Source organism: Vibrio sp. 10N.286.48.F5, assembly GCF_041469785.1.
Taxonomy (GTDB): Bacteria; Pseudomonadota; Gammaproteobacteria; order Enterobacterales; family Vibrionaceae; genus Vibrio; species Vibrio crassostreae_C.
This window is the reverse complement of sequence record NZ_JBFRLG010000004.1, coordinates 173,015-403,700: the sequence shown is the minus strand read 5'-3', so window position 1 is coordinate 403,700 and position 230,686 is coordinate 173,015. Positions and strand designations below refer to the sequence as shown.

Sequence of the window (230,686 nt, the reverse complement as noted above, 5' to 3'; positions counted from 1 at the left end):
GCCGCATCATAAACACTTTGATAATGCTGTTTGATTGCATCGCCGAGTTGCTTCTGACGCTCAACGCCAGTGACACCCGCCTGGCTCATCAACACATCGCGAGGGCGAATAAAAGGAATGGCACAAACCAGCGCTTCTACATCGCCGTTCTTGCCTTTTAGTTCGACAACCTGAGTCGCATGATCTTCATTGGTATTAGGAATCACGTCTGCGCCCATGTATTTGAGCAGCTGTTGTGTCTCTTTAAGCACAGAGACTGAATCGTGATTTCCACCTAATAACACCAATTGGCAACCGATCTTGTTCGAATCGACCACAAACTTGTTATACATCTCACGAGCGTAACTCGGCGGTGTACTGGTATCGAAAATGTCGCCAGCAACAATGATCGCGTCGATGTCGTGCTCTGTAACTTGCTCAAGTAACCATTGTAAAAACCGTTCATGTTCATTCTTACGGCTTTTATTGTAGAAGTTTTGGCCAAGGTGCCAATCGGACGTGTGAAGAATCTTCATTGCTGCTCACTGGAAGTCGGTAATACCTTTAATCTACCAAAATAGTCGAGATAATTCCCTTTTATAAGCTTGTGAAAACCAACTAATTTCAGGCTTTGGACCAACTCCGCCCATAGCGTGACCAATCGTTATTTTTGACATAAAAAAACCGCTCAACGTTAGAGCGGTTTTAGGTGTCCATAGCTTTAGCTTTAAGCTATTTCACAGAGGTCGTCAAAAATTGTACGAAGCGCCCAGAGTTACTGTGCTAAACGCTACATCACGGCTTGCCAGTCTATTACCATTCGGGCCGAAGAATTCGAGATTTACTGCATCTGCTTGTGAGATTAAACGTAAGGTTAGGCTTTCTACTGGCGTGTATTCAACACCTATACCAAAATGGAAGCCTAATTACGCGCAGCTAGACAATCAAAGATATTGCAATAGATGCCATGATCACGCCAACGACAAATTCCAACACCTTCCACGCTCTCGGGTTCTTAAACATTGGAGCCAAGAAGCGAGCGCCATATCCAAGTGAAAAGAAGAACACGAATGACGCCGATACCGCCCCAGCGCCAAACAACATTTGATCCGGTTGATATTGAGTTGAGATAGACCCCAGCAATACCACAGTATCCAAATACACATGCGGGTTAAGCCAAGTGAACGCCAAACACATCGCAATCGCTTTGGTTAATGAGTCTTTAGTTTCTGCCGTGGCTTCTAAGGCGTGGTTTTCGGTAAATGCTGATCGGAAGCTTAAGAATGAATAGACACCCAAAAAGATAGCGCCACCATAACGGGCGAACTGCTCAATTTGTGGGAACTGCTTAACGATTGCGCCAAAGCCCGTCACGCCAAAGCTAATCAGTAAGGCGTCGGAAATGGCACATACAGCACAAATTGCCAATACGTGTTGGTTCTTAAGCCCTTGCTTTAAAACAAACGCATTTTGAGAGCCAATCGCAAGAATCAGCGAAAGGCCAAGGGAGAAACCTGCAAAGTAAGTCGACATCTAAGGCTAGCCTCTTAACGCAACTCAATACGCATAAACTGGCTGTGCGGATCCAACACATAATCAGCAAAGGGTTCACAGTATCCAAAGCCAAACTTTTCATACAGGTTACGTGCGGCCTTAAAGTAGTCTTCTGAGCCGGTCTCTAAACTGATTGTTTGATACTGGCGGGCGGTTGCTGTATCCAATACGTGCTGTAAAAGTTGGCTCGCAACACCTGACTTTCGAGCAAACTGTGAGGTTCTCATCGATTTGAGTTCAGCGTGTTGGGTATTTAGCTCTTTAATGGCAACACACCCAAGTAGTTGGCTGTCTTTCCAAGCACTGAAAAAAGTAATCTCTGGTGACTTGAGCCCATCTAGATCCAGTGCATGAACGCTTTCGGCTGGCGAAGTGGCGTACATATCAGCGAGGTGCTCTTCAAGTAATTCAATGACTTCCCCACCCGACAAGTCATCCACCTTAATTTCTATTGAAGCACTGCTTTCCAATGCTGTTCTATTTTCCATTGAACCCTGTGCATTTATTGCTGATGTCATTGTTTCAACTCTCCTTGTTTAGTTCGCTTATTTAGCTTGAGTGATTTGGTTTTTATCAACAGCCCACTTTCCTGAATTGTTTCCTTTTCAAGAACTCGGTTTGAATCAATAAAATTACTGATTAATCATAAAATTATAAATGTCACACTGGGTTTACCTAGATACCATATTTTTCCTATCTCGTCTCGTGATAAAAGCGTTCCGCAAAGCCCGTATGGTCGCTGCATTGAGGGAGCAACACCTGTTTTAGTTAACGAATAAGTAGTCAGGGCAAAGTGAATAGCGATGACACGCGTACTGATGTTGTTGGCAGCTTAAACATCCCTTTAAACGGTCTCATTTAAAACGACCATAAGTTAGAAAATAAAACGCTTTCATTGATCGAATATTTGATTGCGATTTTCCAATTTCGGTATATGATGCGCCACCCTAATTTTTCAGCTTATGCTGCAGGCAAATATGTCCGCCAACGCACTCTATACCGACCTATCCGGTTACTATGATTTAATGTGTGTAGATATTGACTACCAAGCGCAAAGTAACTGCGTACGTAGACTCCATCAAATCTTTGGAAATGAAGGAAAAACACACCTCGACTTAGCTTGTGGCACTGGCCCACACGTTCGTCATTTTATTGATTTCGGTTACCAAAGCGGTGGCCTAGATCTTAACAAGCCGATGTTAGATATCGCAGAAGTTCGCTGCCCGGAAGCCAAGTTCTCAGTACAAAACATGAGTAACTTTGAGGTCACGGAACCACTCGATCTTATCACTTGCTTCCTGTATTCCATCCATTACAACGATGGCCTTGAGAAGCTTAAAGAGTGTATTGAAAGTGTGCATCGTGCGTTAAAGCCAGAAGGTATTTTCTGTTTTAACGTGGTTGATAAAGACAAGATCAGCAACGACCTGTTTGTTAGACACACAACAAACCAAGACAAAGACGATTTCACGTTCCGTTCTGGTTGGTATTACTCTGGTCAGGGTGATAAGCAAGCGCTAAAGCTTAGCATCGAAAAGACGACTGCTGGTGAAACTCAAGTGTGGAATGATGAACACCCAATGGTGGCATTCTCGTTTAAAGAGTTAATCGAGATATTGAAGCCCTACTTCGAGGTTAATATCTTCGAGCACGATTACGACAAGCTGATTCCTTGGGATACTCAGTCCGGTAATGCGCTGATCACATGTGTCAAAATCTAGATTAATAGATAAACGGCAAATTAAACCAAATCTATAGATCAAAAAAGAACCCACACTCGCCATTCTCCTTTTAGAGCATCAGCCAGTGTGGGTTCTTTTGTATCAAGCTATCAGTTACTGAACTCTAAATTAGAAGTCCGCTGTCATACCTACGTAGTAAGTACGTGGCTCTTCAACATAGCCCATGCTCTCTAGCTCTTGTGATACAGCTTCGTCAGTTAAGTTCGTGATACCTGCACGTAGTCGTACTGAAGCATTCACGTTGTAGACAGCACCTAGGTTCAGCGTTGTGTAAGCGTCTTGAGTTAGATCGCTTTCGATCTGACGTTCACCACGGTAACGCGCACTCACGAAAGTACTTAGATCGTAAGTTGGGCTCCAGTTCAGTTTAACTAAACCCGAATGCTTGTAACGCTCAAGTAATTCGTCACCAGTAGACTTATCTTCAGTGTCTAAGAATGTGTAATTACCAGACACACCCCATTCATCAGTAATTTGGAATTGGCCTGTAAGCTCAGCACCTTGAACTACAGCCTCTGATACGTTTGTATAAGTACGCTTACCATTCACATAGCCAGTTGAGCTTGAACTATCAGCGCAACCTTTACCCGATTCAAACACTCCGCCGTTCTCACAATAGGTTTCATCACGATCAATTAGGTCGTTGATTTCATTTCGGAATAAGGCACCTTCAAGATTCCAACGAGGTTGGCTATAAATCGCAGCGATCTCATAGTTCAAGCTGGTTTCGGGCTTAAGATCTTCATTACCATGTAAATCACATACGCCTTTACAGCTATTAACTGTGTAGTCTGTCTGATTTTGAGTCAATGTTGGTGCTTTAAATGCTTTACCCACACCACCCTTGATGATCAGGTCATTCGTTGTTTGATGAACCAAGTACACACGTGGGCTGAACTCTTCACCGTACAGTTCATGCTTATCTAAACGACCACCAATGGTTGCCGTTAGTTGATCCGTCATTAACCATTGGTCTTGAACAAATAACGCACCTTGATAAGCTTCAGATGTACCATTGACTAAGTTTTCTTTGTTGGTTAATTCACTCAACTGGTAGTCCATACCAAACGTTACGGTGTGACTATCACCAAGATACGTGGTCGCCGAAGCTTCAACAATTTGAGTCAGCTCTTCGATGTCACTGCTATAGTTAGTATCTGAGTCCGCAGCATCATTATCTGTCACATTTTCACGTGAATAACGTACTTGCGTGTCACCCCAGCTCCAAAAACCACTATGTGTGATCGCTTGGCTCTGACGTACAACACGTGTGTCAGACTCAATCACAGATGATACGTTTTCCGCAGATGACTCACGTTCGTCGTCACTGTAACCAAAATCGAAATCAATGGTTTGGTTGTCTGTTGCATTCCATGTCAGGCTCGCGAGTAAGCTTAATGTCTCTCTTTCTTCTAACGCAGTAATGTCTGAACGATCGTAACCAGAGCTATGCGTACCAGAATAGGGTTGCCAAGCATCACGGCTAGTTTGGTTAACAGATAGGCGAGCAAACAACTCGTCTTCAATCAACGCACCAGATGTCGTGAAGCCCATCGAATACTCTTCCCCTCCATCACCATCAAGTGGAGATGAAGTGTCCATGCTCAGTGTAGAGCTCCAATCGTTTTCTGGAGCCTTAGTGATGATGTTGATTGTACCGCCCATACCATCTGAACCGTAAAGTGCAGACATTGGGCCACGGATTATTTCAACACGTTCGATCGAATCAGCAGGAATCGTTGATAGGTCAAAGTCGTTACCACGGATGATGGCACTTGCAGAGCTTAAACGACGACCGTTCACCATGATAAGAGTGTAATCTGAATCCATACCACGAATAGAGATCATCTGACGGCCAGCACGTGTGCTATCAAAATCAGACTCAACACTCGTTGATTCGGCAACGATGTCTGCCAAGGTAATACCAGGGCTTTCTTCAATGTCTTGCGCGGTGATAACCGACATTGAAGCTGGCGCTTGTTTTAGTGCCATCTCGGTACGAGTTGCCGTAACAACCATTTGCTCATCTGTTGCTTGCGCTTCTTCTTGCGCCAACACGTTAGCTGAAAGTGAGGTACAAATAACAGCGACTGCGATCGAAAGGGGTTTACGAACCAAAAGAGGTTTGCGAATCAAAAGAGATCTCTCAGACATGATATTCATTCTTATATGTGATTGGTAATGATAATGGTTTGCATTAAACAACCAACTACCACGCTTATCAACGAAAGTTTCATACCAAAAATCGATTCTCGTTATTCACCATTCAAATAATGAAAGAGATCTATATCCAACTCGATAGGTATTCGTAATTTTCATTCACCCTGCAGATGGATTATGTATAAAGCTCTTTGAATATATTGCGAACCCAGCGACACATCGGGTCGTTATGAAAGCGCTTATGCCAGTATAAGTAGACGTCTTCTGATGGGTGGCGCAACGCTTTAGGCACGCGTTTACAAACAAGATCTCTTTGCTTAGCGGCTTGTTGAGCAAAAGGTGTCGGTAAATGAAAGATGATGTCGGTTGCTTCTGCCATATCCGGCGCGACGTTAAAATTGGAAAGCTGAATTGGAATGGACAGCTGGCGCTGCTTATCAATCAAGCCAAGATCTTTAAATCGACTTTCGATCGAGAGCTTCTTATCCCCTTGCAGTGAGATTTGACCAAGTTGGCTATTCAACAAGTCATCAACCGTGATCTCTTTGTCCGCCAAAGGATGTTTTTTACTCATCAGCAAACGGTAATCGCGGCTAATCACGAACATTCGATACAAATTTTGCTCTGAACTTAACGGCTCGTGGGTCGACAACACAAAGTGCGCATCACCGGATAACAGAGGCTCAAAGTGTCGTTTAGGAATCGAGTCGATATCAACAGTCATGTTTGGCGCTTGTTGACGTATCTCCGCAACTACCTTGGGCAGCAAGTGCGCGACATTAGGCACTAAACCAAAGAAGCGAACCGTACTGTCACTGCTTTGCGGTTCGAATACATCGCCATGTACCAGCTTTTCTAAACGTGTCAGTACCGAATTGAGATCTTGCTTAATGGCTTCTGCTTTTGGCGTTAACTCATAGCCATAAGCCGCTCGCACCAATAGATCATCATTGAAAACGGTACGCAGTTTTTGCAGAGATCGGCTCACCGTAGGTTGGCTCATATCCAGCGCCAATGCCGTGTTGGAAACGTGCTTCTCTTCAAGAAGGTGTTTAAGAATAACGAGTAGATTGAGGTCGACTTGAGCAAGATTCATTATGCAAATATTAACAATATATAAAATTCAATGTGCGCATAGTGCTATTTCTTAACATGTAATACAATTGATAATCACTCCTATTTTGATCTAGAGCAATATGCAGAGCAGAGTTTAAGGTTAAGTGGGTTTTAAAGCTCTAAGTCAGAACTGTTTAAACATAAAAAAGAGAGGCACAATGGCCTCTCTTTGATCGTCTACTTTATATTGCTAGCGTTGAGCTATCAGACTACAGCTTTGTCCAAGCATCTTGCCAGTATTGGCTATCTGCTGGAGCGTAAGACGCGCTTGCACACCATGCCGTGTATGGCCAAGGCTTACATTCGTACAAGCCATTATCGCTGCCGACCACAATGTCACCCGCTGCGTAGTTTGTGCCCGCTTCATATGGAGGGTAATCACCTGGAGGAGGTGTTGTTCCGCCACCGTCTTTAACAGCGAACGAATCGTTTACCATCACCATTTCACCGTCAGATGCTTTACCGACTACTTCAAGTTTATACTGACCTTCAGCAACATCGTACAGGTCCATTGTAACGGTACGGCTATCAGTTAGGCTCACTTTAGTCTGTTCAACAACAGTGCCTGCACTATTGATTACCATTGCAGTTACGTCAAGCGCTTCATTTGACGCTAGTGTGAACTCTAAATGTATGTTGCCATTATCTAGAATGTATTCAGACTGAAGACCAGATACGTTTAGCTCGAGATCATCACCTGGATCTGGGTTACCACCACATGAAGAGTCTGAAACTTTTCTCCAAACGCCCCACTCACCTGTTGTTCCTGGCTCTTCGCCGCGAGTGTACCAACCTGCTCCCCACGTTGAACCGTCATGAGATACTTGGTCACCTTCAACATAAACGGTGTCGGCATCCCATGCAGCAGCACAGTTAGAACCATCAGTTACAGACACTTTACGGTCAACGGTTACGGTTTGGTTCGCGCTGTCTGTCACGCTATACACAAGTGTGTAGTTGCCGATTTCATTTACATCGACACTGCCAGTGTGTGTAATAGTGCTTGTCAGGTCGCCATCTTCAGCATCATTCGCCGTCACGCCTGCCATAGCATCAAATGCAGTACCCAACACAACTGTTGTGTCAGATACGCCATTAAATACTGGCTTCTGGCTGTAAACCTCTACCGTTCTCGCTTTAGTGGTTTCGTTGTTATCGCTGTCTTTCACTCGGTAAGTCAAAACGTAAGTGCCAATAACACTGGTTTCAACGTAACCTTCAACATCGATTGATGACGTTAGATCGCCGTCTTCTTTGTCTGTTGCCGTCACGCCATCCATAGGATCAAACGTTGTGCCGTGAAGAACACGCGTATTTTCGACACCTTTAAGAACGGGCTCGCCCTCGACTGGTGGTGGCGTTACCTGACCGTGTACAAACGGGCCGTAGTCTTTAATGAACTGCTCGTTGTATTGTTGGCCGTTTTTGTTGGTGCCCATGTCCCAGTTGATAGACCAAGTCATCACACCACGTAGCGGTTGACCTTGCGCCGTTAGGCTATCAAATGCGTCGTATAAATCTTGTGGCTCTTGTACAAAACCGGTTGCTGCAGCATCGATGCTTGAAGGAATACCAAACACGAGCTTGTCATGTGGGATCTTGTGGAAACCACGCGTTCCGTTGATAAGAGAATCAGAAATGTAGTAGATGAACTCTTCTTTTAACGCATCGTTGTTTTGAGCAATCCAACCCACGCCTTCAACCCAGATACCATCGCCACCTTGGTTGTAGAATTGTGGGTTAATCCAGTCGTAATAGCCTTCTAGATTATCGATATAAGGAACGTACTTACCGCCTGTCGTGAGATACGGGAACTCAGGCGCCATAGTAATAAGGAAGTTTTTACCTTCAGCACGGTAGTGGTCTTTTACCAACTTAAGAGCATCAGGAATCACGGTTTGATTGTTTGCTGCGGTTACGGCTGCTTGTTCAAGGTCAATATCTAGGCCATCGAAACCGTAACGCTCAGTTAGACGGATAATCTCATCAGCAAAGGCTCTTTCATCACCGGTTTCTAGCTCTACGTGTGCATCCGCACCACCTAAAGCCAACAGCACAGAGCGACCTTGCTTGTTGAGTTCCGAGATTTGGTCAATAAATTGTTGTTCTGAAAGCCCAATGGTTGGGTCCAGTTTAAAAGTTGGGATTCGACCATCAGCCACATCGTAGACCTTCATGAATGACACATTCACGATGTTGTACATTGGGTTCACTTCATCCAGCGTCACACATGGCGCATTACCACCTTGGTAGCCGCCACCGTCACACCAGTTATGCCAATAGCCAACCACCACGCCAGAGTCTGGATTCGTCATATCTGAACCATTCGCATAAACAGCGCCAGACATTGCCGCCATGCCGAGCGATACTGCTAATTGTAGAGCTTTACGTTTCAACATTAGTCCCACTTCCTTACTTAACAGCTGTGCCAATCACAACCGAACCAATTCATTGTAATCATGAATATTTATAGAAAAGTAATGGAATTTTTAGGAAAAGATGACCTTTGATTTAACTTGTGATTTTAAGTCACAGATTGAATATCAGAATCAATATGACTTTGACTTTTCATTCAAATTGAAATGCTAAAAACTGTTATTTTCGGTCGAATGCATTGACCATATAAATATTTAATCAACCTTAATTCACTAAGATAATTAACCAAAAGCATAAAAAGTCACCGATAGGAAAAAATGAACTTTAAATCGGCAAAAATCACCCCAAACACGCCGTAATTACTGACCTCAGACCAGATGCCATTGCGAGTGATATCACTAAAACAGCCTGGATATAGCCATCATACATGTGCTAGCAATACACACGTATAACGGAATATAGGAGCAAGAATTTGTAGAATTTTGAATGTATACGTCGGGAGTTTTTCAGTTAACCTTCAGTGCCAGATGAATAATATGCATCCAATAGTGAAATAAAATTCACCTTATCAAGTTCATTAAGTTGATTAATTCCAGCCGCTGCTTTTCTTCCTCCGCCAGTCGCAAAACTTGAGCAAATTTCGTCTGCACCCGTTCTATTTGATAATGGCGCACGTAAGCTCACCGTGTAAGACTCGCCGTCTTGGTTTTTCGTTAATACTGCTTGCGCTCGGTTTGGATCTTGATTAACGATTTCATTACCAAATACGCCACTGATGCGCCTTGCCCAAGTCTCGCCTGGTAGTTCAAACACACGTGCGACTTCACTTTCATAAACAGGAGCAAGGTTTGATAACTGCTGGCAATCATTTTGATAAGCAGCTCGCAGTCGATAAAACACAGAGTCTTTATCATCCAAAAGATCAAACGGATTCGGGTATTGATAAAGGGTTTTGTAGAGCTCAGCTGGCGTGAAATGCAAATCACTCAGTGACGAACCGTAACCGTTGTAGTTAACCAAGGTACCTAGCTCTTCTAGAAACTCTTTTTGAGATTGAGCGAATCCATTTTCATCCGCTAGCCGCGCCGCCACCGTTTTTAGATTGTCGCCAAAGGCAGCTGCGATTGCCCAAGCCACATGCGCACCATTCAGCTTCTGGTTAATCAGCAAGCTCGTGCAGCTCTCTGGCGCGGTATCAATCAGAGTATCTAAATGACTAGAAGTTGGGACATCCCCTGTTCGGTGGTGATCGCAATAAAATACATTGATGTTTGCGTCTAGCAGTGAGTGCAGTGCAGGCAGGTTTTTCTCCATCGATACATCTAAAACGGTAACGGAAGAAACATCACCTTGCTTACCCGGCTCCATAGTTTGAGTAACAACTTGAGAGACCAACTTAATATCACGCTTAACACCAGTAATGAGCACGCTCTCTCTTGGCTCACTTAATCGCAGCTGTAACAACGCGATTATGCCATCTGCGTCTCCGTTGAATACGTCGTAGTGCATGTTGTTCCTTTTACTCTCAATCAGATTAGGCTTGAAGTTTATATCTGTATTTTTACAAGCACCGTTGTTTATTATCAATATCAACTTGTTAGGTGATATAACTCTATTGAACATAGCGGTTATTCACGGCTTGTGCTATTGATCAAAAACTCAAGATTATACGAAATACGCTTAATCTCACTTCAAAACTATGAGCGCGTTCCTTGTATGGCTTTTGAAAGTTTAATATCGAAGTTGATAACCTTTTGTTCATGTACATAAAAGTGACCACAACGAACCGTTACGCTTTGATACAATTAGAGTTGGATTAGTTAGGTTTTTACTCGAATTGACATTTATAAGCGTTTAAAATGACTTTCGAGTTAGCGAAAACTTTCAATTCAAACCACAGATCCAAAGGTACACTGCATTTCCATGATCAACTTCGAACCCAAACGCCCTTATCAAACCCTCGGTCTTATCTTGAGAAAAGAACTATCTGATGGTCTTTACCCGATTGGAAGTCGTTTACCGCCCGAGCGAGATATTGCTGAGCGTCTATCCGTGAGCAGAGCTGTGGTTAGAGAAGCAATCATCATGCTGGAACTTGAGGGACTCGTTGAAGTAAAGAAAGGCTCGGGAGTGTACATCGTTAACTTACCGACTACATCAACAGTGGCACAAAATGAAGATGTAGGTCCTTTTGAAATGCTTCAAGCAAGACAGTTATTGGAAAGCAGTATTGCTGAGTTTGCTGCAACACAAGCAACCCCTGCTGATATCGAAAAAATGCGTGAAGCTCTAGAAATTGAGCGCCGCGAAATTGAAAACAATGTCCAAAATCCGGTTGGTGACAGAATGTTCCATCAGTGTATTGCCGAAGCGACACAGAATTCTGTGCTGGTCGATATTCTAAAGGAATCGTGGGAACGTCGTGAGTCTAGCCCTATGTGGAAGATACTGCATACACATATCGAGATCCAAGACTATAGGAAAGAGTGGCTAGATGATCATGCTGCTATTTTGCTAGCAATGAGACGCAAGAACCCAATCGAAGCCAAGCAAGCGATGTGGCAACATCTAGAACATGTGAAGATTAGGCTTTTAGAGCTTTCTGATTTTACCGACCCTAATTTTGATGGTTATCTGTTTAACTCCATTCCCGCTATCGCGACATCAAAAGACAATCTTTAGAAAATTGGTGACATAAAATACTTATGTCACCTGATTTTTACGGAGTGATCTCCTCACCAGTTTCTACATTGAGCTTAAAAGACTGGCCCGCATGGGCAAGTATCAAAGTATTTTCGTCAGTTAACACGTAATCTATTGGTTGTTTTAAGCAACTCATAACCACTTGATGTTGCTGCTGTTCTTCTATGAACCATTCTAGATGTTTAATATCTTTCTGAGCGTCAGATTCAACATTCCCTTTGAAACCATCACCGTCATCAATTTCACTTGTTAACTTAACTACACAAGAAGGATCACTCATCATTCCAAGATAATAAGTTTCTTGTTCATGGTACAAATCAACACTCCCCCCCTTAATAACAACTTCGAGCGGGGTATGGGCTCGCCATTGCATCGATTTGGGTTCAGATAGCCTAATGTTGTCGACAATAACGACCCCGTTATCTGCAACTTGTATTATTGTTCGCACAAACGACTCACAACTCTCATAAGCATTCGCGAGATCTAGAACGACACATTGAAACTCATTGCTATCAATTCGAGTGATTACTGTTGCTTGAGCTGTTGCGCAATCTATCTTCTGACCTTCAGTCGCGTTGGTAACGCTATCGTCTAAATTGACACCACCAAACAAGGGTAAATTATGCGCCTGCGTAGTTCGAGTCCATAAACTATGATGTTTGCTACCAAACCTATAGCCATAACTGCCACTCGGAGTAAGAACATTAACGCCATCATCGACTAGTGCAACATTCCCTTGATCAGCATGGCGATGAGAACTATTACCAAACTTACTTGCTCGGTAGTACACCGACATTTTACTATGGGCAGTTTTACCTAACCCTGCGTATGAATAGTAAATGTTGTTCGACGCAGGGCTCACACACAGAGCAGTCTCGTCAGAAACAAACGCCTCATTTGAAGTCATTAACGTATTAGAAACGGTTGAATGTTGATCCGATTTTTCAAATTGTAACTGCGGATACGTCGGTACTATATCTAATAAATGGAGCTTGTAAGTCTCAATATTGGACTCTAACTTCTTGGACTCTAATATCGACTTCGTACAACCATACCGTGGTGCATATATTCTGAGTGGATTTTGCGCAAAGAAACCAGGCCACTCTTTACCTTCTCTCTTGCACCAGAAGCCATCACCAAAGGGATGAATTCGATCGTTATTCGCCACAAAGTCCAAAGCAAACTTAACGTAATTCTTATAAAACGGGTGATTATAGAAAGAAAAGCCACTTAAACGCTCAACCGACAAGAAAAACGGATGGTGCCACTTGGTATAGGAAGAAGAATAAAAAGGCCCCTCAACCCAACTGCCATCTTTTCCGCCATAGAAAGGCAACACACCTCGGTAAATCATTAAGGCGTAATTAAGCCAACGTTCACAAGTTTTAAGTTCAAACTCTTTGTGTAACACAAGGGCAGCAACGCCTAAGTAAGCAGGCAAACGCGATGTATGTGAATGTCCCGGGTACTGTTTAAACTTATCTTGCTCTAAGCGCTCTTCCATTTGATAGGCATATCGAATTAAGAGCGGCCTGACGAATGAACACTCGTCGGTCGTCAGCAATGGAGACAACCAATGATAGGCAAGATACAAATTTCGCGTCATTGACAGGCCAATTTCATCTCCCCACGTACAAGGCCTTAACAGTGACGCCGGGCCTTCAGGGCTCCACTCGGATAAGCGCAATAAAATTTGGCATGCCTTATGTCCTGCCACCTCATCACCCCACACCTTATATAGTAATGTTAGTGCGATAAGATCGCGATCAATCCAACGTCTTACGTTAGCGATAGCTGTACGCTTCCCTTCTTCATTACCACGGCGATAATGATTAGAATATAAAATGTCATCTATATCAGTTAGTTCAACACTATTGCGTAACTTGTCTCTTGCACTTAATGAAGCATTGCTGACTGCGTCAATATCTTCATCGAGATACATCATAAACTGGTCTTTATTAGTACACAGTGAGAATAGTGACATAGCGTCCGGTGCCAAGTAGTTTTCTGACTCCGTCGTGATTTCAAAAACAATCCAATCAGATTTTGCTAGAGTATTGAGGCAAGTCACTCTCCAGCGATAGCTACCTTGAGGTAACTGAAATGTCGGTTGTAAAGGAGACTGCACCGATTTCCAATCCCATTTTTGCTCACCGTCTTTGTCTTCAAGTTCGATGTTATATGCAGAACCATACTCTCCTTGAGGCCAATTGAAACTTGGGGGATTGACTGAGGAAATTTCGTTACAAGGCGACAAAAAAATTTGGAAATCATGCGTTCTTTCTAGTTGTAGCATGTGTTACTCCTCTATTTCGACCAATGATATTGCCCTGTCTCTGCATCAATATGACCAATTTGCTTCGCTGGGGTCCCTGCAAAAATCGAATATGGGGGCACATCGGATGTCACTACCGAATTAGCACAAATCAATGAACATTTACCGATGCTCACTCCTGGAGTGACAACAACACCAGATGTCAACCAAACACCCTTTGCGATTGTGACCTTTCCGCTTTCCAAATCACTACGACCACTAAAGCTCTCTGAAGTCGGGTCAAATAAATGATTAGACGCAACGACAGAAACATGTGGCCCTACCAAAACGTCTTCACCAACCTCCACATCACCATTAATGTAGCTGTATAGGCCTATATAACTTCGTGTTCCGATTTGGTTTTCACCAATGCGAACGATAGCTCCTGGAGCAACTCGAACATTATTGTTGGTGAAGCCTAAGATTTGAGCTCTCGACTCGTCATCATGTTTATTATTACTTTGTGTTGTATATAGGGTGAATTTTCTAAATTCCTCATCCGAAAGTTCACCGCCAAATTTTTGTTGAACCGACATATCATCACCTATAAATAAAGGGAAGTAACAGTAACGACTTCCCTTATTGATTATCAATATTTTCACTGACACTAAATAAGCTAATCCGATAATATCCCTGGGTTAGCTTAATTTAAAAACCCAATATCGAATTGAAAACACATTAATTAAAATGAGACCGAGTCAATGCATACTCGACACCACGAATCTCAGCTAAGCCTTTTAAACGGCCTATGCAAGAATACCCTGGGTTTGTTTTTTTATTTAAGTCGTCAATAATTTGGTGACCATGATCAGGCCGCATTGGAATTAAATCACTTTGTCCATTATTAGTACGACGATTTTCTTCTTTAAGAAGTGCAAATATCACTTCATACATATCAACATCACCATTGAGATGAGCTGCTTCATGGAAGTTGCCGGGTTCTTCTTCGCGCTTTGTTGAACGCAGATGCGTGAAATAAATTCGATCACCAAAAGTTTCAATCATCTTCACAAGATCGTTATCGTCTCGCACGCCATAAGACCCGGTACACATAGTAATACCGTTCATTTTGCTCGGTACACGATGCGTCAAGAATTCGATATCTTCAATCGTAGATACCACTCGCGGTAAACCAAGAATTGGGCGTGGTGGATCATCAGGGTGAATGGCCAACTTCACGCCGTACTCTTCACACACTGGGGTAATTTCGTTTAGGAAGTAAACTAAATTTTCACGTAACTTATTACCGTCAATGTGTTGGTACTGATCCAGTTGCTCTCTAAACTGCTGAAGAGTATAGCCTTCTTCCGCACCTGGTAGACCAGCGATGATATTCGATGTTAGCTGTGCAATTTTGTCATCAGGCATGTTAGAAAAACGAGTTCGAGCAAGTGCAATGTCTTCTTTTGAATACTCTTCATGTGCACCTTCTCGTTCTAGTATGCATAGCTCAAAAACAGCAAAGTCAATATGGTCAAACCTTAATGCTTTTGAGCCATCTGGGAGTACATACTCTAAATCTGTTCTCGTCCAATCAAGAACTGGCATAAAGTTATAGCAAACTGTATCAACTCCGCATTCAGATAAATTGATAATAGATTGCTTATAGTGCTCTATCCATTGAATGAAATTTCCAGTTTGAGTCTTGATCTCTTCATGAACAGGGATACTTTCGACAACTTCCCATGTAAGTGAATTTTCTTCTATTAACTTTTTACGTTTTAGTATTTCTTCTTTAGACCATATTTCACCATTCTTAATATGATGTAATGCCGTTACGATTCCTGTTGCCCCAGCCTGACGAATATCATTAAGCGTTACAATATCATTTGGACCATACCATCGCCAAGTTTGCTTCATAAGTTATTACCTATTATTAATTTTTTTGATGAAGCCTTATTAAGGCTTCATCTGATATTTTATTTAATTAGACAGTGTAAGCTTTTAGTTTTACATCATTTAACTTACCAGCTCGTAGTAATAGCCAAGATATAAACCCGACAATCGCTGCCATTAATACAAATAACATTCTTCCCCACATAGGGTTTGGTATCAGCGTTAATAGGAGAAGCGCTGCACTTGTCGCCAATAACACTCGACCAAGTAAAATGTACTGTTGTCTATCAGCTTCGAAGCTTTGAGGCGAATCTTCTACAATTACTGGAGTTTCTGCATTACTAAAGAACTCTGCGATTTCTTCAGCACGCTTACCTGTTGGCTCTTTATAGAAAAGTTGAGTCAGCAAGAAGAAACCACCTGTGATAATAATGTGCCCTGTTACGCCCATGGTTATCGATTTCATTTCAGCGAATTCACGACTAGACAATGGTTCAGATAAATTAAACAGGCTTTCGATCATTGGTGCATTTGTTGAAGCAATAACGGCTGAAACACAAGCGCCTACGGCAATGGTTGCCCAACATGACCAATCTGGAGTCTTCTTGATAAAGAAACAAAGCAGTGACGGAATAAGCACAGGGAACGCGACAAGCGTACTCACCATCATAAGTGCATCAAATAGACCAAAATCTTGCAGTTTGCTCATGAACAAGCCACAAACAATAATCAACAAGCCGAATACCACGGTAGAAACTTTACTTGCAAACAAGATCGATTTATCTGATTTGTCTTTTGCCATGTAAGGTTCATAAACGTTTTTAATGAATATGCCGGCATTTCTATTTAATGCAGAGTCCATTGACGACATGGTTGCAGCAAACATAGCTGACATCATCAAGCCAACCATCCCAACGGGCATCTCGTTACGAACGAAGACAAAATAAGTGGCATTAGAAATATCTTTGCCTAGAACATCGAGGCCCCATGTAGACATATCTGGGTAATTTCCGCTTACATACCAAGCAGGAAGGAACCAAATGAAAGGTCCAAACGCCATTAGACAACACGCTAGGATTGCAGCTTTACGTGCATTATTAGTATCTTTTGCTGCAATATAGCGGTAAGAATCAATCATATTGTTTGTACTGAAGAACTGTTTGATGAAAATACAGATAAACCAGCCAACAAATAAGTAGGTATAGCTATACCCTTCTCCAACAAACCCTTGATCAGGCAAACCCGCTTCTAGGATTGGTGCTACACCACCAGATTTGTATATCGCTACGATTGTCGCTATGAAGGTAACAACAGTAATGATGATCATCTGTATAAAGTCTGATGCAACTACAGCCCAACTTCCGCCGACCAGAGACATAAGAAGTACAACCATACCCGCAGCAACTATCGTTGTTTCAATTGGGATATTAAATACCGCACTTGCAAAGATCGCTAATGCATTCAGCCATAGCGCAGCCTGAAGTACACTCGACGGTACCGTCGCCCACGTTACAACTTGCTCGCTAACAGGACCAAAACGTTTGCGAATGCCTTGGATTGGACTGATAACTCGCATCTGTCGAGCTCTTGCAGCAAAGAATAAGTAGTTACAAAAGTAACCAAGAGCATTCGCAAAAAAGATAACAGAGATGGATAAGCCAACATCAAGAGCTTTTCCCATTACGCCAGTAAACGTCATAGCACTCAGTGCTTGAAGAAATGCTGTGGACCCAACCATCCACCACAACATTTTGCCTCCCCCCCTAAAGTAATCACTTGTCGATGACGTTGCTGATCGAAACATCCAACCTACTCCGAGGAGGAAAACGAAGTAGCCTATAACTATAAGTATATCGATATTCATAATGATCCCTAACCGTGATATTTAAAAACTAAACACCTTTCGCTTTCTTTTATATCGCCCCTAGATATTGGCTGTCAAAATTGGTCTACCAATTGGTTGACACTTCTCACAAAAAAATAAATCTCTGATGATATGCCGTTTAAATAATACAAATGAATGTTACTCTCTAATGGTAATTTTTATAGCCGTCTGATTTTAAAAATTGGAGTGAGAGTGCGGAAGTATGAATAAAAATGTTTTAAATCAATACTTAAAAGAAGAACAGAGAATTGTTCACATTGGCTTAGGGGCTTTTCATCGAGCTCATCAAGCTTTATATACAAGCGAATTGTTAGACAATAAAAAGTCTAACTGGACGATCTGTTCCATTAACTTATTTGGTTCACAATCGCTTATTCAGCAGTTAAGAGAGCAAGGTCATTGCTACACTGTTTTGGAGAGAGGTGCGACAAGCGAACAAATAAAAATATCAAAGGCAATCACTCAATCCTTACATCCAGATCTAGACGGTCAGTCGACTATCATCGAAAAAATTGCGAATCCAAACGTTCGTATAGTCTCAATGACTATCACAGAAAAAGGCTATTGCATTGAACCAAGTACTGGCTCTCTTGATGTTAACAATCGTCTCATCCAGCTCGATCTCGACTCACCTTCTCGTCCAGTGTCCGCCATCGGTTATATCGTTGAAGGTTTAAGACTCAGAAAAGAAAGGAATATTAACGCGTTCACCGTATTGTCTTGCGACAATATTCAAAACAATGGAGAAGTAGCGAAGTCGGCTATTCTTAGTTTTGCAAAATTGGTCGACTTGGAGTTGTATTCTTGGATAGAGGCTAATGTCACATTCCCAAACACTATGGTAGACCGTATTGTTCCAGCGGCGAGTAAAGAAAGCTTATCTTATATAGAAACAGCTATCGGCTACTCGGATCCATGTGCCATCGCTTGTGAACCTTTTCGACAATGGGTAATAGAAGATAAGTTTGCAATTGGTCGACCAAATTGGGATGAAGTGGGCGCGCAATTTGTCGATGATGTCATACCTTTTGAAGAGATGAAGCTACGCATGCTAAATGGTAGTCACTCACTTCTTGCGTACTTGGGATACTTGAGTGGTTATAAGTATGTGTCAGAAGCGATTTCAGACCCATATTTTAAGAAGGTGATTCTAGACTTCATGATGAATGAGCAAACGCCTTCATTGTCGTTACCAAAGGAAACTGACATTGCAGCTTACGCAGATTCGCTGATTGAACGTTTCTCTAACCCAAATTTAAAACACCTTACCTCTCAGATAGCAATGGACGGAAGTCAGAAATTACCACCACGATTTTGTGAATCTCTCAAATATAACCGTGAAAATGCTGTTCAAACAACTTGGTTAGAGTTGGGCATTGCAGGGTGGATGGCTTATGTGATTGGCATGGATGACAACGGCGATGCTATCGAGGTTCATGATCCAATGGCTGGCGTGTTCAAGCAAATCAAACAAGAAAGTAAAACGCCTCGTGAAGCTGTCATTTCTTTATTAAGCATTGATGGTATTTTTGAATCTAGCCTTCTTGCAGATGCCGAATTCGTAAATAAGATAGTCGACCTTTTCGAATGTATTCAAGAGGTTGGTGCAATGCAAACTTTACATAACTTAACAAAAACACTGAACTTAAAGGGCTAGGCATGGAATACAAAAATAAGTTGATTCGATTTGGTCAGAACCGCGTTTGGCGCTCTTACAGTGGTGGTAAGGTTTTAGACCAAATTAATAACGAAAGCGTTCCGGTCGACTCTCATTTTCCTGAAGACTGGATTGCATCGGTCACTAAAGCCGTTAACCCAGGTCGAGAAACAATCAGTGAAGGTCAATCAACTGCGATTATCGGCGATCACTCACTCGATTTCGCCGAATTATTAGATCTAGATCCTGAGTATTTTTTAGGTAAAGAGCACTTCAGTAGATTCGGTCCTAACCCTATGGTTTTGATTAAGTTTCTAGACTCTTCAATTCGCTTACATTTCCAAGCACACCCAACCAGAGAGTTTGCCCAAAAGCACCTAGATTCAAATTCAGGCAAGGCTGAAGCCTACTATATTTTACAAGTTCGTGAGGAGATTGATGATCCTTATATTTATCTCGGATTTCAGACGCCTCCGACTAAAGAAACGTTGAAAGAGATCATTGTTGAACAAGACATTAACCGACTGAAAACTTGCTTCGAAAAAATCAAAGTATCTCCTGGTGAGTGTTACTTTATTCCAGGAGGAATGCCTCACGCGATTGGCGAAGGCATTCTAATGATTGAGATAATGGAACCATCGGACTGGGCTGTTCGATTTGAGTTTGAACGAGCTGGTTATACACTTCCTGAAGAAGCTCGCTACATGAAGCGAGATTTGGACTTTTGCCTTGATGTTTTTGACTATTCAGAGAAGTCGGTTGAAGCTGTGGCAACTCAGAACAAAAAGACACCTCAACTATTAACAGCTTATGCTGACGGATCGGTAAAAGAGTCTCTCATTGATGACAAAACAACCGACAGATATCGAGTTTGTCGCACAAAAGTCATTAGCAGCATCACCAAATCTGAGAACGACTTTTATGTCGGTGTTATTGCTGCTGGCAGTTGTACGATTAAATTAGACGAAGAAATTTTAGTACTCAATAAGTACGATAAATTTTTCTGCCCGGCTGGCATTGAAAATATCACGATAGAAACAGACGATGGCGTCGAGATTATTGAATGCTACCCACCATTAACGAATTAATCCTGAGTTAACGTATTGAAATGGAACCAATAAAACTTTATTACGACGCCTTTATCTTTGATATGGATGGAACATTAGTAAACTCCGAGCCGCTCAAAGGCCAAGCATTAGCGCTGACCTGTAAAGACTATGGTTCCATCGTTGACCACCGTATTTATCAAAATGTAATGGGTATGAAATGGGAAAATGTCGTTCAGTATTTTTTCAAAGTTGGAGAAATCGAACCAGAGAGACAAGAGTTTAACGATAAATTTAAGGAACATTATCAATTACTCCTTTCACAAAGATTATCTATCAATAAAGGTGTCGTTGGCCTCCTACAGCAACTAAAATCTTCTGGGAAGCGATGTGCGGTTGTAACTTCTGCGCAACAGTGGATGGCTAACCAAATACTGGAAGCTTGTAAACTTGAGCACTTGTTTGATCTTGTCATCGCTAAAGAGCATGTTTCAATGCACAAGCCAGATCCGGAAGCTTATTTGTTGGCGCTATCTAGATTAAATGTAACCGCAAGTAAAACCATTATCTTTGAAGACTCGGCTCCAGGACTTCAGGCTGGTTTAGCTAGTGGTTGTGAAGTCATTGCATTTCAACATTCTTTCAACATAAACAATGATTTTTCAGGTGCGTTAAAAATCATTGATGATTTCTCACTTGTCAGTTAAGACCAAAATGCTCACCCTAAGTTTATTTGACTTATTGTATGACATATATCACAGCAACTTGTACCCAAATGATATTAAAATAGAAATCCCCCACTCAAAGATAAAGAGACGAATGAACACTACCACCACTCTTGTTTATGACACTTTGAAAAGCCTTGCTGCTCACGCTCCTGAGCAACATGCCGAGATTCGCCAGCGTTTATATGAGCAGTTGAGCCTGCCATTTAACAAGCAGCTCTCGTTATACGCTAATGTGCTTGGTCCTATCAGCTCAGGTAAGTTAGCGGGATGCGACAATATTGATAAAGCGGTTGAACTGGCACTGGATGTGCTGGAAGGCCGAAATAAGTAGTCCCCCCTTTAATACGTAATATAACGGCCCAGATCTTCCCCCAGATCGGGCCGTTTTTTTATTCTCGTCATTTATCTATTTGAATTTCAGGCACAAAAAAGGCGTAGATGAACCACGCCTTTTGTTTTAGTAAGTTCTATGTTGTTTATGAAGTCTTGAACTGCGCGACCGCTTGGTCCATATCGTTCGCTTGCTCTGCTACCTTGTCCACTTCAACTAAGCAATGCTGCGCCGAAGCGTTATTGTCGTTCGAGATAGTGTTCAGCTCAGTAATTGAGTCACTCACTTGCGCCATTACTGCGCCCTGCTCTTCAATCGCTGAAGCAATACGTTCTGAATTACCTTGGATGCTTTCCATGTCGCTCAAGATAAGTTGCAAGCTCGCATCCAGCTCTTCCGAATCTTTCAGCGTTAGTTGACCTTGTTGATTACACTCGCCAATCTCTGCCATCGACGCCTGCATCTGGCTTTGAATTGCACTCACCACTGAAGTTATCTCTGTGGTCGATTGATGCGTTCTGCTTGCTAGTGCGCGTACTTCATCGGCAACTACCGCAAAGCCACGACCTTGTTCACCCGCACGTGCTGCTTCAATTGCTGCGTTCAATGCCAATAGGTTAGTTTGTTCTGCAATGCCTTGGATGATGTTTACTGCATCGCCGATCTGGTCAACATGATGGTTCAGTGAACTGATCGAATCTTGGCTGCTTGAAAGACGTTCAGACAACTGGGTGATGTTGCTGATGGTTTCAACCACCACTTCACGGCCTTTATCGGCATTCACTTTCGCTTGATGTACACCTTCAGCGGCAACCGATGTGCTTTCAGAGATCTCGCCAATGGTGAGTACCATCTCTTGAACTGACGTTGTCATTGTAGATGTGTGATTTGCTTGAACTTCAAACTGTTTGATTACTGACTCTAGCTCATCATGCATGTTCGATGTGCTTTGTGTCAGTTGCAGTGACTTAGATTGAGAGGCAGCGATAAGCCCTTCCAGTTGATCCAACAGTTGGTTGAAGTATTGGCCTAAAGTGCTGAGTTCGTCTTTGCCATCTAGGTGCGAACGAATAGACACGTCGTTAGAATCAACGATGTTACGAATCACCGAAAGCAGTGACTCAATTTTACCAATGATAGAACGGACGATTAACCAGCTGAACAGAATGATCGACACGAGTAGCGTGACGCAAAGGATGTTGTTGATCAGCGATAGCTTGTCCATCTCTTGCTGCGTTTGTTGGTCTAGCACCGCGGAGAACTCTTTAAATTGAGTTTCGATAGCATGAGAACCCGAGCGAGCTTGCCCAAGCAGACCTTCGTTGTGCTTCAAGCCAATCACTCGCTTTTGCTCAACCACTTGGCGAGCAGCGTCAATCAAAGCAGCTGAGCTACTCATATTTGAAGTTATAGAAAGAACACTCGGGTCAAACTCCCCCTTCTCAATTAAGTCATTGAACAGGTAAAGCTCGATTTTTTGTTCCGCACTGGCTGTCGCGCTGATGTTATCGAGCAAAACATGAAACTCGCCTAGCATACCTTTGTCACGTGATAGCCCATAGACTTCGCTCGCTTTAACTAAGTTAACAAAGCTGGTGTGGTAGGTTTCGATGTCTTCACGTAGGTGTGTGCTGTTGGCTAAACCTAAATCACTGAGCACTGTATCTAGCTCAGATTCAGACGCTAAGAATTTTTTGTAGTTTACGTCGAACTTGTCGAGGTATTTCATATCGCTACGCAGTAAAAAATCTTTCTCGTTACGGCGAAGGTTGAGCAAACGCACTTCAAGCTCTTTGGTAATTTGTTTGGCTTCGCTCATTTGAGCGGTGGTGTCTGCAAATTGTGATGTGGTAAACAGCAGTGAAATCATGCCGAAGATGGAGAACATCCCCAACGAATAGAGCTTTTTCTTTATGTTCATATACGTGGCTCGTCTTTACTAAATTAACTATGAGTATCCAAATAAATCGCATCAAAGAATGGATATCCAACTTGCGCGACCTGATTATTGTTATATTTTTTGTATCAGTAATGAGCACTAAATCTAGCGACTGTTCAGCCCACCAGCAGTGACATTCTCAATGGTATTCAAACAGAGAATGAATCTTTTCACTAAAGATAAAAGCATCAATAACACAAATTGAATACATGTACATTAGTTGAATGATAAAAGTGAGAGACAGCTATTTGACGGAACATAAATGGCTTGAATGTCATGGTATACAAAGCATTGAATTAAAAGACTTTGACGCACATTTGGATGCATTATTTATGATGACATTTTTTTGGCTCTCCAGAAGAGCACGAGCGAAGCGCAATATTGGAGGTTTTGACTTGGTTTTTAAACAGTGAATCCGTCTATTGATGATTGTACAGTAGAGCGTAAACGGCGAAAAAAATGGACCTACTCAATTCGAGTCAGGTCCATCTTTTGATTTTCTAGTCAATCGCTTTGCAGCTAAAGAGTTAGGTGCGAATTCAAGGCTGGCTAAAACGCTTTTACCATCTTGGTTAGGCACTTCAATAACACCGCTTTCTCGTCTTCTTCGATATCTTGCGTCAGCTCATTAACCAAATTCAAGTGAAGCTGATTGTGGTGAACGTGTATCTTCTGCCCTTCATCCGTCAAGGCAACCACAATCGCACGACGATCTGTTGGGTGTTCATGGCGCTCAATCAATTCAGCTTTAACCAACTTTTCTATTTGAACAGTAAGTGTACCCGTGGTAATACCCAACTTTTCAGCGAGCTCTTTCATTCTTAACGCACCATGCATACCAAGTACTTCAATGGTGTGTACTTGAGCCAGGGAATAACCCGTCTCTTTGACAACAGACTGCTCCCACGAAGACATTTTATCGTAGAACTCAGTCAGTATTTGGTTAAGCTGTTCTATATTTCGCATGGTCGTTTGAATGCACTTCAAGAGTAAGATGATTAATCTTATCAAACTTGGCGAGCATTTGTTTATATTCAGAGACGGTTTTATCACTGTTTGATTCAAGAGTAATCGCTGCTGAATAGTGATGCCCACTCACCTTCCACATATGGAAATCGGTGACCGACGCATAAGGCGTTAAGGTTTTGGTCACTGAGTCACGATAATCTTGGTCGATATTCTCATCCAGCAGGATTGGGCTGGTTTGTTTCATAAGGTTCATCGTCCACTTAGCAATCACGAATGCGCCAACCATTCCCATTGCTGCATCTAACCAGTTCCAACCGTAAAACTTACCAAATAGCAGCGCAACAATCGCAAGCAGCGAAGTTAGAGTATCCGCCAACACATGCATGTAGGCTGCGCGTAGGTTGTGATCATGATGGTGTCCGTGATGCTCGCCATGTTTATGACCATGGTCGCTGTCGTGCTCATGGCTATGTGAATGACCGTGATTCTTACTATGATTGTGGCCATGCTCGTGTCCGTGATCATGATGGTGATCGCCAAGTAAAAACATACTCACCACATTCACAGTTAAACCAATACAAGCAACGATGATCGCTTCATTGAACTGAATCGCTTGTGGGTTAAACAAACGATGTACTGATTCCACCAGCATCAACAATGCCACAATCCCCAATACAATCGCGCTGGTGTAGCCCCCTAACACGCTGACTTTGCCAGTACCGAAAGAGAAACGTTCGCTCTCGGCATGTTTCTTCGCATAACGGTATGCAAATAAGGTGATACCAAACGCTGCGGCGTGCGTCCCCATGTGCCAACCATCGGCAAGCAATGCCATCGAGCCGTAAATAGTACCTGCAACAATTTCGACAACCATGGTAACGACGGTCAATAACAGGACATAGAACGTGCGTTTCTCACCTTGACTGTTATGTGAAGAAAAGTTGTGTTGGTGACGTGTTGGAAAACTCAAAATGGCGTCCTTAGCTTGTGTTTGTGGTTAGATGATCGTTGCAAATAAAAGCCCTTTGATTGACAAGTAATTTGACAATCAAAGTAATAATTTGAAATTTAGTTTGATTATCAAACTTTGTCAACGATGAATTTTGAAACTCTGATTTGCGGGACGAATAGTTGATGGTGAGCGCTAGTTTGTTCCAAAGATTATTGATTCAGTAAAAACGAGGCTTTCCAGGGACAAAAAAGCCCACTCGAGGTGGGCTGATTGAGTCAAACTCAATGATTGTATTTATTTGTTTTGCAATGAAATAATCTCATCATTCACCCAACCTAACAGCTGCTTGGTTGCTTTCGACAAGACTTGGTTCTGCCGAACAATATAACCAAGACTGGTGCTCGAGAAGTTGGTCAATGGTGTCACTTTCGAATGCAGGTGCTGCTTGGTTGATACCGCAAACTCCGGGACAATAGCCACACCAAATCCCGCTTCTGCCCAGTCGATTTGAGCATCGACACTCCCTACTTCCATCACCCTATAATTAGGTAGATTAAGGCTTGGTAAACCTTCATCAATAAAGTCACGCGTTCTCGTATCATGACCTAGTAGAATCAAAGTGAGCTCTGCATCAGAGTCTCGGATATCAAACCCATCGCCAAGCGCACACCAAGAAAGCTCTTGCAGCTTAGTGAAATACAAAGACTCGTTGTGCTGCTCTTTGGCGATAACAAAACCAATATCCGCTTGAGCATTTTTAACTAAATTCGATGCCTGAGATGACGTGGTATTCAAGAGCGTAAGGTCAATACCGGGATACTGCGCTTTGAACTTCTGGAACGGACGAATTAGCAAAAATCGAGAAATGATGTCACTTACGGCAATGGTTAACGTCCCTATTTTAAGGTCGTTAATGGCATTGAGATCGGCCTGACAAATCTGCAGTTCGAGTAGCGTTCTTTGGCTTGTTTCCAATAGCCGTTCACCCGCTTGAGTCAATTGAAAAGGGCTTCTCTCTATCAACTTTATGCGTGTTTGTTGTTCCAGTTGTTTTAGGTGCAAACTCACATTGGGTTGTGTCATGTGCAGTGCATTGGCCGCTTTCCCAAAATGCTTGTACTCCGCAAGCGTCACAAACGTCTTCAACAAATTAATATCGAGCATCATGTCCTCTCTCTCGTGTCACTAATATCATTCCCTAAAAGTAAAAAATGCCCCATCGTCATTCCCTACAGTGAGGAACGAACGTGATAGGGAATCTCGTTTGTAGCTTAAGACTTTAAGGATATATGAAATCCTTATCAAGATAATAAAGATAATTAATTTCTCTTATCCACCTTGTAGGCCTAACATGATTCCTCAATCAGTTAGGAGAAAAATTATGCCATCTATCGTTGTTGTGGGCGCAAACTGGGGTGATGAAGGCAAAGGCCGCATCGTCGATTTTTTAGCAGACCAAGCTTCTGCTAGCATTCGTTTCCAAGGCGGAAACAATGCAGGTCATACTGTGGTAAATGACTTCGGTACATTCAAACTGCACCAACTACCTAGTGGTATTTTTAATCCTAATTGTACGGCGGTTCTTGGCCCTGGCATGGTGATCAGCCCTGCTGCACTAACTGAAGAGATTGCAGAAGTTCAAGAGGCTGGCATCAAAGTGAAAATGGCGATCTCAGATCGTGCGACACTGTGTCTCCCTTTACATGCTCTTGAAGATACGCTTGAAGAAGAGCGTTTGGGCGATGGCGCTTACGGCTCTACACGTCAAGGCATTGCACCAGCGTACGGCGATCGTGTAATGAAGAAAGGCATTCTTGTCGGTTGGCTGAATCAACCTGAAATTTTAGAGCAGCGTATTCAATTCCTACTTGATTGGAAGATGCCTCAGCTTAAAGCGCTCTACCCTCAATGTGACTTCTCCCAGACTGCTTCTGAAATGACAGAATGGCTACTTGAAGTAACTAAAGCGTGGCGCCCGTTCATCTGCAACGTAACTGAGCCGCTTAAAGCGCTGCAATCACAAGACGCAAACCTACTGTTTGAAGCTCAGTTAGGCGCAGGTCGCGACCTTGTCTACGGTGAATACCCTTGGACAACATCTTCGAATGTAACCGCAGCTTATGCTGGCATTGGTAGCGGTTTACCTGCACTTCGTCCTGAACGTGTTATCGCTGTTGCTAAATCATTCAGCTCGTCTGTTGGTACTGGCACGCTAGTAACTGCAATGGAAGAACAAGACAGCTTCCGCGAAAGCTCTAACGAATACGGCGCAACAACAGGCCGCCCACGTGACATGGGTTACTTCGACGCGGTAGCAACTCGCAACGGTGTTGACCTACAAGCTGCAACGGAAATCGCACTGACTAAGATTGATTGCCTGTCTGGTTTGTCTGAGCTTAAGATCTGTACTGCTTACTCAGGAGAGCACACAGAGAACCCGATTTGGCCACAAACGGCTGAGCTAAAGCCCGTATATGAAGATATGGCTGGCTGGGATGAAGACATCACGGGTTGCCGCACGTTTGAGAGCCTTCCTCAAGCAGCGCAAGATTACGTTACTCGTATCGAAGAGCTGATGGGTGTGCCAATCGTGATGGTATCGGTAGGTCCTGAGCGCGAGCAAATGATCATTCGAGCTTAGCTTAGAAGACGACAAGATCTACATCAAAGCCCACATTCAGTGGACTTTTTTGATTGTTCATAAAGAACGAGATAACACAAGGAATTACAGACACAAAAAAGCCCACACTAGGTGGGCTCTTTCGTATAATTTGGTGCCGCTACTGGACCCTACTATCTAACCTATCCAATTGATTAAAATTAAAAATATAAAAGTAGAGTTTTAAGGTGTTACCTTAGGTGTTACTTCGGAAAAAACTGATTTAAAAGGAGCTGTTCTATCAGAAAGAATCAGATATTTACATCCGGTTGTATCCTGATGGTGATTAGAAACCGACTATAATTCCATAAGAGCTTAATTGCATAAAATATGGAGCATCACATGGACAACATTGAACTAGACAAAAAATTAAAATCCGTTGGCAAGGCCGCTTTCGTATCCAACTATGAGCTTTTCCGAAACTTCACTGCTGGAAGAATTTCACGTGCAGATACCATTGATACTCTTGTAAGGCAAAAAGTCAGCAATGAAGCTGGTGCTGCCATTCGAGTCGGGAACGCAAAGTTAATCTTTGAAAACGACAGAGAGCTCGATGCACGTGATTTAGCTCGAAAGCTCAGGTAGCAACATTTCAATATCCAGTAATTCACATTCATCATTCGTAAGATCATAAGGGATTACCCTTACCGACAGGTTCTCATCAAATCTAAATGGCGGTAAAGATTCATTAAAGTGCTCATAAGCAGGGTAGATAAGATAGATCACGCCTGAACCACCTAAATAATTTTGACCATAGGCGAACATTTGATACATGTCAGACTGGCTAATCCCATACTTATGCTTAGCCGTTGCTAGTTTCTCGTTAATTCGCTTCCACTTAGTATCTGCCACATAGAACGGCTCATGCGAATTTTTCTCGCTAACAACAATATCAGGCTTGAGCTTAAACCACTCTTGAGGTTTTCCTGAACGGGGCGTATGAGTGACTAACGAGCAACTACTCGCTTGAGTTTTCAATTTGAGAGAATGCGACAGTGACTTCCCTAGTTTAATCGCTACATAACGCTCAAAGAGACTCTCCATAGGGAAAAGCATCGAAATTCCATTATGTTGCCCAGAAAGGGATACTGGTGATTGGTAACTTAAAATCAACTCGCACCAAAGCTTCACAGTTCGATAATGAATTAAAGATCGTTCATTGGACCATTGGCGAAAATCTAATGCATGGTTTTCTGAGTGCGGAATATCATCAAGAGCGAATTGTAATTCACTTCCTAAGCGTAAGTTGTCACTATTTTTTGACCACTTCATCACCTGGCTCAGTGCTGAGCGCATCAATCTATTTTCTGCTCTGTCTGAAGAAAATTCATCGTAAACAATGTGAAAGCTATTTAAGCAACCCGGTCGTTGGTTTATTTGCTTTGATGTTTGTAACTGACCTTTTAAGTAAGGTTTACGATCTTGAACTCTTGTGTACTGGCTTCGAATCCCTTTCTTAATGACATCCGAGACATCTTTCAAAAAATAACCAATCAATATTTCAAACAATGGTCTTTTTAACGTTTGTAGCGATGAGTTTTCAAACCTATGCATGTTAAGTTTATGGACCGTTGAAAGCATCTTGAGGAGCACTTTCGTGGCTGTTTGGTTATCTTCCTTCTCTGATATTTTAGGAAGAATTTCAATCCGGGTGCCGCAAGGCGTTTCTAATACCCCAACATAATTGATAACTTGCAGAGCAATTGAACGACCTTGCTTTTTGACCTTGATGAGATCGACTGACTCTTGATTATTACTCTGTCCATTGACCAACAACCACTCAAACGCTTTACTCGGTATTGACTGGCAATCAATACTCGACTTATCACCACCATTGAGTAACAAGCCGAACTCACGGACAGCAATCACGGAGTCATGATTCCTACTAAACATTAAGAATAGATACCAATATATGCAGCCGCAGCGTTAAAGGCTTGATCGTTTCTAACATAAGGCTGTATGCCCGTTTGATCCCAATCATCGCCCATTAACTGAGCGACTTCGTTCGCGTCAAATTGCTCAACAACAAAGCGCAAACTCTCATCGGCTTTAAGGTGGTCACCCAGAACCATTGCTACTCGTTCCCAGTCTTCAAAGAAATACTCTTCCAGCAATGGAAGGATCTGTAATTCAAAAATTTCAGCCAGATGTTCAATCGACGGGGTATCTTTTAGTGATAAAAAGAAGCTGTGACCTATCGTGTGTTCACGGTCATACAGTAACTCAATTCGTTTGTTGATCGTTTCAACCATCTGCTTAATATCAATACCATCGAATAGTGGGATAGTTGCAAGCAGTTCATAGTTCGTCATCATTTCTTCAAACTGAAAACGGCGACGCAGCGCAATGTCTAGCTGAGCCAGCGACTTATCAGCCGTGTTCATCGTGCCAATGATGTGTAAGTTGTCAGGAACTGAAAAAGCCTCTTTTGAATATGGCAACTTAACCGATAGCGCCTCTTTACCACCCGCCCTCTTGCTTGGTTCAATCAAAGTGATTAACTCACCAAAAATATTAGAAATGTTACCTCGGTTGATTTCATCAATAATCAGCACCCTCTTGTCTGAAGGGGCTTGATTTGATACGGATATTCCCTTGCTAACAATTCCTTCCACTAACGGCCCGAGAACATTAGGGTAGCCATTTACTAGGAACTTCTCCATCAAGGTGTCTACTTTATCAAACACCCTTTTATGCTTAATATCGTCAACAGAAACATTACCAGAACGAACCAAATCACACAGCTCGTCAACAATCGATTTAGGCATTGGAAGCTCAGAACCATTCGGCTTTCGAATAGTAATCAGCTCATCAGAAATTGATTCAATTTGATACTTACCTACCGTTCGGCCCGGTGCAACGTTAACTGAATCACCACTACCTTGTAATATAGCTCGAAGTTTTTCTGTATCAATGGTCGTATCATACAATCGATACAAAGTCATTTGAGACAGGTTTTTCTTGAATAATTCATCAACTGGTAATGACGGTTCGTATACTCTATGCCATGTTACTGTCCTTGCTTGAGAATAACTAACATCATCAACCGAAGAGTTATCAAAGTAGTAATCACTGGTAATTTCTGCAATAGCACGAAACTTACGATTCCCGTCCGAGACGACAATCAAATCACCAATGCTCATCTCATTCTTAAACTTATTGACCGATGTGACTTGATAGTCATAGCTCTCGTTCTCAATTTCTACCCCATTACTGCGATAGGTTTGAGCGACTTGTTTACGGTCATTGGCATGGGAGAAGTCGATATCATAGCCATAACCCAACAGAACACAGCTATTATCGATACATTGCTGATAGATAAAGGCATCATCACCTGCGATATCACCTAATGACATCTTCCAGATTTTACGTCCATTAATATCAACATGGTCTTGATCTGCTTTTATCGTCGGTTTCGCACGAGCAGATTCACATAACCGCTTGAAGATACCGTCTTCAATTTCGTAGTTAACCTGATTATTTTCAGTAGTCGCTTTCAGGCCTTCAACAAAATCTTCGTAACTAAAACTTTGGTGAAAAGTAACAAAGCCAATGCGATTACTGTTTAATAGCTCATCGAATCGCTTCTTGATAGCAGCTCGATCATCGTTATTTTGATGGTAAAACTCAGGGTCAACAATCTCTAAAGCTTTATTGATCGTGTTATAGGTTTTACCTGTGCCTGGAGGCCCGTACAGAATTGTATTTAGCGTTTGGTTTACGTCGTTGATCTTCACTTCATACCCCTGTCCAGGTTCTTTTATCTCATTAGGCTCTTCAGAGCTTTCTTGCCCCCACCTTAAGCTTAATGGCTCTACGTAATAATCCAGATCTTTTGTCCCGTACTCTTTCTCAAACTGAGTTCGTATTTCTAACAAACGGTTATCGATATCAAGAGGTGACATTCTTCTATACTGAGATGGCGTAATATTCAAAAACGTCTCAAGCAATGACTGTCTATGTCCGCCACCGAAAATTCGCTCCTGCTCTTCAGGGTAAAATAGATATAAAATCATGTGGCGGAATTGTCGTTTGTCATTTCCAGGAATGTCATTTAACCAGCTTGAAAATTCTGTACGACTCGCTAGCAAAGTTGCTCTTTCATCTTTGCTCAACTTAAATAACTTTTCTAGTAAGCGAATAAAGTAAACCAGCTCTCGCCATCGGCCTGTTTGATATGCAGCTCCAGTTTTGCCTACTCCTGTCAATGCCTCGTCAGATAAGTATTTGTCCCTTACCCCATCCTTAAACTCAAAACCGCTCCAGGAAAAAACACGTTCAATAGTGGCGCGTTTAGAAGCCGGTCCTGTACTACTAGGACATAAAAACATCAACCACAGCATTTCTGCCGCCAGTACCTTTGCTGCGGGTGTGGCTTTACCTAGCTGAGTCTCTAGCTTAGCTAAGAAGTCACCCTCACCTTCTTCTAGGTTTTCAACAAAAAACTCAATGAGTTCACTGCACGCTGCTGAATTCCAGACTGCAAGTTCCGTAAAAAGTGATTTCCCTTGAATAAGACAAATCTCTCTAAATTCAGCCGCATTCTCGAGTAAAAAGAATGAATCATTATCACCACAATAAATAGCCAATTTGTAGTCCTTACTTATAACGCGTTACGTCTGGGTTCATAGATATCTTTAACTGCAAGAAGTAGATCTTCGACAACTTCATCATCTGAACCAGCTAAATGTGAAAAGCTTAAAGCTTTATAATAAACCTCTTTCCTAGTTGTCTTCTTAGCATCAAGTCTATCCGCTTCACGTTGAAGTTTGAGTTTGGCATCTTCAACCTGCTCAACATCAACTAATAAAGGGGCAAGCCATTCCTCAGTGAACGACTCATCTAATAAATGATTTACACGTCCCTGTACCTTAAAGATTCGATTCCAAGTCTTACCTTTTTTTTCTATATCGCACCCTGTGGCTAGAATTCCTACTCTCATTTTATAAAAGTCACCCGTCCTTTTTACATAGGTTGCCCTAAGTTGGACTTGCTCTTGAGAGTAAGGAACAAAAGAAAGCGAACGCTCATCATCATCAGTAAGTGCGTCTTTTTCTTCTTTGAAGTCTTCGTTACAGGTATCACAACAAGGAATGAGGTTATTAAAGTCTACAGCTAAGAACGGATAATGAGCTTTAGGTAAGTAATGGTCATAAGAGGCACGTCTCTGCTTCTCTTCTGGCAGATCAGTTCCATCTTCAGGCTCTATTAGTACTTCAGCAGTCATCGATGATAAGCCGCAGAACGAACATATTGGGGTATTTAATCTTTTAAACTCTTGATAGTGCTCATGCATATCTGAGAATTCGACATCATCGAACTTTTCGACCAGTGCATCACTAAAACACTTCAATCCTAACGTTGTTGAATATAAGTAACCTCCAAGCTTCTTGCACGCGTTCCATAATTCCTTGTGCTCGGTTGTACCCGGAACTTTTACGTTAGGCTTCAATAGCGTGATTCGAGTATCTGAATAGAGCAGTATTATCCCTATCTGCTGATCATATATTTGTCGAAACGACGCCTTATGCGCATCTGATAACTTATTGTATTCAAGATAAACATTCACAAAATATGTATTTGTTTTGGCACTCGCGTCTAGAACTGTTCTAAATTCAGCAGGGAAACAATCCGCAACCTCTTCCCCTTGAAACATCAACAAATAGAAGTTTTTATGAACTTCATCAAGCCAGTACAAACTTGATTGAGGTGGCTTTACTACAGGCCAGAGCATTATTCTTCACCTTCCAGCTCATCCAACTCTCGTCGAATTTTGTTCCGTCTGTAATTTAATTCGAATGACTGGCCAAATTTCTCTAGTTGTTCCAGAGCTGTTGCACTAGTAAGATCACCATTGTCATATTGCGATAGTACTTCTCGTATCTCATCTAGAGGTCTTTTTGAAATAAGAACCTCTAACCCGAAAACAGACGAAAGTAATGAGTCAAAAGAAGAGCCATAGGTTTCTTTGTCACGAATAGGATTAATCGCTACACATCCCTCAGGATTTTTCAGAAAGTGAAGCACGCGCTCAGATTTACATGCAGAAAGGACAAACGGAGAATGTGTTGAGATGATTAGCTCTAACTTTGATAAGCCAACGTACTTGTTAATGATATCGACAAACTCGATACGCCACTCAGGATTGAAATGACTTTCTGGCTCATCAAGGATAAACAAGGATTGTTGGTCACCGAATAATATTAAGGAACCGATAATTTGAATGAGCTGATGCTCGCCATCACTGAGACGGTCATAGAGGGTAACTGCATTTGGATTAATTAACCTAACCTTTGTATTAACGAATCGAATAGGCGCTAAGCCACCAGCTATATTAGGTACATTTCGCTCGTAACAACTCGTTTTCAACGTTCGTTTTTCGTCTCTGCTCCACCGCTTAGCCACCATTTGGCTAATGAACATCAAATTGTCTAGGAACATAGAACGCTCTAGATACAAGCTTTCTATTTTTTCAAAAAAGTCCTGGTTGACTTCAAACTTCAGGACACCGTTGAGAGTATCCTCATTGAACTTCGAACTATTACAGCTAAGTTGCTGCAGTCGTATAGCTTCAGCTTTAATGAAATCTAAATCTCGGTACTCCGACAGTCGCAAATCAATCTCAAATGACTTCAATGTTTCGATATTTGTGTAATCGTTTAGGAATCGCTTAAATTCTTCACTTTCATTGACCATTAGCGAAATGAAGAACAACTGATTGGCGGTATGATCTGTAAATGTACCGATAGGGCTTTCTGCTTTGATTGATGGTAGAGGTACATCAATATCGATTTCGTCATCAAAAACTAATGGTGGTTCAAACAGCGATTTGTTGCGCTCATAACTCGTTTCAATATAGTCACGCAGCTCAATCACTTGATTTTCATCAAACCCATCTTCTCGAGTAATTAAATTGTCGAAACGCTTGGCATATCCTCTATGAAATACGCCCTGTTTCCGAACAACGTTGTAAAAGCTAAGCTGGGCTTTCGCGAAGACTGAACTCAAGCCTTGATTATTCCCTGATGAGTAAGCAATAACATTGATGGGGAGCATTTCGTGAAAGCCGACCGTGACTTCATTGAAAACCTGCAACAGTTCGAGCATCTCATCGACTTGATTATCCTCAAGGCCATTTGCACCATAACTAAGTGGTCTTTCACCCTCAAGATAAAGCATCTTTAAGTTCGAACTAGTACATTTGAGCAGCACCGTCCTTAAAACTGAACCACCGGTAATCTGATACTCGATTTCAAAATCATAAGTGAGGTCTTCTGAACATTCGTACTGCGGGTTGAAGTACCTATCGGCGTAACCAAAGATATCAGCGATCAGTTCAATGAAGTTTGATTTACCGGAACCGTTTAAGCCAACCAAGCATATAGGTGAATAGCCATCACTGTTGGGCTTAAAGGTATAGGTGAAAGGATGTTCTTCTGTTCCAACAATCGATTTGTATTGACCGATTAATTTAAGCCTATTTAGTCTCATCTTTGTTCTTATTTTTAATTATGAAAATGTACTTTATTTGATTGGCTTACCCAGCATACGCCCTAGCACTTCTTTCATCGACTCTTGAAAATCGGTCATCGACTTCATATCTGTGATTTGAGCGAGATCGATTAAGCCATCATCGACAAGTTCATTGAGTTTAACTCGAGTTGCGGGTTCACCTAAATGCGCTTCTAACTCGGCTTTTAAAGAACGAGGTGAATCATCGTTGCCCGAGCGTTCTTCTAAAGCTTCGCAGTTCTGATAGCCGTTTTTCAATGCACAGAGTAGCCAAGCTTCTGACTTTGGTTGAGCGACAAACGGCACACCATTGTCAAAACCTTGAGCTTCAAAGCCGTGTTCAATTGAAAGACGTTTAGTATTGTAATCAGGCCATTTATTGCTGTCTGAATCGTGGAACAAAACCGCTAGGCTTGGCTGAATATCCGCGCTCTGTGCTACATAGGCTAGAGCACGGGCAGCACTATAAAATTCGCGGGTTTCGTGTTGAGTCTTCTTACCGCGTCTTGAAAGCGGTTTGATTATGGCTCTATCGCGCGAGATTTCGGTAATGTGAGTTTCATGAACCACTTCTAGCATTCCTGCTTCTAACAGTGAGAATCCAGAATGTGGCTCAATATACTTATCAATCAGTTTACTGAGTGGCCCTATCGCCTCATTGCTTTTACCGATGTCGGTTTCACCTTCACCGCTGACAACTAAATACATGCGTTCTGCCCTCTTTAGTTGCTAATCAGTTGAACTGTCGCGGCTTCTGGCGCAAGATTTTCAAGTATCGTATCTTCGTAGGCCTCACCTGGCCCCATGAACTTCAGCTTGCGCTGCATTGAAGGAAGGTCAAACAAGCGAATAGCTTGTGTCGCACCTTGAGCATTTTTATAAAGGTAAACCACACCTGCTCTAGCTACATCATCTTCCATGTAGTTAAGAATCATAGGGCTATGAGTGGTAACAATGACTTGGGTGTTTGCCGCCACTAAGCTGTCCACCAGCTTTTCGATCAGCTCTGGGTTCACTCCGTTTTCAATCTCATCAAGTAGTAACGCACTTTGCTTTTTGGTTAGTTGAGCAAAAATCGCCATAAAGCGCAGCAAACCATCGTTAATGTGCCTAGCTTCGGTTTTGATGGACTTCTTGCCGAACTTTTCTTCTATCTCAAGCCTAACTGTGCCTGCCGATTTTTGAACCGTTGCGTCCACCTTAACCAAATTTGGATACAAGCCTTTCAGCTTAGAGACTAAGTTCGCTTTCTCTTCTTTGGTCATGTTGCTGATAAAGCTTGAGAGCATCTTACCACCAGCGCCTAGAGTCTTACCGCTGATGTGTTGATCACGCAGCATATCTGGGGAAAGCATGTCTAGTGCATTGAGTTCATTAAAGAAGGTCTTAAATTGCACTAGTTCGCTAGGCAATTGCTTCTCCCTTAACTGAGACAATATGGAACCTTGGTAATCAAAAGTGATTAATGAATAGATCTCTTCTGTTGGAACTTCAAAACGACCATTTATGACCTGAAGGAGCATTTCTCCATCCCAAGTGATTTTTTCAGATGTACAATTCAACTCTTTTCGGTTAAAGCTACCTTCCCATAATACGGGCTTACCATCGCAAGCAAGCTCGACGCTAAAAGTTATGTTTGACTGTTTAGTCAGCGTTGAATTGAGATCTCTTGCACTCCAGCGACGGCTATTTAACCAAGCGACCATATCGCCACTCACTTGCTGTGAAAGAAAATCAATAAACTGCAATACTGTCGATTTGCCCGAGCCGTTTAAGCCGACTAAACAATTAAACTTACTAAACGGCAGTGAAAAGTCGACCAACGACTTAAAGTTGTTGGCTTTGATGTTGACTAAAGAAAGTGATTGATTCATTTGGTTCATTATTCCTTCTCTGCCGTTTTTGCTTTGATAGTGCGTTTACGAGTGGTCTTTTTCGGCTTACTCTGTTCTTTTTCAGCAACAATACGTTCTAACAGCTTCTCTGCTGGTTCATCATTTGGATCTTGTGGTACCAACTCACCTCGGAAGGCTTTGGCTAGGATCGATTGAGGCAAGCGATCTAAGCGAGCTTTAGCGTCTAGGTATTGTTTTTCTACCTTAGAAGCTTTGCTAAATAGCTGATTGATTTTATCTACGACAACAATTTGCTCTTCTGGACTAGGTAATGAAATTTCAAATGACTTTAAGAATCTTAAGTTCACTCTTGGCCTTGTCGCACCATGCACCTGCTTTTTGATTTTCTCATAAGTATGCTTACACGCTAATGAGTACATTAGGAACTCAGGAGAAATCAGATCTTGATTCGGTCGGATACAAAAACAATCGGCTTTGTTTATATACGTGCCAAAGCGTTCATCGAACAAACAAGTTCTTATCTCTTCATCTACGAATGAAGAAAATAAAACATCATTATGTTCAATAGTATTCTTAATAAGGTCTTGATACTTAACTTCGCTAATAAATGTTTCTTTCGCTGAGTTAAATACTAAATGCCCAATGTTTTCTAGCCTAGCGACTTTGATACCATGATCTGTATAGTCAGCTGTTTTTAGTTTTGAACCAAATGGGCCATCGAACGCCCTATTAGACAAATCATCAATAGTTACTGGTTGCCACGTATCCTTACTTATTCCTTCTACCTCACGCCACTCTTTCGTCAACTCCCCTGACGTTGCGGCAGCCAATACCGATTGGCGGAAACGTTTTAGGATTGCAGGGATTTTGTCTAAACGAGCTTGAGCTTTATCAACCTTGGCAAGGATAGAGTCTAGCTTGTTGGCAATGCGGATTTGTTCGTTGTATGGAGGAACCGGCAATTGTAGATCCGCTAGCTTTTTACGCGTAATTCGTTTGCGAGTTGTGCCAGTAGCTAACATGGCAATCTGACTTCTAATAATTGGCGTGTTGAACCAATATTTGAGCAAATGATTAGTTACACCAGCCTTTGACCCAACTCGAATTAAGCAAATATCTACCACGGTAACTGCTTTCGAATCAATATTTGGAAATATGCAAGCTCGCCCTAATGGGTCTGGCATTCTCGCAATTAAAACATCACCCTCTTCTAAAAATGTACAACGAAGAAGAGATGCTCTTTCTTCATTCATAAACCTCGAAGATTTATTTATAAACTTACCATCACCAATATCAGCTAGCTGAATCAACCTAATATTACCATCTGGGTCTTGATCTTTAGATTCAATCCAGTCGCCATCTGAAATCACACCGTCACAAGAAATCAGTTCTGGTAACTTTGATGTAGCCCAACCCTTCGGTAACTCACTCACGAAGCCACCTCATCACTTTCTTCTGAATCCAAATCCACCAAAATCGCTTTAAGCTCTTCCATTGCCCCTGCCATTTCTAGTAGAGCTTCGTTAATCAACACATCTGGCGCAGGTAACTTTGAAGCGTCTTCGTTGTTTTCATCACGAATCCAACTTAGATCCAGTGATTCATCTTTGGCTTTAATAGCATCACGGCTAAAGCAGCGTAAGCGACAGCCATCAGCGTCATCTTTATGGTTGCTAATGAAATTTTGGCGAGCTTTCTCATCCACTTGGGTTAAATCACTACCCACTGCCTCATAAAACTCTGCAAAATTCTTTTTTGTCAGTACGGTGCGTTTACCAAATTTTGGCATGTTTGAACGCAAGTCATACACCCACACGTTTTTGGTTTGGCCTTTGTCTTGTTTTACATCTTCTGGTTTAGAGAAAAACAATACATTGGTTTTCACCCCTGCCGCGTAAAAGATACCGGTAGGCAAGCGCAAAATGGTGTGTAAATTACACTTCTCCATCAAGTCTTTACGGATAGTTTGCCCGGTAGAGCCTTCAAACAACACGTTGTCAGGAAGAACAACTGCTGCTCGGCCACCTGGTTTAAGCATCTTGTGGTACATCAAGTGTAAGAACGCGAGCTGCTTGTTACTGGTGTAATGCACCAAATCATCGCGGGTTGGAACACCACCACCTTGTTTAGTACCAAATGGCGGGTTAGCTAAAATTAAACTCGCTGGTGGCAGGGCTTTACCTTCGTTAGATAAAGTATCACCAAATAGAATGCCTGAGTTTTCATCATCGACAGCTAGGTCATGCAACATCAGATTCATCATGGCGAGGCGTCGCGTATCTGGCACCAATTCCATACCGAAAAAAGTATCATGTTGATATTTGTCATATGGCATAGTATCCAACGATTCAATATCATTGTTCTCTTTTAGGTAGTTGTGCGCACTGATTAAGAAGCCGCCCGTACCTGCGGTTGGGTCAACAATTACATCATCTAGATTTGGCTTCATTAACTCTACCATCACATCGATGAGTACACGCGGTGTAAAGTACTGGCCTGCGCCTGATTTTTTCTCACCTGCGTTAATTTCTAGCAAGCCTTCGTACATGTCGCCTAACCCTTCGGTTTTGGCGCTGTACCAATCAAGCTTATCAATCTCAACCACCAGCTTGTTTAAGGTGGCTGGTTTACGAATAACGGTATTGGCACTTTTAAAAATTGCTTTGGTGATCAGTGAACCATTTGAGCCCAAATGAAGAAGCAGTTGTTGGTACTCTTCTAAACGAGTGGCTGAATTATACTTTTCTAAATTTTCCCAACGATAACCTTCTGGTAGCAGTTCATCTTGGCCTGTTTCATCGACCATTTTTAAGAAAACCAGATAGGTTAACTCATTAAGGTATTCGTGATAGGTCACGCCGTCGTCACGCAGTAAGTTACATAAATTCCAAAGTTTGGCGACGAGATCTTGAGTGCTCATTAATACAATACCTTTACGGGTTTCACAGCACTAGGCTGTTTTTGCTGGTTGCGGCGCTGACGGTTGAGTTACAGCAGGCCACAGTGCTTTGTTAAATTGGAGTAAAACATCCTCGATAGGCTGTTCAAAAAGTTTGTTTGCGCGTTTAATGCCACCTTGTTGCTGTTTAAAAATGCCTTGGTCTAATGCGGGCAAGTCAACAATGGTGGTGGCCTTCATTTGCTTGGCAATAAGCTCTAACCACTGCTTTTGTGGCGTCTTCCATTGCTGGCTAGCTAACATGGTCGCTAATGCTTTATCGACACGCTGGTCAAATGGAATGAGAGCTTCGCCCAATGCGGCTTGACGAATAAAGCCAATGATTCTGGCGGCAATTTCTTCGTTTTTCACTTCGTTCCACGCAACTTGCAGATCTTGTTCTCTAAAGCGGTTCTTTTCAAGCTCTAGCGCCAATTCTTTCAGGCTTTTTCTTGTTAATTCCCAAGGTTTTTGCACGACTGTTTGAATAGCAATCAATCGGTTGCTGTTGGCTTTAACAAAGTCGCTAAACGCTTGTAGATAATCGGCCGGTTTTTGGCCATCACCGTAACCAGTAGTCACGCCCGTCACTTCATCATCATGATCTGAAATGATCACAGGTGGGCGGTTTCCTCCTCCTGTAACTTTGGCATCAAGCAATTCACCTAAACCTGGGTGATTGGTAAACAATTCGGCCACTTCATTTAACGGTCGTTGTTTTAGATCTTGGATGAAGTCTTCTGGTGATTGACCAACAATAGTTTCAAAGTTATCACGCTGGCTATCGGTTAAGTGACGGCGTTTCACTTGCAGCTTGGCGATGAACTGGTTCTTAGCGAGTGTTTGAAGATCGTCTTCATCCACTTGCTTCATCTCGTTTTCTAGTTCGGTAAAGGTCACGTTCACGTTCGTAACGACAGGCTTCATGCTGTTGACGTCTTCTAACTGAGTATAGATGTCTACGGCATCGTAGATTTTAAACGGCCCTTTACCTATTTCGTCACACAAACGGGTTGCACGGCCAAGCATCTGTTCAAAGAGGATTCGACTATTCACACGGCGTAAAAAGACCAGATTGCAAATCTTAGGAACATCGACACCTGTGGTTAACAGATCAACGGTGACGGCAATGTTAGGCAAGCGATCGTTCTTAAACAGGCGGATTTTTTCTAGTGGTTTATCTGTCGCTCCAGTGATCTTTTGAATGGCATCGTCTTCCACTTCACCATGATAATGTTCACACGCTTCTTTTAATGCCTCGACTACCTGATCGGCATGTTTGTCGGTAACACAAAAGATTAAGGTTTTTGCTTCTGAATAAGGGTTAATGGCATCACTTTCAATCAACCACTTAGTCACTTGTTTGGTAAAACTTGGGCTAATGACCTTGCGGTTAAACTGCGATACGTCGAAATCAAGCTCATCCGGCGTGTTGTACTTCTCTACGGTATTATCTTCAACGTTGTAGGCTTGTACCTCTTCGTTGATATCGTAGTGAATGCCCTGCTCAGCGAGCTTGGTGTGAATGCGAACCGGAGGAAGGTGATCGTTTAAGTAACCATCTAATACGGCTTCGGTATAGCTGTAGCTAAAAATTGGCTCACCGAAGATATCGACAGTGTGCAGCGCTGGTGTCGCGGTTAAGCCTATTTTGAAAGCATCAAAGTATTCTAGAACGGCGCGGTACTTAGATTGATAATCTTTTTGATCACGAAACTCTAATTCGGTATCGCTTAATATTCTGTCAAGCAGATAACCACGGTGGCATTCATCAACCACAATACAGTCGTATTGGCCAACCCCCGGCTTGGTATCACCATCGTTCGGGTACAAAATACGTTTAACTAAGCCTTGTACGGTCGCAACATGAACCTTGGTGTCGTCCTCGGGTTTGGCTATGGGGGATTTGTCTGCTTCCATGCCAATCACATCAAAGGTATCAGCAAAGGTATTGAGATTTTCTAAACGTACTTCACCAAAGTCTGTAGTGGCTTGTACACCAAGGGCTGAGCGGTCTACCAAAAACAAAATACGACGGAAACGTTCAGCCTTTAATAAACGGTAGGCCAAGGCAATACAGGTTTTGGTTTTACCTGTTCCCGTTGCCATTGCTACCAGTGCATTGGTTTTCCCTTGCTTAATGGCTTCTTCAACAGATTTAATCGCTTCTACCTGATAGTCACGTAGCTTCAAATCATAATCAAAACCCATTTGATCAAGCTCTTGTTCAGCCTGTTGTGGCGTTTGTCTTAAGTACGTTTTGATTTCTTGCGGTGTGTACCAACCTTTAAGGGCACGGCGTCGGTTGGTGCTGTCACGTACATCTAAAAACCAGATACCACTTTCTTGTTCTAACTGTTCTAAATAGGGGCGGCCATTAGTAGCAAAAACAATCGGGACTTGAAACTCTCCGTAAGTCGTTTCAATGGTGATCCCACCTTTCTCTGTTAGACCTTTTGCATAACGCTTAGCTTGATCAATTGCGCCATATACGTTCTTCGCGCTCTTTTTAGCTTCCACCACAGCAACAGGCGTTAGACCTGAGAATAACACATAGTCCGCAGGCCCAGATGAAGTTGGCCATTCAGCAATAGCACGGTTTTCGTTAGCTACAGGCCTTGCCCCTTTTGAATACCTTAAGTTAACCGTATCTGTTGTCCATTGTGCATCATTAAGTTGTTCATCGATAAGCACCCGCGTCTCTTGTTCATTTAATTCAAGACGCGACTTTTCAACAAGCTCAATAACTTTGGCTTGAGCTTGTTTGTCTTGTTGGTTGAATTCAGCCAGATAAATTAGATTGGCCTCGTCCATCTTCTTACGATATTGAGTTAACGTATCCTCATGCTCAGTCGCCACTTCCTCCCAAAGCTGGCTTTCTGCCTGCATTTGCTCGGCTCTGCTTTTCAAGGCTGCGGATTTTTCTGCTTCAAGTTGTTTGAGCTGTTCAGCAACTTTCAGACGCTCTGAGGTTCGCTGCTGGGTAACTTCTAACGCTTGCAGTTTTTCTTCTAACTTACGTACATGATCAGATGGGTCTTCAGGTTTTATAAAGGGTTGTGGTTTAAAACCTTTGGCATGAGCCCCACCAAATAGGGTGTGATACCAGGCGCTAAGGGCGTGTCCTAATACTAATGCTTTTAGTGCATCACGGTGACTCGACGAAGTGAAGTCATGATTGGCCGCGTTTCCAAGTTTTCTAATAGTGTGGAAAGAGTCATTGATACGTTGGTCTAGGGTCAACTTATACTCAAGATTACGTAAGAGGTCGACTTGTCTGATATCTCGCCCGTTTTCATCTTTGCCGTATTGGACACCTACGCGCGCAGCGACGTTTTGCGCTAATGCTTCACCCAGTTGGCGTATCTTAACCAGTGTGGTATTTGGATCAGGAACAAAACATTGCTCTGCACGGTTTGCTAACCGAAACAGTAATTCGTCATGATGCTTTAAAAACTCAAAATTACTTTTTTCCACTCAAAAGTTCCTTTCTCGCCAATACTGGTCAATCTTAAATGCAACTAAGTTAGCATCTTACTACTTTTGAGACTGTTAGTTAATTCATAGAGTTAGCTAACAGTCATTAATCTGGCTTGTCATTACCAACGGCGTGAATCATTTTACTCTGACTCTTGTGAGTATTTCTCAACATGTAAATTCAAGAAGTGCATTCCAGCTGAACTTAGAACGTAATGTTTATCGCCACAAGGATAGAGGAAGTTGCGATCCGCAAGATAGTTTAGCGCTTTATCCCAGGTTTCGATTCCAAGCGCCTGACGAATATCGTCATAGATGGTTTGCTCTGTAATCTCCAATAGTGCCGTGCGCCCGAGCCCAATCACTGGCGTGGTTAGATCGTCTAGGTCAAAACCTTTATCCACCCAGTAACGGGCAATAATTAATAACATAGCCTGAATTTTGGTGGCATTGGTGTCTGCGTCTTCTTCTGCTTCACTACGACTGATATAGAAAAACTCCCCTTCTACATTGAAATTGAGCGTGAAACCAATGTGCAGGTAAAGCTGTGTAAAGTGCTCTAGGTTATTATAAAGTTCGGTATAAAGCGGACTCTCAATAAAACGTTGCTGGTAGAGGTCATAAACTTGCTTAGTGATAACCTTACCATTGACGAATGTCGTGTATATCTGCTGGCTTTTCACCATGTTTATTTGAGAAAATGGCGTCATGGATTAGTTACTCGCTCTGTTCGAATTTTACGGTATAGATAAATAGTGTCGCTTTGGGCAATGCGTTGGCGGAAATTAGTCATTTTAAGTATGTGTCCATCAAGCATCGCTTCACTGCGTAATAGGAAGTTAAGCCCTTCCAATAGGTCAACAAAATGATAGTCAACCAGATGTTCTTTGAGGCGCCTATGAAGTGAGAGCGTGAGATCTTGATATTCGGCCATTTTCATCTGTTTCACCAATTCAAAAATCTGCTCTGCGCGAGCGAGCCTTCGTTCGGTTGAATCATCTTTAGTGCTGACTAACTCAACATAACGCCCCTGCTCTAGCAGGCCTTTATCCGCAACTCGCGCATCTATATCACTCACTACATTGTTGAGGTAGGCTTCTGAACTACTGATACGAAGCACTTTGGGTCTTGCTTGCTGCATTAACCCCATAAATGTACCGTTATGACGAGCAAATTGCCCATCTATCTGGCTGCGTTTTAGGTTGTGCTTTGTTGCATCTAACTCTTTGACTAAATCACCAAATGCCGTTTCAATGGCATTAAACTGTTGAAGACGCTTTTTGGAACGGGCCAAAAACTGGTCTACTGAATGCGATACTTTGCTGATCTGTTTGTGAAAACTGTTAAAGCTCACCTCATACCTCAACATTGCGTTCGCCCGTGGGTGGTCTTGATGGCGATCAAACTGACTGCGTAAATTTTGCAGACATTCAAACAAGTTCGGCCCATCTTTCAACCGACTTTTCTCATCCAAAAATTGTCGCGTGGGCAGTATGTGCCTCGATAGCAATAGCGATATTTTTTCTATCGACTCTTGCTGGAGGAGCGAGAACACTTGTGGGTTATCCGATTTGGCGGCAAGTTCACTCGCATCACTGAGCTCCTGATTGATCGTTTGCATTTTTACCAAGTTCAAACGAATACTGTTTAGAAGCTCACTTAATTGATGAAACAACTCGTCAATGAGCTCCTTAAAATCTAAGTTGTCATCGCTATACAGCATTGAGCCCGACTGAAGCTTTTCTAGAAGTAAGCGTATGCCTCCTAACTGGACTTTGAGCGCGACGTCTGTCAAATCTTGAAACAAGCTACGATCAAAGAGACGAAATACCCCGATCACGGCTCGATCAAAGATTAGGCGACTTTCACCACCGAACTCATCTTTGTCGACTAAAATATGGGTCGCTAACAAGTTATCGGCAGAAAAGGCAGTACGTAATTGTTTCTGTTTATCTTTGCTTTGCCCTTGTATGTATCGGTGCAATCTAGAGATGAAGGTCGCTTCTCTTACATAAGGCTCACCACTCTCATCCATTGTCCTGATCACATCCCTCATTACGGTGTGATGTTCAAGCATAATGGCAAACGTGGGGATGGTCAGAAGTCTTTTATCACTCATCTGCCTCTCCAAACATATCGAGTTGCTCTCTATCCAGCGCACTTCCTTTTCTCACAAAGCTTTCTGGTATGCCTGTGTAAGCAATGCTCCGAGCTTCATCGTAGGGTTTTGAAGTGCGCATCGAATCCAAACGAAAATGTTGACCAAACTTAAAGATAATCTCACTGGATGCCGAGTTAGTAGAAGCACTTAAAACTCGAAAGCCTGCTTTTTTCATATTTGGCAACAGCCAATCAAATTGTGAACTATCCACCGAAGCACCTTCATCTATCACTAGTGGAAATTGGGTCGCACAAGCACTATTTCTTAATCGGCTCAACAAAATTTCCACCAGCTTGATGTTGATCAGCATGATAGTAGAGGTGGACTGTGACTTGCTCTCCCAACCATTTTGAGCACGCTTTTTAACTCTATAGCTAATGCCAGAGACGATCTGCTCCATGGTCAGTAGCGCGGCTTTGCCTTCTGGGAAAAACTTTTTACTAAAAGCTTTGAGGCGTTCAATAAACTGCTCCGAGGCTTTTTGATCTGAGTGCGTATCAAAAAACTCGATTTCCCTCACTAGGTCGTCAAATCGCGCCTCAATCTTGATTTTGGCTTCAACCTGTGACAAGTCATTGATCTCTAGTCCTTCAAACGCACGGTTAATACTCTGTTCAAACTGGAAAACCAATTCTCGATTATTTTTTAGCTCATTAATGATGGAGTGAACAGTGTGCTTATGTTCAATAAAGTTTTTGCGCAGAATATCAAACTCATTATCTAGGCCTTGATAGCGAGTTTGGAGTTGGTTAAATGCGTGTTCTAGAAGATCATCATCTAGGTGAGAGAGCATCAGCTTATCGTCATTTTCTAGCACTTGTTCTCTGACAAAACCTTGGATTTTTTCGGTAATCTCGGTCTTTGCTTGACGCTTTTTGTGCAGAGCCTCTATTCGAGCTCGTAGTGTTTCTTCCGAAAGGTCGATTGTTTGATCGGGTAAGACTGAAAAATCGCTTACTGGTAGATGATGCGCCTGAAGTGCCGCTTTGACCCTAACGCTGAATCCGGTTAATTTTTCTAACTGCTCTTTTTTCTCGGTTAGTTGGTTAGTTTGTGCGTCAAACGAGTGCTTCGTTTGAGCCCATAGGTCATATTGTGCATCGAACTGTTTTTCTAACGAATCACGAGTTTGTTCAGCCTCCGCTAGTTCTTTACTAGTCTCTTGAAGCTGCTCTGCATTGTTTGTGTATGCTTTTAGCAAATGGATTTCATTTTCAGTACGTTTGATTTCAGTTTTAAGCGCCGTAATTTCTTTAATTCGCTCAATGCGGGATTGATTACCCATTGCACTGAGTTCTGCGACTCGCTTGCTTTTTTGCTCTAGGGCCTCTTGTACTTTAGATAACCGCGTTTGGTCAGACTCTCGATTAATGCTTGGAATGGACTCTAACGTTAAGTCCCAAAGTGCGTAGTGCTGCTGTTTTTCTTCTAATAAATCGGTAAATGACTCAATTGCCTGCCTCTCAGATGAGGATAACACTCTTGCTGGATTAGACTCCGCTAACTCCTCATTAACCGCTGCTAACTTCATCCAGACACTTTCAGGTAACTGGTTAAACAGCTTGAATTGTTGAGCATTGACCGATGCTTGATAGCGAGCTTCAGTCTCGCTAAGGTTGGAAATTTCTTGCTTGAGGGTTTCTAATTCAGTTTGTAGAGCCTCTGCATCTTCCTTTAATCTTAACGCTTCCTTTCTATCATCCAGGTGTTCACGGTGGCCTGATATAATGTCGTCTATCGTCTCACTTTTATCGTAGATGTTAAGGATAAGCTCAGTCTCTTGCACAATCTCATCGAGCTTCTTCTGCTGGCGAACGAGTACTTTAACCCCACCTTTCAGTGTCTTTTGTTTATCGACAGTGTCATCACACGCTTTTTTGGCCGACCGTACTTTTCCTTGCTGTAACGTTAACTGTATCTCTTCTTGTTCAAGAGTTTGGTTTTCCTGATTGATTCGGCTGTCAAGCATCATAGCGTACTGCATCAACGCATCTTCAGCATTTTTATTGCTCACTAATTGTTGATGACTGACGGCAAGCTTTTCGTATTCAGGTCTTAAGCTTTCAATCTTTTTGAGTATTAGCTCGCGACTTGACAACATGTCGTTATAATTAATAAAGGCATCAATATCAAAATTGAGCTCGTCTTTGCGCTCCTTCTTTCTCGATTCAATGATATTGGCCACAGCCAAACGAACCGTGTCCGACCCCGTTTTCATATCAAATAGCAAGCGGACGAGTGCGCGAAAAGCATCGACATCCGCATCCTTAGTTGAGCTGAGGGGAAATAAACAAAAGCGCATCGCATCAATATCGAGTAGTTGATTCGCATAGATCACTTCCTTAATCGCGGAAGAGCGTACTAATGATTTAAAGTGCTTATCCTCACGCTTTAGAAAAGCCTGCACTTTGCTGGGTGATAAATCATCCACTCGGCCACCAATACCATCATCCCCAACGTTGTCATCCCAAAAAAGATGCCGTATTTGCGCATACCGAAGGGATGTGAACATACGGCGATAATCGAGCTTATCAGAGTTACCACGATAGAGTATCTGACAATGGGGCATTGGCCCGCCGAGGTAGTTGTCACATTCCAAAATCAGGAAGCTAGTGCTGCTAGGGAAGTAATGCTCAAAACACTCATCATTGGAGTAAAAGTTGCCTTCTTTATCTGAAAAGCCAAACTTATTTTTTGAATCTTTAAAGTTCTCTTCTGGCAGCAAAAATAGTCGAATGGCGTTCAGAATGGAAGTTTTACCAATGTTCCCGCCACCAATAAGAATCCCGCCTTCACGCAGGTCAATTTCTGCAATTGCAACGCCAGCACAATCTACTGCAACCAAGCGCGATATACTGATTAGAAGGTTATCTATTGGATTGTTAAACATCGGTGGAATCCTGTCGTATTTCGGGTAATAGAGCCTCTTGCTCTAGGAATAAGCGAGTTTTGTTCATAAGATCGGCTTCAGAGTTTAAGCCAAAATTTCGAGCCAGCTCTATCGCCTTAGCTAAGTGAGCTGCACTTTTGGGTTTGAGTTTGAATTTGTTTTGAAATAAGCCCCAATCTACTGGAGCAAGCCATTCACATTGAGGAAGCGACTTTTTAAGAGTTCCGTACACAGTCAGCCCCCCCAATTCAACGTCTTGAGCACAATAGATTTCATCATAAGTAGATAAAAATGGCCGGTTCAGATAGTGGCATATCTGGTTGCCTGCGCCAAAAATGATGTCTGAACTTTCAGCTAATGATGGATGACCAATTAGCTCTAGGAACTCTCGGTATCGATAGAAATTCTCAATATTCTCTATAAGAACTGCTCGATTACCCATGAGCCTGCCGTGGGTTTTGAAACCATCAATATCGGATACAATAACAAACGGAACCTGTGACTTAGTTGTGCTGTTCAAAACCAAAACGTGAGCAAAATTACTAGGGAAATCATGTGAGCGCCCCAAGTTAGATGCTGCAACTCTATCGCATACTTCTGGCTCATACAGTGCGAGATGCCGTTCTTCATCGAGTATCTCCAATTGATGTCCACTCTTAAGACGAGTTGCACGATAAATTTTCCGCCATTCATTGATGTCTGAGAATGGCAAAGACTTGAGGAAGTGCTCTAAGTTGATCGCATCTCCCTGTGAGATTTTATAGAGGTATCGGTTAAGTTTCATTTCAGTATGTCCAAATCCTTTCATTGACTTAACTACAGCAGATTCAATAATATGACGCCATTAACGACAGGTAAATACTGATTACATACACACGTCGCATAACTAGACAGGAATTTGATAATGAGCAAATGGCCAATTCGGTGGGATCTACTATTCCGCTACAGAATGATAGAAGTCATCGCGCTGTGGGAGGGACGATTAACAACCAATCACCTGATTAAGAGCTTTGGTATTGGCAGGCAGCAAGCATCTAAAGACATCAACACCTACCTAACCGATGTAGCGCCAGGCAACCTTGTCTACGATAAGCAGTTGAAAGGATACAAGCCCAGTGATTGCTTTGCTCAACGCCTAACAAGCGGTCATGCTGATGAATACTTACACATCCTATCTCGAAGTGAAGATATGACTGTGACTTTCAATGAGCTTGATATGGGCTTTGAAAATACGACGATGGTTCGCCCTGTGACACGCAACATTACTCCCGAAGTTTTACGACCATTAGTCCAAGCAATCAGAGAGAAAAAACGTGTCGATTTAAGCTACACATCGTTGAAAAATGGTGAGGAAGTAGAGCGGATCATCTCTCCACATACACTCGTTTGCACACCATTACGCTGGCATGTTCGTGCTTATTGCGAGCACTCAGAAGACTATCGAGATTTCGTGCTGAGCCGAATTCGAGGTGTTCCAGCTCTTGAGACAAAAAAAATAAAAGGGAAAGAACAAGATGAACTTTGGAATACTCATCTCTCTATTAACTTAATCCCCGACTCAAGATTGACCGAAGCCCAGGCTAAAGTAATTGCACACGACTACGGTATGGAAAAAGGCATCCTGGCAATATCGACGAACGCAGCATTGGTTCGCTATGTTCTGGATGCTTATAACATCGATATTAATGTGCTGAATTCGAACCCCAAAGGACAACAGATCATCTTAGGGAACCTTGAGGAGCTGAGACCGTACCTAGTATTCTAATCACAGTATATCTTGGCGAGAGACTGCTTATCCGCTCATAAAGAGAACTTGCTGTGTGGGCAGTCAAAGCCTCCCGTTAATCATCATCACGTACCACTGAAGTAAGCTAAGCCATCACGGATTTGTCAACCTGCGGGATAAATCCTGCGTTGACGATTTCAACCAGACATTTTGGCGTTAGAACCGTAACATTCAAATCACCGTATATATCTGCTCGATCTCTATATCCATCTGGATGCCACTCATGTAGTTCATTCCTCCATATGAGCCAAGGCTTACCTTCTAGCTCTACAAACACCCCATTGGGTAAGTTCTCAAGCCTCTCGTTATAGGTGACTTTTTTACCACCCCTTATCGCTCTATCTTGATGAAGAATTTTATCTATTTCGTCGACTTTCAATTCGCTTAGCTGAGCCGCACCCCATGCTTGTTTAAACTCATCAAACCTTTGCCTTCTGCACGAAGCGCAAGGTCTATGTCCTGCCGACAATGCGGTAGCCTCATCAAGAAAAAACAGTTCAGAGTAACTATTTGGGCTAAAAACCTCACGCTTACGCTCTTTGAAATTTAACTCACAAAGCACCCAATTTTTGTGCTTCCAAGGGCGTATAATTTCTTTCTTTTCATTATGAAGAATCCCTCTATTGCCCAGCCACGAACCTCGAGCATTATCAGCCAGTAGTTCACCACTTGGGCTTACTCTATTTTGTAATGGCATAATCGAACTCCTCGAGTCGTAATTAGTTTGAATCGCTATTTATTATAGATGCTGCTGATCGTTATCGTCTTCATGTACAAACAGCTCATTGATAATCGTAATATAACGTTCAGCTACGGTCCCGACTTCCCTATACGCCATTTTAAGGATCATCTGAACTTGTTCATTGTTCTCTAGTGGTACATAGTTCCGTTTGTCCATATAAGACTCAATAACTGCAATTTTATCGTCACTCCCGTCAAGAAACTCTCGAAAATCTTTACTCGCTTTAGCACTGTTACACTCTTTGCAACTTGGAACCAGATTGCCAAGTTTATGCTCCCCTAAATAGACCTTATTGATCGGGATGGCATGCTCAATGACTAATTCCTTCGCCTCACCACAATAAGCACATTTATGATTAAAGTAGGCTTTAGTTTCTAACCAATCTTCTTCTGAAAACTGCTCTGAGCCCAAGTTGCTAAGGACGTTTCTTACCAGTAAGTTCTGAGCATTGCCTATCGCATTTCCACGGTATCGGCTGTTTGCTTTACGACTTCGAACAGAGGTTCTTTGTTTAGACGTTACCTTCGCGTCTAATAACAAACCCTCAAGCTGTGATTCGTCATAATCAATACCAATCCGTTTAAGGTAATCAATAAAGCATACCGCATCTCTTTCAAACCACTGACTGCAAGCGCGTACTGTTTTACCTCGCACCAAATAGATATTTGTCCAGTATCGTTTTGATCTCTCGGGAGAAAGGTCATTCTTACCAACAAAGAATGAAAAGTTGATATTAAATGTTTGCTTCGAATAATCAGCGTCGCAAAGTCTTTCGAACTCCGTGTGATCATTTTGCTCACAGTACTCGATAACTTTAGGTAGAAGTAACTGTACAAGTTTGCCAACTTTCATGTGCTAGCCCCAATCAAAGTTCATTAACGGTACAGTTAAGTGTATAACCACAATTTTTATCTGCATTTTTTCTATATGTCGAACAACTCCAGAACTGACCGTACTTACCATTTCTTAGCTTCATCTCACTCCCACAAAGCTTGCAGAGCGGTCGAATGTCGCCACATTCTTCGTTGATACATTCCTGAAAGCCAGGCTTAGTTGTACTGCTCATTGGGCTGCCACACTGGCTACATGGGGTTTCCTTGTGTTTGCAGCGAGGATAGAAAGAACAAAACAAGAACTTACCGTAGCGACTAACGCGCTCTTTCAATATTCCTGTTTTACAGCTGCTACAAGAAATCTGTTCAAACAATTTCTGTACAAACGATGCATCAAATTCATCGGTATCTACGAAGTATTTGTTCTTGATGAGTTCGACAACAAAATCACTGACATCCGTCATATCAGCTAATAGGTACGCTCTATGTTTTGCTCTGGTTAAAGCAACATAAAAAAGACGTCTCTCTTCAGCAAACTCGTAATCATCACCTTTAGGTAATAGCGCGTCCACCAGCGGAGGGGTTACTTTTTGTGACGGAAAGCCGTGCTTACCCGTTGTTAATCCCGTAATGATTACATAGTCAGCTTCTTTACCCTTAGAGGCATGGAATGACTGACAGGTAATTTGTAGTGATGGGTATTGTCTATTAATTTCTTGAAGCTGAGTATAATCAGGCATTTGATGCCAAAACCTGGCTAGGAGATACACCTTATTCTGCGCTGGTTTACCTGAGGTATGAACGCAAGTCAAAACAGCATTTAGCGCTTTTTCTAGGGGCGATACACCTTGTTCATTTCTGCCTTGTCTGAGTATCGATACAGCAGGATTGTTAACCTTAACCAGGGACTGAATGTCTTTTTTGATTTGTACTGGGTTTCTGGTGACAAATTGCGTTGCCACATCTCCAATCGCACTGTTAAAACGAAACGTTAAATCCAATTTTGTTTCCGAAGTCGCACCGAAATACTCAACAAAATTAGTAGTCAGCTTTACGTCCGCGCCACTAAAGCGATAGATAGCCTGCCAATCATCCCCAACGCAAAATAGTGACGTACCAGGCAGTGAATCACGCAACGCTTTGACTAGCCTAGCTCTGGGCTCTGAGATGTCTTGAAACTCATCTACTAAGATGTATTTCCAGGATGAAACAAACTGTCCGGTTTGGACATACATCAATGCTTTACTGATCATGTCATTGAAGTCTATCCACTGCTTTTCGCGCAGAAACAGCTCATACCGATTGTATAGTGGATACAACAACTCTAATGCTTTCTCTGTTTGCTTAGGATCGATTGAGTTTCTAATGACGTTCTCTATCGCAATATCATCAAGGCAAGCCGCTTTGTACATATCCACCAAAGCACTAAATAATTTAGCCAATTCTGTTACTTGGCCTAACTGGCGAAGGTTATTAAGTAAATCCTGCGGAGGGATGGGGTTAAATTCGACTTCACGCTCCAACAATTTATTTTCAAGCACCTGAAGAAGCTTTCCAACTTTATGCTGGTGGTAGAACACCTCAACATAACCAGTCTGGTATTGCTTGTGCGTTTGGCGTTTCCATTCAATCGACTCTTGATAGCGAACTTTATCAATCCACGGGGCTGTATTACCGTGCTCATCAGTACCGTAGTATTCAATGTAGATGTCGTGGTCTGGTAAATAAAAGTCTGGGTGATATTGACGATATTGCTCTGTACTTACGTCAAATCGATAGCTCGCCTCATACTCATAATTAATTCCGTTTCTAAATAACCAGTTGGCAATGACAACCTCACCGTAACTCTTTACCTGGTCCCCTTTCAACGAACGGATGTCATTGTCAGTTAAGTACTGTAGATACTCACCTTCACTTTGAAACTCAAAAGGGTTCTTATCAACAAAGTAATACGAGCTGAAGTACTCAAGTAAAGACCCACGGTAGCCATCATCAAGCATGAGTTGCTCTAGGTTATCGTTCATCCATTTTGATTTAGCTTTAATGTCGTCTTCAAATGGGGATAGGTTTAGTTTTGAACCTTCAACTTCAGCGATAATTTTCATACCCAAGCTATGGAAGGTGCTGGCTCTCACGTCATCAAAACCCAGTTTATCTTTGATGCGCTCGTCCATTTCCTTAGCTGCAATACGGCCGTAAGCCAACAGCAAGATATCATTTGCAGTCGCTTGTTCACTATTAATCAGATACCCAGTTCTACCAACCATAACACTCGTTTTACCGGTACCCGCTCCGGCTAAAAGTAGATTGTTGTCGTTATCTGTAATACAAGCGATTCTCTGCTTCTCTGTTAACGGGTTAGATTCAACGTTGTCGAAAAACACTCCGTATTCTGTTAACTGCTTTTGGACGTAGGCATCTCGCATATTCTCAATATCTGACGGCTTCCAGGCACAAATTACATCGAGTGTCTGAGCGACCTTTTGGGCTAGTTCGCTTAACCCTAAAGCTGAGCGCCACCCCTTCCACCTTTTCGCTTCTTTATTTGCGATTGTTTGAAAGCTTTGAGTTTCAGATGTTCTAATAAAACTTGCGGTAGAGGCATTTTCCACTTGGTCCAAAAAGGGAATCAGTTTCTGAGCGTTACTGTTGGCCCAAAAAGGGAAGAAAGTGTGTTTGTGTCGATGTGCGAATAGGTAGCTCAACATCGGAACGGACAAACCGGCGTCATATGTTTCAAACGACAAAACGCCACCTGAAAAGCCTAATTTGGCTACTGGAGGAGCAACTATAGTATCCCACTTGTACAACGTTTTTATATTGTCTTTGAAGATGGTAATACCGTCTTCGTTAACGTTTACCTGTTGTCGCTTGCCAAGAAGGTGTGCCAAAAAATTGGTTTTGAGGAGAAGTTTCGTCATTAAAAATACAATCGCAAAGTTGGGATGATAACGTTATATGCAACTGTAGTTTACATGACAAAGTATGAACTATAGTGATCTACATCGGTATTGGCAGGAATAGAGCTCTGACTTTTACCCAGAGCCCTCTGAAGGTATTGAGCAAGTATTCAATTCGCGTCCTTTAAATAACTCGCCTCGATGATAACGAAGGTATGGTCTGTGGGCCGGCATGATGTTAAATGCCATATCTTCCTTCAAACCGATCACATCAGGTGATTCCAAGTAGCTTGAAATCATTACTTTTCCATAATCATCAAAGGAGATGAAACGCTTTATCTACAACAGTGTTTTCGTTGTAACAGGAGGTATTTTCAGACGTAAACTGACCCATATATCAATCTCATTCGTTGATACATGAGTCGGTTGGATATGATGATTAAGTCTTAATAATTGTGACTTGGGTTGCTGTGCGTCATTACGGTATCAAACCAGGGTTCTGCCTTTGAGCGTAACACCGCATAATCTAATCAAACCTAAGGGGGTAAGCAAACGCCAAATGAGACAGTATCTAGTTCCTGACCTCAGTTCGACTTTGAATCCAATCAGATATATCAGAGCTTAACCATCTGTCCGTCTCGTTTACTCATCTTTATTAATATCCAGCTTTTTATTACACCAAGCCATAATTTTCTCTGCATAGATAGTAACAACACCAACACCTAGCATAAGAAAAATATAGAGCCATCCAAGCCAGTAAAAAGGCTTTGGCACATTCGGAGCTATAATTGCAGCTATGCTACCGAACGACATTAGCGAAAAAACAACTTTCCAGAATAATTCCTGCATAGTGAACCTTTAACTCAGTTAATAGAACACCCAAACTAGCATGTCTTATTTATTTCCAAAATCAGCATGTAGCACCACTCAAACGATCAAAGTAGTTGCATACGAAGGTATGCGTAAAGGAGAAATGGCTTTCCATAACTGTAAATGTTAACTGCTCTAGAATTAGCTTCTTCGCACGTCGGTCACAAGTGCGAAGAAGCTCTCCATTTTACTTGTTACAACCAACACGATGCTGAATCCACTCAGATATATCAGAGCTTAACCACCCTACACTTCTTGGCCCTAGTGAAACACTTTCAGGGAAATGCCCGTCTTTCATCCAACTGTAAATTGTACTTCTGCTAACTCCGACAATTTGCTTAACTTCTTCTAAGCGCAATACTCTTAAATCTTCCATATCAATCACCTGTACACCGTAGTGCTTTCCAATAATTAAGTACTGTTTACAGTATTTAACTGCCGGTATTCTTCGCACAACTGACTTAAGGAAAAAACTAACTGGCGTTTAATCTGTACATTTAGCATCGTGATGGTTTCCTTTTAACTTCCAAATAAAACCAGCATAAAACTATGTGCAAAATTTCCTAAATGCGTGATACACATATCAGGAATACTAAAATCACGATATAACCAATTGTTTTAAAAGAAATTTAAAACTGATTACGGAAAAATGAGATAGAGTTACGGCATTTACCAATGCAATAATTAGTCATAGATGAGACGTAGATCACAAAATAAATCTAAATTTAAACCGAGGAGAACGTTATTAAATGAAGCGTAGGTTCGACGAACCACGAACCGAAGTGTTAAATGAAGTTTTATATTTCCTTTGTCAAAGCCCTAATAAAAATTTAATTATTTACTAAATAAATTAACAATTTTTATTAAACAACGAAATTAATTGTGGCTAGTAAGTCGACCTAGTATTATTCTTGGTAAAAAGTTACCGATGAAACCAACACAAGTATTTACAAATGATTAATACATAATTGACTTCAACTATTCCATTAAATGTTCAGTTAAGACATTGTCGGCATATAGAACTAAACACAGATCGTATATCAAAGAGATAAATATATCGCTCTCGAATGATTTAAATAATAATTTTGGCGATTACCTTGTTGCGGTATCGCGCTGAAGGAAAACAATACATTACTTGAGTAACTATCCAATTGAATGTCGTCAACTCAACCACCTCAGTATAGGTGACTTACTTTCTCACTTAAAGGCAGTCAGAAATTTGGGCAACATCACTCACATCATAGGTGCCACCTTTGTGCTGTGCTACCTAAAGCCGTTAGAAAAGCATTGTCATTTTTGCCTACAAAAAAGCAGTAAAGTTAATTTCATTAAATCTACTACTTAACGAATGTAGTAACAAAAAGACATGTCTTTTTGTACTATATAGATACTAGTACTAAATCGCATGACTTTTTGTACTACGTGATTGTTGCTCCATCTTGATCGGTTTAGAAACTGACTAAAGGGCCAAACAACTGAACGTGGCACATTCTACTGGTTCCTAGCATTCGCTAGAACGAAAGGTATTCCTCCACTAAATTTAAAGCGTTTCCGTCCTGCTACAATGTTTAAAAAAAGATCGAAACCACCATTTAGAGCACGGTTTTGCATCGTTCCCTGTTTGTTTTATCCGTTTTTCAAAGGTTTTTAATATATCTAAAAACTAAGCGGGGATTTTGGAACTACAGTTTTAATGTTATTGTGATTATATTGCTAGGTTAATTAAGGAAAGGGCATGAAGGACATACTTGACGGTTTGAAAGAACTTATTTTATTCACATTAGCTATCGTACTTTTGTTCCTAGGATGGGCTTTTTCTGGTGGTTTTACACCACTTGACATATTAGTACCATTGGCCATTATGATTCATTACATCTGGGCTTTCAAATTTAAAAATAAAAATCAGTGATACTTAACGCACCAATTAAGGAGGTAACATGTGGTTTTCAGTCATTATAATATATTCTTTATTCCTCTACTCTAAATATAGGAAAGGCTATTTCTACTTATCAAAACCTAAAAGGAGTTCACCCAATGGCGACTCCATATACGAAGAGGATCATAGACATTCACTCAATCATACATTATCACTCGGAAATATTTACCACAAAAATGACTAATGGTTGTACTGTTCTCTGGGAGAAATTTTTTGGAAATAAAGTATAAGTATAGTTGTGATAGAAAGAAACTAACTATTGGGGTGTTTCTATGTTAAAAAAATCGTTAGGACCTATATTTCATTATTCATTGTGACCGTTTAAATATGCGAACATTAAACGGGTCAAAAATCATTGATATCAGACACAAATGCATCTACTGCTTGTCGGATATTTAAAGCAAAGACCTCAGCAAGCTTTGACATTGGTTTGTGAGCAGGTGTCAGTATTGCGTGATCATAAGCTATAGCTGGAGCAAAGGGGCGAAATACAACGTTCCCTTGATTTCCTTTATATAGTTTGTAACTAGCTGCACTGATGGGGTCACAGATACAAGCACATAGCTGTTGTTCGACAAACTCAAAACCAGAGATGTAGTTCTGTAGCTCAAATCTAGGTCGATAAGTGACGTTATGTTCTTCAAATAACAGTCTTGTGTGTTCACTTGCTGAATGACGGGTAAACAGCGCTGCTAGTGGAACATTATCTAAGTCTTTTGGAGTAATGAGCGGTTTACTCGCTAAAGGGTGATCCTTGTGTAATGCACACACTCCCTCAAGCTGTATAGGTTCTACATGAAATGAATCTCTGTCCTTAGGCAGCTCTGAATAACCTATATCGTACTGCTGAGATGCAATCCAGTCTTGAACAATAGTAGAACTTCGCATCATCATGGATACTTCTACTTCAGGTCTGTCCTTTACATATTCGGCAATAACGTGCGGCATAAAAAATAATGCTGCAGCAGGCATACAAGCAATACGTAACTTCCCTCTAGTGAGGTTTTTCACTTCTGCCATTAACTGCGTTGAACGCGTTAAACGCTCTAAAATCGCATCAGTTTCTTCTAGCAAAAAATATGCTTCAGGGTTGGGGATTAAACGCCCCTTTTGTCGTTCAAAAAGTGTCAACCCTAGCTCCTTCTCAAGACCTACGATCATAGAGCTCACTGCAGGTTGAGTTCGGCATAAAGTTTTTGCAGCCACAGTCACCGATCCCGAACGCATTACAGCACGGAACGTTTCTAATTGTTTTATCGAAAGATTGCTCATGACACCCTATAAGTAAAATTTATGACTTTAGAGTAATTTTAAATTTGTTTTTATTGATTGTCACCAATAAAATAACCAAATAATTACAAATACAACAATAAGGAAACATACAGTGGAGCAAAAATTTCGATACTTGCTCACGGCCTTAATTGCATCAGTAGCTCTAATGCAATTTGTTCAGGTCGTGACACGATATATTTTTGAGGTCCCAATTATGGGACTCGAAGAATCAATGGTCATTCCTACAATCTGGCTATATATGCTTGGGGCAGTTAATGCTTCAAGAGAAGACTCTCAGATACGAGCAAATGTCTTAGAAATTTTCATCAAAAGTGAACGCGGGCACACAATTTTGGCACTAGTAGGCGAAATTATAAGTTTTATTATTTCGAGCTGGCTTACTTACTGGGCATGGGATTATGTCAAGTACGCTTGGCGCGTATGGAAAGAAAGCCCCACTCTCTATATACCTACTTTTTATCATGAATGTTCCGTATTCATCGGACTTCTTCTGATCACACTTTTTATTGCCATACATATCGTAAAGCTGGTTAACCAACTTAGAACTCCATCGTCTTTCGTAAATAAGGTGAAACAATGATTGAAGTCGCTCTATTAGCCGTCTCAGTTTTAGTCATACTACTGACTCTCGGCGTTCCCCTTCCATTTTGTTTCGGCGGTGCACTGATGGTCATGAGTTTTGCCGGTGACATGTCGATGAAAGGCAACATGATGTGGGGCGCTGGGCAATTAATGAACCCCGTTTTGTTGGCTATTCCCCTATTTGTATTGGCAGGAACCATAATGAGTAGAAGTGGAATCGCTGCTAGTCTATTAGGTTTTGTGAACGTATTTGTCGGTCATATACGCGGTGGTCTAGGTATCGTAGCTTCTGTTAGTTGCGCGATTATCGGTGCCATTTCTGGAAGCGGATTAACTGGTATTGCGGCTATCGGGCCACTTCTTATCCCCGAGATGGAAAAACGAGGCTACCCGCGAGCTTATGCGACAGCACTCATTGCTAACTCGTCAATATTAGGTCTACTCATTCCGCCAAGCGTGACAATGATTGTTTATGGTTGGGTTACTGACACATCAATTCTGGCTTGTTTCCTCGCGACACTTGGTCCTGGATTGTTGGTTACGTTCAACTTTGCCGCAATCAATATGTTTATGGCTCGTAAGTTCCCACTTGTTTTAGATGACAAGCTGAGCTTACCAGAGATGTTTAAGAAAGCTTCTAGCCAAACATTTAACGCGGTGCCTGCTTTATTGATGCCAGTAATTATCCTTGGTGGTATTTATGGCGGCATTATGACTCCAACAGAAGCTGCGGCAGTTGCTGTTATCTATGCTGTTCCAGTCGGCTTTATGATCTATAAAGGATTGAGTTGGAAGACATTATTAGAATCCGGCAAAGAGTCTGCAACAGCGGTTGGATCTATCATGTTTATGATTTTATTCAGTCTAATTCTTAGCCAAATGTTTGTTGTAGAAGGAATCCCCCAACAATTAGTTGAAGCTATCTTCAATATTACTGCTGACAAATTTTTATTACTAATTTTTATTAATCTGTTGTTGTTTGTCGTTGGTATGGTCGTGAACGATTTGACTGCAATCATTCTTATAGCGCCTTTGCTTTTGCCACTAATGACGGCAATTGGCATCAGCCCAATTCAATTTGCTGCAATCATGGGAGTCAATACCGCGATGGGCGGAGTGACCCCACCATATGCGTCAATCCTATACCTTGGTGCTCGCATTGGTAACGTAAAATTCTCTGAAGTTGTTGGGCCGGCAATGCTACTCATTTTATTTGGGTATCTACCTGTCGTAATTCTTACGTCTTTTTGGTCAGAATTATCTCTGTACCTCCCTACTATGTTTGGTTATTAAAAGGAAATTAACAATGTTAAAAACAAGTAAGTTAAAACCATTAAAAACAATAAAAAATGTCACTATGTTGGCATCACTTATGGCCGCCGCCCTAAGTACTTTCCCTGCACATGCTACAACGCTAAAAATCAGTCATGTACGCCCACAAGGTACCGTAGTTGATAATGACATCAAGCAGTTAAGCAACGATCTAAAAGCCTCGACAGATGGCGACCTTAAACTAAGAGTCTATGCTGCTAACGCTTTAGGTGATTACACGTTAGTACAGGAACGAATTTCAATTGGTGCAATTGATATGGCATTGCAACCAGCCTCCACATCTACCGACCGTAGAATGCAAATTGGTTTATTACCTTTCTTAGCAAACGATTGGCAAGAAGCTCAAAATATCTACGGTTCAAATGCACCAGTACGCGAAGCAATGGAAGAGCTATTTGCTAAACAAGATATAACATTGCTCGCAGCCTACCCTGTTTACTTTGGAGGAATTTCGTTAAACCGTAATGCAGTTGGTGCTGGTGATCCCGATATAACCAAAGGTATTAAGCTTCGTGTACCACCGATCAAGAGTTTCCAGTTATTAGCAGATAACGTCGGCTATATTGGTTCACCCCTACCTTTTTCAGAAGCTTTTACGGCAGTACAAACTGGTGTAGTTGATGGTGTTATTGGTTCTGGAGCTGAAGGCTATTACGCTTCATTCCGTGATGTAACAAAAACCTATATTCCTCTCAATACCCACTTCGAAATCTGGTACCTGATGATCAATTCTGAGCGCTTAGAAGATCTCGATGAAGCAGAGAGAGCAGCTCTCAAAACAGCCGCAGCTCAATTTGAAAACCGTCGTTGGGGCGCTGCACAACTAGACCAGAAAGCCAATGAACAAAAACTGGTAGAAGCTGGTGCAACAATCATAGAAATGACTCCAAGTCAGTTGAGCAAAACAGCTAACAAAGTACGCGCTACAGTATGGCCTCAAATTATTGACGATATCGGTTCTGATTGGAGCCAGCCAATCTTAGACAAAGCGCTTAATTAAGAAACACCAACCAAAGGGGGCACCCCTGCCCCCTCAACGAAAGCATAAGAGAATGTTATGAAACCGGAATATATTGTTGTCGGTGGCGGAATTGTGGGTTGCGCACTAGCTTATGGCCTTCTTAAAGCGGGTCATCAGGTAACAGTACTGGATGGCGGCGACCTCGATCATCGTGCATCTCGTGGCAATTTTGGCTTGGTTTGGTTGTCGAGTAAAGGGCTCGACGCACCTCACTATGCAGCATGGACTCGCCGATCTGTAAAGTTATGGAAAGAGCTCGCAGAAGAATTAGAAAACGTTACCGGACATAGGCTTAACCTAGTGCAAGAAGGGGGATACGATTTCCACTTCTGTGAAGAAGAATTAATGGCTAAAGCTAAGCAGTATGAGCACCTACGTAAGCAATTGAATAGCGACCATCCATATGAAATTTGGGATCGCAAACGCCTAATACAGGAGGAGCCCGAAATTGGCCCTGACGTCGTCGGTGCAATTTACGGAGCAGAAGATGGTCATGTCAATCCATTGAAGTTACTCAATGCGTATACTGCAGCGATCCGAAAGCTCGGTGCTAATTTAATTACTGGAACTAATGTGTCTGATATTAACCAAGATAAGTCGGGAACGTTTCAAGTCACATTAGAAGATGGGAGGATTTATTCTAGCGACAAAGTTGTTTTGTCTGCAGGTTTAGGAGCAGCTCAATTAGGCCCAAAACTCAACTTCAAAGCATTAGTCTCTCCTCAAAAAGGACAAGTTTTAATCACTGAAAAGCTCCCCAAAAAGATGAAGCGCCCCTCCGGTATTATTCGCCAGGTAGATGAAGGTGGTATCCAGATAGGAGACTCTAAGGAAAATGCTGGATTTGACAACAATGACACCATCGAAACTACAGCTGCTATAGCTGAGCGAGCGATTGCTGTTTATCCATTTTTAGAGCACACCAGGCTAATTCGAAGTTGGGGTGCGACTCGGATCGTTTCACCTGATGGCCTACCAATATATCAACAATCAAAAACACATCCAGGAGCTTACCTAGTGAGTTGCCACAGCGGTATTACACTAGCCGCAGTCCATAGTTATTTGTTACCGCATTGGCTTGAGCAATCTACTAACGCACCAGATTTGGAGGTATTCAGTGAAGACAGATTCTAGATTCCAACGACTTGCCTCGGATAAAGAGAAAGCATCAATTCAGTTTGAATGGGAAGGTCAATATTACATGGCGAATGACGGAGATACCATAGCTGCAGCATTGCTAGCAGCAACGGTAGATCATACTCGTACAACGCCTCAATCCGGCTCACCAAGAGCACCGTTTTGTATGATGGGTAGTTGCTTTGAGTGCCGCGTTGAAGTCGATGGAGAACCTAACGTTCAAGCTTGCATGAATTTGATTAAAGACGGCATGAAAATTCGCCGACAAACAATGTAATAGGAGGTTTCATGCTAGAACAATCAAACATGAATTTTGATGTGTGTGTGATCGGAGCTGGGCCTGCAGGAATGGCTGCGGCAGTTCAATGCGCTATTGCGGGAGCAAATGTCATGGTTATCGACGAGCAAGCTCAACCAGGAGGCCAAATTTATAGAGCCATACAAGAATCAGGTCACCCACACGGACATATCTTCGGGCCAGATTATTTAAGAGGTGCCGAACTCGTTAAAACTTTTAACCAAGCTAACATCTCTTATTTCTCTGGCGCTACGTTATGGCGAATTGATTCGGACAACGCGGTTTATTGGAGTCGCGATGGGAAAGCTCAAAAAGCGACCGCGAAAAAAATCATCATAGCAACGGGGGCAATTGAGAGACCATTCCCATTCTCAGGTTGGACACTACCAGGGGTGATGACAGCTGGGGCTTGCCAAATCATGATGAAAACATCAGGCATTGTCCCTAAAGATGCAATCTTGGTTGGAACAGGTCCCCTTCTCTACCTACTCGCCGTACAGATGAGCGATGCCGGCGCTACACCGAAGGCCATTGTCGATACTCAGCAAAGCGCAAGTTACTTTAAAGCAGCCGGATATTGGTTGAATGCATGGCAAGGACGCAATTACATAGCCAAAGGCTTAACGCTCCTTTCCAAGATTCATAAGCTTGGGATCAAGCGCTATACATCTTCTACTCACATTGGAGCACTAGGTAGCCAACGTTTAGAAGGCTTAACCTTTCAAAACTCAGGAAGAACCGTCGATCTTAAAGGTGAAACTGTCTTAGCACATATTGGAGTGATTCCTAACGTCCAACTCACTCGCGCTATGGGGTTGGAACATGTTTGGGATTCATTACAAGTTTGCTGGAAGCCTAAGTTAGACAGTAACAACATGAGTTCACGTTACGGTGTCTTTGTTGCTGGCGACAGCGGGGGCATTGGAGGAGCAATCGTTGCAGAATTACAAGGTGAGCTCGTCGCACAAAAAACTCTGCAAGATCTTGAGCTTAACGGTAATCTCATAACTAAAAATAACGATAACCCCATAAAAGCAATAATAAACAAAGAGCTATCAGTACGACCGTTTCTTGATGCGCTGTATACCCCACCTAAGCAAGCCCTCACCCCCAGCGACCAAACGATCGTTTGTCGGTGTGAAGAAGTAACAGCAAAACAAATCCGCGATCACGTAGATCAGGGAGCCTGTGGGATTAATCAAATAAAAACGTTCACTCGCTGTGGCATGGGCCCGTGTCAAGGACGCTATTGCGGATCAACGGTGGCCCATATTATTAGTGACAAAGTCGGCATTTCAATGGAAAAAGTAGGCTACTACCGACTACGCAACCCTATTAAACCATTGAAACTTGGAGAGCTAGCAAGTCTCACCCCCGCAAAGAGTTCATTTATTAAAAAATATAAAAAAGGAAATATTAAATATGAGCAAGATACAGAGACTGCATACTAATCAACGTATGAGCAAAATTGTGACCCATAACGACACAATATATTTATGTGGTCAGGTCGGAGTCCGTGGTACAAGCGTTACAGAGCAAACTAGAGAAGCGCTTACAAGAGTAGAAAGCCTTCTTGTTGAAGCGGGAAGTGATTGTCAGCATGTTTTACAGGTCACAGTATGGCTAGCTGATATGAGCGATTTCAATGAAATGAATACAGTATGGGATGAATGGTTTGATGAAGGGTTCGCACCTGCGCGTGCTTGTGGTGAAGCGAAGCTCGCTAGCCCTGAACTCAAGGTCGAGCTACTTGTGATTGCAGCACGAAAAACCAATATTTAAAATTTGTAGCGATTATCCACCGGTGAAGTCCATGTGTTAACGGTCTAGTTATTGAACTAGACCGTTAACAGAACCATAAATTACATTTTGAAATATATAAGGGCTTGTCTAAAACTCTCCCATTAAGCGTTTGTACTCCACGTCATCTTCATACATCTTGTGGAATACTTTATATTTCGCGTCATAGAACCGCTTAATCTTTTCAGTTTGGGGCATTACGCTCTTACTGATGCGACTCATGGCATTCATAGCGTCTGGGATATCACTGTAGAAGTCAGCGGCGACAGAGCCGAGCATTGCAGAGCCCAACAATACGGCTTCGCTTTCTTCAGGCAACAAAATCATACAGCCAGTGGCGTTAGCATGTTCCTGTAAGAAGACACTATTCTTAGTACCACCGCCGCAAGCCATAATGGTATCAATCTCGTATCCAGCTTCGTTCATCACTTCAATGATATGACGTGTACCTAAAGCAATACCTTGTAACGTTGCAAGATATTGCATCGCCATATCATCAATGGTTTTCGACATTTTAAGGCCAGTAATAGTGCCAGTTAAATGAGGATTAGCACGTGGAGAACGGTTGCCATGGAAGTAAGGCAACACATGGATATCTTTCGTCAAAAAAGCTATATCTTCTTTGCTACCAGCAAGTTCTAACAAACGGTTATTAAGCAATTGATAGATGGTTTGACCCAATTTATCAGCCTGCTCTTTAGCTCTGTCATAGATTGGATGTGAAGTAATAATGTGGTCAATCAAAGCACCAGTTGCTGATTGCCCACCCTCATTAAGCCAGTACCCAGGTATCATTGCACCGTAGTATGCCCCCCAAACTCCATCGATAAAACGTGCCGTTTTTGATGCAGCCATATGGCAAGAAGAGGTTCCACCAATCAAAGCCAAACGTTTATTGAAATCCGCTTTTTCACCCGTCATCCCCGCAGCACCTAATACTCCTATACCACCAGCATGTGCATCGATGATTGAGGTACCAACGGCTGTTCCGGCCACCAGGCCGAGATCATCCGCCGCATGAACCGTTAGTCCATCCCCGACAGGCTGACCCATTGGTAAAATACGATCGCCAATTGATTGCGCGTTATCTTCAAGTAAGTCTTCTAAACCTATCAGTTCAAAGAAACTCTTATCCCACTTACTTTCGTGACCAAGGTAAGTCCATTTACATACAGTTGAACAAAGCGATCGACTAGCATCAAAGGTAGCTTTCCAAGTCAGAAAATCTGGTAAGTCAAAGAAATAGCCTGCTTTAGACCATGTATTGGGCATATTTTGTTTTAGCCATAATAGCTTTGGTGTTTGCATTTCTGGCGAAATACGGTTGCCAACGTATGCCAACACTGGGTGTTCAGTAGTGTTGATACGATCTGCTTGTGTGATAGCACGGTGATCCATCCACATCACAATATTCTGTTCACTACGACCAGTTGGGCTAACTGTTAAAGGTTCTCCTTTGTTGTCCAATACAACAAGCGAGCATGTAGCATCAAAACCAATGCCTTTTACTTGAATAGGATCGATGTTCGCTTGTGAAACGGCGTCTTTTACTGCCAAACACACACACTGCCAAATATTTTCTGAAGATTGCTCAACGAAGTCTGCTTGCGGCTTAAACATTTGGGTATCGCGTTTCGCTTCACCGACTTTACGCCCATGAGCATCGAATACGCCAGCTCTTGCACTACCACTGCCTACGTCAACACCGATAAAATAAATACTCATATCCTTCCCCGTTAAGCCTTATTTTTTTGTAAGAAGATAAATAGGATCAAGATGCCGCCCCACAGCGCCATAGTGAGATAGCTGCTCACTCCCAGTAAATTAAGACCGCTTTCTAACGTTTGCAGTACAATCAATGCTAAGCCAATACCAATAATGCGTCCAAAACCACCATCTGGATTGATGCCACCGAGCACTGAGGCCAAAATCGCAATTAATAGATAAGACTCTCCATAACCAGCTTTAGCTGAGTTGAATTTTGCCATCATTACAATTGCGGCCGCCCAACATAGAATTGAAGAGAGCGCATATACATACAGTGTGGCTTTTTGAGTATTGATGCCTGAGAATCGTGTGGCTTTCTCGTTAGAACCCATCAAGTAAATCGTGCGGCCAAGACTTGTATGCTCAAGTAAAGCCCACAAACCAATCGCAAAACCGACAAACAAGATAAGTGGCATAGGGATGCCCATTAACGAGCCATTACCTAAAACCAACAGTGCTTCAGGGAATCCTGAGATTACGCTGCCACCTGAGATAAGGACATTAAGGCCATTGATCAACGTCATCATGCCCAAAGTAGCAAGAATTGGAGAGACTCCAACGTAAGCGATTAATGCTCCGTTAAGAAGGCCAATTACTACTGCTGTAATCAGACCACCCGCCAGTGCTAATACCAACATTGCAAAGCTATCTGGTGCTTGGGTTATGATGCTCGCCATAACTAAGCCACATGCATTAGTAGTAGCGATGATTGATAGGTTAATACCACCAGTCAACATACATACTGCCATTGCCAATGCGAGTAAACCTAATAGCGGCATTTGCGATGACATCGATTGTAAGTTGCCGATTGAGAAAAATGCTTGACCGCTGGTAAAGCCCATCACCGCCAAAATACCAACTAAAATAACCAACAAGTAACGAATGTTCTTATCCGTTGGCAGCTTTAAACTATTTAGAACCTGTTCCATTATGCCCCCTGCGCTGCTTGTTTTTTCTCATTAATCGCGGTCATGCTGATACTGCAAACAATAATCAAACCCGTCACAACGGTGTGCCAGTAAGAAGGCACGCTCAATAGTGTTAAACCGTTTTTCACCACCGCTAACAAAATCACACCTAAAATCACACCGAATAAGGTTCCTTTGCCTCCCGTCATACTCGTTCCACCAAGTACTACAGCCGCAAGCACAGTAAGCTCAAAACCCATTAAAGAGTTTGGCGCCACCGATTGAGTAATTTGTGTTTGAACTACTGACGCAATACCCGCTAGCGCTCCCATGTAACCATACACAAACAAATTGATGCCAAAGAGGTTTATACCGATACGGCTCGCGGCATCAGCATTACCACCCACAGCGTATATTTGACGGCCTAAACGTGTTTTCGACATTAAAAACGACGTTAGCGCAATCATGGCAATTAAAGTCAGAATTGGCAGTGACAAGCCATAGTCATAACCATCGCTTCCAGTGAAGCTAAATAACTCAACACCGTCCATAAACCAATCAGGGAAACCATATAGCCACTCGCCATTACTAAAATAAATCAGTAGGCCGAAGAACAGGTTCAACGTGGAAATGGTTATGATAATCGCCGGTACTTTGAGCTTATAAACCAATGCTGCGTTAATCATACCCAATAACACACCAACCAATGCGGCAATACCAAAGGCAATCATAAAGTTACCGCCAATACTTAGAATGTATGTGGCCGCAACATATTGGGCAATTGCTGCCGTGGCGGGAAATGAAATATCAATCCCACCAGCAATAAGTACTACAAATAGACCACAAGCCATAATGCCAAGTAACGCCGAGCTTACTGACATATCGAAGATATTACCTAACGTAAGAAAATCTTCTGATGCCGCGGTCAGTACCGCTACAATCAATACGATCATAACGGAGAGATAGAATTCGTGACGTTTGCTAAACGAAGCCAATTGGCGCTTAAATTTATTATGCATTGACGGCCTCCATGATTTGTTGCTCTGAGCAATTAGTCGGTTGGAAGTCATGGGTAAAACGTCCTTCTTTCATCACAATCACTCGGTGACTGTTGTAAAATACTTCAGGGATTTCATCACTCACCATGATGATCGCCATACCACTTGCAGCAAGGTCTTTGGCAATGTTGTAGATGGCTTCTTTGTTAGCAACATCAACACCGACGGTCGGTGAGTCAAGGATCAGAACTTCTGGCTCTGCTGCGATCCACTTGGCAATCGAAATGCGCTGCGCGTTACCACCAGAAAGGCTAGTAACAGGCAATTTTGGATCTGCGACTTTGATTGATAGTGATGAGATAAGCTTTGCCACTAGCTTGTTGGCTTTAAGATGGTCCAGTACACCCGATGGCTTTTGTAGACGCTTTAGCACCGAAGCAGTAATGTTGTCTTGAATCGACTGGTCCATGACTAACCCAGTTGACATGCGGTCTTCTGATACATAACCAATCCCTTGTGCGATCGCATCACGATTGGAGCTAAACGACGTCGGTTGACCGTTAATTAGGATCTCGCCGCTGTCAGGCTTATTCATTCCAAATAATGCCATGCAAAGCTCGGTACGACCCGCTCCAAGTAATCCAGTAATGGAGACGATTTCACCAGCACGAACCGACAGCGATACATCGTGATATTGACCTTGTTTAGTCAGTTTTTTTACTTCTAGCTTCACATCACCTTGTTGTTGGTATGGCGCTAAAGGCGAAAATTCAAAACGTTGACCTGTCATTAAAAATGCCAACTCGTCGCTATCCACTTCATCGGCTTGATAGGTACCAATGGTACGGCCATCACGGATAACGGTAATGCGATCAGAGATCTCCATCACTTCGTCGAGTTTGTGGCTAACAAAAACAACGGTAACACCTTTCGATTTGAGATCCGCAACAACTTCGATCAGGTGATTGACCTCAGTACGAGTTAACGATGCGGTTGGCTCGTCCATGATCATTAGCTTGGCGTCAGACGCCATAGCTCGACAAATTGCAACCAATTGACACTCTGCAATCGAAAGTTGCTCTACACGCTTATCCAATGCTAGCTTCACGCCGACTTTCGCCATTACTTTAATCGCAATCTCTTCGATACGTTTTTGCTGAACTAATCCCTTTGTCCACTCAACATGATCTTGAATAGCTATGTTTTCTGCGACGGTAAGGTTAGGGAAAAGCGACAAGTCTTGATAAATAACTTGAATGCCATGTTCAATTGATTGTTGCGGATTTAAGCGTGGATATTTTTTACCTTCAAGTAGAATTTCAGCACCTTTTTCCGGCGCATGGACACCCGAAATCACTTTGAACAATGTGCTTTTACCACAGCCATTCTTTCCAGCTAAACAGTGTACTTCGCCTTGGTTGAAGGTTAGGTTAATACCATCCAAGGCTTTCACAGAGCCAAAATGTTTTGACACCTTCTTGAGGGTAATGAAAGGAGTACCAGACATATGAATTTCCATAAATCATGGGGTAGAATTGCACTACCCCGAAGTTATTACTTGTTATCAGTAAAACATTAACGAACTTGTCAAAGTTAACGCTTAGAAACCAAGTTGACGTGCGTTTGTTTTATCGACTTCAAGGATCTTATTAAATTTCACTACACGTTTTTCAGTATCGATTTCAGCATCACCCAAACCTTTAACGTTTACGCCATCTGTTACTGCTTTGCCATCAAGCATTTGTTTTGCAACAGCAACCATCGCATAACCAGCATCGGCAGGGTTCCACAAGTATCCTTTATCAATCTCGCCGCGCATCAAGTAAGGTGCAGCTTGGCTTGGCATTAAGATGCCTACAACACTGATCTTATCTTTAGCTCGTTTCTTCTTAATCGCTTCCCCAGCACCAATGCCACCTAGAGAACCATAAGAAACAATACCTGCCATATCAGGGTGAGCCTTCATCAAGTCGTTGGTCGCTGCGTATGATTGATCGATACTTTCAGCAACAGGCATGCGGCTGGTCACTTCATACATTTCTGGGTAAGTTTGCTTTTGGTAATCTATTGCTAAATTTGCCCAGTTGTTATGTAACGGCACAGTAAGTGAACCTACGTAAACAGCGTATCCACCTTTCTCACCCATGTTTTTTGCAAGCTCATCCATGGTCACTTTTGCATAGGATTGGTTATCAATAGTTTCGATATCCCAATCAGCTCCGTGCCCGTCCGGAGATTCGTGAGTTAAAACGATAATGCCCTTCTCACGTGCCTTCTTGAATACCGGCTCAAGAACCGTTACATCATTTGGCACAACAGTAATTGCATCGACACCTTTAGCAATCAAGTCTTCAATAATTTTTACTTGTTGTGCTGGATCTGGTGTAGAAGGACCAAGTTGGCGTGCGTTAACACCAAAGTCAGTTGCTGCTTGTTCAATACCTTTGTTCATTTGGTTAAACCAAGGAATACCAGATACTTTAACGACGTTTACAATTTCATAGTCTTTAGCGTGTGCACCTGCAGCAGCAAGAGCAATAGTTAGTGCAGCAGCTTTTAGTAATACCTTTTTCATGTCCATCAATCCTTTTTTATTATGTGTAGGGTTCAATAAAATTGACGAATACATGTTATCTCACAGTTCAATACAAAAATTACCACGCACAACCAAACCGTGACACAGACACAGTAACGTTAATTTTGACGATCGATAATATTAATAAATAGTTAAAATCAAGCGTCGAGGTATTTAAAGAACGAAAAAATACGAAATAAGAAACAATTTCATAACAAAAACACAACGAAATATCTTCATATTTTGGCATGGAGAATGTCAGATAGAGGGTCAGATTTCAGCGGCGAATATTAATGAGTGTTTTATTGGTAAAAACCAGACAATGGTCACTACGTATGAGGCGGAGATTCAATATATCTTGTATGGAGAGATAACTATTGCGGGAACCGTGTTATTGAGAATTGATAAATACACTTAAGGGGTGTAATTAAATAACGAATGCAACTACTCCTACTTTCTCTACTAGCTTCAGTGCTTCTGCTTTAAATTAAGGGGAACGTTTAATTGTAGTTTTCTTGGTTGTCATTGTTCACCTCTTTCGCGATTGTACTCACTTAACTCGATGTCCAAAAAGTGCTGGGGCGGATCACTGTTTAAAGCGACTTTTAGTTGAGCTTTATTCACTTTAAACTTGCCAAGAAATTGTTGATTACTCATTACAGCTCAAGGTATTCCACTAGAGCTTCTGGTAATTTCATCGATTCCTGTATCCAGAGCTGTATGTAATGAAGCTAACCCAACTCAATGCTTTTAAAGCCATTGTTGAATGTCAAACCGTCACTGCCGCGGCAGAGCGCTTATCGCTTAGTCAATCCGCCGTCAGTCGACTATTAGCCAATTTAGAACAAAGAATTGGCTTTCAACTTTTTACTCGTAAACGAAATCGCTTGGAGCTTAGTAATGAGGGAGAAGCCTTCTATATTGAAGTATCCAAAGTCTTTGATGCTGTATCAAGTCTCGATCACGCTGCGCATTCAATTCGCTCGCGCCATTTCGGGACACTAAATATTGCTGCGATGCCTCTTCTCTCAAACGCCTTTTTGCCAAGAATCTTGGCGGTCTTTTTAAAGCAAGCGCCTAAAGTCAAAGTCGGGTTTAAAACATATCGTTCCGAAGAGGTGATTCAGCGGGTTCAAAGTCAAACAACAGACATTGGCTTTGCGTTTATTGATGATCACCTCGCGGGTGTAAAAGCACAAAAAGTAGAATGCGAATGCGTTTGTCTTATCCCCTCCGATTCGCCACTGGCCAAACGCTCGGTCATAGACATCTACGATATTGCGGGTCAAGTGCTCATCCGCCACGAAAAGGATATTACTCAGAGAAGAGTCGATGCATTGTTACGTCGCTATGACCTATCAACGATTGAGCAAATCGAAGTCTCACTGGCAAGCACCGCTGCAACCTTAGTTCGAGAAGGTGTCGGGATCGCGATCACTGATCCATTTACCGCTTACATGGAAAGCGAGCACCCAAAGGTCGTAATGAAACCACTTGTATTCGGCCTGCCGTTTGAATTTGATATCCTCTACCCTTCGTTAAAGCCCATTCACCGAAATGCGGAACAGTTCATTGAGCAATTCATGTTACAAGCTGACGCGATGAATATTCAGCTCAAAATTGGGCCAATGCGAAACCTCAGTGAATATGATTCTGAGTAAGTTCACAATTACAGAGATGCCAGACTACTTTGGTGAAATCAATTTATACTAATAAAGTCAATACCTTGAGATAACACCAGCCTCTCATCATTCCTTTTTTGCATACTAGTCTCCAGCTTAGTCATTGGCGACGAATATGCCTTCTTCCTTAAGCTCTCAACCAGAAAAACAAAAATCAATAAGGAAGAAATTATGAAAACGCGCGTCTCTGTGATTGGCTCCGGTAATGCTGGATTAACAGCGGCCTATCACTTTACCCTACAAGGTGCTGATGTCTGCCTCTATGGCTCGCCAGGTTTTGACCATCCTCTGGCAGACATAGAACAACGAGGAGGGATCTGTGCACTTGAAAGCTTTAATGACGTTGAACTGACTTACAGTGGCTTTCAGGCGTGTGACAAAATCAGCCGCGATTTGGCAGAGACAGTCTCATATGCCGACTTACTCGTCTTACCGGTCCCATCATTTGCGCAAGAGCCACTCTTTACTCAAATGCTGCCTCATTTACGTGATGGCCAAATCATCATGCTTATGCCAGGGAATTATGGCTCATTAGCGCTAAATCAAATTAAAAATGAACAAGGGTTTGCCCATTTAGATATCACTTTTGTTGACGCAATTTCGATTCCCTGGGCAACTCGAATTGTTGGGCCTGCAGAGATCGCTATTTTAGGTATGAAAGAGCACCTTCCTGTCGCCGCTTATCCTGCAGATCGCACGGAAGAGGCTATTGCAGCCTTACAAGCTGTGATGCCTTTACCTCTAACAAGGCTTCGTAATGTCATTGAAGCCGGATTAGAAAACATCAACTTTGGCGGACATCCATTACTAACAACACTCAATATTGGCTTACTAGAAAACTTCGATGGCCAATTCAATTACTACAAAGATTGCTGCTCAGTTTCAACAGCAAAAGCGGCAGCAGTAATGGAGTCAGAGCGTCAATCCATAGGCAAAGCGCTAGGATTACAACTGTTGCCTGAGCTTCAAGCAATGAATGCCCTTTACGGTATGAAATGTGAAAGTGTTTATGAGGTTAACCGCACTTCAGAAACCCACGGCAAGCTGAACAGCGCACCCAACTCAGCCAGCAACCGATACATCACGGAAGATGCCGCTTACCTTCTCGTCCCTTGTTACGAGCTCGGTAAACTGGTCGGTATTGACACACCTATGGTGACATCTTGTCTGCACATCGACAATGCGTATAACGAGACCAATTATTTCGAATCTGGAAGAACATTAAAAAAAATGGGACTTGGCGATATGTCCGCTCAACAAATCATGGAATTCGTTAGCTAACGTGAAGGAACAGCTTTTGGGCTAAATCCGACCAATGGGGCTTCGGCCCCATAAGAAATAAAAGGACATCGTAATGACAAAATTTAAATTCCCTTCTGCCTACACAATTTTGATGATACTGACCGTACTAATGGCCATTTTAACTTGGGTTATACCGGCCGGTCAGTACCAGATGGAAACCAATGAAACACTAGGCCGTATGGTGCCAATGGTTGGTACGTATCAAACCGTTGATTCAAACCCTCAAGGTATCGTCGATATTTTAATGGCACCAATTCAAGGCTTCTATGACCCAGGTAGTTACGTGGCGCGTGCAGTGGACGTCGCCCTATTTGTATTGGTTATCGGTGGATTTTTGGCTGTAGTAACCCAAACCGGCGCGATTGATGCAGGCATCGCCGGAACCATGAAACGCCTATCAGGTCGCGAGAAATGGATGATCCCTATTCTAATGGGGTTGTTTGCGCTGGGTGGTACCGTTTACGGCATGGCGGAAGAAACTATTCCTTTTTACGCACTGCTGATACCTGTAATGATCGCAGCAGGTTACGACAGTATCGTTGGTGTTGCTATTATCATGGTTGGTGCTGGTATTGGTTGTTTAGGCTCTACTATTAACCCTTTTGCGACTGTCATTGCCTCTAACGCAGCTGAAATCAATTTTATGGAGGGCTTTGCTCTGCGCGCCGTGATCCTTGTTCTTGGTTGGATCGTTTGTGTTATCTATGTAATGCGCTATGCAGAAAAAGTGAAAAACAACCCAGAGCTTTCAATCGTCGCTCACCAGAAAGAGTCAAACTTAGAATATTTCCTACACAGTAAAAAGCAAGAAACACCAGAGCTAAACAACACACGTAAAGCGGTACTGGCTATCTTCGGTTTAACTTTCGCCATTATGATGTGGGGCGTATCCGCGGCAGGATGGTGGATGGCTGAACTCTCCGCTCTATTTCTTGGCTCAAGCATTCTTGTTGGCTTCGTTGGCCGGATGTCAGAAGTTGAAATTACCGACAGTTTTGTAAACGGAGCGCGCGATCTTCTGGGAGTAGCCCTGATCATCGCTATTGCTCGTGGCCTTGTGGTCGTCATGGATAACGGCAACATAACCCACACCATTTTGCATTACGCGGAAGGCTTATTAGGCGGGTTAAACGAAATCGCATTCATCAATGCTATCTACTGGGTAGAAGCCGTTATGTGTTTGGTCGTTCCCTCTTCTTCAGGGCTTGCGGTACTCTCAATGCCAGTTCTTGCCCCACTCGCGGATTTTGCTGGTGTTGGCCGTGAACTGGTTGTCACTGCCTACCAATCTGCCTCTGGTTTACCAAACCTTGTGACACCGACATCGGGCGTGGTGATGGGCGGTCTAGCCATTGGGCGAGTCGCTTACTCATCTTGGCTAAAATTCATTGGTCCATTGCTTGGCGTACTTTGTACCATGGTCATGATTCTTCTAAGTATTGGCGTTGTGATCAGCTAATCTGGCTGAAGTATACACCCAACAGCAACGTCAATTAGCTGTAGATTAAAGTTCATCTCGGGGCTGGCTATCCCCTTTAGAGGTGAACTTTGTTTATTCAGCCATTAATGAATAGTGACAAAATTGCATATTGAGTTGCTGATAGATTGATTTAACGCAGTCTTACGAAAGAGAAACGGCGTTAAGGTGCTCTGCTCCCTCCAGTAGAACTGGACACTTCACTAAGCAATTTTCCGATACCAAAAGTCATTCGAATTTTTCTAGTTTAAGTGATTAATGTAAGAATATTTTGTCCAGTTTTGAGTCACGATGCCAACGGAATTTGTGTACGATTTCATCGTGACTTATCAGCAAAGTTGTCAGAACAAGTATGAGCTAGTGCGCTTAAAATGTGTGAGCTATACGTTGCTTTTTCACTCCCATGCAACTAACCCACAACCTTAAGGCTCTTTTTACCACTCATCGACAAGCTTCCCGTTGCAGCCTCTTCAATATGATCACTCCACCACGCCATGAGAACTTTACGACGTTCAAGGTAATCAGTACGGTTGTATGCGCTTCTTACCTTATCTCTATCGACATGAGAAAGTGCAGCTTCAATAATGTCTGGATCAAAGTTCTGTTCATTTAGAGTGGTACTAGCTAATGCGCGTAAGCCATGAGACGTTTGCCTGCCCTTCATGCCCATTCTTACTAATGCCTTATTTGCTGTCTCTTTATTGATGTGATTTTTGTTACTTTTGTCAGCAGGGAAAAGGTATTCACTTTCACCCGTGATGAAATCAATTGTTTCTAATAGGTCTAAAGTTTGTTTTGTTAAAGGAACAGTGTGTACTCTTCCTTTTTTCATTCGTTCAGCAGGAATGATCCAAAGCATCTTTTCTTTATCAATTTCATCCCAACGTGCCCCGGCCGTTTCAGCAGGTCTTGTCATGGTGTGAAGTTGCCATTCTAGCAAGCAGCGAGTGATAGGTTTAATTGACGCGTAGTTGATTGTTTTGAGGAGTTCAGGAAGTTCATCAGGAGTTAACGAAGCTTGATTGGTCACCTTAGCTGTTTCAAAGGCTTTACCAATACCTGCGAGCTTGTTGTGCTCAATAACACCTGTGTTTACTGCAAAGGTCATTATCTCATTGAGATTGCGACACAAGCGCCCTACTGTTTCTAATTTACCTTGGTTCGCAATAGGTTTAATTGTTTTGATCGCTTGAGGGGCTGTAATATCGCTAAGTGGACACTTACCTAGATCCGGCAAGAGGTACTTTTCTATTCGTTGTTTTAACTTTTTAGCCGTTTGCTCTTTGACGCTTGTTCTCTTCACTTCAATCCAATCATCAAATACCGACTGTAACGTATTCGACAATTCTAACTGTTTTTCTCTAAGAGTAGTGTCACGGTGCTCTTTAGGGTCAATACCATCAGCGAGTAGCTCTCTCGCTTCAATCGCTTTGGTTCTTGCTTTGGCTAGTGAGACGTCAGGGTACTTACCTAAGGCTAGGTTCAAGCGCTTTCGTGAAATGGGATGATAGTAAGAGAAACGCCATAGTTTTGTTCCTATAGGCTTAATCTTCAATGATAATCCATCACCGTCACCTAAATTATATTCTTTCTCTTTAGGCTTTGCTTGTTTGATTTGAGTTGCCGTTAAAGGCTGTACTTTTTTCGCCATCGTAACCCCCTGAAGTAACCTCGAAATTGCTTAGATCTTAAAAGACTACTTCAGAGATTACTTTAAACGGTGGATTTTACAACACATCATGGAATCTCTTGGGACCAAGAAATGGTTAAGAGCCTGATAATGCAAGGAATTACAGGCACAAAAAAGCCCACATTAGGTGGGCTCTTTCGTAAAATGTGGTGCCCGCTACTGGACTCGAACCAGTGACACCTTGCATGTCATGCAAGTACTCTAACCAACTGAGCTAAGCGGGCGATGTTCTAATTTCTTATTACTACCATTGTGACAAACTCAATAGTTATGCAATAAAAACTAAAGAAGGAATGGTGCGTCCGAGTGAACTCGAATCACCGACCCCCGCCATGTCAAGGCGGTACTCTAACCAACTGAGCTACGGACGCATTCCCTTAGAACGCCAACGATGATATCTATGATAAACAGATGGTGCAAGTATTAACTGGCATCTTGCGATTCGTTTGCTCACTTTGCAATCAAAGACATAACAACATGTCGATTTTACACCCAGATTATCGTCAAACCGCTGAAAAACAAAGTTTAGTTAGAAAAAATTCTAATCCTTGATGACAACCAATTAACTAACCTAATGTGTTCAATTTGGGATTTTTGTTATCTATACCGTTTTTCTTGGCCTTTACAGTAACCATACAGGTATAGATCAATGCCTATATTTAGTGTCAAAAATTTTGCTTGCCCACTGGGTTACCGTAGTATTTTGATCATTATAAGTGAAAGGCACGCAGAGGCTTTGTAACTCACTGAAATACATCATTCATAAAAATCACCATGATTTTGTAATCGTCGTCATCGAATTACTAGGCCGCAATGACTAAATTCGGATTTTTCATATAAAGTGGCCGGGTTATTACCAACATACATAAATACGATAGCACTCTATAGTCGAAAAACATCAGCTACAATTAATCTCCCTCAAGAGCAACAATCTATAAGCAATTCAAAACCCAACCCCACACATCATAGCTATTTTGAATACATACAGCACAGTAATACATAATGAAATTTGCATAATGGTAAAGCGCGCCTATATTCATAACCTGTAGGAATCAATAATCTAAATTCAATGCTATACGTGAATCTATGGTTTGCGATAAATACAAGTGTGAAAAATAGGGAATAAATTATGAAAAAATCACATATCGCCATTGCAGTGGTGAGCATACTATCGACATCTGCCGTATCGGCGGCGACCATTTATGAGACAGATGAAACAGTATTCAATATCGGCGGCCGCGCAGAAGTTCGAGGGAATTTCTCTGATGCGAATAAAAGTGCTGGTAATAGTAGCACCTATAGTGATAGATCACGTGTCCGCTTAAGTGTCGATGGCACACAAAAAGCGTCGGACGATATTTCCTTTTTTGGGAAATATGAATTCGAACTAACAGAGTCTGAAGATGGCGCATCAGATGATATCGGCATTAACACTCGATTCTTATATACGGGTGTTCAAACCAATCACGGTAACGTCTATTATGGCCACCAAAATAATGCCGTTACCTACTTAACCGATTGGACGGATATGGCTGAAACCTTCAGCGGCTATATCAACGAATACACGGTGTCGACTGCTGATCGAGCAAAAAATGTTTTACGTTATGAACTGACAAGCGACAACATCACCTTTCAAATTGATGGCAATTTCAATTCAGATAGTGAATCAGCACAAAGTGACGGCTTCGGTGCAGTTGTCGCCGGCAGCACTTCGATTGGGTTAGATATTGGCGTCGGTTATGCGTCAAGTGATGAAACCTATGGCGTTGGGACAGATACAGAAACTTCTGATGCCTATATTGGTGCGGTTAAGTACACCAACGATCAGGGGGTTTGGTTCGCCGCACTCTATCAATTTGGTAGTATTTCAGGTCTAGGCGTAAAAGATTCAGACTACGATTCTGCCGATGCTTACTTGGGATACTCGTTTGGTGTCAACACCGTCAACCTGACCTACAGCTACTTTGAAGCTGACGATATTGCAGATTACGACATTAACTTTATCGGTCTAGAATACGCACGTTATATTGGCGATGTGGCCTTCTTTGGTAGTTATAAGTTTAACATGTTAGACGAGGGCGAAGGTGGGCAAGGCGATAACGACGAAGATGAGCTACAGCTCGGTATGCGTTACGCGTTTTAGTCTAAACCAATCCACTTAATATTAGTAAAGCCGAGCATAATCAATGCTCGGCTTTTTAGTTTGTATAACTTATTCGTATCTAAGCGATTGAATGGAGTCCAACCGGATGCATTACTATCGATACCAACTATTCTTCAACATCGAATACAACGTTGTAGTTTTCGGTATAGGTGCAGTTTGGCTGGCGGCTACAAGTGAAGAAGCGTCGGCCTTTGTAATCGCCTTGGCTTGCCAGTTTGATGATCATTGGGCTACCACACTTCTTACAAAATCGCACTTCTTTTGATGGCTCGATTAAATCGATGTGTGCTGCCAGTAACCTCTTCAAACGGCTCACTTGGTAGCTGTGTTTAATAGATGCACCAATCAGAGGTAAACCTGCCGATTTACACACGTGAATTAGTAGCTTTTCGCGATCGACTTTCCCTTTATTGAGCTCTTTGCCGTTATCAAGTTCGATAATAACGCGGGGCTCTAGCGTTCGCGGGTCGCAAACAACAAAGTCGAAGTAACTACGTGAGATCTTGTTGTTGGCGATAAACCAATTCTTCTTATTGTTCGTCTTAGCAGGAACAAGTACGTTCGACATGCTGACTTTAGCAAACACTTCCCCATGGTTGCCCACAGCTGATTTTAGCGCATTATAGAATGTCGCCTGTTGCGCCGACATCAACGCGCCTTTCTTCTGATAAGCGTGGTCTTTGGTGTCATCGTGTTTCACCACATACTTTTGAATAAAGTAAAAGAACACAACCAGAACAATTACAACGATAAAGATATTAGTCATTTTCCAACACAATCAAGTCTGTATAGGGATTAAGAGAGTAGCTAGCGTATGTAGAAAAGCATCACCTGGCAAGCAAAAGAGCGAGAGTTGCCAACCAGAATCACGACCTTTGAGCGCAGTGCCCAACGAGAGGTCGCTCCTTCGCTAGACACACCTCTCTTATTTTGATAATGAAATCATCAATTACACTCTAGATTGATTTAGATCAATTTACCTAGATTTGTGATCAACTAGTCTGAAAAACGTTAGGCAAATGTTAATAAGGAAATTGATATGGAACTTAAACAAGACCCAAGATGTTATACCGACGTATGTGTAGATGGTAAATGGTTCCACTATGACCACTGTGGAACCCAAGCCTACATGTTAAAGGGAGGAGCTTCGGCTGTGATTGAACTCGCTAGCGAACCAGCGACAGAAGGCGAATTGGTTGAAATGCTTCAAGGTGTCGCTAAGTAACTCATTTAGAAAATGTTGATATAGATAAACTCGACATATCGCTAAGTAAACCCCACTTCTCACTCAAATTTTGATATTAGCGATCTCAGAGTGTTCCAGAAGCCATTCTTATCTCACGAAGATCAGAATGGCTTTTTGTTTCCAGGTTAGCGATTAACTTTCAGCAATGATGACTTGATTCCTACCCGACTCTTTCGCTTGATATAGTGCATCATCCGCGGCTTTGAGGTACTTCTTGTAAGTATCTTGATTGAGTTGCTCATGAACAATACCAATCGACGCTCCTATCGATGTGGTGAGGTCTAAAGAGCCGGAGTGCGTATCAATGGGTGTTTCAGAAATAGCTAAACGGATAACGTTCAACTGTTGCTCAGGATCAATGGAACCAGACAGCAACAAAACAAACTCTTCCCCACCCCATCTTGCCACTACATCGTTTGTTGATAAGATTTTCTCTAAACGCTTAGCGACTTCCACCAGCACTTGGTCACCAATATCATGGCCATAAGTGTCATTAACTTGTTTGAAGCGGTCTAAATCTAGAATAGCGAGCGTATACCCAAACGACGACAAATGATGTGGCATCGGCTGAGTTAACCGTTGCTCTAAGTAACGCCTATTGTATAAGCCTGTCAGTTCGCATCTTGTTGATTGCTTAAGTAGTTCTTTGTTGGTCTTCTGGATCGAGCGTAACCTTATCAATAGTAACGTGGCGCTTATCATCACCATGATACCCAAAGCGACGACGATTCGATTCCGTAATTGCTGCTTATCTAATGTCAGCTCACCCAACTCTTTTTCTGCGTTAAGCAGTTCGTTTTCTTGAGCTAATGATGCCGTAGCGAAATCTTGCTCGAGTAAAAAGATATCACTCTGGCGCTTATCAAATAGCAGCGCTTTATTACCCTTGTAATAGAGCTTGAAGTAGCGAAGTGCGTTCTCGCTGTCGCCTCTTGAATCATAGTATTCAGCAAGTGTTCTTAAGCCGAGGACCTTCCAGCTGCGAGTCCGCACAACATCGAACATTGCAGACGATCGCTTTAGATCAGCAAAAACAAAATTATCTCGGTTCAAACCAATGTTCGCTAAGGCTCTATTTAGGTAACACTGCCCCAATTGAAGTGTGTATTTGTCCACGCCTGGGTATCTAAGACACAAGTTTGCGACTTGTCGTGCTGACTCAAAGTTCTTTTCCGCCAACAACACATCACTCTCTGCTTTTAATAGGATGATTTTGTATCGTTCACTCACGTTATCGCCATTTAGCTTAGCCGCACTTTGATATGCTTCTCGGCCTTTGACTAAATCACCACTGCGCAGATAAGCAAAAGACTCATTCACATGCAGCACGCCGATGGTAGACGCTTCGAGTAGTCCACTCTTGTAATAGAGCTTTTTGGCTCTTTTAATCAGCTTGAGCGCTTTAGGCCAGTCTTCCAAATAGATATAAAGCAGTGCCATATTTGACACTAACTTGCTGTTGTAGATGTGATGAGGGTACTTCTTACCAAGGTCTAAACCTTTATGGAAAAAGTATTGAGCTTCAGGAAAGTCATTGCGGATGTTATTGATGACACCAGCCGTGTTATAGGCCTTAATCAACAACTCTTCATAGTGAAGCGATTCTGCGATATCTATCGCTGCTCTGATTTGGATTTCAGATTCCGCTAGCTCACCCTTACTGATGTATTCAATCGCCAATTCAACGAGAGATTGGGCCTTTAGCCAACCCATATGTTCGTGTTGTGCGAGTGCTTTAATCTGCCTGACGTATTCGGAAACCGCTTCGGTATCCAACTTATGTTGCGCGAGGTTGGACAAAATCATCAATTCGTAAGCACGATAGATGGCTTTATCTTGGTCTGGGAACTTGGCTTGGAGAGCCTCAAGTTGTTGGGAAGCTAAATTAGGGTCACCGCGAGATACATCGAGAATATCGATCAACGCAGATCCATATTGAGAGAGTGATAACTCTTTCTCTGGACTATAAACACTCGGGTTTTCAGGGCGAATATGCTTTAAATCGTCATCATAAGTTGGATAGAGCAAATACAGCCCCAGCACAATACTCATCAGCACCACGAAAAGGAATGAACCTAACACATTGTTTCTATTCATTTATCAGGGCCATTATTGATTGAATTCCAATTTTATTGACGTTTTTTTAAGAGCGGTCAAACATTATACCCGACAGATATACAGATTAAAATCCTGCGCACTGGTGGATCTGAATTGGGTTTTTCTCATTAATTAGAATAATCAGGCAACTTTCTTGATTTAACTCAGACAATCATCTACCTCATTGGCGTTATAGTGATTTTCCTGTTCCTACCTCCGCGGCTTCTTTTTGAACAAGCGGAAGCATAATGAGAATTAACAATGACCCAAATTAATGAACAACGTCTTGTAGAACATTTCTGCGATCTAGTGAAAATTGATAGTGAATCTCGTAACGAAAAAGCGATTGCTGAAGCTTTGGCTGAGCAACTCGGTGAACTAGGTTTTGAAGTTCACAAACTGGCGGTTCCTGAAGAAGTGTCTAATGGTTTCAACATCTACGCTCGTCTAGATGGCACTCTTCCAGGTAGCACAGTGTTCAGCTGCCACATGGACACAGTAACGCCAGGCATCGGCATTGAGCCAATCATCGAAGACGGTATCATCCGTTCAAAAGGCAACACAATTCTAGGTGGTGACGACAAGTCTGGTATCGCAGCTATCATGGAAGCGGTTCGTTGCATTAAAGCTGAAGGACAAGAGCACAAAACTATCGAGATTGCATTTACTGTATTCGAAGAAGGCGGTCTGTTCGGCTCTTTGAACTTCGATATGTCTTACATTCAATCTGAGCACGCAATCGTACTTGATACAGGCGGTCCAATTGGCACTATCGTAAACGCAGCGCCTGGCCAGCAGAAGATTGTTGCTAAAATCAAAGGTCGCCCTGCTCACGCTGGTTTAGCACCAGAAGAAGGCATCAGCGCAATTCAAGTTGCTGCAGACGCTATCACTAAGATGAACCTACTTCGTATCGATGAAGAAACGACAGCAAACGTTGGTATTGTTGAAGGTGGTCAAGCAACTAACATCGTAATGCCAGAGCTTAAAATCGTGGCTGAAGCACGTTCTCTAAACGGCGAAAAGCTAACGGCTCAAGTTGAGCACATGATCTCTACATTCCAAGAAAGTGCTAAGCAGTTCGGCGCTGAAGTAGAAATCGAATCAACTCGTGCTTACGATGCATTCGTTATTGCAGACGATCATCCGCACATTCTTTCTATCAAATCGGCGTTTGAGAAGCTTGGCGTCACAGCGAACACTAAACGCACTGGCGGCGGTAGCGATGCAAACAACTTCAACGCAAAAGGCCTGACAACAGTTAACCTTTCTACTGGTATGGCGAAAGTTCACACCACTGAAGAGTACATTGCAGTGAAAGACATGGTCGCAATCACTGAGTTTGTTGTGGCTTACGTAACGCAATAATCGAATCCATTAGTTGGGTAGTCACTTCTATCTAGCACAATGAAAAAAGCCGAGACATCAACACGATGCTCGGCTTTTTGCTATTTAGGTGAACATAGAAGGTCGAATCTAAAACCCTCTACGCTTCCAGAATTGGCCTTCGTCTTTTGCTACTAGGTCGAATGTCTTGTCGGCGATGATGTTGCCTTTTAGCTCAACCGTCATGCGCCACTTTCCTAGCTTGTTCGAGACAGGAGCCCAGATAGTGTCACCTAAGTAGAAATCCCAGTCATTGTTACCGACATACTCCTCACCATCAAACGGTTCGAGCACTTCACCTTTGTCTGTGGTGATGTTTGGGTGATAAATGCAGTAACGGATCTTCTCACCTTTGGCTTTTTTGATATTCAGGATATAGCCAAACTCTACGTCGATTTCAGCATCAACGGTGGTGGTGAACTCTTGGATTTTTGGAAGATCTTTAGATTTTGAATCCCATGTGGAATAGATACCATAAGAAGTCATGTCGACCACAACAGAGCGCTTTGCCATTTCAATCGTTACCTTGAAGTTGTTCTATTAATTTAATTCTATTTGCCATTCAGCCACGCAAGCAGAAGAAGAACGAGGCTATTCTTGCCAGTCTTTCGCCATACGCTTAATTACTGAAGGTTCAATGTCGTGAATAGTGCCATATTGCTCTCGGCACACTTCGATAATTAATTCTGCTTTATATTTGAGTGCAAGTTGGCGGTAGGCTTTCATTTCCCAATGCTTAATAAAGGTATTTGAAACAACCACATCAAACCCTTGCTTTAAGCCGTTTTCAGCTGTGTTTTGACACCACTCATGAGCTTGTCGCAGCTGCCTAGGATCAAAATGGTACTCACCTTGCTCATTCACATAATACATATCGGCTTCGACATGCAATGCATCGTAGGTTTTTGCTTTTGTTGATTTGCCAGAACCGGGCAACCCTCGAATGAGTATTAACTTCATCTGTCACTTTACAGGCTAATTTGAAAACATGAGTTTATCGTAAATAGTAACGAGTTGCTCTGATAACTGCCTCTGCTCAGCATACGAAAACCAAGTACTTACACACGACTCAGACAATCACTGAATACAATGAGACTCCCCTCGAAGCGCGTGGATTGCTTCTGATAGAAAACACAAATAATTTACATCTATCCATTTTGCATATCGACAAGCGTATCAAACTACTATAGATTTAGATGTATAGACGTCTACATATCTAGCTTAGGGAGAAAGCTGTGCCTATTCGCATTCCAGACCAATTGCCAGCATCCGATGTTCTTCGTGAAGAAAACATCTTCGTTATGCCGTTATCAAGAGCATCGACACAGGAAATTCGTCCACTTCGAGTCTTGATCCTCAACCTAATGCCGAAGAAGATTGAAACTGAAACTCAATTTTTACGCCTACTATCGAACAGCCCATTGCAAGTGGATGTAGAGCTGCTGCGCATTGATGATCGACCAAGTAAAAACACACCGACTGAACACCTTGATAACTTTTATCGCCAATTTGAAATGGTCAAAGGCAGAAACTTTGATGGATTGATCATCACTGGTGCGCCGCTTGGCTTGGTTCAATTTGAAGATGTGATCTACTGGGACCATCTGAAAACCATCATGGAATGGGCAAACAAGCACGTTACTTCAACTCTATACGTGTGTTGGGCAGCTCAGGCTGGTTTGAAATTACTCTATGATTTGCCAAAACGCACTCGAAAAGAGAAGCTGTCTGGTGTTTACAACCACGAGATACATAACCCATACCACCCTATTTTACGTGGCTTCGACGATACATTCTTGGCTCCGCACTCTCGCTATGCGGACTTCTCTCAAGAGTACTTAGCGGAACATACTGACCTTGATGTTCTTGCGACTTCTGATGTTGCGGGCGTATACCTAGCGGCGACCAAAGATAAACGAAACGTGTTTGTAACGGGTCACCCTGAGTACGACTCTCACACACTTCACAATGAGTACATTCGTGATTTGGGTGAAGGCATGGAGCCTGTGATACCAATCAACTACTACCCGAATAACAATCCAGACAACAAACCGGTTGCAAGCTGGCGCAGCCACGGACACTTGTTGTTCTCAAACTGGCTAAACTACTGCGTTTACCAACAAACGCCTTACGATCTGGATCATTTCAGCGAAGACAACTTTACCAAAGACGATTAAGTTCTTTCTTCCGATTCACAAACACATAAACCGTGTTCAGTATGTTGTTGATAAAACGACGAATTGGACGCGGTTTTTTTATGGTGTGTGGGTCGCATTCCATAATAGATTTACCACTTCAACGGGTTTGATTTCATATGATGGCTTGGTGTTCATAAGGAGCTTCACATGCCTGCCAAGCCGTCATTCTCAAATCCGATTTCGTTGTCCCGCCCTCTTTCGTTATCAAGTGTGGTACTACTTGCCTCGCTTTCCTTGGCCGGTTGTGTCTCTGTCACTGAAGGACCGCCAAAGATTGAAAGTGATCCTATCGCGATGTCTGAATCTCGAATCGAATTAGGTTTGGGCTATATGGGACAAGGCAATATGGTGAGAGCGCGTGAAAACCTTGAGCTCGCGATTAAACACGCACCTAGTTACTACCGTGCTCGGCTTTCAATGGCGCATTACTACGAACAAGTGGGTGAAGTAGATGAAGCGAGAAGCACTTACCGCAAAGCACTCAGTCTTGATTCAAGAAATGGCAATGTATTGAACAACTACGGTACCTTCTTGTGTAAACAGGGCGAATACGAACAAGCCGATAATTACTTCAATCGCGCCATCGACCAACCCTACTACTACTTGGTGTCTGCAAGTTATGAAAACGCCGCGTTTTGCGCATTTAAGGCTGGCAATACCGACCAAGCGAAGTACTACTTCAGCAGAGCGATTGACCACGATCCAAACCGCGTAAAATCGATACTACAGTTATCAAAAATTGAAGTGAGTGACGCCGATTACAATGACGCTCGAATCCGTTTATTCAAATTCCACCAGCGTTATGGCTATCAAATTCCATCGCTTAAAATCTTGGTCGATCTCGAAAACAAAGCAGGTAATAAAGCTCTAGAGCAGAAATATCAGAGTAAGTTAGATGAGTTGCTTTCTGCTTAGGTTATATGCAAAACACAAAAAAAACGGGCTTGTTGCGTTAACAACAAGCCCGTCCGTATTTCAGCTTAATATCTTAACTAAGTGCAGCCGCTATTTTAGCGCGATCCACTCTTGTCTTTGCTCATCGTCCATAAAGGTCCATGCGATAAAGCGACTTACCTTCTGGCCTTGTGACATCTCGACGACTTTCACTTGTTTAGCTCTAAGCTTGCCAAGCTCTGAACGAACCATATCGACGTTATCTTTCTTAGAAATCAATGTCGTAAACCACAAAACTTGAGTAGCAAAAAGTTGACTCTCTCTTGCCATCTTCATAATGAAAGCGGCTTCACCACCTGGGCACCAAAGCTCGGCTTTTTGACCACCAAAGTTTAAGGTTGGTTTAGCTTGCTTAGTTGATTTATCTAACTTAACTGGCTTCTTGTTCGTTTCAGGCTTGAATGACTGACCGGCTTTCTTAGCACGGTTCGCCGCTAGATTATCCAGTTTACGTTGTGACCCCTTTTCAGCCTCTTCAAGAGAGCTGTGGAATGGAGGATTACAAATAGTGACATCGTAACGTTCATTATCCTTAATCACGCCCTTAAAGATAGATTCAGAGTCAGCTTGTAGGCGAGCGCGGATCTTACCTTTTAGATTAGGGTTGCTTTCCGCTATGAAGTTCGCTGTTTTGATGGAGACTGAATCAACATCTGTCCCTGTACAACGCCACTTATACTCTGTCGCACCAATGATTGGGTAGATACAGTTTGCACCGACACCAATATCTAATGCTTTCACAGACGCGTGGTTATAGGGTTCACCTTGGCCATCGCTATTAAGGATGTCGGCCACTCTGTGAATGTAGTCTGCACGACCAGGAATTGGCGGGCACAAGTAACCAGCAGGAATATCCCAATGTTTAACGCCATAGTGATGCGCCAACAAAGCTTTGTTGAGTAGCTTAACAGCCAATGGATCAGAGAAATTAATGGTGTCTTCGCCAACCGGATTCTTGATCAGATGCTCTTTTAGCTCAGGCAAGGCTGCAACTAGTAACTCGAAGTTATAGCGGCCAGTGTGCTGGTTTCTTGGGTGTAATCCACCTTGAGGTTTTTCAGCCGAGCGTCTTTTCTGAGCTGCGTTCTTGTTAAAAGCCGTTTTATTGAAAGAACCCTTATTCGATGATCCTTTATTGGCACCCGGTTTACCTCTGCTATCTTTTGCAAAAGGTCGCTTTGCTTTGTTATTGCCCGCGCCTTTAGGTGCACTATTCTTGCGGCTTTTATCAGATGTGTTCTTTGTAGAAATACGCTTGTCGCTGCTTGGCTTAGCTGTACTTGGCTTAACATCAGCTTGGTTGTCTTTTGTTTTTGCTGATGAAGTGCTGTTTTTCGACAGGCTTAGCGTCGTTCTATTTTGTGATTGGCTCATTGGGCTACTTCTTTAAATCTAAATACATCATGAATAAACGGGCATCCAACTCAAGTTGATGATATTCCGGTTCCATGTGACAGCATAGTTGGTAAAAGGCTTTGTCGTGCTCTTTCTCTTTGATATGCGCCAGTTCGTGTACCACCAGCATTCTTAGCAAAGGTTCTGGTGCATTTTTAAAAACACTGGCGATACGAATTTCATTCTTTGATTTGATCTTTCCACCGTGATTCTTAGCAACGTAAGAATGCAGACCTAACGCATTATTGATTAGGTGTATCTTGCCGTCGTAAATCACTTTGCTGATCGGTGGTGTTTTTTTCATGTAGCGATTTTTTATCTCAATCGCATAGTCAAACAGGGCTTTCTCGCTTTTTATTTCATGATTCTTTGGGTAGCGAGCTTCAAACCAAGGCACCAATTTACCCGACTCTACAAGTTGAGTAACAGGATCAAGAATGTGCTTAGGATAGCCTTGAATATAGCGTAAAGAAGGATGCATGCTGAAAGACCGTACAAGTTACACCACGACAATACGTTGTGGTCTTGAAAATTGAGCCGCATAGTGTAACTGATCACACTTTTCTAATCACCTAGGATTCGTTACACTTTAGCGAGATTCACCAAGAGAATGAAAAAATGAAACGTGTTGTATTGTACGTCGCAGACAAATGCCCGCACTGTAAAGATGCCCAAAGGTATTTAGACTCTAAGAAAATTGTTTACCGCCTGACGAATGCAAAGATGCAGCGTGGTCGTAAAGAATTACAAGCGATGGGTGCTCGTTCTATCCCCGTGCTTAAGATCGGCGATCAAGTGATGGTCGGCTGGAATCAGAAGAACTTCGATAAGATGTATAACTCAAAGAACACCTAACGTGCTCTGAGCCAGTCATACTTCTATACAACAAAGCCCGAATATCCAATCTAGGATGTTCGGGCTTTGTTTATTTAAATCTTACTAAATCACACATACCGCTTAACGAAATCAATAAAGGTTCTGTCAGCTTTCGACAAATACCCTTCCTTTCTCCAGGCCAACGATAGATTCAGTTTTACAGGGTCTTTAAATGGCACGCCTATCACGTCTTTCTCATATTCCGTCACTAAGCTCAACAGCGCGGTGATCGCAAACTCTTGTTTAACGATAGAAAGAATCATCGGGAGCAAGTTGGTTTCAAACGCAATGGTCATATCAAGATCGTACTTCTTACAGGTCGCATCAATAAAATCGCGGTGGAAATAGCCCGATTTAAACATGATCAGCTCTTGAGCAAAGAATTCTTCAAAGGTCATCGAAGGCTGTTGTGCTAGCGGATGCTCCTTACCGACAACGGCGACCATCTCAGAACTTAACAGATGATCCGTTTCCAAATCATCTGGAACGTTCTCATGATTAATTACGCCAATATCGAGTTCGCCGTTTAACAGCATTTCACGAATCGATGCGGTGCCAGCATCAATCAAGGTCAACTTTAGGTTTGGGTATTGGCTTTTAAATGCCATCACTACTTGGGGGAAAAAGTAACTGCCCATCATACTTGGAGCGCCTAATCGAACCTCGCCTTTTTCTAGCCCCTTTAGTTCATTCATCGCGAGCTGAGCATCATCAAACTGCTGGGCGATTCGCTTTGCATGCTCAAACAGTACTTTGCCCTCCTCCGTTAAAGTGACGGATTTATCGCCTCGACGAAATAGAATCAACTCTAGTGTCTGTTCTAGTTTTTTAATGGAGATACTCAATGCAGGCTGTGCGATATGCAGCGCTTTGGCCGCCTGGGTGAAGTTACCAAACTGAGCAACAGCCAGAAAATGTCGAAGTGGTTTTGATTCAAGCATGGCGATATATTTAATATATAGAGGTAATATTTTTAATATATTTCTTTAATCACACCTGTACTGATAACTTGTTCACAAATAGCTTACTAACTCGCGCAGGCACAACGTAAATGTTTGATAAAGGCAGTCCTCAATACAAACGTATCACTCAATCATTGGCGATTGGTTCATTTATCATTTTCTGTAACCTTTACCTCTTTCAGCCTATCTTGCCGCACATGGCGGAGCACTTCCAAGTATCTGAAACTCAGATCAACTGGTTGTTTGCTGCTACAACACTCGGCCTTTCGATTAGCTTGGTACCTTGGGCAATTGCCTCTGAAACCTTTGGTCGTAAACCCATTATTCTGTTCAGTCTGTTCGCTATCCCATTAATAGGGTTAAGCATGGTGTTCACGACTACCTTGTTGCAACTCGTTATTGCCCGCGCATTTATGGGCATCGCTGTGGCGGCGTTTGCTGGTGTGGCGGTTGCCTATATGGTTGAGGAGTTAACACCCAAAGCCTTTGCTGTCGCGATTGGAGGTTATATTGCGGCCAACTCATTGGGTGGAATCTTCGGACGTGTATTAGGCGGCTTAATTACAGACTATTTCGATTGGCATGCAACTGTACTGTTTTTCGTTGTCGGTTCATTGCTTGGTGCACTCTTTATTGCCTATCGCCTACCTGACCAACAGAACTTCAAACCTCAAAAAGGGCTGTTCTTTCATCACAACCGCTCCGTTGTAATGCACTTAAGAAACCGCACACTGTGGCTTGCCATGTTGATTGGTGGTGCTAACTTCGCGCTGTTTGTTAACCTGTACTCTGTAATGGGCTTTAGGCTAGTATCCGAACCTCACTCGGTACCCGTTGGTTTAGCTTCACTGATATTCCTATGTTACTTGGCCGGTACGGTCAGCTCTAAGCTATCAAACAAATGGACACTTCGCTTTGATCCGTTAAACGGAATTTTGATGGGCGTGTGCATTAGCTTAATTGGAATGCTGGTTTCTGCGGTCGATAAAGTCCCGTTCATGTTAGCTGGCTTGTTATTGATTAGTGGCGGTGCGTTCTTTGCCCACACTCTTGCCTACTCTTGGGTGAGTCAAAAAGCACCGAGCGCTAAGGCGACAGCGACCGCGCTCTATCTGGTTCACTATTATATTGGCGGTAGTTTAGGTGGATTCTTGCTTTTATATTGCTGGCAACTGTTCGGTTGGAATGGCGTGATTGCAGGTGGTTCAATCTTCTATGTCGCGATATTTGCTTGGGTCTATCAGTTGAAACAGCTACAAGTATCGACTTCCAAACTCGCACAAGCATAACTACGACTGAGTTTGTAACTCAATTATTGCTTTTGATTAACGTCCGTTCTGATATCCTACGCAAAATTTCATTTCGGAACCTGTTATGTCGAACACTCAAAGCACAGATCTTCAAACCATCCACGACCAAGTTAAACAATGGTTAGATGATGTCGTTATTGGCCTAAACCTGTGTCCATTCGCAGCCAAGCCACAACGTAATAAACAGATTAAGATCTTTGTGAGTGAAGCGAATACGGAAGAAGCGTTATTGGAAGACATCATGACGCATTTCGTAGAGTTAGATAACACGCCTGTCGCAGAGTTGGAGACGACTTTGGTGGTTGTACCCAACATGCTGCAAGATTTCTTCGACTACAACATGTTCATTGATTGGATTGAAGCGTTGATCAAGCAAGAAGATTGGGAAGGCGTTTACCAAGTAGCAACCTTCCACCCAGACTATTGTTTTGGTGGTGCGGATCCAGAAGACGATGAAAACCTAACGAACCGTTCTCCGTACCCGGTTTACCATTTGATTCGTGAAGCGAGTATGGAAAAAGTGTTGAAGCACTACCCTAACCCTGAAGCGATTCCTGATACCAACATCGCGAGAGTTGAATCCTTAACTCCGGAAGAACGTCGTCAACTGTTCCCTTATCTGTTCAGCTAATCGTTCAGTTAATCGCTAACAAAATGGCTCATATTCCTGAGCGTTCTTGATGATATGGACGAGAAATGAACTGATCTCGTCCATTTTGTTTCGCAATATACAGGCATTCATCGGCAACTTTGATGAGCTTATCTAACGCCGACATCCTTTCCCCTTTGGTATCCCCTGTACTCAACTCAAAATGACACGCACCGATTGATATAGTGACAGGCTTTCTATCCAGTGTGATTTTCTTCATCTCTTGCAAAAGAGTCATGAACTTATCTTCAACACAACTTGGTGTTTTATTTGGGTACCAAAGAATGAACTCCTCGCCACCAAAGCGCGCCACAAACTCACCTTCTTGAGTGTTATTGCTCAGCACGCTCGCCACTTTCTTTAATACAACATCGCCCATTTGGTGACCGTAAATGTCGTTAACCTGTTTAAAGAAGTCGATGTCGACAACCGCCAAGGTTCCCTTTCCTAAAGAGCCTTTTAACTGCTCGACTTCCGCATTCAACGTTTTAAACAAGCAACGTCTATTTGGCAAGTGTGTCAGAGGATCATACAGAGCTTGATACTCCAATTTCTCATTCAACTCTTTGAGTTTTCGTTCTTGCTGCCTTCTAACCAGCTCCACTTCGATCCATGATGCCATTAGTCTCATCACGTCGACATCGAACTCTTTGAACTCACGATGATAGGGTGCTGGGCTTGAAAAGTTTAAGGTGCCATAAAGCTCATCATTAACGAAAATGGGAACCCCAATATAAGACTCCAAGCCAAAAGACTGGTAAGCAGGATGCTTCGCATACTTATCGTGTTTGCCACAATGCTCAATACAGATAGGACCAATCGATTTACAGGTAATTTCGCAATAGGTTGAACGATAATCAAAAGTGTCACCGCTATTGAGTTCTACCCCTTCAGGCGTAACACAATGTTCAACAACATAAGTATTGCCATCGACTTTCGATAAGATACCAATATCAAGGTTGAAGCGTTCAAGCCCCATAATAAGCAGCTGAGCGATCTGAATATCGAAGCCCTTTCGATAATCATTGGTGATTTGATACAAGCGGCGTATAACAATTTCGCTTTCACTGGCTTGGTTCATAAATGGGATTCCACTACTGCTGACATTAATGACAACATTAATATTTCGTATATTAAGAAGAGTAAAGTGTAAAAAAACATAATAATCAATTAGTCTGTATGCAAAATACCTCATTGGTCCAATGAATAAAAGTCGCGTTCTTCCACTTTGCGTTAGCACCCCATTCCTACCTTTGTTAAAATGGTCCATTAACGAAACAGAATGGATAGGAATATGAACCTTTCTCAACTAAACCAAGAAATCTACGATCACCTTTACCGCGACATTGAAGAGTTCCGCAGTACTTTTGATCTGCCGGTTGCTGCTCCTGAAACAATGGACGAAAAAGGCGATACGCTACATACCTCTCTAGCGGTCGAAGAGCTAACAGAACTTGCAGAAGCTGACTCTAAAATCGAACAAGCGGACGCTATTGTAGACAGCGTTTATGTTTTGATGGGACGTTTGGTTCACCTTGGCCAATCCAAAGTAGAAGACAACCTAGCGATCAGCTACTTAATCGACTTACTGTTGAACGTTGCCAAAAACCGTTCAATTGACTTCTTACCTTGCTGGGACGAAGTACACTCAAGCAACATGAGCAAAGTATGCCGTAATGAAACAGAATACGCAGAAACAGAAGCATTCTATGCTGAGCAGAACATTAAGCTAATGGCGGTTCAAAAAGGTGAATACATCATTGCTAAATGCGCTGAAGATTTTGTATCGGAAGGTAAAACAGTTCGCCAAGGTAAAGTACTAAAATCTGTACACTACCGTCCTGCGAACCTTGAGCCTCTTACAGCTTAAGTAGAGTTAAAACTGAAGCGCTTCAAAGCATCAGTTGACTGAAATAGAAAACGCCACGTTATTGTAACGTGGCGTTTTATTATCTGTCTGTAAATTCTAACTGTGTAGCTAAGCGCTATACCAGTCGTGCCATATGATAAGCCGCCACATATTCGCCATTTCTGAAAGCGAACCCTGCGGACTCTCCTTCAATCACGAAACCAAACTTCTTATACAGACTGATCGCTCTTTCGTTATCGGTATACACCGTTAACTCCATTCGCTTGATGTTAATCCAGTTATCACACAAGTCGATTGCTGTTGCGAGCAGTTGGCTACCGACACCTTTGCCTAACACATCGTCTTTAACACCCATACCAAATGAAGCCACATGTCGTCTTCTTGGATTCACACACACTTCCATTCCCAAGTTGCCAACAATCTCATCGTCGATCATCGCGACATACGAGTACACGTTGTCAGGCATATTAGAGATTCGTTTTTGCCAGCTTTCCAGAGATGGATTTGGGAGTTGCAGCGTACCGGTATAAGCATTAGTGCATTCGTAAACTTCTTTTATTCCCTTCGCATCTGACGGCTCAGACCGTCTCACTATAATACTCATCGCAACTCCTAATATTTCTTCGCTAAATATGAAACACATCCTCAATGTGCACCTAAACACACTAGCAAATAGTGAATATTTAACAATAGGTTAGATGAACTTATCTTATTGGGCTTAGTTGATACTGAGTAAACGCCCTCGTTCGATATCTTGCTCAAGTACCTCTGGTGTCAAGTCGCCATGTCCATGGTGATCGTGATTATGGTTATGGTGATGCCCATGATCGTGGCCGTGTGAATGACTTTGATGTTCATTTGATCTTTGAGCTAACTTATCTGAATCCAAATAAGTGTCAGTCAAATCAGCACAATAATCTTGAGTCCATAAGCGACGAGCGTCGTCATCACTCATGATTTGCTCAGCTTTAGGGCCCAACTTATCCATGTAGTACATCCCCAACTCCTCACCTTCTACATTGGCGTGGTTGATAAGATTCATGAAAGCAGGTTCTTGATTCTCATCTGATAGATGACCATTTTTGTAACACACGGTTAGACCAATAATGTCATCGCCAAGTTGCTCTAATGCAGGGTTAAAATGATTGTGACTGTGATTATGTTCGGCAGCGGCGACAAGCATTGGAGTAAGTAAAACACATGCGATAGCCAGTAGCTTAATGGTATTTTTCATGGGATAGACCTTCTGTATTTTCGAATACAAATTTGATTAGTTGGCTGACTTAGCTTCTTGTAAGGTGAGCTAAGCTGAGGGGAACTTCATGAGCATTTCAGCCTGAGTACCCCTCTGTCTCACTACAAATAATCAATGTGATTGGATAACAAGGCTCGATATAACGAGCGTTCTGTAGACAAAAATCACTTATCAACTACGATTCTTGCTGGTGCGATGGTGTAAGTCATTGGCTTCACCTCCCATTCACCTTTTGCTTCCAATGCAACCGCTAGTGCTTGCGCCTCTTCACATACCTTCGCTGGTTTTCCGTCAGCCCAGTATGATGGGCCCGAAGTGTAGCCGCACATCACTGAAAACGTGTGTTGGCCATTCTTTGTGGTGTATTCCGTCATAATGACACCACCTTCTCCATGCGTTATTTTTAGCGAGCCTTCATCGGCGACATGCATTGAATCGGAAGGATTCGGTTTGACATACGTTGTGTAGGTCCCACCATCTGACATGGATTGGTTGTCATACATGGTGTAGCCTTCTTTTTCTGAAGGTAAGGTCAGTTCGTAGTTAGGATCAATATCCGCTAAACGTTCTGAGTTATTCGTCGCACCAGGTTGATAGTTGTGAGCATTGGATTGTCCGTTAGCGAAAACAGACGCTGACACTAAAGATAGAATGACGACCGCTAAAATTGATTTTTTCATAATGAACTCCAGATATTCTAAGCAAAGATGTTGTAAGCAATAGTTTTTATGATTGAGTAAGAGAATGGGTTTATTTACCTAACTTTTTAGGATGTGAGGGCAATATCAGCCCTCACTACAAATACCCTATTTGTTGTCGGTTCCTGCTCCTTCACCAGGCTCAGTTGGACGACTTACCGACTTGCGCTCAAGGTTGTGGTGAGCACGCACTCTATCCATGTATTCTTGCTTGGTGTTCATACCTTGCTTCATTGCTTCTGGTACTTGTTCAGCTGGGATCACGATGTCACGGTCGACTGGCCACTCAGTTAACAGCTCTGGGTGGTAGCCTTCTGGGTAGTACAGTTTTGGATCCAACTCTAAATCACGAATCTCTTGTTCTTGTATGTCTTCACGGCTGTTTTTCGGCAGCGGGATTCTAAAGTCAGACCCATCGGCCATATCAAATTGTGGCGCTCGCGCATTCGGGAAATCAGGTAAAATACCTTCACGAACCCACGCATTATCTTTAGTCATGTTAACGACAATGCCATCTGGCGCACCGAAGTGGTAAGGCCCTTGCCAATGGTGTCGAACCTCTGCAACGGTTTCCTCATTGAGATATGGGTCGAATGTCATGTGCGTTGTCATGAACAAGCGCGGTTGTACTTCATTCGCCACATAACCCGCCGCGTACGCTGGTGTATGGTGAGTATCAACGGTGTAACGTGCTAAGAATGGCGGCACACCTTGAATAATCGAAGACACACCGAACGTTTCGGTTTGCAGCTCAGTAATGAACAAGTCTGCACCTTTTGCGTATTTCAAATCCAACTCGGTTGGGCGACCGTCTCCTGTCCAAACAAATGAAAGCACTCGACCGTCATCTTGAGTCCAATTCAAGCGGTAACCAGACGCGCCATCTTTTGCGTGACTGCGTCGCCAGTGAATCACTTCCACATTGTCTTGGTCATAGATAACGCCACCGTCGTCGCGGAAATCAAACTCGTGTACCACTATGTCGTTGCCTGATGGGAACACATCAAATGCATCGGTGTGCCAGTTCAACATTTGCTGCATGCCTTCAATCATATGACGAGTGCCATATTCTGGAGTCGCACCACTCGGGCCATAAATGTTAAGCGGCTTTTCCCAGCGGCCATTCCAACCACCAAATTGATACAGATAAGGTAATGAGCCGTAATGATCTACGTGCAAGTGAGTAATGAAGATATGGTCGAGTTCATTCATCGCGACACCCGCCGCTACGTAGTTCGCAATTGATCCTTCACCTAAATCAAAAACAAAGTTAGAGCCGTTACCCAGTTCTACGTATATCGAGGTGTTTGCCTGCCCCGGGCGAATCATTGGTGATGTCCCCATGAACGTGACACGCATTTCATCCGGTTGAACTTCTTCAGTGCGTGGGAACCAGTTTGCGCCCGACACCATGTGATCGCCATAAGGTGCAATGCCCTCAAACATCAGGCCTTCTTTCCAACCTGAATTGGTTTCTTTGCGATAGTCACCATTGTTTACACCGCCCATTAACACAGAAAGCACTTCTTCTTCTGAAGAGTACAAGTTCCCCTTAGGTTGAGTGCTCAGATACTCTTCAAGGGTTTCACCCTCGTGATATTCAAATTTCTCGAGTTTTTGAATATCAGAGTTAGTCTGCTTGGTGTTGTATTGCATCATTGGGTCAGCAGCAAAAGCGGTTGTCGTGATGATCATTGCTGTAGAGATGATTGATAATTTTGCGAAAGTTCTCATAGTTTCACCTATCGGTCTGAGTATTTAGTAAATGAATGAAGTTCCTTCCTCACTCCGATGCAAACAAGTTTATTAATAAACAGAACCTTGATATATAGTGTAAACTTTACTTAAAACCTCCATTTCATTTATGAGTTAATAACGACTCCACCATGATTTGGATGAGTGGCAATAAGAATAGAGGGAACTGAATTTGGACCTTAATCTACTGACGACATTTTTGGCCGTTTACAAACACAGCTCTATCACCGTGGCATCAGAGCAGCTCGATATTTCTCAACCCGCGGTAAGCGCGGCGATTAAGAGACTCGAAGGTGTCGTGGGCAAGGCTTTATTTGTGAGAGAAGGACGAGGTATCGCGCCCACTGGAGCAGCGGTATCACTCGCTAATAAGATAGAAGACCCATTGAACATCATTGGAACGGTTGAGCAGCAAAAGAATGACCTTAAAGTCTATTGCACAGAGAGCTTGCTTCATTTCGTTAGCCAGGTTGAAGGCGTAAGCTTTACGGAAGCGCCACTCGAAGAGGAAGAACTGTTTGATGCGCTTACTGCACAAAAAGTAGATATCGTCATTGATGTACTTTCGAGTAAGAAACACTCATTGATTGAAGAAACCATCGTCGATGAGGAGCCCGTGTGTCTGACTCGAATCAACCACCCTCGAATTGGTGAGACACTAAGTAAAGAAGAGTATTTCCAAGAGGAACATATTGCGCTCAAGATCAAACGCGCCAACATGAACACGGTCGAGTTTTTATCAGAGAGCGATATCGAGCCGAGAAAAGTCAGAATTGAAACCAGCTCAATTTCAAGCATGCTGATTTTGGCAAGCACGACAGATTATATCGCCGCTTCTACTCGCTCTTTTGCAGAAATGCTTGCACCAGCGCTTGGCTTACGCGTTCACCCTATCCCCATCAAATTAAGACCGATCACGTTTCGAATGCTCTATCACCGCCGCTACGCTAAAGACGAACAGCACATCAAAACCCGTGAAGCAATCAAATCAGCATTAAGGAAACATAAATGAAACTGAGGTTTTAACTAAAGTTAACCCTATTAATATAAATTCAGTTTAATCACATACTCTCCAGCAAGTTAATTCAATAGAACGACACTGGAGAATCCATGAAAAAACTTAACCTTATTGCTCTACCACTTACGTTACTCAGCAGCGCAGCGTTTGCGACTTCGACTCAAGTTTACATCGAACAAAACGTTGCCTCTAATGCTGCTGATAACGGTGTCTACACCACAGAAGCTGGCGCATTAATCGATACCTCAGAAAATGGACAAGTCTATATAGGTTTTGATGACCAAGGTTGGTTAGCAGCGGGTTACGGCCACGACTTTCACATCAGCGAGTCCTTCACGTTCAACCTATACGGTGAACTCGGTAAATGGGACAACGGTGAAGAGTTATTAATCGAAGGTATTATTGATTACCAAGTCAATGATAACTTCAATGTATTCAGTGGATTGGGATATAACCAGTCAGGGCAAGTACTCGAGAATGTAAGCGACACCACGATCAACACTAATAAGTTCATCGCCGGTGCGGGGTACTCACTCTCAGGCTGGGATTTAGCTTACCAATACACTCACGAAAACAGTGATGGATCCAATGGCGGGTTTACCCACAACGATGACAACGTAATCTTTCATCAAGGCGACTACCGTACCAATGAGCACGAAGTCGTTCTCTCTAAAAGCATCGACGACTGGACACCCTACGTGAAATACACCTACTTCAATACCAACGAAGGTGACCTTTACTTGAACGGCCAATCGATGGGCCCGATCGACAACGACAATATCATTACGCTTGGTTTGTCTTACGACTTCTAAACATCTCAGATTCAATTCTCATAGGCAGATGGATTTGCCCACCTTTCGAGGGCACTACTATGAAAATGACTCCTCAACGCAACAAAGCCATTAATATCGCTGCAGCGATCAGTATCGTTTTGTTTTCTGCGATTCCCACCTACGTAAGTGCTTATCACTTAGACCCCCATTATCTAGAGCCGAGTTATCTAGAAACCAGCTATCTAGACTCCTCCTCCGTCGAATTTATGACACCAGATTTTGATCAGGGGTATCTTAACGATGAGATTAAAGAAAACCTTATTCTGAAATAATTCGTCAACACATTACAAAACGTTATATAGCTCTTGTTTTCTATATAACTCTCATCTTCTTATAGAGCCGTGCTGAGTGATTAAGACTCCGTTCCTGAATCACTTTTTCTAGGCTGATGACATTCAAAACCGCAAATGCAGACGCTAAAAAAGACACCACACTCGTCAAAAAATGTGGTGTCTTGGTTATTATTGCAAGGCTAATTAACTAACAATAGTTAAGATTAGTTGGCTGGACGCCAAACGCCCCATTTGTCATTTTCGTAAGTCGCTTTAGGGTTAGTACCACCTTGAACCCACCATTGTGCTTTCCATGACTGGTTCGAGTAAGTCACGACTTCGCCACCAAGGTAAGTCGCTGATGAGTCCCACGTACCTGGATCTGGCGTAGGGTCTGGGTCAGGAGTCGGATCAGGATCCGGCGTTGGATCTGGGTCTGGTGTCACGCCACCGTCATCGGCAATTACTTCAAAAGTGAAGGTTTCAACACTGTCGCTTTCAATCGAGCTAGCCATAAACGATAAAGTTTCGTTTGCAGTGATGCCAGTGGTATCAACTACGATAGAAGCCGTGCCGTTATTTTGGATGCTTACTGAAGAACCTTGAGTTTGAGTCAATGTCGCGGCTTCGCTTGTTGCAATCACAACCTTATCGCCAGCATTGACTACATTGTCACTCTTCACTAGCTCGTAGATGTCACCTTTCAATGGTTCAACACCACCGTCGCCACCATCAATCAACGTTAACTGACCAGAAGCACGGCTATCTTTTGAGTTGAAGAAGTTACGTGAAGGATCGTTTTGGAAGTACATGTAGTGCTGCATTTCAGCATGCCAGTCACCAATGAAGATCGCGCCATCTTTAAACTCTTCGTGCCAGCCATTAATTTCTGAAGCTAACAAACGAGCCCAATCGTTAACGTTTGAAGCATCAATGACGATGTCGAAGCTTCGCGCTACTTCACCATACTTGTTGATGATGTCGTATTTAACCGTATCACCAATTTCTGGCGTGCCAAACTGGTCAGAAACAAACAGGTCACCACGCACTAGATCAGGCTCTGGACCCGGCTCTGGTGGAGGGGTTGTGCCACCCGCGATAGTGATGTCTGAACAGTTGTAGAAGCCTTCGCCCGCAGCATCATCACGTTGCCAACGAACGAATAGAATCGCATCGCCAGAACGGTCTGAAGGAATAGTGACATTAATGCGGTACTTGCCGCCATTAACCGGAACGTTACCCTCTTCTTGGATAAGATCTAAGTCTCCCCACGCTAGGCCTTTGCTTAGGTCCGCGTTTGGTTTCGTTAGGTAGAACTCCCAGAAAGAAGGGTTGTGTGGCGCTGTCGCATTGAATACATATTCAAACGTACCAGTATTTAGCTCGGTACGAGTCCAACCAGTATGAGGCGCACCCATGCCGCGTTTTTGCGAATCGTTGACATAACATAACGTGCCGTCAGGAATCGCCGCTTTTACAGCATTGATGTTGTTGAAATCTTGGATATTTTTCGCGTACTCGTTACGTTGAACAAACGGGTATGAACCCGAAATGTCTTTTGCTTGAGCACACGCAGCATTAGGTGGTGTACCCGACCAAATCCCGCCTTGCTCGTAACACGTGTTCTGACGCGCGCTTGGAAACTCAGACCAACCATGAGCATTTGCCACTGACGGCACACTCGATAGCATAGCCATACCCACTGCTATTTTTAGAATATTATTATTTATTGTTGTCACTTTCCCACTCTCTATTATTTTACCCTAAACACAAAACCAATTGGTTACTAACCAACCAGCACTGTAATTCGAAGGTTTATAGTTTCTGACTTAAAGAACAACGAAAAATATATACGTCAATTTTATCAATAACAGCGGGTTTTATATTGATAGGAATCAGCATCACACAACTCAAACAAATGCGCTGTAGATAGATGATGTTGCTTCGAATTATGACATTTCAGTATTCTATGTTGATTGAGGGAACAGTATTCGGAATGAATAAAAAAGCGGCTTTATGATTAAGCCGCTTTGGGGATATAAAGGCGTTAGGTAGTAAGAAGATATTTAATAACGGCTATGCATGCCCATGCGATGTGACATGTCATCGTCGATACGACCGCCCTTCCAACCGCCGCCACCCAATAGATTAAGTACATCTCGCGCTGTGTAGTCTTCTCCGCCAAAGAAGTCATTAGACACATCGTTACGCAGCAACTGAATAGTTGGAGCTAATTCAACAGCAAGATCTTGTGGATCCGCAAACAAGGCTAAAGCAATCTGTTGTTGGCGTTTACTCAACTCACGAGAACTTGTTTCAACCTGCCCAATAGAGAAGAAATCACGGCTTCCGTAGCTCTTCACCATCTTTGCAGACAATGACTTAATCACCTTTTTGATTCTTCTTCTTTGGATGTATCTAAACATATTTGCTTCCTTTACTAACTCGCCTTAAACCCAATGAGCAGCTTAACTAATTAGTCTTTTAACCAAACAAAAGATAGGTCTGATTGTCGACTGAGATACTTTTGACTTCGGTGTTGAACACGGACTCTAGCTGCTCAGGGGTAAGCACTTGATCAGCTGAGCCTGATGCTTGAAGTACACCTTTATCGAGCAACAACACTTGGTCTGCGTGTCTTAGTGTTCTGTTCAAATCATGGTTAGCCATGATCACGGCGATGCCTTTCTCAGCCACTCGTTCGATAAGCTTGTACAACAAGGCTTCTTGAGCAATATCCAACGGAGCTGCGGGTTCGTCGAGGATCAGCAGCTTCGCGTATGGGTTAAGTGTCGGCCAAATTTGCAGGCACATTCCCGCCAAACGTACGCGTTGCCATTCACCACCAGACAGTGTCTGAATTGAGCGATGAAGTTTGTCTGCAATGTCTAGCATCTGGCTGATTTCTTCCAAAGCTGCGTTGATTTCAGCATCAAGGCCGTGTGAGGAGCTTGGCAGTGACAATGCAAGATATTGGAACACTTCTAAGTTGAAGGCTGGCCTTGCGCTTTGGCACAAGTAAGCACGATGCAATGATAAATCTTGTAAAGACAGCTCCGACAAATCCTGCCCGTCGATCTTTATATCGCCTTTGTAACCATCACCAATTCCAGATATCGCTTCGAGCAAGGTACTTTTACCGCTGCCATTAGGGCCGATAACGTGAGTCACCTGCCCTTGCTTGAGCTCAAATGATAGTGGTAATAAACGAGCGCCGACGCTCAGGCTCTTAATTTGAATCATGATTTTTAATTAACATCCAAATGAAGATAGGCGCACCGATACTGGTGGTCATCACACCCAAAGGCAGCTCTGCGGAATCTAATAAGGTTCTTGCACAGATATCAGCAAACACCAACAACGCAGCGCCAGCAACGGCAGACAAAGGAAGAAGGTATTTGTTATCAGTACCAATCGCTAAACGCAATAAGTGTGGCACAACCAAGCCAACAAAGCTGATCACGCCGCCCAATGCCACCGCGCAACCTACTAAAATAGACACGGCGAAAATTAGACGCCAGCGTAATCTCGGAACGTTCACGCCTAACTGTGCGGCATGCGTTTCGCCAATCATTAACTTATCTAGCTTACTACCTTGCAGGCACAGCCAAATAATCACGGGGATCATCACCAACGTGAGCGAGTGTTGATACCAAGTGACGCCACCTAAGCTGCCCATCAGCCAATACATCAATAAGCGTAGACTTAAGTCATCACTAAAATAGAACGCCCATGTCACCATCGCGCCAGAAAGAATGCCCAACGCGACACCGACTAGCAGTAATTTAGCCGTGGTGAGTCGCATGGTTTTTACCATGCTCACTAGAATCACGGTAAAACAAAGTGACCCTAAAACGGCGGCAATCATGAACAGTTCTGGTGTAGGAGCAAACGGCAAGAAGAACAGTACGATAACCATCGCCAAGCTTGCGCCACCAGAAATACCGAGCACACCTGGCTCTGCTAATACATTACCCAATAAGACTTGTAGGCTTGCGCCAGATACAGCTAACCCTGCCCCGATGGCAATAGCCGCCAATAATCGAGGTAAGCGTAAATCAACCAGTAGTTTTTGTTCTAACGTGGACAAGGTGCCCAGAGGGGAAATGAAAAGATCGCCAACCATTAGGTAAATCGCACTCAGCGTGACAAGCAGTGCAGCCATCAGATAAATGGCTCGGGTCCATTTTCGCTGTTTTTGGTGAAGAAGTTGTTGGAAATCCATATCAAGCTACTTTGAAATTGTTCGCGTAACCTTACCTGTATCCCTAAATAAACTCAAGGCTCACACCGTAATGTGAACCTTGATATTTCAACCAGTTGAGCGGTTATTTTGCTCGCTTTAACCCGGCTCGGTATTAATCGTACACAAGCTGACCGTGGTCGAATCGTGTTTCAACTTCGCACACCATTAAGGCCGCTCGCTGACCGATAGCAACGTTACGATTTGGAAATACCACCGCTTCGTTTTCATTCTTCGCCATCAATGGCTTATCACCATCATGACCAAACACTTCACCGTGCTTGAACGCCGTAAAGTTTTCAACGGCATCAGAGAACATAAAGTCAAAGTCATCATGCAAACGAACAATGGTTCGGCTTACGCGATAAGTAATGGTTTTCTTTGGTAAATGCTCTGGTTCTATTTCAGCAATCAAATTGCGCATTGCCAAATCGAAAGCAGTTAACTTATCAAGCTGGTTCTCACCAATTCTTGCTACCTGCCCTAGCTCCATTGTCAGTGCTTGCGCTTCAAAGTTTTCAGCGCTGTACCAACTGAAAGTACTGGTTGGCGCATTGGATAACAACACCGCTTCAACGTGAGCACTGTTAATGAATTCGAACAAGGCTTTACTGCGAACTTCGTGGCGAACCTTAGGGCTTACGGCGAAAGAGTAATGCTTAGACAAACGGATCGCACAGTGCAGATCTAAGTGCCAACGAGTGGCAGGTACCGTTTCCTTGTAAAATTCAGTAACCAAGTACTTAAGGTTCTTCGCGATGTCCACTTCTCGATTACTCTCGTGCTGTTTTTCATCAAACAGACGGTTCATATTCACATCAAGAAAACGAGTATGCGCGTTGGTTGCTTCTGGGTGAGCAATGATGAACAAACATCTTGCTGTCACTACTTGGAAGCCTGTTTCAATATCCTCAATGAGCTTATCAATCAGCTCCATTGGTGAAGTTTCGTCGCCGTGAACACCTGTTGAAAAGATGATGTTTTTGGTTTCAGAGTTATACTCAGCGGGAATCACTTCCAATACACCGCGTTGATGAAGCTTAATTTGAACACCGTTACTCAGTACGGTCTGTCCTGCAACCACTTCTTGCTCAAGATCTAGGCTGTCAAAAAGAAATGATTGGCGAAAGAGGGTCTTCGTCATGCGTTACTCCTTAATTGCACGGCCGTATGTTAATAAATTGTACATAGAAATTGTGTTGCTAGGATCGCACTTATCAATAGAAACTCCGTTATCACTCACAAATACTACCCATATATTTTTGTATTACCTGCTGACTTTACTAACCGACATCTGTTCCAAATAATTTCACCTATTTAGAACAACTTTTGGTTATCTCTGTTTATATCAGCAAGATAAGAGCCACGTAAGCTAACACAGCTCTTACCTACCATGAACAGATTGAGATCAATTAATCTTCCTGATCGAGCAATCTTTCAAATTCATCGATTTGAACTTTGACCATGTCGATGCTTTGTTGCCAAAAGTCAGCTTGAGTCAGGTCCATTCCCAAGTGTTTTTGAACGACTTCTTCCGCCATCATGCTGCCCGTATCACGAAGCAAGGAAACGTAATCACCGTAGAATTGTTCGCCCTTAGCATCGCGCTGAGCGTAAACACCTTTACTGAACAGGTAACCGAACAGGTATGGGTAGTTGTAGAAGCTCACTTGAGAGATGCTGAAGTGCAGTTTGCTTGCCCAGAAGTAAGGGTCGGCTTCTGTCATTGCATCGCCATACCACTCCTTCCAAGTGGTTTCCATCAAGTCACACAGCTGCTGAGCCGTTAGCTCACCTTTTTCACGCTGCTCATAGAAGGCTTTTTCAAACTCAAAACGAACGGGAATGTTCACCATTAATGCCAAAGAAGAAGAAAGCTCTTCCCACAGCATTTCAAGTTTCTCATTACGTGTTTGTGCTTGTTTTAACAAATGGTCTCGAACGATATTTTCAGCAAAGATCGAAGCGGTTTCTGCTAGCGTCATTGGGTAGCGTGTTTGACACAACGGCATGTCTTTCATCACCCAGTTGTGGAACGCGTGGCCTAACTCGTGTGCCAATGTCATTAAATCTGAGCGGCTACCGCTCCATGTCATGAACACAAGCGGAGTGCGTGTAGCAGCAAACTTGGTGCAGTAAGCGCCTAAACGTTTGTTGGCTGCTGGTGCGGCATCAATCCAACCATTATCAACCATCAAAGCGACAAAATCAGCCATCTCTGGATTTACTTCAGCGAACGCAGTTTTGATCACGTCGATCGCCTCATCAAATGGGTAAACCTTAGATTCAGCGTCACCCAGCGGCGGCATCGCAGCTAAGTGATTCCAAGGCTTCATTTCATCTAGCCCGTGAACTCTTGCCATTAACAAACCTGCTTTCTGACCAACAGCTCGATTAGCTTTCGCTACCGACATCATGGTGTCTAGCGTTTCTGGCACAATGCGGCTGCCGTGTAGGCTTGGATCTAGGAAATGCACATCGCTAATCTTCGAACGCTTTTTGTTTTCAGTCAGTCGCCAACCCGCCAATGCATTTAGAATCGAAGCAAAAGACTCTTGGTGCGTTTTCATCGCACCTTGAACCGCGCGCCATGCTGGTTCTTGTTTGTCGAATTCGCTGCCGTACAACAGGCTCGCGGCTTGTGAAAAGCCTAGGGCTTCCTCTTCACCGTCCAGCTTTAGCGACAGTTTTAAAGATCCGGTTAGGTTATCGTATAAACGACCCCATCCGTCACGACCATCAACCTTCATCGCTGCAAATAACTGCTCTTCAGCAACACTGAGTCGGCTGCTTGATAACTTACGAGAGCTTTCAATCGCAAAGCGCTGCCCTGCTACGTCCGCACTATCATGCTCTAATACTGCATCAATAAATTCTGGTTCTGCGTGAATTAGCGTATCTTCGTAAGGGCTGAACGCTTGAGACATTTCAGAGTTCAGCTTCGCTACACGACCAAGCAATGCTTTCGCTTCTGTGTGTGTCGCGTCGACCGATGCGTGGCAATTAGCGAAGGTGTTGATTGTACTCAGTAACGTGCCTGCCGCTTCTGAAGTCTGAATCGCGTTTTGCATCGCTAGAATGATATGACGCTTTTCAACGTGTAGGTTCAACAGCTCAATGCACTGCTGAATGAGTTCAATGTCCTGTTCGATTTTTGCATCATTAAGATCGCTATAAGCAATGCTTAGATCCCAACTTGGTGTTGTCATGACTAAATTCCTTTCACGTAGGTAGTAATACCAATCAGGTATAGCGGCTGTGAACGCCGCTTTATACTTCTATTTATATTTCTGTTTCTATTTACAGATCTAAAAGATTGTTAATTCTTAAACTGTGTTTTTTGAACACTCAGAGAACAGGTATCCCTATCGATTTAACGCTGATAAAGCTCTGCGCAAACTGAGTGATTTGAATATGCGTTATCGATGCGTTTTCTATCGATAACTTCGAGTACAAACTCGGGTTTTTCCAATCAATATTAAGGCAGTGCGCTAGCAGTATGCGAATCACACCACCATGAGTAACCAACAATATGTTGTCACTTGAATCATTCAAAAGTTGCGACCAAGCTTGAGTTACTCTGTCGTGGAAGCTCTGTAAACTTTCTGCGCCAGTTAATTGATGATTAGCAGGGTCTTTCCAAAAGGTTTCTAACATTCCCCACTTGTCTTCAAGTTCATCAAATGGGACACCATCTACTTCACCGAAGTTCATTTCCTGAAAACCCGATGCAACTGATAAAGGCACAGACATACGCTCTGCAAACAAGCTCGCGAGATCACCACATCGTCTTAGTGGAGAGCTAACCACGCTATCAAAGGTAATGTCTTGTGTAGTTAGTGCCTCACATATCTGTTCTTGAAGATCAGAGTTGACCAGCACATCAGATAAACCATTGAGCGCAGCTTTTCCTTCGACTTTGCCATGTCTTAACAAATAGATGTTTTTGGTTGTTCCATTAACCATGTGTGCGACCTAGCCTTGAATATCAAGCAAGTGATTAGATGGTTTTAAGTGCAGCGGCAATCCGGCAGCAACCAGCGTGACGCGCTCAACGACGCGAGCTAGCGCTTGGTTCATTCGTCCTGCATTGTCCACAAACAAGCGAGACACTTTACCCAGCGGCACCACACCTAAACCGACTTCGTTAGAGACCATGATAATTTGCGCCGGACTTTGCTCGACGCTTTTGACCAACACTTCAACCACGGCTTCAAGCTGTTCATTAGTTGCGTCATCACCCAGTTCAAAGATGATGTTGTTCAACCACAAGGTTAGGCAATCAATCAATACCACATCTTCTTTCTCAAAAGACTGCAGTTTTTCGGCTAATTCGACGGGTACTTCATGCTCAATCCACTGCTCGCCACGACGTTGTTGATGGTGCGCGATTCGTTCTCGCATTTCATCATCAAGATATGTCGCTGTCGCAATATAATTGAGGCGTCCATTTGAACATGCTTCAAGCGCACATAATGCTTGTTGCTCTGCAAAACTAGACTTACCAGAACGAGCTCCACCCAATATCAGATGACTATTTCGCTGACTTGTTTGATTAATTTGACTAGCTTGATTCGTGTTTGTCATAGGAAGCCGTTATAGAAAGCCATTGTAAAATGCAGTAATGAATACAAGGTAAGTCAGCAACTCCATCAGCTGTTGAGCGGCCCCCAAGCAGTCGCCAGTAAAGCCGCCAATTCGAGCCGTTAACCACTTTTTGAAACCTGTTCTGAACAGATAGGCGACGACAGATAAAACCAAAGCGAATTCAAGACCAAACCACAGGCTAGGCAGCACGCCTACAAGCAATAAGAAGGCAAGTTCACCTTTGGTTTGCTTGTTGGCCAAAGGCTTACTTTTACTGGTATCTAAATCGCTAACATAAGGCATGTCATAAATCAGTGATGCAGCAATCGCGCGGCTAAAGGTATAACTGGTCACTATAACCATGAACAGAGCTGTCATGTTGACCAGCTCATTCAACAGCACCCACTTGCCAAGCAGAGCCATAACCAGAGCAGACGCGCCATAAGTACCAATTCGACTGTCTTTCATAATGGTCAAGCGGCGTTCTAGAGTCATGCCGCCACCAATGCCATCCGCCATATCAGTCAAACCATCTTCATGGAATGCACCTGTGAGCATCAGGCTAAAACTCATCATCAAAAAGATCGCCACCGCACTCGGCAATATGATATCAAGTAGCAAGAACACACCGCCACACAGAACACCAAGTAACAAACCAACCGTTGAAAAGTAGCGACCAGAACGATTCATTCGATCTGATGAATAGGGCGTGTTCTTCGGCATTGGTAAGCGAGAAAAGAAGCCCATCGCCAGCGCAAACAGTTCCCACTGATAAGTGACTCGACCTTTCAACGATCTTTCTGATGCATCACTCATTAAACCGTGACTCCAGCACTTTCGAAGCTCGCCATGTTGTTATAGAACTCGGCTGCCGCACGAATAATGGGCATAGCTAGCGCAGCACCCGTGCCCTCGCCTAATCTCAATCCAAGATCGAGCAGTGGCTCAGCGTCTAGCAGCTCTAACAGAATTTTGTGCCCTGACTCTTCAGAGCGATGAGCAAAGATCATGTAATCACGGCAGTTCGGTTCAATTAAGGTCGCGACATACGCTGCAACCGATACGATAAAACCATCGACTAATATTGGTGTTCTGTTCTGGTAAGCGCCAAGGAAACCACCCACCATTTGAACGATTTCATAGCCACCGACTTGTGCTAGTACCTCTTTAATATCTTTAACTTCATTCGCATCTAAACCTTTGCAACGCGCGACACCTTGCTCAACCACAGCCACTTTACGTGCAAGCTGTTCATTGTTGATGCCAGTGCCTAGGCCAACACACTCCGCTGCAGCACGATTCGCTAATGCACTTAAGATCGCTGATGCGCTGCTGGTATTTCCGATACCCATTTCACCAAACATGATGATATTGGTGCCATTCGAAATGGTTTTAGATACAAGATCTGTACCCAGTTCAATCCCACGTTCAACCGTTTCTAAACTCATTGCCGCTTCATTGGCAAAGTTATTGGTTCGCGTACCCAAACGCTGAGAGATCAACATGTCACTGTCTGATTCCACAGGCAACAATATCCCCGTGTCGACTACCGTGATATCGATATTATTCACCGCACAGAAGCAATTGATCGCCGCGCCATCGCTTAAGAAGTTCAACACCATCTGTTGTGTTACCGCGCTTGGAGCAATACTCACGCCTTCGTCAGCAATGCCATGGTCGCCAGCAAAAATGATGATACTTGGCTTATTCAATTCGATGTGTTCAACCGCAGCTTCTTTGCCTTGGCTCTGAATCAAAGCCAGTTGATGTGCGACTTTTTCTAGTAAGCCAAGTGCGCCAAGTGGCTTGGTTTTTTGGTCAATTCGGTGTTGGATGTACTGCGAGTATTGGGTATCTAACATAGTTTTTAAAAACGCTTATTCTGGGTACGTTGATATAGGGCTGCTACTTAGGGCGTGCGACAGAAAACACATTGGAAAGCGTGGCGTATTCACCGCCACCCAATCGAGATAAAGGATCAAGTGCTAACGCGTCGATCTTAAGACGCTCACTGTCTTTGTCGATCACGTCTTCGGAAATGTACACGGTTTCGACTTGAGCAAAGATGAGGCTTTGTGGCACTTCTCCAACCTCTTTTACTTCGTACAAGGTGCATCCAAAAGCGACCGCGCACTCTTTCAATCTCGGTAAAGAGAAGCCTTCAAATTCAACCAGATCAATGTTATTCGCGGTGACTTCCGAATCACCATGTTCAAGGGTAGCTGCTGTCGCCGTCATGGTTTCGGCAGAACTTGAAGAAGCAATGTGAATCACTAGCTTACCCGTTTCTAGCGCATTACGAGTGGTATCTTTGATTTCGCCGGACGGCTTCTTCCCAACCGATAACATCAGTAACGGCGGATTACTAGAAACAGGCGTGAAATAAGAGAAAGGCGCGAGGTTGTACTCTTGGTCAGAAGATTCCGTCAATGCCCACGCAATCGGGCGAGGAACAACGGTTTGTGTCATCAGGTGATAAATCTGAGTGGGAGCAAGAGTATCAAGCTTGAGGTTCATAGCACGTCCTTGGTCTATGTGAATTACGACTCAGTTTACGTGTTAAGCAAGGCTGTATCTATGGCTATGTGGCAGAAACCGCAGAGAGTGTTCTTAATTTAAACAGATCACACTGGTTTTTTCTCAGATTGACAGTCAAATTGACGAACCCTAAAACACAAATAATACTGATAATAGATTTATCAATAACTTACATTTTGGCATCGTTTATGCCTTATCTAAATTACTTATTAATCTCTCCATTGATAAGTACCCATACAGTGAATGCCCACAACACTGACGCTACACGAAGAAAGACAATCGATTGAAAGACAAAACAGAACAACGATTTAGGAGGTGTAATGATTCCAAATTCAAGTAAAATGAAAACCAAATAAATCAAGTAAGAAAGCTAGCAAAAAGGTAAGGAAAATCCCACTGTCCTTTACCTAGTAAGAAGCAAGAAAAGTAACAAAGCCCGTCGCCCAGCGGGCTTTGTTATGTTTAACGCCTAACTTAAGTTTCAAACCGCATTTATCTTTCCCACCACCATTATGTTTCATATCGTACTTATGCTTCAGACCGTACTTATGCGTCGAGCCAAACTAAATCATCTCTTTTTCCATAAACAGGCGACTCCCCACATACTACTGACCACTCGTTTAACAAACTTTTATTCGCTTAAAATTCAAACACTGTTTATATTAAACAAGCACTTGTGGAGTGAAGAAGGGATTAAAATGAGCATTTCTGGAGACAAAACATCGGTCGTGGTGGCTGGTGCAACCGGGTTAATTGGTCATCATGTGATGAAGTTGCTCATCGATGAACCCGCCGCTGATCATATCTATGCCCTATCTCGCCGAGCGTTAGATTCACAGTTTGATTCCAACAAGCTCCACACACTCATTCACAGCGACCTGCAAGTTACCAGTTGGGATGACACGAATGCGACGCCTAATCTTGGCGTTATCTGCTTAGGTACGACTAAGAAAAAGGCAGGATCAAAAGAAGCGCTTCGCAAAATCGATGTGGAACTGGTTAGCCAAGTCGCACAGTCGATGAAGTTTCTTGGGGTTCAACGCGTAGCGGTCGTTTCTAGCTATGGCGCTTCACCAGATTCCTATTCGCACTACCTTCGCTGTAAAGGACAAATGGAACAAAATTTAAAACGTATTGGCTTCAAGCAGCTTTTCATCGCACGCCCTGGGCCTCTGGTGGGTGAGCGTGATGAACCTAGAGCTGATGAAAAACTCCTGCAAAGTGTCTTTCCTCTGCTGTCTCCATTTATGCTTGGTAAGTTCAAAAACCTACGCCCTATTCAGTCGGAAAACGTAGCCAAAGCAATGTTGTTCCGGTTATTCGAAAATAATTTCCAAAATATCGAAATTTACTCGTCAAGTGACATGCTCAATTTATTGGCAAAATATCGCTAAAAAGCTCACCTATTCATCACAATGTTGAATATCCACCCATACCATTGAGTGGATATTACTAATCGTTCTAATAAATTACTTTTCCTTATTTTACGTTTTGTAACAGAACGTTATTTTAGCAGCAGTACTGACACCTATACATCTAGGTGCCTAATTGATCTAGAGTTATTCATAAGGAAAACAAATGTCATTTTCAGCTATCGCTGCCTTGGCGGTATTCACTGGTATCCTCTTTTTTCTCTACGGACAGCAGAAAAAAGAAAACACACTTTCTCGCCTCGTTTTACTCGGTTTAGTTTTTGGTAGCGCATTCGGCCTAGGCTTACAGCTGCTATTTGGCGAAGGCAATCCAGCCATCAAAGAAACGTTGGATTGGGTAAATGTTGTTGGCAGTGGCTATGTTGGCCTACTAAAAATGGTGATCATGCCATTAGTCTTGGTTTCAATGATTGCAGCCGTGGTGAAGCTTGAGAAAGGCGGTTCACTGGGCAAGATTTCTGGTATCACTATTTCAGTATTACTGGCAACAACGGCGATCTCTGCGATTGTGGGTATTGCAGTGGCTCAAGCATTCGGTCTTTCGGCTGAAGGCTTAACAGAGGGCGCTCGTGAAACAGCTCGTATTGCAACACTAGAAAGCCGCATGGGAAGTGTTTCAGACCTAACCATTCCACAAATGCTGGTTAGTTTCATTCCGACTAACCCGTTTGCTGATCTAACCGGTGCTCGCTCTACGTCTATCATCGCTGTGGTTATCTTCGGCGTGCTAACAGGTATTGCTGCTCGTAAAGTAATGGCTGAGAAAGAAGAGCTAGAATCACCGATCCGTACTTTCGTTGACGCTGCACAATCTATCGTTATGCGCTTAGTTAAGATGATCATGGCACTCACGCCATACGGCATCGCTGCGTTAATGGCAAAAGTAGTCGCAACATCGAGTGCTTCAGACATCCTAAGCCTACTGGGTTTCATCGTTGCTTCTTACGTAGCAATCATCCTGATGTTTGTTGTTCACGGTGTGTTGGTCTCTTTTGTTGGTGTAAACCCGAAAGAGTACTTCCAAAAAATCTGGCCTGTTCTAACGTTCGCTTTCACTTCGCGTAGTTCTGCTGCAACGATTCCACTGAACGTTGAAGCTCAAATCACCAAGCTAAATGTGCCACCAGCGATTGCTAACCTGTCTGCAACTTTCGGTGCAACGATTGGTCAAAACGGTTGTGCGGGTATCTACCCTGCAATGCTAGCAGTCATGGTTGCGCCTACGGTTGGCATCGACCCAATGGACATCAACTTCATTCTATCTCTGATTGCTATTATCACAGTGAGCTCATTCGGTATTGCTGGCGTAGGTGGCGGTGCAACGTTCGCGGCGCTTATCGTACTTCCAGCTATGGGTCTTCCTGTAACGATTGCAGCACTGCTTATCTCTATCGAGCCACTTATCGATATGGCACGTACGGCGCTTAACGTATCTGGTGCAATGACAGCCGGTACGATCACAAGCCGCCTATTGGGTAAGAAAGACAAGCAACAAGATCTGGAACAAGCGAACGCTTAATGAGTTCGATTGATTCAATAACTTGAGTCTCGTTAAACAAAAAAACCGATGCACATGCATCGGTTTTTTATTATCTGTTACTTCTAACTTCCATTACTTCACGAGCAACAGCTTAGAACACAAGTTGAATGACTTTTTCGGCAAGTGCTTCATCGTCGTCTTCACTTAATCCGCTGACACCAATAGCGCCAATCACCTGCCCATTTAATTCAATGGGAACACCGCCTTTAAAGCCAGTGATCTTTGGGTCAGTCCAGTAACTTAAGTCTTTACCAGTTTCTCTCGCCCAAGCACCTAAGTTACCGCTTGGCTGTCTATCTCTTGCAGATGTATAAGCTTTGTTCTGTGCTAACAATCCGGCTTGAACACTCACATTATCCATGCGAATAAACGCCAGTAACTCACCGTGCGTATCACACACGCTCACCGCGATTGCTTGTTGATTACGCTCAGCAATGTCTAGAGCGTTAGACACCAGTTGTTGCGCGATCTTTTGATTCAACATATTCATTCCTTATGGCAGTGCTTGACCACGTGAGTACACGTATAGGTTGTACCACTCTTCACGAGACAGGTTTATCTGAGTCGCTACCGCTGAAGCTTTGATTCGGTCTAGATTTGTGGTGCCAATAACAGGTTGGATACGAGCTGGGTGACGAAGCAAAAATGCCAACACAATCGCTTCACTTTCTACGCCATATTGATTTGCTAACTGAGCCACGTAGTGCGCCGTCTTTTTCACGTGTTCATGTTCTGAATACAAACCTTGCTCAGCAAATCGGCCTTGTGCCAAACAACCCCAAGCTTGCAATTGGATGTCATTCATTTGGCAATGTTCAAGAGTGCCTGCGGCGAAGTCTGATTGATGGTGCCCTTGCGAGTTAATCATCACCCCATCGTTCAACCAATCCAACTTGGCTAAGCTCATCTCAACTTGATTCGCGACAATGGGTTGCCCAAGTGCAGATTGCAGGTACTGAATTTGGTGACTGTTCATGTTCGACACACCAAAGAAATCGACCTTACCCTGCGCTTTTAAGTGCTCTAACACTCTTGCCAGGTCATCGAGTTCCATCAAGGGATCAGGACGATGTAATAACAGCACATCGAGCTTTTCAGTATTCAATCGGTTGAGAATACCGTCTACCGATTGGCTTACCCAATCTACCGAGAAATCATAACGACCGACATTGCCCTCACCTTCAAAACGAATCCCACACTTAGATTGAATGAACATCTGATCACGTAATTCAGGCGCTTGTTGTAACGCTTGACCAAAAGCTTGCTCAGCTTTGCTGAACGTATAGATATCCGCATGATCGAATAAGTTAATACCCGATTCTAATGCTGTCTCGATTACGCTTCGTGTTTGAGCAACATCCGCACTTGTCACTGGATTATCATTCCAGCCACCACCTAACCCCATGCAGCCATAGGCGACTTGGCCGACATTCGGCAGATAATTTGATAATGGGATACGATTTTTATCATTCGTTTTGTTTGTAGATTCAATGCTGTTCGTCATATCGATTCTCGCTTAGAAGATTTGCTGACCATAAATATGCCTCTATCATATTGTTCTTTTTAAAAAACAGAATATGCTAGTTACGAAATGATTGTTTGATATGACGAACAATAGATTAGTAGGAATGCGCGAATGAACGAACACAAAAGAATTGAACGACTGATCTTGTTTGTAGAACTTGCTCAGCAACTCAACTTTACCAAGGCAGCTGAAAAGCTCGGTATCTCTAAGAGCTACCTTTCTGAGCAGATCAAACGTTTAGAGAATGATTTACAGTGCCCGCTTTTGGTCAGAACCACGCGCAGTGTTCGTTTAACCCAAGAAGGCGAACGCGCGTTGCAACAAGGCTTAACGATTCGCTCGCAAGTTTTACAGCTTGAACGCAGTGTTTCTGAGCAACACGACATCGTAAAAGGTCTATTGCGCCTCACCGCACCAAAGATGTTTACTGAGGTATATCTATTCGATATCTGCCAACAGTTTAGGCAACAATATCCAGAAATCCGCTTTGAGATAAACAGCAGCTACACCAACTTTAATCTCAATCAAGATGATATCGATATCGCGTTTCGTGCCACCAATACTCCACCTGACAACATGGTGGCGAAACACTTGATTAGCTATCAGCATGATTTAGTCGCGACTCCTGGCTATCTTGATCAGTTTGGCCGCCCCAACAATGCCAACGACTTAAATGACCATCAATGCTTAGCAACGCTGCACCAAACCGAGTGGCCTTTAAAATCGGCAAATATTGATGTGTCCGGCTGGCTTTCAAGCAATGACAACCACTTACTTAAGCAACAAGCTATGGCAGGCGGTGGCATCATCCGTATCGCAAGTTATTACGTCGCGAAAGAGGTCGAGCTTGGAGAATTAGAGCGAGTGCTGACTGATGAATGTCTGCAACAAGGCAACAGTATTTACCTTTTCTATCCGCAAGTTATTTATCCGGCAAAGAAACACCAAGTGTTCGTTAAATTTGTTCAGCATTACTTTGAAAGCTTAAGTCGATAAAATGATGCACAGCTCACTAGGGCTTGTTGGTTTCATCTGGCCAACATATTCGTCGTAGCGAGCTCTACTTCAACCTCTTCGGCTGAATGTGATACCAGTGAAAGTCGACTATATGGCCGATCTACTTTCAAGCCTACTCGTCCTAGTTCTTTTATTTTTTCTTGCTCTTACATTTACATTAATACCTAAACATTCACTCTACGAATCGTTTTTTATTGACTTAAAAATGAAATCATAACGACACACCAATTTGCGTAACTTAGGGTGCAAATAGGCAATCAGATTACAGTGCCTATCAGGAGGATGTATGAAACCAAATCGATCTACGGTACTCACTGGACATGTAAAACACTGCCCATGCTGCTCTACCGAACTGGTCATCAAAGACCACATTCACGTTTGCCCGCGCAATGAAATTGGCGACTGTTACTTCGATGGCTATGACCAACACGAACAGCGCGCTAATACCGATTTTATCGATCATGCAAGTGCCAATGATAGCCTTGTTTACGGCATGTCAGAACACTAAGCTTTATTCAAGATTTGTTGAAGTCATTTCGCGCCAAAAAAAATGCAGCGCCAATCGAGTGATTGTTCGCTGCATTCTTAGATCCTGTAAACTTAGCTAACCATTAAAATGGAGCTAGGTAAAACGGATTACCACATTAGATCATCTGGGATCACGAAGTCTTTGTACGGGTCATCTTCGTCTACTTCGTCTGTGCTACCTGCCTGCGTATCAACGATAGATTCTTCGTCGCGCATAGCAATCTTGTTCGCTACTGCTGTTGGAATAACAACATAGCTCTCGCCTTGACGAGCAATACTTAGAATGCCTTTACTTAGTTGCTTTTGAGTCAGCTCTTCTACGTAAAGATATTTAACTAGCGTACCGTCGGTGAAGTTGTATTTGATCTCACCGTTCTTCTGTTCGATCTTGTTCATCTCAATCAGTTGCTTCACTTGAGCTTTAATTTCTTTGCTCAACTGTTGTTCTTTCAACTGTTGGTTTAGCTCTTTGTCTTTCGCTTGCTGCGCCAGTTTAGTTTCTTCAGCTGCCGCTTTTGCTTCACGAGACTGAACGCGAGACTTTTTAGAGCCCTTCTTCGCCTTCTTTAATTTTTTCTCATTTACCAAGCCAGCTTTAAGCATTTGCTCTTGGAGTGTTAACTTTGCCATGACTTTCCCAGTTCAGGATTAAAAACGACACTATCATACCTGTTTTTGAGGAATCTGTTTACTGAACAATGGCAAAATTTATACTGATAGAGCAAGGCGGTTAGCGTTTTCCCTTATCGTGATTCACAGCATCCATTTCTGGTTATTTACCGACCTATGATTTCCACGAAAACAACCAGTAGTGACTTACCCTCAAACCCAAATCGTTCCTCTATTTTTTAGCGTGCGCGCGTATCACTTATCATTCAGGCAAAGCAATATGTTAATTTTCAATGAGTAATCTAATTTATAAAACCATGGCATATATCTAATATTTGGATAATTCCCATAGAGTTATAACTCCAATGTCACAACTCTTTACTACGTTATTCTTTAAACCAATCAGTAAGGATAACGTGAAAATGAAAACTCAATGGACTTACCTGAGTGCAATACTTGCATCAGCTTCATTCATTTCAACCTCGGCGATCGCAGACACCGACGTGTATCTCACCAATAACACCAATCAAGTGATGACCATTCAAGCCAACCACACTGGTACCGACCTGCTTCAACTCGGTGATGAGTGGCAACAGCATGTTGAACAGATTGGTCCTTGGGAGACGAAGAAGCTGATAAGTTTCAACCGCTGGACTGGTGTGAAATCTGGGAAGACCTATGAGTTTGACACTGTGGTATCAAACGCTGTGGGCGAAAGTGTCACGCTCAACCAAACCATGAAGGGACATTGGTATAACTCGACACTGCAACATGGTTTGAGTGCCGCAGACGTCAACCTAACATTGCATGACGATCGTAATATTCATCGCAGCACAACCGATGCGTTCGGGGTCAATGCAGAGCTAGCCCTCAAAGCCGATTCTACAGCGCGCTATGATGATATTTATTACACCATCACCCCACCAAAAGTGGATGAGCAACCAGAGCCGGATGCCAATACACTCAAGGTCATGACTTACAACATCTGGGCGCTGCCTGCCATCGCTTCACATATTGGTGACCGCTATGACCTACTCCCTCAATATGTAAAGGGCTATGACGTGTTGGCGCTTCAAGAGGTGTTTGCTAACGGCAGAGATGAGTTCTTGCGTGAGCTTGCGAAAGAGTATCCTTATCAAACTAAAATGCTCGATAAAGATGGGATTAACATATACGACGGTGGTGTGATCATTGTCAGCCGCTATCCTATCGTTAATGAAGCGCAGTATGTTTTCCCTGATTGCACGGGCACAGATTGCTTTGCTGATAAAGGTGTTAACTACGCGGAAGTTATCAAGAATGGTCAGGCTTACCATGTTTTCGGTACCCACACGGCATCATTCGATACGGACACCGCTCGTGATTACCGACAACGTCAATTCAAGCAGATGCGTGCACTGGCGCAGTCTCTGAATATCCCGGCATCAGAAACTGTGGTTTACAGCGGTGACTTCAACGTGAACAAGCTGAAGTTCCCTGGCGACTACCAACAAATGTTCGCTAACCTGCAAGCCGATGAGCCGGAGTATTCAGGTTATACCGCTTCAACCTTTGATCCACGCATCAACAACTTTGCGGGCGAACCTATGTCGGGTGGCGAGAACGTTGAGTATCTCGATTATGTGGTAGTGAGCTCAGAGTATGCCGCTAAAGCGCATAACTACAATCGCGTGGATGTCCCAAGATCAACAAGCAGTGAGTTATGGAAGCACTACAACCTTTCAGACCACTTCCCTGTTAGCGCCGTGATCAAGTAACTCGGTGAACCAATAATGCATCGAGTTATATTAATCCTAATGCTCGTCTTAACGGCGAGCATTATTTGCTATTCGTGGTCATCAAAAACGAACGAAACAGCGCTATCTTCTGCTCAACACACAGAACCTAAGCCGCGTGTTTCTACGACAACTAATGACGATAATTCCACGCCTACTGCAACCGCTAGTTCGGAAAACTCCGCATCGCACAGCAATCAAGCCCAAGCCGGAGCACTGGACGGTAAAATTCTTGCTGAAAACTTGAGTGAGCTTGAAGGCAAGGCTTTGTTCGATGAACTCGATGGGTTCTGGAAGCTTTGCCAACAACGCGATGACTGCGCAGAGCAACTCGCACGATTGAAATCAGAATTGTCGGGCATATGGTTTGAGTTACTGAGCGACTATCCGCAGCTATCGGCTGACTGGCAATTAACACAAAGCACTATCCCACTTGAATCCATAGAGACTCTTGAAGATCGTGTTGCCTTATTCAAGCAATCTGCACAACAAGTATGGGGAGAGTTGGCCCACCAGCTATTCGCTGACCAGTTTGCTCATCTGGATTTTACGCTTGACGCTAACACCCTTGAAAAGAACGAAGCGAGCCAGTTTTTGGCCAACTATCAAGATTTGCTTAGTGAATGGCAAAACAATACGGGCACGTTAAACGCCGAAACACAGCTTCAAAAATATGAACTGGCAGTATCTTTGATACCCAGCAGCTATAGCCCTGCTGAAGTAGCATCAGTCAAAGCCGACCTTCAAGATGCCTACTTAGATGAAGCGCAGGCCAGCAACATTGCCGCGCGAGAACAACAAGTCGCACAACAGCAACAAACCGTGATGAGTTATCACGAGCAACTGGATCAGCTCAAAGCAACCTTAGACTCTCAGCGCTCATCAAGTTATGCCACTTGGACTCAACAAGATTGGGACAGTTATTATCAACAGCAAGTCACCGATTTCAGGGAGCAGTTCTTTAGCAAGTAACGCCTTAACTTAAACCATCACGAAACTGAGCGGGCGTTTTATTGAGCCAACCTTTAAACGCCCTTCTGAAATTTGCAGGGTCGCTATAACCGAGCCTTTCACCGATGTCATCAATGCTCATGGTTGTGCCGAGTAATAGCTCTTTGGCCAGCTCCACTCGAACTTCGGTAAGCAATATTTGGTAACTGGATTCATGGGTCACTAGCTCTCGCCTGAGTGTACGAGAGCTACAACCAAACTCATCCGCGAGTTGTTCAATATTCGGGAAACTGCCTGCGGTTTGATAAAAGATCGTTTTGATCTGGTTAGTCAGCAGATGCTCAGAGTCCAACGTTTCGACTATCGACTGGCAAGACGCAAGATAGCGCTTCAGTGTCGCGGCATCATGAGTCAATAAGGTCTGTGATAAAACCGAGGCATCAAAACGCAATTCACAATGGCTCTGCTCAAAAACTACAGGGCACTGGAAACGGTCGTCATAGAGCTTAGCGTAATTGGGACGAGCATAAGGCAAAGCTAAAGTGTGAATATCCAACTCATGACCAGTCAGTTCTTTGAACAAAGAGACGATTGAACTCAAGAAATACTCACTGCAGAAAGGCAGGAAATCGCCCACTTCCAATGTGTTCTCGATCTGAATCATTGCTTGCTCGGAATCTAGAAACAATTTAACCGAGAAAATAGGACCGTTCAGGCGCAAATACTTGAAGCCCGACTTGATGGCCTCCCCGACATTTTGACTGGTCGATAGCGCATAACCCAACACACCAAAGTGGCTCAAGCTAGCGTGTTCCCCCAGCCAAAGCCCTAAGCCATCGTGAGGAAAGCTCTGATTCGCCACGCTAAATAACGCTAGTTTATCAGCGTAAGTCAGCTTTCCATTCGGGTCTCGCCAATCCATGTTCGGCAAACCCACATCATTGAGTAGCCTTTCAATATCGAGACCTCGTTGCTCTAACGTATTCAACAGCAGCGCGATATCTAATGTACCCAACTGATGCCGATGTCCGGTCGGCTTATACTCCGCGATAATCTCCAATCGTCTCTCCTTATATCGAGCCCATTCCCACAAACATGACTACTCAGCCTTAACAACACATGCTGACAAAATCGTGATTGGTAACGCGCTCTTGTCCGAATATGACCTCCCAATTCTACGCTACTCATCGCACAATGGCTTTAGTTGTTAAATTAATGTGAACCATCGCAATGATAAAAACGAACCCAGCCCCACACAGTTTGATTAATTCTAATGGTCAGCCGATCATTGGACATTTCGATGGCATCCTTAAACACCTAAACATCGAGAACTTTGACTACCGAAACTCGATGGATTCAAAAGCAAACCCTTGGCAGAAGCACTTCCACTATAAGCAATTACAGTTTGTCAGCATCGTCACCGACACACACATTATCGGCGTCGCTATCGCGGATATTCGCTACTTAGGCTCGGCATTTTGTTATCTGTACGACATAGAAAACAACCACCTGCAAGAGTCATCTTGGTTGAGGCTATTAGGGTTTGATAAACAAGTTACCGCTTCGCCATTTGACGGCACGACAAACATTGCAGGCCAAAGCATCATCTTTAATATTGAAGGCGGACAATGGCGAGTTCGCTTGAATACGAAATTCATCAAGGCCGATATTTCTTTAGAGCCTGAAACCGACAGCTTGCCCATGGCGATGTGCAGCCCAACGGGTTATTCAGGTTGGACTTACACCCAAAAGCACAATGCTTTGCGCATCAGCGGTGAAATCCAAATCAAGGGAGAATCACTCGTTCTCGAACAAGCTCGTGCCGGTTATGACTTTTCAGCGGGTTACATGAGACGTGAAACCAGTTGGCGCTGGGCAAGCATCAACACGCAATCCAATGGGACAGATATTGGCTTGAACCTCGCAGCAGGCGTCAATGAAACCGGAGGCTGCGAGAACGTTTTATGGATCAATGGAACTCGGCACTTACTTAACCCGGTACAGTTTGCGTTTAGTCGCCAAGACACCAATTTACCTTGGCAGATAACATCACAAGATGGACGTATAAACCTGACCTTTACGCCCTTAAATAATCGCAGCGAAAAGCTCAATTTATGGCTGTTAAAAAGTAACTTTCGTCAGTTCATTGGTCACTTTTCTGGCTCGATTGAAGACAACAATGGAGTGACACATCAACTCGATGGTGTTCTTGGCCTAACAGAAGATCACTTTGCTCGCTGGTAGCGAAATTTTGCTAACTGAATTTCAGGCGAGCAAGTCTAAGTAAACTTGATACTAAGAACGCGTATGGCGTCTCAACAAGGATAAAACATGAATATCGACGCATTAATCAATTACCCAGAATGGCTACTGCTGGTATTAGCGCCCTTGTTCGTGGTGTGCATGTTGGCTGAGTATTTTATCGGTCAGAAGCAAGGTCGACTGCCTGATAACTCCAGCTATAAGCTTTCAGAAGTGATGTGTAATTTCACGCTGGCGGGAATGCATCAACTCTCCGATTTGCTCACCGGGTTATTGGTCGTGCAGCTGTATCTCTGGATGTTTGGTTGGCGCTTAATGGACATTGAAATGGGCGTGCTGAGTTTTGTTGTATTGATGGTGTTACAAGACTTTTTCTATTACTGGTTCCATAGAGCAAGCCATCGTGTTCGCTGGATGTGGGCCGCGCACGTGGCACACCACAGTTCAGAAAGCATGAACTTCAGTACGGCTTTCCGTCAAAGCTTAATGTATCCACTTGCTGGGATGTGGCTTTTCTGGATACCGTTGGTCATCATAGGTTTTGCCCCTAAGTGGGTCATCTTTGTGGTGCTTCTCAATCTAGGTTTGCAGTTCTTCGTCCATACACAATGGATACGAAGCTTGGGGCCACTTGAATACATCTTTAATACCCCTTCGCATCATCGAGTACATCACGGCAAAAACCCGCAATACATTGATAAGAACTACGCCGGCGTTCTTATTATCTGGGATAAGTTATTTGGTACATTCGAACCTGAAGTTGAAACTGTACGTTATGGCGTCACCAAACCCGTGAACAGTTTTAATCCGATAGTGGTCACCTTTCAAGAATGGAAGGCCATATTCAAAGATTTGAAGAACCGAGAGTTAACCATGAAGCAGAAAGTCCAGTTGATACTCTCGCCTCCATCGGATTAAACGGACGATAGACAGATTGTATTAACTAAGAAACCGCCTCAATTGGTTTCAAAACCTTCCCCACTGACTCGATTGAATAGTAAAGCACCGTTTTCCGGCAATTTATTTGTGATCTGGGTTGCACGCGTACCGCATACTATCAGATACTGAACAAAACTAACCTTCAGCCACAGTAAACGTTCCGCGCTTGCTGTTCAGGAAATTCAATGAGTTCAGATAATCAGCCAACCTACTTCTTTTTCGATTACGAAACATGGGGCGTTAGCCCAGCAAAAGACCGTCCGAGTCAGTTTGCGGGTGTTCGTACCGACCAAGATTTCAATGTTATTGGAGAGCCTCTGGTTATCTATTGCCAACCTCCCGCTGATTACCTCCCTGCGCCTGAAGCTGCACTGATCACCCGTATCACACCACAAAAAGCGGCTTCACAAGGTCTCCCTGAGCCAGAGTTTATCGCTAAGATCCATGCTGAGTTAGCGAAACCTAACACCACAAGCCTTGGCTACAACAGTATTCGATTTGATGATGAAGTAACGCGTTACACCTGTTACCGAAACTTCATCGACCCATATGCGTGGAGCTGGCAGAATGGCAACTCTCGTTGGGATTTATTAGATGTAATGCGCGCTGTTCACGCACTGCGTCCTGAAGGCATTGTTTGGCCAGAGAACGAAGAAGGTTACCCAAGCTTCAAACTGGAACACCTATCTGTGGCAAACGGCATTGAACACGAGAACGCGCACGATGCGATGGCCGATGTTATTGCGACCATCGAGTTAGCGAAGAAGCTGAAAGCTGCGCAACCTAAGATGTTCGATTACCTTTACAACATGCGTCATAAGCGTAAGCTGAATGATCTGGTTGATATCGTAAACATGACACCATTAATGCACGTTTCAGGCATGTTTGGCCGTGACTGCAACTACACCAGCTGGATTGTGCCTATGGCTTGGCACCCAACCAATCAAAATGCGGTTATCGTGGTTGATTTAGCCAAAGATCCAAGCCCACTGTTAGAACTGGACGCTGATGAACTCAGAGAAAGGCTCTATACCAAACGCAGTGAACTGGGTGAAGACGAACTACCCGTACCCATCAAATTGGTTCAGCTAAACAAGTGCCCTATTCTTGCTCCAGCCAAAACGCTAACGGCTGAAAATGCTGAAACCATCGGTATCGATCGCCAACAATGCCTGAAAAACTTGGCACTGCTGCGCGAACACCCAGAGATCCGCGAAAAACTGATCGGCCTGTATTCACAAGAGCGCGAGTACGAAAAGAGTGATGATGTTGATACACACCTTTACGACGGTTTCTTTTCACCTGCTGATAAAACAGCGATGAACATCATTCGCGAAACTGACCCGAACAACTTGGCGGCTTTGGATATCACCTTCAGTGACGAACGAATTAAACCGTTACTGTTCCGTTACCGTGCGCGTAACTTCCCATGGACGCTCGACGAAGCTGAGCAATTGAAATGGGCGAACCATTGTCGTGAGTTTTATGAGTGCCGTTTAGAAGAGTACATGCTCAACCTTGAAAACCTCGCGCACGAACATGAAAGCGACGAGAAGAAAATGGCTATCTTGAAGGCGGTTTATCAGTACGTAGAAAAGTTAGCTAGCTAATTCCATTATCAAGAGACGTAACACTTTGAAAGAAAGATTGATCCAACTGGTTTACTGCTTAATCTCCTTCACCTTAATCATAGGTGCACTTACAGCAGGTAACGCGTTACAGCACTTTTTGGATACCTCAATCCCAGGCAGTATTTTTGGCATGTTGATTCTGTTTGCCGCCATGGTGATTGGTATTGTTCCTTCGAACTGGGTACAACCCGGTGCAAGCTTGATTATCCGCCTAATGATCTTACTGTTTGTTCCGATCAGTGTTGGGTTGATGGATCATTTCGACATGCTCATCGCGAACGCATTGCCAATTATGGCGAGCGCCGTTGGTGGCACATTATTGGTGTTAGTATCCTTATCATGGTTCTTAGACCGCTTGCTTTCGAGAGGTAACTGATCATGTGGATTCTACTCACCATCGTGGTATTCCTATTTGCTCGCTGGGTAAGTCAAAAAGTAAACTCGCCGCTGTGTAACCCCCTGCTTATCAGCATTGGTATCATCATTCCGATTCTCACGTTCTTTAGAGTACCGTTTGAGACTTACTATGCTGACAACACTTGGATTACCTACATGCTGCAGCCTGCGGTTGTTGCACTTGCTTACCCACTTTATGAGCAGCTACCTCAAATCAGAGCCAACTGGCGCATCATTACCTTTGCGTGCACGCTAGGCAGTGTGATGTCGATGACAACAACGGCAGTGATCGCAGTAGCATTTAAAGCGGACTTAACTTTGATTGCGAGCTTGTTAGGCAAATCAGTCACCACGCCAATTGCAATGGAAGTATCGAGCCATTTAGGTGGTGAAGCAGCGATTGCGGCAATACTGGTATTGATTGTGGGTCTATTTGGGGCAATTTTTGCTTACCCAATCTACAACCTCATTGGTATTAAGAGCCCGATCGCCCGTGGTTTAACCATGGGTACCGTGTCTCACGCTTTAGGCACCGCGACTTGTGCGGAAAAGAATCAGGAAGATGCAGCATTCAGTTCTTTGGCTCTTGTGCTTTGTGGCGTCATTACCTCAATCATCGCACCGAGTATATTTTCGCTCGTGGTTTGGTTCTACTCTTAACCTAAACGATCACTACGCGATTCAGCCCAACCAGAATGCTGTTTATTACAGTGTCTGTTTGGGCTTTTTATTCGCATTTATTTAGCAATAGCAGTCAAGTCACGGTCTTTTACGAGCAATAAGTGCGATATCAGCTGTATAAATGGCTCTTGTAATCGATTTCAAGTGTGACCTCACTCTAATTATGCAAACCAATGTAACAACAACAATTCAATAGTGATCTTTATCACAGAAAATTCCTGAGCAATGCATAAACTTAAAGCCTAAGGTCAATTAAGGATTCAACATGAACAGTCGTATTACCCTGGCGCTGGAAAGTGCTCCATCATCAATGAAAGCGCTTTTGAGTGACATCGTATTAGCAGACAACTTTGACGCGACATTGTCTCCAGAACAATTTGCTAGCCTACTGCAAGCAAGTGGTTTAGCGGATGACGAGCTACGTATTGCGCTACTTCCTTTTGCCGCAGCCTATTCTTACGCTCCGTTATCTGACTTTTATGTTGGTGCAATCGTGCGTGGTTTATCTGGCACTCTGTATTTTGGTGCAAACCTTGAAATTGCTGGTGCTCAACTTGGCCAAACAGTACACGCTGAGCAATCTGCAATCAGCCACGCTTGGATGAAAGGCGAGCAAGGTATCTCTGATATCACCATCAACTTCAGTCCTTGTGGTCACTGTCGTCAATTCATGAACGAACTGACCACAGCAAAAGAACTTAAAGTTCAGCTTCCACAACGTGATGAAATGTCTCTGCAAGAGTACCTACCAGACTCATTCGGCCCTGCCGACTTAGGTGTGACGACTGGCCTAATGACTAAGCTTGATCATAAGCACACGACTGAAGAAACAACGCCTATTGTTGTAGAAGCGCTAGCAGCACTAAACCGCAGCCATGCTCCTTACACCAAAAACCTAAGTGGTGTTTCACTGCAATTGACGTCGGGTGAGATTTTCACCGGTGCTTACGCTGAAAACGCAGCGTTCAACCCAAGCTTACCTCCTCTACAAGTGGCGTTGATTCAACTTAAACTGGCTGGCTTCGATTTCGAACAAATTGAAAGTGCTGCTTTGGTTGAAATCGCAGAAGGTAGCATCAGTCACCTAGCGGATACGCAATCTACATTAGAAGCGATTAATCCCGACATTCCAGTGACTTACTTAGCAATCTAAGTACATATAATTAACAAAAATTTAAATAAGCAGCCCTAATTAACAGGGCTGCTTTTTTTATGCCTGTAATTAAAGCAACAACTTGCGCAAACGTTTGCTTTTGTCATTAAAATAAGTATGATCACCCCGTCTTCAATCAATCGTTCAAAAGATCGGAAGGAATTTCTATGTTTGGTACTGCTACTCGTGAAAATGCTACTCGTGTACTTCTATTAGGTTCAGGTGAACTCGGCAAAGAAGTTGCTATCGAGTGCCAACGTTTAGGTTTGGAAGTTATTGCTTGTGACCGTTATGCAGACGCACCAGCGATGCAAGTTGCGCATCGTAGCCATGTATTAGACATGTTAGACGGCGATGCACTTCAAGCGATCATTGAACTAGAAAAGCCAGATTATGTGGTTCCTGAAATTGAAGCTATTGCCACCAGCAAGTTGGTAGAGCTAGAAGCGCAAGGCTTAAATGTCGTTCCAACTGCGAATGCGACCAAGCTAACGATGAACCGCGAAGGTATCCGTCGTCTAGCCGCAGAAGAACTCAAACTGAGCACTTCTCCTTACCGCTTTGCAGACACCTTTGAAGACTTCGCTTCCGCTGTTGAATTCGTGGGCATGCCTTGCGTTGTTAAGCCAGTAATGAGCTCTTCAGGTAAAGGCCAAAGCGTTATCAAAACAGAGGAAGACATTCAGAAGTCTTGGGACTACGCACAAGAAGGCGGTCGTACTGGCGCGGGTCGTGTAATCGTTGAAGGCTTCATCGACTTCGATTACGAAATTACGCTACTTACCGTTCGCGCAGTCGACGGTGTTCACTTCTGTGCGCCTATCGGTCACCGCCAAGAAGACGGTGATTACCGCGAATCATGGCAGCCACAAGTGATGTCAGACAACGCACTTAAAGCCGCGCAATACACGGCTGAACAAGTGGTTAATGCACTAGGTGGCCACGGTATCTTTGGTGTCGAGCTATTTGTTAAAGGCGATCACGTTATCTTCAACGAAGTATCCCCTCGCCCACACGATACAGGCCTAGTAACATTGATGTCTCAAGACTCATCGGAATTCGCACTGCACGTACGCGCCTTTACCGGTATGCCGATCAAATCCATCACGCAATACGGCCCATGTGCATCAGCGGTTATCCTTGGCCAAGGTACTTCAACCAACATTCGTTTTGAAGGTCTTACAGAGGCGCTAGACGCACCACAAACACAAGTTCGCCTGTTTGGTAAGCCTGATATCGATGGTCGCCGTCGTTTAGGTGTGGCGCTTACCCGTCGTAACAGCACAGAAACAGCGATTGAAGATGCCATTGAGAGCGCGTCAAAAGTAAAAGTGATTTACTAACCTGCTATTCAATTCTGAACAATCACGAGTTCAAATCTGAACCATAAAAAGACGGGCTATCGAGCCCGTCTTTTTGTTGGTGTTATCTGTTCGCTTAACTAAGCAGACTGAACTTAAGCGTCTGACTCAATCAAATACACTTCTTCACAGAAGCGAGACAACCCTTTCTTAGCAATCTTCGGATGTTCATCGTTCGCTATATCTTGATTCAACAATGTAATTTTGTATCCTGCAAACAATTGAGCAATCTCTAACTTAGGTACGCTAAACGGAGGCCCCGCCATCTCGCTTTGATCATAATCCAGAGTCACCAGAAGGATCTTACCGCCCGGTTTCAGCAGTTGTTTTAAGCGCTCTACGTACTGCACTCGCATCTCTTCAGGCAATGCGACTAAAGACGCGCGATCATAAATGGTATCGACAGGTTGGATTGGCGCTGAAAAGTAATCGCCCGTGTAGATGTTCAGTTCATCGAATTGGTAGAGCTCGTGCTGACCGCTAATTTGAGTCACAGTCGGGGTATAAAGGTGCTCTACAAAAAATGCGCGAACCGCAATCTGGCTTAACTCGACACCTTGAACATCTTCATGCTTTGAAGCTAGCCAAATCAGATCTTCACTTTTGCCACAAAGTGGAACAAACACACTCTTCTCGTAGCTAGGCTCAGTATTTTCCCAAAATTTAATCAGAAGTGGGTTTACATCTTCGAGGTGGAAACCAATTTGGTTGGCTGCCCATTTATTGTGCCAAAATTCAGGATTATTCATCTTTCGTTCATGTTAAACAGTCATAATGCAAGGGTACAGTATAGAGAGGTAAGAGCAACCTTAGCTTGGTTTAAAGTACTAAATTGATTTCGATAAAATCAGAAACTGGCTAAGTTCAAAGTTCTGATAATTGCGGAACTAACGGTTGGATTATTTGTCTATATCTTCACATTTTAAAGCAATATTAAACGTTAGAGTTGGTTTCTGTCTTAGCTAGCCCCATTAAATATGTAGTGAGTTTAGTTAAGCTGTTTTTACTCTTGTGCGTTACTGGTTACCCCTTTTGACTACCCGTTTTTTGTAACCTTGTATTTTGGAGTTTGAATGAGTGTATTTCTCCGTACGACGGCCCTAATGCTTTTGGTATTGAGCCGAGCGCCTGCATTCGCAGCAGCACCTGTTTCAACAAGTTCAACAGATCAAACGCGCACTCCTGCGCAAAACCAAGTATCTTCAAACGTATTCCGTCATAGTTTGAGCGGCCTTTACGGCATCAAAGCCTTCGACTCACGCCCGACTCAGCCTTACACCGACTTCGATATTTTGTACAGCAAAGCGCATCAAGGCCAAGCTGAACTAGAAACTATCTGTAAAAGTACTGCCCTACTCACCAATTCTGAAGCGCTATTTGCTGGCGTTAAATCTCAAGCTCGTGCAGAAGAAAAAATCGCCCTTGAGCTTGATGGTGATGTGACAAAAATTACCGACTTAGCCCGTGCAACTATCATCGCGAACGATGTAGAGAGCTTGGTTGAAGTTTACGAAGCGCTAAGCCGTGAAGCAGACGTTGTAAAGCTGAAAAACAAGTTTAAATCACCAGCTGACTCTGGTTACCGTGACCTTAACTTGTTGGTTCGTTTGCCTAAAACCAACATCATTGCAGAGGTTCAACTTCACTTAAAAGCGATTGCTGATGTGAAAAGTGGTCCTGAGCACGAGCTGTACGAAATTATCCAAGGCATTGAGCGTCACGCAATTGCGGAACATCGCCCAATCAACGATATCGAAGCGGCACAAATCAATAGCCTACGACGCCAATCTTTAGAGCTTTACCAACAAGCATGGCAACCGTACATTACAACGCACATTAAAGCGGCTTAACACATAGATAGGCTATTCCAATAAACATCACAAGGGCTGCACTCGCAGCCCTTTTTAGTACTTGTTGAGTAGCCTCTCCACTTCCTATCCCAAATAATCAGATCGTTTAAATTTAGATCTCAGTCTCTTTTCTCCGTCGAACATTTCTGTTTCTATAGCGAATAAGCTTCTGACAAGAAAAGGAATTACGTCAATGCAGAATAACAAATCCATGCTTTCCATCGCGCTACTTGCTGCGTTTTCTGTACACGCTAGTGCTGACGAATGCGGAAAGATCACCATTGCAGACATGAACTGGAACTCGGCGAGCCTATTGCTCATGTCGACCAATTCATTTTGAATAACGGCTACGGCTGTGAAGCGGACTTAATCCCCGGTGATAGCGTCCCTACGGGCACGTCAATGATTGAAAAAGGTCAACCTGATGTTGCGCCAGAGCTTTGGACTAATGGCATCAAAGAAGCGTTGGATAAGGGTGTTGCGGATAAGCGTCTACGTTACGCGGGCAAGTCTTTGGTCAACGGCGGTGAAGAAGGTTTCTGGGTACCAAACTACCTTGTTGAACAGTACCCAGAGCTTACAACCATTGAAGGTGTGATTAAAAACGCAAAGCTGTTTGAACACCCAGAAGATGATGAGAAGTTTGCGTTTTATAGCTGCCCTGCGGGTTGGACTTGTCAGATTACCTCCGGTCACCTGTTCGATGCGCTTAAGTTAGAAGATCACAATTTTGAAATGGTTGATCCCGGCTCAGGCGCCGCTTTAGCAGGTACGATAGCGAAAGCTTACGAACGCAAAAAAGCATGGTTTGGATATTACTGGTCGCCTACGCCTGTGCTAGGTAAGTATGAAATGGTGAAGGTTGATTTCGGAAGTGGTACTGACATTGAGGAATTCCGTAACTGTACGACACAACCTGATTGTGAATCTCCTAAAGTGACCATGTATCCACCAGCACCGGTTCACACAATCACCACAGAAGCCTTTGCTAATAACGAACCTCTTGCCTACCAATACTTTGAAAAGCGTGGTTTTACCAATAAACAAATGAGTGAGTTGCTGGCCTGGATGGAAGACAACCAAGCCGACGCCGAAGAAGCCATGTATTACTTTCTAGAAAGCTCACCACAGGTATGGAAGCCTTGGGTGTCTGAAGACATCGCAAGTAAGGTTCAACAAGCCCTTTAGAGTGAAGATTCAAAGTCAGAGGCCTAGCCTCTGTTTTCGCATCTAAAGCAAGTTCTTACCGGACAGTAAATAGATGGAGTTTGAGAAAGGTTACTAAAAATTAAAGAAATGCGTTTAGCTTAAACTCTATGCAGATACAAAAAGACCACGCTAGGCGTGGTCTATTGCTTGGCTACTTCTCGATTTTAATATTTTCGACACGGGCCTTTAGTTTTTGTCCCGGTCTAAAAGTAACAACACGTCGAGCAGAAATTGGAATGTCTTCACCAGTTTTCGGGTTACGACCAGGTCGCTCGTTTTTCTCGCGAAGATCAAAATTACCAAAACCAGACAGTTTTACCTGTTCGCCATTTTCGAGCGCTTTACGAACTTCTTCGAAAAACACTTCCACCGTTTCCTTGGCATCCCGCTTGCTGTATCCGAGTGTCTCAAACAGGTTCTCAGCCAAATCGGCCTTCGTGAGTGCCATAAAACTTTCCTCAAAGCTATGTTAAACATTGCTACCATCGCCAGTAGCGCCAAAGCATTTACCCTATTCAATCAATGAGATAAGGTCATTTACAAGGAAAGTGTATGCCAAGCTTCTGATTTTCGCCAACTTTTTTATCTTAACTATTTAATTATTCTTTCAAATCAGAAAGATAACTCGCTTCAAATTTCACATATATAGCTAAAAACCATCTACTCAACAGTAACGAAATGGAGTTATATTCCATACAAACAACCATTAATAGAATTTAAAACTTTAGCGAACTAAATAATAATTTTTGAGACTTTTCTCCGATACCCAATAAAATCAGCCACTTGATTTGATATGGGACTCAACAAAGGTTACTAAATAAGCGTTATTAAATATAAGATTTGTATCATTTCAGAATTTAATTCGAATTCACTTATAAAAGCCTATGTTCTTTTGAGGTTTTCGGTTACAACTTAACAGAGGATGGCTTGACGGAATCAGAACTCGATGAGTGTATCGAAATCAGAATAGAAATGATCGGTCTAGAAATAGAATATGATCTTGAGAGCCAGTTACTTGCGTGTATGGTTAGTTGATTGCTTAGTAAGTTGGTTATTTAAATAACTTCACTTCTTCGACATAGAATAAGACCTCACAAGTGCGAGGTCTTATTTGTCATTCAAAGCTGCTCATGCAATATCAGCTTTCTTCAATCATTTTTGTTCAGCAAGTGTTTGTGTCGCTTTGGTATTCGTTACATTCGCAGGTTTCACAATCAAACCAATCCCGACAAGAAACAGTATTGATGCAACAACCTGAGCCACAGACAGCACCTCATCATACATAAAGTAACCACTGATCAATGCGAAGATAGGCACTAACAAGGTTAACGGCGCGGTCGTGCTTAAAGGGTATTGGATTAGCAGCTTATTCCATACCCAATAACCAAATAGCGTGGTTGGGTAAGCTTGAAACAGCACCGCAATCGTCGTGTTCCAATCCCACTGTTCGATGCCCTGCCAGATTATTTGGTCACCGTGTAACATCACGGCAAATGGCACTGGAGCAAACAGCATCCCCCAGACATTGAACGCAAAAGCTTGAGTGGTTTTCGATGCCTTAACAATCACGCCCATCAAGGTCCAACTGCACGCCGCAATCATAATCAAGATCACGCCATTAACGGTGACATTACCCGTAGCTGCAGATACCAATACCGCCAATGCACACATAGCTAGCATCGCACCCAATAATTTACGAATAGAAGCACTCTCCTTGAACAACCACACGCCAACCGCCATGCCGATTAATACGTTGGTTGAAAGCAAGACCGATGAAAGCCCAGACGATAAACCAGCAGTGATCGACCATGAAGCCATACCCCAGATACCCACACCGAACACAAAGCCATAACTGACTAAGTAGCGCCAAGCAACAGGCGATCAGCATGTCGACCGTGGTGAGCTGCTACCAAAAACTGGAATCACAAGGTTGGATTCATTCTCGACCGCAAGCGGGATATTTTGTTTCTCCTCATAAACCTGCTCACTCAACCCCAGAGTGGGCACAGTTTGAGAGTAAGGTGTCCAGCGTTAGGCAAACCTCATCGACTCACAACTCAATCAATGGGCCTTTAGGGGTTTCGAGCACCACTAATGATGAGCAGTCGATCGTTGAACTGGAACGAAGTTTTCGTCGCGCTATTAGGCGTATGAGCAACAGGCTTAACCATTACCCAGATACACAAGGTGAGCCGATTTTACGACAGGCATTATCCACTCATTTTGCCAAGCTCGATGTGCACTTTTCACCTGAAGAGATGGTGATTACGGCTGGCTGTATGTCTGCGATTAAGGCCGCACTTAAATCTTACACTAAAGAAGGCGACACCATCGCTATTAGCTCGCCATGTTTCAACGGTATTCTGGAATTACTCGGACAAATGTCGCGAAAAATCATCGAGATCCCGTCTCTAGATGATGGTGTCGACTTGCAACAACTGGAAGCGCATTTGAAAAATAAACAAGTCGATGCCGCGATCTTTTGTACCTCTCATATGAACCCTCAAGGGATCAACATGTCAGCCACTCAAAAGCAGAAACTGGCTGAATTAGCGAATCACTATCGAGTGCCGATCATTGAAGATGATGTGTATCTGGAACTGTCCTACTCCTCACACACGCCGCTCCCCGCGAAATACTACGACAAAGGCGGTTTTGTCTTATGGTGTGGATCAGTATCGAAAAATTTGTCACCGAGTTACCGTTTGGGATGCTGCTTGCCGGGCAGGTTTATCAACGAATACAAGGCTCAGTTCTCAGCTGCGAGCTACGGCGTTGCCCTGCCCACTCAGCTTGCGGTTGCTGACTTTATTGGATCTGGCCAATACGCTAAGCACGTGAGGAGAAGATGCACTCAGATCTTGTCTTTGCGCCAACAATACCTAAGTTATTTGGCTCAGCACCTTCCTCAAGATGTGAAGATAAGTAATCCACAAGGTGGCATGGTGCTTTGGCTGCAAATCCCAAGCTTGAACCAGTCAGCCTTTGCTCAGGGCATTACCGACAAGAACATTGATATTAGGCTTGGACACCTGTTCAGCACTCTCGACCTTTACAGCAATTGCTTACGCATCAATATTGGGTATTCGTTAGAGGGTGGAGCCAAGCAGCAATTGGATGCCTTAATCGAGCTTATCCATATTCACAGCTAACAGCACGTAGCACGTAGCACGTAGCACGTAGCCTTTCAAAATCCGCTTTTTTAAATGCCTTCGAATGCCGAATTCTAATAGCCTTTTGTCATAAAAAAGAAGGCTATTATTCCTATCTTAATTCGGGTAAAGCCCCGAACCGTAAGGAAACCCACTCGCCTCAAAACCCTTAAATGCTGAGTTTGCAAGCACCCACAAAATTATGCAACTTGGCTAATGACACATCACTTTTTATCGTCAATATACAGCCGTCAGCGCTGGCGTTTTCCTGTATTTGAAGAGAACTATTATGAGTGATAAAACAAAAAACAAACCACTACCTTCCTTTATCGAAGAACGCTTGAACTTCTATATTCAAGACCTGATTACCCAGAACCAAAGCCAAAAGCATTTGGTATTGGGTAAACGCCCCCAGCGCAGTGCCGTTGTGATGCAGAGCAATGATTACCTAGCGCTGTCACACAACAAACAGATCCAACAAGCCCATCAAGCGGCGATCTGTGAGCACGATGACAACGTGGTGATGTCTGCGATTTTCTTACAAGATGAGCAGTCTAAACCTGCGTTCGAAACTGAGCTTGCGAACTATGTTGGAATGGAGAGCTGTTTGCTTTCTCAATCGGGCTGGGCGGCCAATATTGGGCTATTGCAAACCATCTGCCCACCGGGCACACCTGTGTATATTGATTTCCTTGCACACATGTCACTCTGGGAAGGCATTCGCGCTGCCGGCGCAGTTGCCCATCCGTTTATGCATAACAATATGAATCACCTACGCAAACAGTTAGAGCGCCACGGCTCAGGCGTCATTGTTGTCGACTCTGTTTACAGCACAATAGGCACCATTGCCCCACTACGCGACATCTACGAAATGGCGCAAGAGTTTGATTGTGCGGTCGTCGTTGATGAATCCCATTCACTGGGTACACATGGAGAAAATGGTGCAGGCTTAGTACAAGCATTAGGGCTCACCAACCAAGTAGACTTCATCACCGTTAGCTTGGCAAAAACCTTTGCTTATCGCGCCGGGGCAATCCTTGGTCCTAAACAACTGTCTAGAACCTTGCCGTTTGTCGCGTACCCTGCGATTTTTAGCTCGACGGTGTTACCACAAGAGGTGGTTCGTTTAGAGAAAACGTTGGAGGTGATCAAAGGTGCGGAAGACAAACGAGAAGCCTTATTCAATCGGGCAAAATCGCTGACTACGGGGCTAAAGCGAATTGGCTTTAATATCCGCAGTGAGTCTCAAATTGTAGCGCTAGAGTGCGGCAATGAAAGAAACACTGAACGTGTGCGTGACTTCCTAGAACAGCGTGATGTGTTCGGTGCAGTATTCTGCCGCCCTGCGACTGGCAAGAACAAAAACATCATCCGTTTTTCAGTGAATGCCGACATGACGCCAAGAGACATTGACCATGTGCTCACGGTTTGTCACGAAGCGTACCATCACCCCGAGTTAGAGTTCGTGTAACCTTTTTCGAACCATATTTATAACCAACACCAACGGCAGGACTGAATGGACGCTATCATGTCGCGATACAAAAAGAGCCCAGCAATTCGCTGAGCTCTTTCTTGAATCTATGTCTACCCAATGGCCGTGAACTTCAGACTATTACACCCGCTAAATCCAGTGAGCAATTTTATCAAACAGTCGGTTTTTATCGGCAGGTTTAACAATAAAGTCCGACATGCCTGATGATTCCATCTTTTCCAAGGTAACGGGAGAACTGTCACCCGTGTGAGCAATAATCGGCACCGAAGAGTATTCTTTGTCGGCACTGCGAATTCGGCGAGAAGCTTCAACACCGTCCATGATTGGCATTTCAATATCCATTAGGATCAAGTCGATTTCGTCGGTATCAAGCGCATCTAAGGCTTGTTGTCCGTCTTCTTTTTGCACAACATCAAAGCCCTGTTTTTCCAATAACATTGCCGTAAATCGGCGTAGAGATTCATTGTCATCGACCACCATAATCGTACGTCTAGTGGTGGCCTCTAGCGGTTTTACAGCAACCGATGGCATCACGTAGTTGGAGTCAAACAGTAAACGGTCAATGGTCAATGGTCGCTTCAGTATTTAGTAGCCAGACTTGTGTTTCCACCCAAATAGGCTCGAAAGAAATGTTACGTACACGCTTGATAGGATGACGCTCATACAAGTAAATGATTCGCGCCTCAGTGAACGAAAGTAACGATTCAATCTTATCGAGGCAACTAGCTCTTAAATCCAAGCTCTCCATATCAACGAAAATCAAGTCGAACTCAAATTGATATTCCTTATTCTGAAGCGCTGATGCCACATCCAAAATCTCTAGGTCAAAACCCATAAAGCGAGAGATTTCAGTCATTTTACTGGAAAGCACTGTCTGATCACTGATCATCAGCACCGTCTTGAGTTTAGTCAGTTCGCTCTTGATTTCCTCTACCGAATTGGAAGTCAAAGATGGGAAAATCATCGTGAACTGTGTCCATTGATCCACTTCAGACTGGCATTTAATCTCACCACCAAACGAGCGCATGACCTTCTGACAAAATGGCAAACCTAAACCGTAATTACCCGACTGGCCTGTGGTGTAAAAGTCTTGGAAAATACGACGAATGATATCGCTCGAAATACCAGAGCCGTTATCCGTCACCATTATCTGGTTCGTCACTTCATCACTGAACATGGTGACATGAATATGAAAATCTTCAGGGCTACGATGATGGAACGCATTCTTGAACAGATTATACATGGCGTATTTCAACAAGGTGTCGCTACCCAAGAACTCAAAGTTACTCTGCACATCCAAGGAGATTGCTGACTTATCAGCAGAGCGCTTGTAATTGAAACTGTCTATCGCATCCTCAACCACCGCTTGCGCTGAATGCTTCTTAAACGTAGATCGAGAGACTCGGTTTTCATCAATTGAAGTCAGTAACAGATCTATCGTTTCGTTACCGGAATGAATGATCTCCATCGCTTCATCGCCCACTTCACGCAACTGAATCACTTCTTCATTGCTTAACGCATATTGCCCTTTTTGATCGCCACTTTTAGGGTTCGGCAATATGGACTGCATGACATCAATAGAGGTAAGTAATCCGCTTAGAGGGTTTCGCATCTCATGGGCAATACCCGCACCAAAAGACTTCGCCAATGACACCTTGTTTTCATGTTCCACCTGATTGCGGAAGTAGAACAAGTTGCCGAATAAGTAGATAAACAAAAAGATTGGCACATGCGTCCAATCCATTGTGAGTTCGAGGTAGAAGCCTTGTGCAATCCAAGCGCACAAGGTAGCAATCCCAATACCGGCAAAGGTTTGTGCAAACATCACTCTCGTCACGTGCACCAATAAAATATGGAGGAAAATAGCCGACATGAATGACATAACCCAAACGTTGGACCAATTATTCATTAGCAGCATGTAGAAGAAGAAACCTGGCAAACAGATAGTTACGGCAACTTGATAATAAGCCGGAAGGTATTTTCGCCATTCAAATGGGACGCGATTGCGAAATATAATGCCAAAGAACAATACCGAGCAAAACAGGCGAAGCGCTAAGTTTTCGTAGGGTTGCGGGAACAAAAACTCCCACACAATGTAGTAAATTGGGAAGCCGACAAAGCCCATCCAACCCACGAGGGTTAAATTCGGTTCTGCGTACTGGTAAACTTTACGAATCGCGTTCATACGAAATACTTTGCTCTCTAAGCCCTGACGTTTATTAATTCTATGATTTGGTTTTTATACTTATATTTTGGCGCCGATTATATTACACATCACGTCCGAGCAGTGAGGTTTCAATCAAATATGTACCAACGCATTTGTTTTTATTATTAAGCGTAGATGAATGATGCACCCTGCTGACGCTTAAATTTAAGTACGAGTGCTTGGTTCAGGGATGGGCATGCGCGGTGTTCTTTTGATAACTGTGTTCAGCTTACCGCTATGTCACTGTTACTCGATGCATTTTTCTTGGAGTATCCCCGTAATCTATCACTGCGTAATGTTGCGTTACCCTGTTATCCCAGATCGCCATTGAGCCGTTGTCCCATTTGAAACGAACTTGAAACTCAGGGCGTCTCGCAATTTCAAACAGTTGGCTGAGTAAAACATCACTCTCTTTGCGGTCGAGTTCGTTGATATAACGAGTAAACTGTTCATTGATACAGAGCGTTTCTTTATCCGTTTCAGGATGAACTTGAACAACAGAGTGAACCACTGGCGGATTCTCCTGTGCTGTTTTAATCAAGGATTTGTGCCAATCGAGATCAATGTCTTCTGATTCTATACCTTCAAAGGCCACAAGCGAATGAGTCGCCGACAACCCTCTCAACTTAGCTTTCATATCTTCATGTAGAGATTCAAAAACCGCAGTCATAGAACACCAGATAGTGTCACCACCAATGCTTGGAATGTGTTGAGCATGCAACAGGGAAGCTTTCGACGGCAAGCTGCGCCACGTTAAGTCGGTATGCCAATAACTTTCCTTTGGCGCATTGCCACGGGTTGTTTCAATCACACTCACCTGTGGCGCACTTTCCACGCGAGGGAAGAAAGGATGTGCAGGTTCTAACGTTCCAAAGCGCTGTGCAATCATCAAGTGTTGTTCTGGAGACAAAGTCTGCCCGTCGAGAAAGATCACTTGATGGGCAATAAGTGCCTGATACACCTTATCGAGTTCATCAGCACTGCATGTAGAAAGCTCTAGTTCGTGAATACGAGCGCCGATGTGAGGAGTAATGGGTTCTATTTTCAACATACTTTCGCTTATTGGTGATATTGAGTTGCAGGGCGGATCTGGCTACTAGGCTAATCTGACTACTAACTGTAAACCGGGTAAATGCTGATTTTCTTTCTCACTTGAAATAGAAAGTCGTCTCTCCGAAACAAAAAAAGAGCTCCTAAGCTGGAGCTCTTTTCGTTTTTTGATACTTCCTGTATCCATAGACAAGTCCAATCTGTAGTACTTTCACTGAAAGCCAGATCATCGATATCTCCAGTTGTGTATCACCAATAAATCTAGCATACAATCTTCAGACTGTTCTGGGACACAACCGAGATAATCAACTCTAGTGCCAAGCCATCTCGCCGCTTAGCACTTTCGCGCCAAGTTCTAAATCGCCTTCCGTAGCCTCAAATTTCGGGTAGGCTTTCTTCATGTAATCACTGATCTCGACCGATGTTGGATTACTTTTGCTCGCCAACGCTTTTTCAATATCAGCCACATAATCCTTCGTGAAGTGAACTGCATTTATTCCTGTTGGCATTTCACCTAAATAGTGACCCGGAATTACAACCTCTGGCTCTAGTGCTTTCATACGCTCCAACGATTGTGACCACTGGCTACGAATCTCTTTCGATGCAGTATCTGCCATCCATACATGCACACCGCTATACACCGACACGCCACCAAACACCGTTTTTTCAGATGGAACCCACAGATAAGCTTGGTGTGTATTGATTTCTCTCACTTCGATAGTTTCACCTTCTATGCTCAGCGTGGTGTCGTTAAGCACGGTTGGAACAATGACTTTAGACGGTGCGTTGTCTTCTAAGATTGGGCCCCAGTATTCGAGCTTTGCATCTTTAGTGCGTTTGATATGTGCAACAACCGCTTCACTGGCAACGATCTCGACGTTTGGAAACGCCTTTACTATAGGTTCTAAGCCAAAATAAAAATCTGGGTCGCCGCTGCTGATGTAAACCATCGACAACTCTTTGCCAGTCGCTTTGATTTGATCCACCAACTTTTGCCCATCTGCGACGCTAAATTGCGCATCAAACAAAATCACTTCCTTCTCACCCGCGACCAACACAGAGCTTGCGGGGAATATCGCGTTTTCACCCGGATTGTAATGAGTGATGTTCAGATCCACAGCTAAAGCAACACTTGATGCCAGCACGGTTCCTAGGCTTATGGTTCCTAAAAGCATGCTTTTTGATAACAGGTTTTTCGATAACGTATTCATGGCTTTATTCCGATACTTGGAGTTGAACACCTGCCAACTCGTTGAATGTCCAAATATCTTATTTGATTGTTTTTAGATGAAATAGATATCAAATTGACTTTAACTATTGCAGTTTTCGGACATATACTGAGGTCGGTTTAATTCTCTAGGCAATAAAACAATGGATAAACTCGAGGCAATGAATGTCTTTGTCACCATAGTGGAACGTGGCAGTTTAAGCGCTGCGGCAGAGCACCTTGATCTCTCACGAACCAAGGTCACTCGTTATTTGGGTGAGTTAGAAGCATGGATGGACACACGCTTGCTTCACAGAACAACACGAAGCTTGAGTTTAACCAGCGCAGGTAAAGAAACACTTGAGGTCGCCAGAGAACTTTTGGCACTGGAAACATCCCTAGCTGGGATCAGAAACCAAAACCGAGAGCATTTAAAAGGTCAGCTGCGTATTACTGCGAGCTACTCGATTGTCGATAGCTTCTTGATGGAATCAATTAGTCGCTTCATCGCCAAATGGCCAGAGGTTTCTATCGACATTATCTCGACTGATCAGACCGTCAACCTGGTTGAGTCACGCATCGATTTGGCCATTCGCATAACCAACGAACTGACGCCCAATATTGTCGCGAAGCAGATCGGTGAATGCCGCTCCGTGATTTGCGCATCGCCTCAATATCTAAAAGAGAAAGGCACACCCACAGAAGCCCAAGATCTAGCGCACCACAACTGTTTATCGTTCAGTTACTTTGGCAAAACCGCTTGGACGTTCAATGGCCCCAATGGGCTCGAATCGGTTCCGATTAAAGGGAATATCAGTGCAAACACCTCAGAGGTTCTGCTTTCTGCCACACTCAAAGGCAACGGTATCTGTTTACTGCCCTTCCCTTCAGTGGAAACCTTGATGCGTGATGGTCTATTAGTGCCACTGCTTTCTGAATGGCAACCTAAAACGCTCGGTGTGCATGCTATTTATGGAACACGTAAACAAGTCACACCGCTGTTAAGAGCCTTTATCGACCATTTATCTGACGAGATGGAACAGTCGACAAGCTGGTAGGCAAGCTCGACATTAACGATACTGATGTGGAATAAGTATTATTAATTTTACTTATGCAGAGCTAAATTCTATCTTGGCTGCATTATCCAACACCATAAACAAACGCGATTACACAGGGAAACTGACTATGACTGCCATTACCGACCTAGACCTTCTACTGAAATCCATGTCACCAGAACTCATTGAAGGCAACTATGTTTTCTGTACTGTCGACGGAGCGTTAACAGACTATGTTCAGCTCAATCCAATCTCAACTTTTCGTGAGAAAGAAGGTTTAACGCTGGTTCTGGAAGAAGACGTTGCGACCAAAGCTCAGCTAAACTTCGACGGTGTATTTAGCCTTATCACTTTATCGGTACATTCGAGCCTTGAAGCGGTTGGATTAACGGCGGCGTTTGCGACAAAGCTTGGCTCTTACGGCATTAGCGCTAACGTGGTTGCGGGCTTTTATCACGACCACATCTTCGTTCAAAAAGACAAAGCAGAAGCTGCAATGAGTGCGCTGAAAGAGTTTTCAGAAGTAGATTAGTAAAGAATTCGATTGTTCACAGACACAAAAAAAGCGACGTAATCTACGTCGCTTTGGCTTATTGCTTAACGTGCACTCACTGATCAGGCATCAGTGAGCGAACCAGTTAAGCAAGCTTAAAAGTCGCCACTTTGTCACTTAAGCCAGCGGCTTGGCTCTTAAGTTCGTTCGACTCAGTTAAGCTGTCCTGTGCGCCCACAACTAGGTGGTCGGTAACATCTTTAATGGTCGTCACGTTCTGGGTAATTTCACCCGTCACATGTGTTTGCTCTTCAGCAGCCGTCGCGATTTGAGTCGCCATATCGCTGATCAAAGCAACCGCCGTGTTGATCTCTTCAAGCGCATGCGAAGCTCTGTCTGCATCTTCTACTGAATGTATCGCCAGTTTAGAACTGCTCTCCATAAGCTCAACCGCTTGCGCCGTTGTGCGCTGCAGGATATCAATTGTTGATTTGATCTCTTCCGTTGAAGAGTGGGTACGCTGCGAAAGCACACGTACTTCATCCGCTACCACAGCAAATCCACGACCTTGTTCACCAGCACGAGCCGCTTCAATCGCCGCATTCAAAGCAAGCAAGTTGGTTTGCTCAGCAATACCTTGAATCGTGGCGAGTACTGTCGAGATCTCTTGAGCGTGCTTGTTAAGTTCGCTGATCACGTTACCCGCTTCGTTGACTTCATTGGCTAGGTTATTGATAGAACCTTTAGTGTCGACTACCAGAGCGTGACCACTGTTAGTGCTTGTCGCTGAGTCTTGTGCCGCTTTTGCTGTTTGCTCAGCATGCGATGCAATCTCTTGCGTGGCGCTCGCCATTTCAGTTACGGCCGTCGCGACCATAGTGATTTCTTGCTGCTGATGATTAAGCTCATCCACCGAACGGTTCGCACGCTGAGCACTTTGCTCTGACTGGCTGTTTAGCTGTTCTGACTGCCCACGGATATGGCCAATCAACTGCTGTAAGCTTCCAACAAAGGTATTGAAGTTATGAGCCAACTCGCCCACTTCATCTTGGTTTTCAACATGAATGCGTTGAGTTAAATCACCACTACCATTCGCGATTTGCGCCAATGCTTGAGATACGTGGTTCAACGGACGAAATAGAATAGTACACAAAAGGTTAAACAGTATGGTACATACAATGACGACCAGCAGTGTCACTAAAACTTGACCAATCACGGCATCAAATAACGGTGCAACCAGAGAGTCATGATTAACAACACTCACTGTAATCAGGCTCGTTCCGTCAATAGCACGTGCGTACAGAACATAGTCGCTGCCATTCAGATCGATAGAAGTGTCTTTACCGCTAGTCAGAGCCTTTTGTACATCGGAGAAATTTAACCCAAGTGAACTGATATTCTTGTTCAGTAACTTAGTGTCAGGGTGCGTATAAACCGTGCCTTTGTTGGTCGCGATGAACATGTAACCTTCACCTGGAAGAATCACCTGCTCTAGACTGTTTAAGATGTCTGTAATTTCTACATCAGCACCCAACACAACCTGTTGCCCATGCAGTTGCATTGCTGTTCCTAATGAAACAACGTTCGCCCCAGTTGCTGCAGCAACCGTTGGGTTATCCATGAACACCTTGCTTGGGTTCGCAACCGCATTGGTGTACCACCCCCATAAACGAGGATCATCATTGCCCGGCGGCAGTACTACTCCGTTCGCGTTCTTTTGCGACCCATCAGGAAATGCCAAGAAGACATTATCAAAAGAAGCTGAGTCACGAACCTGTTTTAGATGAGTCTCCAAGCTTTCTTGTTTGGATTCTTTCGAAAGAGAAGTAAGCGCACGCTCTTTGGATAAGATCCAATCCGATACATATTGATTGTAAGAAGCCGATGCGCCCTCTAAACGCTGTTCAACTTCTGTATCCAACCTTTGCAATGAAGCACGAAAAGACAATGCCTCGACCAAAATCCCCCCCAGGATAATGGCCATACTGGCTGAAATCGCCAGCTTATTTTTAAGCGAGAGTTTCTTGAACATAGGAAACCTATAATTTGGAAGTAAAAAACCGTGGCGAACAAATTGGTTGCCAAAGCGGTTTGCAAGCGGGATATATTTTACGCTTTAAAATAAATTAAGAAACCAGCTAACCGGTTGAATTATTCATATGTGTGAGTAAGAGCACGCATCGTAACCCATTGATTTAGAGAATGGTGAACTCTAAGTTTTGAATTAATGTGCTAAACAAGGTCAGCTGATGGGTGTCTTTGTTTGGCAGTAATAACGGCACAGCTCGCGCTATGCCGTTAGCTCATTAGGAAGGTATTTAAATGTGCTGAACGTCTGAAAAGAAACAGGCCGTGGACTAAATAGTCAAAAGTTGATCAACCAAAGTCCAACGTCAGCAATAATCGTGTCTCGTCAGATGAAGTAACGGGAGAACGGTGCACAAGACCCACATTTTCATTGCCACTCCAACTCTCTCCTTTAAGTAACGCCACATCACCACTCGAAAGTTGTTGGATATCAGATTCATGAGCGTATAGGCCAGAATCCGAATCTGGCTGTCCGTTAGCTCCTCGTCCTAGCTTCGAACGATCAACCACATAGTTAGGTAACCATTGAGTCGCAACGCCGTGATAGGTTGTCACTAAGCGGCAAGGAACTTGGTCAAAATGAAAACGAGGACACATCGCTTTATTCAGAACCGCCAAACGGAGCCCTACTTCTTCAAGATCGAACAAACAACAGAACATATCCACCAGCTCTGCCATGTTTTCTAATAACGCTTTAGAAGCGGTTCCATCGGTGGCAAATTCCAATTTATCGAGAGCATTTTCAGGTGACACGCTAACAGATTTACTAAAGTTTGGATTCAAGGCGATAAATTCACTGATTGCCGTCGTTAAGCCTTCATTAAACTGTCGCTGCCATACCGCTATATTAATATCACTTTGGTAGATATCCGCTAATACCGTTGGCTGCTCAGAAGCGCTAAGTCCAGGCTTATGATTCGCCTGATCCTTGATACTCACAACGGAACTAATGTTAAGTGGCTGATTGCTATTCGTTATCAAAGGCTTGGTTAACACGGCATTCATTACGTCATCTCCTTGATGCATGCTTATCGTTTCTCTTTTAATACTGCAAACGTCGTTCACAGTAATAGTGAATTTTAGTTATGTTATAACATAACTAAATTTGCACAAGTAACTTTGCCGATCATGGTTCCAATAATATGGCGATGCTCTACCTTCGTCAGGTAATTTGATGAATGCTGAACTAAGCTTCTATCTATCTTTTTCTAATTTATCTTTAGTTCAAATAAAGATCTCCAAAAATGCACGACTCGAGAGCGTTAAACTTGTGAATTCATCAATGTGGTGACAACTTATGAAAAAACTAATCTCTACACTCGGCATCCTATGCACCGTTATCTCCGCTCAATCTTTCGCGGAAACGGGCTACACGTTAGACCCCAAGTTATCGAACATCACATTCGCGACCATTAAAAAGCAGTTTGTTGTCGAGCCCGCATCCATCAAACCTATGTCTGGAGGACTTACCGAAGAGGGTCAGTTTTCAATAGTATTGGACTTGAAAAGCGTGAGCACCGGAGTCGCTATTCGTGACCAGAGACTGAATGAACTCTACTTTGAATCGATGACTTTTCCTGAAGTGAAGATCTCTGGGAAGGTTGAACCGTCGATGCTATCTGGTGATCCAAAAAGAACAACAGTAGCAGCGGAAGTTACTTTACACGGCGTAACCAAAACGATCGATTTCCCAGTTGTGGTGGTTCCATCCTCAGGGTTTGTCATGGTTAGCTCAGCTTCGACAATCATCGTCAACGGCGCTGATTTGGGGATATCGACAGAGAATCTAAACAAACTTTCAGCGACCGTGGGTGGATTAGCGATTTCCGACCAAATCCCTTTAAGCTTTAACCTACTTTTCGACCAATAATGGACTTATAACTATTCCTTTCTATTCTCCCTCATTTCACATTCATCAATCGTTTGAGAGCGGTGAATGTGAGTAAGAGTACGCGACAACGCAATAAACTGAATTAGGTTTGAATAAACTAAACCAAAATTTCCACTCGATTTCCCCAAGTCGGCCAGATAAACATCCCTCACAAAGTATTAAATTGAGCGTTATATAGGCTCAGAGATGTCGTTGATGTCACATGTCGTTACACAGCATGACGCCTTAAGGCTTTACATCTTGGGCGAGGTAAACAACAATCCCTGAGAATAAATCCATAACATAATGTATTTAGAAATTATGAGTAACACAGAAAACAAAAAATCGAGTCCTCTTTTCGAAGTCGTGTTTAACGTCTTTCTTCCTTCATTCATTTTAATGAAGTTCAGTGGAGATGAGCTTCTCGGAACAGGCTTAGCATTACTTGTCGCACTAGCCTTCCCTATTGCTTACGGTGGCATGGAGTTGATCCGCAACAAGAAGTTCAACTTCATCGCGGCGCTTGGCTTCGTCAGCGTGCTATTAACGGGCGGTATTGGTTTCTTTGAGCTAGACACTCGTTGGTTAGCACTAAAAGAAGCATTAATCCCTGGTCTAATTGGTTTGGCGGTTCTTGGCTCTACCTTCACCCGCTACCCGTTTATCCAGAAAGTTATCTTCACACCGGCCCTGTTAAATATCTCTCTTATTGAAGAGCGCCTAAAGCAGCTCGGTAACCAAGCAAAGTTTGATCGTTGTCTAATGACATCCAACTACCTATTCGCGAGTACTTTCGCATTTTCTTCAGCTATGAACTACTTCCTAGCGACTTGGATTGTGACTAGCCCTGCTGGCACCGCTGCCTTTAATGAAGAACTTGGCAAGCTGACACTTTACAGCTACCCAGCAATCGCCATCCCAAGCATGCTGATGATGTTAGGTATTTTCTACTACATTTGGCGTCAAGTTCGCACGATGACATCACTAGAAACAGAACAAATTTTTATTACTAAATAGTTCTGAATTAACAAATCGCTCTGACAGCACAACATGAAGCCCAGCAATTAAGCTGGGCTTCTTTGTTTTTACTCTTTCGTTATCAACGTGATAGATGACAGCTTCGATTTGGATTATGAATCGAACGGGCAACCCTAATGCTCTTTTCTCAAGTAAATTTGGGCAACATGTCTATAAACCAATAATAATCAATGAATTGCATTGATTGAACCGACAGATGCTTTTATAGTCAATTCTGTTGGTTACTTTACAAAGCTCTACCCGCTCACTGACATTATTTCAATTGCTGTTGATAAGATCGCATAAGCTAGGTGCTAAAGGTAGACGCCAGCCGTACTCAATAAGGAATATAGATTATGAACAAATCTCAATTAGTTGAACACATCGCGACTTCTGCAGACATCTCAAAAGACCAAGCAGGCACAGCACTAAATGCGCTAGTTGAAGGTATCTCTACTTCGCTTGCGAACGGTGATGACGTATCGATCCTTGGATTTGGTAGCTTTAAAGTTAACTCTCGAGCTGCTCGCACTGGTCGTAACCCGCGAACCGGAGAAGAGATTCAGATTGCCGCATCAAAGACGCCAGCATTTAAAGCGGGCAAGGCACTAAAAGAGACGTGCAACCTGTAACACAAAAAACACAAGGAAGATTACGATGACGACTAAGGAAAAAGCGAAAACGAGCCGAAGCAAAAAAGCAGGCAAGTCGACTAAAGCGCAAGCCGAAACGCCTAAGACTCGTCAACGCATTGAAGAGCTTCTCGAAGAGCGTGAACTGGCTAAACTGTTAGAACTTTAGTTTATATAAGAACTAAAGTTTAGGTTTAAGCAAGGTGATAGTTTGTTATCGTTCTAATGCCACTGCAGATTTGTAGTGGCATTTTTGGTTATAGGCTTGTCTTAGTGATCTATGACGTCAGCAACTACAATGAGTTTGTTCGTTATGGTTACGTATCGCTAACTCTTAACACCCACCCAAGTAGATGATCAAAACTGGTTTTATCACAATGACTTAGTTACGTTGTCGATAATGATTTCACTGGGGCTTCTCTTGAGAACTTTACTCGGGCGACGATATTCAGAATAGTTTTCAATGAAACTATCAATCACGTTATAGTCAAAATATGAAAGAACTGCATTATCACCAAGTCCATCTTTTCTCTCTGTTTCATTTCTAATAACTAAACATGGAATTCCGAGAAATGCGCATTCTTCCTGATTACTACCGCCATCAGTAACCATAAACTCAGATTTCGATATGAGTTTATTAAAGTTCAAAAATGTCATACGAGGAATTAAGTCTAGATTGATGTTGTTTTCCAAAGTTCTATAAAGCCCATTCTTCTTAAGTGCTTCTCTTGTTGGAGGGTGTAATATAAACTTAACTTGAATAACATTAGTGAGTTTTTCTATTAGTTCCACTATTTTCTTCAAACCACTTATATTTGATATCGTTTCGAATCTATGGAGTGAGACAGTAGCGTAGCGTTCTTGTTTATCAGAGATAGAATTGGTCGATAATTTATTTATAGAGCTAGCAAGTTGTATAGTATCAACAATAGTATTCCCATTAGTGTTGACAACTTGTTTATTATATTTACTTACGTTTTCTGCAGAGAGTTGATCCTGACAATAAAAAACATCAATTAATCCCAATTTAGCTGTAACAACACGAGTTATTTCCTCAGGAAAAGGCTTGAGTAAATTAAAAGAACGTAAGCCAGCTTCGACCGAGGCGACCCTTAATTTCTGGCTTTTAGCCAAAATAGCACCTAATAACAATGGGGGGGCATCACCATGAATCATTACGATCCCGTCCTTATCTCCTCTGAATAACTCCCGTTTATTATAAATACCGACAAGTAAAACCTTAATAGACCATGCAACCATCTGTATACTGCTAACGATATCTCTATTATCGTCACATAAAACATAATCTGGCTCTTTGATTCCAAATTCAAATAATATTTCTAATATAGTTTCTCTATGCTGTGCCATAAATATAAAATTGTATTCAACATTTCTATCTTGAAGATTTTTCATAATGGGAATCATTTTTATGAGCTGAGCGCGAGTACCAATCAAAATATGTATCATCAATAGTTCCATAAAACAGCTTATTTCATACTTTTATCTTAGCCCAACAGACGACAAACCGTTAGCTAATCGTCTAAGTAATCAAGTTCTAACTCACTAAAAACAAGAAAATTCAAAGGTACTATAGTTAGAAAAAGCAACTGAGCTTTTAGATGAAATAACAAAGTCTTTGGAAGTTTAGGGTAGAAGGAAAATGTTTGAAAAAACAAATAGTAAGCCTAATATATTAAATAGAGATATCAAGGTAAGCAGAAGTTCCATTATGCTTACCTTGATATTTCTAGCTATAGTTCTTCGAGTATACACCGCGTTCAATTATGAGGTTAATTGGGATGAATTCTACTATCTGTCTTTTGTTCATCAGTTTTTAGCTGGAGAATCGATAAGTAGCTTTCAAACATTCCATGTGCATGTTTTCACTTGGTTAAGCTGGGTATCCGATAATGAGGTTAACCAAATCATTGTTGCTCGTAATGTTATGCTGTGTCTTCAAATTGCTACAGGATTTTTTATATTTAGAATTTGTCGTAGACACCTTGGTAGATCCGCTTCTCTATTTGCGGTTTTAGCTTACTTTTCATTTTCATTTGTAATTAGGATGGGAGCTAGTTTTCGGACAGACCCTATTGCAACTTTTTGCTTAATGGCTAGTTTAGATTATCTGCTAAAACTAGAGTATTCTTTCAAACGAACATTGATTACTGCATTGCTTACTGCCATAGCATTCCTTATAACACTAAAGTCTGTATTTTATCTTCCTACTATTATCCTAATTTCACTTTTATCCATTGTACAATCTTCCCAAAAACGTAGAACTAGCATTATCCTTTCGCGATATTTTATTTTAGTCACGTTACTGTTTTTATCTCTATACTTTTGGCACTCACAAAGCATTACATCAACAACCGAGAACGATGCTATATCAATGCTAAGTGGGGCAAACAAAACACTAAACCATAATTTATTTTTCCCTCGAGCTAATTACTTTATATATACATTAGGAACAGACTTAGGCTTTTGGTTTACTTTAGTTTGTGGCGTTTACTTCTGCCTATCTTCAACAATTAAAAATAATAATATTGAAATAAAATTAGATTACTTAAAGCTCATGACTTTGATACTTCCTTTATTATCTATTCTTATTTATCGTAACGCATTCCCCTACTTTTATTCATTTATATTAGCTCCTTCAGCAATTTATTTCGGCCTAGCTTGGGAGGTATGGAATCAAAGAAAAACTCGTAAGCGATACATGAGAATAAGCCGTGGGGTTGTTTTTTTGTTTGTTTTTAACCTAATATTTCAAAGTATTTATTTGAAATATTCCCGGAACTTAGATTATCAGTATCATTTTATTAATGTTGTTCAGAAGATATTTCCTGAACCTGTCGCCTACATAGATAGGTGCTCTATGATCTCATCATACCCTCAGAAAGGCTTTTTCATGAGCTCTTGGGGGATGGATAACTACTTAATAGCAGGACAGCCTATACTTAAGCTTGCTATTGAAGATCACGAACCTAAATTTTTGATCGTGAATTCAGAATACCTTGAGTTCATTCACAGCGAGAGCAGTGTGGGATCAATCTATTTGGCTCTTTTAGAAGAAGATAGGAAAGCTATTAAAAACAATTATATAAGTCACTGGAATGAACTCTATGTTGCAGGTAAAGAGTTGCTGTTAACTCAAGAGGATAACGCCGTGACGTTTACCTTAAATATCTCTGGTAATTACACTTTGGAATCAGATTCAAAAGTAATCATAAATAACAAAGTTATCCACCCACAAGAAATCGTCGCTTTATCAAAAGGAAAAAATACTATTAAAATTTTCGAAGATACAGGTACATATACACTTCGTTGGGGGGAGAATTTATATAGGCCTAAAGAGAGCAATCGAGAATCTCGTATGTTTAGCGGATTTTAAACAAACCAGAATAAATAGAGGTGGCAAAATTGAAACTAATTGTTCAAATCCCTTGCTATAACGAAGGAAGTAACCTCAAATCAGTAATCCGAGGTATACCGGAAGAGATCAAAGGTATAGATAAAATCGAGATACTTGTTATAGACGATGGTTCTACAGATGATACGGTTGCTATAGCGCAACAGTTAGGCGTGGATTACATAGTAGAGAGCACGAGAAATAAGGGTTTAGCCCACGCGTTTCACCTAGGGTTAGAAACCTGCATAGATAAGAAAGCTGATATCATTGTTAATACTGATGGTGACAACCAATACAATGGCTCTGAAATCTCTAAGTTAGTCGAACCCATACTGAATAAGAGAGCTGATATTGTCGTCGGAAACCGAGGTGGTTATAACAATAAACATTTCTCATTTTTCAAGCGAACCCTTCAAGTGTTAGGTAGTTATATCGTGTCCAAAGCGACCGGCTTAGACATAAAAGACTCAGTCAGTGGTTTCAGAGCAATATCAAGATCAGCAGCACAACAAATAAATATAGTATCAGAGTTCAGTTACACGATTGAGATGCTTATTCAAGCTAGTGCGAAAAAGCTCGGTGTAATCTCCGTTCCAATCCACACTAACGAGAAGACTAGAGAGTCTAGGCTATTTTCAAGTATTCCTCACTTTTTAAGGATGTCTATTTCCACATTAATTCGTATCTACACAATGTACAAACCCTTGCGTGTGTTCTTTATTTTAGGTGCCATAATGGTTGCCGTTGGTGTATTACCCATCATTCGTTTCCTATACTTTTTCATGGAAGGGGGTGGCGATGGCCATATTCAGTCCTTATTACTCGGCAGCACATTATTAATACTTGGGTTTCTCACTATGATTGTAGGATTTGTCGCAGACCTAGTAAGCTTCAATCGCAAGTTAATGGAAAAACTGCTGTACCGAATCGAGAAACTAGAGGATAGGTTAGCGAATGAAAAATCAAAAATATCAAAGTAACCGTCTAAGGGTTTCGCTTGGTGTCTAATATACGAATACAGGTAGAGAAACTAGGTTGGCTTATATCTATATCGCTAATTATATGGTTTTGTTATCAGTCATCAATTCAATTATCAATTTGGTACACGATTAATTGGAGCTACGATCTAATATTAGTCCTAGTCGGAAGTATTGCTCTTTATAGCTGGACGTTAATAAACGGTGGTTTAGTTAGCTACTACCTACTGAAATCCGTAGGAGAAAGTAGAGGTAACATAACTCAGGTCGTTTCAATAAACCTTGTAGCTCAATTGGCAAAGTACTTACCCGGAAACATAGCACACCATATAGGGCGCGTTGTGTTATCTGAAAAGTTAAGAATGAAGCGAAGTAAAATTCTCTTGAGTATGCTTATCGAAACCATTTGGGTAGTTGGAGTTGTGGTTATCTTGACCCTATATCATGGGATCCATCAAGGGAATGACTTCATTCACGAATCATCCATACAAACACACGTACTTATACTTAGTTTGACTATTACCACTATTGTCTTTGGACCGAAGATCTTTCGGCATTCGTTTGTTCGCCTGTATGCTTGGTTTCTATCAAAACAAGACGTGGCACAAATAGACGAACTTAAACTCCCTACGTTACCAATTGTGATGGTGAGTTTAGTAACATATTTATTTAACTATTTACTATTGGGCGCGGTAATATCTTTAGTTGGAGGAGCACTGTTTGACCTTTGGGAACTCGATATATTGACACTAGGGAGCATTTTCGCGGTCGCCTGGATTGTTGGATTCTTCACCCCCGGGTCCCCTGCTGGGATCGGAGTTAGAGAACTTGTTCTGGTTAGCCTACTTAACCCAATTTACGGTTCAGAGGTTTCTTTAGCGATAACCATGATATTGCGTCTAACCACTATAAGCGGAGATGTTACAGCCTGGGTTATCGGTGCTTTTATGTGGTCAAAGTCTTATACAGAACCCTAAAACCGAAGCTAACCTCCACCAGATTCGATAGACCAAATACTTTTCGGCTTGCAACTCTAAAAGCACGTAACCCGTAAAAGGTGCAACATTGTTCCTATAAACGACTCTTTTATAGTCATCAATCCAGTTCCCTTCCACATAACAAGGCATAATCGAACAAGAACCACTCACTAAGTAACTGATTAGGTTACATAGCTATACATATCCATACTTACCCAAATCGCCTTTTTCACTATCATCATTTTCTTGTTATTGGTCAGATTATTGGAAGGGTTCATGACACGACTGTGTTCGAGCAATCCTTCTTCTTTGAGGTGATTATGAATGTCGTTCGCATGGGGATTGAAGCAAATACCCATAAAAATAAGGGTAAGTACAAAGCGATACTTAAGTTTACTATTCGAGCCCTGTTTTATTATTCAGCTACTCGAAAAATGAGTGATAATTTCAACTCTGAAGAGAGAAAGTTATTATTTATCAAGCAACCCAACTTCCTTTCTAAATTTGTGACTCCCTACTTATGTACTGGCTTTAGCAATAAAGAAAAGATCGATATCTTATCCAAACACTACGACTGGTTTGAAAACACCTTCGCAACAGAAGCTAGACACCAAATCTATAACGAAAGGCTCAATCTTTTAAAACTTGAGATAGATGACAACGTTTATCTGGTTAATCTCAGCTTCGAAAGAAACGCGAGAAAAGAAGGTGAACTGACAATTTCATTGACCAACTCTCAACTCGAAAAAATGTATACCATTTCGTTTACTGTTTTCGACAACAACATCTACATCGGCGGTATACAGGGTGGCGCCAATGACAATGGATTTAGCCGCACATTCACCAAAGCTTTTTACGGTTTAAGACCTAAATCCTTCATGGTAGAAACACTACGACTGCTCGCTATTAACTTGGGTATCGACAATATCTATGCGGTAAAAGAGTCTGGTCATGTCTCGAACTCATTACGCTACGGTAAGAAAAACAAAGACATCAGCCTTAAATACGACAGTCTGTGGGAAGAGCACGATGGACAGGTGCATGATAACTATTTCTATCGTCTCCCGACAAACCCGAACAGGAAAGATCTTGAAGCTCTAAAACGTCAAAAGCGTAAGTTGTATCGCGAGCGTTATGCCTGGCTAGATCTGTATGAACAAGATCTGAAGAACGTAATCAGTCAGCACATCCATGATCCTGTTCATTATGCTCATGACAGTTAATTTGGCTAACCTGTACTCGACTCGCTAACGCGTATTACCTTTACTAGCGTGCTTTAGTCTAATCACAGCCCTTGGACCAAACGCTCAATCCCGAGGTGATAGCTTTAAAATAAATATTAGACAATGCTAATTTACATCTTTATAGTATCTAGGTATTTCGAAAACTACTCAATCGCCGGCGACCAGCCAGTACTGATTATTAAGAAGATACAAGCTCTATGCTCGGCAATTTGTATAGTTAAACTTAGAGACAGTAATAGGTAAACGTATGACTAAAATTGTAATCATCGGTGGCGTAGCTGGAGGTGCTTCAGCTGCTGCACGCGCTCGTCGTCTTAGTGAAGAAGCCGAAATCATAATGTTTGAACGAGGACCATTCGTCTCTTTTGCCAACTGTGGATTGCCATACCACATAGGTGGCGATATCGAGGATAGAAGCAAGCTTCTGTTACAAACACCTGAAAGCTTCTTAGCTCGCTTCAACGTTGACGCACGAGTGATGAACGAAGTTACCTCTATTGATCGCACAAATAAAACCGTTACAGTCAAAAATCTTGTTGATGGTAATCACTACAGCGAGAGTTACGACTTCTTATTACTCAGCCCTGGAGCCGGTGCCGTCGTTCCTCCCATCTCAGGAATCGATAACCCCCTAACCCATTCACTACGCAATATTCCAGATATGGATCGCATCATCGAAACAATCCAAATGAATAAACCTGAGCACGCGACAGTTGTTGGCGGTGGCTTTATCGGCTTGGAAATGATGGAAGCGTTTCATCAGCTTGGGATCAAGACTTCGTTGATTGAGATGGCTGACCAAGTAATGACGCCAGTAGACCGGGAAATGGCCGGCTTTGCCCATGCGGAGATTCGTGACAAAGGCATCGACCTAAAACTCGGCGTCGCGCTTGAGTCTGTGAAATATATACCTAACGAACACATCGCAAGTTTTGATTCAGGCGAGAGCGAGAAGCACCAACACATAGAGGGTGAATTAGAATTAACACTTAATAATGGCGAGTCATTAACTACTGATATCTTAATCATGGCTATCGGTGTGCGTCCTGAGACTAAGTTAGCAAAAGAAGCAGGACTTCAAATTGGCGAACTAGGTGGTATCTACACCAATGAAATGATGCAGACTAGCGATCCTAGCATCTACGCTGTGGGTGATGTGGTCGAAGAAAAAGACTTTGTCACAGGTGCACAAACTCTAGTTCCGCTTGCTGGCCCTGCTAACCGTCAAGGTCGTATGGCTGCCGACAACATGCTCGGACGCAATGAAATCTATCAAGGTACACAGGGCACAGCTATCTGTAAGATTTTTGACCTAGCCGTTGCCTCAACAGGGAAAAACGAAAAACAGTTGAAGCGTGAAGGCGTCGACTATGAAAAAGTCTATGTGCATACCGCAAGCCACGCTAGCTACTATCCTGGCGCTGAGATTGTCTCGTTCAAGATGTTATTCGCCCCTAAGACAGGGAAAATACTAGGTGCGCAAGCCGTCGGTAAAGATGGCGTTGATAAACGCATTGATGTTATGGCAGTAGCTCAACGTGCAGGTATGACCGTTGATCAGCTTCAACACCTTGAATTAACCTATGCACCACCTTACGGGAGTGCCAAGGACGTGATTAACCAAGCCGCATTTGTTGCCAACAATATTATTAAAGGTGACGCGACACCTATTCATTTCGATGAGATTGCAACATTAAGCGACAACCAACTCCTACTCGATGTTCGTAACCCTGGCGAACTAGAAAATGGTGGCTTTATTGAAGGCGCAATCAACATTCCTGTCGACCAACTGCGTCACCGCATGGACGAACTATCAAAAGACAAAGAGATTGTAATCTACTGCCAAGTCGGGTTACGTGGTAACGTGGCTTATCGCCAACTCGTCAACAACGGCTTTAAAGCACGCAACTTAATCGGTGGTTATAGAACACTCATGTATGCAAAAGCTTAAGGATTAATACTTAGTCGCCGGTAATGGTGCGCGGACACTTACGGGCTAGTTGCTGAGAGAAAGTCGCTCATAAATAGATGCGAGTAGTTAATAGTAAACATTGAAAAACCGAGCTTGGCATTTAAGTAAGTGCCAAGCTCTTTTATTATTCGTAGGAGTCAATAAAAGCTTGCAGTGCTCGCTGATCAACAATTTCTAACCCTTGCTCTCCTTTTCTGATGAAACCCTTTTCTAATAGGTCTTTAACCGCTCTTCGATACACTCTGCTCGATGTACCAAATCGTTCTGCTTCTTGATTCACTTTATCGAAACCGCCTAACACAGTGTTAGTCTCGCTTTGAACCAATAAATCATACGCAATATTGTAGGTAATTGAGTGTAAAAGACGGTTAGTGTAAATACCCATAGAGTCTTGATAATCTTCCGCCAATGCAGAGGCAAAGAAGAACATCATCCCCGGATTTTCAAGTAGTGCTTCTGCTAATCTCTGAATGCAAATAACATCAACTTGCATGTGTTCATCAGCCACTACGTTCCACTGACAAGGGGTCTGCGTGAAAAACTCCATCTCACCGAAGATATGGTAATCACAATTCACTTCGCCCAATTGAAAGCGTCGCCCATTAGCCGCGGAAATACTCATAGAGACTCTTCCTGCGGGCACTACATAAAGATACTGAAGCTGCTCACCTTGACGTAGGATTTCATCATTTTGATTGAAGTAACGAGAGTTAACTTGGTGTTGGTAGATGAGATCTCTAAATTCAGAGCTTTTTTGTTCTAAGTAGTTTTTAAAGCGTCCGCTTGAGTATGGTGCAATCTTCATACTTACTCTCTCATTGCATTACTGCTGTTTATATTCAAACGATTGTAACCACTTAAACCACAGGAGAGAACCCAATAAAAAAGAGACGGTCTCCCGTCGCTTTTATTGTTGTTTTTCGCCAGAACCTTATTGTGCAATTAATGCTTCCAGTGCCGCTAAAGATGCTAGCCGCTCTCCTTGCATCATTGCCTCAGCCTCATCGACATATTGCCCAACGCCCTCTTTTACATCTTGTTCATACAAGACAACATTGTTCAAGATAGAAGCTACATTAAGCCCTCTCAAGCGTCCAACGGTAAACAACGCGGATGTTTCCATGTCTGCACCTAAAATGCTTTTGCCATTCCAGTACTGACAAAGCGCCTTCTCGTCATCGGTATAAAAACTGTCGTGTGAGCGCACTGTTCCTAAATAGTAAGGTGTTGACTGCTGCTGCAAGAACCCATCTAGCTCTTTGAGCAGGGAGAAGCTTGCATAAGCGGGATACGACGGTTTAACGTAAGCCGCAGATCCCCCCTCATCACGAACCGCGCCCTCTGCAATAATTAGCTCACCAAGCCCGATATGTGACTGCATTGCGCCTGCAGACCCTACTCGGACAATATGAGTCACACCACAAAACTTAAGCTCTTCTACCGCAATGATCATTGAAGGTGCACCAATGCCCGTGCTGCAAACCGATATCGCTTTACCTTGATATTGACCAGTGAAGATTCGATATTCACGGTTTTCAGAGACCAGTTCAGCATGTTCAAGCAAGTTAGCGATTCGATTCGCTCTATCTGGCTCACCACAAACAATAACTAACGGAGCAATTTGCGTTTCATCAACGCAGATATGAGGTTGCTTTGCCATCTTCACTCCTAAGAAGCCGTTGCTTGAGTTAACGATTTATCACTGTTTCGTTTAGCTGTGCGTGCCCACTCACGAGTACCGTTTGCCGCAATAAACATTAAGATTGCGTATTGAACAGACATTGCGTACACACCCTGCGTCGCATAAATACCAACGCTGATAATGTTAATCACAATCCACAGTATCCAGTTTTCAACATACTTACGTGTCATAAGAACTTGAGCAACAATAGATAGAATGGTCATCGTGGCATCCCAGAATGGGAACGCATCCGGTTCAAGCACTGGCTCCGCTAAATCCGCACCAAATAGATTCAAGCTATCTACCGCGATGTTTGCTAGCGCAAAAAAGAATGGGTCGATGTACATAGTTAACAAAGCAATAGAAATCGCACACGCTACGGCCGTTGCTACTAGTTTATTTTGGCTCAACCAACGAACTTCTAGCGTTTCACCTTGCTCATTAGGACGTGTCCATGCGTACCAACCGTAAATGTTGGCGCAAAAGAAAAAGAGTTGTAGAAGTAACAGTCCGTATAACTGAATTTGGAAAAAGATAACCGCGAATAAGGTGACATTCAGCAATCCGAACAGGTAGTTAATGGTTTTTTCTTGGCTTGCAAACCAAATACACAACAAACCAAACACGGTGCCGAATGCTTCAATCCAGCTCATTGCGTAGCCATCCCCTATTGGGATATTGACTAAAGTATTGTTGATATCAAGTAGAGCGAATAGGTCCATAGATGTGTCCTTTATTATTTGTTTTAGTGGCACCTATTTTATTGCGCCTCTCCAAATAAAAAGGAGGACATTTGTCCCCCCTAGAATGCATGCGATCATAAATCAGAATATTAAATCCGGAAAATCAATTTCACGGGAAGATGTCATAGCCCTTCCACAGTCTCGAACTCGAAACTCCAGCACCAGAACAGCCCCCTTCCAAAAACGAAATTTTAGCTTACTGGCTTAACGCCGATATCGCATTGACGGTTACGTTTGAGAAGCGCATGATTTTATTTCGAGCAGAATCGTTGTCTGGCGTGTTAACCGTGTAATCGCCCCAAAACTCGTTCTGTGCAACGTACTCAATTGTATGGCAGGTCACATGAATAAAGTAATTATGTTAGTAATGGGGCTGCTTTTTACCAGTCGATTGTTTGCCAGTATTGTTCCTCATGTTGGTCAACTTGAGCATGATGCGCCTATTCTCCTTCGCTCGGCATTGATTGTAGGGGTTGCGGCTTACGCGGTTTGGAGTGCATTTAAATACTTCAAAAAGATCAAGGCCTCAGATTCAGATCAACTGTAACGGCGAAAGTCCAAAAGCTTTTGAATAAGCCTCTAATTTCGATTACTGATCTGCGAAATAATCGACCAAGATTTTACGCCACTTTCGTGACTCACGAATCTTCAACAGGGCGCGGTTAATCTCTTCTTCGTACACGTTATTTTCAGTGATTATGAAACCGTAGTTGGACTTTTATAACTGATAAAACAACACCGCTATACCAAGCTTAAGTTTGATAGCTAGAAACTGACATAAACTGACTTTGTGCCGACGAACATAACTTTCCGCACTGAGTAATTTGGCTTTCTAGGAAGTAGATATTACGTCTACTTTTCACCCACTGGGCACGAACTTCCAGTTCTTGACCAATCAAAATCGGATGATGAAAACGAGAGGTTAAACTCACCGTCATCGCCTTGATATCATTCTGAAATAGACAATGCAACATCGCGCTGTCATGCAGTGTAGTGACAATGCCACCTTGCATGATGCCATCGTAGCCCTCAGCTTTATCTGTTGGTACAATCTTGGCTCTGGTTTTATATTTAGCTACTGCCTCATGCTTAGTTAAAGTGTCATGCTCGCCAATAGCTTCAAAACAAATGGCGCTGTCGTTGAAAAAACCTTGGCTGCACACTTGGCAACGCCGATGATTGTGTGGAATGAAAACCTTCATACTTACCTTTACCCATAGATTGCTAGAGATTGATATGGCTCGACCAAAAAAACATCGCCAGTTGTGTACCCGTACGGCTTACTCTTGTTTTAAGCCCAATGGTGTTCCTATGGACGAGCTTCATAAAGAAGAATTGCTATTGGAAGAGCTCGAAGCCTTGCGCTTGGCTGATCAAGAAGGCCTGAGCCAGCTTGAAGCCGCTGAACAAATGCAGGTGTCTCGCCAAACGTTCGGCAACATTATCAAGCGTGCACGAGCTAAAGTCGCCAAGTGCATCGTCAATGGTCACGCGTTGGTGATTCAAAGTAGTTAATTAACGTGTTAGCCAGAAGTTATTTAACTCAGTGAGCGAGAACTCTGATGCTTACTTCGATACTTAGCTTGATGGCTCAGTAATCTGATACAGCTTTTTGCTTTGCCCTTCACACACATCCTTGCAATTGCATTCACGCTCAATATCTAACTGCGCCAATCCTCCACAGCTGCCTTTGATTGGCTTGCGCGAAAAAATCACGCCTATCGCCATCAATGTAACGACTCCGACAAACCCCAATAGCGTCAACAAAAAGGTCATTGTCGGAACCCTCGAATAGCACCTAGCTGATTAGGCTGTACCATTAGAATCGAAGCTTGTTTTTTGTGCCCGTTTTCGCCGCACGTTTTATTGCCACACCCACTATTTCTCGGCTCGCGACCATAATCGAGATCGGTCACTTCCCGTAGATTGTCGAAATCCAAAGCCCCGATTTCTGCCTTACCTGTCGATGCCAAGACTCGAATATCGTTATTGAACAAGTGCGCCAGCATCTTCTTACCAATATAACGAACCACCACAGATTTCACATCGTAAGAACGGAGAACCGAAATCCATTGCTTCTTTTTATTGCAAGAGGTGTCGGAGTCAATCAAAGGAACAATCTGTTTTATCTGTCGTTGTTCATCGACAATCGCGATCTGTGGGGAACGAGCAAAGTGGTTGCCAACATGAAGGTCGCGACAAGGTACTGCGTATAACATAGTAACTTCCTGTTATTGATGATCAGGAGTTCAGCATACGCCCCATTATTGGCATATGCCAATAACTATCATGTGAAAAATAAGATTTACTGGATCGATAACTAAGATCACAAGCACCCAAACTTACCGTCATCTTCAGCCTATCTCAGTTACCTTTCAAATAACCATATATACTAGGGGGTAGTATTTTTACTGGGGGTATTTTTTGCGTTGTTAATGCCTGTTATCAAGAGCCAAGCTCAAACCCATTACAAAAAGGCCTCGCACAACCGAGAGCTTAATCGACTATTCAACGTCACACACTAGTCTGAATAATGTCGAATTAGGGACCAATCAAAGATGTTTATAGGAAAAATAGGTTGGATTGAAAATCAAGAATTGCAGTCGGCTTCAATGTAAACAAGCTTATAATTTGAAGTGAACAACGCATCGGGTTGTTATAATATAACATCACACTAAATTACCATCATTTCTCATGAAACAGCCATTTATTCTAATCGATGTCATCAATCGCCTCTCCACACGCTATGTAAGCCGTTTCTCGACATGCTTTCGCTCTCTCAAGGGCTTGACTGTTGGCCTAGCATTATTGTGTTTTGCGCCAAATCTATATGCCCACCCTCACTCTTGGATAGAGATGAAAACTCATATTGAGGGAGAGAATGGCATGATCACCGGTCTCTCTATGGAGTGGTCTTTTGATGCAATGACCTCGATGTACATGTTGGATGGAGAAGACGTCTCTGCCGATACAGAAACTGAAACATTCAAAAAGCTCGCTGCGTCTGTAATCGAAAACATGATGTACGAGCACTACTTCACGTACTTTTATGATGGTGAAGAGCCCATCAAATATCAGGTGGTTGAGAACGCAAAGTTTGAGCGTGATAAAGCCAAGATGGTTCTAACATTTGACCTACCACTTTCTAAACCTAAGCCTGTGACACGAAACTCGCTTCGCGTATTGATTTTTGACCCTAGTTACTTTGTCGACATGTCGTGGCTATCCAACAGCGACGTGACATTGTCACCTGAACTAGCAAGACAATGCCATTTAGAATTAATCGAGCCTAACCCGACGCCAGAGCAAATGAGTTATGCAATGTCTTTACCTGTCGATGCAGATCCAGATAACACGCTAGGCCAACTGTTTACACAATCGGTTGAGCTTCATTGTGCGGCGGTTCCCGCTTCTTAGTCGCAGTGATTCGTTTCAGCCTTTAAGTCAGCGTCTAGCTGATTAAGCATGGCAACTAATTAACAGAAAGATTTCAGATATAGGTTCTTGTTAAATGAAGAAAAATCAATCCAAAATCAATCACTACCTCATTGGTGCTGGCGCGTTCGTGCTTATTGCTATTGGTGCGTATCAACTGTGGTCCATGTGGCCATCGTTAGTTATCTCTAGCATTCAATGGCAAAGAGAAGTCAATTCAGAACTTGCAGACCTGCTCTATGAAGCTAAATCCAACCCTTGGGGCGCAGGCAGTTACCTTATCGGGTTCAGCTTTATCTATGGCATGCTTCATTCTTTGGGGCCTGGGCACGGCAAAGTTATCGTGTCGACTTACTTAGCGACTCACCCAACCAAAGCCAAGGCGAGTTTAGTGCTTACGGTCGTCTCCGCTTTTTTACAAGCATTGGTCGCAATCTTACTAGTAAGCGTGTTGCTGTGGGGCTTTAGTGCTTCCATGCGAGTAGTGAATGACAAAGCGAATATGTTTGTTTCATTAAGCTTTGCCTTAGTCGCGGTCGTCGGCGCGCTTATATGTTGGAAGGCTTTGAAAAACATCTACACCGCTATGCGTAAGCCTAAGCTGAAAGTGAAAGCCATCACTACACTCGCAACAGACACAGCTGCGACAATTTCAACGCGTTCGCCAATGGCACTTCGTTCATCAATATCAGCCCCTTCTCCGATAATCGACGCTACTAGCACAATGCAAGCCGCAGCTAACACTCATGCAGATCATTCTCATGCCGACTGTGGGTGCAGCCACCAGCATGTAGCCGATGCAGACGCAATCAACAAAGCCTCAACGCTCCGAGAATATGCTGGAATTATAGTGACGATTGGCGTAAGACCGTGCACCGGAGCCATCATGGTACTGCTTTCACAACCTCGACGATTGCTATAATGACACTAACAGGCAAGAACTTGGTAAAACGCTATTTGGCTGCAGGTAGCAAGAGTAACAGTGCGACACTGAAAGCCGCAGGTCATTATTTACAACTCTTTGGTGGGGTTTTGCTTGTCTTAATTGGCTTGTTGCTAATGAGTGGACAAGACAGCGGTATGTCGCCTGTTTTCACTATGTAGCGAACGATGTAATAACAAACCTCAGTTTATTGCGACCTTTACCATTTTTACTAAAAAACACTAGCCCTTATCTCTCAAATCTGAATTAACAGCCACATAATTTCTACTAACCTAACTTTGCACAGCCAGTTAGGTTAGTAGTCAGCCATTCAGAACAGCGCGCTCTATGTAGTTCTGTAACAAACCTACATCCAACTTTGATTTTCCTATTCTTAGCTACTCTTTCATAAACTAACTTAGATTGTTCTAACAATATTAGAGCACTATCCCCCTCCTTTTGAAAATAAGGACATAACTTCCGCAATCCAGAAACTACGATCGCACTCTTCCTATTTTGAAAAAAAATAGAGCAGCAGTTTTATCAATTGAGTAACAAGCCGAAATTATACCCAATAAATTTCACATCAAACTCCAAGCCTTTACCTTACAACTACAGATAGAGCTTTCTTCAACCAAATTCTTGGATAACCTATACTCAAAGGTAAACAAATGAAACTATACATTCCGAGCGCCACGCTCAGTGTTTTGTTACTTTCTCCGAGTTTCGCGAGTGCCGAAGATATACCTGATTCACACGAATTGCGTAATTTCTCGATGCGTTCACAAAGCTCTGGGATAGCCCCATCGCAAGAAGTACTCGGCGTTTATGTTGTCAATTCTGGTCCTGGTCTGGATACCGGTTGTACCTATGCTTCTGGCGGACCTCTACTTATCTCTTTACCTGTTCCTATGGTTGTCAGCCCCAACGTTTTACAAAGTGACGGGAGAATTGCCCCAAGTAAACTGGGCGATATGCAGCAAAAAGGCGTTCTCGGTTCTAACGCAAGGATTAGCATGCCGGTCTTCGACATAGACTCCAATGCCAACGTCAGTAATATTGCTCCAGAAATAGATGTCGTATCTTTTAACGGAAAGTCTTTAGGTACGCTGCAAGGCGCTGATAACCGCTGGACGGATACTAACCTTCAAGTCGATATCAGTGATATCAAGTTCGGCCAAAACAATGAGATTCGCGTCGATATTGATACTGGCAATACGGGAGACAACTGGTGTATGTCTGTCGATTGGGTCTCAATCGAGTTTGATGTTGCCATTCCTGTGATTCTTGCTCATGGCATTGCTGCACAATCAGACACTTGGGATGATGATACGGCTCCAGGCGTGCTTTCTACACTTGATGACTATGGCATTCGTTATACTCGTTTCTCTGCTGACAAAAATGGAACCACAGCGACTAACGCTAATATCTTGAACAACAAAATTCAGGGTTTTCTCGATGAGTTGAAATCCGACAAAGTTCACGTCATTGCACACAGTAAAGGCGGGCTAGATACCCAAAACCTCAAAGCACTTAGCCCTTCCTTTGAGATAACCTCCCTTTCTACTTTCTCCACACCTCACCTTGGTAGCGTCGCAGCAGATTTGTCGGTGATAAAAATGGACCACTACGCCGATATCTACAGTAACGTCAGTACCGATCCAAATAATTACGCTGGCAAGTACATGCAACTCCCAAATATTCCGTTTGCGGGTCCTAAAATGCCTGGTATCCGTGATCTAACAACGGATACAGCATCAAACGCGATCCAAATGCGTACTCGCGGCAATATTGCAAATACATTTTCTATTGGGGCAAATGCCGATCTCAACCAAGACAGTGTTATTGAGAAAGATCCTGATATCGTTGGCCTATTCCCGCGGGGATCGCGTTGGGCAGGCGTTACCGCTTGGCAGGCGCTAAGAAGCTTTAGTTCTGCGGCCTACCTCGATACTCAAACTCAATCGGTCACAATGCCAAGTGTGCATGGACCACAAGCTCATCCAATCACCATAGTCAGTTACCAAGCCATTCAAACAGTACCGCAAGAAAATGATGTTGTTGTGACCTTGGCAAGCGCTAACCCAAGTTATACCAATGCATTGGGTAACGTATTGACTAACCACTCAACAATGAAAACGGGACAAAACGTTGAACGCTTTCTACAACAAATTATTTCAATGCGCTAAGGAGTGGCCACAATGAAATTCATCAAGCAATTAGTGATGGTGTTCAGTCTTTTCTGTACCTTCATCACACCGGCTATCGCCAGTAATGCAATACCCGTTGGGATGAGTACAAGCACGACACTATCTCAACCAGTGACTAGTAACGATAACGAAGTCACAATGCTATTTACCATCGACAAAGCGGAAGCCCTAAAAGCAGAAATCATCGTGCCGTTGGATGATGCAACCGTATATTTAGTCAAGCCTAACGGGCAAGTCGCAACATCATCCAATGATGTGCAAGCGAACATACTTTCAGGTGACACACAAAGTCCGCCGCTACCGGGCAGCTATTTATTTTTGCCTGAAGTAACTAACCCTGAACCTGGCGAATGGAAGATCGTCGTTGATTTTCCAAACCCAAGTTACAACACAGTAATTATTGCTCAGGTTGCGATCCAATCCCCTATTGCGTTTGGCATGGCGATAGCTGCAAACCAATTTGTGGTCGGTGAACCAGTTCCCGTTTCTGCATTACTGACAAACAAAGGGAATCCAATCACAGGTGCCCAAACCAGCGCAGTGATCATTGATGAAGCTGGAATAAAAACACGCCTGACGCTTAAAGATGAGGGTGTCAATTTCGATGCTATTGCTAAAGATGGTGTCTACAGCAATATTTTCGTTCCACCCGCTGAAGGGGATTATCTAATTGAAGGCATAACGTCTTTTGAAGAATATGGAACAACTATCACTCGCCAGACAAGTAAAAAAATCCACGTACTACCCTCTGACATTGAATTTGTCAGCCTCTCACTCGCTCCACTGTTTTCCTCTGAAGGCTGTGTTATTGCCTTAGAGCAGCGCTTGGAACTTGATGTTAAATCCGCGGGGGATTTTGCCATTCATGGTTACCTCACCGATGGAATTGACGAGCTGAACACAAGCAAACGTCTGCAACTCAAACCTGCGAAGCAAATCGTCACTCTACAGTACTCAACTGAAGATATTTTTGGCGCGTTTGATTCAGCGTCTACTTTGACCTCCAACCCGACGATCATCTACGCAATCACTCAAGATGACATACGAATTTCAGCCCCTCGAATTCAGTTTGAAGAATTTATTGATTTAGCATCTTTTGAGCGTTGCCGCGAACCGATTGAAGTCACGGGGAGTTTAGTCACCACACCGACTATGTCGCAAGATGGAACCTACATTGATTCGCTGAGTTTTGAGTTTCCTATCCATGTTACGCGCAGTGGAACTTACACAGGTTCGGTAAATATCGTTGGTGCAGCCGGAGAGTATTTAGAGCTAGTGAGTTTCCAAGAACCGCTTGAGGCTGGCGAAAACACCATCAAGTTTACCGTTCCTGGTGACACGTTTAAGCAAGCCGATGGTCCTTATGAACTGAACGCACTGCTAATCTACAGTGGCGTTGACTCCTATCGACAAGGAGTTCTCGGTCAAACTCCACCATACCAAGCCTCTGATTTCAGTCCGCCAGTGAATGTGACCCTCCCCTCTAACCTATTCGGTTTGGAAAGAGAAAACTGGCAAGCAACCCCGGCAACACATGTCACGCAACATCGTGTCGGTGGTTACTTGAGAGCGGGGGCTTCAATCCCATACGACTACGAAACACTAGCGAGTTTTGACTTAAGTGAGGTTCGAGGGAAAATTAAACAGGCAACGCTTATTGTTGATTTCGGAGATTCAACTCTTCAATTTCCATTCAACAATGTAACTGCGCATATCGTTAATCAAACTTGGTCTCCAAACACACTGGATTACGACACGTTCTGTGAGTCTTTTACAATATGTGCAGCATGGAGTAATCCACTCACTACATTCAACAACGTAGAAGCCGGTCAAACGCTTAGGTTTACCAACTCTAAACTATTAGAAGCATTAAATGAGAAGAGAGTGTCTGGGTTGAACAAACTAGATATTGCTCTTACCTCTTCTCCCTATGAAAGAAGTTTCTTCATTAACGTTAAGCAGGTGTCATTATTCATCGAGTACTGATCCTAAAACTGAAATAGAATAAGGCCATGCCCAAGGTATCGCTTTGGGCATGGCCTCTCAGAGTGAACAGTGATGAACTTTGCAAGCTTCATATGTTTATTCTGTTAGAGCAGACTATGCCAGCCCCTCAACAGTAGTGATAAAGCACGCTAATCACTATAGACTCCATCAACCAACAAAATGAGATCGAAGTTTTATCCAAAAAGGCCAGTAGTCCCAACAACCGGGTGACTCCACAGATCTATCCATCCCATCACCAATTTTTTAGGTGACTTTAAAGATGCCCCTACACTAGTCTGATAGCTAAAGTTAGAATAGACCCGTTAAGTATCATCGATTTACAAAACAGAGCCAAAATATCTAAATAAAAACAGTGAGAAGCGATACAATAATCAAGTTGCAAAATTGCAGCGTGGAACACCTGCCCACTGACAGCCCATTCACAGAGAACCATAAAGTAGCCTCACATGTCTAAAGAACCCGGTTTCACTACAGAATACAAACTCGACAAGACGTTTTTCGCGGAGTGTTATGATCAAACTAGCCTTCCGACTCAATTTCCAAAAGCCTACTTAAAAGGAATACTGTTTCTTATTTTTGGTGTGGTTCTGCTGGAGTTTGAACTATTACCTAACGGCTATGTTGGCTGGTTCTTTATTGTTTTGAGTGTGATTGAAGCATTCAGTGTGTACTGCAAAAGAACCTGGTGGTTATGGCGACAAAAAATCAGCTCAGGCGCAGGCAGCAAAATTGTCTTTCAAGGTGACGCTAACGGAGTAAGTTACAAAAACCACAAAGCGACCAACACCATCGCGTGGAGTGACATCGACCAACTTGAGCAGACCGATCTTGGTTTTATCCTGCATATCGGTAAACAGCGCCAATATGTGAGTAAATCTTGTTTAAACGATGAAGCTATTGCCTTCATGATTGAACACCACGCCGCATCAAAAGCGAAATAACACCAATAAATGCCTGCTGATTTAGCAGGCATAATCGAGAAAGCTAAATACGGAATATTGTTATATAGCGTATGTGAGCGCATATTTGCCGATATGCATGCAGGTTACACTTTAACTAGGGGCAATTTCCTTCTCGAAATTGCCCCTTCCATCGATTGCCCCTATTCATGAAAACCCTTGTTCATGTGCATCCCCCCCCCTGTTGCAGGGCGCGAGCACACTTTGTTCAATTTATAACCCAAAGAAGACTCGTGTCCGATAATCATCGTTCCAAGCAGCCTTCTTCAACTTCACTTTTTGGCTTGGTGCACCACATTCGCATTGCTTCAGCATGTGACAACCAGAGTCAAAGAAATTGATGAACTTTCCGAAGCCATGATGGAAATGATGGCTGAGATTCAATTGCACGAAAAACAACAAGAAGAATTCATCGAAGCGTTTATTCGCCTTATTGCTCAAGCGATCGATGATAAGTCACCGTACACAGCAGGACACTGTAATCGCGTTCCAGAAATTGGCATGATGCTGGCAAGTGCAGCTGAGAAATGCCAAAGCGGTAAGTTCAAAGACTTTGCTTTCCAAAATGATGCCGAACGAAGAGAGTTTCGTATTGCTGCCTGGTTGCATGACTGCGGAAAAATTACGACGCCAGAACATATTGTTGATAAGGGCACTAAACTTGAAGCGAACTACAACCGAATCAATGAAATTCGAACTCGGTTTGAAGTCCTACGGAGAGATGCAGAAATCGATTACTTAAACGTGTTATTGCACAGTGAGGTAAGTAAGGATAAAGCAAATGCCGAGTTTAAAGAAAAAGTACGCCAGTTGAACGATGACTTTGAGTTCCTTGCCAAGGCTAACATCGGTGGTGAATTCATGAGTGAAGATAAAGTTGCTCGAATTAAGCAAATTGCTGAGAAAACATGGTTACGTTACTTTGACGATCGCTTGGGCTTGTCGCCATTTGAAGAAATGAACAAACCCGAACAGGATTCGTCTCTACCAGTCATGGAAAAACTGCTAGAAGATAAACCTGAGCACATCATTAGACGTGTGCGACCCGTCGAATTCGAACCTGAGCATGGCATCCAAATGCAAGTTCCTGAGCATCAATACAACATGGGTGAGGTATACAATCTAACGATTTCACGTGGGACTTTGACACCGGAGGATCGTTTCAAAATCAATGAGCATATGATTAGTGGGATAAGAATGCTTGAAGCTTTGCCATTTCCACCTGAACTGAGCAATGTACCGCGCTATGCTTCCACGCACCATGAAACACTCAAAGGTAACGGTTATCCACGGAAATTGAATACCGAGGATTTATCGATACCAGAACGTATATTGGTGATTGCAGACATATTTGAAGCGTTAACCGCAGGAGACCGGCCATACAAGAAAGCGAAGCCTGTGAGTATCGCTATCGATATAATGTATCAAATGGCAGTGGATGAGCATTTGGATATGGACTTATTCTTACTGTTCTTGGAGAGCGGAGTGTACCTCGACTACGCGAAGAAATTTATGCCGGAAGCACATGTTGACGAGGTCGACAAGAAAATACTGGCTGAACTGCAAAGCAACGCTCGGCTCACCAATCAAGAGTTGGCCGATCGCGTGGCACTGTCGCCATCTCCTTGTTTGCGTCGAGTTCGGTCATTAGAGAAACAAGGGATTATACGTGGCTATCACGCCAGCGTTGACCAAGAAGCGTGTGGCCTGCCCGTTAATGTGTTTGTGTTGGTGAAGCTTGAAAAGCCAACTGAAGAGAATATGCGAGACTTTGAACAACACATTGAAGTGATTGATGAGGTGTTAGAGTGCTTTCTGATGACAGGCAATCACGACTACCTTTTGCATGTGGTCAGTGAATCGCTCAAAAGCTACGAGCAATTTATCCGCAAGCAACTAACCCGCCTACCCAATATAGCTTCTATCGAATCCAGTTTCGCCTTCGGTCAGGTAAAAACAAAGACTAAGCTGCCAGTAAGGTAAATGCGTGACGCAGCTGTTTGGTTTAAGGAGTTCTTGAGGCTGATATGCACTGACAAAGTTTTGCCCAATTTAGAGTTAAAGCCCTCAAAGAACTAAGGCCTCGTAAACGCGAGGCCTTAGTTTTATCCATTAATTTCGTTTCGCTGCTGAGGTTTCACCTTAGCTTCTCTTAGAGATATCGATATACACTAAGATCATCGGCTTTAATTGTCGTGCTTAATTGGCTAATTATCTCAGAAAGAATTTTTCCTGAACCGCAAGCCATAGTCCAACCTAGAGTACCGTGTCCAGTGTTAGTAAAGAGATTCTCAATCGGCGTCTTACCAATGATTGGAGTACCATCAGGAGTCATGGGTCTTAACCCTGTCCAATAATCCGCCTTCGAAAAATCACCGCCGAACGGAAATAGATCCTTTATCACCATATTTATGGTTGCTTTTCGTTTCTCTGGAATCAGAGTGTTGAATCCAGCCAGTTCTGCCGTGCCTGCTACGCGAATTCGGTCATCAAATCGAGTCATTGCGACTTTATACGTCTCATCCATAACGGTTGAGGTTGGTGCCTTATCTGCGTTAATAATAGGAACTGTAAGTGAGTACCCTTTAACTGGATAAACAGGAAGCGACAGGTCTACTTGTTTTAATAAGTCTCTAGAGTAACTGCCGCATGCAACAACGTAGGCATCGGCTTCAAAGTCACCTTTACTTGTGCTAACACTTGTCAAAACGCCTTTATGTTGATTCAGACGATATACCTCTGTATCAAATACAAACTTCACGCCCAAACGCTGTGCTTTTTCAGTGAGCGCAACGCAGAACTGATAGCAGTCTCCGGTTTCATCACCAGGTAAATATAGCCCGCCTACTAGCTTTTCTTTGACATCTGAAAGCCCAGCTTCCACACCTAAGCATTGCTCTACGTTTAGTAACGTATGCTCGATACCGCTCTCTTTCAAAAGAAACATATCCTTCTGAACAGCATCTAGCTGCTTGTTAGATCTAAAAACCTGTAACGTACCTTTTTGGCGTCCTTCGTAAGAAAGGCTTTCTGTCTCTCTCAAATTAGTCAGGCAGTCTCGACTAAAGTTTGCCACCCTTAACATACGAGACTTGTTCTGAACGTATTTCTCTTCGCTGCAGTTGGCGAGCATTTTTGTCACCCATGAGACCAGTTCTGGCGACAATGATGGCTTCACCTTTAAAGGCGCGTGTTCTTGTGTCAGCCATCTCATCGCTTTAAGAGGGATCCCAGGCGCAGCCCATGGTGAGGAATAGCCATAAGAGATCTGCCCTGCATTAGCAAAACTAGTCTCTTTGCCACTCGAACCTTGGCGCTCTATCACAGTAACCGAGTGCCCCTCTTTTGCTAAATACCAAGCACTGGTCAAGCCAATGACACCACTACCAATTACGATAACATCCACAACATCCTCCTCAACTACCACTTAATCCCGTAAACATGCTTGCTAACCTTCTTGAATGTTCCATAAATGCTCAATGGTTAATGGCCTCGTCGCACCATATATAGCTTCGTTACGTCCGGTATAATTCGCCCACATTTGATTACCATAGTCGTAATGCCACCATTCGCTTGGTAAGTTAGTAAACCCTGCTCCTATCATTGCGTTGTACAATAGACGGCGGTTTTGAGTGAGCTCTGTATCCGGAAAACCCTCTAGAGCACACGACCATGAACGCAGGCTATTCTCATCAAATTGAGTCCCCATATCTAACAGACGTCCATCTCTATCACACAGAGTTACGTCCACTGACCCACCGGTTTGATGAGGGCTCGGACAATTTGCATTGGTGCTCGGCGGAGAAACCAATGTTCTAGCGATTAAGCTGAGTTCGGATAAACCCTTGCCCGCATGAACAGGTGCTCTTTTAAGTTGATTAATCAACGTCTCATACAAATACTCCTGAACGTGTATCGGTCTCCACCCATCTAACACCACCAAGCGAATGTTATCTGGCAAACTGCGAGCCACCGAAAGCAACTTCTCGAAGACGCTTTCTCGAACAAAACACTCTTGTACAGCATATTTAACGCCCATCTTGTAGTAAGCCGGATAACATACAAGTTCATCAGAAAGTGATAACGGAACCAAGCGTTCTCCGCACTCATGAATTACAATTTTTTCTAATTCATCCCAAACAGGAATATCTATTTCAGGAATTTCCAAAGCATCTACTTTTCTATCTAACATTAGTTAAGTGCCCCCGGAATAAAAAGAACAAAATCAGGTACTAATATCACTAGGAACAAAATTAATAATGCGTAGAAAATAAATGGAATTATTTCTCTAAACATCACTGCTAGATCGATTTTACTTACCGCACTCGCCACATATAGACACGCGCCCATTGGTGGTGTAATCAGCGCGATAGTAATATTCATTGTGATGACAATACCTAAGTGAACAGGATCAACTCCCGCGTAAGTAGCAATAGGTATAAATACAGGAGTCAACAGCATTAGCGCAGAAACTTCCTCCATTAGCATGCCTACAAAGAATGTAATACCACTCAATACAAACAAAATAATGATTGGGCTATCGATAAAAGGAGTAAGCAAACTCGCAAACGCTGCCGGTACTTGAGCATACCCCAACAGCCATGTAAGCACAGACGACGACGCAATAATAATAAAAATAGCAGTTGTGAGTTTTGCCGCATCTATAATGGCTTTTAGGATACTCGACCACTTCAGGGTGCGTAGGATCAAGCCCACAATCACAGTATATAGAACGATAAGAGCACCAGATTCTGTCGGTGTTACAAAGCCCAATATAATGCTTGATACGATCAGTATTGGCGCGAACACAGCGGGTAAAGCATGCACGATTGCCCTAAACACATGCTTAAAGGTCGGTTTCGTCTGAGAGGACTGCAAGTCGTGCTTTCTCGCATAACGCCAGTTTACAATAAAGAAAATTGCCCCCAGAGCCAGTCCGGGCATTATGCCAGCTAAGAATAGATCCCCAACTGAAGTATTGGTTAACGAGGCATAAATAATCATAAAAATGCTGGGAGGAATAATAGGCCCAATAAGCGAACTGCCCGCGGTTAGGCTTGCAGCAAACCCTGTCGAATAACCTTCTTTTTTCATCGCGGGAACCAATAGAGTACCCAACGCCGATGTATCTGCTACTGCTGAGCCATTTACACCAGCAAAGAACACGCTCGAGATGACGTTAACATATCCAACTCCACCTTTTAAATGACCGACTAACGCCTTAGACAGGTTCATTAATTTTGGGGTTAAACCACTCTCATTGAGTAGGTTACCCGCGAGAATAAACAAGGGAACCGCCATAAGTGAAAAACTGTCAATGCCGCTAAAGAACTGTTGCGGAATAATTCTGAAGGCCAAATCAATGTCTACAAAAAAGAAACCAGCGATAGATGAAATCAAAAGAGAAATAAAAAGTGGCACACCTAAAAATAAATTAACCAAAAATACAATTAATATTATAGTTATCATCGCAAACCTTCCTTCTCTGTTACTACACTTACGATTTTAATTGTTGAGTACATAGTGATAAAAAAGAAACCGATAGGTAATGCGTACAACGGTATAGATTTACTGATACCCAAACCAATCGTTGTAAAATTAGCAATAGAGATCGCATAATTATAACTTGCATACATCATGAATCCTGCGATAGCAGTTGTAATTAGATGACGATAGATAACCACAATAAATGACAATTTACCTTTAGGTAATTTATCAACTATACTGAGCCTCATATGCTCATTGGTCGTAATTAGTACTCCTGCCATCAACATCACGGATCCAATTAAAAGATAGCGCGCAGCTTCATCAACCCAAATGGGCGAAGAATTAAATATATATCTAGATGAAACACCACCAAGTAACACAACTACATTTACGAACAAACACAATGTAGATAAAGACAATAATATTTTCTTTATATAGCCAAGCATATTAAACCTACAACTTTGCAAGGTATTATTATTGGCGCCAAGAGACGCCAATACTCAAGGTAATTAGCTGTAACGAATTACTTTATATCTTTCATCGCTAGGTCTACCCAGCTCTTATCGATACCTTGAGTTTCTAGCCAGCTGATATAAGACTCTTTTGAAGCATCTCTAAATTGTGCGATTTCCACTTCAGTTGGTTGATAAACATTCATACCGTTTTTGGATAGATAATCAATTCTGCTTTCAACTTGAGACTGAACCGATTCTCTATTTAGATCGTTAGCCTCTTTGACAGCACTGAGTAAGATCTCGCGTTGCTCATCTGTGAGGTTCTTCATCAAATTGTCATTTGCGACTAAGAACTGGTCTGAATATTGTACATTCGCTAAAGTTAGGTACTTTTGAACTTCATTTAAGCTACCCATCATGATGTACATTGGTGGGTTCATTTGACCATCAGCAACACCCATTTTGAGAGCCATATAGACTTCAGTCCATGGTATAGGTGTACCTGACGCACCAAAAGACTCATATAACGCCACTTGGCTCTTATCCATCGCTCTGAACTTTAGACCTTTGAAATCATCTGGTGTACGAATCTCACGCTTATTGTTAGTAAAAGCGAGAAAGCCTCCCTCTTCCACTACGGCAAGAAGATGAGCGTTATTTCTCTGATAAAACTCAGTTTGTACTCTCTTCCAGTAGTCACCTTCATCGAAGAACTTACGTGCAATCTCGAAATCTGTGAACATAAATGGGATAGAGCTGACGAATATTTCGGGGAAAATAGGTGAAATACCACTAAAAGACGCAATGTTCAGGCTAGGTGAGTTAATAACCTGCTCCATGCGCTCTTGCTCTTCACCCAAAATACTATTTGGATATAACTTTAGTTCTATTTCGCCATTCGAATTATTCTCTACGATAGACTTTAGGTTAGAAGCAAATAAATGTACTGCGTTCTTATCAGCATCAGGGGCTCCGTTATAGCTCAAGTTAATAGATTGAGCTTGTGCTAGGCCAGACAACCCAAAAATGCCGACCAAAGCTAGTGCGGATAGTTTAAAAGCTTTTCCTTTACGAATCATATTCATCAAAACCAACTCCATGCTATTTAACATATTAACAACTCAAAGTTCACATTACGGAGTGTGCGTTGACTTAACAATGCTTATAGTGTTGATTTATTATCAATTAAGGTGAGTTAGACATGACAAAAGGTAGAATCGTGATTGCTATCTCAGTATCTAGTAAAATCGTATAACGATAAGTTAAAACTTCAAGCAGGAAGCTATTTGTTCCCCCCTACACGCGAAGCCTTAATTGTATCTACAGAGCAACTAACCCGCCTACCCAATATAGCTTCTATCGAATCCAGCTTCGCCTTCGGTCAGGTAAAAACTAAGACCAAGTTGCCAGTGAGGTAATTAGAAACGACTTAATTTGTCTGTGCTGAAGGCATTGGATAATCATCTCCAATCATACAGATAAGAGCGCCACCAAAAGCTTTTTCGTAACGTATTTTTCCTGTAGCATCTGAGCTTTCTATACTCGAACTGCCGTCCACAATCTTATTAATTTCTTGTGCGACTTTTGTTGGTACCAACCAGATACAAGCTGCAACAGAGCAAGTGGATGATGACGATTCGCAACCTGTCTCGGAGCTTCCTCTTATCCAAAGACTATCCTTTTCCTTAAGCAGTAATTGCGTTGCTATGTAATCTGGGTGGTCGATGTACTGATCGCCACCTATCCATGTATCTTCATAAGGTAGGTACGGCCCTTTCCATGTGGATAAGCCCGGATTTGCAATTAAGTGATTGATGTTTAAGTAGCCGAAGTTCGTATCGGTATCGGAAGCAATAGGAGGCAGAGAGCCATTATCACGAGAATATTGCTCAGCGGCATCCAAAACAGTATTCAGCTGGCCGATTAGAAATTTTGCCTCGTCGACACGGGACATACGGTTCCCGAACTGGTTGTAGATAAAAAAACGGCAATGAGCATCAGTAAGCCAAACGTTACAAGTTTCCATTTTTTTATCTGACGCAGAAGTTTCAACATCTATTTTATCTCTCATCAAGAAGGTTCTGATAACGCTAAGGTCGTCCCTATGAGAAAGATTATACCAGAGTAAAATCAAGCGTTTTGCATTGAAACTTACTTGTCCATGTCTGCGGAAAATAAGCCTAGCTCTAATGTGCCCAACTTCGATTTAGAGCCTCCCTAAAAACAAACAATCATCACACCCGACTTCACTGACTTAACCCTCAAATCAACCTTGTATTGAATTGCTCCGTAAAACAAACCAAAGCGATGGAAATCGATTCGAAGTGATCGTTTTATCGGACTGTCATCTAATTTTTGTACTTTGATATAACAAATAGCTCAAAAGTTATTGAGTGATCGTTCAATTATATCAAATTTTCCACTATAGTTGATTGGTCAAACAACTCACAACAAGGAAAAGTTATGAATCCAAATACCGAATCTCAATCAACGCCGACTCGATCTATCCCTCAAGAAGCATTTGATTGGTACGACGAATATGCACACGGCCTGATTGATCGCAGAGAGTTTATGGCTCGTCTATCTGGGCTAGCTGTACTTGGCTTAACCATGACGACGCTAACTTCTGCACTGATTCCTAATTATGCGCAGGCAGAGCAAGTCTCTTTCAATGACCCTTCCATCAAAGCAACCTACGAGAAGTTTCCTTCACCTAAAGGACACGGCGAAGGCTATGGTTACTTGGTTGTACCCAAAGAGTTAGAGGGCAATGCGCCTGTTGTATTGGTCATTCATGAAAATAGAGGCCTCAATCCATACATAAAGGATGTGGCAAGACGACTCGCAGCGGCGGGGTTTATTGCGTTTGCACCTGATGCACTCTATTCGCTTGGCGGGTATCCAGGTAATGATGATGAAGGTCGAACGATGCAGAAGTCGCTATCAAAAGAGAAAATCGAAGAAGACTTTATCGCAGCGGCAAACTTCTTGAAGTCCCATGAAAAAAGTAACGGTAAGCTAGGCGCAGTCGGTTTCTGCTTCGGTGGCTATATCGTGAATATGTTGGCCGCTGTCATGCCAGAGCAACTCGATGCAGGCGTTCCATTTTATGGTACTCCTGCCGCACCAGATTTAAGAAAAAATGTAAAAGGCCCCTTGCTCATCCAATTTGCGGGAATCGATAAACGCGTGAATGCGACTTGGCCAGATTATGAAGCCGAACTCAAAGAGAACGAAGCAGACTACACAGCTTACATCTATGACGGCGTGAACCATGGCTTCCATAACGATTCAACTGGCCGCTATGCTGAAGAAGAAGCAGAGTTAGCTTGGAAACGTACACTTGAGTTCTTTAACCAAAAGCTTTCTTAATAGTTAGCTTTACTGAACCCGTTTTCTTTAGATTCCGAGTGACTGCCCTATTCCCTACAAAACCCAAAAGGCCTCGCACTCGCGAGGCCTTTGTTGGTCGGTAATCAGTTCCTCCCTTTTCCCATTACCAACAATAGGTTTGAGATGTAAACCAAGGGGGTTAGAAGGGGATTGTCGGTCGAGTCTCACGCACAGAAGCCTCGTTGATTCACTGACTTAACCGCTCATCAATGTAACTTCGCTTCAAACAAACCTATTGACCCGATCGCGCAAATAGATAATATAGATAGCTAGACGTCTACATGTCTTTTATTTATTAAATGGAGTTATCATGAACAGCTACAAAAAAATCACAGCATCCCTGTTGGCATTAGCTTTCGTATTCGGTGTAACAGGATGTGGCAAAAAAGACGAGGCTGTCATCAAGATTGGGGCGACAGTTGGCCCACATGCACAAGTTGTACAGGCAGTCGCCAAAGAAGCAGCAAAGCAAGGGATTAACATTGAACTCGTCGAGTTCTCAGACTATATCACCCCTAACGCAGCATTAGATGATGGAAGTATCCAACTGAACAGTTACCAGCATCAGCCATTCCTCGATAACTTTAATGCCAATCACGATAGCCAGTTAGTTTCTATCGGACGTTCAATTTTGATGCGTATGGGCGTTTACTCGAACAAGTACACTTCGCTTGATTCTATTCCCGAAAACGCTCGAATCGCGATTCCAAACGATCCAACGAATGGCGGGCGTGGACTATTACTGCTTGAAGATGCAGGGCTGATCTCATTAAAAGACAACGCTGGTTTCAACGCGTCTTTAAACGATATTGTTAGCAACCCGAAGAACATTCGATTTGTTGAAGTGGATGCCGCGCAGCTACCCCGCTCTCTTGACGATGTAGATGCTGCTGCAATCACCATGAACTATGTAATGTCGGCTGGACTCGACCCTAAGAAACAAGGCATTTACTTAGAGAAAAAAGACGCACCTTTAGCAGTGATGGTTGTTGCGGCGCGAGAAGAAGACAAAAATAATGAAACGTATAAAAAGATTATCTCAATTTACCACTCACAAGAGATCAATGACTTTTTAGACAGCACGTTCAAAGGCACCATCGAAGCCGCAAATTAAGCTAAATCGTTTCAGATTTGGCGTTGCATGATACTCATAAAGCAACGCCAGATTTGAGTTGGCGGGTTGTCGTTGACGCATTCCAGCTTCTTTTCAAATTAGAGAGCAAAGCTTTAGTTACTTGAATGGAGGTTGAAAACCATATCGTCAGAGCAGATTATGTAAGCATAAAATTCAATTAAATCTGGGGGCTTTGCATGAAAAAAGAAGTGATACTTTTTGATATAAACGAAACGGTTTTAAATTTGGAGTCATTACAGCCTAAATTTAAAGCGGTGTTTGGAAAGGAGGATGCATTATCACTTTGGTTTTCAAAGCTTTTACACTCTTCAACGGTTTGCATCGCAACAAACGTAAAATCTACTTTTTCTGAATTAGCGAATGCAGCGCTCAACGCTATTGCACAACGGTACAAGTGTGATTTAACGGCGGAAAGCAAAGGTGCCTTGTTAACTTCTTTTGCCAATCTACCACCGCACACAGATATCAAAGCGTCTTTGCTCAAATTGCGCGAGAACGGGTTTAAAACCGTCGCTTTTTCCAACTCATCCCTCGATCTCATCACTTCTCAAATCAAGAACTCAGGCTTAGAAGATTATTTCGACACCGTCATTTCCGTTGAAGAAACAGGCAGTTTCAAACCCAATTCAGATGTGTATAACTTTGCAGCCGAAACTTTAAAAGAGCCTGTCGAAAACCTTCGTCTTGTCGCTACTCATGATTGGGACACTCATGGTGCGCTATCCGCTGGCTTACAAGCAGCCTATATAGACCGAACAGGAGTTGAGTATCATTCCTTGTATTTGAAACCGGAGATTAGCTCAAGGACGATGAATGGTGTGGTGGAACAAATAATTAAGCACAATTTAGACAAGTAAAATCTCAAGAGACTTTTCTACTCCTGATTCGATACAACCACCCTGTAGTGGTCAACAAATTCCGGACACTGACTTAACCGCTTTGATCAACCTTGTGTTGAACTGCTCTGGTTATAGAGACGCTGTCGGTTACCTAAAAACTGCAGTTACCTAGCAACAAATATAAGCTAGAAACTACTGTAAGAATGAGGAACGCGTTTGTCTTCATCCCAGCCTGATAGCTCAATATTGATCAATGATTTGCGCTGCTCATTACACAGTGAAGCGATATTGATGATAGGCAGTTGACTACGAAACTGCGCTGTAAGGATGACCTTTTTACTTTCGTTAAGGCTGCTTCTGCATTGCCGCAAAATCGCTTCAGTATCTAGTTGGTGTGCGTTTTCGATAATTTGGATATCAGCATTCTCTTGATAGCAATCTATCAACCAAGATACAGCAGGCTCTTCTATGCTGGTGAGCACGATGACATCTTTTGTTGTGACCAATTCTTTGAGTTCAGATAGTTTGAGTTCAGTTTCCATAGTTACCCTCATTCAGCAGCAAATACATTAAAGTCGATTGCCCAGTTTAGCCTGTGCTAAGTGGTAGCCTCTGTCGATCATCTCTTGTGAGCGATCAAACTCTAGGGTGCCACAAGCATTGCGTGGGATCTCAAGCGTGATATCGGCGGGGTAAGCGGCCAGCTTCTGGCGAGCAATGGTCGATTGCATCGCATCAAACGCTTGGTTGGCAATATCGTAAAAAGCAAAATTGAAGCTCATTTTACTTTTTACACTGTTACCGAGATTATCGATAAAGTGAACAACCTTCTCATGCAGGTTACTCTCTTTTGTTGGTAGGGAAACCGGTATCACTTCCTGTTGAAGCATTTCGGGTTCACCACCTAAGTTCACAGCCAGAGTAAAGTCTGTCTTATCACTAAAGGTAGGCGCAATCGGTACGGGATTGAGCACTCCGCCATCAATCAGCACTTCACCATTAATGACATGTGGAGTGAAGAACAGTGGCAAAGAGATGGAGGCGCGAATGGCATCAAACAGAGAACCGGATTGCAGCCAAACCTCTTTTTCTTCGGCGACGTTGGCAGCAACTGCGGTATAAGGGATGGGCAGATCTTCAATTGAAATCTCGCCGATCAGCCCACGCAGTGTGTCGATGATCTTGTCCCCTTTGAACATACCACTCGACTGCCATGAAAAGTCCAACAACATCGCCATATCACCTTGATCGATACTGGTGACCCACTCTTCAAATTCATCCAACTTGCCCGCAGCGTAGACACCACCGATAAGTGCGCCAATTGAACAGCCAGAAATGGATTTTATCTGATAGCCATGCTCAATTAACCAGCGGATGACTCCAACGTGAACCAAGCCTCTTGCGCCACCACTGCCAAGTACCAATGAGATCGTTTTTGCCATCATATTAATCCTTTAGTTTTAAATTCTAGGTGGGCTAACTCGCCGATTTACCAATTCGCCGATCTCAACTCACTGAATCACTCTCAGTCCATACGGGTAATGAAGGTTTGCTCGTCATCGACAAAAGCCACGTAGTCGCCGTGATAGATAAAAACCCGACCACGCCCTTCAACGATACACGCAAGCTGTGGGTTCAAATCTTCTTCAATATCTCTACTTTGAAAAGTGCCGGTATCGGTGATCACACCGCGGAGTTTAGGCAAAAATCCATAACTGCGTTTGGCTTGGTCAATCAGGCTCAACTCGCTGGCGGTAGAAAAGCAAGCTGGGATTGGGCCTGCATCTTCGATAAACATAGTTTTCAGTTCTTCAAAGGCTGTAATTACCAGCCAGTCGATGCCATTTACGTGATGGATAAACATTGTTTATAAATACCTAGTTTCTCGATAACTCTAATGCGGAGATTCTATCACTATCAAGTGCAGAACGTGGGAGAAATTAAGGGACTACAAATAACCAGACACATACTATCTACAGGGTCTAATACTAGTCGTCCGACTCTACGACTAATGTCTAACCGACTGAGTCTATTTGTTTTTTTTGGTTTGGTATAAGGTACTAACAACTAAATGTTAATGAGTTTTTAATTATAAGTTGACGCATTGTTTGCACTTCATACCGTGAGTCAACAACGTTTGTTGGAATAACACGCCTTAGAGTGTGAACGAAAGGAATCAACATGAGCACTACTTTAGAGTCCGTACATATACAAACAGATAAGCCTCAAGCCAATGAGGATGAACTCACCTATGAACAACAACATAAACCAAGCTCAGAGTTTGAATCCCGAGAACAGTATCTAGAACACGAATTGCAAATCATGTCGCCTAAGCGCTGGCGTCCAAATTTGCCGTTTAAAGATTATCGATTTGAGATAGAAGACACCATCCCAGCGATGGCGGCGACCATTGGTAAAGTGGTTATGGTGGGCGCGATTGCAGCCACCTTTGCTGGGGCTCTCGGATTAAATGAAGACTTCATTCTAGAAAACGTTCGTTATGAACTGCTCATCGCCTCTGTTTTCATTATTATTTTCTCTGGCTTTTTATTGCCGACTGCAAACCTCGCAGGGACCCACGGCCCACTTATCCCTTTGATTCCGATTGTGGTTGCAGCAGGTGGACACCCGATGGCGTTTGGCCTGTTGATTGGCGCTTTTGGCCTCATCTTAGCCATCAGTAAAGGTGGCAGCATGTTGGCCAACCTCACCAGTAAAGGCGTGTGTGGCGGCTTATTGCTCTACCTCGGCTTTGTTGGAACCGCCTCTCAAGTGAAAAAGCTTTTCGCTTGGGCTGAAGGAATCGGTATGAGCCACATCGCGTTTGTGGTGATCTTTTGCACCATTATCTTGTACGCGCTACTGGAACACTTCCGCAAACGTTGGTTAGCAGTACCTCTTAGCTGCTTGTTGGGTGGTACGATTGCATTTGCCATGGGCGCCCCATTCGCTTTCCACACTGAGCCAGGCTTACCTAACATGAACCCTATGTATTGGTGGGGAGAAGATACAGGCTGGATGCTTGGCCTACCGACGATTGAACATTTCATGGTGGTATTGCCGTTTGCGATTCTAGCCGTGGCGATGTGGTCACCGGATTTCTTAGGGCATCAAGTATTCCAAAAGATCAGCTACCCAGAACGTACCGAAAAAGTACACATGAACATCGACGACACCATGACCACGGCTTCAATTCGTCAAACGTTCGGTTCTCTGCTCGGTGGTACTAACTTTACGTCTTCATGGGGTACTTATATCGTACCGGCGGCGATTGCTAAACGCCCTATTCCTGCAGGCGCTTTGCTCACGGCTCTGTTCTGTATTATCGCTGCTGTTTGGGGCTACCCGATGGATTTAGCTATCTGGCAACCTGTACTGTGTGTGGCGCTGATTGTTGGGGTATTTGTTCCATTGCTAGAAGCTGGAATGGAAATGACGCGTGAAGGAAAAACCACACAGTCGGCAGCGATTGTTGTGTTCTCTTCAGCGCTCGTTAACCCTGCATTTGGCTGGGCTCTCACCATGCTGTTAGATAACTTAGGCTTAGTCGGTTGTAAAGAACGTAGTAGTGAACTGAGTAAAATGAGCCGCTGGGTATTGCCTGGCATTATGTTTATTGTGCTAAGTGGTGTAATGGCGCTGGTTGGCCTTCTACCGGGCATACCAGCGATTATCCCGAGTTTTCGTTAAGCTCGATTAATATTTAGTTTTAGTAAGAACGCAAAAAGGCCTCGCAATCGCGAGGCCTTGTTTTATCTATCAAACCAGTGAGATAAATGAGTGTCGCTATTGTTTCTGTAGCTTATCGAATCCATTAATTCGCTGATGAAGCTGCGTTCCCATAGTCAACGAAACCAACAGACTAATCAAAGCAATCACTGCTCCAGAAACAAACACCCATTGATAACCAGACATCCAGATGATTCCCAACAGAAATGGTAGGAACACCGCTGCAATATGGTTGATGGTGAATGACAAACTCGCCGTTGAAGCCACTTCATCTTCCCGAATTGTCTTTTTAAAGTAGGTGTTCAAAGCGATCGCAAAACTAAAAATGATACTGTCGACAACATACAACCCCGCTGCCGCATAATGATCATCCACAAATGCGTAAGATAGGAACACCAACACTAACGCGGCATACTCAATGATCAAAGCTAGCCTCTCTCCGACTCGGTCGATAAATCTCCCAACATAAGGTAGAGCAAGAGTTGCTGCTAAGCTGGATACCATAAATAAAGCGGCCATCATCGCAATCGTATAGTGGAACTTGGTCACCATCAGTAAGCCAGCAAATGCCACAAAGATCTGTCTTCTTGCTCCACTCAAAAAGGTAAGAATGTAATAGGTCGTGTATTCACGTCGGACAATGAGTTTAGTGTGTTGTTTAACCTCTGTATGAGTATTTTTAAACGTGACCAAGTACACCGCTAGCCAGAAACATATTGCTCCACAAGTAAAGAAAATAGCCTTATCTGAAACGTCAAAAAGATAGCTCGCGACCATAATGCATAGAAAAGTCACCATCGAGAAGAAAGAGGCAGCAGATCGAATTTTCCCCATTGATTCACTGAAGTTCTTAGTCGCTAACAACTGTGTTGAGAGTGATTTGTTCACCGCTTCTAAATAATGGAAACCAATAGACATGATCGTCGTGCTGAAATAGAAGCCATAAATCGAAGGCAAATACCCCGTCACGGCAACGCCTAGCCCTAATATTGCAACCGACAGTACAGCGACTCTTTGTTCTGAAGCGATGAACAACAGAAACAAAACGGTAAATGAGAGCAAGCCTGGGATTTCCCTGACACTCTGCAATACACCCACATCAGCCCCGGTCATACCAACAGTGTCGACAGCGAAGTTATTCATCACGACTCGCCATCCAGTATTCGCTATCACTGACGCGATAGCGATGATAACCAACATCGCGAATGAGCTCCGCGATGTTAAAAGCCTAAGCCAGAGAGTCATTTAAACCGCCGATTCTAAAAGAAAATCATGAATATGATCGCGCATGAATAAAGCCATCGAAGAGAGGTCTTCCCATGTTTCTTTATTCGTGTGGGTAATGCACTCAACAAAAACTTTGCTTAAGTGTGGCTCAGCATGTAACCAACGACTGACATATTTCCCGGTGTAACACACATGCTGCATTTCATCTTCTAAGATTTTTTGAATCGTTGGACGCATTTGTTTCATGTAATCATCGTCAGACTCATCGATGATCGCCAAATGCAGTAACAGTAAACGCCATGAACGTATTTCAATAGAGTGAACCCTAAACAGGAATGTCTTAAGCTCATCGTCAAAGTTCATGACTTTATCTAACTCATATTGAACTTCATGTTCATGCGTTTCTGTCTCGTACCCAGTAAAAGGGATAAGGCTGGCAAACAACGTAGAATGATTCATCTCATCGTTATAATGACGCAACATAAGCGGCCTTAATTCATCATCTGCATACCGCTCTGCGATCATTCGTAACCTTGCCGCACCTTTAGCCTCATCGATTGCATTGTGTAAAAGGTAGTAAGCCATCATCTTTTTATTTTGAAAAATAGTTCGAGCCAAACCATTCATCATCTCAGAAGTGAAAGACAAATCAGATACTAAATATTTCTCAATGCAATCCTTGTATTCTTTTGAAAGACTCACACCTTGGGTGTCAAATAAACTATAGAGACTGTTTTGTATATTATTCATAAACCATTCCTTTCCTCAGCACACATCTTCAATAAGACACTCTCTCGAGTGCCTTATTAAGAGGGAGCAAGCTAATTAGCGAGACTCTTTTTTGTGGTGTTCTGACGGGGCTGGATTCGGTTCAAAAGCAGCATTTGAGCGTACCAGTCTTGGAGGTTGGCTAGAGATATCTTGCTTCTTAAGTTTTAACGATAAAGCCGCTATTAGTTTTCCGTTCATATTCAGATCCTCAAAAATAATGGTATGTTCTGAGCTTGGTAACGATATGCAACTAAGACAAAGAACACAGAGACAATACAACTCGTTAACAAATTGTTACACGATCATTTTTAGAATGTTATTTTTTGGGATTGATAAGTATTCAGGGAGCTTTTACTTCTTTGATAAATTCATTGGAGATTATTATTTGTCGCTGACGATGATGTACAAATCAGGTCTGTGCCAGTTGGATTGAATAATAAGTAAAACAAAGTCACAGACTTGTCGCAGTTAATGAAATTCCGTGGAACGGTTCAATTAAACCCAAACCTCCCCCCTCTAGCTCCCCCTCAAATGGAGTTCACCGATCTCATTAGATATACGTCCGAGGGGGAGAACATTCTTTGGCGCTGCACATGTAGCGATCTGTATTCAGTTCCTCCCCTTTCCCGCTACCAACAAGAAATTGGAGATGTAAACCAAGGGGAGGTTAGGAGGGGATTATAGGTCAAGTCTCATATGCATCTGATTCACAAGCAATAACGCAACTTGTTACAATACCCATAATTAAAAGATGGTCTTATTTCGCTATACTCCGCGCCTAATTCCAGAAACAGACCTAATACCAATGAATATCTTTAAAGCCTTAACTCTTTCTATAACGCTATTTTTAGTTGGCTGTGCATCTGGTTCAGCAATATTAGTCGGTGAAGCCAGAGACCCAATTACACCTCAAGAGGTTACGCTATATCTTGAAGCGCCTGAGAGCTATGAAAAAATAGCTTTAGTTGACGCATCTAGTGATGCAGGGATGACGAAACAAGGCTCCATCGACTATGCAATCGAAGAGTTAAAAAATCAGGCGGCCAAACTAGGAGCTAATGGGGTCTTACTTCAAGCGACAGGAAGCAACAGCTCTGTAGTATTGGGAGGCGTCGGCACAGACTACCAGTACTTAATCCCTGTTTCAGAACAGACGGTTAATGGAATAGCTATCTACACAGAGTAGTTAATATTGTCCAAGTCAGTTGCCTCGTCAGCACAAACAAAAAGGCCTCGCGCACGCGAGGCTTTGTTTTATCTAAGTTTCAACGAACGATCACCGAAGTAATTGGCGATAGTAAAACCACATCAACTAGAGAGCCATTCATCCAATACTTTGATGAATTTAGGATTAATTAGATAACCGATGGAAGCATGCGGATTGCTTTTTCCGTTTCGAATATTAAGGTTATAGACTGGGTTGATATCTTTCATTCCGCCGGGTATCAGACCAAGTTTGAGCATATCTTTAAAGTCATTTCTAATTTTGCTGTCATGAGAGATAAAATCATCTTCTGCCGATATGTTTATCCATTGCTGAATGTTTAAAGGGTACTTCTTCTCATCTTTCAAGCGGCTCCCTTTTAGCCTATCTTTTACGTTTTCATCGCCTAACGGGGACCCGAGCGTCAGCAATAAGTTGACCTTCTTATCCGCACCATAGTCGTGTCTATACTCTCCGTAATGAGACAACTTCCACAGCACGTCATAACTGATCATCGACCCGAGACTGTGCGATACAATCATCACGTCATCCTGATTATCAAGCGCTTCCTTCAGCTCAACCATTAGCCTATGCCTGACATCGCTGCCAAAATAGGTATCTTCATACCAATAATGCGCCATGTCCGGCGCGACCTTCATTATGAGTGTCTCAGCCACACCCAGTTTTCCAAATAGCGATGAAAAAGTATCTGCTAACGCCTCTTTTAGAAAACCAATTTTAGATACCTTGTTATACGTTGTTTTATTGAACTGGCTTGTCTTGTACTTTTTGAGTTCAGACAACGCTTGCTGCCGACTTGCAGGGTCTTCCGTTAGTTTCTCTAACAATGTGTTTGATAGTTCACCGTAATAAACAAACCGTTTATCGACATCTTTAAAAGCTTGTAATGAACTTGAGTCTCCACAATCTCGCTGCAAGCCATGCTCTATAGCTTCGTACCAGAGTGCTTGAAGGGGAGCTTTATCGGGCTTTTGAGCGCGACCATGAATGAATATTATTTTCTTAGCCATAGCAGGACGTCCTAAACACATAGTTAAAGTGATTATCACTAGAAAGTACCTCCTAAATTCGGTCAGCCCTTACTAATAACAGGGGTGATAATTACGTATCTAGGGGTGGGTGATAGGTCATTTATATAACTATGAGGCCATCGTTTAAGGACCATAAACGAATGAACGATGCGATCATCACTCGCAAATTGAAATGAATGTAGCGAGCAAAAGCTCCAACTCACAAAAAGGCCTCGCACACGCGAGGCCTCAGTTATACTAGCGGGAAATACAGCTCCAACATGTCAACAAACTAGCTAGTTTCGCCTAACCGACCAGTTAATTAAATTGGAAATAAAGAACTAATAAAACAAAAAGATTAAGGGAATTAAGTCATTCTGAACTAGGTTTGGGCAGTGCCGGAGCGAACCTTAATTCGAGTCCAGTAATTTACTTTTCCCAATACCTAGAACTAGATATAAATAGCCCAACTTACTGACCTAATACATCGTCTACTATTCTTCTTTTTTATACCCATCAAGTAGCAACTTCATAATAGGTTCACTGTAGACATAGGCTAGGTGGGCGTTTTTATAGTTTACAATTGAAAACTTTTTAAAGAATGGAACGTAATATGTTTTATCAGCCGAAGGAGCAATAACATTTACATAGTCACCTTTTAGGTTACCCATTCTTTCGCTGTCTAATGGGTATGAAAGAAGGTCATTTGGGTCAGAGAATGCCACGAATCGTACTTTATCATTGCTCTTATCTATTGAATTACTCAGGTAAGGCGAAATCGTTTCATAAGTTTGCGGGATTGCTTCAGGTTTATTTGTCACGTCAGATGTCGCAAGATCGATAAGAGGGACTTGGTTTGCCATCATGTAAACCATTTGAATTTTACCTTTTAAAAGGTCTTGTTCGCCACTTTGATTTAGACGTTCTAGTGAATCAATAAAAATGGAAGACCCTAAACTAAAAGTTACAATGATTACCTTATCTGCAGGGTTTGTTTCTTGGATCCGTTTATACTGATCAATAATCCTCTTCAACACTAAGTCTTTGTAGCTTCCAGTGTACATAAGTGCGTCCGCAAACCCATCATTAACTAATCCATATTTCGCTTGCTTGGTAATATCGAGCCTTTTCTCGTCGAAACTGCTCTGCTGGTCGATAGCATTCAACTGTAATTTTTGAAAGCTCGTTACGTCACTCCAATGCATTGACATTAAGTGAACCGTTTTATCATCGACATTGAAAGTATCAGAACAATGTAGATCAGGGTATTGGAAATCACCCGCTGACAAACCAAACTTTGCTCTTACGCTATTAATGACAGTGCATGGATCAATTGGTTTTTCATCATCAAGCTTCGCGTATCCACTCATACCATGGATAAAGAGTACATTGGTGTTCCCCTCTTTATTAATGATATCAACGATTCCATCAAAACTTCTGTCGTTACCACTTTGGTCTTCAATCACTGTATATGTGTTCTTACTACTGCAGGCACTAATAATAAGAACGAAAACAAGCATGACTAATTTAGTTTTCATATATCCTCCAAATGAACTTTAGTAATATTTACCACAGAGCAAATATCAATCGTCATCCAAGCTTTCTATGTAAGCTTTATTAATCTCGTCTACCATTGCCCCTTTTTGTTTTTTCAATGACTTAGCAAGTTGCCCAAGCAGTTTTGAGTTCGTCGATTCCACCATGGTAAATGTGTAGGTCAAAACATGTACACTCGGAGCATCAGTTGGAGCGCTCGGTGCTTGAAGCATGATTGGTTTAGATTGCTCAATAAATGTTAAAGGTTTGCCGTCGTCTTTTGACTTAAACTCCGCGACTACAATTGGGGTAGTCTGAGAAGTTTTTACTATTCCACCTTTGGAATAAATCGTTTTCCACTTTAGGCTTAAAGAAGCTGTAGCTTTTTTCCAACCTTTTGGTAGTGGTATTGTGTCACCATCACTTGATGTTGCTTGAATTCTTATTAGTGGAAGAGAGTTAGCATTATTGAATACAAGCTGGACTCCATGGGAAGTAGTACCATTATGAGTGACTGTTACTTTTTGTTCGCAATTGACATCTGCTAAACCACTGTTACTGACTCCTATAAAGGTACTATTTTTAAACATAACCTGTTGTTTTGCTGCATTTTCGAGTCTAGTTTGAATTTCATCGATCAGTAGTGTGGCTGCTGCATCAACAACGAAAGCAGTCAATGCGCCTGTTAATTTCTCACCATCCCCAGTGGCAAGTGGCACTATTACACACTCATTATTAAGAATTTCATTAGACAGAGAGAGTTCTTTATCTTTACTCTCAGAAAGAATTGTTGGCGAAGTACAGCCCGTCATTACAACGAGTACGGTAGCGCAAGCTATAATCTTTAACATATAGAACCCCCTCTTGCATATCAACTGTACGAATAATAGTCAAGGACAGTAATTCTTCCTCGAAGTAATAATAAAATGAGATATTAGTTCCAATAAAAAGACCTCACAATACGAAAGGCCTTAGTTTTTCAATCAGCAACTACAGCGCCCAACTTCACTAACTTAACCGCTTTCATCAAGGTTACGTTGAACTGCTCAGGTTGCTCTAGCATTGGGAAGTGGCCTGAGTCTTCAATGTAGTAAATGCTGTAGTCCTTGATGTGCTTCTTGTTCGCTTCTGAATCCGTTGGCCATAGACGAGCGTTCACCAAGATTACTGGCACATTCACGTTCTCGTACACGCGGTGTGCTTCACCTGTTACGTATTGGCCTAGATAATGGCGGAACTGGTTTATCGCGATAGCTGGCGGTGCTGATGCCATGTCTTGCGTTACCCAGTAAAGTAAATCCCCGTCTACATCTTTTGGCAGCGAGTCTTTCACGAACGCAGTAATGCCCGCTTGGAAGTCTGCTTCAAAAGGTTTGGTCATTACATCTAGGTCGCTTTGTGAAACCGCTAGTGCGACGTTTTGCGATGTATCGACACCAATAATGCCCTTCACTCTTTTCGGCATCAGTTTAGCGGCTTCTGCAATAACACCACCCGCCATGGAATGACCGACTAAGATGACGGATTCGAGTTGTTCTTTCTCGATGACGGCTTTGATGTCTTCGGCGAACGCCACCATGGTGTACTCTTGGCGGTTGAACGATGAGTTACCGTGCCCTGCTAAGTCCATAGTGATCACTTGGTACTTCTTTGAAAACTCACTCACTTGGTTTTGCCAAAGCTTACTGTCTAGGCTCCAACCGTGAATGAAGATCAGCGCTGTTTCCCCACTCCCGCTTTTGCCATACGCAATTTTCTCATCATCGTAAGATATCGCAATACCGTACTTAACCGTCGAATCATGAGCCATGGCATTAAAGCTACCAAGCGCCATGAAAACCAAGAGTGTGATGTTTAGAATTAAACGTTTCATAGTGTCTCTCTACTTACTTTAGAGGGAACACAGAAAGCGCCCCTCTCAATCAATATAGCCACTATAAAGTGTGAAGTTGTAGACGGGTCAATAGCAATTTAGATAAAAACCTCTCACGTTTTCAAGACTTAACCAAATCATGTCTGACGCGAGATGAGTAAAGATAACAGAGCCGATTAAGAAAAAGCCTTGTTTAATTAATGCTACTCGACTTCTTATGACTACACTTCTCAAAACTTTATTCGTATTCTTCTTCGCTCTTCACTGAGGCTTTAAAGTATGGCTGCTCTAACGCTAGCGAAACTTCTATTCTGTATTCCATACTTAGCTCTCCTAAAGCAGATTTTTCATCATCACTTTTATACGAAACTTCTACAAATCGATTATCTTCAATTTTATAAAAGTTAATATTTTCAAATAAATTCTTAGATGTTAGCAAAACAAACTTAGTATCAGAAAACCTCAATTTATAAGTCTCTATGCCATCTAAATGACAAATGTAATCAGGGCCATACCCATCAAAATATTCAACGTTAAAATCAGAACTTGCATCAGGGTTATATCGTGATTTTCTAATCTCAACATTCAGCTGATGATCACCAATAAATAAAATCGGTTTACTTATTTCCTTAGAATAGTTGATAAGTGCTTTTATAATTTTATTATTGGTATCAAACTCAATAGGTTTAACATCTTGATAATTAACTAAATACCTCATTATTCTTATATTCAGATCATTATCTATGGCATCTCTCAGCCATTCATTTTCGTTAATTGCTCGGTTTGTCTCTAAACCTAGCGCTACTCTTTCTTTAGGGTATTGAGTAACATTGGCAGAATAAAGTTCGCCCTCATTTTGTTTAAGAGACGAACTAATACTATTGAACAACTTTACTGGGTAGCTAGGAGATACTTGCAAAGTATTAATTGATTCTGAACATGAAAAGCCAAACTGTTTTAATAACTCTTCATCTAACGGAGCATCAATAATAGCCTGAGATTGACGATTATCAAGTTGTTTAATCACCTCATCAATCGACTCATTAAAATAAGTTCTTTTATCTTCAAAATCACTATCAGAAATAAGTATTGAACCATCAATCTCACTCGCTACTTTAAGCCACTCATTAAGGTCGCTTTTAATCGCATCTCTATCCAAATGTCTAAATACATCAGAAAAAATGACCTCTATCCATCGGCTATTTAGTTGCCATTTACTTACCGACAGTGAAATTGCAATTTCAACAAATGCTTTATTGATACTTCTAGGATCATTTGCTCCCCAACCAGAATAGATTCTGCCAGAAACTTTTTTGCTCTCATTTACTCGCCCAAAAGAGTCAAGAATTTTAGTTAACCAAGCTCCGTAACCTCTTTCTTCATAATGCCCGTGATTTCTTTGTCTGATATACGCACCTAATATATCACTAGGTGAGTTACATGTTTTCATAGCGTTATCTATTCCGCCAGTAGGATGAATAGGTGATCCATTTAATAAAGCAAAAACATATTCTTTTATTTTTTCATCATCTACTGAATTCGGCTTTAACAGCATATAGCAAGCGGCTAAAATTCTAATATCAAATGCGGTATTGGCTACAGCAAGCTCAAAAGCAACATCAGCCTTATAACCTTCATTATTAGTAATCGCAGTCCAAAGTTCATTATCTGGCTCAACATTTAAAGTTACATGTGTAATTATTTGCGAATGCCAGCTGTATTCTTCATGTCTATATCGATCAAAAGAAAACTTTCTAAACCAATTATTAAGCATATCAACACCCCAGCCAGCTGCTTCAATATTTCCATACCTTAAAGCGGTAATAGGCATATGAGCAGTATATTCAAGGTGAGATAGAAAATAAGGCAAGTTTTCGATTGAATCTACTGAACGCTTTGAGCGTAACTCAATATAATCAAGCCAACCTTCCCATGAGCCAACAAAGTCATATAAGACATCTTCATATTTATTTGAAATTCTAAGCTCTGATGAGTGTGAAGAATATGATCGCCACTCCATCAACAATGACCACATAAAGTAGCTACCTTGAATTAATGAAACACCTTCCTTGACTATCTTTTGATCTCGTTGACTAAAAATTCGCTTGTGCAAATATATAGCTTGAACATAAAACTCACTATTCTCAGGAATTAGTTCTGTTGCAGCTTTTGAGAGTAAATAATACTCAGTTAATAGCTCATCTAAGTAGCTTCTACTGAACCAACCTGAGTTTGGTAGTAATAACCAGTTATCTTCTTCTTTACTATCATTAATAAAACCAATGGCTGAAGCTATTTCACAATGCCAATGTGAAATATCGTTCATAGCAATTTTAAATGCAGAAATGTCCTTATCTCTTATAGCATCTTGAGCTTCACCAATAATACCTTGAACAATAAAAACAAGACTTTCAGAATCTAATTCATTATCTTTTGAAATAGTTTTAAAACACTTTCTGACAAACCAACATGTCAACTTACTTAAGTTAATGTTGTTATATTTAATAAGATTCAGCTTTTTAGAATTTGATTGCCAGTAAGGGTTAATAACAATGACTGGCTTTGATTTTTCTACCTTAATAAATAAAGTCAAACCTTTGCTAGCAAGCCACTTACTAACAGTTAAGTCTAAAAACCAATGAGCCAATTTTAGCTTTAATATCTGAATACCTATAATGATATTTAAAAATCGAAAGTTAACATTGTGAACTAAATGAGGAGAATTATATTGAATATCAACATGGTGCATCTCATCATCTGAAATGTGATAGGTTTTGACCGACAACACACTTGTTTCAGTGTTCGTCAGTAGCTTATTGTTTATACAATTCTCTAATAACAAACCTCTTAATCGGTTACGAATATCGTGCTCACACCATTCATGAATGGTGTAACGCATCATTAATTTTTTAGCTGACTTTTCATCTAGCAATTTAAAAGTACTAACGAAAAACCATATGGTTAACGACACATTAAACATCATCCAAATAACTGATGTCAGGCATAATGCAAGATATGAAGAATCAGATAAACTGGCACTTAACAAAAAACTAATAAGGATAAACATGGCGAGAAAAAAGCCACTAAGCCCAGCAAACATAACGCCTGAGTATTTCTTATAAACAGGAATTAACGTTTTCTTAGATGACTTGTTCTGAAAAAGTAAACTCACTAAACCTATTGCTAGCGGATAAATGACAGCAGCTATGGTAAGTTGTGCCGTAAACAAAATATCTTGCCACTCGATTAGCTTTTTCCAATAAGGAAAATATTTAATTGTGGATTTTGCGAGGTCAACCTTCCAAAGTAGCAAGCATGACGTAATCAAAAAAGCCAATACAAAGAGTAAACACGCATAGATAATATAACGTTTTGACCATGTTAAAATGTTACGTTCAACTAAGGTCCATCGACTATCTAAAAACGATTTGTTTTCATAAAGCGACTCTTTAATGTTTTTATCTACGTTATATTGGAGCGTATTAAATATTTTTTCAAACCAACTCAAACCAATAGTCCTTTTTATTGATTACTGCTTATACTTATTCTTCGAGATAAGTTTTGATTATAATGCATATGTAATGTTATAAAATCAGATATATACTGTAATAAATTAGATAAATTTGCCACTATATTAGATGTTTACCATGCCTAGCGTAACACTTTCATGGTTAATTTAGGAGTTCCCATAACTCATTTCTATCTAATAACGAATTAACGCCCTACTCTCTATTCGACCTACAACAAAAAAGGCCTCGCAATGCGAGGCCTTTGGTTTTCTATCTATCAGAAGAGATTAGTCGCGAAGTGCTGCGCCGAATTTCTCTGAGATTGAAGCTACGATAGCATCTACTGAACCAGCGATATCTGCATCTTCAAGTGTGCGCTCTACAGACTGTAGGCTAAGTGCGATTGCTAGGCTCTTCTTACCTTCTTCAACGCCTTGACCAACGTATACGTCGAACAGTTTAGCGCCTGTTAGGAATTCACCACCAGCAGCGATACACGCTTCTACGATGTCGCCAGAAGCAACTGCTTCATCAACAACAACGGCGATATCACGACGGTTTGCAGGGAACTTAGATACTGCTACTGCTTCTGGAAGCACGCGAGTGTTGATAGCTGCCCATTCGATTTCGAATACGATAGTACGGCCGTTAAGACCAAACTTACGCTCTAGTTCTGGGTGAACAGTACCAATGATACCCACTTCTTTGCCGTCTACTACGATAGCCGCAGTTTGACCTGGGTGAAGTGCTGGGTGCTTAGCTGCTTTGAAGCTGTATGCGATTTCGTTTGCAGAAAGCTCAAGAACTGCTTCTAGGTCACCTTTAAGATCGAAGAAATCTACAGTGTTAGTTGCAATGTCCCAGTGCTCTTCGCCACGAGTACCAGAGATAACGCCCGCAAGCATCATTTCTTGGCGCATGCCGTTTTCAGCCGTTGCTTCAGGGATGAAACGTAGGCCTGATTCGAATAGACGAACGCGAGACTGTTGACGCTTCTGGTTGTGAACAACTGTGTTTAGTAGACCTTGGATTAGGCCAAGACGCATTGCTGACATGTCCGCAGAGATTGGGAATGGCAGGATTAGCGGCTCAACACCAGGTACAACAAGTTTTTGCTGTTCTGGTTCTACGAAGCTGTATGTGATTGCTTCGTGGTAGCCACGGTCTACAAGAAGGTCACGAACGCGCTTAAGCGGTTGGTCAGCTTCTTTGTGGTCATTCATTTTAAGTGCCGCTTTAGGCGCTTGGTTTGGAATGTTATCATAACCGTAGATACGACCTACTTCTTCAATTAGGTCTTGCTCGATTGCGATATCAAAACGCCAAGATGGAGACGTTGCCGTCCAACCAGCATCAGTCGTTTCAACTTCACAACCTAGGCGAGTAAGAATTTCCACTACGTCTGTAGATGGGATTTCGTGACCTAGTAGGCTGTCTAGCTTAGCGCGACGTAGAGCTACTACGTTTGCTTTAGGAAGTGAGGCTTCAGATTCGCTGCCGTTTACTGGCGCAACTTCACCGCCGCAGATTTCAACTAGAAGCTGTGTAGCACGCTCCATTGCTGCTGCTTGTAGTGTTGAATCAACACCACGTTCGAAACGTAGAGAAGAATCAGTGTGAAGGCCGTAAGCACGCGCGCGACCACGGATGTGATCCGGTGCGAAGAATGCTGCTTCAAGAAGTACGTCTGTTGTTTCAGTAGTAACACCTGAATCTTGACCGCCAAAGATGCCAGCGATTGCTAGTGCTTTGTTGTGGTCAGCGATAACAAGCGTGTTGCTGTTTAGTTCAGCTTCGTTGCCATCTAGAAGTGTTAGCTTTTCGCCCTGCTCTGCTAGACGAACCACGATACCGCCTTCGATCTTAGCTAGATCAAATGCGTGCATTGGTTGGCCTTGCTCTAGCATCACGTAGTTTGTGATGTCTACAACTGGGTCGATTGAACGGATACCACAACGGCGCAGTTTTTCTTGCATCCAGATTGGAGATTCCGCTTTCACGTTTACGTTCTTAACCACACGGCCAAGGTAACGTGGACAAGCATCAGTTGCTTTGATTTCAACAGATACTGTGTCTTCAATGCTTGTTGCAACAGCGTCAACTGTTGGCTCTGTAACGTCTGCGCGGTTTAGTACGCCAACTTCACGAGCAAGGCCACGGATGCTGAAGCAGTCTGCGCGATTTGCTGTTAGGTCTACGTCGATAGTTACGTCGTTAAGCTCTAGAAGCTCACGTACGTCCATACCTAACGTTGTGCCTTCTGGCAGCTCAAGGATGCCGTCAGACTCTACGTCGATACCTAGCTCAGAGAAAGAACAAAGCATGCCGTGCGATGGAACGCCACGTAGTTTTGCTTTCTTGATTTTGAAGTCACCAGGAAGTACTGCGCCAACTGTTGCTACTGCTACAGTTAGGCCAAGACGACAGTTAGATGCACCACAAACGATGTCTAAAAGTTCTTCTTCGCCGATATCAATTTTTGTAACTTGTAGTTTGTCTGCGTCTGGGTGCTGACCGCACTCAACCACTTTACCTACTTTAACGCCGGTGAATTCACCAGCAACAGGTTCTACATCGTCAACTTCCAAACCAGCCATAGTGATTTGGTGAGCTAGCTCTTCGCTGTTAATTGCAGGTTTAACCCACTCGCGTAGCCAAGATTCACTGAATTTCATAGTTTTGACTGCCCCGGATTACTTGAATTGTTTAAGGAAACGAAGGTCGTTCTCGAAGAACGCACGAAGGTCATTTACGCCGTAACGAAGCATCGTTAGACGCTCTACACCCATACCGAATGCAAAACCAGAGTATTTCTCAGGGTCGATGCCAACAGAGCGAAGTACGTTAGGGTGAACCATGCCACAGCCTAGAACTTCTAGCCATTTGCCATCTTTACGTTTCACGTCAACTTCAGCTGAAGGCTCTGTGAACGGGAAGAATGAAGGACGGAAACGCACTTCAACTTCTTCTTCAAAGAAGTTACAAAGGAAATCGTTAAGAATGCCTTTAAGTTGTGCGAAGTTTACGTTCTCATCCACTAACATACCTTCCACTTGGTGGAACATTGGCGTGTGAGTTTGATCGTAGTCGTTACGGTAAACACGACCCGGAGCAATGAAGCGGAATGGCGGTTTGCCGTTTTCCATCGTACGGATTTGAACACCAGAAGTGTGCGTACGTAGCATTAGATCAGGGTTGAAGAAGAAAGTATCGTGATCAGTACGAGCTGGGTGATCGTCTGCGATGTTTAGTGCATCAAAGTTGTGGAATGCATCTTCGATCTCAGGGCCAGACTCAGTGCTAAAGCCAAGCTCACCAAAGAACTGTTCGATACGCTCAACAGTGCGAGTAACTGGGTGAAGACCACCGTTCTCAATGCGACGACCTGGTAGGCTCACATCGATAGTTTCTTCAGCTAGTTTCGCTTCAAGCTCTGCACGTTGTAGTGCGTCTTTGCGAGCTGCGATCGCTTGTTGAACAGCACCTTTCGCTTTGTTGATCTCTTGACCAGCAGTGCGACGCTCTTCAGGTGGAAGTTTACCTAGGCTTTGTAGTTGAAGAGTTAATTCACCCTTCTTACCTAAATACTGAACTCGCACTTCATCAAGTGCGACTAACGAATCTGCTGTATCAATAGCAGTCGTTGCATTAGCAATGATCTCTTCTAGATGTTGCATCATTTCCTCATCTACCAGTTGGTAGTGTCCGTATCGGATGATTAGTTTTTTTAGATAGCTACACATAGTAATCAAACACGCAACCAATGCCAAATTGAATCGCTAAAAGAACAAGTTATTGCCTAAAAACACGGCAAATTTAACAGGATATTAATGAGGAGTAGGAAGAAGTGGAACAATTACAGGTTCCACTTCTTAATTTGGAAATGACCTGAAGGCTAGATCTGAATAGAACAAACGCTGTTCTTCCCTGCGTTTTTTGCTAAATAGACGGACTCATCCGCCGCTTTAATCAATTCGTTCATGGTTTCGAATTCTTGGGTCATTTCAGCGACACCGACACTAATACTGCCAATCCAAACTTGATGACTGGTTTCAACCTCTAATTCAGACACTTTCTGTCGAGCGGTTTCCGCGATGTACATCCCACCTTTAAGGTCGGTGTTTGGGCAAATAACCAAGAACTCATCGCCACCTAACCGGCAAACAATATCATCATTACGGAACGTGTTTTTCAGTTCACGCGAGAGGGTTTGTAGCACCAAGTCGCCTGCATCATGGCCGCTGGTGTCATTAATGCGCTTGAAGTGGTCGGCATCAATCATAATACACACTAAAGGCATGCCCAGTTCTTTGGAGTCTTGCCAATGCAGCGCTAACTGTTTAAAAGCACTACGACGGTTATGCAAATTAGTAAGAGAGTCGGTTAATGACAGTTCTTCAAGTCTCTTATTCGCTCGTTTTAATTCTGCCGTACGTTCCTCAACTTTATCTTCGAGTAACTGGTTGAAGCGTAACAACTGTTTGTTTCGTTCAGAGACTTGTTCAAACAGGCCGTTAAGCGCAGCCAACAGCGGGACAGTCGCAGAATCTTGCTGCTTTTCTTCCGCTTCAAAGGCTTGCAGAGGTGTTGCACCCTCTTCTATGGCGACCATTTGTCGCGCCATGTTTTGGTCGATGCCGAGGATGTGATAAGTAAGCCAATGGATGAGGAAGTCCAATAACTGCCGTGCTGACACCTGATCTTCTTCTAAGATGAAAGCTTGCATACCGTAGATATCTTGCTTAAATACACGATGCACTTTGATGTGTTCTTCAATGTGTAACTCATGTACACCGCAATCTCTCATCAAAGATTCTTCTTCTTTAAAGTGAAATTCTGCATAGCGCGCGAGTTCGAGTAAAGCGATGTTAATGTCGTCTATAGAGATAGTATTCTCTGACAAAAGATTTCCGTAGTGATTGATAAAACCAACAAGGTATTGATGTTGTTCATCTACAACACCAATGCCTGTTTCAAAGTTTTTATCCCAATTAAATAAATTCATAAATCCCTTAGGGCCGATACCACCAGCACGATTTACATGCATATTCGGAGGTTATAGATACTCGAAAAATACAACCATTTTACCTTTGGGACTATTCGATTATTTGCTCTATTTTATAAAAAGATGACATTAAACATTCTAAATATTGCGCTTCTTAAATCTGAGACGCCCCCTTTAGCAAGAGCGCCCCACGAAACCAATGCTAACTTTTCGGGAAATGCTAACTTGTTGGAAATGCTAAATGGTTGGAAATACTAACTTTTTGTAAAGACTAAAAATAGTATTCCAACGCCAGTTCAACAAAATCATCCTTACGAGCGAAGAACAACAAGTCTTCTGGGGTTTCGTTCTCAAACAACCAAGCGTTCAATCGCCACTTGAGGTTGTTATTGATGCGGCTTGAAGCTTCGAGCTTCGCGCTGTAGACATCGCTGTTATCTAAGTCTTGAGTAATGCCTGTAAGCACTTCGGTGCCGTCTTCATCATTCAAGGCGAAACGAGCACCAAGAAACACATCGTTTTGGCCGATGGTTTGGGCATTGTTACCTCTGCTGTCATACAAGTATTCCGCAATGAAGCCGATGTCCCAGTACGATTCAAGCGCCCCTACCCAAGTGTATTCAAAGCCTGTCGCCACGCCGGTATGGTTGTCGTAGCTGTCGCGATAAATGCTTTCCAGCTTCCATAACCAGTCACCGATAATACCTTGAACATCGAGTCCGAAGTGCTGCATTTGCGCGTAATACGGTTTGAGCTGATTGCCTTCCACATGGTAATAAGGGTCGCGATTTGTGCCGCCTAAGTAGCTTAATCCCACATCCCAATCGCCGTACATTTGGCTATAACGCAATGCCACATCGACGTGCTTTTCTTCTCTCGACGATTCGTAAAGCGCATCATCCGATACAGGTACAGTTGGCCTTAATCGACCGTCTTCCCCTGCAAAGGTACGCTCACGAAAATACGGCAGTAACATGGCATCGATGGTTCCCCAGTCTTTGATTGAGGTAAAGTGGACCATTGGCTGACCTAACTTCGACTCACCATCGACCGATTCAATGGCATCGGTTTGGTTTACCACATCCACCAAATGCGCCGATTCGGTCACACCCCAGAACACCTTGCCGACACCGGCTCGCAGTTCGTAGTCATCCCAATACGTTAGGTATAGAGCTTCGCGAACGTCACCATGGGTTCGTTCATCGTCTTCGCTATCTAGGCGGTAAAACGGCGTGAAGGTAAAGCTGCCATTGCCCTCTTGTTGTTCCCAATAAAACTCTGGTTGTAACACCAGCGAGCTTTGCCCTTTATCTTGCCCTTGCAAGCCGTCGCTAAAGAACTGCCTGTGTTCAAGGTTAACCTGCCCTGCTAGCTCCGGGGTGACCTGTTCTACGAATTCAGAGCTAAAACCAGCCGCAACACATGGCAACGACACCTGCATAAGCCCAACTGTCGCTGCCAAGGTTAAAGATAACTGCGTTCCTGTTAACACAATCCTTTTCATATTCCTGCCTTATTTCGCACGTTTTAGTGTGTTCTTTTGGAAATCCTTGTCTTTAAGACCGGTCTGGAACACTAAATCTGTCGTGGTTAATACGGTGCTTTTGCCTGTTTGATGGTTTTGCATCGCCATGGTGTGTGCGCGCCAGTATTGGTTTAGGTACTGTTTGTAATCTTGGAACGATAGAGTTTTAAGCAGTGCGCCTTTGCGGTCGTAAAACTCGACTTTCATTGGGCGGTAGTGCTGTTGGTCTAGCCATACCTTTTGCATGGTGTAGCCTGAGTTTTTATCGGTCGGTACTTGCTCTAAAACAAAGGTGTCTACGCCTTCCAGTTTCGCGTCTTCAATGTAGTTGAAGGTGTACTTTTCAAGTTCAAACGAGCTTAAGTCCTCATACGCAAATTCACTGCCCATAAACGGGCCAGATTTGTTGCGTGAAGAGATGCGTTTTACACGCTTGAGTGCAGGAAGATACAACCACTGGTCATCGGATTTGGTGATGTGCGAATGGTTTAGGAAAGCCGTGCCTTTTACGTCGCGTGGTTCATCAAAAATGGTTAAGCCTTTGTCGCCATCGTCATCGACTTCCAAAGATTTCAATCGCATCAGACGTGTACTGCTTTCGCCCTGTTTGTTGCGAAGTAGCATTTCCATGGTTGCGACAGAATCGCCCCACCCGACATCGACCGCTTTACGTTGCTCGGCAATTTCTAAGCCTTTCGCAGGGTCTGCTAACGCTGGGAAAGCGGCGAATGTGCTCAGTGCCAACGAGCTAACAGTAAGTAATGTAGTAGCGAATGTTTGTTTAACGCTTTTCATAAATATCTCCTTGAGTCAGCCCACCGCAGCAGGCCGACGTTTCCTTATTTGGTCGAAGTAGTCAGTTCGGCTGTCGATCTAGGCTGCGACTTGGTATCTGGCTTTGATTCGTGCTGAGTTTTAGCTGAATAGTGGGTCTGTTTGTCGAAGATCATCAGTAAGCTTGGTAGCAAGATGAAATCGACCACCAGCGCAATGAAAATCACAATCGCGCTGAGTAAGCCCATGTCGGAGTTGAGTCTGAAGCTCGACATCGCCAGTACAGAGAAACCGGCCACTAGCACAACAGTGGTGATCCACAAAGCGCGACCTACGGTGTGGAAAGCGTATCGAACCGCTTCTTCTGCTGATTTCCCTTCGATTCTTGCGCGCTGGTATTTACTCAAGAAGTGCACCGCATCATCAACCACGATACCCAACGTGAGCGTGACCACGACTGACAAACCTAGGTTGATTTCACCTGAGATAAGCGCCCATAAACCAAAGCCAATGATCGCAGGCGCAATGTTGGGCACTAGGCTGATCATGCCTAAGCGAACCGAGCGCAATGCAAAGATCATCAAGCCAGAGATAAGCACTAGGGTGATAGGCAAAGTTGATAGCATGCTCGCCATGTTGGTTTCGCCAATATGAGCAAACATCAGTGACGGGCTCGAAGCCACCACTTCATATTGCGGTGCATTGGCTGCAAACCATGAGTAAATGCGCTCTTCGAGTTCGACTAGCTCAACGCTGCCAAGGTTATCGACGGTGAGTACCATTTTGATCGATGATTTATCGACGTTGATCTGGTTGTTCAAGTCCAAGCCGTACGGCAGAGACATTTCGTAAAGCAGCAGATATTGCGCGGCAAGTTCACGGTTCAGCGGTAGCTTGTAGTAGCTGTCGTCGTCGGCATGCATATTCTTGTTCAAACGCATGTAAACATCAGAAAGCGTGGCGACATGGTCGGTTTCTGGTTGAACACGTAGCCACTCAGTAAAGTCACCAATCGCTTGCAAGAACACAGGATCAGCAATCGCTTGAGACTCGTTAGTTTTCACTGCGATACTGAGGGTTGTCATGCCGCTTACGGTCTCTTCCATGAAGTCGGCCGCTTGTCTGAATTCACTCGAGGTATCGAAATACTTCACCGATTCATCGTTGACTTTGTTGAGCGGAATTAACGCGGCAGCGCCAACAATCACTAGCGTAGAAATCGGCAGCAGTGCTTTACGGTTAGTTACGACAAAATCGCCCAGCTTATCCATGAAGGTGACTTTGTCTGCCGCCTTAGGGTTGGCAGGTAGACGTTTGACTGGCAGCAGTTTTAGCAACGCTGGCAACATAGTCACAGACAAGAAGCACGCAATAAGTACACCCAGTGCCGATAAGTTACCGAAATCACGCAGCACTGGTGAGTCCGACATGTTCATCATCAGGAAACCAATCGCAGTGGTCACCGAGGTGATCAGAATCGGCATCGCATTGAGCTTGATGCTGTATTGAATGGCTTGTGCTTTCTCCATACCGCGCTGCATCGCTTGTCTCATGGTCACAATCACGTGAACACAATCAGCCACCGCCAAAGTTAAAACCAAGGTTGGCACATTCACGGTTGCGGTACTCAAGAACATCCCTGCCCAACCAGACAATCCCATGGTGGCAACAATCGAAGAGATGATCACAATGAGCGTCGCCACCACACTAAAGAACGAGCGCAGCATAAAGGTCAGGAACACCAGTACCACCAACAGCATTAAGGGAACGAGCGTTGAGCTGTCTTGTTGAGCCGAAGTCATAAATGCGTTGTTCATGGCTATGATGCCCGCTTTATGGAATTCGACATTAGGATACTGAGCTTGGTACTTGCCGAACATGGTATTGATTGCCGCAATCACCTCTTGCACTTCTGCGGTTTTGTCCACTTCTGGCAGTTGCACGGTGACGTTCACAATCGTCACATCGCCAGAGGCCGACACCAAGGCATTCTTAAGCAACGGCTCGTTAAGGGCGATCTGTTTTACTTTGGCGATGCGTTCTGGTGTGTGTTCGTACTCTTCATACAGCAAGTCTTCTACCAAAAGATCATCTTCAATGGCTTCGGTGTGCTGATAATTAGCAAGGGAATCGACACGGCTTGAATACGGGATCTGCCACGCATCAACCGTGAGATTTTGAATCAGGGAGAGAGTTTCAGGGGTGAAGACATTGCCATCTTCAGGTGCGACAACAATCGCAAGGTTGTCGGTTTTTGCAAAGGTGGTTTGGATTTCATCGAACGCCATCAACTGCTTGTTGGTGCCTTCGAAGAAGATGTTGTAGTCCCCTCTAAAGTAGAGGTTCTTAGCCCCTAATGCAGAGAGAATGATGATTGAAAACACCACCAGCAGAACGATAAACGAACGCTTGGTAGGTATTGAGTGCCAACTGTTTAGATCTGTGTTTGCGCTATCGGCATTAGGGTTATCTCGGTTTTGCTGATCGAACGTGGGCTTCTGGCTGTCATGTTTCATCACAGTCTCCATTTGTGACGATTCGTCATATTTGTGTCATAAAAAGCCAGCCGAAGCTGACAAAAGACACAATGCTTAGTCAAACACTCAAGAAAACAGCAACCACAGTCGGTCAGTCTCAAGTTTGTGACGAATCGTCAAAAATGGTTATTAATAAACCCACATGTGTGGGCTTAACGGAAGCTATCGACCTACAGACTCTAAGTAAGCGATCTCTTCACTGAACAGTTCTTGTTCTACACGACGCCAAGTTTTGCGGTAATCCCAGTCACTAGAAAGGGGCTGCCAATTTAGGCCGTCTAGAATCATGTTCGCGTTGTGTAATACTGAATACGGGTCTTGTAACCGCTTAATACAATGACTGTTTGATGCGTTCTGTGACAAGGCATTTGAACCAAATGCAATTGACCAGTTAGCAAAAACGATGGCATCTGAGCCAACGCCAGAAGAGAACTTTAGGTCACCCGCTTCTACTGCTTGATTGACGAGCAGATCCGCTTGTTCGATAACGATCTCTTCTAATTGATTCATCTCGGCCACGCGTGCACTGGAGGCTTTCTCTAGTACCCATGGGCTTTTCGCCATAATCGCGCAAGTTGATAATACCGGTTCCATACGAGCATAAACTCGGTACGCAACGTGCAATGCGACAATCTTTTCGCGAGAGTTGCCTTCAAACTCTCCAGAACGAGCAAACAACAGTGCCTCGGCCTTTAAAGAATGAATACATAACGCTAAAACCACGTCTTCTTTACTGCAAAAGTGATTGTATATCGTACCTTTAGAATAAGAGCTTGCCGCCGTTAGCCTATCCATCGTCAGGTTTCCGAACCCTTGTTCTCGAACCAGATCTTTTGCTAACAACATCAATTCTACTTCTCGGTCTGCGATGGATTGCTGCTTCTTAGACAGCACCGCCTTGCAACCAAAGATACTTTGTTTATCGCCTTTACAACCAAAGCCAAACATAATTTTTCAGTCCGTATTTGAGCTTAGCTATTACCTAAGCTTAATCAGCATTTAAAACGCTCCTGTCCAATATATTAACACGAATAGTAAATTCATGTGGTTAACCATTTTATGACGCTTCGTCATTTCTGACTTATCGTCATAATAGCGCAAATATTGATCATATCAAGGTGTTTTATAAATTAAATACAACTTATGAATGTATGGATAAATAGGTCAATAAGTAGATAAAGAAATCATCAACAGTCACTAGAGAGAGAAGATAGGCGCTTTCATGAAGACAACACGAAAGTTTAGAAGCTCATTCTTAACGTTAATAGACCGCGTTATTTTAAGCCTTGGTGCAGAATCGGCCCCGAAAAAGACGCCCGTAAACCCCATCTTTAGCCACCTTCTGACCTAGAATGAATGAGTGTAGGCTTACTTTTTGGGGCAGACCTCTCCTTATGGTCAATATTTGGCTTACTAATGTCGTTTTCTGTTAAGTTGCTATAAATTCGGTAAGGGGTGACTTACAATAGTGACAACGACTTACCTTTTTTGAGAACACGATATTGAGCGCCAAATATTCTTATTTAGCTTGGCAAGTGAATACTTCTAGCCCAGCAGAAAAGCTGGTTTTATTGATGCTTGCAGATGGTGCTGATGAATTCGGTTACACCAATGTGTGCCTACAAACGGCAGGTCAGCTTTGTGCTCTATCTACGTTTGGTTTAGCCGACTGCCTTAAGTGTTTAGTCGACCAAGGTTTCCTCGATAAGGTGAAAGTAGACTATCGAGATAAGAAAGAGATTCACGTTTTCAAAATGCTCATTGAGCAAGAGCAAGCTACGGCGCACGTTGAGGTTCAACCGACCAATAGTATTCCGGTCTACTCTACTGCACCTGCACCCAAGTTTCAGCCTGCTCCGGCACCAATGCAACACATGCAGCAGGCCCCTCGCCCACAAGGTCGAGGCTCAATGAACAGCAACACCGTATCTACTCATGATCTCAACGAAGAAGAGATACCATCATGGGCAGAACGTGCGTTTAAATTCTCCGGTTTGACCGGTGACCATAGTTTAGTATGGAAGAAATTTGTCCTCTGGTATAAAGCCAAAGCCAATGAATTAATGCCATTATCTCGGATTGAATCCAAGCTGCAGTACTGGCTAGTTAACGAGAAGCAAAATGAAAGACAACAACAGCAGAAGACCTCTCAATATTCAGGAAATGCAGGACAAGCTCAAGGAAATGGGTATAGACAAAAGCTTAGCCCATCTGAACGCTTCAGGCAGCAGCTCATTCAAAAAGGCAAAAAGCCAACCTTCTGAGCCAGCTCAACCTGTTGTACCTGACGCTACAGTACAGCCTAACGCACCTGAAGTGATTGAAGCACAAAGTACAGAAGTAAAAGTAGCGACACCAAACGCTGCGGGCTCTGGTGCGTCTCAGCAAGTGCCTGTTGTTGATCAAGATCCAGCAGAGCTTGAACTAACCGATTGGTGTATCCATGTGTTCGGTTCTTTCTTGAGCGTGTACGAAACTCAGTGGGAATACCAATACGGTAGTGAACCGAGCGGTAAGTTTCTTGAGTTTGCCCACTCTGTTGACTCAGACGGCCTTAACCGCGTGCTAATGCACTGTCATGAACGTATTCAACTTGGCAACAGTTGGCCGCCGCAAATGGGTGAGCTTTGGATCCTGAAAGATTCTTTGACTGAAGAAGAGTTGTTGGATAGCCGTATTCGAGTGTTGTCACGCTCTGCAGATAATAAGATTGAGCAATGGTTAATCCAGAATAAACTGTACGATTTAAAGCGCACGGCTGAAAACAAACTCGATGGCCTGTTCAAGAAGTATTACTTGGAAGCGAAACGTTTAGATGAGAAAGGCATGCTTGAAACTGAGTTACCAGAATTCCTTCTTGCCGCTAACTCTGTAAAGAACCTGAACGATTTAAAACGTGAAGAGTACGAAAGTAAACACGGTAAAGCGATTAACCCAAGAATTCAGCGTATTCTGAACAGTAAAAAATAACCATCCGCTTGCTATCTGTTATAAGAAAACAGAGTAGCGATTACACGGTTAACAGATACAAAAATGCCAGCTATCAAGCTGGCATTTTTTACGAATTCTTACGAACTCTACAAATATCCGTGACCAACGGTACGTCTGTCACTGACTGCAAGTAATTACAGTAGGTGGATAGTTGCGTTTAGCGTGAATACGCCAGAGTCGTCATCTTTCATTTTGAAGTTTTGGTAGCTAGCGCCTACAGATAGTGGACCAAAGATGAAGTATTCAGCGCCTACACCGTACATGATATCAACATCGTCTTGCTTGAAGCCATCAGCTTTAAGCTCGTAAGAGTGAAGACCACCCTTCGCGTATACGTGAAGAGGACCAAAATCGATGCTTGGTTTAATCGCTAGGTAAGCAGTGCTTGCGTCTAAATTCTTAAGATCGCGGTTGCCGTAATTAACGCTGCCGAAAGAACCTAGATCCCAGTAACCCGCTTCAACACCGATTAGTGGAAGGATACCTGTACCTACGTGGATGCCCACCGCGTTTTCATCTTCACCAGCGAATGAGTTTTGACCACCCATTACACCGCCGTACAACCAAGAATCAGCCATTGCTGTTGAAGATGCACCTAGTAGTGCTAGTGCCAATAACGTTTTTTTCATATTCGACCTTTTTCGTCCTAGTGGCAGGCCTTGAGTGGTAATAAATTGCCACCAAGTCGCCCTGTATGTAATAACTATTCAATTAGTAATGCAATAAGCAAGATTTATACCCAAACCTTGCCATTGCGTCTAGCTTTATTCCTTTAGCAAGCATCAATCGCGTTTTTAACACGCTTATCTGATACTGGGTAAGTCGTACCGAGCTGCTGTGCGAAGAAACTTACACGAAGCTCTTCTATCATCCAACGCACCTCTCTTACATTTTCTGGAACCGCGATCCCTTTTGGAATTTTATTCAGCAGTTCTTTGTAATCATTCATTACTGACTCAACTTTGATCATGTGAAGACGATCTTTGTTCGGGTCAATTGGCAGTTTTTCCATGCGGCGTTCAATCGCTCTCATATAGCGTAGAATATCCGGCAAGCGTTTCCACCCACATTCTGTGGCAAAACCCTTAAAAATCAAACCTTCTACTTGAGCTTTTATGTCAGAAAGTGCGAATGCCATAGAAAGATCCACGCGTCCTTTCAGCTTTTTACTGATGCTGAATGCCGTGGTTAGGATGGTTTCAACCTGTTGAGCAATCTCTACTACGGTATCACCCAGCTCTGCACGTACGTGTTCTTTCAGAGCTTCAAACTGCTCCGGTTCCCAAACCAAACCGCCCTTCTCTTCAATCAGCTTATCAATACCACAAGCGATACAGTCATCGATAAGATCGAGTACCTGTCCGTATGGGTTGAAGTACAAGCCAAGTTTCGATTTGTTCGGCAGGTTCGAGTGCAAGTATTTGATCGGTGATGGCACGTTCAACAAGATTAAACGACGCTGACCCGATTTCATTGCCGAGATTTGCTCTTGCTCGGTTTCGAACAGTTTGATCTCTACGCTGTCTTTGGTATCCACCAGCGCAGGGAAGGCTTTAACATCGTAGCCACCACGTTTCTGTTGGTAGACTTTTGGTAATTCACCAAAGCTCCACGTGTGCAGGTTCTGCTGCTCGATATCGTCGTCTGCCACTTTAGAAAGCGTTTCTTGAACCTTGTCTTTCAGGCTCTCTTTCAACTCATGCAGATCTTTCTGTTCTTTCAGCTTACGCTTGCGATGATCTACAGCGCGGAATGTTACCTTTAAGTGCTCTGGAATCTGGTCTAACTTCCAGTCATCACGTACCACTTCCACACCCGTCATGCGGCGTAGCTCTTTCTCAAGAGAATCCAGTAACGGTGCTTCAAGCGGTGTCACACGTGCCAAGAATGCATCTGCGTAGTTTGGCGCAGGTACAAAGTTACGGCGTAGCGTTTTAGGTAGTGACTTAATTAGGCTAATCACCAGTTCCTGACGCAGGCCTGGGATCTGCCAATCAAAACCGTTTTGGTCAATTTGGTTCAAGATAGGCAGCGGAATGTGTACCGTTACACCATCGTTGTCGTCACCTGGTTCAAATTGGTAGCTCAGTTTCAACTTAATACCGTTTTGGTGCCAGAAGTTCGGATAATCCAAATCAGTAACGTGGCTAGCATCGCCTCGGAACAGCATCGACTTTTCAAAGTTAAGCAGCTCAGGAGTTTTCTGACTGGTCTTCTTCCACCACGTATCAAAATGACGGCCTGACACTGCCTCTTCGCCAACACGTTGATCATAGAAGTCGAACAGTTCATCATCATCGATCAAGATGTCGCGACGACGCGATTTATGCTCAAGCTCTTCCACTTCTTGCAGGAGCTTGCGGTTCTGTTTGAAGAACGTATGTTTGGTTTCCCACTCACCTTCAACCAATGCACTGCGTACAAACAATTCACGGCTGACAGTGGCATCAATCGCTCCGTAGTTAACTAAGCGTTTTGGAATGATTGGGATTCCGTAAAGCATCACTTTTTCGTGTGCCATTACCGCTGCTTGTTTCTTCGACCAATGTGGTTCGCTGTAACTGCGTTTAATCAGGTGTTTCGCTAGCGGTTCAATCCATTCAGGTTGAATCTTCGCGATAACGCGCCCCCAAAGTTTTGAGGTTTCTACCAGCTCCGCAGACATGATCCACTTAGGCTGTTTCTTAAATAGGCCAGACGCAGGGAAGATGTGGAAGCGTGCATTACGTGCACCTTGATACTCATTCTTCTCTTGGTCTTTCATACCGATGTGCGAAAGCAGACCTGATAGCAGTGACATGTGAATGCCATCGTAGCTGCCCGGTTCTGTATTCAACTTAGTATCTAGCTCACGCATTGCTTGGTGAATTTGGAAGTACACATCTTGCCATTCACGGATACGTAAATAGTTGAGGTAATCTTGCTTACACTGTTTGCGGAACTGGTTACTCGACAATGCTTTTTGCTGCTGCTTGATGTAATCCCATAAGTTCACAAACGTGATGAAGTCAGACTCTTTATCGAAGAAACGTTTGTGCTTGTCATCAGACGATTGTTGCTTATCTGATGGACGCTCACGCGGATCTTGAATCGACAACGCAGACGCGATCACCATCACTTCGTGTAGGCATCGGTTACGTGGCGCTTCAATTACCATACGCGCTAAACGTGGATCGATAGGCAGTTTTGCCAGCTTACGACCAATCGCGGTTAGCTTCTTCTTGTCGTCGCCGTGGTTCTTGTTTTTGTTCGCTGACGGTTCAACGGTGGCGATCGCACCAAGCTCTTCAAGCAGCCTTACACCGTCTTGAATGTTGCGCTTATCGGGCGCTTCAACAAATGGGAACGCTTGAATGTCGCCTAGGCCTAGCGCTGTCATCTGAAGGATAACCGATGCTAGGTTAGTACGAAGAATCTCTGGGTCAGTAAACTCTGGGCGTGACTCGAAATCTTCCTCAGAGTACAAACGAATACAGATACCTTCTGCAACACGACCACAACGACCTTTACGCTGGTTTGCACTCGCTTGAGACACTGGCTCAATCGGTAGACGTTGTACTTTAGTACGATAGCTGTAGCGGCTAATACGCGCCGTACCCGGGTCGATAACATACTTGATGCCCGGAACGGTTAACGAGGTTTCTGCCACGTTGGTTGCCAGAACGATGCGTCGACCAGTATGAGACTGGAAGATACGGTTCTGCTCACCCGCCGATAGACGCGCGTAAAGCGGGACAATTTCGGTATCACGAAGGTTGCGTTTACTTAATGCATCTGCGGTATCACGAATTTCTCGCTCACCGTTCATGAAGATCAAGATATCGCCAAGGCCTTCATCACACAGCTCATCAACGGCTTCAAAGATGCCTTCGATTTGGTCGCGGTCTGAATCACTTTCATCACCACCTAATGGGCGGTAACGCGTATCAACTGGGTAAGTACGACCAGACACTTCAATGATCGGTGCATTGTTAAAGTGCTTAGAGAAACGCTCTGGATCGATGGTTGCCGACGTGATGATCACTTTCAGATCAGGACGCTTTGGCAGTAACTCTTTCAGGTAACCCATGATGAAATCGATGTTCAGGCTACGTTCGTGCGCTTCATCGATAATGATGGTGTCGTACTGATTTAAGAAACGGTCGTGTTGAATCTCCGCCAGTAGAATACCGTCGGTCATCAGTTTGATTTGGGTATTGTCAGAAATCTGGTCGTTGAATCGAACCTTATAACCAACGAACTCACCCAGCTGTGTTTCCATCTCTTCAGCAATACGGTTCGCAACCGAACGCGCCGCAAGACGACGGGGCTGAGTGTGACCAATTAAGCCAAAGCGGCCGCGGCCAAGCTCAGAACAGATTTTTGGTAGCTGAGTGGTTTTACCCGAACCCGTTTCACCCGCCACGATAACCACTTGGTTTTCAGCGATGGCTTTCGCGATGTCTTCGCGCTTTTGGCTAACCGGGAGAATTTCTGGGTATTCAATCGTTGGTTTCTGTGCCGCGCGCTGAGTTGCCGTCATCATTGACTTAGCAATGTCTAACGCAATCTCATCAAAGACAGCGTGCTTAGCTTGTTCGTTCTTAATTTTACTCGCACCAGCAATTCGCTTACTCAAACGGAAGCGATCGCGCATCATACATTCGTTGAGCGCTTTACGAAGAGAGGCTGGGCTATTCTGAGATGATTTGTTGTTTGTCGCTGATTGTTCAGCAGATTTTTTCGATGCAGCTTGGTTTGGTTTCGCTTTGCTCTGTGAAGAACTTGGCTGTGCTGCATTCTTGTTGTTATCTGCTTTTTCCGGAGACGAAGTCAAAGCGTGTCCTATTCTTGTACTTATTAAACTCGCGCGATTATATCACAAGTCTCAAACAAAAAAGCCTGACAGCAAAGGGAAAACCTTTAGCTATCAGGCTGATTAATCTCGCTAACACTCGCAGGAGCTATGAAAGCGCGGTCAAATGTAATTCGTACTTAGTCAACTCTGGTTTAAAGCTAACGTTAAAAACTGCGCTTAAAACTCATATTGGAAGTAGACCGTGTTGTAGTTACTGCCGCCTTTGATACGACCATACTGAGAGGATTTTTCAAAGATCGCAGAACGATGATGCAATGAATAACCGAACCATAAGTTGTTCAAGTCATTCTTACCAATCAAGTCGCCAACGTTGACATCGAATGAGAAGTCTAAGTAGTTCAATAGATGGCTTGCGGTGTAACCTTTACGGTCCATCTCAGAGCCTTCGATATAGGTAATCGAATCGATGTAAGACATACCTTCTGCCACACCAACACGCCACTGAGTTGGCCAATCAAAGGTGTAGTACGCCTTGATTGCGATAATGTATTCGGTGCTGCTCGATTGAACGTCTGAACTCCAGTGGTGCGCAATACCTGGGGTTAAATAGATATCCAGTGGCAAACCGAAGATCTCATCGGTTAACGGGTGTCCATAGAAGAACGAGGTCAACTGGTTGTTGTATTCGTCTTTCTCTCGATTGAACTTCATGATGTCGCCAATATTGGATGGCGTTCCCCAGCCGTGTGCGACACGTAAGTACGGCGCATTGCTCAGTTTAGGTTTTGGCGCTTTCTCTTTGTCGTTAAAGAAACCAAAGCCAAGGTACAATTCCCCCTGATAACGGTCTTCAACAATCGAAGAATCGTAAGCGTTATCGTCCAATCGAGTCACACTGGTTGAACCCAATAAATACAAGTTAGAAACCACATGGTAACGCGTTTCAACACCAACATTTAAGTCAACACCAGCACCAATGGTTTCATTAGATGCGGAGTAATACTCACTGTTGAAATCAGCACTTTTATAACGCAGCGTCGCGCTCGGGTAAAACTCCCAATCTCCAGTTTCATACTTGGCTTTAGCTCGTAAGTTACCGTGGAAGTTGTATTCACTGTCGCTCATTAACTCCGTCTCGACAGACCAAGAATCATCAAGTTGGTAGGTCAGTTGAGCACCAAAGTCCGCCGTATCGCCTTCAATCGCGTTCTGCTCAGATGCAGGAATATCAATAAAGCGCATGCGAGAGATAGCATTGAAAGACCACTTCTCATCGTCAGTTTGATAGAGGTATGCCCCCATCTCAGTACCGTCAATAAACACATAATCGTTCTTGAAAAACAGCATCGGTACGAATGAGCTAACCGATTGGTCGCCACCAGACGTGTCATAAGGGATGCTTGCTGTACGGAACATTGCAGCGATGCCCCACTCTTGCTCTTCAGCGGCCCACGCATTAGCACTTACGAAAATGCCACTTAGGAAAGCGCTACCTAGTAAAACCAATCCAGATGAAGGAAGAGTCGGTAAATATTTTAGCTTCATTCTTGTGTAATTACTCTTTGAAAAAAATATTGTTTTACTGATTAGACATTTATTAACCATGACGGCTAACTATTTTTAGGTTTGCTCGGCATTGACCGTTACAATGTAGAATATTCTCGGTTAAATGAAAGTATTGTGAAAGTCTCCGAATTACAAAACATTATAGATCACTTACCCAAAGATTCCGATCCAGATATTGTTATGGGTGAGGCGTGGTTGCCTGAGCGTTTGGTGGATACCAACCTAGACGGTGACATGCTATTTCTTGAATTCGATAATGCCCCTGAAGACAATCAAGGGGATGAAGAAGGCCGTGGCTTTGTTGAGCACGAGATTGCTATGATTCGAGAAAAGCTCGAACTGTTATTAGACGAGCCTTCCGATACCAAGACCAAAGCCGATGCCCTATTGGCAATATTTCTAATGGGCCATGAACTTTCTAGCTCAGAAGTTATCGAAGTTCTTGAATCAACAGAATCTGAAACGACAGAGCCTGAGATTGCAGAGCATAATCAACAGAATCTGACTCAGTAGAATTTGAAGCATCAACGCTTGGAACCACAAAGCCAGACACGAACAAGCTCGAAACAAAAGAACACCACGACGACTAGCCACCAACGATTTTAGGTACCGTATTGAAACCCTCTACGACATCATCTCTTCCCCTGTTACTCGCCGGACCCATTTTAAGAAAAACCACCGCGACTGAAGTAATACTTTGGTTAGCCACCAGCTCGCCTCTTACAGGCAGAGCCGAGCTTCATACTCAAGAAATAGACGATTCTGAAGCAGCACAAGACCAGCCGTTTTATACCTCATCGCTTGAAGAACATGATTCGATTCAAATCGGTACACATGCGTGGATAACGCTAATTCGCTTACAAGGTGAGTTTCCGACTAATACGCTGCTTGAATATGACTTTCACACAGAGTCAGGTTCACTAAAAGAGCTCGCCCCTCACCTTGTTTACAACGGTAAATCTCGCGTTGAGTTTAAGATATCGACCTCAGCTGATTACATTCTTCATGGCTCTTGCCGCAACCCGCATCATCCAAGCAAAGACAGCCTAGTTGCAGCCGATAACAAGATGGCCGATCAAACCGTCGCTGAAAGACCCGACATGCTGATGATGAGCGGCGATCAGATCTACGCCGACCATGTGGCAGGCCCAACACTTGATGCTATTCAACAAGTGATTCACCTGCTTGGCCTTGTAGGCGAAAGCTTACCGACTGACTCGCAAATTAAACAAATCAACAACAGTGACGCTCTGTATAACAGTGAATACCACTTATACCAGCGTCATCACTATTTGCCGCACCACACAGCTTCAGAATCCATGCTCGATAAGTTATTCCCGAACCGTGGCGTGCCGATTTTTAGCTCTACCGATTGTGAAAACCACTTGGTCACGCTGTCTGAGTTTATCGCGATGTACTTATTGGTTTGGTCTCCGACACTGTGGCAATGCGTCAATCGAGAGCGTTTAATTGAGAATAACTTCACTCAAGGTGGACGCCAATTAACACCGACTGAGCAGCAACAATGGCGTGATGAAAGCGTCATCATGGATGATTTCATTGCTGGCTTACCGCAAGTGCAACGTCTGTTCGCGCATATTCCAACGTACATGATCTTCGATGATCACGATGTGACGGATGATTGGAACCTTACCGTGGGTTGGGAGCATGCCGTCGACCAAAACCAGTTCGCGACCCAAGTCATTGGTAACGGCCTTGCGGCTTACTGGATGTGTCAAGGTTGGGGTAACAAACCGGAGAGCTTCGATGAAACGTTTATCGAGCAAGCAAAACAGCTTTTTGTCGCTCAACCGCTCATTACTAAACAACCGCGCATTAGTAAACAAACTCATAATGAAGCCGGCAATGCAGCGACTACTCACTCTATTGGCAACATCGAGCCAGACAAGCATCAAGCCTTTATTGAGATGCTGAGTCGCTTTGAAGAGTGGCATTACACAATAGATACCTCACCCAAAGTCATTGTGTTGGATACTCGTACGCGTCGTTGGCGTTCAGAGTCACGCATGAACAAGCCTTCAGGTTTAATGGACTGGGAAGCCTTGATTGAGTTTCAACATCAGTTAATGAATCAAGATAAAGTGGTGATCGTTTCTGCTGCACCGATGTTTGGCGTGAAGTTTATTGAAACACTGCAAAAGATGGCGACCACAATCGGCAAGCCATTAGTGATTGACGCTGAAAACTGGATGGCACATCCGGGCAGTGCTAATACGCTGATCAGCATCTTTACCCATACCAAAACACCGACCAACTTCGTGGTACTTTCTGGCGATGTTCACTACTCCTTCGCTTATGACATCAAGCTTAGGTATCGTCGCAACAGCCCGAACATCTATCAAATCACCTGCAGTGGTATTAAAAATCAGTTCCCTGCTCCGCTGCTTAAATTCTGCGATGTATGGGACCGCCTGTTATACAGCCCTCGCTCAGTTTTGAACTACTTCACTAAGCGTAAACGCTTGAAGATCGAAAAGCGAAGCCCTGACAATCAGACCTTCTATCGCCTTTCAAACCGCAGTGCGATTGGAGAATTGAGGCTAGACACTGATGGGAAACCGCAATCGATCACGACACTCAGTGGCGACGGTAAAATTACCCGTTTCCCAGAGCCCGATTGATAAAATGCTCCTTATCGCTAGCGTATCCGTAATGTCAGTTTTTAGTAAAGACGCTTGCGATCACACTCTGTAGACCCAATAGTTATGCTTATGGTTATAGTTGATAGCTATCAGCGTTACGGAACTCGATACAAATTTTAACTGGAGCTCGTTATGTTCAATTCTCTCACATCAATGTTTAAACAATTGATTGAAGGCCAGGACCTAAGCAAAAACCAAGGCACATCACCTAATATCGCCATCGCGAGTTTGTTGTGTGAAGTCGCGGGTGCCGACCATCAGATCAATGAATCAGAAAGAGTCGCTAAGCTACAGCTTCTGCAGCGTTTGCTGGATTTAGATGAAGAACAAGCAAAGGTACTGCTCGCGCAAGCAGAGCCGAAAGTAGAGCAATCAGTATCGCTGTATGACTTTACATCGCAACTCAGAGACCTATCTCAGCCAGTGCGAATCGACTTAATCAAAGCGATGTGGGAAGTAGCGCATGCCGACGGGGAAATTGACCCTATCGAAGATTCTGTGATCCGTAAAACAGCGGAGCTGCTCTACGTTGACCACAGTGACTTCATCAAGAGTAAGTTAAGTGTTTTAGGCGAAAATTAGTGCCTGAAATAATGAATTGGAAACTGAAATAAATAAAAGCGACGGGTTAAGAAACCGGTCGCTTTTTTGAATCGGTAAACTGAAAGCTGACTAAACAGGGCTGAGAGGAGCTAAAAATTTAGCTACAACATAGTTAATGTGAGTTTCGCAAGATTATAAGCATCGACATAACCCGAGTGCTGACGACCTTCCCACTCAATATTTTTGGCTTCTTGAGCAGCGCGGTGACCAATGCGTTTGTCTTTCAAGCGATTCTGAACACGGTAAAGCGTTGCGATGTTTAAGAACTCGCTAAACGGAGGTTCAATGCCTTTCTCAATACACTCTTTGTGTAAGATAAGATCGTCGCGTCCCCACGCTGCGTAGATTTTCTTTGGGCCACCGAAGTTCTTAATCATCGACTTGATAACAGACTCTAATGGGCGACCCTGCTTTTCGATTTTACGAGGGGTAATGCCCGTTAACTCGGCGCAAAATAGAGAGACTTCGTCTTTTTCGGGCTTAACGTAATATTGCGCGCGCTTCACGATGGTTCCAGATACAAGATCGATCTCAGCAAGACCAATTTCAATGATCTCCCCTGTTGTTCCTACACCGTCTTCGCTCCAACAGCACATTTCCAAATCGAAACACACCACTCGATTGTGATTCATACGTCGCCTAATTCTCTCGTCAAAAATTTCGTGAAATTGTACATGAGCCTAATAAAGAACTCGACCCCAGTTGCATCAAGTGCTCATTTAGCCTGCAATTGTGACTCGATTTCGGCCATTTGACTTACTTAGGTATAACATGCTGTCAGTTTTTTGAAGGAGCGCTTCAATGTCTTCATTAGTGCGGATGGTAGCCCCGATGCTTAGAGTACAACTCAATAGCTGGCCAGAATGCTCGCAATGAGACTCACTCACCTTCTCTAAAATACATTCTAAATAGCGAGACAATGAGTCATGTTCAGTGATGCTCGAAATGATACCGAACTCATCCCCTCCCATCCGGAATAGGTTATCTCCAGACTTCAAGCTCACTGAGATAACCTTAATCACATGGATAAGTAACACATCACCGGCTGGGTGCCCAAACTTATCATTGATCTCTTTAAACTTATCAACATCAAACACTATTAAGCTAAACGGCTTATCGCTTTGTATCGATTGACCAAGCATCTTATTAAAAGCTCGGCGATTATAAATTTCCGTTAAACTGTCATGATTGGCAAGAAAGCGAAGTTCTTCTGTTCTTTCATCAATCATTCGATACAAGCGCTCTTTCTCTCGAATTTGCAGGTTCACAATATAAGCAAGCAGTAATGAGATAGTGGTACCAACTATGCCGATTCCCGCCAACACTAAGTAACCATTAAATGAAATACATGCATCTATCTTGAAGTCGATGATCCATTCACGGTTAGTTAATGTAATCGTCTTTGTAATGTGCTGCCCAGTTACCGCTTCATAACCATTGGTTTCGAACATTATCGGGGCATCTTCAGCTTCAAAACCGCTATCGGTAACACGCACATAAACGTCCATATCGCCGACAGTAGACGCCAGAAGTTTCTCAAAATAGTATGTGGTACGAACAACACCAATCACAACCCCTAACAAATTGTCCGTTTGACCATCAAACACAGGGTGGTAAACCAACATTCCGCTCTTAGGTGTGTTGCTGTCTAAACCATCTTGCAATAGACGAACTTTGTCTGAAATATTCGCTTCACGTGTTTTTTTAATGTTCTCAATGACCAGATTAAACCGCTCACGAGAAGAGTAAAAACCCAAAACACCGTTGTTCACTGGATCATTCGGATAAATATCTGTCGCGATAAATACGGGCTCGCCATCCAAGACATAACCATAAGTTTTTGGCCCATGTTTAGGGATAGTAAACATTCTATAGGATGGGTATTGAGCTTTCATTTTGGCGGTGTGCTCGGCGATATCTTCTACCGCTACTTTTTGCATCCACTGCAATCCGATCAGGCTTTTCGAGCCGTTAATCGTTTGCTGAGCAAAACGATCAAATCGGTCCCGACTATCGACATCATTAGAATAGAAAAAATTCGCACCGGAACCGATATAAGCGACATCGTTATCAATAAACGCTTTTAAACTGAGCGTTTGATGCTGAGCAAAGCTATCCAGATTCTCATTCAAAGACCTATTTTGATTCGCCGCAACCAAAACAAAACACAACACCGTCATCAAAAATGTGGCAAAAAAGACAACTAACGGCAAAGTTCGTTTCTTCAACCCTGTTATAGGGTCGGTAGTGTGGGGCATACAGCTTCCCATATGATGTTATTTTGAGTCGAAAGTATACACTGCCGGAATGCTAGGCTCTATTTATCTTTGACTCTCACAATGGGATAAAACTAACACTATTTACAACCCATGGACATTTACGGCTAATAAACCAACAAATCTCGATTAACTTTCAAGCTAACTCACCAAAAAGCCAGTTTATTGAAAACATTAAATAAAGCCCTTAAGCCTTGAATATGCTAGTATCCACCCATATTTATAGCTTGAAAGTGACCATTTCGGCCTTATGCCACTGAGTTTCTTTCCAACCTGTATATTCCTTTAAACCGACGAATATACCGTTAAATCAATTTTAAAGAGAAATCACTATGATCGTTGATTTGAACCTAATCCCACAAACGTTTGATATGCTTCACGCAGGCCTAACTGCATCAAGCGTTTTACTACTGCTAATTGCCGTTTCTCGTAAAACCAAAGTGGTCGAGAAAGTCGTAGAAAAACCAGTAGAAAAGATCGTTGAAGTTGAAAAGCCAGTTGAGAAAATTGTCGAAGTAGAGAAAGTTGTTGAAGTTGAACGTGTGATCGAAAAAGTAGTAGAAGTTGAATCTAAGCTGGCAACAGCACCAACAGATTCTGCAATGCAGCTACTGTCTATCATGCAGCAAGAAGCTCGTTTAATTGACTTCCTAAAAGAAGACCTAACATCATTCTCTGATGAAGAAGTTGGCGCGGCAGCTCGTGTTATTCACACTGGCGGTCAAAAAGTATTAGCCGATTACGTAACGCTGTCTCACATCCGCACTGAAGATGAAGAAACACGTATCACTATTGCTGAAGGTTTCAACCCTCAAGAAATTCGCCTAACTGGCAACGTAACGGGTAATGCGCCATTCAACGGCACACTGGTTCACAAAGGTTGGAAAGCAACTGACATGAACCTGCCTAAGCTTGCTGAAAACTACGATGCATCTGTAATTGCACCGGCAGAGGTAGAGCTATAATGGAACACCAAACTCAGCCATCATCGCACGAGTCTTCTTCTCAAGAACATACGCCGCAGATGCATTCACAAGAGCTATCTTCTCAAGAGCAACATCAGGCGCCTAAGTTCAGTGTTGGTATCGATTTAGGTACTACACACTGCGTTTTGTCTTACATCGACACAACAAATGAAGACGCTCGCGTTGAGGTGATGCCAATCCCTCAACTGACGGCGCCAGGTACAGTAGAAACTCGCAGCCAACTTGGCTCGTTCCTATACCAGCCGCACGAACATGAAATGAATGCGGGCTCTCGCGTTCTTCCTTGGTCTTCAGAGCCAAAAGCGCTAGTCGGTGCGATTGCTCGTAACCTAGGTTCGAAAACCCCAATCCGTTTGGTAGCAAGTGCAAAATCTTGGTTGTGCCACGGTGGTGTTAACCGTCGCGATGCTTTCCTTCCTGCAGGCAGCCCTGAAGAAGTTGAAAAAGTGTCTCCGCTTAAGACAACTGAACTGTACCTTGAGCACCTTAAAGACGCTTGGAACCACGCTAACCCAGAACACAAACTGGCAGACCAAGATGTAACGATCACGGTTCCAGCTTCGTTTGATCCTGCGGCTCGTGACCTAACAGCAGAAGCTGCACGTAATGTCGGTTTCACTCACCTAACGCTTCTTGAAGAGCCACAAGCGGCTCTTTACAGCTGGATTGATAACAGCAACGACACATGGCGTGATGAAGTAAACGTTGGTGACATCGTTCTTGTTGTCGATATCGGTGGTGGTACAACCGACCTTTCGTTAGTTGAAGTAACACAAGATGACGGTAACCTAAGCCTGAACCGTATCGCAGTAGGTGAACACATCCTACTTGGCGGCGACAACATGGACTTAGCACTGGCTTACCGCTTGAAGATGAAACTGGCGCAAGAAGGCAAAGAACTGGCTCCTTGGCAGGTTCAAGCAATGACTCACGCATGTCGTGATGCGAAAGAAGCACTGCTTAACGATGCTGAACTGCAATCTGTGCCTATCGTTGTTCCAAGCCGTGGTTCTAAACTACTGGGCGCAACACTGAAAACAGATCTGACTCAGCAAGAAGTTCAACAAACATTGGTTGATGGCTTCTTCCCGAAAGTAGCGGTGACTGAGCACCCAGTACAAAAGACGCGTGGCGCACTGACTCAAATGGGTCTGCCTTACGCTCAAGACGCAGGTATTACTCGTCACATTGCCGCATTCCTTTCTAAGCAAGCGAATGCGCTTTCTGGAAATAGCGAAACGGCTCAGCAAGATTTCAACCCGTTTGCAAACATGCCCGGTATGCCCGGTACGCAAGGGTCAGAAGCGCCAGCGGCAGACTTCATCAAGCCAACAGCAATCCTGTTCAATGGTGGTGTTCTAAAATCGAACCTACTTGCTGATCGTCTTTCAGATACGATCAACGAATGGTTGATCAATGCTGACGAAGAGTTCGCAAAACAGCTTTCAGGTTTAGATTTAGACCTAGCGGTTGCAAGTGGCGCTTCATACTACGGCGCAGTTCGTCGTGGCCAAGGCGTTCGTATCCGCGGTGGTATCGCTTCTTCTTACTACGTAGGAATTGAAAGCGCGATGCCAGCTATCCCAGGTATGGCTCCTCCGATGGAAGCTTTGTGTGTTGCACCATTTGGTATGGAAGAAGGTTCAAGCGTACAAGTACCTAGCCAAGAGTTCGGTCTAGTGATTGGTCAGCCAGTACACTTCCAGTTCTTCGGTTCAACCATTCGTCGTGAAGATGAAGCGGGTACGCACCTTGATCACTGGGCGCCTGAAGAGCTTGATGAGCTTCCTGAAATCCAAGTGACATTGCCGGTTTCTGAAGGCCGTCGCGAAGGTGAAGTGGTTCCAGTGACTTTGGCTTCTCGCGTTACTGAGCTAGGCACCTTACACCTAGAAGCGATTGCTACTGACAACGGTCAGAAGTGGCACGTTGAGTTCGATGTTCGTGAAGACTCGAATAACGACTCAAACGAACAAGCATAATGAATCAACGGCACCTTAGCGGGTGCCGTTACTTTATCAATGCATTTCTCAATCTAGTCCTGCCTGTTTCTCAGGAATGACGTTTACGAATAACAACAATAAGACCAAAGCTATCAAAAAACTGGTCATCACTCTGGAAGAATAAGGTTTTGTATGGCAACTCCTCGTTTTTTAGTCGGCATTGACTTAGGTACAACCAATACGGTTGTCGCTTACTGTGAAATCAACGACGACCTACAACATGCTCCCGTTTCTCTTTTCGATATTGACCAACTCATCGGCCCCGGTGAAGTGGTTCGCAAGCCCTTACTCCCATCCTTTCGTTACCAACCAGCACAAGGTCAAATCTCCCCTTCCGATCTCACCATGCCTTGGGAACCGAGCTTAGTTGAAGGCGATATTCAAAATGTCATCGTAGGCGAATGGGCACGAGAATTAGGTGCTAAGGTTGAAGGTCGCCAAGTATCGAGTGCTAAAAGCTGGTTATCTCACCAAGCGGTTGATCGTAACTCCGACATTCTGCCGTGGGCTGGCGCAGCTGATGTCGATAAAGTCTCGCCAGTTGTGGCGAGTGCAAGCTACCTCAACCACATTCGCCAAGCATGGAACTACCGTAACCCGAGCAACAAGCTGGAAAATCAAGATGTTGTGGTTACCGTTCCGGCTTCCTTCGATGAGACAGCACGTAAGCTGACACTCGAAGCGGCAGAACTTGCGGGCTTAGGTAAGATTCTATTACTCGAAGAGCCGCAAGCCGTTTGTTATGACTGGTATGCCCGTCACCAACAAACCGCAGCAGATGAACTTCAACAAATTCCGCTGATTCTAGTGTGTGATGTTGGCGGTGGTACCACCGATTTAAGCTTAATTGAAGCCAAATTCGATGCGAACACCGACGGTAATAACGAGCTCGCACTCGACCGTATTGGCGTTGGAGAACACTTGATGCTCGGTGGTGACAACCTCGATTTAGCGCTTGCTCACCTTGCAGAGCAACGCTTCAATCAAAACAAAAAGCTGAATGCTTCTAGCCTAACCAAACTAATTCAACAAACTCGCGCCGCAAAAGAGAGCCTGCTTTCTGCCAATGCGCCCGATGATGTAAAGATCACCATGCTGGGCAGCGGTTCAAAACTGCTTGGCGGTACTAAGAGTATTGGTTTAACTAAACAAGAAGTCCATCAAATCGCATTGGAAGGTTTCTTCCCGCTTTCTGAGTTTACTGAAACACCCGACAAACGCCGCAGTGCTGTGGTTGAGTTTGGTCTGCCTTACGTGGCTGACCCTGCGGTGAGTAAGCACGTTGCAGAATTCCTAGCAACACACCAACAAGTGTCTAAAGCCGCATTGGAAAACTCAGGCTCTGTTGAGTTCGATGACACCAAACCTGCAATTCCAGTTGGCGTGCTGCTCAATGGTGGTGTGTTTAACAGTGAACTGGTAACAGAGCGAATTACTCAGCTACTGGGCAACTGGAACGGTTCTCCTATCACAGTGCTTGATAACCCTCATCCAGATTGGTCTGTTGCCCTTGGCGCGGTTGCCTTTGGTAAAGCACGCCGCGGTGCACAGCTGAAAATCGGTGGCGGTGCTGCCCGTTCTTACTTCTTGCATCTGCAAGAGAAAAACAAGATGGGTAAAGCGCTTTGTCTGCTTGCCAAAGGAACCGAAGAAGGCCAAGAGATACGCTTGAACAGCCGTCGTTTCTCGCTGACTTTAGGTGAGCCAGTACGATTTAATCTTCTGACTTCAACACACGATCAAATTGCTCATGACACCGCCATTCAAAACGGTGTGATGGTCAATGTGGATGCCGACTTGTTCTCCCCTCTCCCACCGTATATTTCTACGCTGGAAGGCTCAGGTACTGCAGAACTTCAAGCCAACCAAAAAGAGCGTGTTGAAGTACTGCTCGCTTGTCAGTTAACCGAAGTCGGCACATTGAAAATGGAGTGTGTGAGTATAGAAGATGACTCTAAGCGTTGGTTGCTTGAGTTTGAAGTAAGAAACAAGCAAGGCGATGAATCTGATACCTCCGCGCTTCACCCAAGATTGGAAGAGTGTAAGGAGTTGATTTCTCGCCTGTACAGCGGCAACAAGAAGAGTGCTGAATCGAAAGAGATCAAAACACTATCGAAAGATCTTGAGAAGCGACTAGGTAAACGCGATGAATGGGACTTCACGACCCTTCGTCATCTATTTGATACCTTCTCATTAGGTCGTAAACGCCGCCGTCGTTCAGAAGCACACGAGAAGAACTGGCTACGTTTGGCGGGATACTCGCTACGTCCTGGCTTTGGCGATCCGACTGACTCATGGCGTATCGAACAGATTTGGGGCCTTTACCAACAGAACATTCAGTTCAAGAACCACCAAGGCTGGACAGACTGGTGGGTATTCTGGCGTCGTGTCGCTGGTGGGCTAAACCAAGAGCAGCAAGAGAGTATCTTGGCTGACATCGCTAAATACCTTCACCCAGGTGCAATGAAGAACCCTAAGACAGCCAAAGATGCGCAAGATAATGGTTATGAAGCCATGGTCCGTTTAGCGGCGTCACTTGAGCAACTTGAGGTTGAAGACAAAGTGCTGCTGGCAAGTTGGTTCTTAAGCAAAGCGATCAACCATAACCAATTTGAACAGGCTCACTGGTGGGCTCTGGGTCGATTGGCTTCAAGAACACCTTTGTATGGTAGCCAACACAGCGTAATTCCTAGAGAACAAGCTGAACAGTGGTTACCAAAACTGCTTGAACAGAACTGGCAGAAAGAGCAGATGATCGCCTTCGCAGCGGTGATGATTTGTCGAAAAACCGGTGACCGTCAGTTTGATATCTCTGACGACTATCGCAATCAAGTGATTGAGAAGCTTAAGCAAAGCAAGGTACCTGACTCATGGTTAACACTAGTGAGTGAAGTGACTGAGCTTTCTGAGAGTGAATCTAAGCGTGTGTTTGGTGATGCGTTACCAAGCGGATTAAGCCTAATCAATAACTAGGTTTGAAAACGATTAGCTTTCGTTGCTAATGGTAAAGAAGCTAGCAAGAAAAGAAAAAGCCACTTTCGATTCGTTGAAAGTGGCTTTTTTATTGGTGGCTTAAGGCTGGTATGTGTAATCGACTTATAGCTTTTTGGTTAAGAGCCTTAGCCGTGTTGCAGTTCATCATTGTTAATGTTTGGTTCCAGTTGGGTTGATAGGAAAATCCGTATTTTCATAAATGTCAGATAGTTTTTTCGGTTTCTTCTCTTTTGCTCCTTTGTTCGATTGATTATGAGTTTCGCTTAAAAGCCATTCCTCATGCATTTTTGCTGAATCCAAAAACTCTGGATCCTCCATTGCTTCCTTGCGAAGTTTATTTACACGTTCGAGAGTATCCCAAATCATAATACTTCACCTCCACTAAGGCAGTAATATAAAGATAGCTCAACCCCATGAAACTTCAACTAACCCAATGAGATAGCGATCTCAATTTCGTAATTCACTCGCTTTAAATGAGTGGATATGGTCACCTTTAGTTGGGCTCAAATAGTGGGTCTTTCCCCATGATCTTCGAAGATCATTAGGCACAAAAAAAGCGAGCTCGATGCTCGCTTTTTGTTTATCTATCTGTTGCTCGGATTACCAGCACTAGCTCGATTAAATCACACCGAGGTTAAGCACGGTTACCAATTTTCACCTTGCCATTGGTAGCAAACCAAAGGGCTTCTGAACGACGACGACCGATTAAAATCGGGCCATCATCGTAGAACAAAAAGTTCTTCCAATGCTTCTTGAAAATCGCCCATTTGGTTTCAAGAACATTGTACTTTTCATAACAAAAATAAACAGTTACGTCATCTTGCCAATCAATAAAGTTAAGAATCTCTTCTGGCATTTCAGGCTCATCCGCTTCCCAATGCGCCATCCAGCTGATCTCTTCATTCCAGTTCGATGCTTTGCTTGGCCAGTCTTGCGAGCTCAGTCGTTCTGCGTCTGGGCTTTGAGGGCTCACGTTCTCTTTCCAGAACTGAGATGCTCTCGCCTGTGTCATTGGCTTAATCTTTTCCAAGTCCTCTGCCGGCAGCGGCATTGACTGGTGTGTGAAAATCCATTTTCTTTGGTATTCGTCCAAAGTTGTGTATGACATCAAAATTCCTCAAATATCTTCTCAGGCTGATGGATTTACCATGCCTATCTGTTCTTTTTGATGCAGTGACGGTTTCATTTTATCTATGTCGTCACTGCCTCTAAATCTGTATTTACGCTTAATTGGTACTTACGCCTAATGACTATTGATCTCTATACAGCGCGTCTATCTTCCCAGTTTGGGTTAACTAATGCCGTCAGTATATGGTCTTCCCATTTACCGTTAATCTGTAGGTAGTCTTTAGCAAAACCTTCTCGGACAAAACCAAGATGTTCTAATACGCCAGCACTGCGTTCGTTGTGAGGCATGTAGCCCGCCATTAAGCGGTGCATGTTCTGCACATCAAACATGTAGTCTTTGGCCATGTTCAAACCTCTGCGCATGTAACCGTGGCCCTGTGCACTTTGCGCCAATGAGTAACCGACATTACAAGCGTAGAACGGGAAACGAGACAAATTACTGAACGATATGGTGCCTAACATTTCATTAGAGTCAGCGTTAATCAGTAAACAGTAATAGCCTAGCCCCATTTTATGAAGCTCGTTTAACTTGATCAGTCGCTGCGCCCAACTCGCTCTATCAAAGAACGCGTCTTCGCGAATCGGTTCCCAAGGTTTCAGATACTCTCTGTTAACCTGAAAGTACTCGCTGATCATGCCAGCATCATCGATTTCAGCCGTGCGTAGAATCAGATTACCATCATGCTTATAAATGCGCTCTGGTGTACTCAAATCTTCCATAATCTTGTTCTTATTCGATCAGTTCTTTCTGATACCGTAATCACGAAGCTTATTCGCAATTGAGGTATGAGAAACATTCAAACGTTTTGCTAGCTTACGGCTTGATGGGAAAGACTGATAAAGCTTCTCTAGAATCTGAGATTCATAGTCTTTCATGATTTCATCGAGCGAGCCGTCTAAGCTCAGGTTCGCCATTCCAGCCGTCATTGTTTCAAGCTGTGGCAAATGGAATTGCTCAACCGTTAGTGTGTCTGAATCTAGCTCTGTTAGTGCACGTAGAACCATGTTGTCTAACTGGCGAATGTTGCCCGGCCATTGGTAATTACCAAGCTGGTCGATCAGCTCTTGAGTCAGTTTTGGTTTTAACATACCTAACTGCTGCGCGTACTTTGCAACGAACAGTTCCAACAGTGGCGCTACGTCGTTTGAGCGTTCACGCAATGCAGGGATAGACAGAGTCAGCACGTTCAAGCGGTAGAACAGATCTTCACGGAACGAGCCCGAGTCGGCTAATTCAGAAAGACGGTGGCGCGTTGATGCAATAATACGAACATCCGCGTGCATCTCTTCTTCTTCACCAACACGACGGAATGAACCATCTTGTAGGAAACGCAGCAGCTTGATTTGAAGATGCGGGCTCATCTCGCCAATTTCATCTAAAAATACCGTACCGCCATTCGCTTGCTCGAAAATGCCTTTATGACCTTGCTCATGGTTGAATGAACCCGGCGCATGACCAAACAATTCCGTTTCCGCTACGTCATCAGGCATCGATGCACAGCTTAGAATCAAGAATGGGAAAGACGATCGATTTGAACGGTTATGACACGCTTTCGCCAGCATCTCTTTACCCGTACCTGTATCGCCTTCAATTAATAGAGGCTGATCCAGCATAGCCAATTTCCTAGCTTGGCTGATCAAGGCTTTATGGCGATTAGAGACACCAACAAAGTGTTCAAAACCCAGGTTGTTCTGTTCTGGGATTGAATCTGGCGAGTTCATCTCTTGATTACAAGAACGAATCGTCATTACTGCGCTTGCCAGTACCGCTTCGTTGACATCACCACCAAGGTAAATCGGCAGGATCTCAATAGAGAAATCTAAGCCATCTAACACGACAACTTCACGATGGCGCGTTACATCGCCTTCGATCCAACGAGCAAAGTTAAAACTAGGAACAAACGTCGAGAGCGGTTCACCGATGACTTCATCTTCTTGTTTGTTGAAGAGGCTCAATGCGGCGTGGTTAGCCATATCGACTGAGCCTTTAAGGTCAATCGCAATCACAGGATCAGGTAGGTTTGCCAGCAGAGCAATCAGCTCTGTGTTATGCCTTTCGCTTGGCATAAATTGGATTTTACGTACATCCTTCACACCTGAAATTCGGCGAATTTCAGCCATAAGTTCACTAAAAGCATCAAAATCAATATCAGGGCAGTTTAGATAAATAATACCTTTAACATCAATTTCGATTCCTCTTAAATCAATGCTTTTTGAGGCCAAGATATCGAGCAACTCACGCGTTAAGCCGAGTCTGTCTTCACACAATACTTCAAGACGCACAAATAGTCCTATTATAGGTGTCAGGATAAGTTGACAGTAGTGTGGATTAAGCTCTGAGTTCAGTCAAGAAGAAGAGTAAACATATGTTTACTCTTCTTCTCAAACTATTGAGCTTCAAATGCTTTATTTAAGAGTGATACGCTTTATTTCAGAAAGGACGGCTTTGCGGAGGTCTGCCAGTTTTACTTTTCGTTCGTTATGCCAAGGCATAGGACGCAGCAATGTCATGGCTTTTAAGCCCAGTCTTGCAGTAAGGATACCGACACCTAGCCCCTGCCCTGCTCGAGCTGAGACTTTGCCTGCAAGATCCATCGAGACGAGATCCATACTTGCATCAATCGCGAGCTCACTTGCTCCTGCAGCGGCCATGTTGATTAACACCAGTTTAAATAGCTTAATGCGAGACCAGTAGCCAAGCTCAATGCCATACACATCAGCAAGCTTGTCTATCATGGTGAAATTCCGCCAAGCCACCAACAACATATCAGCCGCCGCCAATGGACTCACCGCGACCAAAGCCGCCGATTCGGTCGAAAACTTAGTGACGATTTGAGTCGCTACTTTGTCTTGTTGACTCACGACTAACGCATCGTACATATCCAACACTTCTGCATCACTGTGTGCTGGGTTAATGCTGTTTCGCCACTTATCGTACGAAGGAGACTCAGCGATAATGCCACCTTGCTTGG

Annotated in this window: 190 protein-coding genes, 2 tRNA genes and 12 pseudogenes (2 of these 204 cut by a window edge); 83 read left to right on the top strand and 121 right to left on the bottom strand. The window is 43.2% G+C overall.

Annotation, left to right across the window (positions count from 1 at the left end; genetic code table 11):
• From sbcD to AB4185_RS04505, 4 genes and pseudogenes are all read right to left on the bottom strand, one after another.
• Positions 1-515 carry the beginning of an exonuclease subunit SbcD gene (gene sbcD, locus AB4185_RS04520; protein ID WP_372134988.1) on the bottom strand. Its footprint begins 739 nt before the window's first position, so only the first 515 of its 1,254 coding nucleotides appear in the window; it begins with the start codon at positions 513-515; its stop codon lies off the left edge, out of view.
• Between the two features lie 213 nt (positions 516-728).
• Positions 729-902: pseudogene (locus AB4185_RS04515) on the bottom strand (porin family protein); the annotation flags it as partial.
• Between the two features lie 13 nt (positions 903-915).
• Positions 916-1,512, bottom strand: coding sequence for a LysE/ArgO family amino acid transporter (locus AB4185_RS04510; protein WP_372134986.1), 597 nt, complete (start codon positions 1,510-1,512; stop codon positions 916-918).
• A 14-nt stretch (positions 1,513-1,526) separates the two neighbouring features.
• Positions 1,527-2,051, bottom strand: coding sequence for a GNAT family N-acetyltransferase (locus AB4185_RS04505; RefSeq protein ID WP_371724507.1), 525 nt, complete (start codon positions 2,049-2,051; stop codon positions 1,527-1,529).
• 459 nt (positions 2,052-2,510) lie between these two features.
• Here AB4185_RS04505 and AB4185_RS04500 point away from each other — a divergent pair, with 459 nt between their 5' ends.
• Positions 2,511-3,254, top strand: a complete 744-nt coding sequence (locus tag AB4185_RS04500) for a class I SAM-dependent methyltransferase (protein WP_029235856.1) — start codon at positions 2,511-2,513, stop codon at positions 3,252-3,254.
• A gap of 129 nt (positions 3,255-3,383) precedes the next feature.
• Here the strand turns inward: AB4185_RS04500 and AB4185_RS04495 are convergent, their stop codons facing one another.
• From AB4185_RS04495 to AB4185_RS04480, 4 genes are all read right to left on the bottom strand, one after another.
• Complete coding sequence (locus AB4185_RS04495) at positions 3,384-5,429, bottom strand: TonB-dependent receptor domain-containing protein (protein WP_372134984.1); 2,046 nt, start codon at positions 5,427-5,429, stop codon at positions 3,384-3,386.
• Positions 5,430-5,610: 181 nt separating this feature from the next.
• Positions 5,611-6,531, bottom strand: coding sequence for a LysR family transcriptional regulator (locus tag AB4185_RS04490; protein ID WP_372083661.1), 921 nt, complete (start codon positions 6,529-6,531; stop codon positions 5,611-5,613).
• A gap of 229 nt (positions 6,532-6,760) precedes the next feature.
• The gene (locus AB4185_RS04485; RefSeq protein WP_372134982.1) at positions 6,761-8,950 is read right to left on the bottom strand and encodes an immunoglobulin-like domain-containing protein; all 2,190 of its coding nucleotides are present in this window, start codon (positions 8,948-8,950) and stop codon (positions 6,761-6,763) included.
• A gap of 487 nt (positions 8,951-9,437) precedes the next feature.
• Positions 9,438-10,436, bottom strand: coding sequence for a DHH family phosphoesterase (locus tag AB4185_RS04480; protein WP_372134980.1), 999 nt, complete (start codon positions 10,434-10,436; stop codon positions 9,438-9,440).
• 414 nt (positions 10,437-10,850) lie between these two features.
• Here AB4185_RS04480 and AB4185_RS04475 point away from each other — a divergent pair, with 414 nt between their 5' ends.
• Positions 10,851-11,609 (top strand): FCD domain-containing protein, encoded by a 759-nt coding sequence (locus AB4185_RS04475; protein WP_083190198.1) that lies wholly within the window; start codon positions 10,851-10,853, stop codon positions 11,607-11,609.
• 37 nt (positions 11,610-11,646) lie between these two features.
• Here AB4185_RS04475 and AB4185_RS04470 read toward each other — a convergent pair whose 3' ends face one another.
• The 4 genes from AB4185_RS04470 to AB4185_RS04455 form a co-directional block, all read right to left on the bottom strand.
• On the bottom strand, positions 11,647-13,926 hold the full coding sequence (locus tag AB4185_RS04470; RefSeq protein WP_102428733.1) for a heparinase II/III family protein: 2,280 nt from the start codon (positions 13,924-13,926) through the stop codon (positions 11,647-11,649).
• Between the two features lie 11 nt (positions 13,927-13,937).
• On the bottom strand, positions 13,938-14,480 hold the full coding sequence (locus AB4185_RS04465) for an acyltransferase (RefSeq protein WP_065101257.1): 543 nt from the start codon (positions 14,478-14,480) through the stop codon (positions 13,938-13,940).
• Positions 14,481-14,622: 142 nt separating this feature from the next.
• Entirely contained in the window at positions 14,623-15,804 is a 1,182-nt protein-coding gene (gene uxuA, locus AB4185_RS04460; protein WP_065583620.1) for a mannonate dehydratase, read from the bottom strand.
• 67 nt (positions 15,805-15,871) lie between these two features.
• Entirely contained in the window at positions 15,872-17,644 is a 1,773-nt protein-coding gene (locus AB4185_RS04455; protein WP_065583619.1) for a sodium:solute symporter family transporter, read from the bottom strand.
• 223 nt (positions 17,645-17,867) lie between these two features.
• Between AB4185_RS04455 and AB4185_RS04450 the strand changes: the two genes are divergently transcribed.
• The 4 genes from AB4185_RS04450 to AB4185_RS04435 all read left to right on the top strand — a co-directional run bounded on the left by AB4185_RS04450 (position 17,868) and on the right by AB4185_RS04435 (position 21,427).
• Positions 17,868-19,322 (top strand): mannitol dehydrogenase family protein, encoded by a 1,455-nt coding sequence (locus AB4185_RS04450; protein WP_102333272.1) that lies wholly within the window; start codon positions 17,868-17,870, stop codon positions 19,320-19,322.
• Positions 19,323-19,324: 2 nt separating this feature from the next.
• The gene (locus AB4185_RS04445) at positions 19,325-20,410 is read left to right on the top strand and encodes a class I mannose-6-phosphate isomerase (RefSeq protein ID WP_065583617.1); all 1,086 of its coding nucleotides are present in this window, start codon (positions 19,325-19,327) and stop codon (positions 20,408-20,410) included.
• A 20-nt stretch (positions 20,411-20,430) separates the two neighbouring features.
• Positions 20,431-21,075, top strand: coding sequence for an HAD family phosphatase (locus tag AB4185_RS04440; protein ID WP_065583616.1), 645 nt, complete (start codon positions 20,431-20,433; stop codon positions 21,073-21,075).
• A 112-nt stretch (positions 21,076-21,187) separates the two neighbouring features.
• Complete coding sequence (locus tag AB4185_RS04435) at positions 21,188-21,427, top strand: PAS factor family protein (protein WP_004733935.1); 240 nt, start codon at positions 21,188-21,190, stop codon at positions 21,425-21,427.
• Between the two features lie 145 nt (positions 21,428-21,572).
• On the opposite strand, the gene AB4185_RS04430 is transcribed toward AB4185_RS04435, so the two are convergent.
• The 4 genes from AB4185_RS04430 to AB4185_RS04415 all read right to left on the bottom strand — a co-directional run bounded on the left by AB4185_RS04430 (position 21,573) and on the right by AB4185_RS04415 (position 26,454).
• Complete coding sequence (locus tag AB4185_RS04430; RefSeq protein WP_372102310.1) at positions 21,573-23,297, bottom strand: methyl-accepting chemotaxis protein; 1,725 nt, start codon at positions 23,295-23,297, stop codon at positions 21,573-21,575.
• Positions 23,298-23,915: 618 nt separating this feature from the next.
• Entirely contained in the window at positions 23,916-24,332 is a 417-nt protein-coding gene (locus AB4185_RS04425; RefSeq protein WP_017059185.1) for a MarR family winged helix-turn-helix transcriptional regulator, read from the bottom strand.
• A complete protein-coding gene (gene dmeF / locus AB4185_RS04420; RefSeq protein ID WP_372134978.1) occupies positions 24,310-25,305 on the bottom strand; it encodes a CDF family Co(II)/Ni(II) efflux transporter DmeF in 996 nt (331 codons plus the stop codon). Before dmeF ends, AB4185_RS04425 begins: the two co-directional genes overlap by 23 nt.
• 276 nt (positions 25,306-25,581) lie before the next feature.
• Positions 25,582-26,454 carry a LysR family transcriptional regulator gene (locus AB4185_RS04415; RefSeq protein WP_017059183.1) on the bottom strand — a complete coding sequence of 291 codons (873 nt, stop codon included), beginning with the start codon at positions 26,452-26,454 and terminating at the stop codon, positions 25,582-25,584.
• 214 nt (positions 26,455-26,668) lie between these two features.
• On the opposite strand from AB4185_RS04415, the gene AB4185_RS04410 reads away from it, so the two are divergent.
• Complete coding sequence (locus AB4185_RS04410; RefSeq protein ID WP_017059182.1) at positions 26,669-27,928, top strand: adenylosuccinate synthase; 1,260 nt, start codon at positions 26,669-26,671, stop codon at positions 27,926-27,928.
• A gap of 360 nt (positions 27,929-28,288) precedes the next feature.
• Positions 28,289-28,531 carry a hypothetical protein gene (locus AB4185_RS04405; protein WP_372134976.1) on the top strand — a complete coding sequence of 81 codons (243 nt, stop codon included), beginning with the start codon at positions 28,289-28,291 and terminating at the stop codon, positions 28,529-28,531.
• On the opposite strand, the gene AB4185_RS04400 is transcribed toward AB4185_RS04405, so the two are convergent.
• The 13 genes from AB4185_RS04400 to AB4185_RS04340 form a co-directional block, all read right to left on the bottom strand.
• Positions 28,511-29,815 carry an McrC family protein gene (locus AB4185_RS04400; protein ID WP_372134974.1) on the bottom strand — a complete coding sequence of 435 codons (1,305 nt, stop codon included), beginning with the start codon at positions 29,813-29,815 and terminating at the stop codon, positions 28,511-28,513. The two genes, AB4185_RS04405 and AB4185_RS04400, sit on opposite strands and share 21 nt — an antisense overlap.
• A 23-nt stretch (positions 29,816-29,838) precedes the next feature.
• The gene (locus AB4185_RS04395) at positions 29,839-32,535 is read right to left on the bottom strand and encodes an AAA family ATPase (RefSeq protein WP_372134972.1); all 2,697 of its coding nucleotides are present in this window, start codon (positions 32,533-32,535) and stop codon (positions 29,839-29,841) included.
• Positions 32,536-32,549: 14 nt separating this feature from the next.
• Positions 32,550-33,680: a hypothetical protein gene (locus AB4185_RS04390; RefSeq protein ID WP_372134970.1), complete on the bottom strand. Its 1,131-nt coding sequence runs from the start codon at positions 33,678-33,680 to the stop codon at positions 32,550-32,552.
• Positions 33,680-35,437 carry an AAA family ATPase gene (locus AB4185_RS04385; RefSeq protein ID WP_372134968.1) on the bottom strand — a complete coding sequence of 586 codons (1,758 nt, stop codon included), beginning with the start codon at positions 35,435-35,437 and terminating at the stop codon, positions 33,680-33,682. The genes AB4185_RS04390 and AB4185_RS04385 overlap by 1 nt, the downstream gene beginning before the upstream one ends.
• Before the next feature lie 33 nt (positions 35,438-35,470).
• Complete coding sequence (locus AB4185_RS04380; RefSeq protein ID WP_372134966.1) at positions 35,471-36,166, bottom strand: hypothetical protein; 696 nt, start codon at positions 36,164-36,166, stop codon at positions 35,471-35,473.
• A gap of 14 nt (positions 36,167-36,180) precedes the next feature.
• Positions 36,181-37,341 carry an AAA family ATPase gene (locus AB4185_RS04375; RefSeq protein WP_372134964.1) on the bottom strand — a complete coding sequence of 387 codons (1,161 nt, stop codon included), beginning with the start codon at positions 37,339-37,341 and terminating at the stop codon, positions 36,181-36,183.
• A complete protein-coding gene (locus AB4185_RS04370; protein ID WP_372134962.1) occupies positions 37,341-38,747 on the bottom strand; it encodes a restriction endonuclease subunit S in 1,407 nt (468 codons plus the stop codon). The genes AB4185_RS04375 and AB4185_RS04370 overlap by 1 nt, the downstream gene beginning before the upstream one ends.
• A complete protein-coding gene (locus AB4185_RS04365; RefSeq protein ID WP_372134960.1) occupies positions 38,744-40,234 on the bottom strand; it encodes an N-6 DNA methylase in 1,491 nt (496 codons plus the stop codon). The genes AB4185_RS04370 and AB4185_RS04365 overlap by 4 nt, the downstream gene beginning before the upstream one ends.
• A 30-nt stretch (positions 40,235-40,264) precedes the next feature.
• On the bottom strand, positions 40,265-43,729 hold the full coding sequence (hsdR, locus tag AB4185_RS04360; RefSeq protein ID WP_372134958.1) for a type I restriction-modification system endonuclease: 3,465 nt from the start codon (positions 43,727-43,729) through the stop codon (positions 40,265-40,267).
• Between the two features lie 143 nt (positions 43,730-43,872).
• Positions 43,873-44,439, bottom strand: a complete 567-nt coding sequence (locus tag AB4185_RS04355; RefSeq protein ID WP_372102195.1) for a condensin complex protein MksE — start codon at positions 44,437-44,439, stop codon at positions 43,873-43,875.
• Entirely contained in the window at positions 44,436-45,848 is a 1,413-nt protein-coding gene (locus tag AB4185_RS04350) for a hypothetical protein (RefSeq protein ID WP_372134956.1), read from the bottom strand. The genes AB4185_RS04355 and AB4185_RS04350 overlap by 4 nt, the downstream gene beginning before the upstream one ends.
• Complete coding sequence (locus tag AB4185_RS04345; RefSeq protein ID WP_372102197.1) at positions 45,841-48,780, bottom strand: hypothetical protein; 2,940 nt, start codon at positions 48,778-48,780, stop codon at positions 45,841-45,843. Before AB4185_RS04345 ends, AB4185_RS04350 begins: the two co-directional genes overlap by 8 nt.
• A complete protein-coding gene (locus AB4185_RS04340) occupies positions 48,773-49,588 on the bottom strand; it encodes a hypothetical protein (RefSeq protein WP_372102198.1) in 816 nt (271 codons plus the stop codon). Before AB4185_RS04340 ends, AB4185_RS04345 begins: the two co-directional genes overlap by 8 nt.
• Positions 49,589-49,684: 96 nt before the next feature.
• On the opposite strand from AB4185_RS04340, the gene AB4185_RS04335 reads away from it, so the two are divergent.
• The gene (locus AB4185_RS04335; protein WP_372134954.1) at positions 49,685-50,545 is read left to right on the top strand and encodes a helix-turn-helix transcriptional regulator; all 861 of its coding nucleotides are present in this window, start codon (positions 49,685-49,687) and stop codon (positions 50,543-50,545) included.
• A gap of 106 nt (positions 50,546-50,651) precedes the next feature.
• On the opposite strand, the gene AB4185_RS04330 is transcribed toward AB4185_RS04335, so the two are convergent.
• The 6 genes and pseudogenes from AB4185_RS04330 to AB4185_RS04305 all read right to left on the bottom strand — a co-directional run bounded on the left by AB4185_RS04330 (position 50,652) and on the right by AB4185_RS04305 (position 56,287).
• Positions 50,652-51,263 carry a hypothetical protein gene (locus tag AB4185_RS04330; RefSeq protein ID WP_372134952.1) on the bottom strand — a complete coding sequence of 204 codons (612 nt, stop codon included), beginning with the start codon at positions 51,261-51,263 and terminating at the stop codon, positions 50,652-50,654.
• 42 nt (positions 51,264-51,305) lie between these two features.
• Complete coding sequence (locus tag AB4185_RS04325; protein ID WP_372134950.1) at positions 51,306-52,160, bottom strand: HNH endonuclease; 855 nt, start codon at positions 52,158-52,160, stop codon at positions 51,306-51,308.
• A gap of 13 nt (positions 52,161-52,173) precedes the next feature.
• The gene (locus AB4185_RS04320) at positions 52,174-55,062 is read right to left on the bottom strand and encodes a UvrD-helicase domain-containing protein (protein WP_372134948.1); all 2,889 of its coding nucleotides are present in this window, start codon (positions 55,060-55,062) and stop codon (positions 52,174-52,176) included.
• A 114-nt stretch (positions 55,063-55,176) separates the two neighbouring features.
• Positions 55,177-55,371, bottom strand: a pseudogene (locus AB4185_RS04315) (hypothetical protein); the annotation flags it as partial.
• Between the two features lie 312 nt (positions 55,372-55,683).
• Entirely contained in the window at positions 55,684-55,890 is a 207-nt protein-coding gene (locus tag AB4185_RS04310) for a hypothetical protein (protein ID WP_122046649.1), read from the bottom strand.
• 208 nt (positions 55,891-56,098) lie between these two features.
• Positions 56,099-56,287: an AlpA family transcriptional regulator gene (locus AB4185_RS04305; protein ID WP_065584203.1), complete on the bottom strand. Its 189-nt coding sequence runs from the start codon at positions 56,285-56,287 to the stop codon at positions 56,099-56,101.
• A gap of 1,359 nt (positions 56,288-57,646) precedes the next feature.
• Between AB4185_RS04305 and AB4185_RS04300 the strand changes: the two genes are divergently transcribed.
• Complete coding sequence (locus AB4185_RS04300) at positions 57,647-57,820, top strand: hypothetical protein (protein ID WP_165887192.1); 174 nt, start codon at positions 57,647-57,649, stop codon at positions 57,818-57,820.
• A gap of 372 nt (positions 57,821-58,192) precedes the next feature.
• On the opposite strand, the gene AB4185_RS04295 is transcribed toward AB4185_RS04300, so the two are convergent.
• Positions 58,193-59,119: a LysR substrate-binding domain-containing protein gene (locus AB4185_RS04295; RefSeq protein ID WP_065584204.1), complete on the bottom strand. Its 927-nt coding sequence runs from the start codon at positions 59,117-59,119 to the stop codon at positions 58,193-58,195.
• Between the two features lie 112 nt (positions 59,120-59,231).
• Here AB4185_RS04295 and AB4185_RS04290 point away from each other — a divergent pair, with 112 nt between their 5' ends.
• The 7 genes from AB4185_RS04290 to AB4185_RS04260 are packed head-to-tail and all read left to right on the top strand — an operon-like array spanning position 59,232 to position 65,292.
• Entirely contained in the window at positions 59,232-59,720 is a 489-nt protein-coding gene (locus tag AB4185_RS04290; RefSeq protein WP_017065560.1) for a TRAP transporter small permease, read from the top strand.
• On the top strand, positions 59,717-61,015 hold the full coding sequence (locus AB4185_RS04285) for a TRAP transporter large permease (protein WP_372134946.1): 1,299 nt from the start codon (positions 59,717-59,719) through the stop codon (positions 61,013-61,015). Before AB4185_RS04290 ends, AB4185_RS04285 begins: the two co-directional genes overlap by 4 nt.
• A 13-nt stretch (positions 61,016-61,028) precedes the next feature.
• The gene (gene dctP, locus AB4185_RS04280) at positions 61,029-62,054 is read left to right on the top strand and encodes a TRAP transporter substrate-binding protein DctP (protein WP_054541262.1); all 1,026 of its coding nucleotides are present in this window, start codon (positions 61,029-61,031) and stop codon (positions 62,052-62,054) included.
• A 57-nt stretch (positions 62,055-62,111) separates the two neighbouring features.
• Positions 62,112-63,209 (top strand): FAD-binding oxidoreductase, encoded by a 1,098-nt coding sequence (locus tag AB4185_RS04275; protein WP_065584205.1) that lies wholly within the window; start codon positions 62,112-62,114, stop codon positions 63,207-63,209.
• Positions 63,193-63,489: a (2Fe-2S)-binding protein gene (locus AB4185_RS04270; protein ID WP_372134944.1), complete on the top strand. Its 297-nt coding sequence runs from the start codon at positions 63,193-63,195 to the stop codon at positions 63,487-63,489. The genes AB4185_RS04275 and AB4185_RS04270 overlap by 17 nt, the downstream gene beginning before the upstream one ends.
• A gap of 11 nt (positions 63,490-63,500) precedes the next feature.
• Positions 63,501-64,961 (top strand): NAD(P)/FAD-dependent oxidoreductase, encoded by a 1,461-nt coding sequence (locus tag AB4185_RS04265; RefSeq protein ID WP_372134942.1) that lies wholly within the window; start codon positions 63,501-63,503, stop codon positions 64,959-64,961.
• Entirely contained in the window at positions 64,933-65,292 is a 360-nt protein-coding gene (locus tag AB4185_RS04260) for a RidA family protein (RefSeq protein ID WP_065584208.1), read from the top strand. Before AB4185_RS04265 ends, AB4185_RS04260 begins: the two co-directional genes overlap by 29 nt.
• Positions 65,293-65,400: 108 nt before the next feature.
• Here AB4185_RS04260 and AB4185_RS04255 read toward each other — a convergent pair whose 3' ends face one another.
• The 5 genes from AB4185_RS04255 to AB4185_RS04235 form a co-directional block, all read right to left on the bottom strand.
• A complete protein-coding gene (locus AB4185_RS04255) occupies positions 65,401-67,035 on the bottom strand; it encodes an FGGY-family carbohydrate kinase (RefSeq protein ID WP_017065553.1) in 1,635 nt (544 codons plus the stop codon).
• An 11-nt stretch (positions 67,036-67,046) separates the two neighbouring features.
• Positions 67,047-68,006, bottom strand: a complete 960-nt coding sequence (locus tag AB4185_RS04250; protein ID WP_017065552.1) for an ABC transporter permease — start codon at positions 68,004-68,006, stop codon at positions 67,047-67,049.
• Complete coding sequence (locus AB4185_RS04245; RefSeq protein WP_017065551.1) at positions 68,006-69,004, bottom strand: ABC transporter permease; 999 nt, start codon at positions 69,002-69,004, stop codon at positions 68,006-68,008. The genes AB4185_RS04250 and AB4185_RS04245 overlap by 1 nt, the downstream gene beginning before the upstream one ends.
• Positions 68,997-70,490, bottom strand: a complete 1,494-nt coding sequence (locus AB4185_RS04240) for a sugar ABC transporter ATP-binding protein (protein ID WP_372134939.1) — start codon at positions 70,488-70,490, stop codon at positions 68,997-68,999. Before AB4185_RS04240 ends, AB4185_RS04245 begins: the two co-directional genes overlap by 8 nt.
• 93 nt (positions 70,491-70,583) lie before the next feature.
• Positions 70,584-71,558 carry an autoinducer 2 ABC transporter substrate-binding protein gene (locus AB4185_RS04235; protein WP_017065549.1) on the bottom strand — a complete coding sequence of 325 codons (975 nt, stop codon included), beginning with the start codon at positions 71,556-71,558 and terminating at the stop codon, positions 70,584-70,586.
• A 725-nt stretch (positions 71,559-72,283) separates the two neighbouring features.
• Between AB4185_RS04235 and AB4185_RS04230 the strand changes: the two genes are divergently transcribed.
• The 3 genes from AB4185_RS04230 (at position 72,284) to AB4185_RS04220 (ending at position 76,001) form a co-directional block, all read left to right on the top strand.
• On the top strand, positions 72,284-73,219 hold the full coding sequence (locus tag AB4185_RS04230; protein ID WP_017065546.1) for a LysR family transcriptional regulator: 936 nt from the start codon (positions 72,284-72,286) through the stop codon (positions 73,217-73,219).
• 192 nt (positions 73,220-73,411) lie between these two features.
• Positions 73,412-74,521, top strand: a complete 1,110-nt coding sequence (locus AB4185_RS04225) for an NAD/NADP octopine/nopaline dehydrogenase family protein (RefSeq protein WP_372134937.1) — start codon at positions 73,412-73,414, stop codon at positions 74,519-74,521.
• Between the two features lie 73 nt (positions 74,522-74,594).
• Complete coding sequence (locus AB4185_RS04220; protein ID WP_017065544.1) at positions 74,595-76,001, top strand: YfcC family protein; 1,407 nt, start codon at positions 74,595-74,597, stop codon at positions 75,999-76,001.
• A gap of 427 nt (positions 76,002-76,428) precedes the next feature.
• Here AB4185_RS04220 and AB4185_RS04215 read toward each other — a convergent pair whose 3' ends face one another.
• The 3 genes from AB4185_RS04215 to AB4185_RS04205 form a co-directional block, all read right to left on the bottom strand.
• Positions 76,429-77,670, bottom strand: a complete 1,242-nt coding sequence (locus AB4185_RS04215; RefSeq protein WP_372134935.1) for an integrase domain-containing protein — start codon at positions 77,668-77,670, stop codon at positions 76,429-76,431.
• Between the two features lie 186 nt (positions 77,671-77,856).
• Positions 77,857-77,933, bottom strand: a tRNA-Val gene (locus AB4185_RS04210).
• A 70-nt stretch (positions 77,934-78,003) separates the two neighbouring features.
• A tRNA-Val gene (locus AB4185_RS04205) sits at positions 78,004-78,080 on the bottom strand.
• A 758-nt stretch (positions 78,081-78,838) separates the two neighbouring features.
• Here AB4185_RS04205 and AB4185_RS04200 point away from each other — a divergent pair.
• Positions 78,839-79,852 carry a porin gene (locus AB4185_RS04200; RefSeq protein WP_065584214.1) on the top strand — a complete coding sequence of 338 codons (1,014 nt, stop codon included), beginning with the start codon at positions 78,839-78,841 and terminating at the stop codon, positions 79,850-79,852.
• Between the two features lie 127 nt (positions 79,853-79,979).
• On the opposite strand, the gene AB4185_RS04195 is transcribed toward AB4185_RS04200, so the two are convergent.
• A complete protein-coding gene (locus AB4185_RS04195; protein ID WP_017065541.1) occupies positions 79,980-80,639 on the bottom strand; it encodes a DUF2726 domain-containing protein in 660 nt (219 codons plus the stop codon).
• A 273-nt stretch (positions 80,640-80,912) separates the two neighbouring features.
• On the opposite strand from AB4185_RS04195, the gene AB4185_RS04190 reads away from it, so the two are divergent.
• On the top strand, positions 80,913-81,098 hold the full coding sequence (locus AB4185_RS04190; RefSeq protein ID WP_017059179.1) for a hypothetical protein: 186 nt from the start codon (positions 80,913-80,915) through the stop codon (positions 81,096-81,098).
• Between the two features lie 153 nt (positions 81,099-81,251).
• Here the strand turns inward: AB4185_RS04190 and AB4185_RS04185 are convergent, their stop codons facing one another.
• Positions 81,252-83,216, bottom strand: coding sequence for a diguanylate cyclase domain-containing protein (locus AB4185_RS04185; protein ID WP_372134933.1), 1,965 nt, complete (start codon positions 83,214-83,216; stop codon positions 81,252-81,254).
• Positions 83,217-83,477: 261 nt separating this feature from the next.
• Here AB4185_RS04185 and AB4185_RS04180 point away from each other — a divergent pair, with 261 nt between their 5' ends.
• Entirely contained in the window at positions 83,478-84,584 is a 1,107-nt protein-coding gene (locus AB4185_RS04180) for a M20/M25/M40 family metallo-hydrolase (RefSeq protein ID WP_017066442.1), read from the top strand.
• 108 nt (positions 84,585-84,692) lie between these two features.
• On the opposite strand, the gene AB4185_RS04175 is transcribed toward AB4185_RS04180, so the two are convergent.
• Both AB4185_RS04175 and AB4185_RS04170 read right to left on the bottom strand, forming a co-directional pair.
• Positions 84,693-85,115, bottom strand: a complete 423-nt coding sequence (locus AB4185_RS04175) for a DUF3859 domain-containing protein (RefSeq protein WP_019824122.1) — start codon at positions 85,113-85,115, stop codon at positions 84,693-84,695.
• Between the two features lie 78 nt (positions 85,116-85,193).
• Positions 85,194-85,562, bottom strand: coding sequence for an ATP-binding protein (locus AB4185_RS04170; protein ID WP_102333268.1), 369 nt, complete (start codon positions 85,560-85,562; stop codon positions 85,194-85,196).
• Between the two features lie 275 nt (positions 85,563-85,837).
• Here AB4185_RS04170 and metA point away from each other — a divergent pair, with 275 nt between their 5' ends.
• Together metA and pilW are read left to right on the top strand one after the other, a co-directional pair.
• Positions 85,838-86,779: a homoserine O-succinyltransferase gene (metA, locus tag AB4185_RS04165; protein WP_017059174.1), complete on the top strand. Its 942-nt coding sequence runs from the start codon at positions 85,838-85,840 to the stop codon at positions 86,777-86,779.
• A 168-nt stretch (positions 86,780-86,947) separates the two neighbouring features.
• A complete protein-coding gene (gene pilW / locus AB4185_RS04160; protein WP_017065536.1) occupies positions 86,948-87,715 on the top strand; it encodes a type IV pilus biogenesis/stability protein PilW in 768 nt (255 codons plus the stop codon).
• A 90-nt stretch (positions 87,716-87,805) separates the two neighbouring features.
• Here pilW and rlmF read toward each other — a convergent pair whose 3' ends face one another.
• Together rlmF and AB4185_RS04150 are read right to left on the bottom strand one after the other, a co-directional pair.
• Positions 87,806-89,128 carry a 23S rRNA (adenine(1618)-N(6))-methyltransferase RlmF gene (gene rlmF, locus AB4185_RS04155; RefSeq protein WP_017066172.1) on the bottom strand — a complete coding sequence of 441 codons (1,323 nt, stop codon included), beginning with the start codon at positions 89,126-89,128 and terminating at the stop codon, positions 87,806-87,808.
• 4 nt (positions 89,129-89,132) lie between these two features.
• Positions 89,133-89,630: a YgjP-like metallopeptidase domain-containing protein gene (locus tag AB4185_RS04150; RefSeq protein WP_004734935.1), complete on the bottom strand. Its 498-nt coding sequence runs from the start codon at positions 89,628-89,630 to the stop codon at positions 89,133-89,135.
• A 137-nt stretch (positions 89,631-89,767) separates the two neighbouring features.
• Here AB4185_RS04150 and AB4185_RS04145 point away from each other — a divergent pair, with 137 nt between their 5' ends.
• Positions 89,768-90,004, top strand: coding sequence for a glutaredoxin family protein (locus AB4185_RS04145; protein ID WP_016786183.1), 237 nt, complete (start codon positions 89,768-89,770; stop codon positions 90,002-90,004).
• 89 nt (positions 90,005-90,093) lie between these two features.
• Here the strand turns inward: AB4185_RS04145 and AB4185_RS04140 are convergent, their stop codons facing one another.
• The gene (locus AB4185_RS04140; protein ID WP_017066171.1) at positions 90,094-90,966 is read right to left on the bottom strand and encodes a LysR family transcriptional regulator; all 873 of its coding nucleotides are present in this window, start codon (positions 90,964-90,966) and stop codon (positions 90,094-90,096) included.
• Between the two features lie 110 nt (positions 90,967-91,076).
• On the opposite strand from AB4185_RS04140, the gene AB4185_RS04135 reads away from it, so the two are divergent.
• Positions 91,077-92,276, top strand: coding sequence for an MFS transporter (locus AB4185_RS04135; RefSeq protein ID WP_171733532.1), 1,200 nt, complete (start codon positions 91,077-91,079; stop codon positions 92,274-92,276).
• Positions 92,277-92,361: 85 nt separating this feature from the next.
• Complete coding sequence (locus tag AB4185_RS04130; protein WP_009846920.1) at positions 92,362-92,928, top strand: DUF1415 domain-containing protein; 567 nt, start codon at positions 92,362-92,364, stop codon at positions 92,926-92,928.
• 28 nt (positions 92,929-92,956) lie between these two features.
• On the opposite strand, the gene AB4185_RS04125 is transcribed toward AB4185_RS04130, so the two are convergent.
• Positions 92,957-94,027 carry a diguanylate cyclase domain-containing protein gene (locus AB4185_RS04125; protein ID WP_372074054.1) on the bottom strand — a complete coding sequence of 357 codons (1,071 nt, stop codon included), beginning with the start codon at positions 94,025-94,027 and terminating at the stop codon, positions 92,957-92,959.
• 213 nt (positions 94,028-94,240) lie between these two features.
• Here AB4185_RS04125 and AB4185_RS04120 point away from each other — a divergent pair, with 213 nt between their 5' ends.
• Positions 94,241-94,816 (top strand): nucleoside triphosphate pyrophosphohydrolase family protein, encoded by a 576-nt coding sequence (locus tag AB4185_RS04120; RefSeq protein ID WP_372134930.1) that lies wholly within the window; start codon positions 94,241-94,243, stop codon positions 94,814-94,816.
• Positions 94,817-94,931: 115 nt separating this feature from the next.
• Here the strand turns inward: AB4185_RS04120 and AB4185_RS04115 are convergent, their stop codons facing one another.
• From AB4185_RS04115 to gntH, 4 genes are all read right to left on the bottom strand, one after another.
• Positions 94,932-95,420 carry a GNAT family N-acetyltransferase gene (locus tag AB4185_RS04115; RefSeq protein ID WP_017068284.1) on the bottom strand — a complete coding sequence of 163 codons (489 nt, stop codon included), beginning with the start codon at positions 95,418-95,420 and terminating at the stop codon, positions 94,932-94,934.
• Positions 95,421-95,534: 114 nt separating this feature from the next.
• A complete protein-coding gene (locus tag AB4185_RS04110; RefSeq protein WP_256799666.1) occupies positions 95,535-96,050 on the bottom strand; it encodes a hypothetical protein in 516 nt (171 codons plus the stop codon).
• Positions 96,051-96,235: 185 nt separating this feature from the next.
• Positions 96,236-96,751, bottom strand: a complete 516-nt coding sequence (locus AB4185_RS04105; protein ID WP_372134928.1) for a hypothetical protein — start codon at positions 96,749-96,751, stop codon at positions 96,236-96,238.
• 126 nt (positions 96,752-96,877) lie between these two features.
• Positions 96,878-98,503, bottom strand: a complete 1,626-nt coding sequence (gene gntH, locus AB4185_RS04100) for a guanitoxin biosynthesis MBL fold metallo-hydrolase GntH (protein ID WP_017068281.1) — start codon at positions 98,501-98,503, stop codon at positions 96,878-96,880.
• A 193-nt stretch (positions 98,504-98,696) separates the two neighbouring features.
• Here gntH and AB4185_RS04095 point away from each other — a divergent pair, with 193 nt between their 5' ends.
• The 3 genes from AB4185_RS04095 to AB4185_RS04085 all read left to right on the top strand — a co-directional run bounded on the left by AB4185_RS04095 (position 98,697) and on the right by AB4185_RS04085 (position 100,647).
• Entirely contained in the window at positions 98,697-99,536 is an 840-nt protein-coding gene (locus tag AB4185_RS04095) for a LysR family transcriptional regulator (protein WP_017068280.1), read from the top strand.
• Between the two features lie 98 nt (positions 99,537-99,634).
• Entirely contained in the window at positions 99,635-100,354 is a 720-nt protein-coding gene (locus AB4185_RS04090; protein ID WP_229647270.1) for a hypothetical protein, read from the top strand.
• Between the two features lie 59 nt (positions 100,355-100,413).
• On the top strand, positions 100,414-100,647 hold the full coding sequence (locus AB4185_RS04085; RefSeq protein ID WP_372134926.1) for a hypothetical protein: 234 nt from the start codon (positions 100,414-100,416) through the stop codon (positions 100,645-100,647).
• A gap of 224 nt (positions 100,648-100,871) precedes the next feature.
• Here the strand turns inward: AB4185_RS04085 and AB4185_RS04080 are convergent, their stop codons facing one another.
• From AB4185_RS04080 to AB4185_RS04030, 11 genes are all read right to left on the bottom strand, one after another.
• Positions 100,872-102,338: a lytic polysaccharide monooxygenase gene (locus AB4185_RS04080; RefSeq protein ID WP_372102312.1), complete on the bottom strand. Its 1,467-nt coding sequence runs from the start codon at positions 102,336-102,338 to the stop codon at positions 100,872-100,874.
• A gap of 375 nt (positions 102,339-102,713) precedes the next feature.
• Positions 102,714-103,073 (bottom strand): DUF6559 family protein, encoded by a 360-nt coding sequence (locus tag AB4185_RS04075; RefSeq protein WP_229647267.1) that lies wholly within the window; start codon positions 103,071-103,073, stop codon positions 102,714-102,716.
• A gap of 58 nt (positions 103,074-103,131) precedes the next feature.
• Positions 103,132-103,890 (bottom strand): vitamin B12 ABC transporter ATP-binding protein BtuD, encoded by a 759-nt coding sequence (gene btuD, locus AB4185_RS04070; RefSeq protein ID WP_136978782.1) that lies wholly within the window; start codon positions 103,888-103,890, stop codon positions 103,132-103,134.
• Positions 103,877-104,872 carry a vitamin B12 ABC transporter permease BtuC gene (btuC, locus tag AB4185_RS04065; protein ID WP_372134924.1) on the bottom strand — a complete coding sequence of 332 codons (996 nt, stop codon included), beginning with the start codon at positions 104,870-104,872 and terminating at the stop codon, positions 103,877-103,879. Before btuC ends, btuD begins: the two co-directional genes overlap by 14 nt.
• A gap of 133 nt (positions 104,873-105,005) precedes the next feature.
• Positions 105,006-106,034: a succinylglutamate desuccinylase gene (locus tag AB4185_RS04060; RefSeq protein ID WP_372134922.1), complete on the bottom strand. Its 1,029-nt coding sequence runs from the start codon at positions 106,032-106,034 to the stop codon at positions 105,006-105,008.
• A gap of 268 nt (positions 106,035-106,302) precedes the next feature.
• On the bottom strand, positions 106,303-108,099 hold the full coding sequence (locus tag AB4185_RS04055) for a M3 family oligoendopeptidase (RefSeq protein WP_372134920.1): 1,797 nt from the start codon (positions 108,097-108,099) through the stop codon (positions 106,303-106,305).
• Between the two features lie 139 nt (positions 108,100-108,238).
• Positions 108,239-108,856, bottom strand: a complete 618-nt coding sequence (cobC, locus tag AB4185_RS04050) for an alpha-ribazole phosphatase family protein (RefSeq protein ID WP_017059155.1) — start codon at positions 108,854-108,856, stop codon at positions 108,239-108,241.
• Between the two features lie 9 nt (positions 108,857-108,865).
• Positions 108,866-109,477 (bottom strand): bifunctional adenosylcobinamide kinase/adenosylcobinamide-phosphate guanylyltransferase, encoded by a 612-nt coding sequence (cobU, locus tag AB4185_RS04045; RefSeq protein ID WP_372134918.1) that lies wholly within the window; start codon positions 109,475-109,477, stop codon positions 108,866-108,868.
• 9 nt (positions 109,478-109,486) lie between these two features.
• Positions 109,487-110,293: an adenosylcobinamide-GDP ribazoletransferase gene (locus tag AB4185_RS04040; protein ID WP_372134916.1), complete on the bottom strand. Its 807-nt coding sequence runs from the start codon at positions 110,291-110,293 to the stop codon at positions 109,487-109,489.
• Positions 110,293-111,339: a nicotinate-nucleotide--dimethylbenzimidazole phosphoribosyltransferase gene (gene cobT, locus AB4185_RS04035; protein WP_372134914.1), complete on the bottom strand. Its 1,047-nt coding sequence runs from the start codon at positions 111,337-111,339 to the stop codon at positions 110,293-110,295. Before cobT ends, AB4185_RS04040 begins: the two co-directional genes overlap by 1 nt.
• Positions 111,340-111,382: 43 nt before the next feature.
• Positions 111,383-111,994 carry a flavin reductase family protein gene (locus AB4185_RS04030; RefSeq protein WP_017065519.1) on the bottom strand — a complete coding sequence of 204 codons (612 nt, stop codon included), beginning with the start codon at positions 111,992-111,994 and terminating at the stop codon, positions 111,383-111,385.
• Between the two features lie 719 nt (positions 111,995-112,713).
• On the opposite strand from AB4185_RS04030, the gene AB4185_RS04025 reads away from it, so the two are divergent.
• Positions 112,714-113,409, top strand: a complete 696-nt coding sequence (locus AB4185_RS04025; protein WP_372134912.1) for an NAD-dependent epimerase/dehydratase family protein — start codon at positions 112,714-112,716, stop codon at positions 113,407-113,409.
• A 184-nt stretch (positions 113,410-113,593) separates the two neighbouring features.
• Positions 113,594-114,967 (top strand): L-cystine transporter, encoded by a 1,374-nt coding sequence (locus tag AB4185_RS04020; RefSeq protein WP_017083466.1) that lies wholly within the window; start codon positions 113,594-113,596, stop codon positions 114,965-114,967.
• 112 nt (positions 114,968-115,079) lie between these two features.
• Here the strand turns inward: AB4185_RS04020 and AB4185_RS04015 are convergent, their stop codons facing one another.
• Positions 115,080-115,472: a heme-binding protein gene (locus tag AB4185_RS04015; protein ID WP_017066157.1), complete on the bottom strand. Its 393-nt coding sequence runs from the start codon at positions 115,470-115,472 to the stop codon at positions 115,080-115,082.
• 9 nt (positions 115,473-115,481) lie between these two features.
• Positions 115,482-116,492: an aldo/keto reductase family oxidoreductase gene (locus AB4185_RS04010; RefSeq protein WP_102458687.1), complete on the bottom strand. Its 1,011-nt coding sequence runs from the start codon at positions 116,490-116,492 to the stop codon at positions 115,482-115,484.
• A 132-nt stretch (positions 116,493-116,624) separates the two neighbouring features.
• Between AB4185_RS04010 and AB4185_RS04005 the strand changes: the two genes are divergently transcribed.
• Both AB4185_RS04005 and AB4185_RS04000 read left to right on the top strand, forming a co-directional pair.
• Positions 116,625-117,509: a LysR family transcriptional regulator gene (locus AB4185_RS04005; protein ID WP_372117327.1), complete on the top strand. Its 885-nt coding sequence runs from the start codon at positions 116,625-116,627 to the stop codon at positions 117,507-117,509.
• Positions 117,510-117,816: 307 nt separating this feature from the next.
• The gene (locus AB4185_RS04000; protein WP_017059142.1) at positions 117,817-118,038 is read left to right on the top strand and encodes a hypothetical protein; all 222 of its coding nucleotides are present in this window, start codon (positions 117,817-117,819) and stop codon (positions 118,036-118,038) included.
• A 128-nt stretch (positions 118,039-118,166) separates the two neighbouring features.
• Here AB4185_RS04000 and AB4185_RS03995 read toward each other — a convergent pair whose 3' ends face one another.
• Positions 118,167-118,688 carry a DUF2058 domain-containing protein gene (locus AB4185_RS03995; protein ID WP_010441213.1) on the bottom strand — a complete coding sequence of 174 codons (522 nt, stop codon included), beginning with the start codon at positions 118,686-118,688 and terminating at the stop codon, positions 118,167-118,169.
• 401 nt (positions 118,689-119,089) lie between these two features.
• Here AB4185_RS03995 and AB4185_RS03990 point away from each other — a divergent pair, with 401 nt between their 5' ends.
• Positions 119,090-120,424: a sphingomyelin phosphodiesterase gene (locus AB4185_RS03990; protein WP_372134910.1), complete on the top strand. Its 1,335-nt coding sequence runs from the start codon at positions 119,090-119,092 to the stop codon at positions 120,422-120,424.
• 39 nt (positions 120,425-120,463) lie between these two features.
• Complete coding sequence (locus AB4185_RS03985) at positions 120,464-121,414, top strand: chromosome partitioning protein ParA (protein ID WP_372135072.1); 951 nt, start codon at positions 120,464-120,466, stop codon at positions 121,412-121,414.
• A 4-nt stretch (positions 121,415-121,418) separates the two neighbouring features.
• On the opposite strand, the gene AB4185_RS03980 is transcribed toward AB4185_RS03985, so the two are convergent.
• Complete coding sequence (locus AB4185_RS03980; RefSeq protein ID WP_372134908.1) at positions 121,419-122,453, bottom strand: AraC family transcriptional regulator; 1,035 nt, start codon at positions 122,451-122,453, stop codon at positions 121,419-121,421.
• Between the two features lie 170 nt (positions 122,454-122,623).
• Here AB4185_RS03980 and AB4185_RS03975 point away from each other — a divergent pair, with 170 nt between their 5' ends.
• The 7 genes from AB4185_RS03975 to purT all read left to right on the top strand — a co-directional run bounded on the left by AB4185_RS03975 (position 122,624) and on the right by purT (position 129,798).
• Positions 122,624-123,637: a DUF2804 domain-containing protein gene (locus AB4185_RS03975; protein ID WP_372134906.1), complete on the top strand. Its 1,014-nt coding sequence runs from the start codon at positions 122,624-122,626 to the stop codon at positions 123,635-123,637.
• A gap of 87 nt (positions 123,638-123,724) precedes the next feature.
• Positions 123,725-124,573 carry a sterol desaturase family protein gene (locus tag AB4185_RS03970; protein WP_372101285.1) on the top strand — a complete coding sequence of 283 codons (849 nt, stop codon included), beginning with the start codon at positions 123,725-123,727 and terminating at the stop codon, positions 124,571-124,573.
• 206 nt (positions 124,574-124,779) lie between these two features.
• Entirely contained in the window at positions 124,780-126,204 is a 1,425-nt protein-coding gene (sbcB, locus tag AB4185_RS03965; RefSeq protein WP_017070926.1) for an exodeoxyribonuclease I, read from the top strand.
• 25 nt (positions 126,205-126,229) lie between these two features.
• The gene (locus AB4185_RS03960) at positions 126,230-126,601 is read left to right on the top strand and encodes a CidA/LrgA family protein (protein ID WP_372134904.1); all 372 of its coding nucleotides are present in this window, start codon (positions 126,230-126,232) and stop codon (positions 126,599-126,601) included.
• 2 nt (positions 126,602-126,603) lie between these two features.
• Entirely contained in the window at positions 126,604-127,281 is a 678-nt protein-coding gene (locus AB4185_RS03955) for an LrgB family protein (protein WP_017059134.1), read from the top strand.
• 286 nt (positions 127,282-127,567) lie between these two features.
• Complete coding sequence (cdd, locus tag AB4185_RS03950; protein WP_333008851.1) at positions 127,568-128,455, top strand: cytidine deaminase; 888 nt, start codon at positions 127,568-127,570, stop codon at positions 128,453-128,455.
• Between the two features lie 167 nt (positions 128,456-128,622).
• Positions 128,623-129,798 carry a formate-dependent phosphoribosylglycinamide formyltransferase gene (gene purT, locus AB4185_RS03945; protein ID WP_136974855.1) on the top strand — a complete coding sequence of 392 codons (1,176 nt, stop codon included), beginning with the start codon at positions 128,623-128,625 and terminating at the stop codon, positions 129,796-129,798.
• A 113-nt stretch (positions 129,799-129,911) separates the two neighbouring features.
• On the opposite strand, the gene AB4185_RS03940 is transcribed toward purT, so the two are convergent.
• Positions 129,912-130,565, bottom strand: coding sequence for a thiopurine S-methyltransferase (locus AB4185_RS03940; RefSeq protein WP_372134902.1), 654 nt, complete (start codon positions 130,563-130,565; stop codon positions 129,912-129,914).
• Positions 130,566-130,889: 324 nt separating this feature from the next.
• Between AB4185_RS03940 and AB4185_RS03935 the strand changes: the two genes are divergently transcribed.
• Together AB4185_RS03935 and AB4185_RS03930 are read left to right on the top strand one after the other, a co-directional pair.
• Entirely contained in the window at positions 130,890-131,666 is a 777-nt protein-coding gene (locus AB4185_RS03935; RefSeq protein ID WP_017059130.1) for a RelA/SpoT domain-containing protein, read from the top strand.
• Positions 131,667-131,859: 193 nt separating this feature from the next.
• Positions 131,860-132,854, top strand: a pseudogene (locus AB4185_RS03930) (ABC transporter substrate-binding protein).
• A 172-nt stretch (positions 132,855-133,026) separates the two neighbouring features.
• On the opposite strand, the gene ihfA reads toward AB4185_RS03930, so the two are convergent.
• Entirely contained in the window at positions 133,027-133,323 is a 297-nt protein-coding gene (ihfA, locus tag AB4185_RS03925) for an integration host factor subunit alpha (RefSeq protein ID WP_004734853.1), read from the bottom strand.
• Between the two features lie 449 nt (positions 133,324-133,772).
• On the opposite strand from ihfA, the pseudogene AB4185_RS03920 reads away from it, so the two are divergent.
• Positions 133,773-133,910: pseudogene (locus AB4185_RS03920) on the top strand (GTP-binding protein); the annotation flags it as partial.
• A 117-nt stretch (positions 133,911-134,027) separates the two neighbouring features.
• On the opposite strand, the pseudogene AB4185_RS03915 reads toward AB4185_RS03920, so the two are convergent.
• A pseudogene (locus tag AB4185_RS03915) lies at positions 134,028-134,750 on the bottom strand (DMT family transporter); the annotation flags it as partial.
• On the opposite strand from AB4185_RS03915, the pseudogene AB4185_RS03910 reads away from it, so the two are divergent.
• Both AB4185_RS03910 and cqsA read left to right on the top strand, forming a co-directional pair.
• Positions 134,741-136,027, top strand: a pseudogene (locus AB4185_RS03910) (PLP-dependent aminotransferase family protein); the annotation flags it as partial. The pseudogenes AB4185_RS03915 and AB4185_RS03910 sit on opposite strands and share 10 nt — an antisense overlap.
• Before the next feature lie 289 nt (positions 136,028-136,316).
• Positions 136,317-137,498 carry an alpha-hydroxyketone-type quorum-sensing autoinducer synthase gene (cqsA, locus tag AB4185_RS03905; RefSeq protein WP_372134900.1) on the top strand — a complete coding sequence of 394 codons (1,182 nt, stop codon included), beginning with the start codon at positions 136,317-136,319 and terminating at the stop codon, positions 137,496-137,498.
• A gap of 150 nt (positions 137,499-137,648) precedes the next feature.
• Here the strand turns inward: cqsA and AB4185_RS03900 are convergent.
• The 3 genes and pseudogenes from AB4185_RS03900 to AB4185_RS03890 form a co-directional block, all read right to left on the bottom strand.
• A pseudogene (locus AB4185_RS03900) lies at positions 137,649-139,704 on the bottom strand (response regulator).
• A gap of 256 nt (positions 139,705-139,960) precedes the next feature.
• Positions 139,961-140,776, bottom strand: coding sequence for a TauD/TfdA family dioxygenase (locus tag AB4185_RS03895; RefSeq protein WP_017059123.1), 816 nt, complete (start codon positions 140,774-140,776; stop codon positions 139,961-139,963).
• A 310-nt stretch (positions 140,777-141,086) separates the two neighbouring features.
• Positions 141,087-141,986 (bottom strand): Vmh family MBL fold metallo-hydrolase, encoded by a 900-nt coding sequence (locus tag AB4185_RS03890; protein WP_372134898.1) that lies wholly within the window; start codon positions 141,984-141,986, stop codon positions 141,087-141,089.
• 160 nt (positions 141,987-142,146) lie between these two features.
• On the opposite strand from AB4185_RS03890, the gene AB4185_RS03885 reads away from it, so the two are divergent.
• Positions 142,147-143,040: a LysR family transcriptional regulator gene (locus tag AB4185_RS03885; protein WP_017069834.1), complete on the top strand. Its 894-nt coding sequence runs from the start codon at positions 142,147-142,149 to the stop codon at positions 143,038-143,040.
• Positions 143,041-143,167: 127 nt separating this feature from the next.
• Positions 143,168-143,569 carry an ACT domain-containing protein gene (locus AB4185_RS03880; protein WP_372134896.1) on the top strand — a complete coding sequence of 134 codons (402 nt, stop codon included), beginning with the start codon at positions 143,168-143,170 and terminating at the stop codon, positions 143,567-143,569.
• Between the two features lie 106 nt (positions 143,570-143,675).
• Here AB4185_RS03880 and AB4185_RS03875 read toward each other — a convergent pair whose 3' ends face one another.
• Together AB4185_RS03875 and AB4185_RS03870 are read right to left on the bottom strand one after the other, a co-directional pair.
• Positions 143,676-145,562: a methyl-accepting chemotaxis protein gene (locus AB4185_RS03875; protein ID WP_372134895.1), complete on the bottom strand. Its 1,887-nt coding sequence runs from the start codon at positions 145,560-145,562 to the stop codon at positions 143,676-143,678.
• A 344-nt stretch (positions 145,563-145,906) separates the two neighbouring features.
• Positions 145,907-146,623: a DUF1826 domain-containing protein gene (locus tag AB4185_RS03870; protein ID WP_372135070.1), complete on the bottom strand. Its 717-nt coding sequence runs from the start codon at positions 146,621-146,623 to the stop codon at positions 145,907-145,909.
• 292 nt (positions 146,624-146,915) lie between these two features.
• Here AB4185_RS03870 and AB4185_RS03865 point away from each other — a divergent pair, with 292 nt between their 5' ends.
• The 4 genes from AB4185_RS03865 to AB4185_RS03850 all read left to right on the top strand — a co-directional run bounded on the left by AB4185_RS03865 (position 146,916) and on the right by AB4185_RS03850 (position 149,306).
• On the top strand, positions 146,916-147,488 hold the full coding sequence (locus AB4185_RS03865) for a YceI family protein (RefSeq protein WP_372134893.1): 573 nt from the start codon (positions 146,916-146,918) through the stop codon (positions 147,486-147,488).
• 321 nt (positions 147,489-147,809) lie between these two features.
• Positions 147,810-148,505: a VC0807 family protein gene (locus AB4185_RS03860; RefSeq protein WP_136974849.1), complete on the top strand. Its 696-nt coding sequence runs from the start codon at positions 147,810-147,812 to the stop codon at positions 148,503-148,505.
• A gap of 356 nt (positions 148,506-148,861) precedes the next feature.
• Positions 148,862-149,137, top strand: a complete 276-nt coding sequence (locus tag AB4185_RS03855; protein ID WP_017059113.1) for an HU family DNA-binding protein — start codon at positions 148,862-148,864, stop codon at positions 149,135-149,137.
• A gap of 25 nt (positions 149,138-149,162) precedes the next feature.
• Positions 149,163-149,306 carry a hypothetical protein gene (locus AB4185_RS03850; RefSeq protein WP_017059112.1) on the top strand — a complete coding sequence of 48 codons (144 nt, stop codon included), beginning with the start codon at positions 149,163-149,165 and terminating at the stop codon, positions 149,304-149,306.
• Positions 149,307-149,509: 203 nt separating this feature from the next.
• Here AB4185_RS03850 and AB4185_RS03845 read toward each other — a convergent pair whose 3' ends face one another.
• Positions 149,510-150,616 carry a UDP-N-acetylglucosamine 2-epimerase gene (locus tag AB4185_RS03845; RefSeq protein ID WP_241846870.1) on the bottom strand — a complete coding sequence of 369 codons (1,107 nt, stop codon included), beginning with the start codon at positions 150,614-150,616 and terminating at the stop codon, positions 149,510-149,512.
• A 181-nt stretch (positions 150,617-150,797) separates the two neighbouring features.
• On the opposite strand from AB4185_RS03845, the gene AB4185_RS03840 reads away from it, so the two are divergent.
• The 4 genes from AB4185_RS03840 (at position 150,798) to AB4185_RS03825 (ending at position 157,698) form a co-directional block, all read left to right on the top strand.
• Positions 150,798-152,531 carry a glycosyltransferase family 39 protein gene (locus tag AB4185_RS03840; RefSeq protein ID WP_017065482.1) on the top strand — a complete coding sequence of 578 codons (1,734 nt, stop codon included), beginning with the start codon at positions 150,798-150,800 and terminating at the stop codon, positions 152,529-152,531.
• Positions 152,532-152,560: 29 nt separating this feature from the next.
• Positions 152,561-153,529 (top strand): glycosyltransferase family 2 protein, encoded by a 969-nt coding sequence (locus AB4185_RS03835; protein WP_371724451.1) that lies wholly within the window; start codon positions 152,561-152,563, stop codon positions 153,527-153,529.
• Between the two features lie 1,294 nt (positions 153,530-154,823).
• Positions 154,824-155,726: a VirK/YbjX family protein gene (locus AB4185_RS03830; RefSeq protein ID WP_372134890.1), complete on the top strand. Its 903-nt coding sequence runs from the start codon at positions 154,824-154,826 to the stop codon at positions 155,724-155,726.
• 268 nt (positions 155,727-155,994) lie between these two features.
• Positions 155,995-157,698 (top strand): FAD-dependent oxidoreductase, encoded by a 1,704-nt coding sequence (locus tag AB4185_RS03825; protein ID WP_065583695.1) that lies wholly within the window; start codon positions 155,995-155,997, stop codon positions 157,696-157,698.
• A gap of 145 nt (positions 157,699-157,843) precedes the next feature.
• Here AB4185_RS03825 and AB4185_RS03820 read toward each other — a convergent pair whose 3' ends face one another.
• The 3 genes from AB4185_RS03820 to pnuC form a co-directional block, all read right to left on the bottom strand.
• Positions 157,844-158,524, bottom strand: a complete 681-nt coding sequence (locus AB4185_RS03820; RefSeq protein ID WP_102398120.1) for a Crp/Fnr family transcriptional regulator — start codon at positions 158,522-158,524, stop codon at positions 157,844-157,846.
• Positions 158,525-158,650: 126 nt separating this feature from the next.
• A complete protein-coding gene (locus AB4185_RS03815) occupies positions 158,651-159,379 on the bottom strand; it encodes a nucleoside phosphorylase (RefSeq protein WP_372058483.1) in 729 nt (242 codons plus the stop codon).
• 8 nt (positions 159,380-159,387) lie between these two features.
• Positions 159,388-160,122 carry a nicotinamide riboside transporter PnuC gene (gene pnuC / locus AB4185_RS03810; protein WP_017069647.1) on the bottom strand — a complete coding sequence of 245 codons (735 nt, stop codon included), beginning with the start codon at positions 160,120-160,122 and terminating at the stop codon, positions 159,388-159,390.
• Between the two features lie 364 nt (positions 160,123-160,486).
• On the opposite strand from pnuC, the gene AB4185_RS03805 reads away from it, so the two are divergent.
• Positions 160,487-160,690, top strand: a complete 204-nt coding sequence (locus AB4185_RS03805) for a hypothetical protein (protein ID WP_017059106.1) — start codon at positions 160,487-160,489, stop codon at positions 160,688-160,690.
• A gap of 42 nt (positions 160,691-160,732) precedes the next feature.
• On the opposite strand, the pseudogene AB4185_RS03800 reads toward AB4185_RS03805, so the two are convergent.
• Together AB4185_RS03800 and AB4185_RS03795 are read right to left on the bottom strand one after the other, a co-directional pair.
• Positions 160,733-160,861, bottom strand: a pseudogene (locus AB4185_RS03800) (ABC transporter substrate-binding protein); the annotation flags it as partial.
• A gap of 34 nt (positions 160,862-160,895) precedes the next feature.
• Entirely contained in the window at positions 160,896-161,345 is a 450-nt protein-coding gene (locus tag AB4185_RS03795) for a PaaI family thioesterase (RefSeq protein WP_017065470.1), read from the bottom strand.
• A 34-nt stretch (positions 161,346-161,379) separates the two neighbouring features.
• On the opposite strand from AB4185_RS03795, the gene AB4185_RS03790 reads away from it, so the two are divergent.
• Entirely contained in the window at positions 161,380-161,658 is a 279-nt protein-coding gene (locus AB4185_RS03790; protein ID WP_029235478.1) for a DUF134 domain-containing protein, read from the top strand.
• A gap of 63 nt (positions 161,659-161,721) precedes the next feature.
• Here AB4185_RS03790 and nqrM read toward each other — a convergent pair whose 3' ends face one another.
• Both nqrM and AB4185_RS03780 read right to left on the bottom strand, forming a co-directional pair.
• Positions 161,722-161,919, bottom strand: a complete 198-nt coding sequence (gene nqrM, locus AB4185_RS03785) for a (Na+)-NQR maturation NqrM (protein WP_017059103.1) — start codon at positions 161,917-161,919, stop codon at positions 161,722-161,724.
• Positions 161,916-162,362 carry a NifB/NifX family molybdenum-iron cluster-binding protein gene (locus AB4185_RS03780; RefSeq protein ID WP_017059102.1) on the bottom strand — a complete coding sequence of 149 codons (447 nt, stop codon included), beginning with the start codon at positions 162,360-162,362 and terminating at the stop codon, positions 161,916-161,918. Before AB4185_RS03780 ends, nqrM begins: the two co-directional genes overlap by 4 nt.
• A 475-nt stretch (positions 162,363-162,837) precedes the next feature.
• Between AB4185_RS03780 and AB4185_RS03775 the strand changes: the two genes are divergently transcribed.
• The 7 genes and pseudogenes from AB4185_RS03775 (at position 162,838) to AB4185_RS03745 (ending at position 171,659) form a co-directional block, all read left to right on the top strand.
• Entirely contained in the window at positions 162,838-163,560 is a 723-nt protein-coding gene (locus AB4185_RS03775) for a DUF1007 family protein (RefSeq protein WP_029235926.1), read from the top strand.
• Between the two features lie 94 nt (positions 163,561-163,654).
• Positions 163,655-164,682 (top strand): annotated as a pseudogene (locus AB4185_RS03770) (nickel/cobalt transporter).
• 489 nt (positions 164,683-165,171) lie between these two features.
• A complete protein-coding gene (locus tag AB4185_RS03765) occupies positions 165,172-166,689 on the top strand; it encodes an esterase/lipase family protein (RefSeq protein ID WP_372134888.1) in 1,518 nt (505 codons plus the stop codon).
• 12 nt (positions 166,690-166,701) lie between these two features.
• Entirely contained in the window at positions 166,702-168,696 is a 1,995-nt protein-coding gene (locus tag AB4185_RS03760) for a choice-of-anchor X domain-containing protein (RefSeq protein WP_017059098.1), read from the top strand.
• Between the two features lie 467 nt (positions 168,697-169,163).
• Positions 169,164-169,658: a YcxB family protein gene (locus AB4185_RS03755; protein ID WP_017059097.1), complete on the top strand. Its 495-nt coding sequence runs from the start codon at positions 169,164-169,166 to the stop codon at positions 169,656-169,658.
• Positions 169,659-169,973: 315 nt separating this feature from the next.
• Positions 169,974-171,335: pseudogene (locus AB4185_RS03750) on the top strand (HD domain-containing phosphohydrolase); the annotation flags it as partial.
• Between the two features lie 60 nt (positions 171,336-171,395).
• A complete protein-coding gene (locus AB4185_RS03745) occupies positions 171,396-171,659 on the top strand; it encodes an Lrp/AsnC ligand binding domain-containing protein (RefSeq protein ID WP_372135068.1) in 264 nt (87 codons plus the stop codon).
• A 169-nt stretch (positions 171,660-171,828) separates the two neighbouring features.
• On the opposite strand, the gene AB4185_RS03740 is transcribed toward AB4185_RS03745, so the two are convergent.
• From AB4185_RS03740 to dctP (AB4185_RS03720), 5 genes are all read right to left on the bottom strand, one after another.
• Entirely contained in the window at positions 171,829-173,082 is a 1,254-nt protein-coding gene (locus AB4185_RS03740; protein WP_017059082.1) for a D-amino acid dehydrogenase, read from the bottom strand.
• 42 nt (positions 173,083-173,124) lie between these two features.
• Positions 173,125-173,868, bottom strand: coding sequence for a M15 family metallopeptidase (locus AB4185_RS03735; RefSeq protein ID WP_017059081.1), 744 nt, complete (start codon positions 173,866-173,868; stop codon positions 173,125-173,127).
• Entirely contained in the window at positions 173,868-175,145 is a 1,278-nt protein-coding gene (locus tag AB4185_RS03730) for a TRAP transporter large permease (RefSeq protein ID WP_017059080.1), read from the bottom strand. Before AB4185_RS03730 ends, AB4185_RS03735 begins: the two co-directional genes overlap by 1 nt.
• A complete protein-coding gene (locus AB4185_RS03725; protein ID WP_083190195.1) occupies positions 175,142-175,609 on the bottom strand; it encodes a TRAP transporter small permease in 468 nt (155 codons plus the stop codon). The genes AB4185_RS03730 and AB4185_RS03725 overlap by 4 nt, the downstream gene beginning before the upstream one ends.
• A 77-nt stretch (positions 175,610-175,686) precedes the next feature.
• Positions 175,687-176,703: a TRAP transporter substrate-binding protein DctP gene (gene dctP / locus AB4185_RS03720; RefSeq protein ID WP_017059078.1), complete on the bottom strand. Its 1,017-nt coding sequence runs from the start codon at positions 176,701-176,703 to the stop codon at positions 175,687-175,689.
• Between the two features lie 240 nt (positions 176,704-176,943).
• On the opposite strand from dctP (AB4185_RS03720), the pseudogene AB4185_RS03715 reads away from it, so the two are divergent.
• Positions 176,944-177,036, top strand: a pseudogene (locus tag AB4185_RS03715) (Lrp/AsnC family transcriptional regulator); the annotation flags it as partial.
• Positions 177,037-177,047: 11 nt separating this feature from the next.
• Here the strand turns inward: AB4185_RS03715 and AB4185_RS03710 are convergent.
• A pseudogene (locus AB4185_RS03710) lies at positions 177,048-177,673 on the bottom strand (type II secretion system protein).
• A gap of 408 nt (positions 177,674-178,081) precedes the next feature.
• Between AB4185_RS03710 and AB4185_RS03705 the strand changes: the two are divergent.
• From AB4185_RS03705 to AB4185_RS03695, 3 genes are all read left to right on the top strand, one after another.
• Positions 178,082-178,990: a dienelactone hydrolase family protein gene (locus AB4185_RS03705; protein ID WP_017059076.1), complete on the top strand. Its 909-nt coding sequence runs from the start codon at positions 178,082-178,084 to the stop codon at positions 178,988-178,990.
• Positions 178,991-179,321: 331 nt separating this feature from the next.
• The gene (locus tag AB4185_RS03700) at positions 179,322-180,125 is read left to right on the top strand and encodes a MetQ/NlpA family ABC transporter substrate-binding protein (protein ID WP_017059075.1); all 804 of its coding nucleotides are present in this window, start codon (positions 179,322-179,324) and stop codon (positions 180,123-180,125) included.
• Positions 180,126-180,322: 197 nt separating this feature from the next.
• On the top strand, positions 180,323-181,003 hold the full coding sequence (locus tag AB4185_RS03695; protein ID WP_017065459.1) for a haloacid dehalogenase type II: 681 nt from the start codon (positions 180,323-180,325) through the stop codon (positions 181,001-181,003).
• A gap of 167 nt (positions 181,004-181,170) precedes the next feature.
• Here AB4185_RS03695 and AB4185_RS03690 read toward each other — a convergent pair whose 3' ends face one another.
• The 3 genes from AB4185_RS03690 to AB4185_RS03680 form a co-directional block, all read right to left on the bottom strand.
• Entirely contained in the window at positions 181,171-181,539 is a 369-nt protein-coding gene (locus tag AB4185_RS03690) for a hypothetical protein (protein ID WP_032546992.1), read from the bottom strand.
• Between the two features lie 15 nt (positions 181,540-181,554).
• The gene (locus AB4185_RS03685) at positions 181,555-182,427 is read right to left on the bottom strand and encodes a patatin-like phospholipase family protein (RefSeq protein WP_065583529.1); all 873 of its coding nucleotides are present in this window, start codon (positions 182,425-182,427) and stop codon (positions 181,555-181,557) included.
• Between the two features lie 83 nt (positions 182,428-182,510).
• The gene (locus tag AB4185_RS03680) at positions 182,511-182,849 is read right to left on the bottom strand and encodes a hypothetical protein (RefSeq protein ID WP_017059071.1); all 339 of its coding nucleotides are present in this window, start codon (positions 182,847-182,849) and stop codon (positions 182,511-182,513) included.
• A 317-nt stretch (positions 182,850-183,166) separates the two neighbouring features.
• Here AB4185_RS03680 and AB4185_RS03675 point away from each other — a divergent pair, with 317 nt between their 5' ends.
• On the top strand, positions 183,167-184,675 hold the full coding sequence (locus tag AB4185_RS03675; protein WP_372134885.1) for a DUF3360 domain-containing protein: 1,509 nt from the start codon (positions 183,167-183,169) through the stop codon (positions 184,673-184,675).
• 96 nt (positions 184,676-184,771) lie between these two features.
• On the opposite strand, the gene AB4185_RS03670 is transcribed toward AB4185_RS03675, so the two are convergent.
• The 3 genes from AB4185_RS03670 to AB4185_RS03660 form a co-directional block, all read right to left on the bottom strand.
• Positions 184,772-185,914, bottom strand: a complete 1,143-nt coding sequence (locus AB4185_RS03670) for an MFS transporter (RefSeq protein ID WP_065583540.1) — start codon at positions 185,912-185,914, stop codon at positions 184,772-184,774.
• 45 nt (positions 185,915-185,959) lie between these two features.
• Positions 185,960-186,691, bottom strand: coding sequence for a GTPase (locus tag AB4185_RS03665; RefSeq protein ID WP_065583531.1), 732 nt, complete (start codon positions 186,689-186,691; stop codon positions 185,960-185,962).
• A gap of 75 nt (positions 186,692-186,766) precedes the next feature.
• Positions 186,767-186,910, bottom strand: a complete 144-nt coding sequence (locus AB4185_RS03660; protein WP_157938615.1) for a hypothetical protein — start codon at positions 186,908-186,910, stop codon at positions 186,767-186,769.
• Positions 186,911-187,517: 607 nt separating this feature from the next.
• Here AB4185_RS03660 and AB4185_RS03655 point away from each other — a divergent pair.
• Entirely contained in the window at positions 187,518-187,898 is a 381-nt protein-coding gene (locus AB4185_RS03655) for a hypothetical protein (protein WP_372134883.1), read from the top strand.
• A 122-nt stretch (positions 187,899-188,020) separates the two neighbouring features.
• Here the strand turns inward: AB4185_RS03655 and AB4185_RS03650 are convergent, their stop codons facing one another.
• From AB4185_RS03650 to AB4185_RS03595, 12 genes are all read right to left on the bottom strand, one after another.
• Entirely contained in the window at positions 188,021-188,947 is a 927-nt protein-coding gene (locus AB4185_RS03650) for a hypothetical protein (protein WP_102333218.1), read from the bottom strand.
• Between the two features lie 494 nt (positions 188,948-189,441).
• Positions 189,442-190,485: a hypothetical protein gene (locus tag AB4185_RS03645; RefSeq protein WP_017091242.1), complete on the bottom strand. Its 1,044-nt coding sequence runs from the start codon at positions 190,483-190,485 to the stop codon at positions 189,442-189,444.
• 45 nt (positions 190,486-190,530) lie between these two features.
• Positions 190,531-191,334 (bottom strand): hypothetical protein, encoded by an 804-nt coding sequence (locus AB4185_RS03640; protein WP_017091243.1) that lies wholly within the window; start codon positions 191,332-191,334, stop codon positions 190,531-190,533.
• A 128-nt stretch (positions 191,335-191,462) separates the two neighbouring features.
• Positions 191,463-192,356: an alpha/beta fold hydrolase gene (locus AB4185_RS03635; RefSeq protein WP_372134880.1), complete on the bottom strand. Its 894-nt coding sequence runs from the start codon at positions 192,354-192,356 to the stop codon at positions 191,463-191,465.
• Positions 192,357-192,594: 238 nt separating this feature from the next.
• Positions 192,595-195,864, bottom strand: coding sequence for a hypothetical protein (locus AB4185_RS03630; protein ID WP_102333215.1), 3,270 nt, complete (start codon positions 195,862-195,864; stop codon positions 192,595-192,597).
• 288 nt (positions 195,865-196,152) lie between these two features.
• A complete protein-coding gene (gene pheT, locus AB4185_RS03625; protein ID WP_372134878.1) occupies positions 196,153-198,540 on the bottom strand; it encodes a phenylalanine--tRNA ligase subunit beta in 2,388 nt (795 codons plus the stop codon).
• Positions 198,541-198,558: 18 nt separating this feature from the next.
• Complete coding sequence (gene pheS / locus AB4185_RS03620) at positions 198,559-199,542, bottom strand: phenylalanine--tRNA ligase subunit alpha (RefSeq protein ID WP_004734764.1); 984 nt, start codon at positions 199,540-199,542, stop codon at positions 198,559-198,561.
• A 218-nt stretch (positions 199,543-199,760) separates the two neighbouring features.
• On the bottom strand, positions 199,761-200,912 hold the full coding sequence (locus tag AB4185_RS03615) for a GGDEF domain-containing protein (RefSeq protein WP_372134876.1): 1,152 nt from the start codon (positions 200,910-200,912) through the stop codon (positions 199,761-199,763).
• A gap of 229 nt (positions 200,913-201,141) precedes the next feature.
• Positions 201,142-202,374 (bottom strand): hypothetical protein, encoded by a 1,233-nt coding sequence (locus AB4185_RS03610; protein WP_372134874.1) that lies wholly within the window; start codon positions 202,372-202,374, stop codon positions 201,142-201,144.
• Positions 202,375-202,383: 9 nt separating this feature from the next.
• Complete coding sequence (locus AB4185_RS03605) at positions 202,384-203,190, bottom strand: outer membrane lipoprotein-sorting protein (RefSeq protein ID WP_017060448.1); 807 nt, start codon at positions 203,188-203,190, stop codon at positions 202,384-202,386.
• Positions 203,191-203,234: 44 nt separating this feature from the next.
• Positions 203,235-205,697, bottom strand: a complete 2,463-nt coding sequence (locus tag AB4185_RS03600; RefSeq protein WP_372134872.1) for an RND family transporter — start codon at positions 205,695-205,697, stop codon at positions 203,235-203,237.
• Between the two features lie 171 nt (positions 205,698-205,868).
• On the bottom strand, positions 205,869-206,654 hold the full coding sequence (locus AB4185_RS03595; RefSeq protein ID WP_372134870.1) for a TetR/AcrR family transcriptional regulator: 786 nt from the start codon (positions 206,652-206,654) through the stop codon (positions 205,869-205,871).
• Positions 206,655-207,208: 554 nt separating this feature from the next.
• Between AB4185_RS03595 and AB4185_RS03590 the strand changes: the two genes are divergently transcribed.
• Positions 207,209-207,970 (top strand): hypothetical protein, encoded by a 762-nt coding sequence (locus AB4185_RS03590; RefSeq protein ID WP_372134868.1) that lies wholly within the window; start codon positions 207,209-207,211, stop codon positions 207,968-207,970.
• Positions 207,891-208,676, top strand: a complete 786-nt coding sequence (locus AB4185_RS03585) for a hypothetical protein (RefSeq protein WP_372134866.1) — start codon at positions 207,891-207,893, stop codon at positions 208,674-208,676. The genes AB4185_RS03590 and AB4185_RS03585 overlap by 80 nt, the downstream gene beginning before the upstream one ends.
• A gap of 155 nt (positions 208,677-208,831) precedes the next feature.
• On the opposite strand, the gene AB4185_RS03580 is transcribed toward AB4185_RS03585, so the two are convergent.
• The 3 genes from AB4185_RS03580 to AB4185_RS03570 form a co-directional block, all read right to left on the bottom strand.
• Entirely contained in the window at positions 208,832-209,326 is a 495-nt protein-coding gene (locus AB4185_RS03580) for an outer membrane beta-barrel protein (RefSeq protein ID WP_017065440.1), read from the bottom strand.
• A 143-nt stretch (positions 209,327-209,469) separates the two neighbouring features.
• On the bottom strand, positions 209,470-213,513 hold the full coding sequence (hrpA, locus tag AB4185_RS03575) for an ATP-dependent RNA helicase HrpA (protein WP_372134864.1): 4,044 nt from the start codon (positions 213,511-213,513) through the stop codon (positions 209,470-209,472).
• 198 nt (positions 213,514-213,711) lie between these two features.
• Positions 213,712-215,040: a MipA/OmpV family protein gene (locus AB4185_RS03570; protein WP_017070881.1), complete on the bottom strand. Its 1,329-nt coding sequence runs from the start codon at positions 215,038-215,040 to the stop codon at positions 213,712-213,714.
• An 81-nt stretch (positions 215,041-215,121) separates the two neighbouring features.
• Between AB4185_RS03570 and AB4185_RS03565 the strand changes: the two genes are divergently transcribed.
• The 3 genes from AB4185_RS03565 to AB4185_RS03555 all read left to right on the top strand — a co-directional run bounded on the left by AB4185_RS03565 (position 215,122) and on the right by AB4185_RS03555 (position 218,306).
• Entirely contained in the window at positions 215,122-215,574 is a 453-nt protein-coding gene (locus AB4185_RS03565) for a hypothetical protein (RefSeq protein WP_102428589.1), read from the top strand.
• Between the two features lie 101 nt (positions 215,575-215,675).
• Positions 215,676-217,703, top strand: a complete 2,028-nt coding sequence (locus AB4185_RS03560; protein ID WP_102428588.1) for a hypothetical protein — start codon at positions 215,676-215,678, stop codon at positions 217,701-217,703.
• A 153-nt stretch (positions 217,704-217,856) separates the two neighbouring features.
• Positions 217,857-218,306 (top strand): TerB family tellurite resistance protein, encoded by a 450-nt coding sequence (locus tag AB4185_RS03555; protein ID WP_102428587.1) that lies wholly within the window; start codon positions 217,857-217,859, stop codon positions 218,304-218,306.
• A 122-nt stretch (positions 218,307-218,428) separates the two neighbouring features.
• On the opposite strand, the gene AB4185_RS03550 is transcribed toward AB4185_RS03555, so the two are convergent.
• Both AB4185_RS03550 and AB4185_RS03545 read right to left on the bottom strand, forming a co-directional pair.
• On the bottom strand, positions 218,429-218,959 hold the full coding sequence (locus AB4185_RS03550; protein ID WP_017060438.1) for a 3'-5' exonuclease: 531 nt from the start codon (positions 218,957-218,959) through the stop codon (positions 218,429-218,431).
• Between the two features lie 87 nt (positions 218,960-219,046).
• Positions 219,047-220,585, bottom strand: a complete 1,539-nt coding sequence (locus AB4185_RS03545) for a diguanylate cyclase domain-containing protein (RefSeq protein ID WP_372134862.1) — start codon at positions 220,583-220,585, stop codon at positions 219,047-219,049.
• 350 nt (positions 220,586-220,935) lie between these two features.
• Between AB4185_RS03545 and AB4185_RS03540 the strand changes: the two genes are divergently transcribed.
• From AB4185_RS03540 to AB4185_RS03530, 3 genes are all read left to right on the top strand, one after another.
• Positions 220,936-221,568: a DUF2760 domain-containing protein gene (locus tag AB4185_RS03540; RefSeq protein WP_017091262.1), complete on the top strand. Its 633-nt coding sequence runs from the start codon at positions 220,936-220,938 to the stop codon at positions 221,566-221,568.
• The gene (locus tag AB4185_RS03535; protein WP_372134860.1) at positions 221,568-223,571 is read left to right on the top strand and encodes an Hsp70 family protein; all 2,004 of its coding nucleotides are present in this window, start codon (positions 221,568-221,570) and stop codon (positions 223,569-223,571) included. Before AB4185_RS03540 ends, AB4185_RS03535 begins: the two co-directional genes overlap by 1 nt.
• Positions 223,572-223,724: 153 nt before the next feature.
• The gene (locus AB4185_RS03530) at positions 223,725-226,565 is read left to right on the top strand and encodes an Hsp70 family protein (RefSeq protein ID WP_372134858.1); all 2,841 of its coding nucleotides are present in this window, start codon (positions 223,725-223,727) and stop codon (positions 226,563-226,565) included.
• A 171-nt stretch (positions 226,566-226,736) separates the two neighbouring features.
• Here the strand turns inward: AB4185_RS03530 and AB4185_RS03525 are convergent, their stop codons facing one another.
• The 5 genes from AB4185_RS03525 to AB4185_RS03505 form a co-directional block, all read right to left on the bottom strand.
• A complete protein-coding gene (locus AB4185_RS03525) occupies positions 226,737-226,952 on the bottom strand; it encodes a hypothetical protein (RefSeq protein ID WP_012604204.1) in 216 nt (71 codons plus the stop codon).
• Between the two features lie 268 nt (positions 226,953-227,220).
• Positions 227,221-227,694, bottom strand: coding sequence for a DUF2947 domain-containing protein (locus AB4185_RS03520; RefSeq protein ID WP_017060433.1), 474 nt, complete (start codon positions 227,692-227,694; stop codon positions 227,221-227,223).
• A gap of 152 nt (positions 227,695-227,846) precedes the next feature.
• Complete coding sequence (gene rimJ, locus AB4185_RS03515; protein ID WP_065584184.1) at positions 227,847-228,434, bottom strand: ribosomal protein S5-alanine N-acetyltransferase; 588 nt, start codon at positions 228,432-228,434, stop codon at positions 227,847-227,849.
• Between the two features lie 18 nt (positions 228,435-228,452).
• Positions 228,453-229,997 (bottom strand): transcriptional regulator TyrR, encoded by a 1,545-nt coding sequence (gene tyrR / locus AB4185_RS03510; protein WP_372134856.1) that lies wholly within the window; start codon positions 229,995-229,997, stop codon positions 228,453-228,455.
• Positions 229,998-230,120: 123 nt separating this feature from the next.
• Positions 230,121-230,686, bottom strand: the 3' portion of a protein-coding gene (locus AB4185_RS03505) for a YcjF family protein (RefSeq protein ID WP_102333205.1). The gene runs 487 nt beyond the window's last position; the window shows 566 of its 1,053 coding nt (coding positions 488-1,053); its start codon lies beyond the right edge, outside the window; it ends in the stop codon at positions 230,121-230,123.

What these genes read in the sequence shown, in the direction of transcription:
- AB4185_RS04450 (WP_102333272.1), top strand. Translation starts at nt 17,868, where the DNA reads ATGAATAAAAATGTTTTAAATCAATACTTAAAAGAAGAACAGAGAATT.
- AB4185_RS04030 (WP_017065519.1), bottom strand. Translation starts at nt 111,994, where the DNA reads ATGAACCTCAAGCTTGATACTCTTGCTCCCACTCAGATTTATCACCTG.
- AB4185_RS04180 (WP_017066442.1), top strand. Translation starts at nt 83,478, where the DNA reads ATGACCCAAATTAATGAACAACGTCTTGTAGAACATTTCTGCGATCTA.
- AB4185_RS04245 (WP_017065551.1), bottom strand. Translation starts at nt 69,004, where the DNA reads ATGCATAATAAATTTAAGCGCCAATTGGCTTCGTTTAGCAAACGTCAC.
- AB4185_RS03815 (WP_372058483.1), bottom strand. Translation starts at nt 159,379, where the DNA reads ATGGCAAAGCAACCTCATATCTGCGTTGATGAAACGCAAATTGCTCCG.
- AB4185_RS04440 (WP_065583616.1), top strand. Translation starts at nt 20,431, where the DNA reads ATGGAACCAATAAAACTTTATTACGACGCCTTTATCTTTGATATGGAT.
- AB4185_RS03820 (WP_102398120.1), bottom strand. Translation starts at nt 158,524, where the DNA reads ATGAAGATTGCACCATACTCAAGCGGACGCTTTAAAAACTACTTAGAA.
- AB4185_RS04320 (WP_372134948.1), bottom strand. Translation starts at nt 55,062, where the DNA reads ATGACGAAACTTCTCCTCAAAACCAATTTTTTGGCACACCTTCTTGGC.
- AB4185_RS03645 (WP_017091242.1), bottom strand. Translation starts at nt 190,485, where the DNA reads ATGAAAACTAAATTAGTCATGCTTGTTTTCGTTCTTATTATTAGTGCC.
- AB4185_RS04105 (WP_372134928.1), bottom strand. Translation starts at nt 96,751, where the DNA reads ATGAAAAAATCAATTTTAGCGGTCGTCATTCTATCTTTAGTGTCAGCG.
- AB4185_RS04255 (WP_017065553.1), bottom strand. Translation starts at nt 67,035, where the DNA reads ATGAGTATTTATTTTATCGGTGTTGACGTAGGCAGTGGTAGTGCAAGA.
- AB4185_RS03975 (WP_372134906.1), top strand. Translation starts at nt 122,624, where the DNA reads ATGATAAAAACGAACCCAGCCCCACACAGTTTGATTAATTCTAATGGT.
- AB4185_RS04215 (WP_372134935.1), bottom strand. Translation starts at nt 77,670, where the DNA reads ATGGCGAAAAAAGTACAGCCTTTAACGGCAACTCAAATCAAACAAGCA.
- pilW (WP_017065536.1), top strand. Translation starts at nt 86,948, where the DNA reads ATGCCTGCCAAGCCGTCATTCTCAAATCCGATTTCGTTGTCCCGCCCT.
- AB4185_RS04335 (WP_372134954.1), top strand. Translation starts at nt 49,685, where the DNA reads ATGAGCAAATGGCCAATTCGGTGGGATCTACTATTCCGCTACAGAATG.
- AB4185_RS04340 (WP_372102198.1), bottom strand. Translation starts at nt 49,588, where the DNA reads ATGAAAGGATTTGGACATACTGAAATGAAACTTAACCGATACCTCTAT.
- AB4185_RS04325 (WP_372134950.1), bottom strand. Translation starts at nt 52,160, where the DNA reads ATGAAAGTTGGCAAACTTGTACAGTTACTTCTACCTAAAGTTATCGAG.
- AB4185_RS04110 (WP_256799666.1), bottom strand. Translation starts at nt 96,050, where the DNA reads ATGAAAAATACCATTAAGCTACTGGCTATCGCATGTGTTTTACTTACT.
- AB4185_RS04015 (WP_017066157.1), bottom strand. Translation starts at nt 115,472, where the DNA reads ATGTTGAATCAAAAGATCGCGCAACAACTGGTGTCTAACGCTCTAGAC.
- AB4185_RS04260 (WP_065584208.1), top strand. Translation starts at nt 64,933, where the DNA reads ATGAGCAAGATACAGAGACTGCATACTAATCAACGTATGAGCAAAATT.
- AB4185_RS03940 (WP_372134902.1), bottom strand. Translation starts at nt 130,565, where the DNA reads ATGAATAATCCTGAATTTTGGCACAATAAATGGGCAGCCAACCAAATT.
- AB4185_RS03615 (WP_372134876.1), bottom strand. Translation starts at nt 200,912, where the DNA reads ATGCATGTAAATCGTGCTGGTGGTATCGGCCCTAAGGGATTTATGAAT.
- AB4185_RS03830 (WP_372134890.1), top strand. Translation starts at nt 154,824, where the DNA reads ATGAATGTCGTTCGCATGGGGATTGAAGCAAATACCCATAAAAATAAG.
- AB4185_RS03685 (WP_065583529.1), bottom strand. Translation starts at nt 182,427, where the DNA reads ATGGCAAAAACGATCTCATTGGTACTTGGCAGTGGTGGCGCAAGAGGC.
- AB4185_RS04000 (WP_017059142.1), top strand. Translation starts at nt 117,817, where the DNA reads ATGAAACCAAATCGATCTACGGTACTCACTGGACATGTAAAACACTGC.
- cdd (WP_333008851.1), top strand. Translation starts at nt 127,568, where the DNA reads ATGAACAGTCGTATTACCCTGGCGCTGGAAAGTGCTCCATCATCAATG.
- cobT (WP_372134914.1), bottom strand. Translation starts at nt 111,339, where the DNA reads ATGTTAGATACCCAATACTCGCAGTACATCCAACACCGAATTGACCAA.
- AB4185_RS04080 (WP_372102312.1), bottom strand. Translation starts at nt 102,338, where the DNA reads ATGCTATCGAGTGTGCCGTCAGTGGCAAATGCTCATGGTTGGTCTGAG.
- AB4185_RS03775 (WP_029235926.1), top strand. Translation starts at nt 162,838, where the DNA reads ATGAAACAGCCATTTATTCTAATCGATGTCATCAATCGCCTCTCCACA.
- AB4185_RS04380 (WP_372134966.1), bottom strand. Translation starts at nt 36,166, where the DNA reads ATGTATTTAGTTGTCAGCGGTGAAGGTGAAACCGACATCGGTAAAAGC.
- AB4185_RS03735 (WP_017059081.1), bottom strand. Translation starts at nt 173,868, where the DNA reads ATGTTAGATAGAAAAGTAGATGCTTTGGAAATTCCTGAAATAGATATT.
- AB4185_RS04140 (WP_017066171.1), bottom strand. Translation starts at nt 90,966, where the DNA reads ATGCTTGAATCAAAACCACTTCGACATTTTCTGGCTGTTGCTCAGTTT.
- AB4185_RS03795 (WP_017065470.1), bottom strand. Translation starts at nt 161,345, where the DNA reads ATGAAGGTTTTCATTCCACACAATCATCGGCGTTGCCAAGTGTGCAGC.
- AB4185_RS04170 (WP_102333268.1), bottom strand. Translation starts at nt 85,562, where the DNA reads ATGAAGTTAATACTCATTCGAGGGTTGCCCGGTTCTGGCAAATCAACA.
- AB4185_RS03780 (WP_017059102.1), bottom strand. Translation starts at nt 162,362, where the DNA reads ATGTTATACGCAGTACCTTGTCGCGACCTTCATGTTGGCAACCACTTT.
- AB4185_RS04410 (WP_017059182.1), top strand. Translation starts at nt 26,669, where the DNA reads ATGCCATCTATCGTTGTTGTGGGCGCAAACTGGGGTGATGAAGGCAAA.
- AB4185_RS03865 (WP_372134893.1), top strand. Translation starts at nt 146,916, where the DNA reads ATGAAAAAACTAATCTCTACACTCGGCATCCTATGCACCGTTATCTCC.
- AB4185_RS03670 (WP_065583540.1), bottom strand. Translation starts at nt 185,914, where the DNA reads ATGTTGGTTATCATCGCTATCGCGTCAGTGATAGCGAATACTGGATGG.
- AB4185_RS04510 (WP_372134986.1), bottom strand. Translation starts at nt 1,512, where the DNA reads ATGTCGACTTACTTTGCAGGTTTCTCCCTTGGCCTTTCGCTGATTCTT.
- AB4185_RS03680 (WP_017059071.1), bottom strand. Translation starts at nt 182,849, where the DNA reads ATGTTTATCCATCACGTAAATGGCATCGACTGGCTGGTAATTACAGCC.
- AB4185_RS04405 (WP_372134976.1), top strand. Translation starts at nt 28,289, where the DNA reads ATGGACAACATTGAACTAGACAAAAAATTAAAATCCGTTGGCAAGGCC.
- AB4185_RS04390 (WP_372134970.1), bottom strand. Translation starts at nt 33,680, where the DNA reads ATGCTCTGGCCTGTAGTAAAGCCACCTCAATCAAGTTTGTACTGGCTT.
- AB4185_RS04145 (WP_016786183.1), top strand. Translation starts at nt 89,768, where the DNA reads ATGAAACGTGTTGTATTGTACGTCGCAGACAAATGCCCGCACTGTAAA.
- ihfA (WP_004734853.1), bottom strand. Translation starts at nt 133,323, where the DNA reads ATGGCACTCACGAAGGCCGATTTGGCTGAGAACCTGTTTGAGACACTC.
- AB4185_RS04435 (WP_004733935.1), top strand. Translation starts at nt 21,188, where the DNA reads ATGAACACTACCACCACTCTTGTTTATGACACTTTGAAAAGCCTTGCT.
- AB4185_RS03995 (WP_010441213.1), bottom strand. Translation starts at nt 118,688, where the DNA reads ATGGCAAAGTTAACACTCCAAGAGCAAATGCTTAAAGCTGGCTTGGTA.
- AB4185_RS04020 (WP_017083466.1), top strand. Translation starts at nt 113,594, where the DNA reads ATGTCATTTTCAGCTATCGCTGCCTTGGCGGTATTCACTGGTATCCTC.
- AB4185_RS04365 (WP_372134960.1), bottom strand. Translation starts at nt 40,234, where the DNA reads ATGAGCACTCAAGATCTCGTCGCCAAACTTTGGAATTTATGTAACTTA.
- rimJ (WP_065584184.1), bottom strand. Translation starts at nt 228,434, where the DNA reads ATGGAAGATTTGAGTACACCAGAGCGCATTTATAAGCATGATGGTAAT.
- AB4185_RS04235 (WP_017065549.1), bottom strand. Translation starts at nt 71,558, where the DNA reads ATGAAAAAGGTATTACTAAAAGCTGCTGCACTAACTATTGCTCTTGCT.
- AB4185_RS04285 (WP_372134946.1), top strand. Translation starts at nt 59,717, where the DNA reads ATGATTGAAGTCGCTCTATTAGCCGTCTCAGTTTTAGTCATACTACTG.
- AB4185_RS04350 (WP_372134956.1), bottom strand. Translation starts at nt 45,848, where the DNA reads ATGAGTGATAAAAGACTTCTGACCATCCCCACGTTTGCCATTATGCTT.
- pnuC (WP_017069647.1), bottom strand. Translation starts at nt 160,122, where the DNA reads ATGGACCTATTCGCTCTACTTGATATCAACAATACTTTAGTCAATATC.
- cqsA (WP_372134900.1), top strand. Translation starts at nt 136,317, where the DNA reads ATGAGTGATAAAACAAAAAACAAACCACTACCTTCCTTTATCGAAGAA.
- AB4185_RS04135 (WP_171733532.1), top strand. Translation starts at nt 91,077, where the DNA reads ATGTTTGATAAAGGCAGTCCTCAATACAAACGTATCACTCAATCATTG.
- AB4185_RS04250 (WP_017065552.1), bottom strand. Translation starts at nt 68,006, where the DNA reads ATGGAACAGGTTCTAAATAGTTTAAAGCTGCCAACGGATAAGAACATT.
- AB4185_RS04445 (WP_065583617.1), top strand. Translation starts at nt 19,325, where the DNA reads ATGGAATACAAAAATAAGTTGATTCGATTTGGTCAGAACCGCGTTTGG.
- AB4185_RS03725 (WP_083190195.1), bottom strand. Translation starts at nt 175,609, where the DNA reads ATGCTTGGCTATATAAAGAAAATATTATTGTCTTTATCTACATTGTGT.
- AB4185_RS04300 (WP_165887192.1), top strand. Translation starts at nt 57,647, where the DNA reads ATGAAGGACATACTTGACGGTTTGAAAGAACTTATTTTATTCACATTA.
- AB4185_RS04230 (WP_017065546.1), top strand. Translation starts at nt 72,284, where the DNA reads ATGAAGCTAACCCAACTCAATGCTTTTAAAGCCATTGTTGAATGTCAA.
- AB4185_RS03545 (WP_372134862.1), bottom strand. Translation starts at nt 220,585, where the DNA reads ATGCCCCACACTACCGACCCTATAACAGGGTTGAAGAAACGAACTTTG.
- AB4185_RS03700 (WP_017059075.1), top strand. Translation starts at nt 179,322, where the DNA reads ATGAACAGCTACAAAAAAATCACAGCATCCCTGTTGGCATTAGCTTTC.
- AB4185_RS04175 (WP_019824122.1), bottom strand. Translation starts at nt 85,115, where the DNA reads ATGGCAAAGCGCTCTGTTGTGGTCGACATGACTTCTTATGGTATCTAT.
- pheT (WP_372134878.1), bottom strand. Translation starts at nt 198,540, where the DNA reads ATGAAATTCAGTGAATCTTGGCTACGCGAGTGGGTTAAACCTGCAATT.
- AB4185_RS03890 (WP_372134898.1), bottom strand. Translation starts at nt 141,986, where the DNA reads ATGAATACGTTATCGAAAAACCTGTTATCAAAAAGCATGCTTTTAGGA.
- AB4185_RS04150 (WP_004734935.1), bottom strand. Translation starts at nt 89,630, where the DNA reads ATGCATCCTTCTTTACGCTATATTCAAGGCTATCCTAAGCACATTCTT.
- AB4185_RS04195 (WP_017065541.1), bottom strand. Translation starts at nt 80,639, where the DNA reads ATGACTAATATCTTTATCGTTGTAATTGTTCTGGTTGTGTTCTTTTAC.
- AB4185_RS04025 (WP_372134912.1), top strand. Translation starts at nt 112,714, where the DNA reads ATGAGCATTTCTGGAGACAAAACATCGGTCGTGGTGGCTGGTGCAACC.
- AB4185_RS04385 (WP_372134968.1), bottom strand. Translation starts at nt 35,437, where the DNA reads ATGAGACTAAATAGGCTTAAATTAATCGGTCAATACAAATCGATTGTT.
- AB4185_RS03860 (WP_136974849.1), top strand. Translation starts at nt 147,810, where the DNA reads ATGAGTAACACAGAAAACAAAAAATCGAGTCCTCTTTTCGAAGTCGTG.
- AB4185_RS04430 (WP_372102310.1), bottom strand. Translation starts at nt 23,297, where the DNA reads ATGATTTCACTGCTGTTTACCACATCACAATTTGCAGACACCACCGCT.
- AB4185_RS04265 (WP_372134942.1), top strand. Translation starts at nt 63,501, where the DNA reads ATGCTAGAACAATCAAACATGAATTTTGATGTGTGTGTGATCGGAGCT.
- AB4185_RS03990 (WP_372134910.1), top strand. Translation starts at nt 119,090, where the DNA reads ATGAAAACTCAATGGACTTACCTGAGTGCAATACTTGCATCAGCTTCA.
- AB4185_RS04345 (WP_372102197.1), bottom strand. Translation starts at nt 48,780, where the DNA reads ATGTTTAACAATCCAATAGATAACCTTCTAATCAGTATATCGCGCTTG.
- AB4185_RS03845 (WP_241846870.1), bottom strand. Translation starts at nt 150,616, where the DNA reads ATGGAACTATTGATGATACATATTTTGATTGGTACTCGCGCTCAGCTC.
- AB4185_RS04475 (WP_083190198.1), top strand. Translation starts at nt 10,851, where the DNA reads ATGATCAACTTCGAACCCAAACGCCCTTATCAAACCCTCGGTCTTATC.
- AB4185_RS04075 (WP_229647267.1), bottom strand. Translation starts at nt 103,073, where the DNA reads ATGTTTAGATACATCCAAAGAAGAAGAATCAAAAAGGTGATTAAGTCA.
- btuC (WP_372134924.1), bottom strand. Translation starts at nt 104,872, where the DNA reads ATGGATTTCCAACAACTTCTTCACCAAAAACAGCGAAAATGGACCCGA.
- AB4185_RS03655 (WP_372134883.1), top strand. Translation starts at nt 187,518, where the DNA reads ATGAATATCTTTAAAGCCTTAACTCTTTCTATAACGCTATTTTTAGTT.
- AB4185_RS03550 (WP_017060438.1), bottom strand. Translation starts at nt 218,959, where the DNA reads ATGAATCACAATCGAGTGGTGTGTTTCGATTTGGAAATGTGCTGTTGG.
- AB4185_RS04040 (WP_372134916.1), bottom strand. Translation starts at nt 110,293, where the DNA reads ATGAGTGATGCATCAGAAAGATCGTTGAAAGGTCGAGTCACTTATCAG.
- AB4185_RS04125 (WP_372074054.1), bottom strand. Translation starts at nt 94,027, where the DNA reads ATGAACCAAGCCAGTGAAAGCGAAATTGTTATACGCCGCTTGTATCAA.
- AB4185_RS04500 (WP_029235856.1), top strand. Translation starts at nt 2,511, where the DNA reads ATGTCCGCCAACGCACTCTATACCGACCTATCCGGTTACTATGATTTA.
- AB4185_RS03595 (WP_372134870.1), bottom strand. Translation starts at nt 206,654, where the DNA reads ATGTTTGGCTTTGGTTGTAAAGGCGATAAACAAAGTATCTTTGGTTGC.
- AB4185_RS03540 (WP_017091262.1), top strand. Translation starts at nt 220,936, where the DNA reads ATGATCGTTGATTTGAACCTAATCCCACAAACGTTTGATATGCTTCAC.
- dctP (WP_017059078.1), bottom strand. Translation starts at nt 176,703, where the DNA reads ATGAATATGATTCGTAAAGGAAAAGCTTTTAAACTATCCGCACTAGCT.
- AB4185_RS03895 (WP_017059123.1), bottom strand. Translation starts at nt 140,776, where the DNA reads ATGTTGAAAATAGAACCCATTACTCCTCACATCGGCGCTCGTATTCAC.
- AB4185_RS04085 (WP_372134926.1), top strand. Translation starts at nt 100,414, where the DNA reads ATGAAAATGACTCCTCAACGCAACAAAGCCATTAATATCGCTGCAGCG.
- AB4185_RS04120 (WP_372134930.1), top strand. Translation starts at nt 94,241, where the DNA reads ATGAACCTTTCTCAACTAAACCAAGAAATCTACGATCACCTTTACCGC.
- AB4185_RS03690 (WP_032546992.1), bottom strand. Translation starts at nt 181,539, where the DNA reads ATGAGGGTAACTATGGAAACTGAACTCAAACTATCTGAACTCAAAGAA.
- AB4185_RS03570 (WP_017070881.1), bottom strand. Translation starts at nt 215,040, where the DNA reads ATGAAGCTAAAATATTTACCGACTCTTCCTTCATCTGGATTGGTTTTA.
- AB4185_RS03935 (WP_017059130.1), top strand. Translation starts at nt 130,890, where the DNA reads ATGAGTGTATTTCTCCGTACGACGGCCCTAATGCTTTTGGTATTGAGC.
- AB4185_RS03805 (WP_017059106.1), top strand. Translation starts at nt 160,487, where the DNA reads ATGAATAAAGTAATTATGTTAGTAATGGGGCTGCTTTTTACCAGTCGA.
- AB4185_RS04220 (WP_017065544.1), top strand. Translation starts at nt 74,595, where the DNA reads ATGACAAAATTTAAATTCCCTTCTGCCTACACAATTTTGATGATACTG.
- AB4185_RS03530 (WP_372134858.1), top strand. Translation starts at nt 223,725, where the DNA reads ATGGCAACTCCTCGTTTTTTAGTCGGCATTGACTTAGGTACAACCAAT.
- AB4185_RS04055 (WP_372134920.1), bottom strand. Translation starts at nt 108,099, where the DNA reads ATGACAACACCAAGTTGGGATCTAAGCATTGCTTATAGCGATCTTAAT.
- AB4185_RS04470 (WP_102428733.1), bottom strand. Translation starts at nt 13,926, where the DNA reads ATGCTACAACTAGAAAGAACGCATGATTTCCAAATTTTTTTGTCGCCT.
- cobU (WP_372134918.1), bottom strand. Translation starts at nt 109,477, where the DNA reads ATGACAAACACGAATCAAGCTAGTCAAATTAATCAAACAAGTCAGCGA.
- AB4185_RS03520 (WP_017060433.1), bottom strand. Translation starts at nt 227,694, where the DNA reads ATGTCATACACAACTTTGGACGAATACCAAAGAAAATGGATTTTCACA.
- gntH (WP_017068281.1), bottom strand. Translation starts at nt 98,503, where the DNA reads ATGAGAACTTTCGCAAAATTATCAATCATCTCTACAGCAATGATCATC.
- AB4185_RS03855 (WP_017059113.1), top strand. Translation starts at nt 148,862, where the DNA reads ATGAACAAATCTCAATTAGTTGAACACATCGCGACTTCTGCAGACATC.
- AB4185_RS03535 (WP_372134860.1), top strand. Translation starts at nt 221,568, where the DNA reads ATGGAACACCAAACTCAGCCATCATCGCACGAGTCTTCTTCTCAAGAA.
- AB4185_RS03695 (WP_017065459.1), top strand. Translation starts at nt 180,323, where the DNA reads ATGAAAAAAGAAGTGATACTTTTTGATATAAACGAAACGGTTTTAAAT.
- dctP (WP_054541262.1), top strand. Translation starts at nt 61,029, where the DNA reads ATGTTAAAAACAAGTAAGTTAAAACCATTAAAAACAATAAAAAATGTC.
- AB4185_RS04115 (WP_017068284.1), bottom strand. Translation starts at nt 95,420, where the DNA reads ATGAGTATTATAGTGAGACGGTCTGAGCCGTCAGATGCGAAGGGAATA.
- rlmF (WP_017066172.1), bottom strand. Translation starts at nt 89,128, where the DNA reads ATGAGCCAATCACAAAATAGAACGACGCTAAGCCTGTCGAAAAACAGC.
- AB4185_RS03825 (WP_065583695.1), top strand. Translation starts at nt 155,995, where the DNA reads ATGACTAAAATTGTAATCATCGGTGGCGTAGCTGGAGGTGCTTCAGCT.
- AB4185_RS03600 (WP_372134872.1), bottom strand. Translation starts at nt 205,697, where the DNA reads ATGGAGACTGTGATGAAACATGACAGCCAGAAGCCCACGTTCGATCAG.
- AB4185_RS04425 (WP_017059185.1), bottom strand. Translation starts at nt 24,332, where the DNA reads ATGCGAAATATAGAACAGCTTAACCAAATACTGACTGAGTTCTACGAT.
- AB4185_RS03650 (WP_102333218.1), bottom strand. Translation starts at nt 188,947, where the DNA reads ATGGCTAAGAAAATAATATTCATTCATGGTCGCGCTCAAAAGCCCGAT.
- purT (WP_136974855.1), top strand. Translation starts at nt 128,623, where the DNA reads ATGTTTGGTACTGCTACTCGTGAAAATGCTACTCGTGTACTTCTATTA.
- AB4185_RS04485 (WP_372134982.1), bottom strand. Translation starts at nt 8,950, where the DNA reads ATGTTGAAACGTAAAGCTCTACAATTAGCAGTATCGCTCGGCATGGCG.
- AB4185_RS04225 (WP_372134937.1), top strand. Translation starts at nt 73,412, where the DNA reads ATGAAAACGCGCGTCTCTGTGATTGGCTCCGGTAATGCTGGATTAACA.
- AB4185_RS03760 (WP_017059098.1), top strand. Translation starts at nt 166,702, where the DNA reads ATGAAATTCATCAAGCAATTAGTGATGGTGTTCAGTCTTTTCTGTACC.
- AB4185_RS04060 (WP_372134922.1), bottom strand. Translation starts at nt 106,034, where the DNA reads ATGACGAAGACCCTCTTTCGCCAATCATTTCTTTTTGACAGCCTAGAT.
- AB4185_RS03730 (WP_017059080.1), bottom strand. Translation starts at nt 175,145, where the DNA reads ATGATAACTATAATATTAATTGTATTTTTGGTTAATTTATTTTTAGGT.
- AB4185_RS04495 (WP_372134984.1), bottom strand. Translation starts at nt 5,429, where the DNA reads ATGTCTGAGAGATCTCTTTTGATTCGCAAACCTCTTTTGGTTCGTAAA.
- AB4185_RS03555 (WP_102428587.1), top strand. Translation starts at nt 217,857, where the DNA reads ATGTTCAATTCTCTCACATCAATGTTTAAACAATTGATTGAAGGCCAG.
- AB4185_RS04355 (WP_372102195.1), bottom strand. Translation starts at nt 44,439, where the DNA reads ATGACGCCATTTTCTCAAATAAACATGGTGAAAAGCCAGCAGATATAC.
- AB4185_RS03985 (WP_372135072.1), top strand. Translation starts at nt 120,464, where the DNA reads ATGCTCGTCTTAACGGCGAGCATTATTTGCTATTCGTGGTCATCAAAA.
- AB4185_RS04375 (WP_372134964.1), bottom strand. Translation starts at nt 37,341, where the DNA reads ATGAACCAAATGAATCAATCACTTTCTTTAGTCAACATCAAAGCCAAC.
- AB4185_RS04130 (WP_009846920.1), top strand. Translation starts at nt 92,362, where the DNA reads ATGTCGAACACTCAAAGCACAGATCTTCAAACCATCCACGACCAAGTT.
- AB4185_RS03635 (WP_372134880.1), bottom strand. Translation starts at nt 192,356, where the DNA reads ATGAAACGTTTAATTCTAAACATCACACTCTTGGTTTTCATGGCGCTT.
- AB4185_RS04190 (WP_017059179.1), top strand. Translation starts at nt 80,913, where the DNA reads ATGGAACTTAAACAAGACCCAAGATGTTATACCGACGTATGTGTAGAT.
- AB4185_RS04010 (WP_102458687.1), bottom strand. Translation starts at nt 116,492, where the DNA reads ATGACGAACAGCATTGAATCTACAAACAAAACGAATGATAAAAATCGT.
- AB4185_RS04505 (WP_371724507.1), bottom strand. Translation starts at nt 2,051, where the DNA reads ATGACATCAGCAATAAATGCACAGGGTTCAATGGAAAATAGAACAGCA.
- uxuA (WP_065583620.1), bottom strand. Translation starts at nt 15,804, where the DNA reads ATGAAGCAAACTTGGCGATGGTATGGTCCAAATGATATTGTAACGCTT.
- AB4185_RS03840 (WP_017065482.1), top strand. Translation starts at nt 150,798, where the DNA reads ATGTTTGAAAAAACAAATAGTAAGCCTAATATATTAAATAGAGATATC.
- AB4185_RS04490 (WP_372083661.1), bottom strand. Translation starts at nt 6,531, where the DNA reads ATGAATCTTGCTCAAGTCGACCTCAATCTACTCGTTATTCTTAAACAC.
- AB4185_RS03880 (WP_372134896.1), top strand. Translation starts at nt 143,168, where the DNA reads ATGACTGCCATTACCGACCTAGACCTTCTACTGAAATCCATGTCACCA.
- AB4185_RS04310 (WP_122046649.1), bottom strand. Translation starts at nt 55,890, where the DNA reads ATGCAGGAATTATTCTGGAAAGTTGTTTTTTCGCTAATGTCGTTCGGT.
- nqrM (WP_017059103.1), bottom strand. Translation starts at nt 161,919, where the DNA reads ATGACCTTTTTGTTGACGCTATTGGGGTTTGTCGGAGTCGTTACATTG.
- AB4185_RS03610 (WP_372134874.1), bottom strand. Translation starts at nt 202,374, where the DNA reads ATGAAAAGGATTGTGTTAACAGGAACGCAGTTATCTTTAACCTTGGCA.
- AB4185_RS03870 (WP_372135070.1), bottom strand. Translation starts at nt 146,623, where the DNA reads ATGAATGCCGTGTTAACCAAGCCTTTGATAACGAATAGCAATCAGCCA.
- AB4185_RS03660 (WP_157938615.1), bottom strand. Translation starts at nt 186,910, where the DNA reads ATGAACGGAAAACTAATAGCGGCTTTATCGTTAAAACTTAAGAAGCAA.
- AB4185_RS04240 (WP_372134939.1), bottom strand. Translation starts at nt 70,490, where the DNA reads ATGTCTGGTACTCCTTTCATTACCCTCAAGAAGGTGTCAAAACATTTT.
- AB4185_RS03790 (WP_029235478.1), top strand. Translation starts at nt 161,380, where the DNA reads ATGGCTCGACCAAAAAAACATCGCCAGTTGTGTACCCGTACGGCTTAC.
- AB4185_RS04415 (WP_017059183.1), bottom strand. Translation starts at nt 26,454, where the DNA reads ATGATGCTCGATATTAATTTGTTGAAGACGTTTGTGACGCTTGCGGAG.
- AB4185_RS03875 (WP_372134895.1), bottom strand. Translation starts at nt 145,562, where the DNA reads ATGTTCAAGAAACTCTCGCTTAAAAATAAGCTGGCGATTTCAGCCAGT.
- AB4185_RS03850 (WP_017059112.1), top strand. Translation starts at nt 149,163, where the DNA reads ATGACGACTAAGGAAAAAGCGAAAACGAGCCGAAGCAAAAAAGCAGGC.
- AB4185_RS03605 (WP_017060448.1), bottom strand. Translation starts at nt 203,190, where the DNA reads ATGAAAAGCGTTAAACAAACATTCGCTACTACATTACTTACTGTTAGC.
- AB4185_RS03755 (WP_017059097.1), top strand. Translation starts at nt 169,164, where the DNA reads ATGTCTAAAGAACCCGGTTTCACTACAGAATACAAACTCGACAAGACG.
- AB4185_RS04275 (WP_065584205.1), top strand. Translation starts at nt 62,112, where the DNA reads ATGAAACCGGAATATATTGTTGTCGGTGGCGGAATTGTGGGTTGCGCA.
- btuD (WP_136978782.1), bottom strand. Translation starts at nt 103,890, where the DNA reads ATGATTCAAATTAAGAGCCTGAGCGTCGGCGCTCGTTTATTACCACTA.
- AB4185_RS04305 (WP_065584203.1), bottom strand. Translation starts at nt 56,287, where the DNA reads ATGGAAGATTTAAGAGTATTGCGCTTAGAAGAAGTTAAGCAAATTGTC.
- AB4185_RS04005 (WP_372117327.1), top strand. Translation starts at nt 116,625, where the DNA reads ATGAACGAACACAAAAGAATTGAACGACTGATCTTGTTTGTAGAACTT.
- AB4185_RS04295 (WP_065584204.1), bottom strand. Translation starts at nt 59,119, where the DNA reads ATGAGCAATCTTTCGATAAAACAATTAGAAACGTTCCGTGCTGTAATG.
- AB4185_RS04090 (WP_229647270.1), top strand. Translation starts at nt 99,635, where the DNA reads ATGAAAAAACTTAACCTTATTGCTCTACCACTTACGTTACTCAGCAGC.
- cobC (WP_017059155.1), bottom strand. Translation starts at nt 108,856, where the DNA reads ATGGTTAATGGAACAACCAAAAACATCTATTTGTTAAGACATGGCAAA.
- sbcB (WP_017070926.1), top strand. Translation starts at nt 124,780, where the DNA reads ATGAGTTCAGATAATCAGCCAACCTACTTCTTTTTCGATTACGAAACA.
- AB4185_RS03585 (WP_372134866.1), top strand. Translation starts at nt 207,891, where the DNA reads ATGGGTATAGACAAAAGCTTAGCCCATCTGAACGCTTCAGGCAGCAGC.
- AB4185_RS03675 (WP_372134885.1), top strand. Translation starts at nt 183,167, where the DNA reads ATGAGCACTACTTTAGAGTCCGTACATATACAAACAGATAAGCCTCAA.
- AB4185_RS04465 (WP_065101257.1), bottom strand. Translation starts at nt 14,480, where the DNA reads ATGTCGGTTCAACAAAAATTTGGCGGTGAACTTTCGGATGAGGAATTT.
- AB4185_RS03970 (WP_372101285.1), top strand. Translation starts at nt 123,725, where the DNA reads ATGAATATCGACGCATTAATCAATTACCCAGAATGGCTACTGCTGGTA.
- AB4185_RS03765 (WP_372134888.1), top strand. Translation starts at nt 165,172, where the DNA reads ATGAAACTATACATTCCGAGCGCCACGCTCAGTGTTTTGTTACTTTCT.
- AB4185_RS04185 (WP_372134933.1), bottom strand. Translation starts at nt 83,216, where the DNA reads ATGAATAGAAACAATGTGTTAGGTTCATTCCTTTTCGTGGTGCTGATG.
- AB4185_RS04330 (WP_372134952.1), bottom strand. Translation starts at nt 51,263, where the DNA reads ATGCCATTACAAAATAGAGTAAGCCCAAGTGGTGAACTACTGGCTGAT.
- AB4185_RS03640 (WP_017091243.1), bottom strand. Translation starts at nt 191,334, where the DNA reads ATGTTAAAGATTATAGCTTGCGCTACCGTACTCGTTGTAATGACGGGC.
- AB4185_RS03525 (WP_012604204.1), bottom strand. Translation starts at nt 226,952, where the DNA reads ATGATTTGGGATACTCTCGAACGTGTAAATAAACTTCGCAAGGAAGCA.
- AB4185_RS03705 (WP_017059076.1), top strand. Translation starts at nt 178,082, where the DNA reads ATGAATCCAAATACCGAATCTCAATCAACGCCGACTCGATCTATCCCT.
- AB4185_RS03955 (WP_017059134.1), top strand. Translation starts at nt 126,604, where the DNA reads ATGTGGATTCTACTCACCATCGTGGTATTCCTATTTGCTCGCTGGGTA.
- AB4185_RS03665 (WP_065583531.1), bottom strand. Translation starts at nt 186,691, where the DNA reads ATGAATAATATACAAAACAGTCTCTATAGTTTATTTGACACCCAAGGT.
- AB4185_RS04200 (WP_065584214.1), top strand. Translation starts at nt 78,839, where the DNA reads ATGAAAAAATCACATATCGCCATTGCAGTGGTGAGCATACTATCGACA.
- AB4185_RS04480 (WP_372134980.1), bottom strand. Translation starts at nt 10,436, where the DNA reads ATGCACTACGACGTATTCAACGGAGACGCAGATGGCATAATCGCGTTG.
- AB4185_RS03580 (WP_017065440.1), bottom strand. Translation starts at nt 209,326, where the DNA reads ATGAAAAAAACGTTATTGGCACTAGCACTACTAGGTGCATCTTCAACA.
- AB4185_RS04455 (WP_065583619.1), bottom strand. Translation starts at nt 17,644, where the DNA reads ATGAATATCGATATACTTATAGTTATAGGCTACTTCGTTTTCCTCCTC.
- pheS (WP_004734764.1), bottom strand. Translation starts at nt 199,542, where the DNA reads ATGCAACATCTAGAAGAGATCATTGCTAATGCAACGACTGCTATTGAT.
- AB4185_RS03885 (WP_017069834.1), top strand. Translation starts at nt 142,147, where the DNA reads ATGGATAAACTCGAGGCAATGAATGTCTTTGTCACCATAGTGGAACGT.